247 protein-coding genes, 4 tRNA genes and 36 pseudogenes (2 of these 287 running past the window's edge) are annotated in these 230,686 nt (G+C 32.4%); 134 read left to right on the forward strand and 153 right to left on the reverse strand.

The genetic code is table 11. From position 1 onward, the window contains the following. The 3 genes from AAHN00_RS08200 to AAHN00_RS08210 form a co-directional block, all read left to right on the forward strand. Positions 1-199: the 3' end of a hypothetical protein gene (locus AAHN00_RS08200; RefSeq protein ID WP_342270973.1), read on the forward strand. Its footprint begins 611 nt before the window's first position; only the last 199 of its 810 coding nucleotides appear in the window; the start codon falls outside the window, past its left edge; it ends in the stop codon at positions 197-199. Positions 200-356: 157 nt separating this feature from the next. After that, positions 357-3,980 (forward strand): acyl-[ACP]--phospholipid O-acyltransferase, encoded by a 3,624-nt coding sequence (locus AAHN00_RS08205; protein ID WP_410521376.1) that lies wholly within the window; start codon positions 357-359, stop codon positions 3,978-3,980. Positions 3,981-4,074: 94 nt separating this feature from the next. Next, positions 4,075-4,878 carry a DsbA family protein gene (locus AAHN00_RS08210; RefSeq protein WP_341748067.1) on the forward strand — a complete coding sequence of 268 codons (804 nt, stop codon included), beginning with the start codon at positions 4,075-4,077 and terminating at the stop codon, positions 4,876-4,878. Positions 4,879-5,135: 257 nt separating this feature from the next. On the opposite strand, the gene AAHN00_RS08215 is transcribed toward AAHN00_RS08210, so the two are convergent. The 5 genes from AAHN00_RS08215 to AAHN00_RS08235 all read right to left on the reverse strand — a co-directional run bounded on the left by AAHN00_RS08215 (position 5,136) and on the right by AAHN00_RS08235 (position 9,064). Continuing rightward, positions 5,136-6,053, reverse strand: coding sequence for a transposase (locus tag AAHN00_RS08215; protein ID WP_342270974.1), 918 nt, complete (start codon positions 6,051-6,053; stop codon positions 5,136-5,138). Then, the gene (locus tag AAHN00_RS08220) at positions 6,020-6,457 is read right to left on the reverse strand and encodes a transposase (RefSeq protein WP_342270975.1); all 438 of its coding nucleotides are present in this window, start codon (positions 6,455-6,457) and stop codon (positions 6,020-6,022) included. The genes AAHN00_RS08215 and AAHN00_RS08220 overlap by 34 nt, the downstream gene beginning before the upstream one ends. Positions 6,458-6,779: 322 nt before the next feature. After that, entirely contained in the window at positions 6,780-7,505 is a 726-nt protein-coding gene (locus tag AAHN00_RS08225) for a TIGR02281 family clan AA aspartic protease (RefSeq protein WP_342270976.1), read from the reverse strand. Then, complete coding sequence (locus AAHN00_RS08230) at positions 7,502-8,224, reverse strand: amino acid ABC transporter ATP-binding protein (RefSeq protein WP_341751450.1); 723 nt, start codon at positions 8,222-8,224, stop codon at positions 7,502-7,504. Before AAHN00_RS08230 ends, AAHN00_RS08225 begins: the two co-directional genes overlap by 4 nt. Positions 8,225-8,317: 93 nt before the next feature. Continuing rightward, the gene (locus AAHN00_RS08235; RefSeq protein WP_342270977.1) at positions 8,318-9,064 is read right to left on the reverse strand and encodes an MBL fold metallo-hydrolase; all 747 of its coding nucleotides are present in this window, start codon (positions 9,062-9,064) and stop codon (positions 8,318-8,320) included. A gap of 31 nt (positions 9,065-9,095) precedes the next feature. Between AAHN00_RS08235 and AAHN00_RS08240 the strand changes: the two genes are divergently transcribed. The 5 genes and pseudogenes from AAHN00_RS08240 to AAHN00_RS08260 form a co-directional block, all read left to right on the forward strand. Next, entirely contained in the window at positions 9,096-9,773 is a 678-nt protein-coding gene (locus tag AAHN00_RS08240) for a phosphatase PAP2 family protein (protein WP_342270978.1), read from the forward strand. Between the two features lie 96 nt (positions 9,774-9,869). After that, positions 9,870-10,043, forward strand: a complete 174-nt coding sequence (locus AAHN00_RS08245; RefSeq protein ID WP_342272621.1) for a zinc-finger domain-containing protein — start codon at positions 9,870-9,872, stop codon at positions 10,041-10,043. Beyond that, positions 10,018-12,036: a DNA mismatch repair endonuclease MutL gene (gene mutL / locus AAHN00_RS08250; RefSeq protein ID WP_342270979.1), complete on the forward strand. Its 2,019-nt coding sequence runs from the start codon at positions 10,018-10,020 to the stop codon at positions 12,034-12,036. Before AAHN00_RS08245 ends, mutL begins: the two co-directional genes overlap by 26 nt. A gap of 43 nt (positions 12,037-12,079) precedes the next feature. Next, on the forward strand, positions 12,080-13,324 hold the full coding sequence (gene hemA / locus AAHN00_RS08255) for a 5-aminolevulinate synthase (protein WP_342270980.1): 1,245 nt from the start codon (positions 12,080-12,082) through the stop codon (positions 13,322-13,324). 179 nt (positions 13,325-13,503) lie between these two features. Beyond that, positions 13,504-13,776, forward strand: a pseudogene (locus tag AAHN00_RS08260) (IS6 family transposase); the annotation flags it as partial. Here AAHN00_RS08260 and AAHN00_RS08265 read toward each other — a convergent pair. Further along, entirely contained in the window at positions 13,772-14,662 is an 891-nt protein-coding gene (locus tag AAHN00_RS08265; RefSeq protein WP_342270981.1) for an IS982 family transposase, read from the reverse strand. The pseudogene AAHN00_RS08260 and the gene AAHN00_RS08265 sit on opposite strands and share 5 nt — an antisense overlap. A 193-nt stretch (positions 14,663-14,855) precedes the next feature. Between AAHN00_RS08265 and AAHN00_RS08270 the strand changes: the two are divergent. Further along, positions 14,856-14,963, forward strand: a pseudogene (locus AAHN00_RS08270) (DDE-type integrase/transposase/recombinase); the annotation flags it as partial. A gap of 59 nt (positions 14,964-15,022) precedes the next feature. Here the strand turns inward: AAHN00_RS08270 and AAHN00_RS08275 are convergent. Both AAHN00_RS08275 and AAHN00_RS08280 read right to left on the reverse strand, forming a co-directional pair. Beyond that, positions 15,023-15,730 (reverse strand): IS6 family transposase, encoded by a 708-nt coding sequence (locus AAHN00_RS08275; protein ID WP_342270982.1) that lies wholly within the window; start codon positions 15,728-15,730, stop codon positions 15,023-15,025. A gap of 99 nt (positions 15,731-15,829) precedes the next feature. Beyond that, positions 15,830-15,991: a hypothetical protein gene (locus AAHN00_RS08280; protein ID WP_342270983.1), complete on the reverse strand. Its 162-nt coding sequence runs from the start codon at positions 15,989-15,991 to the stop codon at positions 15,830-15,832. A 522-nt stretch (positions 15,992-16,513) separates the two neighbouring features. Between AAHN00_RS08280 and AAHN00_RS08285 the strand changes: the two genes are divergently transcribed. Then, a complete protein-coding gene (locus AAHN00_RS08285; RefSeq protein WP_342270982.1) occupies positions 16,514-17,221 on the forward strand; it encodes an IS6 family transposase in 708 nt (235 codons plus the stop codon). Between the two features lie 36 nt (positions 17,222-17,257). Beyond that, positions 17,258-17,746 (forward strand): hypothetical protein, encoded by a 489-nt coding sequence (locus tag AAHN00_RS08290; RefSeq protein ID WP_342270984.1) that lies wholly within the window; start codon positions 17,258-17,260, stop codon positions 17,744-17,746. A gap of 1 nt (position 17,747) precedes the next feature. On the opposite strand, the gene AAHN00_RS08295 is transcribed toward AAHN00_RS08290, so the two are convergent. From AAHN00_RS08295 to AAHN00_RS08305, 3 genes are all read right to left on the reverse strand, one after another. Next, the gene (locus tag AAHN00_RS08295) at positions 17,748-19,379 is read right to left on the reverse strand and encodes a hypothetical protein (protein WP_342270985.1); all 1,632 of its coding nucleotides are present in this window, start codon (positions 19,377-19,379) and stop codon (positions 17,748-17,750) included. A gap of 140 nt (positions 19,380-19,519) precedes the next feature. Continuing rightward, the gene (locus AAHN00_RS08300; protein ID WP_342270986.1) at positions 19,520-20,941 is read right to left on the reverse strand and encodes a DASS family sodium-coupled anion symporter; all 1,422 of its coding nucleotides are present in this window, start codon (positions 20,939-20,941) and stop codon (positions 19,520-19,522) included. 7 nt (positions 20,942-20,948) lie between these two features. Further along, a complete protein-coding gene (locus tag AAHN00_RS08305; RefSeq protein WP_342270987.1) occupies positions 20,949-21,224 on the reverse strand; it encodes a BolA family protein in 276 nt (91 codons plus the stop codon). A gap of 81 nt (positions 21,225-21,305) precedes the next feature. Between AAHN00_RS08305 and AAHN00_RS08310 the strand changes: the two genes are divergently transcribed. The 3 genes from AAHN00_RS08310 (at position 21,306) to AAHN00_RS08320 (ending at position 24,816) form a co-directional block, all read left to right on the forward strand. Further along, complete coding sequence (locus AAHN00_RS08310; RefSeq protein ID WP_342270988.1) at positions 21,306-22,517, forward strand: EAL domain-containing protein; 1,212 nt, start codon at positions 21,306-21,308, stop codon at positions 22,515-22,517. Between the two features lie 529 nt (positions 22,518-23,046). Then, the gene (gene lipB / locus AAHN00_RS08315; protein WP_341752268.1) at positions 23,047-23,670 is read left to right on the forward strand and encodes a lipoyl(octanoyl) transferase LipB; all 624 of its coding nucleotides are present in this window, start codon (positions 23,047-23,049) and stop codon (positions 23,668-23,670) included. A gap of 171 nt (positions 23,671-23,841) precedes the next feature. Next, entirely contained in the window at positions 23,842-24,816 is a 975-nt protein-coding gene (locus AAHN00_RS08320; protein ID WP_342270989.1) for a DUF2748 family protein, read from the forward strand. Here the strand turns inward: AAHN00_RS08320 and AAHN00_RS08325 are convergent. Next, positions 24,782-25,552 carry a transposase gene (locus AAHN00_RS08325; protein ID WP_342270990.1) on the reverse strand — a complete coding sequence of 257 codons (771 nt, stop codon included), beginning with the start codon at positions 25,550-25,552 and terminating at the stop codon, positions 24,782-24,784. The genes AAHN00_RS08320 and AAHN00_RS08325 overlap by 35 nt on opposite strands. Before the next feature lie 104 nt (positions 25,553-25,656). Between AAHN00_RS08325 and AAHN00_RS08330 the strand changes: the two genes are divergently transcribed. Next, positions 25,657-26,841: an IS3 family transposase gene (locus tag AAHN00_RS08330; protein WP_342270912.1), complete on the forward strand. Its 1,185-nt coding sequence runs from the start codon at positions 25,657-25,659 to the stop codon at positions 26,839-26,841. 50 nt (positions 26,842-26,891) lie between these two features. Here AAHN00_RS08330 and AAHN00_RS08335 read toward each other — a convergent pair whose 3' ends face one another. From AAHN00_RS08335 to AAHN00_RS08345, 3 genes are read right to left on the reverse strand one after another with little or no spacing between them, the layout of a single operon-like run. Further along, positions 26,892-27,692: an IS3 family transposase gene (locus AAHN00_RS08335; protein WP_342270991.1), complete on the reverse strand. Its 801-nt coding sequence runs from the start codon at positions 27,690-27,692 to the stop codon at positions 26,892-26,894. A gap of 34 nt (positions 27,693-27,726) precedes the next feature. Then, positions 27,727-28,224, reverse strand: a complete 498-nt coding sequence (locus AAHN00_RS08340) for a hypothetical protein (protein WP_342270992.1) — start codon at positions 28,222-28,224, stop codon at positions 27,727-27,729. A 42-nt stretch (positions 28,225-28,266) separates the two neighbouring features. Continuing rightward, positions 28,267-28,983, reverse strand: coding sequence for a transposase (locus AAHN00_RS08345; protein ID WP_342270993.1), 717 nt, complete (start codon positions 28,981-28,983; stop codon positions 28,267-28,269). A gap of 110 nt (positions 28,984-29,093) precedes the next feature. Between AAHN00_RS08345 and AAHN00_RS15110 the strand changes: the two are divergent. The 3 genes and pseudogenes from AAHN00_RS15110 to AAHN00_RS08355 form a co-directional block, all read left to right on the forward strand. Further along, positions 29,094-29,190: pseudogene (locus AAHN00_RS15110) on the forward strand (hypothetical protein); the annotation flags it as partial. A gap of 133 nt (positions 29,191-29,323) precedes the next feature. Further along, complete coding sequence (locus AAHN00_RS08350; protein ID WP_342270994.1) at positions 29,324-30,226, forward strand: transposase; 903 nt, start codon at positions 29,324-29,326, stop codon at positions 30,224-30,226. A 34-nt stretch (positions 30,227-30,260) separates the two neighbouring features. After that, positions 30,261-31,445 (forward strand): IS3 family transposase, encoded by a 1,185-nt coding sequence (locus AAHN00_RS08355; protein ID WP_342270912.1) that lies wholly within the window; start codon positions 30,261-30,263, stop codon positions 31,443-31,445. Between the two features lie 50 nt (positions 31,446-31,495). On the opposite strand, the gene AAHN00_RS08360 is transcribed toward AAHN00_RS08355, so the two are convergent. Then, entirely contained in the window at positions 31,496-31,705 is a 210-nt protein-coding gene (locus tag AAHN00_RS08360; RefSeq protein WP_342270995.1) for a hypothetical protein, read from the reverse strand. Between the two features lie 6 nt (positions 31,706-31,711). Between AAHN00_RS08360 and AAHN00_RS08365 the strand changes: the two are divergent. Beyond that, positions 31,712-32,173: pseudogene (locus AAHN00_RS08365) on the forward strand (DUF2748 family protein); the annotation flags it as partial. 136 nt (positions 32,174-32,309) lie between these two features. Here AAHN00_RS08365 and AAHN00_RS08370 read toward each other — a convergent pair. The 6 genes from AAHN00_RS08370 to AAHN00_RS08395 all read right to left on the reverse strand — a co-directional run bounded on the left by AAHN00_RS08370 (position 32,310) and on the right by AAHN00_RS08395 (position 36,324). Beyond that, positions 32,310-32,900, reverse strand: a complete 591-nt coding sequence (locus AAHN00_RS08370) for a ribonuclease HII (RefSeq protein ID WP_342272622.1) — start codon at positions 32,898-32,900, stop codon at positions 32,310-32,312. Between the two features lie 154 nt (positions 32,901-33,054). Next, positions 33,055-33,924: a hypothetical protein gene (locus AAHN00_RS08375; RefSeq protein WP_342270996.1), complete on the reverse strand. Its 870-nt coding sequence runs from the start codon at positions 33,922-33,924 to the stop codon at positions 33,055-33,057. Positions 33,925-33,927: 3 nt separating this feature from the next. Continuing rightward, positions 33,928-34,509, reverse strand: a complete 582-nt coding sequence (locus AAHN00_RS08380) for a hypothetical protein (protein WP_342270997.1) — start codon at positions 34,507-34,509, stop codon at positions 33,928-33,930. A gap of 24 nt (positions 34,510-34,533) precedes the next feature. Then, entirely contained in the window at positions 34,534-35,424 is an 891-nt protein-coding gene (locus AAHN00_RS08385) for an IS982 family transposase (protein ID WP_342270998.1), read from the reverse strand. An 83-nt stretch (positions 35,425-35,507) separates the two neighbouring features. Next, positions 35,508-35,921: a ComEC/Rec2 family competence protein gene (locus AAHN00_RS08390; RefSeq protein ID WP_342270999.1), complete on the reverse strand. Its 414-nt coding sequence runs from the start codon at positions 35,919-35,921 to the stop codon at positions 35,508-35,510. A gap of 19 nt (positions 35,922-35,940) precedes the next feature. After that, the gene (locus AAHN00_RS08395) at positions 35,941-36,324 is read right to left on the reverse strand and encodes a transposase (protein WP_342272623.1); all 384 of its coding nucleotides are present in this window, start codon (positions 36,322-36,324) and stop codon (positions 35,941-35,943) included. Positions 36,325-36,411: 87 nt separating this feature from the next. On the opposite strand from AAHN00_RS08395, the gene AAHN00_RS08400 reads away from it, so the two are divergent. After that, a complete protein-coding gene (locus AAHN00_RS08400) occupies positions 36,412-37,674 on the forward strand; it encodes an IS256 family transposase (protein WP_342270914.1) in 1,263 nt (420 codons plus the stop codon). Here AAHN00_RS08400 and AAHN00_RS08405 read toward each other — a convergent pair. The 7 genes from AAHN00_RS08405 to AAHN00_RS08435 all read right to left on the reverse strand — a co-directional run bounded on the left by AAHN00_RS08405 (position 37,643) and on the right by AAHN00_RS08435 (position 44,321). Next, the gene (locus AAHN00_RS08405; protein ID WP_342271000.1) at positions 37,643-38,575 is read right to left on the reverse strand and encodes an IS256 family transposase; all 933 of its coding nucleotides are present in this window, start codon (positions 38,573-38,575) and stop codon (positions 37,643-37,645) included. The two genes, AAHN00_RS08400 and AAHN00_RS08405, sit on opposite strands and share 32 nt — an antisense overlap. Positions 38,576-38,753: 178 nt before the next feature. Next, a complete protein-coding gene (gene tnpA / locus AAHN00_RS08410) occupies positions 38,754-39,194 on the reverse strand; it encodes an IS200/IS605 family transposase (protein ID WP_342271001.1) in 441 nt (146 codons plus the stop codon). Positions 39,195-39,262: 68 nt separating this feature from the next. Beyond that, on the reverse strand, positions 39,263-39,730 hold the full coding sequence (locus AAHN00_RS08415) for a ComEC/Rec2 family competence protein (protein WP_342272624.1): 468 nt from the start codon (positions 39,728-39,730) through the stop codon (positions 39,263-39,265). Further along, positions 39,672-40,097 (reverse strand): DUF4131 domain-containing protein, encoded by a 426-nt coding sequence (locus tag AAHN00_RS08420; RefSeq protein WP_342271002.1) that lies wholly within the window; start codon positions 40,095-40,097, stop codon positions 39,672-39,674. The genes AAHN00_RS08415 and AAHN00_RS08420 overlap by 59 nt, the downstream gene beginning before the upstream one ends. A gap of 233 nt (positions 40,098-40,330) precedes the next feature. After that, positions 40,331-42,088, reverse strand: coding sequence for an LTA synthase family protein (locus AAHN00_RS08425; RefSeq protein WP_342271003.1), 1,758 nt, complete (start codon positions 42,086-42,088; stop codon positions 40,331-40,333). Positions 42,089-42,352: 264 nt separating this feature from the next. After that, the gene (locus tag AAHN00_RS08430) at positions 42,353-43,657 is read right to left on the reverse strand and encodes a HAMP domain-containing sensor histidine kinase (RefSeq protein WP_342271004.1); all 1,305 of its coding nucleotides are present in this window, start codon (positions 43,655-43,657) and stop codon (positions 42,353-42,355) included. Further along, positions 43,641-44,321, reverse strand: coding sequence for a response regulator transcription factor (locus tag AAHN00_RS08435; protein WP_342271005.1), 681 nt, complete (start codon positions 44,319-44,321; stop codon positions 43,641-43,643). The genes AAHN00_RS08430 and AAHN00_RS08435 overlap by 17 nt, the downstream gene beginning before the upstream one ends. A gap of 53 nt (positions 44,322-44,374) precedes the next feature. On the opposite strand from AAHN00_RS08435, the gene AAHN00_RS08440 reads away from it, so the two are divergent. The 5 genes from AAHN00_RS08440 to AAHN00_RS08460 all read left to right on the forward strand — a co-directional run bounded on the left by AAHN00_RS08440 (position 44,375) and on the right by AAHN00_RS08460 (position 47,871). Then, a complete protein-coding gene (locus AAHN00_RS08440; protein ID WP_342271006.1) occupies positions 44,375-45,277 on the forward strand; it encodes a branched-chain amino acid transaminase in 903 nt (300 codons plus the stop codon). Between the two features lie 25 nt (positions 45,278-45,302). Next, positions 45,303-46,184: a 4-hydroxy-tetrahydrodipicolinate synthase gene (dapA, locus tag AAHN00_RS08445; RefSeq protein ID WP_342271007.1), complete on the forward strand. Its 882-nt coding sequence runs from the start codon at positions 45,303-45,305 to the stop codon at positions 46,182-46,184. Further along, positions 46,171-46,629: an SsrA-binding protein SmpB gene (gene smpB, locus AAHN00_RS08450; protein ID WP_342271008.1), complete on the forward strand. Its 459-nt coding sequence runs from the start codon at positions 46,171-46,173 to the stop codon at positions 46,627-46,629. The genes dapA and smpB overlap by 14 nt, the downstream gene beginning before the upstream one ends. A gap of 96 nt (positions 46,630-46,725) precedes the next feature. After that, positions 46,726-47,640, forward strand: coding sequence for a signal peptide peptidase SppA (gene sppA, locus AAHN00_RS08455; protein WP_342271009.1), 915 nt, complete (start codon positions 46,726-46,728; stop codon positions 47,638-47,640). A gap of 3 nt (positions 47,641-47,643) precedes the next feature. Further along, the gene (locus AAHN00_RS08460) at positions 47,644-47,871 is read left to right on the forward strand and encodes an HU family DNA-binding protein (protein WP_342271010.1); all 228 of its coding nucleotides are present in this window, start codon (positions 47,644-47,646) and stop codon (positions 47,869-47,871) included. Positions 47,872-47,917: 46 nt separating this feature from the next. Here the strand turns inward: AAHN00_RS08460 and AAHN00_RS08465 are convergent, their stop codons facing one another. Further along, positions 47,918-48,223, reverse strand: a complete 306-nt coding sequence (locus AAHN00_RS08465; RefSeq protein ID WP_341755193.1) for a hypothetical protein — start codon at positions 48,221-48,223, stop codon at positions 47,918-47,920. A 227-nt stretch (positions 48,224-48,450) separates the two neighbouring features. On the opposite strand from AAHN00_RS08465, the gene AAHN00_RS08470 reads away from it, so the two are divergent. The 7 genes and pseudogenes from AAHN00_RS08470 (at position 48,451) to AAHN00_RS08500 (ending at position 52,360) form a co-directional block, all read left to right on the forward strand. Beyond that, positions 48,451-48,630, forward strand: coding sequence for a hypothetical protein (locus tag AAHN00_RS08470; RefSeq protein ID WP_342271011.1), 180 nt, complete (start codon positions 48,451-48,453; stop codon positions 48,628-48,630). A gap of 34 nt (positions 48,631-48,664) precedes the next feature. After that, a complete protein-coding gene (locus tag AAHN00_RS08475) occupies positions 48,665-49,834 on the forward strand; it encodes an IS5 family transposase (protein ID WP_342271012.1) in 1,170 nt (389 codons plus the stop codon). Positions 49,835-49,958: 124 nt separating this feature from the next. After that, complete coding sequence (locus AAHN00_RS08480) at positions 49,959-50,606, forward strand: transposase (protein WP_342270936.1); 648 nt, start codon at positions 49,959-49,961, stop codon at positions 50,604-50,606. A 195-nt stretch (positions 50,607-50,801) separates the two neighbouring features. Then, positions 50,802-51,482: pseudogene (locus AAHN00_RS08485) on the forward strand (IS256 family transposase); the annotation flags it as partial. A 41-nt stretch (positions 51,483-51,523) separates the two neighbouring features. After that, a complete protein-coding gene (locus tag AAHN00_RS08490) occupies positions 51,524-51,949 on the forward strand; it encodes a hypothetical protein (RefSeq protein ID WP_342271013.1) in 426 nt (141 codons plus the stop codon). Beyond that, positions 51,937-52,191, forward strand: a complete 255-nt coding sequence (tnpB, locus tag AAHN00_RS08495) for an IS66 family insertion sequence element accessory protein TnpB (RefSeq protein WP_342271014.1) — start codon at positions 51,937-51,939, stop codon at positions 52,189-52,191. The genes AAHN00_RS08490 and tnpB (AAHN00_RS08495) overlap by 13 nt, the downstream gene beginning before the upstream one ends. Beyond that, positions 52,166-52,360 carry a hypothetical protein gene (locus AAHN00_RS08500; RefSeq protein ID WP_342271015.1) on the forward strand — a complete coding sequence of 65 codons (195 nt, stop codon included), beginning with the start codon at positions 52,166-52,168 and terminating at the stop codon, positions 52,358-52,360. Before tnpB (AAHN00_RS08495) ends, AAHN00_RS08500 begins: the two co-directional genes overlap by 26 nt. Here AAHN00_RS08500 and AAHN00_RS08505 read toward each other — a convergent pair. Next, on the reverse strand, positions 52,335-53,225 hold the full coding sequence (locus AAHN00_RS08505; protein ID WP_342270939.1) for an IS982 family transposase: 891 nt from the start codon (positions 53,223-53,225) through the stop codon (positions 52,335-52,337). The genes AAHN00_RS08500 and AAHN00_RS08505 overlap by 26 nt on opposite strands. Positions 53,226-53,241: 16 nt before the next feature. Between AAHN00_RS08505 and AAHN00_RS08510 the strand changes: the two genes are divergently transcribed. Continuing rightward, the gene (locus AAHN00_RS08510; RefSeq protein ID WP_342271016.1) at positions 53,242-53,586 is read left to right on the forward strand and encodes a hypothetical protein; all 345 of its coding nucleotides are present in this window, start codon (positions 53,242-53,244) and stop codon (positions 53,584-53,586) included. Next, the gene (gene tnpB, locus AAHN00_RS08515) at positions 53,574-53,927 is read left to right on the forward strand and encodes an IS66 family insertion sequence element accessory protein TnpB (RefSeq protein WP_341752109.1); all 354 of its coding nucleotides are present in this window, start codon (positions 53,574-53,576) and stop codon (positions 53,925-53,927) included. The genes AAHN00_RS08510 and tnpB (AAHN00_RS08515) overlap by 13 nt, the downstream gene beginning before the upstream one ends. Here the strand turns inward: tnpB (AAHN00_RS08515) and AAHN00_RS08520 are convergent. The 3 genes from AAHN00_RS08520 to AAHN00_RS08530 form a co-directional block, all read right to left on the reverse strand. Further along, on the reverse strand, positions 53,924-54,802 hold the full coding sequence (locus AAHN00_RS08520; RefSeq protein ID WP_342272625.1) for an IS66 family transposase: 879 nt from the start codon (positions 54,800-54,802) through the stop codon (positions 53,924-53,926). The genes tnpB (AAHN00_RS08515) and AAHN00_RS08520 overlap by 4 nt on opposite strands. Positions 54,803-54,837: 35 nt before the next feature. Next, positions 54,838-56,022: an IS3 family transposase gene (locus AAHN00_RS08525; RefSeq protein ID WP_342270912.1), complete on the reverse strand. Its 1,185-nt coding sequence runs from the start codon at positions 56,020-56,022 to the stop codon at positions 54,838-54,840. A gap of 83 nt (positions 56,023-56,105) precedes the next feature. Continuing rightward, positions 56,106-56,354: a transposase gene (locus AAHN00_RS08530; protein ID WP_342271017.1), complete on the reverse strand. Its 249-nt coding sequence runs from the start codon at positions 56,352-56,354 to the stop codon at positions 56,106-56,108. Positions 56,355-56,572: 218 nt separating this feature from the next. On the opposite strand from AAHN00_RS08530, the gene AAHN00_RS08535 reads away from it, so the two are divergent. Beyond that, the gene (locus tag AAHN00_RS08535) at positions 56,573-57,037 is read left to right on the forward strand and encodes a hypothetical protein (RefSeq protein WP_342271018.1); all 465 of its coding nucleotides are present in this window, start codon (positions 56,573-56,575) and stop codon (positions 57,035-57,037) included. A gap of 505 nt (positions 57,038-57,542) precedes the next feature. On the opposite strand, the pseudogene AAHN00_RS08545 reads toward AAHN00_RS08535, so the two are convergent. From AAHN00_RS08545 to AAHN00_RS08560, 4 genes and pseudogenes are all read right to left on the reverse strand, one after another. Further along, a pseudogene (locus AAHN00_RS08545) lies at positions 57,543-58,193 on the reverse strand (DNA adenine methylase); the annotation flags it as partial. A 617-nt stretch (positions 58,194-58,810) separates the two neighbouring features. Continuing rightward, positions 58,811-59,371 (reverse strand): IS630 family transposase, encoded by a 561-nt coding sequence (locus tag AAHN00_RS08550; RefSeq protein WP_342270961.1) that lies wholly within the window; start codon positions 59,369-59,371, stop codon positions 58,811-58,813. Further along, positions 59,365-59,520 (reverse strand): winged helix-turn-helix domain-containing protein, encoded by a 156-nt coding sequence (locus AAHN00_RS08555; RefSeq protein WP_342271019.1) that lies wholly within the window; start codon positions 59,518-59,520, stop codon positions 59,365-59,367. The genes AAHN00_RS08550 and AAHN00_RS08555 overlap by 7 nt, the downstream gene beginning before the upstream one ends. Before the next feature lie 20 nt (positions 59,521-59,540). Next, positions 59,541-59,813 carry a helix-turn-helix domain-containing protein gene (locus AAHN00_RS08560; protein ID WP_342271020.1) on the reverse strand — a complete coding sequence of 91 codons (273 nt, stop codon included), beginning with the start codon at positions 59,811-59,813 and terminating at the stop codon, positions 59,541-59,543. Between the two features lie 224 nt (positions 59,814-60,037). On the opposite strand from AAHN00_RS08560, the gene AAHN00_RS08565 reads away from it, so the two are divergent. From AAHN00_RS08565 to AAHN00_RS08590, 6 genes are all read left to right on the forward strand, one after another. Beyond that, positions 60,038-60,214 carry a hypothetical protein gene (locus AAHN00_RS08565; protein ID WP_342271021.1) on the forward strand — a complete coding sequence of 59 codons (177 nt, stop codon included), beginning with the start codon at positions 60,038-60,040 and terminating at the stop codon, positions 60,212-60,214. Continuing rightward, the gene (locus tag AAHN00_RS08570) at positions 60,204-60,704 is read left to right on the forward strand and encodes a Na+/H+ antiporter subunit E (protein ID WP_342272626.1); all 501 of its coding nucleotides are present in this window, start codon (positions 60,204-60,206) and stop codon (positions 60,702-60,704) included. Before AAHN00_RS08565 ends, AAHN00_RS08570 begins: the two co-directional genes overlap by 11 nt. A 172-nt stretch (positions 60,705-60,876) precedes the next feature. Then, positions 60,877-61,710 (forward strand): IS256 family transposase, encoded by an 834-nt coding sequence (locus AAHN00_RS08575; protein ID WP_342271022.1) that lies wholly within the window; start codon positions 60,877-60,879, stop codon positions 61,708-61,710. A gap of 31 nt (positions 61,711-61,741) precedes the next feature. Then, on the forward strand, positions 61,742-63,004 hold the full coding sequence (locus AAHN00_RS08580; RefSeq protein ID WP_342270914.1) for an IS256 family transposase: 1,263 nt from the start codon (positions 61,742-61,744) through the stop codon (positions 63,002-63,004). A 15-nt stretch (positions 63,005-63,019) separates the two neighbouring features. Continuing rightward, the gene (locus tag AAHN00_RS08585; protein WP_342271023.1) at positions 63,020-63,475 is read left to right on the forward strand and encodes a transposase; all 456 of its coding nucleotides are present in this window, start codon (positions 63,020-63,022) and stop codon (positions 63,473-63,475) included. 128 nt (positions 63,476-63,603) lie between these two features. Then, entirely contained in the window at positions 63,604-64,788 is a 1,185-nt protein-coding gene (locus tag AAHN00_RS08590; RefSeq protein WP_342270912.1) for an IS3 family transposase, read from the forward strand. A gap of 194 nt (positions 64,789-64,982) precedes the next feature. On the opposite strand, the gene AAHN00_RS08595 is transcribed toward AAHN00_RS08590, so the two are convergent. From AAHN00_RS08595 to lpxD, 7 genes are all read right to left on the reverse strand, one after another. Next, positions 64,983-65,486: an RNA pyrophosphohydrolase gene (locus tag AAHN00_RS08595; RefSeq protein ID WP_342271024.1), complete on the reverse strand. Its 504-nt coding sequence runs from the start codon at positions 65,484-65,486 to the stop codon at positions 64,983-64,985. Positions 65,487-65,526: 40 nt separating this feature from the next. After that, a complete protein-coding gene (locus tag AAHN00_RS08600) occupies positions 65,527-66,507 on the reverse strand; it encodes a transposase (RefSeq protein ID WP_342271025.1) in 981 nt (326 codons plus the stop codon). A gap of 293 nt (positions 66,508-66,800) precedes the next feature. Further along, positions 66,801-68,159 carry a PleD family two-component system response regulator gene (locus AAHN00_RS08610; RefSeq protein ID WP_342271026.1) on the reverse strand — a complete coding sequence of 453 codons (1,359 nt, stop codon included), beginning with the start codon at positions 68,157-68,159 and terminating at the stop codon, positions 66,801-66,803. Between the two features lie 316 nt (positions 68,160-68,475). Beyond that, positions 68,476-69,303 (reverse strand): LpxI family protein, encoded by an 828-nt coding sequence (locus AAHN00_RS08615; RefSeq protein ID WP_342271027.1) that lies wholly within the window; start codon positions 69,301-69,303, stop codon positions 68,476-68,478. A gap of 1 nt (position 69,304) precedes the next feature. Continuing rightward, positions 69,305-70,123 (reverse strand): acyl-ACP--UDP-N-acetylglucosamine O-acyltransferase, encoded by an 819-nt coding sequence (lpxA, locus tag AAHN00_RS08620; RefSeq protein WP_342271028.1) that lies wholly within the window; start codon positions 70,121-70,123, stop codon positions 69,305-69,307. A gap of 2 nt (positions 70,124-70,125) precedes the next feature. Next, entirely contained in the window at positions 70,126-70,560 is a 435-nt protein-coding gene (fabZ, locus tag AAHN00_RS08625) for a 3-hydroxyacyl-ACP dehydratase FabZ (protein ID WP_342271029.1), read from the reverse strand. Beyond that, a complete protein-coding gene (lpxD, locus tag AAHN00_RS08630; RefSeq protein WP_342271030.1) occupies positions 70,550-71,578 on the reverse strand; it encodes a UDP-3-O-(3-hydroxymyristoyl)glucosamine N-acyltransferase in 1,029 nt (342 codons plus the stop codon). The genes fabZ and lpxD overlap by 11 nt, the downstream gene beginning before the upstream one ends. A gap of 233 nt (positions 71,579-71,811) precedes the next feature. Between lpxD and AAHN00_RS08635 the strand changes: the two genes are divergently transcribed. Then, positions 71,812-73,134 (forward strand): IS5 family transposase, encoded by a 1,323-nt coding sequence (locus tag AAHN00_RS08635; protein ID WP_342271031.1) that lies wholly within the window; start codon positions 71,812-71,814, stop codon positions 73,132-73,134. Between the two features lie 251 nt (positions 73,135-73,385). Here the strand turns inward: AAHN00_RS08635 and AAHN00_RS08640 are convergent. From AAHN00_RS08640 to AAHN00_RS08665, 6 genes are all read right to left on the reverse strand, one after another. Next, positions 73,386-73,461, reverse strand: a tRNA-Phe gene (locus tag AAHN00_RS08640). A 97-nt stretch (positions 73,462-73,558) separates the two neighbouring features. Further along, positions 73,559-75,064, reverse strand: a complete 1,506-nt coding sequence (locus tag AAHN00_RS08645; protein ID WP_342271032.1) for an NTP/NDP exchange transporter — start codon at positions 75,062-75,064, stop codon at positions 73,559-73,561. Positions 75,065-75,383: 319 nt separating this feature from the next. After that, positions 75,384-75,545, reverse strand: a complete 162-nt coding sequence (locus tag AAHN00_RS08650) for a hypothetical protein (RefSeq protein ID WP_342271033.1) — start codon at positions 75,543-75,545, stop codon at positions 75,384-75,386. Between the two features lie 365 nt (positions 75,546-75,910). Next, complete coding sequence (locus tag AAHN00_RS08655) at positions 75,911-76,813, reverse strand: IS3 family transposase (protein WP_342272567.1); 903 nt, start codon at positions 76,811-76,813, stop codon at positions 75,911-75,913. Beyond that, positions 76,771-77,061, reverse strand: coding sequence for a transposase (locus AAHN00_RS08660; protein ID WP_342270937.1), 291 nt, complete (start codon positions 77,059-77,061; stop codon positions 76,771-76,773). Before AAHN00_RS08660 ends, AAHN00_RS08655 begins: the two co-directional genes overlap by 43 nt. A 148-nt stretch (positions 77,062-77,209) precedes the next feature. After that, complete coding sequence (locus AAHN00_RS08665) at positions 77,210-77,335, reverse strand: hypothetical protein (protein ID WP_342271034.1); 126 nt, start codon at positions 77,333-77,335, stop codon at positions 77,210-77,212. Between the two features lie 52 nt (positions 77,336-77,387). Between AAHN00_RS08665 and AAHN00_RS08670 the strand changes: the two genes are divergently transcribed. The 3 genes from AAHN00_RS08670 (at position 77,388) to AAHN00_RS08680 (ending at position 78,350) form a co-directional block, all read left to right on the forward strand. Continuing rightward, positions 77,388-77,567, forward strand: a complete 180-nt coding sequence (locus AAHN00_RS08670; RefSeq protein ID WP_342271035.1) for a hypothetical protein — start codon at positions 77,388-77,390, stop codon at positions 77,565-77,567. A 95-nt stretch (positions 77,568-77,662) separates the two neighbouring features. Then, positions 77,663-78,139 carry a helix-turn-helix domain-containing protein gene (locus AAHN00_RS08675; RefSeq protein WP_342271036.1) on the forward strand — a complete coding sequence of 159 codons (477 nt, stop codon included), beginning with the start codon at positions 77,663-77,665 and terminating at the stop codon, positions 78,137-78,139. Next, positions 78,105-78,350, forward strand: a complete 246-nt coding sequence (locus tag AAHN00_RS08680) for a transposase (RefSeq protein ID WP_342271037.1) — start codon at positions 78,105-78,107, stop codon at positions 78,348-78,350. The genes AAHN00_RS08675 and AAHN00_RS08680 overlap by 35 nt, the downstream gene beginning before the upstream one ends. A gap of 521 nt (positions 78,351-78,871) precedes the next feature. Here the strand turns inward: AAHN00_RS08680 and AAHN00_RS08685 are convergent. The 3 genes and pseudogenes from AAHN00_RS08685 to AAHN00_RS08695 form a co-directional block, all read right to left on the reverse strand. Beyond that, positions 78,872-79,111 (reverse strand): annotated as a pseudogene (locus AAHN00_RS08685) (DDE-type integrase/transposase/recombinase); the annotation flags it as partial. A 35-nt stretch (positions 79,112-79,146) separates the two neighbouring features. Continuing rightward, positions 79,147-80,361, reverse strand: coding sequence for an IS256 family transposase (locus AAHN00_RS08690; RefSeq protein ID WP_342271038.1), 1,215 nt, complete (start codon positions 80,359-80,361; stop codon positions 79,147-79,149). Between the two features lie 73 nt (positions 80,362-80,434). After that, positions 80,435-80,914: pseudogene (locus AAHN00_RS08695) on the reverse strand (IS6 family transposase); the annotation flags it as partial. A gap of 86 nt (positions 80,915-81,000) precedes the next feature. Between AAHN00_RS08695 and AAHN00_RS08700 the strand changes: the two are divergent. Then, positions 81,001-81,162, forward strand: coding sequence for a hypothetical protein (locus tag AAHN00_RS08700; RefSeq protein WP_342271039.1), 162 nt, complete (start codon positions 81,001-81,003; stop codon positions 81,160-81,162). A gap of 349 nt (positions 81,163-81,511) precedes the next feature. On the opposite strand, the gene AAHN00_RS08705 is transcribed toward AAHN00_RS08700, so the two are convergent. Beyond that, complete coding sequence (locus AAHN00_RS08705) at positions 81,512-82,696, reverse strand: IS3 family transposase (protein WP_342270912.1); 1,185 nt, start codon at positions 82,694-82,696, stop codon at positions 81,512-81,514. A gap of 62 nt (positions 82,697-82,758) precedes the next feature. Between AAHN00_RS08705 and AAHN00_RS08710 the strand changes: the two genes are divergently transcribed. The 3 genes from AAHN00_RS08710 (at position 82,759) to AAHN00_RS08720 (ending at position 85,261) form a co-directional block, all read left to right on the forward strand. Further along, complete coding sequence (locus AAHN00_RS08710; protein ID WP_342271040.1) at positions 82,759-83,337, forward strand: transposase; 579 nt, start codon at positions 82,759-82,761, stop codon at positions 83,335-83,337. A gap of 201 nt (positions 83,338-83,538) precedes the next feature. After that, a complete protein-coding gene (locus tag AAHN00_RS08715) occupies positions 83,539-84,459 on the forward strand; it encodes an Rpn family recombination-promoting nuclease/putative transposase (protein ID WP_342271041.1) in 921 nt (306 codons plus the stop codon). A 70-nt stretch (positions 84,460-84,529) separates the two neighbouring features. Beyond that, positions 84,530-85,261 (forward strand): IS6 family transposase, encoded by a 732-nt coding sequence (locus tag AAHN00_RS08720; RefSeq protein WP_342271042.1) that lies wholly within the window; start codon positions 84,530-84,532, stop codon positions 85,259-85,261. Here AAHN00_RS08720 and AAHN00_RS08725 read toward each other — a convergent pair. From AAHN00_RS08725 to AAHN00_RS15125, 6 genes are all read right to left on the reverse strand, one after another. Continuing rightward, positions 85,230-86,492 carry an IS256 family transposase gene (locus AAHN00_RS08725; protein WP_342270914.1) on the reverse strand — a complete coding sequence of 421 codons (1,263 nt, stop codon included), beginning with the start codon at positions 86,490-86,492 and terminating at the stop codon, positions 85,230-85,232. The two genes, AAHN00_RS08720 and AAHN00_RS08725, sit on opposite strands and share 32 nt — an antisense overlap. A 247-nt stretch (positions 86,493-86,739) precedes the next feature. Further along, a complete protein-coding gene (locus AAHN00_RS08730; RefSeq protein WP_342259404.1) occupies positions 86,740-87,705 on the reverse strand; it encodes an Rpn family recombination-promoting nuclease/putative transposase in 966 nt (321 codons plus the stop codon). 32 nt (positions 87,706-87,737) lie between these two features. Next, on the reverse strand, positions 87,738-88,076 hold the full coding sequence (locus tag AAHN00_RS08735; RefSeq protein ID WP_342271043.1) for a hypothetical protein: 339 nt from the start codon (positions 88,074-88,076) through the stop codon (positions 87,738-87,740). 36 nt (positions 88,077-88,112) lie between these two features. After that, positions 88,113-88,628, reverse strand: coding sequence for a hypothetical protein (locus AAHN00_RS15115; RefSeq protein ID WP_410521378.1), 516 nt, complete (start codon positions 88,626-88,628; stop codon positions 88,113-88,115). Between the two features lie 87 nt (positions 88,629-88,715). Continuing rightward, positions 88,716-89,732: a hypothetical protein gene (locus tag AAHN00_RS15120; RefSeq protein ID WP_410521379.1), complete on the reverse strand. Its 1,017-nt coding sequence runs from the start codon at positions 89,730-89,732 to the stop codon at positions 88,716-88,718. A gap of 34 nt (positions 89,733-89,766) precedes the next feature. Then, positions 89,767-90,555: an AAA family ATPase gene (locus AAHN00_RS15125; RefSeq protein WP_410521380.1), complete on the reverse strand. Its 789-nt coding sequence runs from the start codon at positions 90,553-90,555 to the stop codon at positions 89,767-89,769. Positions 90,556-90,701: 146 nt separating this feature from the next. Here AAHN00_RS15125 and AAHN00_RS08745 point away from each other — a divergent pair, with 146 nt between their 5' ends. Continuing rightward, on the forward strand, positions 90,702-91,592 hold the full coding sequence (locus AAHN00_RS08745; RefSeq protein ID WP_250310582.1) for an IS982 family transposase: 891 nt from the start codon (positions 90,702-90,704) through the stop codon (positions 91,590-91,592). Positions 91,593-91,594: 2 nt separating this feature from the next. Here AAHN00_RS08745 and AAHN00_RS08750 read toward each other — a convergent pair. Beyond that, positions 91,595-92,185: pseudogene (locus AAHN00_RS08750) on the reverse strand (MobA/MobL family protein); the annotation flags it as partial. 619 nt (positions 92,186-92,804) lie between these two features. On the opposite strand from AAHN00_RS08750, the gene AAHN00_RS08755 reads away from it, so the two are divergent. Both AAHN00_RS08755 and AAHN00_RS08760 read left to right on the forward strand, forming a co-directional pair. Then, positions 92,805-93,080: a conjugal transfer protein TraD gene (locus tag AAHN00_RS08755; RefSeq protein WP_342272628.1), complete on the forward strand. Its 276-nt coding sequence runs from the start codon at positions 92,805-92,807 to the stop codon at positions 93,078-93,080. 253 nt (positions 93,081-93,333) lie between these two features. Next, on the forward strand, positions 93,334-94,518 hold the full coding sequence (locus tag AAHN00_RS08760; RefSeq protein ID WP_342270912.1) for an IS3 family transposase: 1,185 nt from the start codon (positions 93,334-93,336) through the stop codon (positions 94,516-94,518). A gap of 64 nt (positions 94,519-94,582) precedes the next feature. Here AAHN00_RS08760 and AAHN00_RS08765 read toward each other — a convergent pair. Continuing rightward, positions 94,583-94,705, reverse strand: a pseudogene (locus AAHN00_RS08765) (transposase); the annotation flags it as partial. 74 nt (positions 94,706-94,779) lie between these two features. Between AAHN00_RS08765 and AAHN00_RS08770 the strand changes: the two are divergent. Together AAHN00_RS08770 and AAHN00_RS08775 are read left to right on the forward strand one after the other, a co-directional pair. Beyond that, the gene (locus tag AAHN00_RS08770) at positions 94,780-95,994 is read left to right on the forward strand and encodes an IS256 family transposase (RefSeq protein ID WP_342270921.1); all 1,215 of its coding nucleotides are present in this window, start codon (positions 94,780-94,782) and stop codon (positions 95,992-95,994) included. A gap of 93 nt (positions 95,995-96,087) precedes the next feature. Then, positions 96,088-96,894, forward strand: coding sequence for an IS256 family transposase (locus AAHN00_RS08775; protein ID WP_342271044.1), 807 nt, complete (start codon positions 96,088-96,090; stop codon positions 96,892-96,894). On the opposite strand, the gene AAHN00_RS08780 is transcribed toward AAHN00_RS08775, so the two are convergent. After that, on the reverse strand, positions 96,891-97,871 hold the full coding sequence (locus AAHN00_RS08780; protein ID WP_342271025.1) for a transposase: 981 nt from the start codon (positions 97,869-97,871) through the stop codon (positions 96,891-96,893). The genes AAHN00_RS08775 and AAHN00_RS08780 overlap by 4 nt on opposite strands. A gap of 32 nt (positions 97,872-97,903) precedes the next feature. On the opposite strand from AAHN00_RS08780, the gene AAHN00_RS08785 reads away from it, so the two are divergent. Beyond that, positions 97,904-98,410: a transposase gene (locus tag AAHN00_RS08785; RefSeq protein ID WP_410521445.1), complete on the forward strand. Its 507-nt coding sequence runs from the start codon at positions 97,904-97,906 to the stop codon at positions 98,408-98,410. 50 nt (positions 98,411-98,460) lie between these two features. On the opposite strand, the gene AAHN00_RS08790 is transcribed toward AAHN00_RS08785, so the two are convergent. The 5 genes from AAHN00_RS08790 to AAHN00_RS08810 all read right to left on the reverse strand — a co-directional run bounded on the left by AAHN00_RS08790 (position 98,461) and on the right by AAHN00_RS08810 (position 102,421). After that, a complete protein-coding gene (locus AAHN00_RS08790) occupies positions 98,461-99,147 on the reverse strand; it encodes a transposase (protein ID WP_342271045.1) in 687 nt (228 codons plus the stop codon). Between the two features lie 72 nt (positions 99,148-99,219). Beyond that, positions 99,220-99,888 (reverse strand): phage capsid protein, encoded by a 669-nt coding sequence (locus AAHN00_RS08795; RefSeq protein WP_342271046.1) that lies wholly within the window; start codon positions 99,886-99,888, stop codon positions 99,220-99,222. Between the two features lie 188 nt (positions 99,889-100,076). Beyond that, positions 100,077-100,868, reverse strand: a complete 792-nt coding sequence (locus AAHN00_RS08800) for a hypothetical protein (RefSeq protein WP_342271047.1) — start codon at positions 100,866-100,868, stop codon at positions 100,077-100,079. Positions 100,869-101,059: 191 nt separating this feature from the next. After that, positions 101,060-102,091, reverse strand: coding sequence for an Rpn family recombination-promoting nuclease/putative transposase (locus tag AAHN00_RS08805; RefSeq protein WP_342271048.1), 1,032 nt, complete (start codon positions 102,089-102,091; stop codon positions 101,060-101,062). Positions 102,092-102,127: 36 nt separating this feature from the next. Continuing rightward, a complete protein-coding gene (locus tag AAHN00_RS08810) occupies positions 102,128-102,421 on the reverse strand; it encodes a hypothetical protein (RefSeq protein WP_342271049.1) in 294 nt (97 codons plus the stop codon). Between the two features lie 162 nt (positions 102,422-102,583). On the opposite strand from AAHN00_RS08810, the gene AAHN00_RS08815 reads away from it, so the two are divergent. From AAHN00_RS08815 to AAHN00_RS08830, 4 genes are all read left to right on the forward strand, one after another. Further along, entirely contained in the window at positions 102,584-102,760 is a 177-nt protein-coding gene (locus AAHN00_RS08815; RefSeq protein ID WP_342271050.1) for a helix-turn-helix domain-containing protein, read from the forward strand. Positions 102,761-102,853: 93 nt separating this feature from the next. After that, positions 102,854-103,033: a winged helix-turn-helix domain-containing protein gene (locus AAHN00_RS08820; protein ID WP_342272629.1), complete on the forward strand. Its 180-nt coding sequence runs from the start codon at positions 102,854-102,856 to the stop codon at positions 103,031-103,033. Beyond that, positions 103,027-103,269: a transposase gene (locus AAHN00_RS08825; protein ID WP_342271051.1), complete on the forward strand. Its 243-nt coding sequence runs from the start codon at positions 103,027-103,029 to the stop codon at positions 103,267-103,269. The genes AAHN00_RS08820 and AAHN00_RS08825 overlap by 7 nt, the downstream gene beginning before the upstream one ends. 153 nt (positions 103,270-103,422) lie before the next feature. Further along, a complete protein-coding gene (locus AAHN00_RS08830; RefSeq protein ID WP_342270905.1) occupies positions 103,423-104,130 on the forward strand; it encodes an IS6 family transposase in 708 nt (235 codons plus the stop codon). Between the two features lie 59 nt (positions 104,131-104,189). On the opposite strand, the pseudogene AAHN00_RS08835 reads toward AAHN00_RS08830, so the two are convergent. The 8 genes and pseudogenes from AAHN00_RS08835 to AAHN00_RS08870 all read right to left on the reverse strand — a co-directional run. Continuing rightward, positions 104,190-104,342, reverse strand: a pseudogene (locus AAHN00_RS08835) (IS6 family transposase); the annotation flags it as partial. Positions 104,343-104,355: 13 nt separating this feature from the next. Beyond that, complete coding sequence (locus AAHN00_RS08840) at positions 104,356-105,099, reverse strand: hypothetical protein (protein WP_342271052.1); 744 nt, start codon at positions 105,097-105,099, stop codon at positions 104,356-104,358. 56 nt (positions 105,100-105,155) lie between these two features. Further along, positions 105,156-105,332, reverse strand: a complete 177-nt coding sequence (locus AAHN00_RS08845; RefSeq protein WP_342271053.1) for a hypothetical protein — start codon at positions 105,330-105,332, stop codon at positions 105,156-105,158. 26 nt (positions 105,333-105,358) lie between these two features. Beyond that, on the reverse strand, positions 105,359-105,568 hold the full coding sequence (locus AAHN00_RS08850) for a hypothetical protein (RefSeq protein ID WP_342270959.1): 210 nt from the start codon (positions 105,566-105,568) through the stop codon (positions 105,359-105,361). A 141-nt stretch (positions 105,569-105,709) separates the two neighbouring features. Continuing rightward, on the reverse strand, positions 105,710-106,630 hold the full coding sequence (locus tag AAHN00_RS08855) for an Rpn family recombination-promoting nuclease/putative transposase (protein ID WP_342271054.1): 921 nt from the start codon (positions 106,628-106,630) through the stop codon (positions 105,710-105,712). Positions 106,631-106,735: 105 nt separating this feature from the next. Beyond that, complete coding sequence (locus AAHN00_RS08860) at positions 106,736-106,906, reverse strand: hypothetical protein (RefSeq protein ID WP_342271055.1); 171 nt, start codon at positions 106,904-106,906, stop codon at positions 106,736-106,738. Positions 106,907-107,250: 344 nt separating this feature from the next. Next, positions 107,251-107,742 (reverse strand): annotated as a pseudogene (locus AAHN00_RS08865) (IS630 family transposase); the annotation flags it as partial. A gap of 62 nt (positions 107,743-107,804) precedes the next feature. Continuing rightward, positions 107,805-108,254 (reverse strand): helix-turn-helix domain-containing protein, encoded by a 450-nt coding sequence (locus AAHN00_RS08870; protein ID WP_342271056.1) that lies wholly within the window; start codon positions 108,252-108,254, stop codon positions 107,805-107,807. Between the two features lie 323 nt (positions 108,255-108,577). Here AAHN00_RS08870 and AAHN00_RS08875 point away from each other — a divergent pair, with 323 nt between their 5' ends. After that, a complete protein-coding gene (locus tag AAHN00_RS08875) occupies positions 108,578-109,285 on the forward strand; it encodes an IS6 family transposase (RefSeq protein ID WP_342270905.1) in 708 nt (235 codons plus the stop codon). A 56-nt stretch (positions 109,286-109,341) separates the two neighbouring features. Here the strand turns inward: AAHN00_RS08875 and AAHN00_RS08880 are convergent. Both AAHN00_RS08880 and AAHN00_RS08885 read right to left on the reverse strand, forming a co-directional pair. After that, positions 109,342-109,530: pseudogene (locus AAHN00_RS08880) on the reverse strand (IS6 family transposase); the annotation flags it as partial. Positions 109,531-109,774: 244 nt separating this feature from the next. After that, on the reverse strand, positions 109,775-110,755 hold the full coding sequence (locus AAHN00_RS08885) for a transposase (RefSeq protein WP_342271025.1): 981 nt from the start codon (positions 110,753-110,755) through the stop codon (positions 109,775-109,777). Positions 110,756-110,903: 148 nt separating this feature from the next. Between AAHN00_RS08885 and AAHN00_RS08890 the strand changes: the two genes are divergently transcribed. From AAHN00_RS08890 to AAHN00_RS08910, 5 genes are all read left to right on the forward strand, one after another. Next, a complete protein-coding gene (locus AAHN00_RS08890) occupies positions 110,904-111,878 on the forward strand; it encodes an IS110 family transposase (protein ID WP_342271057.1) in 975 nt (324 codons plus the stop codon). A 17-nt stretch (positions 111,879-111,895) separates the two neighbouring features. Then, positions 111,896-112,432 carry a hypothetical protein gene (locus AAHN00_RS08895; protein WP_342271058.1) on the forward strand — a complete coding sequence of 179 codons (537 nt, stop codon included), beginning with the start codon at positions 111,896-111,898 and terminating at the stop codon, positions 112,430-112,432. 794 nt (positions 112,433-113,226) lie between these two features. Continuing rightward, positions 113,227-113,694: a recombinase family protein gene (locus tag AAHN00_RS08900; RefSeq protein WP_342271059.1), complete on the forward strand. Its 468-nt coding sequence runs from the start codon at positions 113,227-113,229 to the stop codon at positions 113,692-113,694. Beyond that, entirely contained in the window at positions 113,654-113,839 is a 186-nt protein-coding gene (locus AAHN00_RS08905) for a hypothetical protein (protein WP_342271060.1), read from the forward strand. Before AAHN00_RS08900 ends, AAHN00_RS08905 begins: the two co-directional genes overlap by 41 nt. 212 nt (positions 113,840-114,051) lie before the next feature. Further along, positions 114,052-115,314: an IS256 family transposase gene (locus tag AAHN00_RS08910; protein ID WP_342270914.1), complete on the forward strand. Its 1,263-nt coding sequence runs from the start codon at positions 114,052-114,054 to the stop codon at positions 115,312-115,314. A gap of 144 nt (positions 115,315-115,458) precedes the next feature. Here the strand turns inward: AAHN00_RS08910 and AAHN00_RS08915 are convergent. The 3 genes and pseudogenes from AAHN00_RS08915 to AAHN00_RS08925 form a co-directional block, all read right to left on the reverse strand. Next, positions 115,459-115,549 (reverse strand) — tRNA-Ser (locus AAHN00_RS08915). Between the two features lie 695 nt (positions 115,550-116,244). Continuing rightward, positions 116,245-116,928, reverse strand: a pseudogene (locus AAHN00_RS08920) (IS256 family transposase); the annotation flags it as partial. A gap of 242 nt (positions 116,929-117,170) precedes the next feature. After that, positions 117,171-117,647, reverse strand: a pseudogene (locus AAHN00_RS08925) (transposase); the annotation flags it as partial. A gap of 76 nt (positions 117,648-117,723) precedes the next feature. Between AAHN00_RS08925 and AAHN00_RS08930 the strand changes: the two are divergent. After that, positions 117,724-117,984: a hypothetical protein gene (locus tag AAHN00_RS08930; protein WP_342271061.1), complete on the forward strand. Its 261-nt coding sequence runs from the start codon at positions 117,724-117,726 to the stop codon at positions 117,982-117,984. A 3-nt stretch (positions 117,985-117,987) separates the two neighbouring features. On the opposite strand, the gene AAHN00_RS08935 is transcribed toward AAHN00_RS08930, so the two are convergent. Next, entirely contained in the window at positions 117,988-119,172 is a 1,185-nt protein-coding gene (locus tag AAHN00_RS08935) for an IS3 family transposase (RefSeq protein WP_342270912.1), read from the reverse strand. Positions 119,173-119,234: 62 nt separating this feature from the next. Here AAHN00_RS08935 and AAHN00_RS08940 point away from each other — a divergent pair, with 62 nt between their 5' ends. From AAHN00_RS08940 to AAHN00_RS08950, 3 genes are all read left to right on the forward strand, one after another. Further along, positions 119,235-119,777, forward strand: a complete 543-nt coding sequence (locus AAHN00_RS08940) for a polysaccharide deacetylase family protein (protein WP_342271062.1) — start codon at positions 119,235-119,237, stop codon at positions 119,775-119,777. 103 nt (positions 119,778-119,880) lie between these two features. After that, on the forward strand, positions 119,881-120,042 hold the full coding sequence (locus tag AAHN00_RS08945) for a hypothetical protein (protein ID WP_342271033.1): 162 nt from the start codon (positions 119,881-119,883) through the stop codon (positions 120,040-120,042). A 328-nt stretch (positions 120,043-120,370) separates the two neighbouring features. Beyond that, positions 120,371-121,459 (forward strand): IS481 family transposase, encoded by a 1,089-nt coding sequence (locus AAHN00_RS08950; RefSeq protein WP_342271063.1) that lies wholly within the window; start codon positions 120,371-120,373, stop codon positions 121,457-121,459. A 24-nt stretch (positions 121,460-121,483) separates the two neighbouring features. On the opposite strand, the gene AAHN00_RS08955 is transcribed toward AAHN00_RS08950, so the two are convergent. The 4 genes from AAHN00_RS08955 to AAHN00_RS08970 form a co-directional block, all read right to left on the reverse strand. Further along, entirely contained in the window at positions 121,484-122,746 is a 1,263-nt protein-coding gene (locus tag AAHN00_RS08955) for an IS256 family transposase (protein ID WP_342270914.1), read from the reverse strand. 178 nt (positions 122,747-122,924) lie between these two features. Continuing rightward, positions 122,925-123,338: a helix-turn-helix transcriptional regulator gene (locus AAHN00_RS08960; protein ID WP_342271064.1), complete on the reverse strand. Its 414-nt coding sequence runs from the start codon at positions 123,336-123,338 to the stop codon at positions 122,925-122,927. A gap of 456 nt (positions 123,339-123,794) precedes the next feature. Further along, complete coding sequence (locus AAHN00_RS08965; RefSeq protein ID WP_342271065.1) at positions 123,795-124,034, reverse strand: hypothetical protein; 240 nt, start codon at positions 124,032-124,034, stop codon at positions 123,795-123,797. Positions 124,035-124,137: 103 nt separating this feature from the next. Further along, positions 124,138-124,680: an ankyrin repeat domain-containing protein gene (locus tag AAHN00_RS08970; protein WP_342271066.1), complete on the reverse strand. Its 543-nt coding sequence runs from the start codon at positions 124,678-124,680 to the stop codon at positions 124,138-124,140. A 557-nt stretch (positions 124,681-125,237) separates the two neighbouring features. Here AAHN00_RS08970 and AAHN00_RS08975 point away from each other — a divergent pair. After that, a complete protein-coding gene (locus tag AAHN00_RS08975; RefSeq protein WP_342270905.1) occupies positions 125,238-125,945 on the forward strand; it encodes an IS6 family transposase in 708 nt (235 codons plus the stop codon). A 36-nt stretch (positions 125,946-125,981) separates the two neighbouring features. Next, the gene (locus AAHN00_RS08980) at positions 125,982-127,421 is read left to right on the forward strand and encodes a hypothetical protein (RefSeq protein WP_342271067.1); all 1,440 of its coding nucleotides are present in this window, start codon (positions 125,982-125,984) and stop codon (positions 127,419-127,421) included. Between the two features lie 591 nt (positions 127,422-128,012). Here AAHN00_RS08980 and AAHN00_RS08985 read toward each other — a convergent pair. Next, positions 128,013-128,306 carry a conjugal transfer protein TraD gene (locus AAHN00_RS08985; RefSeq protein ID WP_342271068.1) on the reverse strand — a complete coding sequence of 98 codons (294 nt, stop codon included), beginning with the start codon at positions 128,304-128,306 and terminating at the stop codon, positions 128,013-128,015. 408 nt (positions 128,307-128,714) lie between these two features. On the opposite strand from AAHN00_RS08985, the pseudogene AAHN00_RS08990 reads away from it, so the two are divergent. From AAHN00_RS08990 to AAHN00_RS09015, 6 genes and pseudogenes are all read left to right on the forward strand, one after another. Then, a pseudogene (locus tag AAHN00_RS08990) lies at positions 128,715-130,928 on the forward strand (AAA family ATPase); the annotation flags it as partial. Positions 130,929-131,021: 93 nt separating this feature from the next. After that, entirely contained in the window at positions 131,022-131,591 is a 570-nt protein-coding gene (locus AAHN00_RS08995) for a hypothetical protein (RefSeq protein WP_342271069.1), read from the forward strand. Positions 131,592-131,633: 42 nt separating this feature from the next. Then, positions 131,634-132,614: a transposase gene (locus AAHN00_RS09000; protein WP_342271025.1), complete on the forward strand. Its 981-nt coding sequence runs from the start codon at positions 131,634-131,636 to the stop codon at positions 132,612-132,614. 13 nt (positions 132,615-132,627) lie between these two features. Further along, a pseudogene (locus AAHN00_RS09005) lies at positions 132,628-134,220 on the forward strand (toprim domain-containing protein); the annotation flags it as partial. A gap of 32 nt (positions 134,221-134,252) precedes the next feature. Further along, positions 134,253-135,269 carry an Rpn family recombination-promoting nuclease/putative transposase gene (locus AAHN00_RS09010; RefSeq protein WP_342271070.1) on the forward strand — a complete coding sequence of 339 codons (1,017 nt, stop codon included), beginning with the start codon at positions 134,253-134,255 and terminating at the stop codon, positions 135,267-135,269. A gap of 125 nt (positions 135,270-135,394) precedes the next feature. Further along, the gene (locus tag AAHN00_RS09015) at positions 135,395-136,609 is read left to right on the forward strand and encodes an IS256 family transposase (RefSeq protein ID WP_342270940.1); all 1,215 of its coding nucleotides are present in this window, start codon (positions 135,395-135,397) and stop codon (positions 136,607-136,609) included. A gap of 248 nt (positions 136,610-136,857) precedes the next feature. On the opposite strand, the gene AAHN00_RS09020 is transcribed toward AAHN00_RS09015, so the two are convergent. The 3 genes from AAHN00_RS09020 to AAHN00_RS09030 form a co-directional block, all read right to left on the reverse strand. Then, on the reverse strand, positions 136,858-138,054 hold the full coding sequence (locus AAHN00_RS09020; RefSeq protein ID WP_342270935.1) for an IS66 family transposase: 1,197 nt from the start codon (positions 138,052-138,054) through the stop codon (positions 136,858-136,860). Positions 138,055-138,211: 157 nt separating this feature from the next. After that, a complete protein-coding gene (locus tag AAHN00_RS09025) occupies positions 138,212-138,919 on the reverse strand; it encodes an IS6 family transposase (RefSeq protein ID WP_342270905.1) in 708 nt (235 codons plus the stop codon). A 910-nt stretch (positions 138,920-139,829) separates the two neighbouring features. Next, positions 139,830-140,561, reverse strand: coding sequence for a BPL-N domain-containing protein (locus tag AAHN00_RS09030; protein WP_342272630.1), 732 nt, complete (start codon positions 140,559-140,561; stop codon positions 139,830-139,832). 207 nt (positions 140,562-140,768) lie between these two features. Between AAHN00_RS09030 and AAHN00_RS09035 the strand changes: the two genes are divergently transcribed. Continuing rightward, positions 140,769-141,317, forward strand: coding sequence for a biotin transporter BioY (locus AAHN00_RS09035; protein WP_342272631.1), 549 nt, complete (start codon positions 140,769-140,771; stop codon positions 141,315-141,317). Positions 141,318-141,368: 51 nt separating this feature from the next. Here AAHN00_RS09035 and AAHN00_RS09040 read toward each other — a convergent pair whose 3' ends face one another. Together AAHN00_RS09040 and AAHN00_RS09045 are read right to left on the reverse strand one after the other, a co-directional pair. Next, positions 141,369-141,734: a helix-turn-helix domain-containing protein gene (locus AAHN00_RS09040; protein ID WP_342271071.1), complete on the reverse strand. Its 366-nt coding sequence runs from the start codon at positions 141,732-141,734 to the stop codon at positions 141,369-141,371. A 393-nt stretch (positions 141,735-142,127) separates the two neighbouring features. Beyond that, positions 142,128-142,742, reverse strand: a pseudogene (locus tag AAHN00_RS09045) (IS110 family transposase); the annotation flags it as partial. Between the two features lie 109 nt (positions 142,743-142,851). On the opposite strand from AAHN00_RS09045, the gene AAHN00_RS09050 reads away from it, so the two are divergent. Further along, a complete protein-coding gene (locus tag AAHN00_RS09050; protein WP_342272732.1) occupies positions 142,852-143,091 on the forward strand; it encodes a hypothetical protein in 240 nt (79 codons plus the stop codon). Here AAHN00_RS09050 and AAHN00_RS09055 read toward each other — a convergent pair. From AAHN00_RS09055 to AAHN00_RS09065, 3 genes and pseudogenes are all read right to left on the reverse strand, one after another. Then, positions 142,995-143,357: pseudogene (locus AAHN00_RS09055) on the reverse strand (IS110 family transposase); the annotation flags it as partial. The gene AAHN00_RS09050 and the pseudogene AAHN00_RS09055 overlap by 97 nt on opposite strands. Positions 143,358-143,582: 225 nt before the next feature. Continuing rightward, complete coding sequence (locus AAHN00_RS09060; RefSeq protein ID WP_342271073.1) at positions 143,583-143,900, reverse strand: hypothetical protein; 318 nt, start codon at positions 143,898-143,900, stop codon at positions 143,583-143,585. Positions 143,901-144,518: 618 nt separating this feature from the next. Further along, positions 144,519-145,568, reverse strand: coding sequence for a sensor histidine kinase (locus AAHN00_RS09065; protein WP_342271074.1), 1,050 nt, complete (start codon positions 145,566-145,568; stop codon positions 144,519-144,521). 226 nt (positions 145,569-145,794) lie between these two features. Here AAHN00_RS09065 and AAHN00_RS09070 point away from each other — a divergent pair, with 226 nt between their 5' ends. Continuing rightward, the gene (locus AAHN00_RS09070; protein ID WP_342271075.1) at positions 145,795-146,592 is read left to right on the forward strand and encodes a Dam family site-specific DNA-(adenine-N6)-methyltransferase; all 798 of its coding nucleotides are present in this window, start codon (positions 145,795-145,797) and stop codon (positions 146,590-146,592) included. A gap of 140 nt (positions 146,593-146,732) precedes the next feature. On the opposite strand, the gene AAHN00_RS09075 is transcribed toward AAHN00_RS09070, so the two are convergent. From AAHN00_RS09075 to AAHN00_RS09085, 3 genes and pseudogenes are all read right to left on the reverse strand, one after another. Next, the gene (locus AAHN00_RS09075; protein WP_342271076.1) at positions 146,733-146,888 is read right to left on the reverse strand and encodes a hypothetical protein; all 156 of its coding nucleotides are present in this window, start codon (positions 146,886-146,888) and stop codon (positions 146,733-146,735) included. 106 nt (positions 146,889-146,994) lie between these two features. Beyond that, positions 146,995-147,516: pseudogene (locus AAHN00_RS09080) on the reverse strand (hypothetical protein); the annotation flags it as partial. 136 nt (positions 147,517-147,652) lie between these two features. Continuing rightward, positions 147,653-147,727: transfer RNA gene (locus AAHN00_RS09085), tRNA-Thr, on the reverse strand. 445 nt (positions 147,728-148,172) lie between these two features. Here AAHN00_RS09085 and AAHN00_RS09090 point away from each other — a divergent pair. The 4 genes from AAHN00_RS09090 to AAHN00_RS09105 all read left to right on the forward strand — a co-directional run bounded on the left by AAHN00_RS09090 (position 148,173) and on the right by AAHN00_RS09105 (position 151,237). Next, positions 148,173-148,730, forward strand: coding sequence for a transposase (locus AAHN00_RS09090; RefSeq protein WP_342271077.1), 558 nt, complete (start codon positions 148,173-148,175; stop codon positions 148,728-148,730). Positions 148,731-148,780: 50 nt separating this feature from the next. Beyond that, positions 148,781-149,071, forward strand: a complete 291-nt coding sequence (locus tag AAHN00_RS09095) for a transposase (protein ID WP_342270937.1) — start codon at positions 148,781-148,783, stop codon at positions 149,069-149,071. 11 nt (positions 149,072-149,082) lie between these two features. Then, complete coding sequence (locus tag AAHN00_RS09100; protein ID WP_342272570.1) at positions 149,083-149,931, forward strand: IS3 family transposase; 849 nt, start codon at positions 149,083-149,085, stop codon at positions 149,929-149,931. Positions 149,932-150,052: 121 nt separating this feature from the next. Beyond that, complete coding sequence (locus AAHN00_RS09105; RefSeq protein ID WP_342270912.1) at positions 150,053-151,237, forward strand: IS3 family transposase; 1,185 nt, start codon at positions 150,053-150,055, stop codon at positions 151,235-151,237. 139 nt (positions 151,238-151,376) lie between these two features. On the opposite strand, the pseudogene AAHN00_RS09110 reads toward AAHN00_RS09105, so the two are convergent. After that, positions 151,377-151,784 (reverse strand): annotated as a pseudogene (locus AAHN00_RS09110) (hypothetical protein); the annotation flags it as partial. A 480-nt stretch (positions 151,785-152,264) separates the two neighbouring features. On the opposite strand from AAHN00_RS09110, the pseudogene AAHN00_RS09115 reads away from it, so the two are divergent. The 13 genes and pseudogenes from AAHN00_RS09115 to AAHN00_RS09175 all read left to right on the forward strand — a co-directional run. Continuing rightward, positions 152,265-153,430, forward strand: a pseudogene (locus AAHN00_RS09115) (tyrosine-type recombinase/integrase). A gap of 119 nt (positions 153,431-153,549) precedes the next feature. After that, the gene (locus AAHN00_RS09120) at positions 153,550-153,717 is read left to right on the forward strand and encodes a hypothetical protein (RefSeq protein ID WP_342271078.1); all 168 of its coding nucleotides are present in this window, start codon (positions 153,550-153,552) and stop codon (positions 153,715-153,717) included. 91 nt (positions 153,718-153,808) lie between these two features. After that, complete coding sequence (locus tag AAHN00_RS09125; protein WP_342271079.1) at positions 153,809-154,858, forward strand: IS110 family transposase; 1,050 nt, start codon at positions 153,809-153,811, stop codon at positions 154,856-154,858. Positions 154,859-155,304: 446 nt separating this feature from the next. Further along, positions 155,305-156,735, forward strand: a complete 1,431-nt coding sequence (locus tag AAHN00_RS09130) for a deoxyribodipyrimidine photo-lyase (protein WP_342271080.1) — start codon at positions 155,305-155,307, stop codon at positions 156,733-156,735. A 740-nt stretch (positions 156,736-157,475) separates the two neighbouring features. Beyond that, on the forward strand, positions 157,476-158,456 hold the full coding sequence (locus AAHN00_RS09135; RefSeq protein WP_342271025.1) for a transposase: 981 nt from the start codon (positions 157,476-157,478) through the stop codon (positions 158,454-158,456). 490 nt (positions 158,457-158,946) lie between these two features. Next, positions 158,947-159,255, forward strand: a complete 309-nt coding sequence (locus AAHN00_RS09140; protein ID WP_342260119.1) for a hypothetical protein — start codon at positions 158,947-158,949, stop codon at positions 159,253-159,255. Then, positions 159,255-159,812, forward strand: a complete 558-nt coding sequence (locus tag AAHN00_RS09145; protein WP_342271081.1) for a TraE/TraK family type IV conjugative transfer system protein — start codon at positions 159,255-159,257, stop codon at positions 159,810-159,812. Before AAHN00_RS09140 ends, AAHN00_RS09145 begins: the two co-directional genes overlap by 1 nt. A gap of 116 nt (positions 159,813-159,928) precedes the next feature. Continuing rightward, positions 159,929-160,291 carry a hypothetical protein gene (locus AAHN00_RS09150; RefSeq protein ID WP_342271082.1) on the forward strand — a complete coding sequence of 121 codons (363 nt, stop codon included), beginning with the start codon at positions 159,929-159,931 and terminating at the stop codon, positions 160,289-160,291. Continuing rightward, positions 160,257-160,601, forward strand: coding sequence for a hypothetical protein (locus AAHN00_RS09155; RefSeq protein WP_342260144.1), 345 nt, complete (start codon positions 160,257-160,259; stop codon positions 160,599-160,601). The genes AAHN00_RS09150 and AAHN00_RS09155 overlap by 35 nt, the downstream gene beginning before the upstream one ends. 66 nt (positions 160,602-160,667) lie before the next feature. Further along, positions 160,668-161,333 carry a hypothetical protein gene (locus AAHN00_RS09160; protein WP_342271083.1) on the forward strand — a complete coding sequence of 222 codons (666 nt, stop codon included), beginning with the start codon at positions 160,668-160,670 and terminating at the stop codon, positions 161,331-161,333. Positions 161,334-161,408: 75 nt separating this feature from the next. After that, positions 161,409-162,398 (forward strand): IS3 family transposase, encoded by a 990-nt coding sequence (locus AAHN00_RS09165; protein ID WP_342271084.1) that lies wholly within the window; start codon positions 161,409-161,411, stop codon positions 162,396-162,398. Between the two features lie 22 nt (positions 162,399-162,420). Continuing rightward, positions 162,421-163,401: a transposase gene (locus tag AAHN00_RS09170; RefSeq protein ID WP_342271025.1), complete on the forward strand. Its 981-nt coding sequence runs from the start codon at positions 162,421-162,423 to the stop codon at positions 163,399-163,401. A gap of 15 nt (positions 163,402-163,416) precedes the next feature. Continuing rightward, a pseudogene (locus AAHN00_RS09175) lies at positions 163,417-163,653 on the forward strand (integrase core domain-containing protein); the annotation flags it as partial. Between the two features lie 25 nt (positions 163,654-163,678). Here the strand turns inward: AAHN00_RS09175 and AAHN00_RS09180 are convergent. Continuing rightward, complete coding sequence (locus tag AAHN00_RS09180; RefSeq protein ID WP_342271085.1) at positions 163,679-164,065, reverse strand: hypothetical protein; 387 nt, start codon at positions 164,063-164,065, stop codon at positions 163,679-163,681. A gap of 83 nt (positions 164,066-164,148) precedes the next feature. On the opposite strand from AAHN00_RS09180, the gene AAHN00_RS09185 reads away from it, so the two are divergent. Then, positions 164,149-165,129 carry a transposase gene (locus AAHN00_RS09185; protein WP_342271025.1) on the forward strand — a complete coding sequence of 327 codons (981 nt, stop codon included), beginning with the start codon at positions 164,149-164,151 and terminating at the stop codon, positions 165,127-165,129. Between the two features lie 211 nt (positions 165,130-165,340). Here AAHN00_RS09185 and AAHN00_RS09190 read toward each other — a convergent pair whose 3' ends face one another. Further along, positions 165,341-165,574 (reverse strand): hypothetical protein, encoded by a 234-nt coding sequence (locus tag AAHN00_RS09190; RefSeq protein WP_342271086.1) that lies wholly within the window; start codon positions 165,572-165,574, stop codon positions 165,341-165,343. Between the two features lie 274 nt (positions 165,575-165,848). Between AAHN00_RS09190 and tnpB (AAHN00_RS09195) the strand changes: the two genes are divergently transcribed. After that, on the forward strand, positions 165,849-166,088 hold the full coding sequence (tnpB, locus tag AAHN00_RS09195) for an IS66 family insertion sequence element accessory protein TnpB (protein WP_342271087.1): 240 nt from the start codon (positions 165,849-165,851) through the stop codon (positions 166,086-166,088). Here the strand turns inward: tnpB (AAHN00_RS09195) and AAHN00_RS09200 are convergent. Together AAHN00_RS09200 and AAHN00_RS09205 are read right to left on the reverse strand one after the other, a co-directional pair. Beyond that, positions 166,085-167,281 carry an IS66 family transposase gene (locus AAHN00_RS09200; protein ID WP_342271088.1) on the reverse strand — a complete coding sequence of 399 codons (1,197 nt, stop codon included), beginning with the start codon at positions 167,279-167,281 and terminating at the stop codon, positions 166,085-166,087. The two genes, tnpB (AAHN00_RS09195) and AAHN00_RS09200, sit on opposite strands and share 4 nt — an antisense overlap. Positions 167,282-167,496: 215 nt before the next feature. Further along, positions 167,497-167,730 carry a hypothetical protein gene (locus AAHN00_RS09205; protein WP_250310741.1) on the reverse strand — a complete coding sequence of 78 codons (234 nt, stop codon included), beginning with the start codon at positions 167,728-167,730 and terminating at the stop codon, positions 167,497-167,499. 287 nt (positions 167,731-168,017) lie between these two features. Here AAHN00_RS09205 and AAHN00_RS09210 point away from each other — a divergent pair, with 287 nt between their 5' ends. Beyond that, positions 168,018-168,278, forward strand: coding sequence for a hypothetical protein (locus tag AAHN00_RS09210; protein ID WP_342272733.1), 261 nt, complete (start codon positions 168,018-168,020; stop codon positions 168,276-168,278). Between the two features lie 239 nt (positions 168,279-168,517). Here the strand turns inward: AAHN00_RS09210 and AAHN00_RS09215 are convergent. The 3 genes and pseudogenes from AAHN00_RS09215 to AAHN00_RS09225 all read right to left on the reverse strand — a co-directional run. Continuing rightward, positions 168,518-168,829: pseudogene (locus AAHN00_RS09215) on the reverse strand (transposase); the annotation flags it as partial. A 41-nt stretch (positions 168,830-168,870) separates the two neighbouring features. Beyond that, a complete protein-coding gene (locus AAHN00_RS09220; protein ID WP_342271089.1) occupies positions 168,871-170,133 on the reverse strand; it encodes an IS256 family transposase in 1,263 nt (420 codons plus the stop codon). 86 nt (positions 170,134-170,219) lie between these two features. After that, positions 170,220-170,441: pseudogene (locus AAHN00_RS09225) on the reverse strand (transposase); the annotation flags it as partial. 89 nt (positions 170,442-170,530) lie between these two features. Here AAHN00_RS09225 and AAHN00_RS09230 point away from each other — a divergent pair. Beyond that, positions 170,531-171,715 carry an IS3 family transposase gene (locus AAHN00_RS09230; RefSeq protein WP_342270912.1) on the forward strand — a complete coding sequence of 395 codons (1,185 nt, stop codon included), beginning with the start codon at positions 170,531-170,533 and terminating at the stop codon, positions 171,713-171,715. A 281-nt stretch (positions 171,716-171,996) separates the two neighbouring features. Continuing rightward, the gene (locus AAHN00_RS09235) at positions 171,997-172,977 is read left to right on the forward strand and encodes a transposase (RefSeq protein ID WP_342271025.1); all 981 of its coding nucleotides are present in this window, start codon (positions 171,997-171,999) and stop codon (positions 172,975-172,977) included. A gap of 235 nt (positions 172,978-173,212) precedes the next feature. On the opposite strand, the gene rsmA is transcribed toward AAHN00_RS09235, so the two are convergent. The 3 genes from rsmA to AAHN00_RS09250 are packed head-to-tail and all read right to left on the reverse strand — an operon-like array spanning position 173,213 to position 177,112. Continuing rightward, positions 173,213-174,076 carry a 16S rRNA (adenine(1518)-N(6)/adenine(1519)-N(6))-dimethyltransferase RsmA gene (gene rsmA, locus AAHN00_RS09240; RefSeq protein ID WP_342272632.1) on the reverse strand — a complete coding sequence of 288 codons (864 nt, stop codon included), beginning with the start codon at positions 174,074-174,076 and terminating at the stop codon, positions 173,213-173,215. Continuing rightward, positions 174,076-174,963, reverse strand: coding sequence for a SurA N-terminal domain-containing protein (locus AAHN00_RS09245; RefSeq protein WP_342271090.1), 888 nt, complete (start codon positions 174,961-174,963; stop codon positions 174,076-174,078). The genes rsmA and AAHN00_RS09245 overlap by 1 nt, the downstream gene beginning before the upstream one ends. Positions 174,964-174,973: 10 nt before the next feature. Then, positions 174,974-177,112 (reverse strand): LPS-assembly protein LptD, encoded by a 2,139-nt coding sequence (locus tag AAHN00_RS09250; protein ID WP_342272633.1) that lies wholly within the window; start codon positions 177,110-177,112, stop codon positions 174,974-174,976. Positions 177,113-177,666: 554 nt separating this feature from the next. On the opposite strand from AAHN00_RS09250, the gene AAHN00_RS09255 reads away from it, so the two are divergent. The 9 genes from AAHN00_RS09255 to tnpB (AAHN00_RS09295) all read left to right on the forward strand — a co-directional run bounded on the left by AAHN00_RS09255 (position 177,667) and on the right by tnpB (AAHN00_RS09295) (position 184,878). Next, entirely contained in the window at positions 177,667-178,083 is a 417-nt protein-coding gene (locus AAHN00_RS09255) for an Rrf2 family transcriptional regulator (protein WP_342271091.1), read from the forward strand. 65 nt (positions 178,084-178,148) lie between these two features. Further along, on the forward strand, positions 178,149-179,261 hold the full coding sequence (locus AAHN00_RS09260; protein ID WP_342271092.1) for a cysteine desulfurase family protein: 1,113 nt from the start codon (positions 178,149-178,151) through the stop codon (positions 179,259-179,261). Continuing rightward, entirely contained in the window at positions 179,254-180,489 is a 1,236-nt protein-coding gene (locus tag AAHN00_RS09265) for an IscS subfamily cysteine desulfurase (protein ID WP_342271093.1), read from the forward strand. Before AAHN00_RS09260 ends, AAHN00_RS09265 begins: the two co-directional genes overlap by 8 nt. Positions 180,490-180,556: 67 nt before the next feature. After that, complete coding sequence (locus AAHN00_RS09270) at positions 180,557-181,984, forward strand: hypothetical protein (protein WP_342271094.1); 1,428 nt, start codon at positions 180,557-180,559, stop codon at positions 181,982-181,984. A 15-nt stretch (positions 181,985-181,999) separates the two neighbouring features. Further along, positions 182,000-182,380, forward strand: a complete 381-nt coding sequence (gene iscU / locus AAHN00_RS09275) for a Fe-S cluster assembly scaffold IscU (protein WP_342271095.1) — start codon at positions 182,000-182,002, stop codon at positions 182,378-182,380. Between the two features lie 9 nt (positions 182,381-182,389). Continuing rightward, positions 182,390-182,722, forward strand: coding sequence for an iron-sulfur cluster assembly accessory protein (locus AAHN00_RS09280; protein WP_342271096.1), 333 nt, complete (start codon positions 182,390-182,392; stop codon positions 182,720-182,722). Between the two features lie 121 nt (positions 182,723-182,843). Next, positions 182,844-183,365 (forward strand): hypothetical protein, encoded by a 522-nt coding sequence (locus tag AAHN00_RS09285; RefSeq protein WP_342271097.1) that lies wholly within the window; start codon positions 182,844-182,846, stop codon positions 183,363-183,365. Positions 183,366-184,111: 746 nt separating this feature from the next. Further along, entirely contained in the window at positions 184,112-184,537 is a 426-nt protein-coding gene (locus AAHN00_RS09290) for a hypothetical protein (protein ID WP_342271098.1), read from the forward strand. Then, positions 184,525-184,878, forward strand: coding sequence for an IS66 family insertion sequence element accessory protein TnpB (gene tnpB, locus AAHN00_RS09295; RefSeq protein ID WP_341752109.1), 354 nt, complete (start codon positions 184,525-184,527; stop codon positions 184,876-184,878). The genes AAHN00_RS09290 and tnpB (AAHN00_RS09295) overlap by 13 nt, the downstream gene beginning before the upstream one ends. Here the strand turns inward: tnpB (AAHN00_RS09295) and AAHN00_RS09300 are convergent. The 4 genes from AAHN00_RS09300 to AAHN00_RS09315 form a co-directional block, all read right to left on the reverse strand. After that, positions 184,875-186,116 (reverse strand): IS66 family transposase, encoded by a 1,242-nt coding sequence (locus tag AAHN00_RS09300; RefSeq protein ID WP_342271099.1) that lies wholly within the window; start codon positions 186,114-186,116, stop codon positions 184,875-184,877. The two genes, tnpB (AAHN00_RS09295) and AAHN00_RS09300, sit on opposite strands and share 4 nt — an antisense overlap. Before the next feature lie 47 nt (positions 186,117-186,163). Further along, positions 186,164-187,054: an IS982 family transposase gene (locus tag AAHN00_RS09305; RefSeq protein ID WP_342270939.1), complete on the reverse strand. Its 891-nt coding sequence runs from the start codon at positions 187,052-187,054 to the stop codon at positions 186,164-186,166. Between the two features lie 473 nt (positions 187,055-187,527). Continuing rightward, positions 187,528-187,722 carry a hypothetical protein gene (locus tag AAHN00_RS09310; protein ID WP_342271100.1) on the reverse strand — a complete coding sequence of 65 codons (195 nt, stop codon included), beginning with the start codon at positions 187,720-187,722 and terminating at the stop codon, positions 187,528-187,530. 12 nt (positions 187,723-187,734) lie between these two features. Further along, entirely contained in the window at positions 187,735-188,919 is a 1,185-nt protein-coding gene (locus tag AAHN00_RS09315; RefSeq protein WP_342270912.1) for an IS3 family transposase, read from the reverse strand. A gap of 87 nt (positions 188,920-189,006) precedes the next feature. Between AAHN00_RS09315 and AAHN00_RS09320 the strand changes: the two genes are divergently transcribed. Next, a complete protein-coding gene (locus AAHN00_RS09320) occupies positions 189,007-189,459 on the forward strand; it encodes a transposase (protein WP_342271101.1) in 453 nt (150 codons plus the stop codon). On the opposite strand, the gene AAHN00_RS09325 is transcribed toward AAHN00_RS09320, so the two are convergent. Next, positions 189,428-190,072, reverse strand: a complete 645-nt coding sequence (locus AAHN00_RS09325) for an IS982 family transposase (RefSeq protein WP_342271102.1) — start codon at positions 190,070-190,072, stop codon at positions 189,428-189,430. The two genes, AAHN00_RS09320 and AAHN00_RS09325, sit on opposite strands and share 32 nt — an antisense overlap. Then, positions 190,057-190,182: a hypothetical protein gene (locus AAHN00_RS09330; protein WP_342271103.1), complete on the reverse strand. Its 126-nt coding sequence runs from the start codon at positions 190,180-190,182 to the stop codon at positions 190,057-190,059. The genes AAHN00_RS09325 and AAHN00_RS09330 overlap by 16 nt, the downstream gene beginning before the upstream one ends. A 563-nt stretch (positions 190,183-190,745) precedes the next feature. Between AAHN00_RS09330 and AAHN00_RS15130 the strand changes: the two are divergent. Beyond that, positions 190,746-191,189: pseudogene (locus tag AAHN00_RS15130) on the forward strand (MFS transporter); the annotation flags it as partial. Positions 191,190-191,266: 77 nt separating this feature from the next. Here the strand turns inward: AAHN00_RS15130 and AAHN00_RS09335 are convergent. The 5 genes from AAHN00_RS09335 to AAHN00_RS09355 form a co-directional block, all read right to left on the reverse strand. Beyond that, positions 191,267-191,431, reverse strand: coding sequence for a hypothetical protein (locus tag AAHN00_RS09335; RefSeq protein WP_342271104.1), 165 nt, complete (start codon positions 191,429-191,431; stop codon positions 191,267-191,269). Between the two features lie 875 nt (positions 191,432-192,306). After that, entirely contained in the window at positions 192,307-193,167 is an 861-nt protein-coding gene (gene lpxC, locus AAHN00_RS09340; protein WP_342271105.1) for a UDP-3-O-acyl-N-acetylglucosamine deacetylase, read from the reverse strand. A 229-nt stretch (positions 193,168-193,396) separates the two neighbouring features. Further along, positions 193,397-193,939 carry a septation protein A gene (locus AAHN00_RS09345; RefSeq protein ID WP_342271106.1) on the reverse strand — a complete coding sequence of 181 codons (543 nt, stop codon included), beginning with the start codon at positions 193,937-193,939 and terminating at the stop codon, positions 193,397-193,399. A gap of 8 nt (positions 193,940-193,947) precedes the next feature. Further along, complete coding sequence (locus AAHN00_RS09350) at positions 193,948-194,775, reverse strand: FTR1 family protein (protein ID WP_342271107.1); 828 nt, start codon at positions 194,773-194,775, stop codon at positions 193,948-193,950. A 16-nt stretch (positions 194,776-194,791) separates the two neighbouring features. Continuing rightward, complete coding sequence (locus tag AAHN00_RS09355) at positions 194,792-195,130, reverse strand: cupredoxin domain-containing protein (protein WP_342272634.1); 339 nt, start codon at positions 195,128-195,130, stop codon at positions 194,792-194,794. A gap of 404 nt (positions 195,131-195,534) precedes the next feature. On the opposite strand from AAHN00_RS09355, the gene AAHN00_RS09360 reads away from it, so the two are divergent. Beyond that, entirely contained in the window at positions 195,535-196,323 is a 789-nt protein-coding gene (locus AAHN00_RS09360) for a phosphatase PAP2 family protein (RefSeq protein ID WP_342271108.1), read from the forward strand. Between the two features lie 167 nt (positions 196,324-196,490). Here AAHN00_RS09360 and AAHN00_RS09365 read toward each other — a convergent pair whose 3' ends face one another. After that, positions 196,491-196,667: a hypothetical protein gene (locus tag AAHN00_RS09365; RefSeq protein WP_342271109.1), complete on the reverse strand. Its 177-nt coding sequence runs from the start codon at positions 196,665-196,667 to the stop codon at positions 196,491-196,493. 149 nt (positions 196,668-196,816) lie between these two features. Here AAHN00_RS09365 and AAHN00_RS09370 point away from each other — a divergent pair, with 149 nt between their 5' ends. The 3 genes and pseudogenes from AAHN00_RS09370 to AAHN00_RS09380 form a co-directional block, all read left to right on the forward strand. Next, on the forward strand, positions 196,817-197,233 hold the full coding sequence (locus AAHN00_RS09370) for a phosphatase PAP2 family protein (protein ID WP_342271110.1): 417 nt from the start codon (positions 196,817-196,819) through the stop codon (positions 197,231-197,233). A gap of 647 nt (positions 197,234-197,880) precedes the next feature. Beyond that, complete coding sequence (locus tag AAHN00_RS09375; protein ID WP_342271111.1) at positions 197,881-198,051, forward strand: hypothetical protein; 171 nt, start codon at positions 197,881-197,883, stop codon at positions 198,049-198,051. 62 nt (positions 198,052-198,113) lie between these two features. Then, positions 198,114-198,229, forward strand: a pseudogene (locus AAHN00_RS09380) (IS5/IS1182 family transposase); the annotation flags it as partial. Positions 198,230-198,259: 30 nt separating this feature from the next. Here the strand turns inward: AAHN00_RS09380 and AAHN00_RS09385 are convergent. The 6 genes and pseudogenes from AAHN00_RS09385 to AAHN00_RS09410 form a co-directional block, all read right to left on the reverse strand. Continuing rightward, positions 198,260-198,490: pseudogene (locus AAHN00_RS09385) on the reverse strand (integrase core domain-containing protein); the annotation flags it as partial. 28 nt (positions 198,491-198,518) lie between these two features. Continuing rightward, positions 198,519-199,262: pseudogene (locus tag AAHN00_RS09390) on the reverse strand (IS256 family transposase); the annotation flags it as partial. Positions 199,263-199,323: 61 nt separating this feature from the next. Next, positions 199,324-200,031, reverse strand: coding sequence for an IS6 family transposase (locus AAHN00_RS09395; RefSeq protein WP_342270905.1), 708 nt, complete (start codon positions 200,029-200,031; stop codon positions 199,324-199,326). 159 nt (positions 200,032-200,190) lie between these two features. After that, complete coding sequence (locus AAHN00_RS09400) at positions 200,191-200,352, reverse strand: hypothetical protein (protein ID WP_342271112.1); 162 nt, start codon at positions 200,350-200,352, stop codon at positions 200,191-200,193. Between the two features lie 36 nt (positions 200,353-200,388). Continuing rightward, the gene (locus tag AAHN00_RS09405; protein WP_342271113.1) at positions 200,389-200,541 is read right to left on the reverse strand and encodes a hypothetical protein; all 153 of its coding nucleotides are present in this window, start codon (positions 200,539-200,541) and stop codon (positions 200,389-200,391) included. 336 nt (positions 200,542-200,877) lie between these two features. After that, positions 200,878-200,952 (reverse strand) — tRNA-Asn (locus AAHN00_RS09410). Between the two features lie 290 nt (positions 200,953-201,242). Between AAHN00_RS09410 and AAHN00_RS09415 the strand changes: the two genes are divergently transcribed. Next, a complete protein-coding gene (locus AAHN00_RS09415; protein ID WP_342270905.1) occupies positions 201,243-201,950 on the forward strand; it encodes an IS6 family transposase in 708 nt (235 codons plus the stop codon). A 556-nt stretch (positions 201,951-202,506) separates the two neighbouring features. Here AAHN00_RS09415 and AAHN00_RS09420 read toward each other — a convergent pair. Next, on the reverse strand, positions 202,507-202,797 hold the full coding sequence (locus tag AAHN00_RS09420) for a hypothetical protein (protein WP_342271114.1): 291 nt from the start codon (positions 202,795-202,797) through the stop codon (positions 202,507-202,509). 147 nt (positions 202,798-202,944) lie between these two features. Here AAHN00_RS09420 and AAHN00_RS09425 point away from each other — a divergent pair, with 147 nt between their 5' ends. Beyond that, the gene (locus tag AAHN00_RS09425; RefSeq protein ID WP_342271115.1) at positions 202,945-203,112 is read left to right on the forward strand and encodes a hypothetical protein; all 168 of its coding nucleotides are present in this window, start codon (positions 202,945-202,947) and stop codon (positions 203,110-203,112) included. 153 nt (positions 203,113-203,265) lie between these two features. Continuing rightward, positions 203,266-203,553: pseudogene (locus tag AAHN00_RS09430) on the forward strand (IS6 family transposase); the annotation flags it as partial. Here the strand turns inward: AAHN00_RS09430 and AAHN00_RS09435 are convergent. Further along, positions 203,528-203,698, reverse strand: coding sequence for a hypothetical protein (locus AAHN00_RS09435; RefSeq protein ID WP_342271116.1), 171 nt, complete (start codon positions 203,696-203,698; stop codon positions 203,528-203,530). The pseudogene AAHN00_RS09430 and the gene AAHN00_RS09435 overlap by 26 nt on opposite strands. Positions 203,699-203,800: 102 nt before the next feature. Here AAHN00_RS09435 and AAHN00_RS09440 point away from each other — a divergent pair. Then, positions 203,801-204,226, forward strand: a pseudogene (locus tag AAHN00_RS09440) (IS6 family transposase); the annotation flags it as partial. Between the two features lie 41 nt (positions 204,227-204,267). Here AAHN00_RS09440 and AAHN00_RS09445 read toward each other — a convergent pair. The 9 genes and pseudogenes from AAHN00_RS09445 to AAHN00_RS09485 form a co-directional block, all read right to left on the reverse strand. Beyond that, on the reverse strand, positions 204,268-205,779 hold the full coding sequence (locus AAHN00_RS09445) for an NADH-quinone oxidoreductase subunit M (RefSeq protein WP_342271117.1): 1,512 nt from the start codon (positions 205,777-205,779) through the stop codon (positions 204,268-204,270). Between the two features lie 35 nt (positions 205,780-205,814). Then, positions 205,815-207,302 (reverse strand): Asp-tRNA(Asn)/Glu-tRNA(Gln) amidotransferase subunit GatA, encoded by a 1,488-nt coding sequence (gene gatA, locus AAHN00_RS09450; protein ID WP_342271118.1) that lies wholly within the window; start codon positions 207,300-207,302, stop codon positions 205,815-205,817. A gap of 3 nt (positions 207,303-207,305) precedes the next feature. Beyond that, positions 207,306-207,608: an Asp-tRNA(Asn)/Glu-tRNA(Gln) amidotransferase subunit GatC gene (gene gatC / locus AAHN00_RS09455; RefSeq protein ID WP_342271119.1), complete on the reverse strand. Its 303-nt coding sequence runs from the start codon at positions 207,606-207,608 to the stop codon at positions 207,306-207,308. Positions 207,609-207,740: 132 nt separating this feature from the next. Then, a complete protein-coding gene (frr, locus tag AAHN00_RS09460) occupies positions 207,741-208,301 on the reverse strand; it encodes a ribosome recycling factor (protein WP_342271120.1) in 561 nt (186 codons plus the stop codon). A 3-nt stretch (positions 208,302-208,304) separates the two neighbouring features. After that, a complete protein-coding gene (gene pyrH, locus AAHN00_RS09465) occupies positions 208,305-209,024 on the reverse strand; it encodes a UMP kinase (protein WP_341751544.1) in 720 nt (239 codons plus the stop codon). Between the two features lie 174 nt (positions 209,025-209,198). Then, positions 209,199-209,666, reverse strand: coding sequence for a type II toxin-antitoxin system RatA family toxin (locus tag AAHN00_RS09470; protein ID WP_342271121.1), 468 nt, complete (start codon positions 209,664-209,666; stop codon positions 209,199-209,201). A gap of 7 nt (positions 209,667-209,673) precedes the next feature. Then, positions 209,674-209,805, reverse strand: a pseudogene (locus tag AAHN00_RS09475) (DUF1674 domain-containing protein); the annotation flags it as partial. 19 nt (positions 209,806-209,824) lie between these two features. Further along, complete coding sequence (locus AAHN00_RS09480) at positions 209,825-210,220, reverse strand: isocitrate lyase/phosphoenolpyruvate mutase family protein (RefSeq protein WP_342271122.1); 396 nt, start codon at positions 210,218-210,220, stop codon at positions 209,825-209,827. Between the two features lie 119 nt (positions 210,221-210,339). Next, positions 210,340-210,879: an isocitrate lyase/phosphoenolpyruvate mutase family protein gene (locus AAHN00_RS09485; protein ID WP_342271123.1), complete on the reverse strand. Its 540-nt coding sequence runs from the start codon at positions 210,877-210,879 to the stop codon at positions 210,340-210,342. Between the two features lie 160 nt (positions 210,880-211,039). On the opposite strand from AAHN00_RS09485, the gene AAHN00_RS09490 reads away from it, so the two are divergent. After that, a complete protein-coding gene (locus AAHN00_RS09490; RefSeq protein ID WP_342271124.1) occupies positions 211,040-211,408 on the forward strand; it encodes an RNA methyltransferase PUA domain-containing protein in 369 nt (122 codons plus the stop codon). Here AAHN00_RS09490 and AAHN00_RS09495 read toward each other — a convergent pair. Together AAHN00_RS09495 and AAHN00_RS09500 are read right to left on the reverse strand one after the other, a co-directional pair. Then, the gene (locus AAHN00_RS09495) at positions 211,389-212,096 is read right to left on the reverse strand and encodes an IS6 family transposase (protein WP_342270905.1); all 708 of its coding nucleotides are present in this window, start codon (positions 212,094-212,096) and stop codon (positions 211,389-211,391) included. The genes AAHN00_RS09490 and AAHN00_RS09495 overlap by 20 nt on opposite strands. Before the next feature lie 21 nt (positions 212,097-212,117). Then, positions 212,118-212,345, reverse strand: coding sequence for a portal protein (locus AAHN00_RS09500; RefSeq protein ID WP_342271125.1), 228 nt, complete (start codon positions 212,343-212,345; stop codon positions 212,118-212,120). Positions 212,346-212,384: 39 nt separating this feature from the next. Here AAHN00_RS09500 and AAHN00_RS09505 point away from each other — a divergent pair, with 39 nt between their 5' ends. The 3 genes from AAHN00_RS09505 to AAHN00_RS09515 all read left to right on the forward strand — a co-directional run bounded on the left by AAHN00_RS09505 (position 212,385) and on the right by AAHN00_RS09515 (position 214,695). Next, positions 212,385-212,924, forward strand: coding sequence for a transposase (locus AAHN00_RS09505; RefSeq protein WP_342271126.1), 540 nt, complete (start codon positions 212,385-212,387; stop codon positions 212,922-212,924). A gap of 83 nt (positions 212,925-213,007) precedes the next feature. Next, a complete protein-coding gene (locus AAHN00_RS09510; protein WP_342270912.1) occupies positions 213,008-214,192 on the forward strand; it encodes an IS3 family transposase in 1,185 nt (394 codons plus the stop codon). Between the two features lie 35 nt (positions 214,193-214,227). Next, positions 214,228-214,695 (forward strand): transposase, encoded by a 468-nt coding sequence (locus AAHN00_RS09515; protein WP_342272635.1) that lies wholly within the window; start codon positions 214,228-214,230, stop codon positions 214,693-214,695. Positions 214,696-214,721: 26 nt separating this feature from the next. On the opposite strand, the gene AAHN00_RS09520 is transcribed toward AAHN00_RS09515, so the two are convergent. From AAHN00_RS09520 to AAHN00_RS09535, 4 genes are all read right to left on the reverse strand, one after another. Continuing rightward, positions 214,722-215,936 (reverse strand): IS256 family transposase, encoded by a 1,215-nt coding sequence (locus tag AAHN00_RS09520; RefSeq protein WP_342270921.1) that lies wholly within the window; start codon positions 215,934-215,936, stop codon positions 214,722-214,724. Between the two features lie 50 nt (positions 215,937-215,986). Further along, the gene (locus AAHN00_RS09525; RefSeq protein WP_342271127.1) at positions 215,987-216,181 is read right to left on the reverse strand and encodes a hypothetical protein; all 195 of its coding nucleotides are present in this window, start codon (positions 216,179-216,181) and stop codon (positions 215,987-215,989) included. Then, on the reverse strand, positions 216,174-217,625 hold the full coding sequence (locus AAHN00_RS09530) for a hypothetical protein (protein WP_342271128.1): 1,452 nt from the start codon (positions 217,623-217,625) through the stop codon (positions 216,174-216,176). Before AAHN00_RS09530 ends, AAHN00_RS09525 begins: the two co-directional genes overlap by 8 nt. 73 nt (positions 217,626-217,698) lie before the next feature. Continuing rightward, entirely contained in the window at positions 217,699-218,415 is a 717-nt protein-coding gene (locus tag AAHN00_RS09535) for a hypothetical protein (protein WP_342271129.1), read from the reverse strand. 35 nt (positions 218,416-218,450) lie between these two features. On the opposite strand from AAHN00_RS09535, the gene AAHN00_RS09540 reads away from it, so the two are divergent. Next, entirely contained in the window at positions 218,451-219,827 is a 1,377-nt protein-coding gene (locus tag AAHN00_RS09540; RefSeq protein WP_342271130.1) for a portal protein, read from the forward strand. Here the strand turns inward: AAHN00_RS09540 and AAHN00_RS09545 are convergent. After that, entirely contained in the window at positions 219,793-219,948 is a 156-nt protein-coding gene (locus tag AAHN00_RS09545; RefSeq protein WP_342271131.1) for a hypothetical protein, read from the reverse strand. The two genes, AAHN00_RS09540 and AAHN00_RS09545, sit on opposite strands and share 35 nt — an antisense overlap. A gap of 52 nt (positions 219,949-220,000) precedes the next feature. On the opposite strand from AAHN00_RS09545, the gene AAHN00_RS09550 reads away from it, so the two are divergent. Further along, a protein-coding gene (locus AAHN00_RS09550; RefSeq protein ID WP_410521381.1) for an IS6 family transposase occupies positions 220,001-220,668 on the forward strand; the annotation gives its coding sequence in 2 pieces (ribosomal slippage) (positions 220,001-220,310 and positions 220,310-220,668; 669 coding nt in all). A 136-nt stretch (positions 220,669-220,804) separates the two neighbouring features. Further along, entirely contained in the window at positions 220,805-220,963 is a 159-nt protein-coding gene (locus AAHN00_RS09555) for a hypothetical protein (RefSeq protein WP_342271132.1), read from the forward strand. On the opposite strand, the gene AAHN00_RS09560 is transcribed toward AAHN00_RS09555, so the two are convergent. The 5 genes and pseudogenes from AAHN00_RS09560 to AAHN00_RS09580 all read right to left on the reverse strand — a co-directional run bounded on the left by AAHN00_RS09560 (position 220,896) and on the right by AAHN00_RS09580 (position 226,437). After that, complete coding sequence (locus AAHN00_RS09560; RefSeq protein WP_342271133.1) at positions 220,896-222,194, reverse strand: IS256 family transposase; 1,299 nt, start codon at positions 222,192-222,194, stop codon at positions 220,896-220,898. The genes AAHN00_RS09555 and AAHN00_RS09560 overlap by 68 nt on opposite strands. A gap of 129 nt (positions 222,195-222,323) precedes the next feature. Beyond that, entirely contained in the window at positions 222,324-222,671 is a 348-nt protein-coding gene (locus AAHN00_RS09565; RefSeq protein ID WP_342271134.1) for a nucleoside triphosphate pyrophosphohydrolase, read from the reverse strand. 38 nt (positions 222,672-222,709) lie between these two features. Beyond that, positions 222,710-223,399 (reverse strand): PD-(D/E)XK nuclease family protein, encoded by a 690-nt coding sequence (locus AAHN00_RS09570; RefSeq protein ID WP_342272636.1) that lies wholly within the window; start codon positions 223,397-223,399, stop codon positions 222,710-222,712. Beyond that, a pseudogene (locus AAHN00_RS09575) lies at positions 223,400-225,877 on the reverse strand (UvrD-helicase domain-containing protein); the annotation flags it as partial. Positions 225,878-225,897: 20 nt separating this feature from the next. After that, the gene (locus AAHN00_RS09580; protein WP_341755268.1) at positions 225,898-226,437 is read right to left on the reverse strand and encodes a demethoxyubiquinone hydroxylase family protein; all 540 of its coding nucleotides are present in this window, start codon (positions 226,435-226,437) and stop codon (positions 225,898-225,900) included. Positions 226,438-226,680: 243 nt separating this feature from the next. Between AAHN00_RS09580 and AAHN00_RS09585 the strand changes: the two genes are divergently transcribed. The 4 genes and pseudogenes from AAHN00_RS09585 (at position 226,681) to AAHN00_RS09600 (ending at position 228,549) form a co-directional block, all read left to right on the forward strand. Continuing rightward, the gene (locus AAHN00_RS09585) at positions 226,681-226,920 is read left to right on the forward strand and encodes an IS110 family transposase (protein ID WP_342271135.1); all 240 of its coding nucleotides are present in this window, start codon (positions 226,681-226,683) and stop codon (positions 226,918-226,920) included. Positions 226,921-226,975: 55 nt separating this feature from the next. After that, positions 226,976-227,584, forward strand: a pseudogene (locus AAHN00_RS09590) (helix-turn-helix domain-containing protein); the annotation flags it as partial. Positions 227,585-227,650: 66 nt separating this feature from the next. Next, positions 227,651-228,358 (forward strand): IS6 family transposase, encoded by a 708-nt coding sequence (locus AAHN00_RS09595; RefSeq protein WP_342270905.1) that lies wholly within the window; start codon positions 227,651-227,653, stop codon positions 228,356-228,358. Positions 228,359-228,405: 47 nt separating this feature from the next. Further along, positions 228,406-228,549: a hypothetical protein gene (locus AAHN00_RS09600; RefSeq protein WP_342271136.1), complete on the forward strand. Its 144-nt coding sequence runs from the start codon at positions 228,406-228,408 to the stop codon at positions 228,547-228,549. Here AAHN00_RS09600 and AAHN00_RS09605 read toward each other — a convergent pair. Together AAHN00_RS09605 and AAHN00_RS09610 are read right to left on the reverse strand one after the other, a co-directional pair. Continuing rightward, positions 228,530-228,871, reverse strand: a pseudogene (locus tag AAHN00_RS09605) (IS6 family transposase); the annotation flags it as partial. The gene AAHN00_RS09600 and the pseudogene AAHN00_RS09605 overlap by 20 nt on opposite strands. A gap of 119 nt (positions 228,872-228,990) precedes the next feature. Continuing rightward, the gene (locus AAHN00_RS09610; RefSeq protein ID WP_342271137.1) at positions 228,991-229,470 is read right to left on the reverse strand and encodes a transposase; all 480 of its coding nucleotides are present in this window, start codon (positions 229,468-229,470) and stop codon (positions 228,991-228,993) included. A 3-nt stretch (positions 229,471-229,473) separates the two neighbouring features. Between AAHN00_RS09610 and AAHN00_RS09615 the strand changes: the two are divergent. Continuing rightward, positions 229,474-230,211 (forward strand): annotated as a pseudogene (locus tag AAHN00_RS09615) (integrase core domain-containing protein); the annotation flags it as partial. A gap of 91 nt (positions 230,212-230,302) precedes the next feature. After that, positions 230,303-230,686 carry the 5' portion of a hypothetical protein gene (locus tag AAHN00_RS09620; RefSeq protein ID WP_342271138.1) on the forward strand. Its footprint extends 144 nt past the window's final position, so the window shows 384 of its 528 coding nt (coding positions 1-384); the start codon lies at positions 230,303-230,305; its stop codon lies off the right edge, out of view.

Raw genomic sequence — 230,686 nt, forward strand, 5'->3', positions numbered from 1 at the left:
TGGCAAATATGATACAAAGTATGGAGCTGTTAGAGCGAATTTAACTTATGAACAGCTTTGTAATATACACATACCATTACTTAAAAAAAATGAAATGAAAGAATTTTTAGAAAAGATAAGTAAACTAAATAATATCACAGAAGAATTTCAGAAAATTAAAAATAATCTTAAAGAATCTATACATGAAATTTTACCTTAATTTTTATAACCTTATTAACCTAAAAGTTTCAGCATTATAAAATGCTAACACAAAAATTTGTCCTGCAATAAGCCAATTGTTATGCCTTAGAAAAAAGTTGATTATCGAGTAACAAATTACATACTATACTACAACTAAATATGCCTTTGGAGAAAGCATGCCATCAAATCAATTATATTTATTTCGAGATATGCGTTTTTTGCCTATCTTCATAGTACAATTTTGTGGTTGTATGAATGATAGTATACTAAAAAATGCTCTAATTATCTTAATTACTTATAAACTATCTAGTCAATTGGTAGAATCAACCCAATTGCTTGTACTTGCTGCTAATACTATTTTTGTATTGCCTTTTGTTATATTTGCAAGTATTGCAGGGCAAGTGGCTGATAGATATGAGCGATCAACTTTAGTTAAAATCATTAAATTATTTGAACTAGCCATAGTGCTTTTCGCTACTTATGGGTTTTTCAATAATAATTTAGTAATACTTTTTTTGTCTATATTTTTTATGGGTATACATTCAACATTTTTTGGACCAATCAAATACAGTGTTCTGCCAGATCATTTATACAAAAATGAACTATTGGGAGCTAATGGATTTGTTGAGGCAGGAACATTTATCTCTATTTTAGTTGGTACTATTATTGGAGGATACTACACTATAAGTGGCAATTTAATCATCACTATTCTGATAATAATTGCTATGGTTGGTGTTGTTGCTAGTTATTTTATGCCAAGATCGAATAATTCTAACTGTGAAATTAAAATAAATTTAAATTTATTTCGTGAAAGTATAGAAATGATTAAATATGCTAAAGCTAAAAAGCAAGTATATTTGGCAATTCTTGGTATATCTTGGTTTTGGTTTATCAGTGCAGCAATACTTGCTCAAATTCCATCTCTTGCCAAAGATACTTTTGGAGCGGATGAAAATGTTGCTAATTTGTTCCTTGCAACATTTTCAATTGGAGTAGGGGTTGGTTCTTTTTGGTGTAGTAAGATTTTTGGAAATGAAATTACCACGAAATATGTTTTTGTCTCGGCACTTGGTATCAGTATATTTGGTATTGATTTATTTTTTGCCAGTCGCATTAGTGCAGTTCATTATGAACCGGAACAGTTAAAGAGTATATTTGTCTTTTTATCTAAAAAGCATAATTGGCGAATCATTATCGATTTATTTTTTATAGCTGCCATTGCGGGGCTGTATATTGTTCCGCTTTTTGCAGTATTACAATATTTGAGTTCTTCAGCTCATCGTAGTAGAATAATTGCTATAAATAATTTTGTTAATGCTATATTTATGGCTGGGTCTACTGTAATACTTTCATTGTTATTCCATTGGGGATATTCGATACCATTTGTTATATTATTTATTAGCCTACTTAACATAGTGGTAGCTTATTATATTTATCAATTAATTCCCGAAGTAAAAATAGTACCTTTTGCTGTTAACCGAGCTATTTTAAAATTTCTTTTTGATTGCATGTACAGAGTGGAAGTAAAAGGTATTGAAAATTTTTATAAAGCTGGTAAAAGATCAGTAGTTATCGCCAATCATATTTCATATCTTGATCCTGCATTACTGGCAACTTATCTACCTGAAGAAATGACTTTTGCCATTAATACAACTATGGCTAAAGTGTGGTGGGTAAAACCATTCTTAACGATGGCAAAAACTTTACCAATTGATCCTTCTAATTCAATGGCTATAAAGAGCTTGATTAGGGAAGTACAAAAAGATAAAAAAGTTGCTATATTCCCTGAAGGAAGAATAAGTATTACTGGTTCCTTAATGAAGATATATGAAGGACCTGGCATGATTGCTGAGAAATCTGATGCGACAATTCTACCTGTAAGAATAGATGGTACACAATTTACTCATTTTTCTAAACTTAAGAATATATTAAAAACACGGATGTTTCCTAAGGTTACTATTACTATTTTGCCACCAGTAAAATTTCCTTCTAAGCCGAATATAGATAATAGGGAAAAGCGTAAATATATAGGTCAGGCTCTTTATGATATCATGGCTGATATGATGTTTGAAAGCTCTGATTATCAGAATACTATATTTCAGTCTCTAATTGAGACAGCAAAAGCTTACGGTTTTAACAAAAAAATAATACAAGATATTGATGATAAATCTGTTACCTATCGCCAATTAATATTGGGATCTTTTACTTTAGCAAATTTAATAAAACAGGATACGGAAGTAGCTGACTATGTAGGTCTTATGTTACCTAACATGGTTGAAACTATGGTTACTTTTTATGCTATGCAAGCCTGCTGCCGTCGACCAGTTATGATTGACTATATGAGTGAGGTGAGCAATATAGTGGCTTCATGTAAAACAACGTCCGTTAAAATGGTATATACTTCAAAACAGTTTGTTGAAAAAGCTGGATTACAGGAAGTGGTAGCAAAAATCTTAGCAGCCAATATAAAAATTATTTACCTTGAAGATTTAACACAAAGAATTGATTTATATTTAAAAATTAAGGCTATTATTGCCAGCTTCTTCCCACAAAGTTATTACAACAATATATGTAGCAGTTATGATGATAATGATCCATCAGTTGTAGTATTTACTTCTGGTATTTCAGCAACAGCTAAAGCTGTAGTATTATCACATAGGAACTTGCAGGCTAATAGATGCCAACTTCTAGCTAAGGTACATTTTAGTCCTGATGATTCTGCCTTTATGGCTTTACCGCTTTTTCACTGTTTTGGTTTATCTGGAACAATAATGATGACACTCAATGCTATACCAGTGTTTCTTTACCCGTCTTCTCTGCATTATAGGAGTATTCCTGAGGTAATATACGATATCGGAGCGACAATTATGTTTGGTACGGATATATTTTTGCATGGTTATGCTGTCTATGCTCATCCTTACGATTTTTATTCTATAAGATACGTATTTGCCAGTAGTGAGAAACTGAGAAAAGACACAAGGGAATTATGGCTTGATAAGTTTGGTATAAGAATTTTTGAAGGATATGGTACGTCAGAAACATCTCCAATAATATCTTGTAATACCCCAATGCATTACCGTGCTGGAAGTGTAGGGCGTTTGATGCCTAAAATAGAATATTATATTAGACCAATTCACAATAGACCTCTTGCAGAATTTGTTTCTGCTGAGGAATTTAAAGAAACCACGGAGCTTCGAACCGTAGCGTACTCAAATGTAGGCGAAGAGCAGAGTACCGGTAGTACGAATAAATTACCAGCAGAAATAGAATTATGCGAGAGGTCTATTGGAATAGAGGGGGTAGGACAACTATTCATCAAAGGACCAAATATTATGCTTGGCTATATGCACTCTAATAATCCCGGAATTATCCACCCTACATCATCAGAAGAATTGGGTTTGGGATGGTATGATACTGGAGATATAGTAAAAATTGATGAAGATGGATATCTTACCTTATTAGGTCGTATTCAGCAATTTGTTACAATAGAAGAAGTAATTACGCTGATATTAATAGAGGATTTAGCTAATATGATCGATGTTGATAGTAAACATGTTGCTATTTGCCCTGATAATGATAATAAAGACAAACAGATTTTTCTATTGACCACAAGTCAGACCATAAATAGTGAAAAATTCATAGAAATAATGCATAAAAATTCAATAGACTCAAACCAAAAGAATATACCAGTTATTATCCCTGTTAAAGAAATACCAATTCTACCAATAGGTAAAGTAAATTATCGGCAAATAACTAAAATGCTTGAAAATTATAGAAAAGTAACTAAAATGCTGAAATAAGGTACATGAGTGTCATATATGGACGGCAATATACTATATAACTTGGACTAATAAACCATTTATAACAAACTAATCTATTTAATAGAAAAATATTATGCATAATGTTGTTGGTAAAGTATTATTAATTATTGTTGTTGTTCTTCTAGCATTATTTGCTTATAAAACTATGAAGACTCCTAGTGCTTCTACTACGGTTTCGATTAACACTCTCGATCAGCAAGTGTTAGACAGAAAAGAAGAAGTGGAAAAAACTGAACAAATTATAAAAGAATATTTATTAAATAATCCCGAAATAATCATTCAGGCAATAGAAGGTCTTCAGCAGCGTAAAATGCAAGAAATGGAAATAAAAACTGGCGAATATATAAAAGATAATAAATCTGAAATAGAAGATTCTCTTACATCTCCTGTACTTGGTAACCCGAATGGAGATGTAGTCATCGCTACTTTTTATGATTATAATTGTAGTTATTGTAGAAAAGGTCATAACTTTATTAACCAGTTAATCAAATTAGATACGGGGGTTAAAGTCGTTTTAAAACCGTTCCCGATTCTTGGTGATGCATCTAATTATGCTGCAACTATTGCTTTAGCTGTTTATAAAACCACTCCGAGTAAGTTTCAAGATATTCATAATGGTTTAATGGACTTAAAATCTATTACCAAAGAATCTGTAGAAAAATTGTTACTAGTAAATGATCTAAATCCTGAAGTAATTGCGGAAGAAATCAATAAAGATGAAATAAAAAATCTCATCGACAAAAATGTTAAGTTAGCAAAGGGTTTAAAAATACAGGGAGTACCTGCTTATATTATTAATGGTAAATTAATAGCAGGAATGGTAGATCTAGACCAATTGCAGACGATAGTTGCTGATATACGAAGTCAAAATAAGTAGTTTTGCTGTTATCCGAGCTACGGTGCATGGAGACTTTGCCTAAAAATACCAATGTAAGTAGTCTCCCCGTCAAAAGTGCTAAAAATTAAGAAAAATTCAAAATTTAATACCTTAGCCAAAAATTCTTGTATAAAATTTGAGAGTTTAATTTTTTTGATTTAAATTTTTGGTACAAAAAGATGATTTTTAGAGAATTTTTGCATGATGATTTATTAACGATTTTGTAATTATTTGATTATTTTTTTACTGACTAATTTCTATGTAGAAAAATTTGTTTTGAGTAAATGATTCGCAATACACCGTAAGTTCAATCCTACAGCGGAAATTAACGGATTAATGACATCTCCTATTACCCCTTTCAGGTAGTTTCTGCCAACTCTACCATAACTTTTAAGATGCCCTATTATCGGTTCTATGGCACTCCGTCTCTTGAGCATTGCCTTATCATCTGACGATAGTTTCTTCTTGCAATATGGGCTATACACTTTGCCCTTCTCCTTAAAATTATTCCCCTTGTAACCTGAGTCAACAAAGGTTCTTGCTACTTCAACTCCTGTTAATTCTTTTACAATCTCTACAGTCTCCGATAATGTATGCCCATCATATGGATTGCCATGAAAAGATTTTGTCCCTAATACAAAGTTACCCCGACCACTTACTGCTATCGAAACCTTATTACCAAACTCGTATGGCTTGTTTAATTTCCCTTTACCAATGCACTCTACCTCCGGTGCATGAAAACTATATAATATTTTATTCTCTTCTTTATATTGTTCTTTTTCTGCTTTACTCAATATAGATTGTACTTGTATCTTTTTTATCTTATTCAGTATTTCTTGTTGTCTTGCCGATAAACTTAACTTTGCTTTAGCTATTTCTCGCTGACATATCCTAACTAAACGACCCAGTAATACTTTTAAATGCCTCATTATTTTCTTACGCTTCTTGGCTTTACTATTATCCTTATATTTCCATAATTTTAATATATCTCTTTTATATTGCTTGGCATATATTTCATTTAACTTGATGCCTAAGGCATGACATAGCTTTACTAGCTCTATTCTTGCCTTATCCATCAAGTACACATCATGGGGATACTTAATATTCTTAATTTGTACAGTAGTATCAACTATTATCGATGCTAAGTCTTTTTTTTTACTACACCTGCTTTGCATCCGATTCTTATCAGCTCCTTTAATATCTCATTGTAGCCATCTTCTCCTAATATAGTACGAAACCGACGGATACTAGCTTCTGATATTTCAGCATCTTTCTGCAAATATTCCCAACCACAAAAATACTGCCAATATACGTTCTCTCTTAACTCTTCCTCAGTCGCTGCATCTGACAGGTTATACATCGCTTGCAGCATAGTCACCCCAAGTAACAGGCGGTGACATCTGCGATTCCTACCAAATTTCTTAATATCAACATTTGCTGACAACCATTCCTCTAAACTAGACCAATTTATTAATGATCTTAATTTATATAATTTATTATTGTGGTTTAATTCTTCGGTCAGTTTGTAACCAAAAAGTTGTCCTTGTCTTTGCAACTTTGTTATATTTTCTATCGGCATTAATCAGATAATCCTTAAGTTTTTTGCCAATATTATAGCTTTTTCTTATGGATTCTCTATATATTTTTATCTGCTAAGCATATTATATATTATCCTTCTAGACTTTTGACGGGGAGACTAAGTAATGGTACTACAAGACCAAAAACGATATCGACAACGCAATTCTTCAAAGTAGCACCACTACGCATTATGTAAAAACAAACTATTAGAAGCAGTTTGTTAGGAGCTAACACTTGATAAGTGCTATCAAGTTCATAATGGAAGAAGCAAAAATGCTCGAAAATCAATATGTTAGATAGTTGTTTCCTAGAAGAGGATACACCTAATAACTCAAAATCAACATATCTCGATCTATTCTGAAACCTTTAAAACGCTCTAATAACGACATGCCTAGTAACGATACGTCAAGACCGCCAGTACCTATGTGAGCTTCAACATTTCTAAAAAAAGCTCCTCTACCAATCTCAACACTATTTAATCTCACGGGAGCAGCCCTACTCGTACCATTAGCTGTAGAGTAAGTTCTAGTGTAATTTAGTTTTGATAAGTCAAATCCCAGCATTTTAGCATCGTTAGTAGTAAGGGCAACATCACTTGCTCCGGTATCAATCATAAACTTAATCTTTACCCCATTTACTAGTGCATTAATATAAAAATGCCCATCGCTACTACGACTAATCACTAACTCCCCTTGTTTATTGACCCAATTATATGATGGTATTAGTACGGTATATGATGGTATTAGTACGGATATGACTCTTTGAGCGACGTAATTTAACTCAAACTTGAAAGCATAACTAGTAATTATAATTAAGAAAATTCCGCCCCAAGTTAATAATTGAATAGAGAGTATCCTTATACCTTTTTGACTAAAGGAATTATAAACTATACTGATAATCACCAAAATCATTATAAAACAAGTTATACTTTTTTGGTTATCCCAAGAAAAAGCAGCAAATTGTGCAGCTACTAGTTTACGTGCACAGAAAGTAATGACAATACTAATGCATAGAATAATTATTAACTTTATAAGACTTTTATTACTCACATTAAATCACCTATATTCTCTAAAAATAATCTTGCTCTATGAGATTTGGGTTTTTCAAAAAACTCTACTGCCGGCTGATCAGCTAAAACTTGTCCGTGATTCATAAAAATGATCCTATCCGCTATCGCTTTGGCAAATTTAATATGGTGAGTAACAACAATCATCGTCATTTGACTTTTTAATAAAGAGATAATTTCAATAATATCTTTAATATTTTCAGGATCTAAAGCTGAAGTAGGCTCGTCAAATAACATTATTTCTGGATTCATCATCAAGGCTCGGCAAATCGCCACTCTTTGTTTCTGTCCCCCAGATAAATTGACAGGAAAGGCGGTAATTCTTTGTCTTAAACCAAATTGTTCTAATAATTTCTCTGCCTTAGCAATGGCAGCCATTTGCTTCATTCCTAAAATATTAACAGGAGCATATATTAAATTATCTTGGACATTTAAGTGCGGAAAAAGATTAAACGCTTGAAAAACCATGCCAATTTTAAGACAAAGTTTCCTTTTATTTTTTTGCGTCAATTTTTTGTCATCGATTAACACATGCCCACTGGTGGGAACTTCTAAAGCATTGATAATTCGCAATAAAGTAGATTTACCACTACCAGAAGATCCTATAATCGCTATAGTTTCTTTTTTCTTGAACTCAAGACTAATATCTTTAACAGCATAGGTTTTGCCATAATTTCTTGAAACCTTATCGAGTATTATCATATACTCCTAATAATTTGAAAAGTTGATAGACCTACGTGAATTCGGGATGAGAATTAACTAATTTTTATCCCGAATTGGGGTAACTCAGGTTTGTTAAACTATAAATTTGTAACCATCATATAGAGGTTTTATATTACTTGGCAATATTTTTGATATCTCATGGTAATCAATAAAATGATTCATATTCGTTAATAATATTTGTTGAGGTTTATATTCATCGTTCCACTGTAAAATTTTATCTAATCCTGCATGGCAATCATTAGATTCATACGCCATACAGTCTAATATCCAAACATTGATATTTTTCAAGAATGGTTTAGATTCTGCCGGAAAAGCTAGCACATCACTAGAATATACAAAATCATCCATTCTAATACCTAAACTATCTATAGGACCATGATGTTGTCTGAAGAATTGTACATCTATGGTATTAATTTTAAATTTTGCAAAAAAATCTACCGGTCTTGCAATCAGTTTATCTGGAGCAAATAAATGTTGGTGACGATTCTCAATTTTCAATGCTGTGCTACTGTCAGAAAAAATTTCTAGTGGTATTTTTTGGAAAAATGGAAATACACGTAACTCATCAATACCGTTAACATGATCTGCATGATAATGGGTTAATATAGCACCATCCAATTTTTTAATCTTTTCTCGCATTAATTGATTCTTGATATCAAAACCAAAATCAACAAGAATTTGACTATTACCATCATCGATGTATATTGATGATCTAGTTCTTTTATTGTAACTTGAAGTAGAACTGCATATATTGCAATCACAATTAATTATCGGCATACCAAGTGATGAGCCACATCCTAGCACTGTTATTTGTAGCATATACTTAAACCAAACAAAATTGAAATTGAAAATGTTTGAACTTTTATATAATTTCCATGGTCTTAATCAAGAGATATTCTTGTGGATCAATAGAATTACTAACCATTTTAGCATAATAGCTTATATTCTACAAATTATCTCTTATTGTTTTAATATTACCAACTTTGCTATCGTTTATTTTATATATTGTGGATATTTCTATATCCAGTTAAAAAAGATTCAAGATTTTAATCAGCGTCAGATCAAATTTTGGTCTATATATAATAAAATGGTAATGATTGGTATAATTTATGCTATATTCGGTTGTACTTATGCTCTATTTAAGTTTTCGGTTAATATACCTAGACCATTTTGCTCATTACCTCTTAATAGTTTTGTAACAATTGCTAATGTTGAAGTTGAAGTTGAAAGATGTTTATCCAGTTTTCCAAGCAGTCACTCCGGATTAGCATTAATGGTATCTTACTGTATTTGGTCATATATAACAATGTGGCAAAAAATTATAGCCTTTTTGATTGTTTTATTAGTGGCAGTCTCACGTATTACTCTTGCTATGCATTACCCAGCTGATATTATTTATAGTTTCCTTATCACCATAATGATTATAGTGGTTAGTAAAATGATTTTTAAAATTTTTACCAACAATTTAATAAAATGGTTTGGTGAAAGGATTCTTTCTCTATTATATCATTATTTTCTAGACCACTAATATAATTAGTGATTTTTATTTTGAATAAATTTCACTTATGTTTTATAGTAGTAAGATACTAAAAAACTCTTATATAGCTTCAAATTTATGCAAAATATGGAAATTATTGAGACTATCTCTACATCCGTATCATGTTTTGGCAAAGAACCACTTTTTGATCATCCAAGAATTTATTTGGAGATTGATTCAACCAAAGGCTCTATTGTGTGTCCTTATTGTAGTAAAACATTTGTGTTAGTAAGTAATGAAGATAAAACTCCTGTCAGATAGTACTATAAACCGCATCGCTGCTGGGGAAGTAATTGAACGACCAGCCTCGGTGGTAAAAGAACTAGTTGAGAATGCTATTGATGCAGCTAGCACTAAGATAGATATAAGCTTACAGCAAGCAGGGAAAAATCTTATTATTATTTCTGATGACGGAATAGGCATGTCTGAAGAAGATCTAAAAATTGCTGTAGAACGTCATACTACTTCTAAACTTGATGAGTCAGATTTACAAAATATTCACACTTTTGGCTTTCGCGGAGAGGCATTACCTTCAATAGGTTCTGTAAGTAAGATGTTGATTACTTCAAAGGCACGTGGGGCTGATAGGGCTTATCATATACAACTTAGCGGTGGGCATAATAGAGAGATTAAACCTACCATTCATAACGAGGGTACTAAGATTGAAATACGTGATTTATTCTTTGCCACCCCTGCAAGACTAAAGTTCTTAAGATCTGATAAAACTGAATTGGCAGCTTCGGTTGATGTAATCAAGAAAATTGCATTAGCTCATCCTAAAATCAGTATTAATTTATCTCATGATGGCAAAAATATCATAAAAGTAAAAGGTCAAGATGGAAATTTTGATGATCTGTTAAAGCAAAGAATAATTGATATATTGGGTTATGATTTTATTGAAAATTCTGTCCATATTAATCTACAAAGACCGGAAATATCAGTATATGGCTTTACCAGCATTCCTACCTTTAATAGAGCTTCTGCTGAGGATCAGTTTTTATTTGTTAATAATAGACCCGTTAAGGATAAATTACTACAAATCGCCCTAAGACTAGCTTATCAGGATTATTTAGCTCGGGATAGACATCCAGTTTCAGTTTTGTTTCTACAGATAGATCCCCACATGGTTGACGTTAATGTACATCCTGCCAAAACAGAAGTAAGGTTTCATGATCCAAATACTATACGGGGATTACTGATAAGCTCTATCAAAGATGCCCTTGCCACTAGAAGTCATATGGTGTCAACGAATGTTGCCACAACTGCCTTAGGTCTTTTTCGAAATACTACTACTAGTAATTTTGTTAAAACAAATAAGACATTTCAAAAGAACCATACCTCTTCTAACAAAGTATATCCAAATGGTTTAAGTATATCTGATAATATCAGTACTTATAAGGCTCAAAATTTAACCATTCCTAGGCACAATGATAGTTCTAATGTTCAGCAACAATTAATAAAGACAGACCCACATGCTAAAGTAGAAGTGCTAGAGGATGATATCCTAGACCTAGATTGTAATAATAAACCTCTTGCAAAATTCACTTCTACTAGGGAATCTGCAGGAGGATTGAAACCTCATCCTTCAAGCAGTATGGCAAATTCCGTTATGGATTCGAGTCTAGCACCATTGCCTAAATTACCAGCAGAAGTAGAGTTATGCAAAAAACCTAATGTGCTACTCGGAGCAGCGAGAGCCCAACTGCACGGCACTTATATAATATCACAAACAGCAGATAGTATTATTATCGTAGATCAACATGCAGCACATGAGCGTTTGGGATATGAGAAAATTAAGCAAATGATAAGTAACAATGGCTTAATTAAGCAACGATTACTCATGCCTGAGATAGTAGAATTACCGGATGTCAAAAGAGCTGATTTATTGTATAATAGAAAGGATGATCTTTCTAAATTAGGTTTAAGCCTAGAAAAATTTGGCGAGCGATCTATCATTGTATCAGAGAGTCCAAGCTTACTTGGAAATACCGATATAAACCGACTTATCCAAGACTTGGCAGATAATTTATCTGATCTTGGTGAAAATATTTCCTTGATTCAATTGATTGAACATGTTACAGAAACCTATGCATGTCATTATGCTATCAGAGCAGGTCGTAAATTATCTTCTGAAGAAATTGAATTATTAAGACAAATGGAAAAAACCCCATTTTCTGGTCAGTGTAATCATGGTAGACCAACTTACATCGAACTCAAACTCAAAGATATTGAGCGATTATTTGGACGTAGGTAACCTGAGGTTAGGTAGGTTTTAAACTGTATAAAAAAATAATATAATGTCTAACTATAATAATATATTTGATAATCACATAACTAGAATTAAACAAGAAGGCAGATATCGTGAATTTGTTCCTGTTCAAAGGCAGGCAGATAACTTTCCGTCTGCTTGGCATGGTGATAAAGAAATTGTAATGTGGTGTATTAATGATTATCTTGGTATGAGTAAGCATCCAGATGTTACCAAAGCTGCTCTAGAGGCTACAACCAAATATGGAATTGGTTCTGGTGGCACAAGAAATATAGGCGGCAATAATAGCTGCATAATAGAATTAGAGCAAGAACTAGCAACCCTCCATAATAAAGAATCAGCTTTAGTATTTACGTCCGGTTATGTTGCCAATGATACTAGCCTTGCAACACTGGCAAAAATAATGCCTAATATAGTTTTTTTCTCAGATGAATTAAATCACGCTTCTATTATTTCCGGTATCTGTAACTCAAAAGCTGAAAAACATATTTATCGACATATTGATATTCAACATCTTGAAGAATTACTCAAAGGAGTGGATATTAATAGACCAAAGATTATTGTTTTTGAGTCAGCTTATTCTATGGATGGATTATTTTCTCCCATAGAAAAAATAGTGAACTTAGCTAAAAAATATAATGCTTTAACCTTTATTGATGAAGTACATACAGTGGGTCTATACGGCAAGTATGGTGCTGGCATTGCCGATCTTCAAGGCTGTGCTGATAAAATTGATATGATCCAAGGAACGCTTGGTAAGGCTTATGGCACTATTGGTGGTTATGTTGCAGCCAATCGTCAAATTATCGATTCTATAAGGCTTACTGCACCAGGTTTTATATTCACCACCTCTCTACCCCCAGTTATTGCTTCAGCAGCAACTGCCAGTGTTCGTCATTTAAAAAATTATAATATAGAGAGGAAAACTTACCAAAAGGTAATAGCCAAGGTAAAAGAATCTTTTGATAAAGCTAAAGTGAATTATTTTAAAAATGATAGCCATATTATACCAATAATTATTGGCAATCCAATTAAAGCCAAACAAGCCTCTAATATGTTGCTAGATAACTATAATATTTATGTTCAGCATATTAACTTCCCAACAGTACCACGTGGCACAGAACGTTTAAGAATCATCCCAACACCTAACCATACCGACCAAATGATTCATGACCTCACTACAGCCCTTGTTGAAATTTTTAGTACTCTCGATATATCACCATCAATCAATTCTTACTCTATAATAAAATTACCTTTACACCCTGCAGCGTAGTATAACTGCAATCAGTAGTTAATGTACATAGTAGCATTAACTACCAAAGATGCCATTCCTACTTGCCACTATGTCATCAACCATGATTTTAATAGCAGGTGTAGCAATAATAATGGTTCTGTCGCATATGTTGGACAATAGAAAAAAGATTGATATAATGATCTAAAAAAGATGTTAAGATGTTTCGTATTACTGCAAGATTATTATCATATTTCAAAGGATTTTGTTCTTCACCAGAAATAATAATGTTATTTGTCTATATGAAATGCCGATTTTCTTTAAGTTATCGAGATTTGGAAGAAATGATGAGTATAAGGGGAGCAAAAATTGATCACTCTACATTACAAAGATGGGTTATAAAATTTGTACCATTGATAGATCAGGTGGTTAGAAAAAGAAAGAAGCCAGTTGGTAGTAGTTGGAGAATGGATGAGACTTATATTAACCTCAGTTTGATGTAAGAGGAAGGTTGAGATTGTTTAATTTTCCAAAAGCTACAGAAATTTTATTAGGCTTAAAAACATAGGCAAGCAGTCCAGCTAATACGTTAGTTTGAAAATTCATAACAGATCTGTGCCTTGTATGGTCTATATGACAAAGGTTTTTTAGTTGATCGTTAATGGTTTCAATAATATACCTTTTATTTAAAAACCGCTTTTTAATAGGATCTATTATTTTTTCTTTCATATTACTTTTAATTTTTGTTATTAGTTCTAAACCTTGATTAGCAAGGGATTGAGTGAGTTTTTTACTGATATACCCACGATCACCAAAAAGCCAGCCTTGTAATTTATCTACTAAATTTTCCACCACTGCTCTATCATCAACATTTCCTGGAGTTAAAGAAAAACTCATAATCTCTCCGCAACTGTTAATGACAATATGTAGCTTACAACCAAAGAACCACCCAGTGGAAGTCTTACCTCTTTTTGCTATGTCTTTGAATACTTTATGTCTATTAATTCTTAAATTATGGCAAGCAGGAAGTTTAGTAGAGTCGATATAATATTGACCAGTTTGTTTTCCTGATAGGCTTTTTAGCAGTAACACCATGGGCATGAAGCTCATTGGCATTAACTGAATAAAACGACTATAGCTCACAAGTTTTGGAAATTCCTTTCTATAACTTTGACATAGGCAGCATAAATAAAAATCTTTAAAGGTACGGTAGTGACTCAAGTGAAACATTACTATAATAGTAATAATCTCTGAGAGTCCTATACTGCAAACTACTTTACGCTTACGGTTAGGATTTGGTAATATATATTTATTTTGCTCCGTATCAAAATGCTTGCAAAAATCATCAATTAAGCAGAAAATCTCCGTAAGAGGGATCATAATATATTCTCCAATTTTGTTGTTATTATTCGAGAACTTTATAATCCCTCCCTTCTTACTTTTCAAATATTCTTTCTCCTAACACACTAGTTTAAAAGAAGGTTTTATTTTTACCATAGCTCACCACCAACAGTTTGTTTATGTTATTACATAATGCTTAGCATTTTGTTTGGTGCTTACGTCAAACTCAGGTTATATTAAATTAAACGGTAAATGGGTTTATTTATATAGAGCACTAGATAGTCTTGGTAATACTGTAGACTTTCTGCTACGTAAGCATAGAGACAAGCCTGCAGCACTGGTTTTGTCGCATCTATAAATCATACTACATCAAGATTGTTAAAACTAAGGTTTTGGACATTATGATGCCATTAACATAGCAAAATTCTCAAAAGTAGAAAGATTATCATTAGCTCCAATTATTTGTCTTTTTTGCATCATACGAATATTTTCTATACCGGTAATAGTCATTTCTGCAGAATGAAAACTCTTAAAACCAAGCATTGGCTTTGTACGTTTTTTGATAAACCTATGATCTTGTTCTACAAGATTATTCAGGTATTTGGTCTGAATAACCTTAATTTTATAATCTTTAGGAACTTCTGTATTCAAATCATTAAGAGCAGCCGTATTACTAGCGCTTTTATCAATTACTACTTTCTCAGGAAAATTATTCTCTCTAAAGGCTTTACGAAAAAATGCAAGTGCTGCAGGCTTGTCTCTATGCTTACGTAGCAGAAAGTCTACAGTATTACCAAGACTATCTAGTGCTCTATATAAATAAACCCATTTACCGTTTAATTTAATATAAGTCTCATCCATTCTCCAACTACTACCAACTGGCTTCTTTCTTTTTCTAACCACCTGATCTATCAATGGTACAAATTTTATAACCCATCTTTGTAATGTAGAGTGATCAATTTTTGCTCCCCTTATACTCATCATTTCTTCCAAATCTCGATAACTTAAAGAAAATCGGCATTTCATATAGACAAATAACATTATTATTTCTGGTGAAGAACAAAATCCTTTGAAATATGATAATAATCTTGCAGTAATACGAAACATCTTAACATCTTTTTTAGATCATTATATCAATCTTTTTTCTATTGTCCAACATATGCGACAGAACCATTGGACCTTCCACAGTTGGAGTTGGATCTTTTTTTAATTTATTGTCCCACTTTGGTAGAAAAACCCCGCACTTGCAGTGCGTCGTTTCAACATAAATTTTAAATATCTTATCAAGAAAAGATAAGAATGAATCATACAGATATTTTTTAACAAAATCTTACACTTCACAGATATATTCTTTTTGTGTTGTGACACTTTCTAAATGAGCCATACACAAATAGTTTCTAACTTTTAAGTTAGTACATACATGAGGCATTCATGCCGTAATATTAAGCTCTGCACTTGCAGTGCAGAGTGGTTAACTAAGTCTAGCTTCTATTTCTTGATCTTTTCGTTTACCTAATTCAGCAGATTTATTATCTAAATTAACTTCAGACTGCATTTCTTCCATCAACTTATCTAGTCCGTCCGCCAAAAATATTTAAAGCCCCCCATAATCTATGATTGAATAAAATTTTTACAAAAAAAATTCTAATATTTGCACTAAAATTAAAAATTGTTTTCAATTTTATTGAAAAATTTCTGTTTTAGTAAAATTTTTACATGAGCTTATTGTTAACGATTTTTTTTAATCGTTTAGCAAGTTTTTTAATGATAATTTTTTTATGTAGAGTTAGGCATGATGTGTAAATGATTGGCAATACATCGTAAAGGTTCTGTCGCATATGTTGGACAATAGAAAAAAGATTGATATAATGATCTAAAAAAGATGTTAAGATGTTTCGTATTACTGCAAGATTATTATCATATTTCAAAGGATTTTGTTCTTCACCAGAAATAATAATGTTATTTGTCTATATGAAATGCCGATTTTCTTTAAGTTATCGAGATTTGGAAGAAATGATGAGTATAAGGGGAGCAAAAATTGATCACTCTACATTACAAAGATGGGTTATAAAATTTGTACCATTGATAGATCAGGTGGTTAGAAAAAGAAAGAAGCCAGTTGGTAGTAGTTGGAGAATGGATGAGACTTATATTAAATTAAACGGTAAATGGGTTTATTTATATAGAGCACTAGATAGTCTTGGTAATACTGTAGACTTTCTGCTACGTAAGCATAGAGACAAGCCTGCAGCACTTGCATTTTTTCGTAAAGCCTTTAGAGAGAATAATTTTCCTGAGAAAGTAGTAATTGATAAAAGCGCTAGTAATACGGCTGCTCTTAATGATTTGAATACAGAAGTTCCTAAAGATTATAAAATTAAGGTTATTCAGACCAAATACCTGAATAATCTTGTAGAACAAGATCATAGGTTTATCAAAAAACGTACAAAGCCAATGCTTGGTTTTAAGAGTTTTCATTCTGCAGAAATGACTATTACCGGTATAGAAAATATTCGTATGATGCAAAAAAGACAAATAATTGGAGCTAATGATAATCTTTCTACTTTTGAGAATTTTGCTATGTTAATGGCATCATAATGTCCAAAACCTTAGTTTTAACAATCTTGATGTAGTATGATTTATAGATGCGACAAAACCGCTAATTCTCGTAAGGTACAGGAGCAGAACCCATCTAAACCGCAAATTAACAATAATAATAAACAACCCGATGTTCCAAAGGAAAACGCTATTTTGGATGATATAAAGCCGGAAAAAAGCTGGTTTGCAAAGATTATAGATAAGGTTATTGATATTGTTAAAGAACTCTTGAACAATTCACAAAATCAAGATATTCCATCTCCTAAACAACAAAATATAGAGGAGTTTAGGCAGAGAAGAGAAGAAATATTAGCACCAGTAATACAGGCACAAAAGAAAGCAAAATTGTTAAAAGAAGAACAAAAAACAAGCAGAGAAGTATCTAGGGCAAAAAGACTAAGACATAATTTAGCAGAGCATGATACTCATAAACCTTTGCGTTCTAGTACTTCATCTATTACTTCACCTCCTAGTACTCCTCCAGTAAAACCACCAGTAAATAAGAACAATAGGGGTGTTAGATGAGTCACATAGAATGTTGATTATGGTTATCTATAGAATTACTTCTCTGCAGTTTTTTCCGATGAAGAAAGCGCTCTTCTTCTTGTAATAAATTTGGTTCAGATTTACTTTTCCGTAACTGTGCCATAACCTCAGGTGTTACGATCTCTTTAGCAGATTTTTTAGCAGCCTCCATAGCTTTCGTTAATGGGCTATAATCCCTTATTACCTTAGGTTGTTCATAAAAAGGATTATGTGTCCTACCTATATCTTTTAAAAGGCTTAGTGTACCTTTTGCAGCTGCTGTCAGTATATTATTACTTTTATTCTTTTCTTTAGTTTCAGGTTCAGTTGCTTTTTCATTAGGTTTTTCTTCAAACTTATTGACTGCTGTATGAAGTGTAGCTCGTTTTTGCTCATCGGTTAACTTATTATAATTTTTGTCAAACATCAGTTCAGTTAAAACTTGTTGATATATATCAAATTTATTTTGTTTTTGCTCATCGGTTAACTTAAAATAATCCTTATCTTGCATTAATTCAGCCAAAGCTGCAGTTTGGATATGTTGTTTTTGGGTGATCTCACGTAACTTTGCTAAATCGCCATAATCATAATAGGGGACATCACCCTTACTGAGTTCATTATTAATATTGATTTTCAATGTGTTAGTAAAGTTAGCTGAGTCCTTTGCCTTTACACCTGACTCAACTATAGAAATAGCTGAAAGTGCACCACTTTTTAGTGCTGTAAGAATCTTAACAGGATTCCCACTAATGGCAGCAGTTATGTTAGACGCTAAATTAGCGGCATTTTGAAGATTATCAACTAAGAACTTGCTTGTACTAAATGCTATTTCTATTTTAGGATCTACATAGTGGTAATGTTTATCTTTGTCATTTGGAACATGATTATTTGGGACATGTAATTTATTTTCTAATGCCTTGGCTAATTTGGGATCGAGTAGTAGTAAGTATTGTTGCTTGTCTATGTCCCCTCTATTTTGCATCAATAGGTCATTTTCTTGGGCAAGTTTACGGAGTCTTCTTGTTTTGATAACATCAACTATTATTTCGCTAGTTACTCCAGCTAATGCTATTGCAGCCGCGGCCAAGGCTGCTGGAGGGGAAACCCCAGCTAGTGTTACTATTGCAAGTGCAATTGTAACAGTACGACCTATAGCACTAGCAAATAGCACCTTCGCCAATTTTGTATCTAACAGCCACTCTATACCTTTAAAAAGCCTCGTACTCTTTGTCCAATCCCAAGCAGCTTTAATTTTATTTAAAAATCTCTTAAATTTTGATTCTGTCTTTGGTTCTGTATTTTCCTGTTCTAAAGATTTTGCAAATTCATCTGAAATTTTAACTTCATTTGTTTTAACCGATTTTAATCTTTCACTTTTCTCTTGCTCAATTATATGTAAATCATCTTTACTTTTTACAGATTTTTGAGAGAGAGTACGTTTTAATTTATTTTCACGTTCAAGCTCCATATCATCAAAGCTTTTGGAAAGCTCTGCTTTTCTTTGCTTGGGTTGCACTGTTTGATTGTCTAAGGTATTAGCTATTTCTATCTCTTTAGGCACAATTGTAGTACTACCTATCTCAGAACTTTCAAGGTTTTCAAACGGCGTAGATTCTTTTTTGTCATCTGTCATAATATATAACCTATTGGTATAGACTCCTATCATATTTAATCTTAAAAGAGAGTCTAACAGCAAATTATACAAGGTTAAAGACTAATTTTATAATAAATAAAATTAGTCAGCAATGATTGCTATATATTCTAGTAGCAATTCTACCACAAACCTAGTGTTTTCCACCACATACCGCCTATAAAAATCCATATAATGCCATATACTAGACTCAAAATTAAACCAAGATACCACCATGTTCTGATCTTCATATATCCTGTCTCAAAATATATTGGAGCACTACTAAGTCCATAATGAGTAAGCCCCGAAGATAATATTGATAAAAAACTGAGTATCAATGCAGATAGTAAACCAGGCATTTTAGCATGCATAAATAACGCTAGAAAAGTAGGAAAAAGTATAGCAATATGGGTTGTAGTACTGGCAAAAAAGTAATGTATATAAAAATATATTATAGAAAGTATAATTATACCAATCATTGGAGAGAAAAAACTTAATAAATTGTCTCTAAGTTTATCACTAACCCATGATATTAAACCAAAATCAGACAAAAAACTTGAAATCATAACTAAAGTGCCATACCAAATAAAGGTATGCCATGCCCCTTTATCTGCAAGAGTATCTTCAAACTTAATTATTTTGCATAATAATAAAATACATACTCCCAACAGTGCAACTGTAGTAGCTGATAATCCCCATTTGCTGCCAAGCATCCATAAAAAAATTAGAATTACAAAAGTTATTAGCATAATAATCTCTTGCAATGATATATCACCTATTTCTTGCAATTTTGCCCTAGCTATTTGTATAGCAGATGGATCGTATTTAATTGAGGGTGGATGTAAATAATAAATAATAAGAGGCATTACAGCAAGAGAAATCACGCCTGGCACTATAGCTGCTATTGCCCAGTCACTCCATGTAATTATAATCCCAGCATCAGCTGCGAACTTAACAGCTAAAGGGTTAGCGGCCATAGAGGTAATAAACATAGCACTAGTTATCACATTTGATTGAAAGACTACTTTCATAAGAAATCCGCCGTTTAAAACGGGCGTTTTGTAATTTGTTTTATCAGAGTAAGCGGTGCAGAGTGACTGAGCGATAGGAAAAATTATCCCTCCTCCCCTAGCACATACACTAGGAATAAAAGGTGCAAGTATAAAATCAACAATTACCAAAGCATATGAAAGACCAAGGGTACTTTGTCCGACAAGTAGAATGATGTGATAAGCTATCCGCTCCCCACAGCCTGTTTTTATAAAACCCTGAGCAATAAAAAAAGCACACAGCACTAGCCATATAATGCTATGACTAAACCCGGATAGACTTTGTTCTAAGGAAAGGGTTTGCGTCAGAATACAACAGAGTATGCTAAATAAGGCTATAGCACCCATAGGTAAAGGATTAAGAATTATAGCTGCAATAGTGGTAATAAATATAATAGAAAGATGCCACACCTTAACATCAAGTCCTTCAGGGGCCGGTATATACCATATTACACAAGCTAAAATAACAAGCATTATAATAGGTAAATTTTTGTTCCAATTACACATATTAAGCATAATAAATTTATTTCAAGATCGAGTAAGGTGAGTGGGGGGGGTTCGTATCAATTGATAATGCGTGTAGTCCGCTCGCTAGTTCATCTGCTAAAAGATTGTGAATTATTTTATGCTGTTCTAGCAAACTTTTTCCTATAAAAACTGCTGTAAAAATTTTGATCTTAAGATGACTTTCAGTAATGCCACCATTATGGCTGGCATGTTTGTAACTTTCGTCAACTATTTCGCAATAATGTGGTTTTAACACATCTAGTTTTCTTTTTATTCTATTTATTTTGGTCATAGTTATATATATATAAAACTTTTACTTGTATCAAGTCTACTGGGATTTTAGTATTTAGCAAATATTATTATTTAGTTGGTTATGGCAAAATTAGATACAAAAATTAGAAATTTGCAATCTGAGCTTGATAAAGCCCGGCATGGGTATTGTATCTCTTTTAAGTTATTAAATTACGACGAATTGAATGCTATGATGGGAGGAGATATTTATATAATTGACAAATTTAATAAAATTATTTCTGAAGTTTGTAATAAATTAATTACTGCTCCTTCTATATCAGTTTATAAACAAATTGAGCATGATAGAATATTGTTGCTTTTACCCACACTAGACCAAAATCTAGTTAAGGAAGTTGTCCTAAAAATATATTTATTATCTCAACTTTATGTCGATGATCTATTACCTGCAGTTTATATGAATTGCAGTAGTGCTAGCATAGAGTTTCCCAAATTTACCAATAAAGCTGAAGAAGTATATAATCTATTAAATTGGCTAGGTTCTTATCAAGGTGACCAAAGTTATTATCGTGAGTATGATAAATATTATAATATAGAGTGTGTTAAAGAGTCTAATAAGCAGCTGAATCTCTTAAGAAAAGCTTTATTAAACAAAACAATGGTTTTTGCTTATCAGCCAGTTATTGACCGTAAAACAATGAAAATTCATTACTATGAATGTTTACTAAGGATTCCTGACACAAATAACAATCTATTTTCTGTAGGAGCAATAATTCTAGAAGCTGAAAAGAAAGGTTTAATTTTTATAATAGATCAAATAGTGCTAGAAATGGCAATCAAAGAACTAGATGCTAACCCTAGCTTAGTGCTTGCAGTTAACATTTCAAATATTGGTATATTAGATGCTTCTCTCCTGGAGATAGCAGAAAAACTATTACAAACATATGATGTTTCAGGAAGGTTAATTATTGAGATTACTGAGACTACCCTTAATCAGCATTACCAACAAATAAAATCCTTTATGCACAGACTAAGAAAATACGGTTGTAAATTTGCTTTGGATGATTTTGGAGCTGGGTTTACTTCATTTAAACAATTACAAAATCTACCGATAGATATTATTAAAATTGATGGTAGTTACGTACGTAACATCACTAGCGATATACAAAATCAAGATTTCATTAAACGATTAATTAAAATTTCTGAGAATTTAGGCGTTCAAACTGTAGCAGAATTTGTTGAAAATGGGGAGATAGCCAATTTTTTAATCAACTTAAAAATTGATAATATGCAAGGCGATTTCTTCTCACCGGCATCGGTTAACAGAATAAAATAATCATCAGAACGATGCCCCCACAACTGTTGAAAGTAGAAAAAGGAGCGGTTTTAAAGCTCATCATGGCAATTTAAAAGTTGCAGCAAAATAACCAAGGTCATTGCGAGGAGGAGGCGATGGAATCGCCTCCTCCTCGCAATGATGGTTAAGGAAAAACTTGATTATTGAGTTCTACACCTGATTGTTAAAATATAATACTCCATTCAATATGTGATTTTAATTATTAAAATCACATATTGAATAATGAAAAAAGTTAAAATGCACCCGCAGAATTACTTCAAGAGTGCATTTTTCCTTATGACAAAGCCAGTTCTATAGAAGAATTATTAATTCTTCTAACAAACTGTTCTAATAGTTTGTTTATGTTTTTACATAATGCGTAGTATTTTGTTTGGTGCTTATATCGAACTTAGGTTATTATAATATACTCTTCTGCTTTGAAGAATTGGTTTTTGCAAATAATTGCGGGGATTTCGCGTACTTATGTACTTCATGTACTGCTTGCGTTCGCTCACCCTTGGTTAATATTATGGTTCAATTTGTTACCTTATCAGGCTTTTCAGAATATGAAGACACAGTAAAGTTGATGGAAGATAAGGTTACAAGTTTAATCAATAAATCTTCACAAGAGATTGTTTATTTAGTTGAATATAAGGATATTTATACCGCAGGTACTAGTTTTAAGGCAAATGAATTATTAAATCCTAGAGATATACCGGTAATTTATACTGGTAGGGGGGGGAAGTTTACCTACCACGGTAGCGGACAAAGAGTAATATACCCCATTCTTGATTTAGCCTCAGAACGAAGGCAAAAGGATTTAAAACTATATATTAAACTATTAGAAGAATGGATTATAAATAGCCTTTTATATTTTGGGATTAAAGCTTTTACTATAAGTGGTATAGTGGGAATATGGGTAAAAGAAAACGGTGTACCCGCAAAGATTGCATCAATAGGTATTAGAGTTAAAAAATGGGTTACATATCATGGTGTTGCTGTAAATATTTCAACAAATCTTGATATGTTCTCCGGAATTATTGCTTGTGGTTTGAGAGATATGCCTATGACCTCGTTTAAGAAACTTGGTATTGATATAACGTTAGATCAGTTTGATGAAGTTATTAAGGATAAAGTCTTTGAGGTCTTTTAAAATATTCAGTATATACTCAGGTAGAACTTCAAGAATTGGCGTTGTCGTGTCTAAAGATCGAAGCTGCTCACGTACTAATGTACGCCTAGCAGCTCGACTTTGCTACTGCCTAGCTCTTCTTGAAGTTATACTATCGTCTACCAACTTTTCATTTACGAGCAGTATACCCCTATGAGTTCAATTTATCATATACTTGATAAGATTCCTGCTATTTATCCTGAGGACATGCAAATAGAATATGAACAATTAGCTCAGCAATTAATCAAATCAGGAAAACTTAGAATAGATACCGATAATAGTTGTAATTTTGCAAGATTTTCTGATCCAAAGTTCAATATTAGTTTGATGGTAAGTAAAGAGGAAATAACTGAGCCAAATTTAATTGAACAAACTAATCAGTTATTAAGATATCTATACAAATCTTCTATATCAGATAAAAAATTGGCATCGATTTATACAGATCTGAAAAAACAAATTCAAAAATTACAACCAGTTGACCAATCTGTTACTGAAAAATTAACAAGGCTTTTTGTTCAATCAGCCCATCCTATAGTTATTAGATGTTTATTGCATGATAAGGTCCAAGTATTTATTACTTATTCCCATAATATTGGTGATATGATGGATATAGTTGATTGGCAACGTTCTGATTCTAATAGCGGTATGCAAAGTACTGACGGTAAGAATGTAGCAGTCTTTGTTTCCTGTGGTGGAAATCCATTTGCTGAAAATGATAAAAATTACCCAACTTATGGTGATGGATGGGCAGCAGTTGCTAGGTTGCAAATTATAGCTGGGCAGGAACTTGGGCATTTTGCTGATATTAAAAGAGATGCAAGTGGTCGTCAAATAAGTCGTCATTCAGCAAATTTTTCTGGAACAAAAGCAACCCCCCATGTAAGACAGGCTAGAATAGATGATATTATTAATTGTGATAAATTATTAGCCACGCTTCTCTCTATAGGGATGAGGCAAATGATTATTTATGAAGAAAAGATAAAATTTTATAATAAAAACAAGGTACGGGGTATAAGGGCTTATTGGGCAAGATTACTTGGAACAATCCATAAACAGAAATTTTTATTTTCTGTTAATAGCAGGAGTTTCGCAGTTAGCAAAATTGCGAATCAGCTAAAAGGCATCTAATGTTGTTCTGAATTGATGTTTTTATAACTTCCCAAGTTTGTTGATATAAAGTAATTTTTTCATTTATCCTCCTTTTGTTCATATCGAGCCAAGCAAATACGGCAAGGCAAATATGATTTCTCTGAGCTCGACCCGTGCGTGCCTGACAGCGTTCAATACCACAAGTTTGTTTTAATTCTCGATGATAAACTTCTATAGACCACCGTGCCTTAACAATTTTCTCTATTTGTTCACGTGTTGGATTTTCTAAGTTAGTTGTTATGTAATCAATGCGACCATTTTTTGCCACAAACTTAAATACCGTAACCCAACCGTATCCACGTAGGTGAATTTTTAGTCCCTCATCAGGAATCTCTAAACTTTCTAAGCTAACATTATGATTAACTTTTCTATTTTTTCTTAGGTTACTAACCCATGTCCAACCTAAATTACGTATATGTTTCAAATTCTCCAAACCGCTATACCACGCATCCATTACTACTGCATCAGGATTGATCCCTCTTTCCTTAGCTAAAGTAAGCATATCACAAAAATGCTCATTCTTTGTTTTTCCATCAGTTTCTTTATCATATATTCTATAATCTACAGGGGTAGATTGATCAGTTTTAGCATTGTAATGCAGTAAGTTGACCATCCCTATACCAGGTATAACATCATGTACAGCTCCAGAATATTGATAATGTACAAGCTCAATTTTCTTACTGTATTGCTTTGACAATAACGTGTCATCTCCCACTAATAAACAAGAAGCTTATAATGGACTGAAAAAATTAGACAAAGAAGCAGGTATTTTTGTTTCTCAATAAGTATAGAATAATAAATAAAATTAAAGAGAAACAAATGGGTAAAAAACAAATTAAAAATTTTAGTGCAGAAGCAAAAACTAAAATAGTATTAGAGATGTTAAAAGAAGAATCAACAATAGGTCAGTTATCGGTCAAATATGAAGTAACGGCTAAAACTATGCAAAACTGGAAACGACAATTTTTAGATAATGCGTCATTGGCATTTGAGCCAGCAAAAGCTGTTAGTGAGTACAAAGGGCAGATTAGTGAACTTAAGAATCAAAACGATGAACTTGCAAAAGCATTAGGTAAGGCTACAGTCGAGAGGGACTGGGCGGTGGGAAAGCTAAACAGCTTGGACTTATCAAATAAGAAAAGTCTTGTCGACCCCAAGCTGAGTACGTTAGCAAAGACAAGGCAATGTGAACTATTAAAGATAAGCAGATCTGGAGTATATTATAAAGCTAAAGTAATGAGCTTATATAATCTTGATATTTTAAATAGAATAGATGAAATATATACGGATAACCCTGAGTATGGTTATCGTTATATATACAAACAATTATTGGAAGACGGCTTTAATGTGGGCAGAGATAGGGTGCTTAAATATATGGGAATAATGGGTATAGAAGCTATTCATCCTCATAAAAAGCAATCTACTTCTGTGAAGGATGGTCAACATAAAATTTATAGCTATTTGCTTGAGCCGTACTGGCACAAATCAGGAACGAATAGAACTATTCATGTACCTTATGTTAATCAAGTGTGGAGTGGTGACATTACTTATATTAGAACTAACGGAGGATTTATGTATCTTGTGGCGATTATAGATTGGCATAGTAAGGCAATACTAAGTTATAAAGTATCTAATTCTATGGATGCATCACTTGTAACCGATGTATTAAAAGATGCACTGAATAAATACCCTGCACCACAAATATTCAATAGTGATCAGGGTAGTCAATATACTGGACATGAGCATACGGGAATTCTAAAAGAGAATAATATACAAATCTCAATGAACGGTAAGGGTAGAAGCATTGATAATATTGTGATTGAAAGATTTTTTAGAACTTTAAAATATAATTGTATATTTATAAATGATTTTAAAAATATCGCAGAACTTAAAGATGGTATTGATAAATACATGGATAAATATAACAATCAAAGATTCCATTCAAGTATTGGTTATAAAAAACCGATGAACGTGTATCTTGATTACTTACAAAATGCAGCTTAAAAATTATGTAAAATGGGAAACAAAATTAGTGAAAAATTTGTCTTGAAAAATCAGTCCAGTTTCTTACTATGCCAATCTATAATCGCCACAAGATACATAAATCCTCCGTTAGTTCTAATATAAGTAATGTCACCACTCCACACTTGATTAACATAAGGTACATGAATAGTTCTATTCGTTCCTGATTTGTGCCAGTACGGCTCAAGCAAATAGCTATAAATTTTATGTTGACCATCCTTCACAGAAGTAGATTGCTTTTTATGAGGATGAATAGCTTCTATACCCATTATTCCCATATATTTAAGCACCCTATCTCTGCCCACATTAAAGCCGTCTTCCAATAATTGTTTGTATATATAACGATAACCATACTCAGGGTTATCCGTATATATTTCATCTATTCTATTTAAAATATCAAGATTATATAAGCTCATTACTTTAGCTTTATAATATACTCCAGATCTGCTTATCTTTAATAGTTCACATTGCCTTGTCTTTGCTAACGTACTCAGCTTGGGGTCGACAAGACTTTTCTTATTTGATAAGTCCAAGCTGTTTAGCTTTCCCACCGCCCAGTCCCTCTCGACTGTAGCCTTACCTAATGCTTTTGCAAGTTCATCGTTTTGATTCTTAAGTTCACTAATCTGCCCTTTGTACTCACTAACAGCTTTTGCTGGCTCAAATGCCAATGACGCATTATCTAAAAATTGTCGTTTCCAGTTTTGCATAGTTTTAGCCGTTACTTCATATTTGACCGATAACTGACCTATTGTTGATTCTTCTTTTAACATCTCTAATACTATTTTAGTTTTTGCTTCTGCACTAAAATTTTTAATTTGTTTTTTACCCATTTGTTTCTCTTTAATTTTATTTATTATTCTATACTTATTGAGAAACAAAAATACCTGCTTCTTTGTCTAATTTTTTCAGTCCATTATATTCCTTAGCTAAAGTAAGCATATCACAAAAATGCTCATTCTTTGTTTTTCCATCAGTTTCTTTATCATATATTCTATAATCTACAGGGGTAGATTGATCAGTTTTAGCATTGTAATGCAGTAAGTTGACCATCCCTATACCAGGTATAACATCATGTACAGCTCCAGAATATTGATAATGTACAAGCTCAATTTTCTTACTGTATTGCTTTGACAATAACGTGTCATCTCCCACTAATAAACAAGAAGCTTCCCTATCAATATATTTTGACACTTCTCTGTAGATCCCGCTAGGGCGGAAATCCTTACTATTTAACCATCGACTTGCACTATCATGAGATAGGTTTATTGGACTTACTTCAGATAATGCTTTACCACTATATCTTACGCTACTTGCTTGTAAAAATGATTTATATAAGTCTTTGCTACATTTTGATCTTGCCATGCTTAACTAAAACTCTTTCTTGCTAGATTAACATATTTTTTGCTAAGTGCGAAACTCCTGTAAGTTAGTTGTTATGTAATCAATGCGACCATTTTTTGCCACAAACTTAAATACCGTAACCCAACCGTATCCACGTAGGTGAATTTTTAGTCCCTCATCAGGAATCTCTAAACTTTCTAAGCTAACATTATGATTAACTTTTCTATTTTTTCTTAGGTTACTAACCCATGTCCAACTTAAATTACGTATATGTTTCAAATTCTCCAAACCGCTATACCACGCATCCATTACTACTGCATCAGGATTGATCCCTCTTTCCTTAGCTAAAGTAAGCATATCACAAAAATGCTCATTCTTTGTTTTTCCATCAGTTTCTTTATCATATATTCTATAATCTACAGGGGTAGATTGATCAGTTTTAGCATTGTAATGCAGTAAGTTGACCATCCCTATACCAGGTATAACATCATGTACAGCTCCAGAATATTGATAATGTACAAGCTCAATTTTCTTACTGTATTGCTTTGACAATAACGTGTCATCTCCCACTAATAAACAAGAAGCTTCCCTATCAATATATTTTGACACTTCTCTGTAGATCCCGCTAGGGCGGAAATCCTTACTATTTAACCATCGACTTGCACTATCATGAGATAGGTTTATTGGACTTACTTCAGATAATGCTTTACCACTATATCTTACGCTACTTGCTTGTAAAAATGATTTATATAAGTCTTTGCTACATTTTGATCTTGCCATGCTTAACTAAAACTCTTTCTTGCTAGATTAACATATTTTTTGCTAAGTGCGAAACTCCTGACTTAGAAAATCCAACACGTGAACAAATAGAGAAAATTGTTAAGGCACGGTGGTCTATAGAAGTTTATCATCGAGAATTAAAACAAACTTGTGGTATTGAACGCTGTCAGGCACGCACGGGTCGAGCTCAGAGAAATCATATTTGCCTTGCCGTATTTGCTTGGCTCGATATGAACAAAAGGAGGATAAATGAAAAAATTACTTTATATCAACAAACTTAGGAAGTTATAAAAACATCAATTCAGAACAACATTAGATGCCTTTTAGCTGATTCGCAATTTTGCTAACTGCGAAACTCCTGTTAAACTCAAATAATAAGCTATATAAATTAAGAGAATTAATAAATTGGTCTGGTCTAGAAGAATGGTTATCAAAAAATGTTTCTATTAAGAGATTTGGTAGAAATAGAAAATGTCATAGAGTGATGCTTGGTGTAACGATGCTACAAGCAATGTATAATTTTTCAGATTCATTAGCAGAGGAAGAACTAAAAGAAAACATGTATTGGCAATATTTCTGTGGGTGGGAATATATAGAAACAGATATAGCGATGTCGGAAACTAGCATAAGAAGATTTCGTAATTTATTAGGTGAATCTGGATATAACGAGATATTAGCAGAGTTGATAAGAGTTGGAATAAGAACTAACACAATTAAAAAAAAAGATTTGGAATTGATAATTGCTGATACAACGGTACAAATTAAGAATATCAAGCACCCACATGATGTTTATTTAATGGATAAAGCTAGGCTTAGTATTGTGAAGCTTTGCCAAAGTTTGGGTATAAGTTTAAACGAAACCTACGCTAGAACCTATAAGCGAGATATAATAAAGCTCTGGAAGTATAAAGAGCATAGCAAAGCCAAGAAGCGTTGGAAAATAATGAAGCATTTAAAAACGTTACTTGGTCGTTTGGTTAGAATATGTGAGCGTGAGATAAAAAATCAGAAATTAAACTTATCTATCAGAGATCAAGAAGTATTGAAAAAAGTAAAACAAATACATAGCCAATCTGTTTTAAAAAGAGAAGAGAAAAAGCAATACAAAGAACAGAATAAAATATTGTATAGTTTTCATGCCCCTGAGGTAGAGTGTATAGGGAAGGGAAAACGAAACAAGCCATATGAGTATAATGGACTGAAAAAATTAGACAAAGAAGCAGGTATTTTTGTTTCTCAATAAGTATAGAATAATAAATAAAATTAAAGAGAAACAAATGGGTAAAAAACAAATTAAAAATTTTAGTGCAGAAGCAAAAACTAAAATAGTATTAGAGATGTTAAAAGAAGAATCAACAATAGGTCAGTTATCGGTCAAATATGAAGTAACGGCTAAAACTATGCAAAACTGGAAACGACAATTTTTAGATAATGCGTCATTGGCATTTGAGCCAGCAAAAGCTGTTAGTGAGTACAAAGGGCAGATTAGTGAACTTAAGAATCAAAACGATGAACTTGCAAAAGCATTAGGTAAGGCTACAGTCGAGAGGGACTGGGCGGTGGGAAAGCTAAACAGCTTGGACTTATCAAATAAGAAAAGTCTTGTCGACCCCAAGCTGAGTACGTTAGCAAAGACAAGGCAATGTGAACTATTAAAGATAAGCAGATCTGGAGTATATTATAAAGCTAAAGTAATGAGCTTATATAATCTTGATATTTTAAATAGAATAGATGAAATATATACGGATAACCCTGAGTATGGTTATCGTTATATATACAAACAATTATTGGAAGACGGCTTTAATGTGGGCAGAGATAGGGTGCTTAAATATATGGGAATAATGGGTATAGAAGCTATTCATCCTCATAAAAAGCAATCTACTTCTGTGAAGGATGGTCAACATAAAATTTATAGCTATTTGCTTGAGCCGTACTGGCACAAATCAGGAACGAATAGAACTATTCATGTACCTTATGTTAATCAAGTGTGGAGTGGTGACATTACTTATATTAGAACTAACGGAGGATTTATGTATCTTGTGGCGATTATAGATTGGCATAGTAAGGCAATACTAAGTTATAAAGTATCTAATTCTATGGATGCATCACTTGTAACCGATGTATTAAAAGATGCACTGAATAAATACCCTGCACCACAAATATTCAATAGTGATCAGGGTAGTCAATATACTGGACATGAGCATACGGGAATTCTAAAAGAGAATAATATACAAATCTCAATGAACGGTAAGGGTAGAAGCATTGATAATATTGTGATTGAAAGATTTTTTAGAACTTTAAAATATAATTGTATATTTATAAATGATTTTAAAAATATCGCAGAACTTAAAGATGGTATTGATAAATACATGGATAAATATAACAATCAAAGATTCCATTCAAGTATTGGTTATAAAAAACCGATGAACGTGTATCTTGATTACTTACAAAATGCAGCTTAAAAATTATGTAAAATGGGAAACAAAATTAGTGAAAAATTTGTCTTGAAAAATCAGTCCAGTTTCGCTTCCCTATCAATATATTTTGACACTTCTCTGTAGATCCCGCTAGGGCGGAAATCCTTACTATTTAACCATCGACTTGCACTATCATGAGATAGGTTTATTGGACTTACTTCAGATAATGCTTTACCACTATATCTTACGCTACTTGCTTGTAAAAATGATTTATATAAGTCTTTGCTACATTTTGATCTTGCCATCCTTAACTAAAACTCTTTCTTGCTAGATTAACATATTTTTTGCTAAGTGCGAAACTCCTGAATAGAAGAAAATTATTTTTTATTAGGAGATTCATAAAAGAGCAATATATGGGGCTGATGATTAGAGCTATGATTGAAGATATGAAGTTTAATTTAGCACCAGTCGCAGATGTTTATAAAAATAGTAACCCTGAGGTTGAAGAAACAATTGCCTGTATAGAAGCTCTAGCAAGAGTACCCCAACAAGTGATGAAATGGGGATATTTAACGACTATGGCAACAATGCAAGGATTATATAAAGTATATTATTCCGAAGTTATACCTTCCTTAATTTCTAACTATGTATTAATGACTAAGCAAAGCTATAAACGTGATATGTCAAAGCCAAGATCTCTAACTAATTTTTTTCGTAAAATAAACATATTTAGTAAAGAAAAATTAGTATTTAAACAAATCAGAGAAGTATAATTAGCTTTAAAAAGGTTTAAAATGCATTCGCAAAACCGCTTTAAGAATGCATTTTTCTTTTCCATGATATTTTCAAAAAACAATTCGTAGGAGCAGAAGAGTATAATCAAGTTTTTTTAAATAACCCTGTTATAGCCTATAATGTAGAACTTCTTATCTTAAAACTTTTTCTATGATAAGGCGAAAGATCGTGAAGGCTTATAGCATTTAAATGTTCTTTAGTACCATAACCGGAGTTTTTGTGCCACATATATTCCGGAAATTCTTTGGCATATTCAAGCATTAAGCGATCTCTAGTAACTTTCGCAATAATAGATGCTGCTCCAATAGAAATTGATAAATTATCGCCATTTATTATACTAATAAATCTTGGATCGCGAAATTTCATATTACCATCTATTAATACTGTATTCGGTTTAACAGCAAGATTTGCTACTGATATAGTACAAGCTTTTTTAGTTGCTTCAAGGATATTAATTATATCTATCTCATCGTGATGCACTATACCAACAGACCAAACATAATTTTGGGTTATTTGTTTATATAACAACTCCCTCATTGTTTTAGTAAGTTTTTTAGAATCTTTGATACCATGTATGATTTTTGTTTGATCAATGATAATAGATGCAGCTACTACAGGACCAACTAGCGACCCTCTGCCAGCTTCATCTACTCCAGCGACTAATCCTGAATATGTTTGTTCTAATTTAAGCATCATGCCTCCCATAAAATGACAGTCTATGTATTTCCACCTTATATATAGTTCCTTATCACCGCTATCATCTATTGTTACTGTAGTAACAGACATTATGAACTCAAAATAAAACAGACTACTTAAACTGCTTAAATTGACACCCATGAGTTACGACTACGGCGGGGATCTACCGTCCCTTATCTTTATTAGAATGCTTTGTGTTAGAAGGGGTAGTATTGGGTTTAATAGTACTACTACCATTTCCCATAGATATATCGTTTTTATTGAAAGTTTCTCTCAGACGGTGATATATTTGAGATCCAGCTGTACTCTCAAGTTTGCTTAATATCTTTTCTAATGCAGTCTTACTAGTTTGCAATCCATCACTTCTATTTGCTTTATCAATAGCTTGGATTGTCCCGACACCATTTTCAATAAAAGCCTCTTTCTGTTCCTCAGGTGATTTAACAAATGATTTAATATAATGCCTTAGTTTTGCACCTAAATCTGTAATGGTTCTAACATGTACTGGATCAGCCGGTGAAAATTCCAATGCCGAATACATTTTTTCTGTACCAGCTCCTATAGTTGCAATTGTTTCAATTTGTTCAGTTTTCTGTAAGGATTTATGTGGAAACTCTTCTATCAATGTATCCATTTGTTTAGCTTGTTTGCCAAATTTATCTAAATTAGGTTGTCCTTTAACATATTCGGCAGAATATCCTTTAGCAAGTTTACCATGAGCATCAAGGGTGGTGCTAATATTGCCTTTAAATTCACCAAATTTCTGGTCAGTAGTTTCAACAGCTTGTGAAAGTACATTTGTTGAGTCATCATCCAACGACACCTGTATTTTTACTTCTTTCTCTATTCCCATGCTTTCCATAGCTTCAGCAAGTTCAGGAGTATATTTCGAATCAAAGCTAAAGTTGAGTAGACTTTTAAACCTATCTATATCCTGTACGAAGCCTTCCTTTGGTTCACCAACAATATTAGCTATATCTGATTTAAACTTCTCTAATTTGGGCATAAAAATATCTTTAATTAATGTTGGCAATCACTAAAAACTCTTGCAGTTACCCTGCCATCTTTTTTTATTATTTGTTTTAATTGTACATTCGTGCTGATTACAAAATATCATTATTACTTCAAACTCTCTTAGAAGCTCTCTAGTAATAGTACTTTTGTTACCTTTACATTGGTTTTTACTTGATATGTTAATATATATATCGACATTTTCACATATTTTATTTGGAGCAATTGGTTTATAGTTTACCAAAATTGTGTATCCATCGGAAGTAAAAATATTTTTTTCTATAGGAAATATTTTAGCATCCTTTTGACCAAACCAGTTAGCCCAATATATACGTTTAAATTCTAGCATCTCATTGACATAAATGTCAAGTTCACCATTGTTATTTTTTATACCAACAGCATTTAAATTTATATCAAATATAAAATTAGGTTTAGGAGAATTTAGCATTAAGATTACAGATATAATCATTATAATTAGACCTAAAAAATGCCACTTTGTTCTCCATAAACAAGTCCAAAAAAATCCAAATAAGAAAGTAATTAAACTAATTTTGGTTATATAACCAAAATACCATACTGATAATGGTAAGCTATTAGTAAATTTCACTGCTGCAATAATTATATTAATACGTCAATTCGGGATAAGGATATTGTGAACATGTAGATTAAAATCAAATTTTGTTGAAGGTTTATTTTTCTTTAATGAGTAAGCAACAAGAGTAGATAATATATGGACAAAGGCATTTATTGGTGATCTATGTCTAGTATGTTCAAGGTTCATTTTATTTTTTAGATAATCAAAAACTGTTTCAATTAAGTTACGCTTTCGAAGTAAGATTTTTTCTTTCAAATCCATTAATTTATTTTCCATATTCTTCTTAATTCCATGAATCATTTTTAAGCCTCTTTCATATAAATTTAAGAACAAATTTTGCTTAATATAACCTTTATCAGCTGCTATAATTCCAGTTAATCTTTTTGTTAACTCCGGTACTGGAACCCTATCATCTACATTGCCTTTGGTCACTTTTAATGCCATAAACTCCCCTTTATTATTGATTATTACATGTAATTTAAAACCATAAAAATACCCGATAGAGGATTTACTATGTTTGGCTAATCCTTTAAAAACTTTATTGCTATAACGCCTTTTATTGTGACAAGCTTTAATCGTTGTAGAGTCAATAAAATAAATACCTGTTTCCTCACCAAACAACAAATGAATCAACATATTTAGCGGTATGAATAATCGTGCCATTAATTCAACAAATCTATTATAACTCAAGGCTTTGGGAAAATCATCCTTATGCATGCACTCTATATAACTTTTATAGAAAAATTTAAAATTCTTAGCATAGGATGTATGAAACATAATTATTATTGTTAACATTTCACTTAGACTCATGCTACAACAGCGATTTCTTTGCTTATTTGATGGTAATAACTTTCTCTGTTCATACTCCAAATAAATTTTACAAAAATCATCTATAAAACTATATAATTCTGTGATATCTTTTCTCATGCCTGTAGTTTGTTTTTTTGTTTAAAAATATAAATACTGCAGGCACTCCTTTTTGACAATCCTTTTATCTATTACTATTTCATCTATATCTTATCCCGAACTGACGTATTAATGAAAAAACCTACTAATTTTAAACAATATTGATCTATACCAAATATCATTAAGAATAATGAGATAATAGATAACGGCATCAGAAAGAAAGACATTATCGGCACAGCAATAAGGTTCATGGGAATAGAATAAGTAGGAAATGTATAAAATTGGTTTATTACCACAGGAGCAGTTACTATACTTGCAAGGAAGCTTGAATAAATATTAGAGGCAATATAAAATTTTATGGAAGAAAAGATGCCCTTGCTTTTACCTAAAATCCATTGATTCCTGATATAAAATTCGTAACCAGCGGTTAGCGATAATACTGCCACAAAAGATAATTGGAAGCTTGGATGAAATATATATTTGGGATTTACCGATAATATTATGAAAGCCGGAGTCAATCATTTAATTTGTGTAAGTTCATTTTTTATTTTCCAATAAATCATATTTAAAATCTCCACAAAGTATTTCAAATTGATTTAAAGCTAAAGACCAATCTTTAATAGGCATGGTCCATTTTTTGGCTGCATTTTGTAGGGATAAAAATATTATTTTTTGAATTGACTTATCATCTGGAAACACCCCCTTATTTTTGATAATTTTTCTAATTTGACGATTTACAGATTCTATAGTGTTAGTAGTATAAATTACCTTTCTGATCTCTTCAGGAAAGGCAAAAAACGGTATTATCCCAGACCAATTACGTTGCCAAATATCAGAAATTACCGGATATTTTTTATCCCATTTTACACCAAATTGCTGAAGTTTTAAACGTGCCATTTCGTCATTATTAGCTGTATAAATGAGTCTGTCCTATAGTTTGTGTAAGTTGCAAAGAAAGCAGTAAGAGATTACTGTAAAAAAAGTAACTTAAGCAAGCAAGGAGGAATTATGGCTAAAAAATTAGATACAGATAAAGATACATTAGACATCAGTAATCAGCTAGTAGAAGAATTATTATCAAAAGCAGATCCATCGGAGTTATTTGGTCGAGATGGTTTATTTCAACAGCTAAAGAAGCAAATAGTTGAGAAAATATTAGCAAGTGAGTTGGATCATGAATTAGGATATTCAAAACATAGCAAGATGCCAAAAGTAGATAATAATCGTCGTAATGGTAGCTATGAGAAGACAGTAATTGATGGGGATGGTCGTAAGCTGACAGTAGAAGTACCAAGAGATCGGGAAGGAGAGTATAATCCTCAATTAATACCAAAAGGGCTGAGGAGATTTAATGGATTTGATGAGAAAGTGATATCCCTTTATGGTCGCGGTATGACAGTCAGCGAGATCCGAGGGCATTTAGAAGAAATATATCAAACTGATGTATCTGGTGACTTGATATCCACCATAACAGATGGGGTGATAGAAGAAGTAACTAGGTGGCAAAATCGTTGTTTAGATAGGGTGTATCCAATATTATACTTGGACTGTATCTATGTAAAATCTAGAGACAATCACATAGTAATAAATAAAGCAGTATATTTAGCACTTGCTGTAAATATAGAAGGGAAAAAGGAGTTACTTGGCATTTGGATAGGCAAAAATGAAGGTGCTAAATTTTGGATGCAAGTAGTTACTGAGCTAAAGAATCGAGGAATTGAACAAATTTATGTTGCTTGTGTGGATGGTTTAAAGGGCTTTCCAGAAGCTATAAGCAGTGTATTCCCGAGTACTATAGTACAATTATGTATTGTACATATGGTTCGCAATTCAGTAAAGTATGTGTCATATAAAGATTTAAAAGAGGTCACATCAGATCTAAAACAAATTTATACAGCTAATAATGACGAAATGGCACGTTTAAAACTTCAGCAATTTGGTGTAAAATGGGATAAAAAATATCCGGTAATTTCTGATATTTGGCAACGTAATTGGTCTGGGATAATACCGTTTTTTGCCTTTCCTGAAGAGATCAGAAAGGTAATTTATACTACTAACACTATAGAATCTGTAAATCGTCAAATTAGAAAAATTATCAAAAATAAGGGGGTGTTTCCAGATGATAAGTCAATTCAAAAAATAATATTTTTATCCCTACAAAATGCAGCCAAAAAATGGACCATGCCTATTAAAGATTGGTCTTTAGCTTTAAATCAATTTGAAATACTTTGTGGAGATTTTAAATATGATTTATTGGAAAATAAAAAATGAACTTACACAAATTAAATGATTGACTCTTTAGATCTGATGTGACCTCTTTTAAATCTTTATATGACACATACTTTACTGAATTGCGAACCATATGTACAATACATAATTGTACTATAGTACTCGGGAATACACTGGTTATAGCTTCTGGAAAGCCCTTTAAACCATCCACACAAGCAACATAAATTTGTTCAATTCCTCGATTCTTTAACTCAGTAACTACTTGCATCCAAAATTTAGCACCTTCATTTTTGCCTATCCAAATGCCAAGTAACTCCTTTTTCCCTTCTATATTTACAGCAAGTGCTAAATATACTGCTTTATTTATTACTATGTGATTGTCTCTAGATTTTACATAGATACAGTCCAAGTATAATATTGGATACACCCTATCTAAACAACGATTTTGCCACCTAGTTACTTCTTCTATCACCCCATCTGTTATGGTGGATATCAAGTCACCAGATACATCAGTTTGATATATTTCTTCTAAATGCCCTCGGATCTCGCTGACTGTCATACCGCGACCATAAAGGGATATCACTTTCTCATCAAATCCATTAAATCTCCTCAGCCCTTTTGGTATTAATTGAGGATTATACTCTCCTTCCCGATCTCTTGGTACTTCTACTGTCAGCTTACGACCATCCCCATCAATTACTGTCTTCTCATAGCTACCATTACGACGATTATTATCTACTTTTGGCATCTTGCTATGTTTTGAATATCCTAATTCATGATCCAACTCACTTGCTAATATTTTCTCAACTATTTGCTTCTTTAGCTGTTGAAATAAACCATCTCGACCAAATAACTCCGATGGATCTGCTTTTGATAATAATTCTTCTACTAGCTGATTACTGATGTCTAATGTATCTTTATCTGTATCTAATTTTTTAGCCATAATTCCTCCTTGCTTGCTTAAGTTACTTTTTTTACAGTAATCTCTTACTGCTTTCTTTGCAACTTACACAAACTATAGGACAGACTCGAAAGCCGCAATCGCGAGCGATCTCAGGGGGTATGGCTTCCGTCCTATCATAACTGCATAACTGAACAACCCTCAGCTCTAAGCTGAGGGGTTATAAAGTAGAGTCAATTTGAAATTGACCTACTTCAATTGGTTCTCCTTCTTGTTCTTCTATATATTTCTGAATTATTTCATCTGTTATGTTACCTGAACTAACTGCCATATATCCTCTAGCCCATAAGTGACGTCCCCAAAACTGCTTTTTTAAATGGGGAAATTCTTCAAACATGATTCTTGCACTACCACCTTTTAAATACTGTACCAACTTACTTAACGCTATTTGCGGTTTATAGGATACAAACATATGAATATGATCTGCTACCACTTTTCCTGATATTAGGTAAACCTTATGATCCATCGATATTTGCTTTAACACATCCCTTACTCTCTCAGCTACTTTGCCAGTTAATATTCTTTTACGATATTTTGGTATCCACACTAAATGCACTTTTAAATCGTGTTTACTATGGCTATTAGTCCTATAACTCCTCATCTTATTTCACTAATTCGTCGTTAATACGACTTCATTATATCTTCCCTTCGCCTAAAGGCGAGGGTTTTTTATAATCCCCGTTGGGGGACAATAAAAATTGCCGTCATAATGAAGGCTCTGGTAGCTGCGATTTGTGTGCCACTTAGTTGCAAATAACCATAACTTCCTATTAAAGAACAAATTGCTGCTATTGACTTTATGTTGTAATTGTAAGCAATATAATTTGATAGATTTAATAAGAATCTTGCTGATATGAAAAACAGCATAGCTACCAATGACAAATGTAAACCGGATACGCAAAGTATGTGAGATATACCGCTTTGTCTCATTTCTTTCATTAATTTTCTATCAATGGCTTTGGTTTCTCCTAGTAATATTGCTGCGGCGAAATTACCTTTAATAGGACCGAGTATTTGGATTAGGCGGTTGTAAATATTTTTTTTAATTTTATAGATAAAACTATTAGTGTAGAGATCACTATGTGCTATAAGGGGACAGTGCATAGCCAGTGGCGTTGATATCTGCCAAATATGCATAAAAGCCAAAGTCATAGCCACCTGGTAGGATACTACTTTGAGGCTTATAAAGCTGAGCCACTAGGCTAATATTATCGTTAATATTAATTTCTTGAGCATATTTTGCCGGCATGCTTATTCTGACTTTTTGCAAAACCTGCTTAAGTTTTTGAATTTTTACCTGATATAATATAACTTGCATACCATGAGTGGTCGGTTTCATCGATTCTATGATGCCGCTTATTCTCGAAATTATTGGCTTTTTAATACCAACAACATGTAAATTTGATATACGATATTTGCCAACTAGCATACCACAGGAAAAAGCGATAATTATCCCCGCAATAAATCGCCCAAATATGTTATTTCTTAAGATTATTAGTGACAAAGAAATTGTGAAAATAGCTAGAATAGATATAAAGGAAGGTTCGCTACTTAAAGTAAAATAAGTACCAATACCGCAAATGAAACTAACAAAATACCAAAGGCTGAGATTGTGATATTCTTGTTCTAAAATGCTTTTGGCAAGTCTAAAAATTAATTTATAATCTCTTAGGTTTATTGCATCTAATAGTAGATTTTTACTTAAAATAAGCTACTATTAGATATAATTCAAGAAATCTATTCCCTCATTTCACCCTGAATATATAAATCATGAGCTACCTGATAAAAACTACTAGCTTCTTCCACTAAACTAGGAATATTCTCAATCTCTATTTTATCTTCAGCAATTAATTTATAAGTTTTTGCTTGTTCCTGTGGTCGTAAGATAACTAAGTGATTATCCTTCATGAACCCAAGCAATTGATAAGTGCTGATAAAAGCTCTGTTTGCTGGTATGTTTAATATATCTTGACCAAAAAACTTACTATTATACGAAAAATTTAATAATCCCAAAATAGTAGGAGCAATATCAATTTGACTGGCTAAATTATCAACTATCTGTGGTTTTAATATATTGGGAGCATATATTAATAGAGGTATGTGATATTTATTAACCGGCAAATCAGTTTTACCAGCACTTGATGCACAATGATCAGCCGTAATAACAAAGATAGTATTATCAAACCAAGGGTGAGTTTTAGCTAATTCAAGAAACTTACCAATAGCATAGTCGGTGTATTTAACAGCTGCACTACGTCCACCACCAGATGGCAAATCAATCCTACCTTCGGGGAAAGTATAAGGACGATGGTTAGAGGTAGTCATAATTAATGAGAAAAAGGCTTTGCCTTGCTTATAATTTTGATCAGCTAACTCTAGTGATTTTATTAGTATATCCTCATCAGCTACCCCCCAAATATTGGAGAAACTTATTTCGTTGGATTTTAGATTACCTTGATCAACTATATTATAGCCATTACCATGAAAATAATTTTGTAAATTATCAAAGTAACTATAGCCACCGAATAGGAAGTTAACAGCATAGCCTTGATTCTTAAAAATAGTAGCTATATTAAATAATGACTGATTATCAGGACGACGGATAATAGAAGAGCCAGGAGTTGGCGGTACTGATAAAGTAATAGCTTCTAAACCTCGTACTGTTCTAGTTCCTACTGCATATAGATTGGTAAAAAATATGCTTTGCTCAGCTAATTTATCCAAATTTGGCGTAATATTTTGTTGATTACCAAATTTTCCCATGAATTCGCCACTCAGACTTTCTACGGTAATAAAAATAATATTATATTTATTACTGTTAAAAGAACTTGCCCTGATATTACGTTCTATAGTAGTAGCATTTGAGTATATTTGTTGTTCTTTCGATAAATTGCTACGAACGATATTTAAAGCCTGGTTTTTATCAATTACTGGATAAAATTTATTATAATCTAAGCTATTATTAAAATAGGCAGAGAAAAACTCATATGGACCGTTTTTAGCAAGTTCGATAGCATATTTATTATAATTAAAAGCAAGTTTATTGGGGTTATAAAAATTAAAAGCAAGTAAGCTAAACAAAAATATTGTGCAGATAACATATTTCTTATTATTTTTTATAGTACTTGCTTGATTAATTATGTATTTTCTCAAGAAAAAAACAATTAATAGTGTAATAATTATAATGCCTAGTAATATTTCTATATAGGGCAAAGATTCCTTTACAGTACCAATGATTTCATGGGTATAAATTAGATAATCTACAGCAATAAAATTAAATCTAACACCGAACTCATCCCAAAAGATAATCTCGGCAATGGCAATAAATATTAGTAAAGCAATAGTACAAAAATAAGCGATAAAAGAGCAGCTTACATACAAAAATTTATACCGAGCCAATAACTTGTAGAAGGCAATGATAACAAGCGAAATTACTGGTAAAAAATAACAAAGAGATATTAGATCATTAAATGTACCAATAACAAAAATTGACACTAGATCAGATATGGTTATTTGTTGTTGCCATAAAGCGTACGAACTTAATAGAATACGAGTAATAAACTGAAATATTAGGTAAATTCTAACAATAGGAAAATGAAACAGTGTTTTTATCATATATATCTAAATTAACGTCATATACTCAGGTAGAACTTCAAGAATTGCCGTTCCCTAGCTATTAGTCTTCCTATTACCATAAATGTCAAGAAAAACTTATGGGTAATAGGAAGATACCCTAGGCTATTAAACCGATGCCTTACATCAACATTTGAGATTAGGCAGTGAAATTTCAACCAATAAGCCGCCTAAAGTTTTGCTATCCTGCAAAGATATTGTACCGCCATGATCAATAATTATTTCTTTAGTAATAGCAAGACCAAGTCCAACATTCCCTGAATTATTAAGCGAACGTGACTTATCTGAACGATAAAATGCTTTAAATACTAATAATTTCTCTTCATCCTTTATGCCAATACCGTTATCTTCAATTTTTATTATTACATTAGTAGAGGTAGAACAGATAGTAATTTTTATCTTTGTAGAATATTTTATCGCGTTATTTATTACGTTAGATATTGCACGTTCAAAGTTGGTAGGCTTAATTTGTCCATATACTGGCTGTTCTGTGGCGATTAACTCAATATTGGTCATAGACCATTTATTTATGATATTTGATATCCAAGAAGATAATTCGATTATTTGATCTTCTTCGCCATTTTCTCCTCTAGCAAAGTCAAGATATGATTTTATCATTTGTTGCATAATAACTATATCTTCCTTAAGCCCTTCCGTTTCCTCGGATTTGTTCATTAACTCTAATTGTAGCTTCATTCTTGTTAAAGGAGTACATAAATCATGCGAAATCATAGCAAGCATTCTAGTTCTTTTGCTAATTTGTTTTTCAATTCGTTCTTTCATTTTAAGAAAAGCAATACCAGCCTTTTTAATTTCTTTTGCACCAGAAGGTTTAAATGTTTGTAATCTTGTAATTCCTTGTCTGAATTGATCAGCAGCATCTGCAAGAGTTAAAATGGACTTAATTTGATTTTTAGAGAAGATCAAAGAAACAGAAAGTAATAAAATAGTTAAGAAAATTAACCATAAGACAAAAATATAGGCAGTTGGATTCATCAATAATTTTGCGGGGAAAGTGATTTTTAGTAAACCATCAGTCAATTGGAATAATACTTCAATTCTTCCTGCATCATTAATCTGTACTATATTTTTCTTATTAATTTTTACGTTAATAATATTTTTAAAAATCTCTAATTCTTCACTAATTCTAGGTTGTTTGCGTGGCAAGTTTAATTTTTGATGAAACTGATACGACAAATTTAAATAATTTGTCTCTGTTGTGTTTTTTTCTAATAGATTATTGTCGTCTTGTTCAAGAAGGGAAATAATTTCATTAGTAATAATATTGCTAGTATAATAAGAAACATTATACCAGTGACGATCATAGAACAAAAACACTGCTAGAATTTGTCCTATTAATGTTGGAACAATAATAATGAGAACAAATCTAGCCAGTAAAGTTTGTGGTATAAGTTTATGTATAAATAGCATAACCGCTATTCCGTATGGTTTTTAGATATTTTGGTTCTTTAGGGTCATCTTCAATCTTACTCCTTATTCTGACAATTTGTACGTCGATAGAGCGAGGGCTAAGCCCTCCCATTATTTTTGACAACTCATCACGTTTCATTTCTTGTCCATTGTGTTTTAATAGTACTTCTAGCAATTTTTGTTCTGTAGAACTCAATTGTACAGGTTGATTATTTTTTATAAATTCCTTTGATTCTAAATTATAATAATTATTGCCAAATCGCTTGATTTCATCTTGTTTTTTATAATTATTATAGCTATTTAATAGGTTATTAATCCTGAGTAATAATTCTTTCGGTTCGAAAGGTTTGGTCAGATAATCAGATGCACCAGATTCTAATCCCTTGATACGATCAATTGGTTGTGATAGTGCAGTTAGCATAACAATTGGTATAAGGTTTTTACTTGATCTTATAGTATGGGCAAAATCAAGCCCTGTAACATTTGGCAACATAACGTCTAGAATAATTAAGTCATAAATAGAGGATTTTAATAGTTCAGCAGCTTCTTGGACAGAAGCTGCTGTTGATACTAAAAAGTTGTTTTTATACAAAAACTGTTTTAAAAGTTTTTGTATTCGAGTATCATCATCGACTACAAGAATGTGGGGTTTTGAGCTTTGCATAAATAAATTTTCGGTGATAAGAATTACTATAGTTTAATAGTGGAACATTGACAATGACAATAATACAAGAAAATACATTAACTGAAAAGCCGTTTAAAAATCTTAATCAACTATCAGGTTATATCTGGATTAATGGTAGATTTATTGATTGGCAGGAGGCTAAGATACACGCTCTTACTCATAGTTTACATTATTCTGGTGGAGTTTTTGAAGGAGAAAAAGCCTATAATGGCAAAATCTTTAAATTAGAAGAACATACCCAACGTTTGATAGAGTCGGCAAAAGGTTTAAGTATAGAGGTACCGTATAGTTTTGAAGATATTATAACAGCTCACCAGTTACTTATAACAAAGAATAATATTAAAAATGCGTATGTTCGTCCTTTAATTTGGTATGGTAGTGAATCTCTTAATCTAACTAATGTAAATTTATCGGTTAATTTATTAATTGCTGCTGTTTCATCAACTCCTAGACCTTCTGATGATTTAAGTTTGCATATTGCACGTTGGCGGAAATGCCATCCAAACTCGTTGCCGCCGCAGTGTAAATCGTCAGGGCATTACAATATGATGATAGTATGCCAAAAAGAAGCTAAGTCTTTGGGTTATAGTGATGCAGTTCTATTAGATTGGCGAGGATTTATTGCTGAATGTACTACTACAAATATCTTTTTTGTAAAAGGAGAGCAGTTATTTACACCGATAGCTGATAGTTTTTTAAATGGCATAACGCGTCAAACAGTTATAAAACTTGCTAAAGAGTTAAATCTTGAGGTTAAGGAAGAGTACATAACTCTAGATAGGTTAGGGGAGTTTAATGAATGTTTTATGACTGGTACAGCTGCAGAAGTTAAGGGGATTAAATCGATTAACCGTGGTGATCAAAATATTATCTTTGAAGATAGTAAAATTACTAATTTGTTAAAAAAAGAATATAATAGCTTAGTGCGTAAATAAATAGTGATATAATGGAACTGATGCGATGAACAATAATATATTTAAAGGGCTTATTACAGCCATTATAACCCCGTTTAAGGATAATAAATTAGATTTTGTTTCTTTGGAGAAAATACTTAACTATCAAATTGATAATAAAGTTGATGGAGTAGTGATTGCTGGTTCTACTGGTGAAGGCCCTAGCTTAAGTTTACAGGAATATCAATCTTTGTTAGAAATAGCTGTAGAAATTACTAAAAACCGTACCCAAATAATAGCAGGTTGTGCAGCTATGACTACCAGCACTGCTGTAGATATGATACAAATATGCACAAAAATTTCAGTTGATGGGTTTATGTGTAGTATTCCTTCTTACGTAAAGCCAACTCAAGAGGGAATCTATTTGCATTTTGAAACTATCCATAATGCAAGTAATTTGCCCATAATGCTGTATTCAGTATCTAGTAGAACTGTGGTTGACTTTTCAGATGACACGATAGTTAGGCTCAGTAAACTACCACGTATTGTAGCTTTTAAAGATGCAGGTAATGATTTAGAACGTCCTTTGAGAATTAAGGCTGCTGTAAGCAAAGATTTTAATTTATTGTGTGGTAATGATGAATTAGCGTTATCTTATAATGTTCATTCGGGAGTAGGGTGCGTTTCTGTTGCATCTAATGTTACGCCTAGCTTGTGCAAGAAGTTACAGGATAATTGTCGTGATGGTAATTACCAAGAAGCTCTGCAAATTCAACAGCAATTATTGCCTATATATAAGGCATTATTTGCAGAATCCAATCCAATACCGGTAAAATATGCTGTGGCAAGATTAGGGTTATGTTCTAATGAGTTACGGCTTCCTTTAACTTCAGCTGGCAAAGTCACTGAGGAGAAAATAAATAAAGCTATGGACTATGTCGGAATATAAAAAAGTAATAGCTCAAAATAAGAAGGCATATTTCAATTACTTTATTGAAGAAAAAATTGAAGCTGGCATAATATTAACTGGGAGTGAAGTTAAATCGCTACGTCAAGGAAAAGCTAGTATAGAAGATAGTCATGCCGAAAATTCGGCAAACGAAGTGTTTTTGTATAATTGTCATATTGCGGAATATGACAAAGCTAACAGATTTAATCATTCGACTAGAAGAACCCGTAAGTTGCTTCTTAATTCTAGTGAAATAAAGAAAATAATTGGTAAAATTCGCCTAAAAGGCTACACTCTTGTTGCTCTTTCTTTATATTTCAATAAAAAAAATAAAGTAAAAGTTGAGTTAGGCATAGCAAAAGGTAAGAAATTACATGATAAAAGACAGTCTATTAAAGAACAAGATTGGAAGAGGGATCAGGGACGGATTATGCGTGCGAAGTAGGATAAAAATAATTTTTATGCGACACTCTACAGCACCTTAACTTCTTAGAGCCTAAAGCACCCATTATACTTCCATATAAACAAATAGGTAAAGTTAATGACAATAACTCCTGACTACATAATTGAAAGAAAACAAAATAAATTAAAATTAAGGCTGTGGAAGTTAGCAACAATTTTAATGTTTATAGTTTTAATTGTTGTGATGATTAAGAAATTTAATTTGCCAAGTTCTGAATATGTAACTACTAATAGTAACTATATAGCTGCAGTTTCAATAGAAGATATAATTTTTGAGGATACAAAACGTGATAAAAGATTGGAGAAAATCATTGATGATGATAAGATTAATGCTCTAATTGTTAATGTTAATTCTCCTGGTGGAACTGTGGTTGGATCAGAGAAAATTTACAATATACTCAGAAAAATATCAGCAAAAAAACCGGTAGTGATTGTTATGGGTACATTGGCAGCGAGTGGAGGATATTTGATATCATTAGGAGGGGATTACATAATTAGTCATAATGGAACGATTACTGGTTCAATTGGTGTGATTTTCCAAACTCTAGAAGTAACAGATTTAGCAAAGACAGTAGGTATTACCTTCAATAATTTTAAATCTGGGGAATTAAAAGCTGCTCCTAATCCTACTGAGAAAGTTACAGAAGCTGTTCGTCAAGCTATAATGTCTAATGTACAAGATACTTATGATTATTTTATTGAACTCGTTGCTTTAAGAAGGGGATTAGCAATTGAAGAAGTTAAAAAAATAGCTGATGGTCGGATATATTCTGGTCGCCAAGCTTTGAAACTAAAACTTGTTGATGCTGTGGGTTCTGAGGATGATGCGATTAAATGGTTACAGGAAGTCAAAAAAATTGATAAAGATTTGAAGGTAAAAGAATTTAAAATAAAACCGAAATCAAAATTTCTTGAAATTATTATGGAGGATTTTGATAGTGTTTTACCAAGTTTTTTTAAAAATAAATTTCAAGGAATAAAAGCAATTTTTTAATTTATGGCAAGCAAGTCTGATTTAGTGGATAAAATATCTAAGGAACTTAATTATCTTTCTAAGGAAGATATAAAAGATTCTATAGATTTGGTATTTGATTATTTACAGTCTAGCCTCGCTGAGCAAAATCGTATTGAAATTAGAGGCTTCGGTAGCTTCTCAATTAGGGAGCGGAAATTTCCCAATAGTGAGCGGTCATATAAAACTATCTATTATCGTGGACATCGCTAGGCTTTTGGAAAAGGGAGGGAATAATTCTTATCCCGAATTCGCGTTCTCATGTTATACTATTAGCCAAAGCCAACTTCCTAGCCTCTGCTGATTTACCAGTATAAACTATATTTTGGTAATTAAGTTTGATAGCGGTAAATAAAGCTGCGTGATCGTTTCCTACATTAACAATAATTTTTACGATTTGGGGAAATTCTTCAATTAGTTTTTTAAAAATATAATCCCACACTAGCATACCGTAATATCTCGTGCTACCACTTTTGTTAGTTAAAATAACCGGCTCATGGAATTTGGATAAGAACTCTCGTGCATCGCTTAAGTTTTCTATTGTGTAAGTTATTGGATTTGGCATATTTTTTGACTTTTTACTTACTCAAATTAGGCTCTTATATCTTAAAAACATGTTATAAATAGTCTGTCCGGCAAAACTCTATAAGTCTTATAGATAATAGGGTTTAATGGCAGAAAATAGTTAACCACTCTGCACTGCAAGTGCAGAGCTTAATATTACGGCATGAATGCCTAATGTATGTACTAACTTAAAAGTTAGAAACTATTTGTATATGGCTCATTTAGAAAGTGTCACAACACAAAAAGAATATATCTGTGAAGTGTAAGATTTTGTTAAAAAATATCTGTATGATTCATTCTTATCTTTTCTTGATAAGATATTTAAAATTTATGTTGAAACGACGCACTGCAAGTGCGGGGTTTTTCTCCCAAAGTGGGACAATAAAGAAATCCATAAGAAAATGTTAAAATATGCTAATAAACCTTATGGATTTCAGTCAATATGCCAATAGAAAATATTATCAAATCACAAAAACAAGGAAAACTTTTTGGTTATAAATTAAAAGAAGAATTAAACTCAAATAATAAGCTATATAAATTAAGAGAATTAATAAATTGGTCTGGTCTAGAAGAATGGTTATCAAAAAATGTTTCTATTAAGAGATTTGGTAGAAATAGAAAATGTCATAGAGTGATGCTTGGTGTAACGATGCTACAAGCAATGTATAATTTTTCAGATTCATTAGCAGAGGAAGAACTAAAAGAAAACATGTATTGGCAATATTTCTGTGGGTGGGAATATATAGAAACAGATATAGCGATGTCGGAAACTAGCATAAGAAGATTTCGTAATTTATTAGGTGAATCTGGATATAACGAGATATTAGCAGAGTTGATAAGAGTTGGAATAAGAACTAACACAATTAAAAAAAAAGATTTGGAATTGATAATTGCTGATACAACGGTACAAATTAAGAATATCAAGCACCCACATGATGTTTATTTAATGGATAAAGCTAGGCTTAGTATTGTGAAGCTTTGCCAAAGTTTGGGTATAAGTTTAAACGAAACCTACGCTAGAACCTATAAGCGAGATATAATAAAGCTCTGGAAGTATAAAGAGCATAGCAAAGCCAAGAAGCGTTGGAAAATAATGAAGCATTTAAAAACGTTACTTGGTCGTTTGGTTAGAATATGTGAGCGTGAGATAAAAAATCAGAAATTAAACTTATCTATCAGAGATCAAGAAGTATTGAAAAAAGTAAAACAAATACATAGCCAATCTGTTTTAAAAAGAGAAGAGAAAAAGCAATACAAAGAACAGAATAAAATATTGTATAGTTTTCATGCCCCTGAGGTAGAGTGTATAGGGAAGGGAAAACGAAACAAGCCATATGAGTTTGGCAATAAAGTTGCGGTAGTAGTCAGTGGTCGTAGAAATTTTGTACTGTCAGCAAAATCGTTTCATAATAATCCTTATGATGGTCATATATTGCAGCAGAGTTTTGAAGCGGTAGAAAATGTAACTGGAATAAAGATAAAAAAATCGTTTGTTGATCTTGGTTATACTGGCAGCAATGTTAAAGAGAAGAGTAAGGTATATACCCCAAAAACTCGGAAAAAGTTATTGAAAGAAGGTATACCTGCAGCAAAACTGCATAACTTTATCTAATGTTTTTGCTAGTATGAATTTTTTATACATTTGGGTTGAGTCTGTCCTATAGTTTGTGTAAGTTGCAAAGAAAGCAGTAAGAGATTACTGTAAAAAAAGTAACTTAAGCAAGCAAGGAGGAATTATGGCTAAAAAATTAGATACAGATAAAGATACATTAGACATCAGTAATCAGCTAGTAGAAGAATTATTATCAAAAGCAGATCCATCGGAGTTATTTGGTCGAGATGGTTTATTTCAACAGCTAAAGAAGCAAATAGTTGAGAAAATATTAGCAAGTGAGTTGGATCATGAATTAGGATATTCAAAACATAGCAAGATGCCAAAAGTAGATAATAATCGTCGTAATGGTAGCTATGAGAAGACAGTAATTGATGGGGATGGTCGTAAGCTGACAGTAGAAGTACCAAGAGATCGGGAAGGAGAGTATAATCCTCAATTAATACCAAAAGGGCTGAGGAGATTTAATGGATTTGATGAGAAAGTGATATCCCTTTATGGTCGCGGTATGACAGTCAGCGAGATCCGAGGGCATTTAGAAGAAATATATCAAACTGATGTATCTGGTGACTTGATATCCACCATAACAGATGGGGTGATAGAAGAAGTAACTAGGTGGCAAAATCGTTGTTTAGATAGGGTGTATCCAATATTATACTTGGACTGTATCTATGTAAAATCTAGAGACAATCACATAGTAGTTAACCACTCTGCACTGCAAGTGCAGAGCTTAATATTACGGCATGAATGCCTAATGTATGTACTAACTTAAAAGTTAGAAACTATTTGTATATGGCTCATTTAGAAAGTGTCACAACACAAAAAGAATATATCTGTGAAGTGTAAGATTTTGTTAAAAAATATCTGTATGATTCATTCTTATCTTTTCTTGATAAGATATTTAAAATTTATGTTGAAACGACGCACTGCAAGTGCGGGGTTTTTCTCCCAAAGTGGGACAATAAATAAAGCAGTATATTTAGCACTTGCTGTAAATATAGAAGGGAAAAAGGAGTTACTTGGCATTTGGATAGGCAAAAATGAAGGTGCTAAATTTTGGATGCAAGTAGTTACTGAGTTAAAGAATCGAGGAATTGAACAAATTTATGTTGCTTGTGTGGATGGTTTAAAGGGCTTTCCAGAAGCTATAAGCAGTGTATTCCCGAGTACTATAGTACAATTATGTATTGTACATATGGTTCGCAATTCAGTAAAGTATGTGTCATATAAAGATTTAAAAGAGGTCACATCAGATCTAAAACAAATTTATACAGCTAATAATGACGAAATGGCACGTTTAAAACTTCAGCAATTTGGTGTAAAATGGGATAAAAAATATCCGGTAATTTCTGATATTTGGCAACGTAATTGGTCTGGGATAATACCGTTTTTTGCCTTTCCTGAAGAGATCAGAAAGGTAATTTATACTACTAACACTATAGAATCTGTAAATCGTCAAATTAGAAAAATTATCAAAAATAAGGGGGTGTTTCCAGATGATAAGTCAATTCAAAAAATAATATTTTTATCCCTACAAAATGCAGCCAAAAAATGGACCATGCCTATTAAAGATTGGTCTTTAGCTTTAAATCAATTTGAAATACTTTGTGGAGATTTTAAATATGATTTATTGGAAAATAAAAAATGAACTTACACAAATTAAATGATTGACTCTTTGGGTTTCATACTATGCAAATACCATCAATTACTATTGAGCAAGTAGCTCAGCAATTTAAAGCCTGGCGTCAAACTAAAACTAATAAGTTTGATCCTATACCAAACCATCTAAAGGAATTAGTTTACCAATTACTCCATCATTATTCTTACCAAGAGATAGCTAAACATCTTAATATTAATAAAGCAACAATCAGTTCAATTAAAAAAGCCCATGAGCCTACCCTCAAAACTTCTCCTGTCTCAACTTCAAATCAAGCTCTACAACAAAATATTAATTTTCTCCCATTTCAACTATTAAATTCTATAGATACCGATCCTGTAGCTGCCCCCAAACAAAATCACTATACTTGTCACATTATTAAACCAAATGGTACCAAACTTATTATCCAAACACTAGAACCAAAAACCATAATTCAGACATTTTTATGCTGCAACTAACCCCGGCGTCAGTTATTTTTGTTGCCACTATTGCCATCGATTTTCGCAAGGGTATCGATGGCTTAATCGCTGTTTGTAGACAAAAACTTTCTTCTGACCCTCTTAATGGTTCCTTGTTTTTATTCTATAATAAAAACGTATACCTGCAGCAAAACTGCATAACTTTATCTAATGTTTTTGCTAGTATGAATTTTTTATACATTTGGGTTTCATACTATGCAAATACCATCAATTACTATTGAGCAAGTAGCTCAGCAATTTAAAGCCTGGCGTCAAACTAAAACTAATAAGTTTGATCCTATACCAAACCATCTAAAGGAATTAGTTTACCAATTACTCCATCATTATTCTTACCAAGAGATAGCTAAACATCTTAATATTAACCTCAGTTTGATGCAAGATGAAGGTTGAGATTGTTTAATTTTCCAAAAGCTACAGAAATTTTATTAGGTTTGAAAACATAGGCAAGTAGCCCAGCTAATACATTAGTTTGAAAATTCATAACAGATCTATGCCTTGTATGGTCTATATGAAAAAGGTTTTTCAATTGATCATTAATGGTTTCAATAATGTGCCTTTTATTTAAAAATTGCTTTTTAATAGGATCTATTATTCTTTCTTTCATATTACTTTTAATTTTTGTTATTAGTTCTAAACCTTGATTAGCAAGGGATTGAGTGAGTTTTTTACTGATATACCCACGATCACCAAAAAGCCAGCCTTGTAATTTATCTACTAAATTTTCCACCACTGCTCTATCATCGACATTTCCAGGAGTTAAAGAAAAACTCATAATCTCTCCGCAACTGTTAATGACAATATGTAGCTTACAGCCAAAGAACCACCCAGTGGAAGTCTTACCTCTTTTTGCTATGTCTTTGAATACTTTATGTCTATTAATTCTTAAATTATGGCAAGCAGGAAGTTTAGTAGAGTCGATATAATATTGACCAGTTTGTTTTCCTGTTAGGCTTTTTAGCAGTAACACCATGGGCATGAAGCTCATTGGCATTAACTGAACAAAACGACTATAGCTCACAAGTTTTGGAAATTCCTTTCTATAACTTTGGCATAGGCAGCATAAATAAAAATCTTTAAAGGTACGGTAGTGACTCAAGTGAAACATTACTATAATAGTAATAATCTCTGAGAGTCCTATACTGCAGCCCACTTTACGCTTACGGTTAGGATTTGGTAATATATATTTATTTCGCTCCGTATCAAAATGCTTGCAAAAATCATCAATTAAGCAGAAAATCTCCGTAAGAGGGATCATAATATATTCTCCAATTTTGTCATTATTATTAGAGAACTTTATAATCCCTCCCTTCTTAATTTTCAAATGTTCTTTCTTACGTCAAACTCAGGTTAATATTAATAAAGCAACAATCAGTTCAATTAAAAAAGCCCATGAGCCTACCCTCAAAACTTCTCCTGTCTCAACTTCAAATCAAGCTCTACAACAAAATATTAATTTTCTCCCATTTCAACTATTAAATTCTATAGATACCGATCCTGTAGCTGCCCCCAAACAAAATCACTATATTTGTCACATTATTAAACCAAATGGTACCAAACTTATTATCCAAACACTAGAACCAAAAACCATAATTCAGACATTTTTATGCTGCAACTAACCCCGGCGTCAGTTATTTTTGTTGCCACTATTGCCATCGATTTTCGCAAGGGTATCGATGGCTTAATCGCTGTTTGTAGACAAAAACTTTCTTCTGACCCTCTTAATGGTTCCTTGTTTTTATTCTATAATAAAAACAGAACTGCCATTAAAATTTTGTCCTTTGACGGTCAAGGCTTTTGGCTATGCTCTAAACGCCTATCCAAAGGTAAATTTACCGCAAAACTTTTCCCATCTGATAATTCATCTTATCAAATTTGTTATAGAACCTTACACATTCTTATTCATAATGGTGATCCTAGTTCTGCCAAATTCTCTAATGATTGGCTTCCTGTCGTTTAAGCTGCTGTCTCGATTAATTCCGTATTATTCATATATCTTGCATAGGCAAAAGGCGTATAATTCGCAGGACGCTTCTTTGCTTTGCTACTCTGCTCTTGTAGCCAATTTAAATATTTAAAGGCATTGATCTCGTTCTCACTACAAGTCTTTACTATACTATACAAACCACTATGTATCTCAGCACTATTGATTGTTTTAAAGAATAATGAATTCTTCCTTTGTAAAATAATGGTACGCAGTGATCTCTCAGCCCAATTATTATCAAGATTGCTAACTGGGATTTTTAAAAATTGGGTCAAACCTTCTTTATTATTTATCCAATATTTCATAGCTTGTCCAAGCCTACTATTAGGCTCAACTTTCTTGTCGTTAAATAATTCGTCTATTTTGTTATATATGTTTTCTATATATTTACTGCTATGTTCCTGATGATACCCAAGTTTTTCTTCAGGACTCATCTCTTTACATTGATGTTCATTGTGGTAAATCCCTCGTGTTTGTTTGAGAAAATATCCGCATTCTTCAGGGTAATATAGTTCATTCTCTGTAAATTTTCTCTGACCATGTGACAAACAATTGATCATCACTATTATTGCCAGTAATTCTTGATCTGCTTCTGATAATACCGGGTTATTATTGTTACTTGCGTCAGTCATTAATTGGATAGAATCTGTTCTATTCTTACGATTCTTTAGTACGTTACCTATATTTTCTCCACCATGCCTATTACCGGTAAAATATAAAACTATCACCTCATTATTTGCAGTCTTAGCACATATTGTAGTAGTATAACAGCTGCGTCCTTTCTTATTTTGAGTACGTAATTTCTTATTGGCTATAGTAATTTGAAACTGGACTGATTTTTCAAGACAAATTTTTCACTAATTTTGTTTCCCATTTTACATAATTTTTAAGCTGCATTTTGTAAGTAATCAAGATACACGTTCATCGGTTTTTTATAACCAATACTTGAATGGAATCTTTGATTGTTATATTTATCCATGTATTTATCAATACCATCTTTAAGTTCTGCGATATTTTTAAAATCATTTATAAATATACAATTATATTTTAAAGTTCTAAAAAATCTTTCAATCACAATATTATCAATGCTTCTACCCTTACCGTTCATTGAGATTTGTATATTATTCTCTTTTAGAATTCCCGTATGCTCATGTCCAGTATATTGACTACCCTGATCACTATTGAATATTTGTGGTGCAGGGTATTTATTCAGTGCATCTTTTAATACATCGGTTACAAGTGATGCATCCATAGAATTAGATACTTTATAACTTAGTATTGCCTTACTATGCCAATCTATAATCGCCACAAGATACATAAATCCTCCGTTAGTTCTAATATAAGTAATGTCACCACTCCACACTTGATTAACATAAGGTACATGAATAGTTCTATTCGTTCCTGATTTGTGCCAGTACGGCTCAAGCAAATAGCTATAAATTTTATGTTGACCATCCTTCACAGAAGTAGATTGCTTTTTATGAGGATGAATAGCTTCTATACCCATTATTCCCATATATTTAAGCACCCTATCTCTGCCCACATTAAAGCCGTCTTCCAATAATTGTTTGTATATATAACGATAACCATACTCAGGGTTATCCGTATATATTTCATCTATTCTATTTAAAATATCAAGATTATATAAGCTCATTACTTTAGCTTTATAATATACTCCAGATCTGCTTATCTTTAATAGTTCACATTGCCTTGTCTTTGCTAACGTACTCAGCTTGGGGTCGACAAGACTTTTCTTATTTGATAAGTCCAAGCTGTTTAGCTTTCCCACCGCCCAGTCCCTCTCGACTGTAGCCTTACCTAATGCTTTTGCAAGTTCATCGTTTTGATTCTTAAGTTCACTAATCTGCCCTTTGTACTCACTAACAGCTTTTGCTGGCTCAAATGCCAATGACGCATTATCTAAAAATTGTCGTTTCCAGTTTTGCATAGTTTTAGCCGTTACTTCATATTTGACCGATAACTGACCTATTGTTGATTCTTCTTTTAACATCTCTAATACTATTTTAGTTTTTGCTTCTGCACTAAAATTTTTAATTTGTTTTTTACCCATTTGTTTCTCTTTAATTTTATTTATTATTCTATACTTATTGAGAAACAAAAATACCTGCTTCTTTGTCTAATTTTTTCAGTCCATTATACTGTCTTCTCATAGCTACCATTACGACGATTATTATCTACTTTTGGCATCTTGCTATGTTTTGAATATCCTAATTCATGATCCAACTCACTTGCTAATATTTTCTCAACTATTTGCTTCTTTAGCTGTTGAAATAAACCATCTCGACCAAATAACTCCGATGGATCTGCTTTTGATAATAATTCTTCTACTAGCTGATTACTGATGTCTAATGTATCTTTATCTGTATCTAATTTTTTAGCCATAATTCCTCCTTGCTTGCTTAAGTTACTTTTTTTACAGTAATCTCTTACTGCTTTCTTTGCAACTTACACAAACTATAGGACAGACTCTAAGAGGGATCATAATATATTCTCCAATTTTGTCATTATTATTAGAGAACTTTATAATCCCTCCCTTCTTAATTTTCAAATGTTCTTTCTTACGTCAAACTCAGGTTATGATAGGTACAGTCGTATATTGTATGACTTGTTTTCTTATAATACTGCATTTCTACATATTATATGTTAAAACGATGCACTGCAAGTGCAGGGTTTTTCTCCCAAAGTGGGACAATAAAATAACAACGTTACAAATTATACCATACAAGCAATCTATATCAGCAACACAAGAAAATAATATTAAAGATGAAAATAATGCTTATTTGCTTGAACTAGCTAAGCAATTAAATCCTGATTCATTATGGTATAAAGCTAGAAAATTTTTAATTGAACGATACAATAAATATATTGATATCGCTACCTTTAGTACATTAATAGTGGTACAAGAAGATAACATCAATAAAAAAGTAATTCTCAAGTCTACTTCAGCTTTTTATGATTATTACATTAGAAATCGTCACATGCAAGACCTAAAAACTGCTTTTCAAGCTCAAAACTGTAGTTTTGAATTAATTGGCTGGAATGATAATTACAAGATTACTACTTAAAAATTAGTAATTTGTAACAATTACTTCATCAGAAGTTTTTCTTGTTTGGGGCATAGAATAGGTAACCTTGATAATATTAATATTAAAATCTTTGTACAAGCTTCTAATAAAAGGAGTATCACTATTAGAAATTATAAACTTAACATCTTTATAGTCACCTTTTTGGTTAAAACCCCCAGCTTCAGCTGGGAAAGACTTCAGTCCTTGTTCTAATATTTCAATTCACTATAACTTGAATATATGATATTTTAATATACATAAGAGCAAGCTCTTCATGTATATTAAAATATCATATATGACAGATTATAACAAGACTAGCCACACTGTATTTTACCATCGCTTTCATGTTGTTTGGATCACTAAATATCGCTACAAAAGTATTGCAGGGTAACTTATAAGAATTAGGATCAGAGAGATAGCACAGGCATTAGTAATATCTCTTTAGAGTAATAGCGACTTCCAGTCTAGATATCAACCCACCAGCTTCAGCTGGTTGTTATTGAGTATCTAGTTCCTTAGCAAAATCTCTTAGTCTCATTTGTTCTTGTTCATCAAATGGCAATCTAGTATAAAATTTCTCACCAGATTTGTGATAAGGTGGATCGAAATAGACAAAGTCATTTTTCTGAGGCTCAATAAAAGAAAAATCTATAGCACAAATAGATGTACTAGATAATAAACTACTACATTGTTGCAATCTACTAGTAATATCAGATTTATGGTAGTTTCTACCAGAGAAGCTTTGAACTGGATCACCATTGATATTGATACGATATATTCCTTTAAAGGAATATCTATTAAGATAGATAAATCTTGCAGTAATTTCATTAGGATTGTTACTATTATTATCACTTCTGACTTGATAATAATATTCTTTGCAATGGTTTGCTTGATGTAAATCAAGTAACTTACTTATTTCTTTTGGATTCTTTTTAACCGCATTATAAGACGTTACTAAGTCAAGATTAATATCAGATAGATAGCATTTATTAAACATATATTTTACTTGAAAGAACAAAGCCCCACCTCCAAGGAAGGGCTCATAATAATTATTTACTCCTGAAGGAATATAGTTAATTAATTTATCAACAATTTTTCTTTTACCACCCACCCATTGTAAGAATGGTTGGGGTTTACTTAAGTTTTGTACTGACATAATTTATTATTTATCTTTAATTTTTCTACTAAAGATTATATCAGAAAATAGGCTTAAATGCCAGCAAAACAGCATAGTCAAAGGGATTTTAGTGTTTATTATAGCATCATTTAGTGTTATTTTTATCTATGTATAATTGATAAAAAATAGGGCTAACAAATATTATATTTTAAGTCTGTCTCATTTATGCAGCTTTTTGTCATATTATAAAAAAATCTGGCAAAAAGGCTCTTAAATCCTCTGTACTTCCAAGAATTGTGGTGATATCTCTCTTGGTTAAGAGCTGTATAGTGCAACTCTAGTTCAGAGGTTAAGTTAAAAACTACAACATCTTATCACCTTAACCTCTGAGCTGTCTTTTTTTTAACTTCAACAGCAAGGAAATGTTATGATAAGTAATCACACAAATCAACAAAAAGATAACAATAAAGTTAAAAATATGGTGCAGCAAGCTTGGACATTGCAATTATCTCCCATATCTGTCACATTAATGCCATCTGACCAAGAATACAGTTTTATATATAAGGATCAAGAATTAGCACTAGAATTACAAAAAGCAAAGCATTCACTAAAAGAATCTAATCTATTTAAGATAGATTTAATACCAATTGCAATAATTAACACGGTGTATTTATCCAGTCTCTATACATAATTGATTTTACTAAATCTACATTATGAGCAAGTTGATTCCAAGCGTAACAAGCCATAGTGACGATATCTTCATATACACCATAACATTGGTTAGACAAGTAATGATTCTTGATCCATTCCCAAACTTGTTCCATTGCATTAAGTTCCGGTGCATAGGGCGGAAGCGGTATCAAAGTGATATTGCTTGGCACAGTTAGTTTTTTGGCTGTGTGCCAACCTGCATTATCCGTTAGTAAAGCTATATGTCGGTTGCCTTGAATACTGCGAGAAAGGTCTTCTAAGAATTTATTCATTGCCTGTGTGTTTGCATATGGTAAAATTAATGCAAAAGCTTCTCCTGTATCATGGCAAGCAGCTCCATAAATATATGTTGAAATGAATTGCTGTTGCCGAACTTTACGGGGTCTAGTGCCACGCTTAGCCCATATACGAGTTAAGCTACCTTGTTGCCCAACTCGAGTTTCATCTTGAGACCATATATCAACTTTACATCTATCGATATTTTTTGGTAATAATTCTGTTAACATATCTGGAAAGTTTTTTTATATGTATTTTGAGTCTCTTGATTTGACTTTGGATGCATTGAACGAGAAGTAATCCAGCTAAAACCAAGGCGGTGCATAGTATTGTAGACTGTTTTTAAAGCACATTTAGCACCATATTCCTCAAGTAACATGATATGTAACTCCTTTCCAGTTATATACCACCAGTTTTACTTTCACTGAGCGTATTGATTTTATCAAAAAGAGCAGACTCTTGTATAGTGTTAATCTTCCTAGGGGCACCGCTTCTTTGTGATTCAAATAATCCTTCAAAACCATGATTCCTAAATCTTCTGAGCCATGATTGCACAGTTTTCCAGTGTGACTTCACTATTTCAGATATGGCTTTAAAAGATTTGCCTAATTGAAGGTGATACATCGCCAATAAACGTATACGATTTCGACCATGCGGCTCATGTTTCATCATTTTTATAAAATCATGACCTTCAAAACCTTGCGGTAATATTAACCTAGCTATTTGATTACCTTTTATCAGTTAAAAAACCATTTTATAACACTGCGTTAATTATTGCAATTGGTATTACAGATAAAACTAAGATTTTTAGCCAATATTTAAATGAAAATATTTCTTCTACTTCACCCTCTATTCTAATGAAATTACAATTTCTAGGACAATTATTGGATGGTAAAGTGGTTGATCTAGAAAAGGCTTCGTATTTTTGGTTAGCCAGTAATATAAATAAGGAAGCATTTGTAATTGCGATAAATAGCATTTTTGGTATTATAAGTGCATTATTTTTTGTGGTAATGATCTTTCTACCGTTTACATCAACTGTTAAAGGTGGAGGAAAGTATGATGCACACTAAAATCTTTACTTTAATTACTTTGTTATTGGTGTTGTTTGGTCTAACAGGAATACCTACTGATGTTTTTGCATTGTTGGTTTTCTTGATTATCCCCAGTATATCTTATCTTGTGGCAATAAAACTCAATTTGATCCCTGATAGGATTTATTTAAATTATCGTTCTATATTATATTTTATTTGGTTAATTAAAGAAATAGTTGTATCTAGCTTAGGAGTAATGAAGATTATATGGCGTAGATATCTTAAACTACAGCCAGTCTTTGAGTGGATTAATTCAGAACAAAAAAACGATACAAGTCTTGTAATATATGGTAATTCTATTACTCTTACACCAGGAACTGTAACACTTAACATATCAAATGGTATGTTATTAGTTCATGCTCTAGAACAATCATCAATCGACAATCTAAAATTTGGTAATTTTACTATGAGTAAAAGAGTTCAGCACATTTCAAAGAACGACTATAGTCAATTCAGGAGAATTGGATAGCAGGGAACGATGGAGCAAAGCCTTATAGATATACTCAGGTAGAACTGCAAGAATTGGCGTTGTCGTGTCTAAAGATCGAAGCTGCTCACGTACTAATGGGCTCTGTACAAATAAGTGTGTAAATTTTTCAAAGGTTATATAAAAATATAATATAACAAAAGGAGAAATTATAATGCACCAAAAACAAAATGAAGCAATGAATCAAGCGATAGATTTATTAATAAATAATGATACAGATATATCAACATTACTTAAAGAGGATGGTTTATTAAAACAATTAACCAAACGGCTTGTAGAGAAGGCATTGCAGTCAGAGATGAATAATCATTTAGGATATGATAAATATTGTCATACTGATAGTGATAATGTTCGTAATGGTAGGAATGTAAAGAATCTAGTAACAAATAATGGAGTTGTAGAGATTGAGGTTCCAAGGGATAGAAGTAGTACATTTGAACCTGCATTAATTCCGAAGCGTCAAAGACGTATTGAAGGATTTGATGATAAAATAATATCATTATACGCTAAAGGAATGAGCTTATCTGATATTAAGATTCAAATGCAAGAATTGTATGGAGCTGACGTTAGCGAAAGTTTGATAAGTCAAATTACTGATGATGTAATTGAGGATGTCAAGATATGGCAAAGCCGACCATTGGATCGAGTATATGCTATAGTATTTTTTGACTGTTTAGTAGTAAAAGTACGTCAAGATAAACGAATTATCAATAAGTCTGTATATGTAGCATTAGGTATTGATTTATCTGGAAGGAAGGATATTTTAGGATTGTGGATCAGTGAAAATGAAGGAGCGAAATTTTGGCTTGGTAATTTTACTGAGATGAAGAACAGAGGTATGCAAGACATGCTTATTGCTTGCAGTGATAATTTAACCGGTATGTCTGAGGCAATAGAAGCAGTTTTTCCGAAAACCGAACATCAATTATGTAGAGTCTGTCCTATAGTTTGTGTAAGTTGCAAAGAAAGCAGTAAGAGATTACTGTAAAAAAAGTAACTTAAGCAAGCAAGGAGGAATTATGGCTAAAAAATTAGATACAGATAAAGATACATTAGACATCAGTAATCAGCTAGTAGAAGAATTATTATCAAAAGCAGATCCATCGGAGTTATTTGGTCGAGATGGTTTATTTCAACAGCTAAAGAAGCAAATAGTTGAGAAAATATTAGCAAGTGAGTTGGATCATGAATTAGGATATTCAAAACATAGCAAGATGCCAAAAGTAGATAATAATCGTCGTAATGGTAGCTATGAGAAGACAGTAATTGATGGGGATGGTCGTAAGCTGACAGTAGAAGTACCAAGAGATCGGGAAGGAGAGTATAATCCTCAATTAATACCAAAAGGGCTGAGGAGATTTAATGGATTTGATGAGAAAGTGATATCCCTTTATGGTCGCGGTATGACAGTCAGCGAGATCCGAGGGCATTTAGAAGAAATATATCAAACTGATGTATCTGGTGACTTGATATCCACCATAACAGATGGGGTGATAGAAGAAGTAACTAGGTGGCAAAATCGTTGTTTAGATAGGGTGTATCCAATATTATACTTGGACTGTATCTATGTAAAATCTAGAGACAATCACATAGTAATAAATAAAGCAGTATATTTAGCACTTGCTGTAAATATAGAAGGGAAAAAGGAGTTACTTGGCATTTGGATAGGCAAAAATGAAGGTGCTAAATTTTGGATGCAAGTAGTTACTGAGTTAAAGAATCGAGGAATTGAACAAATTTATGTTGCTTGTGTGGATGGTTTAAAGGGCTTTCCAGAAGCTATAAGCAGTGTATTCCCGAGTACTATAGTACAATTATGTATTGTACATATGGTTCGCAATTCAGTAAAGTATGTGTCATATAAAGATTTAAAAGAGGTCACATCAGATCTAAAACAAATTTATACAGCTAATAATGACGAAATGGCACGTTTAAAACTTCAGCAATTTGGTGTAAAATGGGATAAAAAATATCCGGTAATTTCTGATATTTGGCAACGTAATTGGTCTGGGATAATACCGTTTTTTGCCTTTCCTGAAGAGATCAGAAAGGTAATTTATACTACTAACACTATAGAATCTGTAAATCGTCAAATTAGAAAAATTATCAAAAATAAGGGGGTGTTTCCAGATGATAAGTCAATTCAAAAAATAATATTTTTATCCCTACAAAATGCAGCCAAAAAATGGACCATGCCTATTAAAGATTGGTCTTTAGCTTTAAATCAATTTGAAATACTTTGTGGAGATTTTAAATATGATTTATTGGAAAATAAAAAATGAACTTACACAAATTAAATGATTGACTCATTATGTATTGTACATCAGATTAGAAATAGTTTAAAATATGTATCATATAAAGACCGAAAAGAATTAGCGGCTGATTTAAAGCCTATATATACTGCTAGCACAGAGGAAGAAGCACATCTTGCTTTAGAATCTTTTGAAGCTAAATGGAGTAAACAGTATCCACAAATTGCTAAATCTTGGTATGTTCATTGGGAAAATTTAATGGTTTTTCTAGGATACCCTGAGGCGATAAGGAAAGTAATATACACAACTAATAGTCTAGAATCTGTCAATAGCCAATTACGTAAGGTTACTAAGAATAAACGGGTTTTTCCAAATGATAATGCTGTTTTTAAGACCTTGTATTTGGCAATTGATTATATGACCAAGAAATGGGTTATGCCGATTCCAAACTGGAACGCAGCTATGGCTCACTTTTTGATAAAATTTGAAGGTAGAATTTAAGCCCTATGAAAAATTTACACACTTAATTAGAAAGGCTCTATATAATGGACTGAAAAAATTAGACAAAGAAGCAGGTATTTTTGTTTCTCAATAAGTATAGAATAATAAATAAAATTAAAGAGAAACAAATGGGTAAAAAACAAATTAAAAATTTTAGTGCAGAAGCAAAAACTAAAATAGTATTAGAGATGTTAAAAGAAGAATCAACAATAGGTCAGTTATCGGTCAAATATGAAGTAACGGCTAAAACTATGCAAAACTGGAAACGACAATTTTTAGATAATGCGTCATTGGCATTTGAGCCAGCAAAAGCTGTTAGTGAGTACAAAGGGCAGATTAGTGAACTTAAGAATCAAAACGATGAACTTGCAAAAGCATTAGGTAAGGCTACAGTCGAGAGGGACTGGGCGGTGGGAAAGCTAAACAGCTTGGACTTATCAAATAAGAAAAGTCTTGTCGACCCCAAGCTGAGTACGTTAGCAAAGACAAGGCAATGTGAACTATTAAAGATAAGCAGATCTGGAGTATATTATAAAGCTAAAGTAATGAGCTTATATAATCTTGATATTTTAAATAGAATAGATGAAATATATACGGATAACCCTGAGTATGGTTATCGTTATATATACAAACAATTATTGGAAGACGGCTTTAATGTGGGCAGAGATAGGGTGCTTAAATATATGGGAATAATGGGTATAGAAGCTATTCATCCTCATAAAAAGCAATCTACTTCTGTGAAGGATGGTCAACATAAAATTTATAGCTATTTGCTTGAGCCGTACTGGCACAAATCAGGAACGAATAGAACTATTCATGTACCTTATGTTAATCAAGTGTGGAGTGGTGACATTACTTATATTAGAACTAACGGAGGATTTATGTATCTTGTGGCGATTATAGATTGGCATAGTAAGGCAATACTAAGTTATAAAGTATCTAATTCTATGGATGCATCACTTGTAACCGATGTATTAAAAGATGCACTGAATAAATACCCTGCACCACAAATATTCAATAGTGATCAGGGTAGTCAATATACTGGACATGAGCATACGGGAATTCTAAAAGAGAATAATATACAAATCTCAATGAACGGTAAGGGTAGAAGCATTGATAATATTGTGATTGAAAGATTTTTTAGAACTTTAAAATATAATTGTATATTTATAAATGATTTTAAAAATATCGCAGAACTTAAAGATGGTATTGATAAATACATGGATAAATATAACAATCAAAGATTCCATTCAAGTATTGGTTATAAAAAACCGATGAACGTGTATCTTGATTACTTACAAAATGCAGCTTAAAAATTATGTAAAATGGGAAACAAAATTAGTGAAAAATTTGTCTTGAAAAATCAGTCCAGTTTCCTACTAATGTACGCTCCGCTGCTCGACTTTGACACTCCTAGCTCTTCTTGAAGTTGACCTTCGTCTACCAACTCTTCATTTACGAGCAGTATAATAGGCGAGCGATCGAAGACGACGTTACCAAATTCTCATCAATTGACCCTATCATGAACGATAGGGGCGAATTCCTTAACTACAGCTTTATAAAGCTTGCGTTTAAAGGGAATTATAATTGACAATAACTCATCAAACTTAGCCCAACGCCATTCCTCAAACTCTGGGTTATGAGTATTAATATTAATATCTTCGTTAGTACCGGTAAACCTAATTAGAAACCATTTTTGTTTTTGACCTCGGAAATTACCACCCCATAATTTAGGTATTAAAATTTTAGGTACATCATAGCTATACCAATATTTGCTTTCTGCAATAATATAACCTTTATTACAACCTATCTCTTCAAACATTTCTCTAAGAGCAGCAACACTAGGCGTTTCTCCTAGATATATACCGCCTTGAGGCATTTGCCAAGCCGCTATTTTGGTATCTATTCTTTTACCAACAAATATTCTATTAGCACTATCTATTATCATCATGCCTACACTTGGCCTATATGGCAATTCACGATAACATTTATAAATAGTTTCATTTTTCATGATTTTAGGTTTTTATATGAAAGGTACAGGAGTTTCGCAGTTAGCAAAATTGCGAATCAGCTAAAAGGCATCTAATGTTGTTCTGAATTGATGTTTTTATAACTTCCCAAGTTTGTTGATATAAAGTAATTTTTTCATTTATCCTCCTTTTGTTCATATCGAGCCAAGCAAATACGGCAAGGCAAATATGATTTCTCTGAGCTCGACCCGTGCGTGCCTGACAGCGTTCAATACCACAAGTTTGTTTTAATTCTCGATGATAAACTTCTATAGACCACCGTGCCTTAACAATTTTCTCTATTTGTTCACGTGTTGGATTTTCTAAGTTAGTTGTTATGTAATCAATGCGACCATTTTTTGCCACAAACTTAAATACCGTAACCCAACCGTATCCACGTAGGTGAATTTTTAGTCCCTCATCAGGAATCTCTAAACTTTCTAAGCTAACATTATGATTAACTTTTCTATTTTTTCTTAGGTTACTAACCCATGTCCAACCTAAATTACGTATATGTTTCAAATTCTCCAAACCGCTATACCACGCATCCATTACTACTGCATCAGGATTGATCCCTCTTTCCTTAGCTAAAGTAAGCATATCACAAAAATGCTCATTCTTTGTTTTTCCATCAGTTTCTTTATCATATATTCTATAATCTACAGGGGTAGATTGATCAGTTTTAGCATTGTAATGCAGTAAGTTGACCATCCCTATACCAGGTATAACATCATGTACAGCTCCAGAATATTGATAATGTACAAGCTCAATTTTCTTACTGTATTGCTTTGACAATAACGTGTCATCTCCCACTAATAAACAAGAAGCTTCCCTATCAATATATTTTGACACTTCTCTGTAGATCCCGCTAGGGCGGAAATCCTTACTATTTAACCATCGACTTGCACTATCATGAGATAGGTTTATTGGACTTACTTCAGATAATGCTTTACCACTATATCTTACGCTACTTGCTTGTAAAAATGATTTATATAAGTCTTTGCTACATTTTGATCTTGCCATGCTTAACTAAAACTCTTTCTTGCTAGATTAACATATTTTTTGCTAAGTGCGAAACTCCTGAGGTAGACTTCTTTAAGAACTACCCTCTCATAAGCTAATTTTACAATAGACCCTTTTCGAAACTCTACTTCTGCTGGTGATTTGCACGTCGATGCGGTACTCGAATCCGTAACGGAATTAGAGTACGCTGTGGTTCGAGGTGAAGCGTCTCCTTCACACCCTTGTTGCGCATAAGCGAGTTTCGAAAGAGGTCTAATAAGTCTAGTATACCTGATTAGTCTTCATTTGTGTATCTAAATTATTCTTATCACTTTATTTCTTCCGTCCTCCTTTGCTTGATACAGAGCTTTATCGGTACGTTCTATAAAATCACTAATAGATTCCCCAATTTTGTATTCAGTTACTCCTATGGAGATAGTTTTCTTAATAGGGTCTTTTTGCGTTTTAACTTTAAAATCGATAGACTCCACTCTTATTCTTGCCCGCTGTGCTATATACATAGCTTCGTCAATCGTTATGTCATTTAAAAGGATAGCAAATTCCTCTCCGCCATATCTAGCAACCAAGTCTGTAACCCTAAAAATACTCTTCAGAACATTAGCAATGGTTTTTAGCACTATGTCTCCTGCTTGATGACCATAAGTGTCATTAACTTGCTTAAAATGATCAATATCACACATAAGTAAACATAAAGGTCTTTTACTATCAGTAGATTTTTTTACCATTTGCTTTATGTGTGTATCAAAATAATGACGATTAAATATGCCTGTCAAACCATCTTTGATCGACAAATTTACGCTTAACTCTAAATCATTGCGTAAAGTATCTTGGTAATGTTTTCTTTTCAATTGAGTTCTGATTCTAGCTAATAGCTCGTTTTTGTCTACTGGGTATGTAAAATAATCATTAATACCCAGCTCTAAACCTTTGATAACTATCGATGTATTTTCTTCTTCAGCTTGTAATATGAGTACCGTATCATGGAATTTAGCATCAGACCGTAGCATCACGCTTATTCTTAAAGGATCTCCTTGCTCTAATTGGCAGCTGATAATTACTAAATCCGGGGTATATTCGCTATCTTTCTCCAATTCATTAATATCAGATATTATTTTGATATTGGGGGTAAGGCTTAGAAGCATTTTATTTATGTTTCTTGCCTGCACAATATCATCGTTAACTAAAAGTATTTTACTATCTGAAAAATTATCTTTTACCTCTATAACGTCACCACCTAATTCAGCATTAGTAGTGTTTCTAAGCTTGAGTTCATCAATAACCGCCTTCATTCTAGCAAGAGATCGTACCCTTGCAAAAAGAGCAGTGTCATCAATAGGTTTTGTTAAGAATTCATCAGCTCCAGCTTCAAGACCTTTTATGCGATCCTCAGTATCAGAAAGAGCCGTAACCATAATCACTGGTATATGAATAGTGTAAGGATTAGACTTAATTCGTTTACAGATTTCAAATCCATCTATATTAGGCATCATGGCGTCAAGTAATACAATATCAATTCTATTAAGGGCAAGAACATCCAATGCATCTTTGCCGTTATTGGCAGTAAAGACTGTGTAATATTCTCCTAAAAGTTTAGCTTCCAGTAATTTAACATTTGATTCTATATCATCAACTACTAGTACATTGGCTGTCATAAAGTAATATATTTTTCTACAGACTCTTCAAATCCTTACACATAAGTGAATTATGTAATAGGTCTCATGTTTCTTGGAAGAAATTTTTTTTATTTTAGCATGAATTTTTCATAGCACTAAGTAATATTACTCAAATAATTTGAAGAAGATGTTTCAAAGATCAATAAAATTTGGTATAATAGCCTAGAAATTATCATTTATACGCGAAAGAATTTTATTCTGAATTTTTTGTACTGTTTTGTCAAGAAAATCAGTTACTACAATTTTATAGTAGGGGTTGTAAGATAAAATTTATTACCCTAATTTTTTAGATACACTAAATAAGTTTAATAAAAAGTCCGCATTCATTAGCGAGTTCAATAGTTCTTTCTATTTCTAGAATAATCACTTTATCTTTTTGTATGGCTAACCCTTTATAACCATAATTAGCTAAGTTACTTATTGTCTTTGCTCCTATTGTAGGTATATCAATTCTAGTATCTTGATCTTTCTTCATCATTTTAATAAGTACACCACCTGTAGAATTTTTACGTAAATATGAACATCTTTCTATTAAATTATCTGTACCCTCAGCCGCTTCAATACCTATAATATACCCATTATCAACAATTACTGACTGTCCTACATCAAGATATCCGATACTATCTAATAGCTTTATCCCCAGTTCGATATCTGTATTATCTATTCTAGATGGAACAGCTATGGTCATAACATCATTATTTGTTCTTAATATTTCATAACTAGAAACTACTTTAAACCCTTTTTCTTCTAGGAAATCTGTTACTATACCAAGAAGTTTATCATCTCCTAAAAATTTTTGTTTCAATATGCGTGCAAGTAACCTTGATCCCATTAAATCTACTTTAATTGATCGCAAATTAGGACGATTTACACTACCAGCAAGAATTATATTTTTTACATCATACTTACGAAAATATTCAATTATTGGCTTAACCATACCAATTTTAAAAAATTGGTGGGTAAAATCCTGATACAATACCGGATTTGCTTCTCCCTCCAAAGCTGCGATATAACATTGCCCGCCTTGCTTAATGAAACTATTGGCGAGTGAAATTGGCAATAAGCCATTTCCTGCTATAATTCCAACTATACTCTTTTGCTTTAAAGGGTATATTTGCAACATTTTACTTACTTACCTTATCATGTTCAACTTGTCTTGGCTGGCAAAATGCTCTACTAATATCCTGTTTTATAAAAGTGATAATTTGTTCTACAATAGGATTACCTTTATATTGCTTTAAAACTATCTCAATTCTATCAGTAAAAATACCTTCGCCAATAAAAATCTCATCTACGGCTTTTATAGTATCAAGCGTTTCCTGATTATCAAAGCCACGTCTTTTCATCCCAACTAAGTTTATTCCTTCAAGAAATGCCCTTTCATTTGTAGCTAGCCCAAATGGAATCACATCTTTGCTCACTGCAGACATACCACCCACCATCGAATGTTGTCCTATACGTACGAATTGCAGAACAGCAGAAAGTCCTCCTATAATGGCATAATCATCAACTTTAACGTGACCAGCTAGGCTAACATAGTTAGCAAGAATTACATTATTACCCACAATACAATCATGTGCTATATGCACTCCAACCATCAATAAACAATTATTACCTACAGAGGTAACCATACCACCACCTTTACTACCGGCTTGAATAGTGACATATTCTCTAATAGTATTATTATTACCTATGATAACCTCTGACTCTTCTGCCTCATACTTAAGTATTTGAGGGGGCTGACCAATAGAAGCAAATGGATATATAACTGTATTAGCACCAATTTTTGTTTTTCCCTCTATAACTACGTGTGATTTTAACTCAATATTATCTGCCAAAACCACATCCGACCCAACAGTACAAAAAGGACCGATTCTGACATTTGCACCAATCGAAGCCTTTGGATCTACTATGGCAGTTACGTGTATAGCTGATAAGGTCATTGTTAATTCCTATTTTTAACCATTGCAGTAAATTTGCTCTCTGCAACTATCTGATCATTAACTTTGCTGTTACTTGAAAATTTCCAAACAGAGCCTCTATTTTGTTCTATTTTAGCATAAATATGTAATGTATCACCTGGCTCAACAACTTTACGAAATTTTGCCTCTTCAATAGTCATAAAGAAAACATCTTTATCTTTGAAATCCATTGATTTGGCTACTAAAATAGCAGATAATTGAGCCATAGCCTCAATAATTAGCACACCAGGCATTACTGGTTTTGTGGGAAAATGACCAGTAAATTGCGGCTCGTTAAAAGTGACATTCTTGATACCAACAATAGACTTATGAAGCTTAAATTCTAGTACCTTATCTATTAATAAAAATGGATAACGATGAGGTAGCATTTCCATTATTTCTATAATATTAATTTTCATCTATATCCCGTTTTTTTGTGAGCTGTTTCATAATTACTGATTGTTTATGCCAATCTCTAATAGGTACGGCAGGGAATCCACCAACTGTTACTCCTGATTCAACATCTTTTATAACACCGGCTTTTGCTGCTACTTGCACTTTATCGCCTAATACTATATGTCCGGATATGCCTGACTGCCCCCCTAAAGCACAATATGCTCCTATTGTAGTGCTACCTGATATACCGACTTGGGCGACAATAATCGACCCCCTTCCTATTATAGCATTATGTCCTATCTGCACTAAGTTATCTATTCTACATAAATCTCCTATCACCGTATCATTCATTGATCCTCTATCAATAGTAGTATTACTACCTATTTCAACATTATTACCTATTTTTACCATACCAGTGTGGAAAATCTTTTTATGAATCCCTTTATCTGTTGCAAAACCAAAGCCATCTTGTCCAATCCTTGCTCCCGGTAATATTACCACATCATCACCTATTATACTGTAACTTATTGAAACATTTGAGTATATTAACGCTCTGTTACCTATTACTACTCCATAGTCTATAAAAGTCCCAGATTCTATAACACAATTATCACCTATTACAGCATGAGCTTCAATAACAACATTATGTCCTATATAACAATTACTTCCTATAGTGGCAGAATCCGAAATATAGGCAGATGGCATAATTTTGTTAGGATAAGTTTTTGCTTTACTATAAAATAGATCCACTAATTTTGCATAAAAGAAATATGAATTCTTTACTCTTAATAATATTGTTCCATTATTAGATTCTTGTAAAAAATTCTCTGGAACTATGCAGCATGAAGCTTTAGTGTTTTGGAATTGAGTAATATATTTGATATTACTTAAAAAACTTATATCACCAACATCGGCCTCTTCTAATGACTTAACATTATGGATTAACAAATCATTTGAGTATACTATCTCAGCACCTATTAATTTTACAATTTCTGATAATTTATAAGGAGCAGATTTTTTATAAAAACGTGAGTTTATCATGGTTATTTAATTTTACAAAATAATGGCAACAGTATAAACGCCAGTTAGAAAATACTCAAGTTTTCTTACAATAATTTGTATTTCAGAATATTGTTCATTATTGTATAATAGTTAGTCTGTCCGGCAAAACTCTATAAGTCTTATAGATAATAGGGTTTAATGGCAGAAAATAATAAAGAAATCCATAAGAAAATGTTAAAATATGCTAATAAACCTTATGGATTTCAGTCAATATGCCAATAGAAAATATTATCAAATCACAAAAACAAGGAAAACTTTTTGGTTATAAATTAAAAGAAGAATTAAACTCAAATAATAAGCTATATAAATTAAGAGAATTAATAAATTGGTCTGGTCTAGAAGAATGGTTATCAAAAAATGTTTCTATTAAGAGATTTGGTAGAAATAGAAAATGTCATAGAGTGATGCTTGGTGTAACGATGCTACAAGCAATGTATAATTTTTCAGATTCATTAGCAGAGGAAGAACTAAAAGAAAACATGTATTGGCAATATTTCTGTGGGTGGGAATATATAGAAACAGATATAGCGATGTCGGAAACTAGCATAAGAAGATTTCGTAATTTATTAGGTGAATCTGGATATAACGAGATATTAGCAGAGTTGATAAGAGTTGGAATAAGAACTAACACAATTAAAAAAAAAGATTTGGAATTGATAATTGCTGATACAACGGTACAAATTAAGAATATCAAGCACCCACATGATGTTTATTTAATGGATAAAGCTAGGCTTAGTATTGTGAAGCTTTGCCAAAGTTTGGGTATAAGTTTAAACGAAACCTACGCTAGAACCTATAAGCGAGATATAATAAAGCTCTGGAAGTATAAAGAGCATAGCAAAGCCAAGAAGCGTTGGAAAATAATGAAGCATTTAAAAACGTTACTTGGTCGTTTGGTTAGAATATGTGAGCGTGAGATAAAAAATCAGAAATTAAACTTATCTATCAGAGATCAAGAAGTATTGAAAAAAGTAAAACAAATACATAGCCAATCTGTTTTAAAAAGAGAAGAGAAAAAGCAATACAAAGAACAGAATAAAATATTGTATAGTTTTCATGCCCCTGAGGTAGAGTGTATAGGGAAGGGAAAACGAAACAAGCCATATGAGTTTGGCAATAAAGTTGCGGTAGTAGTCAGTGGTCGTAGAAATTTTGTACTGTCAGCAAAATCGTTTCATAATAATCCTTATGATGGTCATACATTGCAGCAGAGTTTTGAAGCGGTAGAAAATGTAACTGGAATAAAGATAAAAAAATCGTTTGTTGATCTTGGTTATACTGGCAGCAATGTTAAAGAGAAGAGTAAGGTATATACCCCAAAAACTCGGAAAAAGTTATTGAAAGAAGACAAGTGTATGATCAGGAGACGCAGTGCTATAGAACCAATAATAGGGCATTTGAAACAATATGGCAGGATGGGCAGAAACTTCTTGAAGGGTGTGATAGGAGATGTGATCAATCCAATAATCTCTGCTATAGGTTTGAATTTACGATGTATTGCCAATCATTTACACATCATGCCTAACTCTACATAAAAAAATTATCATTAAAAAACTTGCTAAACGATTAAAAAAAATCGTTAACAATAAGCTCATGTAAAAATTTTACTAAAACAGAAATTTTTCAATAAAATTGAAAACAATTTTTAATTTTAGTGCAAATATTAGAATTTTTTTTGTAAAAATTTTATTCAATCATAGATTATGGGGGGGCTTTAAATATTTTTGGCGGACGGACTAGTTATTATACAATCTAGAAGTATAGTATAAGAGATTTATCATAGAGATGGTGGCTAGAGCCGGGATCGAACCGGCGACACAAGGATTTTCAGTCCTTTGCTCTACCAACTGAGCTATCTAGCCGCATGAACAGACCTATTGTACCCCAATTTGGGATAAGAATTGACAAATTCTTATCCCAAATTTGCGTTGTAGTCCCATAAATCTAATTTCGTTACAACTAACTTTCGGATTTGATATCAGATATCTGAACTTGATATTCCTTATTAAGTCCTTTAATTGCATATAGCCACAATATTACGATAACAAAAAATATACTAGCAAAATAAGGGGTGGCCTCAACAAAGGTAAAAGTAGGAAGCAAAATAAAGAATGTTGACTGGATGATACCTCCTCCAGATTTACCGAATCTACCACCTATAACTTCTACTGCCGCTTGACCTTTTGTTCTAAGATCCTTATCAAGAGGGATATATGCCATATTCTTGGTAGCATCAAATAGTGAGTATTTTGTTGCCTTACTTAAAATATTTTGAATCATCCCAATCATCACTGCTACTGCCAAAGGTCCAGAAGCGAATAGACCAGTAACATACATCGCAATAGTGCTATCAAAGAAAATAAAAGCAAAAAAAGCAACCCCTGTAATTAACATCATCAAAGGAGTAATCATAGCGGCGGTAAACCAAGAAACCCTTCTTAAAATGTTAGAACCAATAATCATAAACAATATAGCTGTCACACCTTGCCAAGCTTGGAACTGCCCCATATACATAGTATATTCTTCTTTAGTTGGATATAGTTGCTGAATTTTTGACTTCCATACACCTTCTACAAGATTTACTGACACACTATAAGATATAATTAGTAAGGCAATAAGCCCTAAATATTTTGAGCTAAAAATCATTTTAAAGCTTTCTATAAGAGATAGCTTAACCTTGCTTTTCTTATTACTAGCTTTACTTGTTGGGTCATATAAAGTGGGATCGGTTAAAACATGTCGATTCATCCATCTATACAATAACATAATAACTACAGCACTACTCATCATAATAATAAATAGTGGCGTAAATTTCAGTTCTTCTGAAACTATTTGAGTTTCTTTGCTTAAAAAATAGCCAAGTATTAATGCAGTAACTGGTAAAGATAAATTCGCTAACATACCAAACATAGAATAAAAGCGTTTTGCCTCTTCAGTCTTAGTAATTTGGTTAGCAAACTGCCAAAATAACAAGCTAAGCATTATACTTCCCCAAAGTTCAGATATAGCATAAAATATGGCAAGACTCCATTTACCAACTATCCTAATAAACCACTTGAAATTTGGATACGCATTACTTAATGTATCAATTGTTTCAGGATTAGGATGCACCAACTCTGAATATGGGTATAACACAAAAGTAAACAATACAAAATATGCTAGAAAAACACCGGTTACAGTGTAAAAAACATTTTCTTGTTTTAAAAGATCGCAAAGCCTCACATAAGCAACCATAAATAGTATTGCCATTGGTAAAACTACATAGGTTTTTACAAAACTTATTGACTCAGGACCAATAGCTGTTACTACAAACCCGTCTTTTATTGATCTAAGAGTAGAATAGTTGAGCAAAATGCAAAACATCATAGCCGCCATAGGCAAGAATTTCTTATTTTCATGCCCTTCAATTGGCCAAACTACTCTTCTTATTTCTGAGAAATAACTATTATCTTTCACTTTATCCATACTGTTTTATTATCATTATAAGTCAGTGGACTTATACAGATATATACAAGAAAAGTCAAACGAAATGATTATTTTTTGCTAGATAGATATAATTATAGGTTCTTATATCTTAAAAACATATTATAAGTAGTTATAAGAGGGTGACTTGATAAGAGCTAGACTGAAATAGTCGTGCATAGAATAAGTACCCTCTTATCGTTAAGTTTGCTTTGAACAAATTGTGGAAGATGTTGCAATGCAGTGGTCTTGTACAATAAGATGAAGGAAATTATACTATAGAATAAAATAATAGGTCTAGATGTAATACCAATTCCCAAAATTAATTTATTGTCCCACTTTGGGAGAAAAACCCCGCACTTGCAGTGCGTCGTTTCAACATAAATTTTAAATATCTTATCAAGAAAAGATAAGAATGAATCATACAGATATTTTTTAACAAAATCTTACACTTCACAGATATATTCTTTTTGTGTTGTGACACTTTCTAAATGAGCCATACACAAATAGTTTCTAACTTTTAAGTTAGTACATACATGAGGCATTCATGCCGTAATATTAAGCTCTGCACTTGCAGTGCAGAGTGGTTAACTCTGAGGAATTTGAAGGAGACACGGAGCACACAACCGCAGCATACAAAATATACTCTATTAACTCCTTATCATTATTATGTACAACCAAAATAAAGTCGAGTAATCCACTCCAGTTACCTGTAGTTGATACGGAGTAGAGACCATTCAAAAGCATGGGCAAAGCTAAATTTTGCTAAAAAATATGCCTAGCTTTTTATAGTAACTGATAAATTCCTTTTATATGTCTGATCTGTCAACAGTTTTCCGGACAGTTTGTTTAGGCACATTTTTGCATTTTCTCGTATTGTACAGGTGATAGATAGTCATTAGTTGAATGCATCCTTATACGATTATAAAATACTTCTATATATTCAAATATGGCATATTTTGCTTCCTCCCTAGTTTTAAATTTATATTGATAAATTAGTTCTGTTTTTATAGTGTGAAAAAAGCTTTCAGCAACAGCATTATCCCAACAATTTCCTTTACCGCTCATACTCTGTATAATACCATGTTGTTTTGTAAGTTTTGAATGGCTATCAGAACAATATTGACTACCTCTATCAGTATGCCAAATAAGTCCTTTAGGTGGTTTACGTTGCCATATTGCCATTAGCAGAGCATTATTAACTAAATCAGCTTTCATGTTACTATTCATTGACCACCCTATAATTTTCCTAGAAAATAGATCAATAACGGTTGCTAAGTACAGCCAACCTTCTTCAGTTGGAACATATGTGATGTCCCCAACCCAATAACAATTAGCAGCATAGACCTTGAACTTTCTATCCAATAAATTAGGAGCAACTTGCTTATTATGACTAGAATCAGTAGTTGCTTTAAATTTATGTTTGCTTTTACATACTAAACCAGCTTCATTCATTAGCCTTGCAATCCGCTTCCGACTAACAATTATACCGTGTCTAGATAGTTCCTTTTTAATGGGTCTAGATCCATAATTCCTTCTACCTTCTTGAAAAATTGTTTTAATCTTACAGGTTAAAGCATTATCTTCTTTGTCCCTATTGCATTCAGGGGTAGTTAACCATTCATAATAGCCACTACGTGATACTTTCATAAATTTGCACATAATCGCAGTTGAAAAATCACCTTTATGCTTCTTTATCCATGCGTACTTTATTGGGACTCTTTCGCAAAGTACGCGGCAGCCTTTTTTAATAGATCACGCTCCTGCGTTACCCTAGCTAAATCTTTCTTTAATCTTTTTAATTCATCATAGAGATGTTCATCTGTTCGCATTATTGATTCTTTAGGTTTGGAATATTTATCTACCCAAGTATATAGAGTATTTCTAGTAATACCTAACTCTTTAGCTGTTTGTGACACAGGTCGCTTGGACTCAATTGCTAATTTAACTGCTGACTCTTTAAATTCAGCCGGATAAACCTTTGGTTTGCTATTAGTCATTTTTGTACTTCCTTTCTGTTAATATTGTCTCCTATTAACTGTCCGGAAAACTATAACCACATCAGTCTGACAATACTAAGATTTACCAATTTAAAGTACATTTTAAAGATATAAGTCCAATGATTTGGCGTAGATTTCTAATTCAAATTTAGCTTTGTCCATGCTTTTGAATAGTCTCCAATTGCCAATTTGACTGCTGATTCTTTAAATTTGGTCGAGTTAACCACTCTGCACTGCAAGTGCAGAGCTTAATATTACGGCATGAATGCCTCATGTATGTACTAACTTAAAAGTTAGAAACTATTTGTGTATGGCTCATTTAGAAAGTGTCACAACACAAAAAGAATATATCTGTGAAGTGTAAGATTTTGTTAAAAAATATCTTATCTTTTCTTGATAAGATATTTAAAATTTATGTTGAAACGACGCACTGCAAGTGCGGGGTTTTTCTCCCAAAGTGGGACAATAAACCTTTGGTTTGCTATTATACCAATTGCAATAATTAACGCAGTGTTATAAAATGGGTTTTTAACTGATAAAAGGTAATCAAATAGCTAGGTTAATATTACCGCAAGGTTTTGAAGGTCATGATTTTATAAAAATGATGAAATATGAGCCGCATGGTCGAAATCGTATACGTTTATTGGCGATGTATCACCTTCAATTAGGCAAATCTTTTAAAGCCATATCTGCAATAGTGAAGTCACACTGGAAAACTGTGCAATCATGGCTCAGAAGATTTAGGAATCATGGTTTTGAAGGATTATTTGAATCACAAAGAAGCGGTGCCCCTAGGAAGATTAACACTATACAAGAGTCTGCTCTTTTTGATAAAATCAATACGCTCAGTGAAAGTAAAACTGGTGGGTATATAACTGGAAAGGAGTTACATATCATGTTACTTGAGGAATATGGTGCTAAATGTGCGTTAAAAACAGTCTACAATACTATGCACCGCCTTGGTTTTAGCTGGATTACTTCTCGTTCAATGCATCCAAAGTCAAATCAAGAGACTCAAAATACATATAAAAAACTTTCCAGATATGTTAACAGAATTATTACCAAAAAATATCGATAGATGTAAAGTTGATATATGGTCTCAGGATGAAACTCGAGTTGGGCAACAAGGTAGCTTAACTCGTATATGGGCTAAGCGTGGCACTAGACCCCGTAAAGTTCGGCAACAGCAATTCATTTCAACATATATTTATGGAGCTGCTTGCCATGATACAGGAGAAGCTTTTGCATTAATTTTACCATATGCAAACACACAGGCAATGACTCAATAACAACCAGCTGAAGCTGGTGGGTTGATATCTAGACTGGAAGTCGCTATTACTCTAAAGAGATATTACTAATGCCTGTGCTATCTCTCTGATCCTAATTCTTATAAGTTACCCTGCAATACTTTTGTAGCGATATTTAGTGATCCAAACAACATGAAAGCGATGGTAAAATACAGTGTGGCTAGTCTTGTTATAATCTGTCATATATGATATTTTAATATACATGAAGAGCTTGCTCTTATGTATATTAAAATATCATATATTCAAGTTATAGTGAATTGAAATATTAGAACAAGGACTGAAGTCTTTCCCAGCTGAAGCTGGGGGTTTTAACCAAAAAGGTGACTATAAATTCTTAGAAGACCTTTCTCGCAGTATTCAAGGCAACCGACATATAGCTTTACTAACGGATAATGCAGGTTGGCACACAGCCAAAAAACTAACTGTGCCAAGCAATATCACTTGGTTTTGTCGCATCTATAAATCATACTACATCAAGATTGTTAAAACTAAGGTTTTGGACATTATGATGCCATTAACATAGCAAAATTCTCAAAAGTAGAAAGATTATCATTAGCTCCAATTATTTGTCTTTTTTGCATCATACGAATATTTTCTATACCGGTAATAGTCATTTCTGCAGAATGAAAACTCTTAAAACCAAGCATTGGCTTTGTACGTTTTTTGATAAACCTATGATCTTGTTCTACAAGATTATTCAGGTATTTGGTCTGAATAACCTTAATTTTATAATCTTTAGGGAGCCTTTCTAATTAAGTGTGTAAATTTTTCATAGGGCTTAAATTCTACCTTCAAATTTTATCAAAAAGTGAGCCATAGCTGCGTTCCAGTTTGGAATCGGCATAACCCATTTCTTGGTCATATAATCAATTGCCAAATACAAGGTCTTAAAAACGGCATTATCATTTGGAAAAACCCGTTTATTCTTAGTAACCTTACGTAATTGGCTATTGACAGATTCTACACTATTAGTTGTGTATATTACTTTCCTTATCGCCTCAGGGTATCCTAGAAAAACCATTAAATTTTCCCAATGAACATACCAAGATTTAGCAATTTGTGGATACTGTTTACTCCATTTAGCTTCAAAAGATTCTAAAGCAAGATGTGCTTCTTCCTCTGTGCTAGCAGTATATATAGGCTTTAAATCAGCCGCTAATTCTTTTCGGTCTTTATATGATACATATTTTAAACTATTTCTAATCTGATGTACAATACATAATTGATGTTCGGTTTTCGGAAAAACTGCTTCTATTGCCTCAGACATACCGGTTAAATTATCACTGCAAGCAATAAGCATGTCTTGCATACCTCTGTTCTTCATCTCAGTAAAATTACCAAGCCAAAATTTCGCTCCTTCATTTTCACTGATCCACAATCCTAAAATATCCTTCCTTCCAGATAAATCAATACCTAATGCTACATATACAGACTTATTGATAATTCGTTTATCTTGACGTACTTTTACTACTAAACAGTCAAAAAATACTATAGCATATACTCGATCCAATGGTCGGCTTTGCCATATCTTGAGATCCTCAATTACATCATCAGTAATTTGACTTATCAAACTTTCGCTAACGTCAGCTCCATACAATTCTTGCATTTGAATCTTAATATCAGATAAGCTCATTCCTTTAGCGTATAATGATATTATTTTATCATCAAATCCTTCAATACGTCTTTGACGCTTCGGAATTAATGCAGGTTCAAATGTACTACTTCTATCCCTTGGAACCTCAATCTCTACAACTCCATTATTTGTTACTAGATTCTTTACATTCCTACCATTACGAACATTATCACTATCAGTATGACAATATTTATCATATCCTAAATGATTATTCATCTCTGACTGCAATGCCTTCTCTACAAGCCGTTTGGTTAATTGTTTTAATAAACCATCCTCTTTAAGTAATGTTGATATATCTGTATCATTATTTATTAATAAATCTATCGCTTGATTCATTGCTTCATTTTGTTTTTGGTGCATTATAATTTCTCCTTTTGTTATATTATATTTTTATATAACCTTTGAAAAATTTACACACTTATTTGTACAGAGCCTCTTTAGGAACTTCTGTATTCAAATCATTAAGAGCAGCCGTATTACTACCGCTTTTATCAATTACTACTTTCTCAGGAAAATTATTCTCTCTAAAGGCTTTACGAAAAAATGCAAGTGCTGCAGGCTTGTCTCTATGCTTACGTAGCAGAAAGTCTACAGTATTACCAAGACTATCTAGTGCTCTATATAAATAAACCCATTTACCGTTTAATTTAATATAAGTCTCATCCATTCTCCAACTACTACCAACTGGCTTCTTTCTTTTTCTAACCACCTGATCTATCAATGGTACAAATTTTATAACCCATCTTTGTAATGTAGAGTGATCAATTTTTGCTCCCCTTATACTCATCATTTCTTCCAAATCTCGATAACTTAAAGAAAATCGGCATTTCATATAGACAAATAACATTATTATTTCTGGTGAAGAACAAAATCCTTTGAAATATGATAATAATCTTGCAGTAATACGAAACATCTTAACATCTTTTTTAGATCATTATATCAATCTTTTTTCTATTGTCCAACATATGCGACAGAACCGCTAAAAATAAGCATGTTAATTTGTTTAAATTTACTGTTTCTACCAACAGAGTTGATTATATTGTTACCAATAACAAAACTCAAAAATCTTCTAAAGCTGCACAAGATGAGTTTGCCTTTCGGTGGGTAATTGAGAGCATGCATAGAGAAATTAAGCAACTTACTGGTATAGAACGTTGCTAATGCAGAAAACAGCGTATCCAACGTAATCACATTAGTTGTACATTTCTAGTTTGGGCTTTTCTAAAAAGAACTGCAAATAAAATAGGTAAAACGGTTTACCAAATAAAGTTAGGACTTTTATACCAATTGCAATAATTAACGCAGTGTTATAAAATGGTTTTTTAACTGATAAAAGGTAATCAAATAGCTAGGTTAATATTACCGCAAGGTTTTGAAGGTCATGATTTTATAAAAATGATGAAACATGAGCCGCATGGTCGAAATCGTATACGTTTATTGGCGATGTGAAACTGGACTGATTTTTCAAGACAAATTTTTCACTAATTTTGTTTCCCATTTTACATAATTTTTAAGCTGCATTTTGTAAGTAATCAAGATACACGTTCATCGGTTTTTTATAACCAATACTTGAATGGAATCTTTGATTGTTATATTTATCCATGTATTTATCAATACCATCTTTAAGTTCTGCGATATTTTTAAAATCATTTATAAATATACAATTATATTTTAAAGTTCTAAAAAATCTTTCAATCACAATATTATCAATGCTTCTACCCTTACCGTTCATTGAGATTTGTATATTATTCTCTTTTAGAATTCCCGTATGCTCATGTCCAGTATATTGACTACCCTGATCACTATTGAATATTTGTGGTGCAGGGTATTTATTCAGTGCATCTTTTAATACATCGGTTACAAGTGATGCATCCATAGAATTAGATACTTTATAACTTAGTATTGCCTTACTATGCCAATCTATAATCGCCACAAGATACATAAATCCTCCGTTAGTTCTAATATAAGTAATGTCACCACTCCACACTTGATTAACATAAGGTACATGAATAGTTCTATTCGTTCCTGATTTGTGCCAGTACGGCTCAAGCAAATAGCTATAAATTTTATGTTGACCATCCTTCACAGAAGTAGATTGCTTTTTATGAGGATGAATAGCTTCTATACCCATTATTCCCATATATTTAAGCACCCTATCTCTGCCCACATTAAAGCCGTCTTCCAATAATTGTTTGTATATATAACGATAACCATACTCAGGGTTATCCGTATATATTTCATCTATTCTATTTAAAATATCAAGATTATATAAGCTCATTACTTTAGCTTTATAATATACTCCAGATCTGCTTATCTTTAATAGTTCACATTGCCTTGTCTTTGCTAACGTACTCAGCTTGGGGTCGACAAGACTTTTCTTATTTGATAAGTCCAAGCTGTTTAGCTTTCCCACCGCCCAGTCCCTCTCGACTGTAGCCTTACCTAATGCTTTTGCAAGTTCATCGTTTTGATTCTTAAGTTCACTAATCTGCCCTTTGTACTCACTAACAGCTTTTGCTGGCTCAAATGCCAATGACGCATTATCTAAAAATTGTCGTTTCCAGTTTTGCATAGTTTTAGCCGTTACTTCATATTTGACCGATAACTGACCTATTGTTGATTCTTCTTTTAACATCTCTAATACTATTTTAGTTTTTGCTTCTGCACTAAAATTTTTAATTTGTTTTTTACCCATTTGTTTCTCTTTAATTTTATTTATTATTCTATACTTATTGAGAAACAAAAATACCTGCTTCTTTGTCTAATTTTTTCAGTCCATTATATACTTTAGCTAAGGAAAGAGGGATCAATCCTGATGCAGTAGTAATGGATGCGTGGTATAGCGGTTTGGAGAATTTGAAACATATACGTAATTTAGGTTGGACATGGGTTAGTAACCTAAGAAAAAATAGAAAAGTTAATCATAATGTTAGCTTAGAAAGTTTAGAGATTCCTGATGAGGGACTAAAAATTCACCTACGTGGATACGGTTGGGTTACGGTATTTAAGTTTGTGGCAAAAAATGGTCGTATTGATTACATAACAACTAACTTAGAAAATCCAACACGTGAACAAATAGAGAAAATTGTTAAGGCACGGTGGTCTATAGAAGTTTATCATCGAGAATTAAAACAAACTTGTGGTATTGAACGCTGTCAGGCACGCACGGGTCGAGCTCAGAGAAATCATATTTGCCTTGCTGTATTTGCTTGGCTCGATATGAACAAAAGGAGGATAAATGAAAAAATTACTTTATATCAACAAACTTGGGAAGTTATAAAAACATCAATTCAGAACAACATTAGATGCCTTTTAGCTGATTCGCAATTTTGCTAACTGCGAAACTCCTGTGATTTATAGATGCGACAGAACCTTTTAAATTGCTCTGTCATATTACCTCTATAAGTCATATTTGGAATTGCTGCTATGAAGATTGGATATGCTTGTGTTAAGTTTAATATACTAGTAGTTTGGCTAGCTTTATGTTATAATAACTAACGTGTAGGAACTGTAACAACTCTCAGATAATTACTACTTATGACCATTAGTAAATTTCTAGACCCTAAAAATGATATTGCCTTTCGTCGTATATTTGGTTCGGAGAAGAATAAAGATATTCTTATTCATTTCATTAATGATGTGCTAGAGCTTAAAGGTAGTGATAGAATCAAAGAAGTAACATTTTTACCTACTATTCAAGAACCAGAGATTGCTTCAAAGAAGCAAAGCATAGTAGATGTATTATGCAAAGATGAAAATGGAGTGCAGCTAATTATTGAGATGCAGGTATCTCCACAAGAAGGCTTTGAGAAGAGAGCACAGTATTATGCTGCTAAAGCCTATTCACGGCAGTTGAATAAAGGCAAGAATGAGGGAGCTAGATATATAGATTTAAAGGCGGTAATATTTATTGCTATCAGTGATAATATTATTTTTAAAGATAAGGTGTTCTATAAGTCTGATCATATTATTTTGGATAAAGATAGCTATGCCCATGATTTAAAGGATTTTTCATTTACTTTTATAGAGCTACCAAAGTTTAAAATCACTGATATAAATTTACTAACTAACATAATCGAGAAGTGGTGTTATTTCTTTAAATATGCAGATGAAACTAGTGAAGAAGATTTACGTAAGATCATAGGTTCTGATCAAGTGATAGAAAGGGCTTATGAAGAATTAAATCAATTTAATTGGACGGAAGAAGAATTGCTGACTTATGAGCAAGAGACTAAACGTATTATGGATAATAAGGCATCCGAGGATTACCTGATAAAAACTGCTAAAGCTGAAGGTATCCAAATAGGTGAAGCTAGAGGTATCCAAATAGGTAAAGCTGAAGGTAAATCTGAACGAAATATTGAAGTAGCTAAAAACCTTAAGAAAGCAGGAGTGTCTACTGAAATAATCTCTCAGTCTACTGGTTTAACCAAAGAAGAAATCAAGAAACTTGAATAGAGACTGGTTCTGTCGCATATGTTGGACAATAGAAAAAAGATTGATATAATGATCTAAAAAAGATGTTAAGATGTTTCGTATTACTGCAAGATTATTATCATATTTCAAAGGATTTTGTTCTTCACCAGAAATAATAATGTTATTTGTCTATATGAAATGCCGATTTTCTTTAAGTTATCGAGATTTGGAAGAAATGATGAGTATAAGGGGAGCAAAAATTGATCACTCTACATTACAAAGATGGGTTATAAAATTTGTACCATTGATAGATCAGGTGGTTAGAAAAAGAAAGAAGCCAGTTGGTAGTAGTTGGAGAATGGATGAGACTTATATTAAATTAAACGGTAAATGGGTTTATTTATATAGAGCACTAGATAGTCTTGGTAATACTGTAGACTTTCTGCTACGTAAGCATAGAGACAAGCCTGCAGCACTTGCATTTTTTCGTAAAGCCTTTAGAGAGAATAATTTTCCTGAGAAAGTAGTAATTGATAAAAGCGGTAGTAATACGGCTGCTCTTAATGATTTGAATACAGAAGTTCCTAAAGATTATAAAATTAAGGTTATTCAGACCAAATACCTGAATAATCTTGTAGAACAAGATCATAGGTTTATCAAAAAACGTACAAAGCCAATGCTTGGTTTTAAGAGTTTTCATTCTGCAGAAATGACTATTACCGGTATAGAAAATATTCGTATGATGCAAAAAAGACAAATAATTGGAGCTCATGATAATCTTTCTACGAGTCAATCATTTAATTTGTGTAAGTTCATTTTTTATTTTCCAATAAATCATATTTAAAATCTCCACAAAGTATTTCAAATTGATTTAAAGCTAAAGACCAATCTTTAATAGGCATGGTCCATTTTTTGGCTGCATTTTGTAGGGATAAAAATATTATTTTTTGAATTGACTTATCATCTGGAAACACCCCCTTATTTTTGATAATTTTTCTAATTTGACGATTTACAGATTCTATAGTGTTAGTAGTATAAATTACCTTTCTGATCTCTTCAGGAAAGGCAAAAAACGGTATTATCCCAGACCAATTACGTTGCCAAATATCAGAAATTACCGGATATTTTTTATCCCATTTTACACCAAATTGCTGAAGTTTTAAACGTGCCATTTCGTCATTATTAGCTGTATAAATTTGTTTTAGATCTGATGTGACCTCTTTTAAATCTTTATATGACACATACTTTACTGAATTGCGAACCATATGTACAATACATAATTGTACTATAGTACTCGGGAATACACTGCTTATAGCTTCTGGAAAGCCCTTTAAACCATCCACACAAGCAACATAAATTTGTTCAATTCCTCGATTCTTTAACTCAGTAACTACTTGCATCCAAAATTTAGCACCTTCATTTTTGCCTATCCAAATGCCAAGTAACTCCTTTTTCCCTTCTATATTTACAGCAAGTGCTAAATATACTGCTTTATTTATTACTATGTGATTGTCTCTAGATTTTACATAGATACAGTCCAAGTATAATATTGGATACACCCTATCTAAACAACGATTTTGCCACCTAGTTACTTCTTCTATCACCCCATCTGTTATGGTGGATATCAAGTCACCAGATACATCAGTTTGATATATTTCTTCTAAATGCCCTCGGATCTCGCTGACTGTCATACCGCGACCATAAAGGGATATCACTTTCTCATCAAATCCATTAAATCTCCTCAGCCCTTTTGGTATTAATTGAGGATTATACTCTCCTTCCCGATCTCTTGGTACTTCTACTGTCAGCTTACGACCATCCCCATCAATTACTGTCTTCTCATAGCTACCATTACGACGATTATTATCTACTTTTGGCATCTTGCTATGTTTTGAATATCCTAATTCATGATCCAACTCACTTGCTAATATTTTCTCAACTATTTGCTTCTTTAGCTGTTGAAATAAACCATCTCGACCAAATAACTCCGATGGATCTGCTTTTGATAATAATTCTTCTACTAGCTGATTACTGATGTCTAATGTATCTTTATCTGTATCTAATTTTTTAGCCATAATTCCTCCTTGCTTGCTTAAGTTACTTTTTTTACAGTAATCTCTTACTGCTTTCTTTGCAACTTACACAAACTATAGGACAGACTCCTTTCTACTTTTGAGAATTTTGCTATGTTAATGGCATCATAATGTCCAAAACCTTAGTTTTAACAATCTTGATGTAGTATGATTTATAGATGCGACAAAACCGAATTTAAGCCCTATGAAAAATTTACACACTTAATTAGAAAGACTCGCTAATTTGGGTTTATTTTTTCTGAGTAAGAGATTGAAGAAAAGATTTGCTAAGACCAGTTACAGCAGAAATAAAAGCAACATCAGAGCCTTGAGCTAACATTTTCTTTGCTATTTCAAATCTCTCTTCAGCTTTACCTTCAGCTTTACCAACCTGGATGCCTTTAGCTTCACCGATCTGGATGCCTTGAACTATCCCTTTTTCTATACCCTCATCAATATATTTCTCAGCAATAGTTCTCATAATATTCTCCTCTTCTGTTGCAGTTAAATGACTCGATATTAGCCTCTCTAGCTCTTGTTGCTTACCTTCTTCTATCTTAGCCTCACTATACCATAAAAACGATCTTATGTAAATATAGCCTGTTGACTTATCTATACTAATATAGGATTTAAAATTTGTTAAAAGTTCATCCCACACCTTCAATATATCTCGCTGCTGTACATATTTGAGCATATATTCTAACATTCCAAAATGTTGCTTCTGCTTTATCTCATCATCAGACATTGCTTGCAAATCTATTAGCTTATAATCCTCACACATTAGTTGCTTTGCAAGCTTAGGATCGCTAAATAACTCAAACAAGTTCTTTGGCACATTAAACTTTCTAGTACCATGATAAAATACCATTGGTATTATCAACGGTATTTTATTTCTACCTTTTTTATGCCTTTCAGCTAATAGTAACATATATTTCCATAATTTGAGTGCCATCCAATATTTTGGTCTTATCTCCGCCTCAATCAACACATACACAAAGGCTTGCTCATTATCTTTAGTCTTAACAGAATAGACTAAATCACTAAGAGCTCTTTTTAGGTCATCCTCAACAAATGATTCTTTCTCTATTGTTATTTTGCTTAAATCAACTATTTCCTTAACCTCTTCTGGTAAATAATGTTCCAAAAATTCTTGGGCTGCTATTTGATTGACCATTATCTTTTTAAATAATGCATCATGTTTTAATTGAGTTGACATATTCTTAATTAGTTAATTATTATTAATATAATCTATATAGTACCTTTAACTACTATTCCCTGGTTTTTCTGCGTCTCTGCTGCATTTTGTAATTCATTTCTTATTTCCTTACCTATTACTGATTGTGGATTAATATATTGCATCACTTGTTTATCTTTGCCTATGGCAACTAAGTAATCTTCTGGTACGGGGTAGCTTTTACCTCTAAAATCATTTATTGTCCCACTTTGGGAGAAAAACCCCGCACTTGCAGTGCGTCGTTTCAACATAAATTTTAAATATCTTATCAAGAAAAGATAAGAATGAATCATACAGATATTTTTTAACAAAATCTTACACTTCACAGATATATTCTTTTTGTGTTGTGACACTTTCTAAATGAGCCATACACAAATAGTTTCTAACTTTTAAGTTAGTACATACATGAGGCATTCATGCCGTAATATTAAGCTCTGCACTTGCAGTGCAGAGTGGTTAACTACTATATCGCAGAATCTAACACTACCTAAATTATAATTAGGAGCAAACTTATTTTTCATTATTTGCAAATCTTTTGTTATTTTCTGCTCAATAGCTTTAGAACAACTATTCTTGCTATAGAGAATAAAAGACTCTATGCCTTTTTCCTTATATATTTGCAAGGCTGTATTTATGTTCTCCTTAGTAGTAAATCTTTCCAATGATTTTATTTGCCATTGAAACTTCTGTAATATATCGTGATTTGCTGATTTCCCAAGTTCTAGTTCTATAGATTTGACTTGTGATTTATTGTCCCACTTTGGGAGAAAAACCCCGCACTTGCAGTGCGTCGTTTCAACATAAATTTTAAATATCTTATCAAGAAAAGATAGGATATTTTTTAACAAAATCTTACACTTCACAGATATATTTTTTTGTGTTGTGACACTTTCTAAATGAGCCATACACAAATAGTTTCTAACTTTTAAGTTAGTACATACATGAGGCATTCATGCCGTAATATTAAGCTCTGCACTTGCAGTGCAGAGTGGTTAACTGCTATTAGTTAACATTTTACCAGAGTTGTTTAACCCTTCTTGCAGTTGATTATTTTGAGCAAGATTTATGCTAGTCTGCTGCAAAACTTCTACTACTTTAACAAGTGATTCTGCTTTTACTGTCTGTTGATAATATTGCTTATTATTATGCAATCTATCCTCTATGTCATTGGCTACATATTTAAACCAATCACCTACTTTATTGATGATAGTAGGATTTTTATCTTCATTCATTTTATTTAAATCTTCTAAAGTTTTAAAATGCATACTTGCTAGCCTATTATCTATCCTAGCAAGTTGTGATATTAAACTTGCCATATTTCTTATAGCCTGCCTATTACAGTACAGCTTGACTTGTTCTACATGCCTGGTCATCTCAACATAAGAGTTCCGAACATTACCAGCTAGATTATGTAAGACATATACATCTTTAATTGATGCTCCTTGAGCTTTATAGACTGTAGAAGCATAGCCGTGTTTAAAACTTATCCCTTCTGGATTAAATGCTATTTCTCTACCTTGATCTGTTTTAGCAACAAACTTATTGTTACTTACTGAAACTAGAGTAGCAAATTCACCATTTTCTATTTGTAACTCTTTGTCAGTAGCCTTAAATAAAATACGATCTCCTACCATATAATCTTCATATTGCTTATCTGATTTTAAGCCTAGAATAGAGCGACGATATTCTTTACCCGTTAGTAATCCACTTGCTTTTAATAATTCTCTTATTCCTTGATTAATACTATCTACTTCTTGGTTGCCTACAGTAATTATTAAACGTTCTTGTAGAGTAAATCTGCTACTATTCCAATCATCAATTAATCTTGCCATTGATTCTTCCAAAGTATGATCAATCTTTAACCCATTATGCCTCTCTAACAACACTATCCCAGCTGCAATATCTGATTTAGCAAAACATAAAGCCATTTCTCTTGCCCATTGCTGGCTTTGTCTTCTAATATCACTAAGTACATATGAACCAAATGTACTGGCAAATATTTCAAACATTCCACCTCGCTCGCTCGATTGAGGTTAGTTGCTTCTAATCTCCTGCTAATATTAAATTACAATTAGAGCTTCTTGCTATCTTAAATAATTCTAAATAATCACTATTACTCACCATTCCTGCTTCATCTACTACTAGTAAACTATTATTTGGCAGAGTAATTTTACCATTATACAATTTGAATAAAAATCCCTTTACCGTGTAACATTGTTGATAACCCTTACTTTTTAGCTCTGATACAGCTTTATGAGTAGGGCTAAGCCCTATAATATTTTGTCCATGGTGAGTAACAAGTTTATAGGCAGTAGCAAGTATTTGTGATTTACCAGTACCAGCTCTACCACGCAGCATTCTTATCCCATTATATTGCAGTAAAATATGTTGTAGTGCTTCTCTCTGAGACTCGCTAATGTTAGAAAGTTTTGCTATATCTTCTTTTAAACTTGCTATATTACCGACTATATTATAATTGATATTATCATGAATTTTATTAGCTACTCTAAGTAAACGCGTTTCTTCTTCTCGAACATCGCAAGTAGTATAATATTTAGTATCTTTGCCATCTTCATTATATAGTTTTACTAACCTGTCTGAATTTAATACGCCTTGAATTAATTTTTGCTTTTCCTCTTTTCCTTGAATTTCTTTAACCGCTCTTACTACATCTTGTTTACTAAAAATAGCTTGATGTCTTATAATACAATTTAATACCCCATCACTATCTTTAATAATTTTTAGATGAGCTAGCTTGCGTAGCTCATTTTGCTCCGCTATTTCATTAATGATACCTCTCATTCTCACAGGACTAAGATGTTGTTGTGGCATCATGCTTATTGAATCCACTCTATTTTCTAAACCTAATTTACGTCAGTTCGGGATAAGATATAGATGAAATAGTAATAGATAAAAGGATTGTCAAAAAGGAGTGCCTGCAGTATTTATATTTTTAAACAAAAAAACAAACTACAGGCATGAAAAAAGATATCACAGAATTATATAGTTTTATAGATGATTTTTGTAAAATTTATTTGGAGTATGAACAGAGAAAGTTATTACCATCAAATAAGCAAAGAAATCGCTGTTGTAGCATGAGTCTAAGTGAAATGTTAACAATAATAATTATGTTTCATACATCCTATGCTAAGAATTTTAAATTTTTCTATAAAAGTTATATAGAGTGCATGCATAAGGATGATTTTCCCAAAGCCTTGAGTTATAATAGATTTGTTGAATTAATGGCACGATTATTCATACCGCTAAATATGTTGATTCATTTGTTGTTTGGTGAGGAAACAGGTATTTATTTTATTGACTCTACAACGATTAAAGCTTGTCACAATAAAAGGCGTTATAGCAATAAAGTTTTTAAAGGATTAGCCAAACATAGTAAATCCTCTATGGGGTATTTTTATGGTTTTAAATTACATGTAATAATCAATAATAAAGGGGAGTTTATGGCATTAAAAGTGACCAAAGGCAATGTAGATGATAGGGTTCCAGTACCGGAGTTAACAAAAAGATTAACTGGAATTATAGCAGCTGATAAAGGTTATATTAAGCAAAATTTGTTCTTAAATTTATATGAAAGAGGCTTAAAAATGATTCATGGAATTAAGAAGAATATGGAAAATAAATTAATGGATTTGAAAGAAAAAATCTTACTTCGAAAACGTAACTTAATTGAAACAGTTTTTGATTATCTAAAAAATAAAATGAACCTTGAACATACTAGACATAGATCACCAATAAATGCCTTTGTCCATATATTATCTACTCTTGTTGCTTACTCATTAAAGAAAAATAAACCTTCAACAAAATTTGATTTTAATCTACATGTTCACAATATCCTTATCCCGAATTGACGTAATTTAGCAAAATATCTGTTCATTACTTCTTTGGCTCTCTGATGAATCATCTGTGGTTCTGGAATAATAAATGCTTTACCGTTAACTTTTTTAAATTCAGGATTTAAATCTACTGCTTTTGCTCCTAAACTTTTACCATCTTCTGTAAATCTCCTAGTAGTAACAAGCAGATGAGCATGCCAATTTCGTTCTCCATTATGGGGCTTATGTATATCTACTTGCACTCCTAAACCATTTTTTACCCATGCCATCTCTTCTATTATTTCATGGGTAATGGCTATTCTATCTTGTAAATCTAGCTCCTTATCGTCAGGCAAGGCTATAACAACCTCTTTTAATAACTGGCTATTCTTTCTTCTTTCTGTACGCTCTACCTCATTCATTAATATTTCAGGGTCTTTAAATCTTCTATCTACATAACTAGGTAGTAAAACTGTATGATAGACGTTATCTCCTTTTCTAGCAAAATTATAAGTAACATTAGTCTGATGATCTTTAATAATCATCCTCGCATTATAAGCGGCTTTACAACAGCTATTTCCTCCTGAGGTTCTATTTACTATCTCGATCCTTGCAAATTGTATCGCCATAATTCTTTACTGTTCATTATCTCAATCTTGCATTACATTACCATGTAAATTTTAAATCATCGACTAGAATCTAGATCAAATGAACCAGCAAAAAAAACAATAAACCTTTGGTTTATATATTGCGTATTAACCTAATATAAAGTTAGGTTAATAACCTCTTCTCTGTAGCTTTTCAGCTACTACTTAAAATAACCCGAGTTGCCAATTAATTATACTGGTAAAAGCTATATTTAAAGCTGATTCCATGTGAGGCTCGATACTAAAACATTTTCAATACAAACATATTTCTAAAAAATATAGTTTTTATTGAGTGTTTTAATGTTGCAAATTAACCTCAAAAGCTCATAAAACCTAGCTCTGCTCTTATAAATTAATTGGCAACTCGGGTTAAAATAATGGCAATATCTGTTTATATTAATTTGCTGGTTCGGTAGGAGTGGGGATTCTTGCATTGTCCTATCCATTCATTATTGCTTGTAGTCTTCTGTTGTATCAATTATCTGATTTAGAAAAAAATATGAAAATTTTTATCAGAACTCTATAATTCATTGGACTTCTTGAATTTATTGTGCATTCATGACATGTAAGCCTTAATTTAATGTCTAAAATATTTTACCATATGGAGAATGTCATAAAACAAAGATTAAAATTACAACAAAAGAAAGCTAAAATTATTACTGAAGAAGCTAAACTTAAAATTATAGAAAGAAAAATGCGTACTCATCGCTTAATTGAACTGGGGGGATTGATTGCTAAAGCAAAGCTCGATGACTTACCTACCAATAGTCTATTTGGGGCATTAATTGCTTTAAAAAATGAATTAACAGAGTCCCCACATATCAAATACCAATGGACTAAAATTGGCAGGGATATTTTCGATAATCTTGATTCTTAGCATGATGTGTACCAGCGTAATATATAAATTTTCAAATATTTTAATTAAAGATTAGATAAATTATGCAGTACATGATACTATCCATCTAGATAATCTAATATAATTAAAAAATGAAGGAATATGCAAGGTATGATGAAGGAACATTTTCTTCATTAACAACAGAACTATAATGGACTGAAAAAATTAGACAAAGAAGCAGGTATTTTTGTTTCTCAATAAGTATAGAATAATAAATAAAATTAAAGAGAAACAAATGGGTAAAAAACAAATTAAAAATTTTAGTGCAGAAGCAAAAACTAAAATAGTATTAGAGATGTTAAAAGAAGAATCAACAATAGGTCAGTTATCGGTCAAATATGAAGTAACGGCTAAAACTATGCAAAACTGGAAACGACAATTTTTAGATAATGCGTCATTGGCATTTGAGCCAGCAAAAGCTGTTAGTGAGTACAAAGGGCAGATTAGTGAACTTAAGAATCAAAACGATGAACTTGCAAAAGCATTAGGTAAGGCTACAGTCGAGAGGGACTGGGCGGTGGGAAAGCTAAACAGCTTGGACTTATCAAATAAGAAAAGTCTTGTCGACCCCAAGCTGAGTACGTTAGCAAAGACAAGGCAATGTGAACTATTAAAGATAAGCAGATCTGGAGTATATTATAAAGCTAAAGTAATGAGCTTATATAATCTTGATATTTTAAATAGAATAGATGAAATATATACGGATAACCCTGAGTATGGTTATCGTTATATATACAAACAATTATTGGAAGACGGCTTTAATGTGGGCAGAGATAGGGTGCTTAAATATATGGGAATAATGGGTATAGAAGCTATTCATCCTCATAAAAAGCAATCTACTTCTGTGAAGGATGGTCAACATAAAATTTATAGCTATTTGCTTGAGCCGTACTGGCACAAATCAGGAACGAATAGAACTATTCATGTACCTTATGTTAATCAAGTGTGGAGTGGTGACATTACTTATATTAGAACTAACGGAGGATTTATGTATCTTGTGGCGATTATAGATTGGCATAGTAAGGCAATACTAAGTTATAAAGTATCTAATTCTATGGATGCATCACTTGTAACCGATGTATTAAAAGATGCACTGAATAAATACCCTGCACCACAAATATTCAATAGTGATCAGGGTAGTCAATATACTGGACATGAGCATACGGGAATTCTAAAAGAGAATAATATACAAATCTCAATGAACGGTAAGGGTAGAAGCATTGATAATATTGTGATTGAAAGATTTTTTAGAACTTTAAAATATAATTGTATATTTATAAATGATTTTAAAAATATCGCAGAACTTAAAGATGGTATTGATAAATACATGGATAAATATAACAATCAAAGATTCCATTCAAGTATTGGTTATAAAAAACCGATGAACGTGTATCTTGATTACTTACAAAATGCAGCTTAAAAATTATGTAAAATGGGAAACAAAATTAGTGAAAAATTTGTCTTGAAAAATCAGTCCAGTTTCTAGTACTCGGGAATACACTGCTTATAGCTTCTGGAAAGCCCTTTAAACCATCCACACAAGCAACATAAATTTGTTCAATTCCTCGATTCTTTAACTCAGTAACTACTTGCATCCAAAATTTAGCGGCTCTGTACAAATAAGTGTGTAAATTTTTCAAAGGTTATATAAAAATATAATATAACAAAAGGAGAAATTATAATGCACCAAAAACAAAATGAAGCAATGAATCAAGCGATAGATTTATTAATAAATAATGATACAGATATATCAACATTACTTAAAGAGGATGGTTTATTAAAACAATTAACCAAACGGCTTGTAGAGAAGGCATTGCAGTCAGAGATGAATAATCATTTAGGATATGATAAATATTGTCATACTGATAGTGATAATGTTCGTAATGGTAGGAATGTAAAGAATCTAGTAACAAATAATGGAGTTGTAGAGATTGAGGTTCCAAGGGATAGAAGTAGTACATTTGAACCTGCATTAATTCCGAAGCGTCAAAGACGTATTGAAGGATTTGATGATAAAATAATATCATTATACGCTAAAGGAATGAGCTTATCTGATATTAAGATTCAAATGCAAGAATTGTATGGAGCTGACGTTAGCGAAAGTTTGATAAGTCAAATTACTGATGATGTAATTGAGGATGTCAAGATATGGCAAAGCCGACCATTGGATCGAGTATATGCTATAGTATTTTTTGACTGTTTAGTAGTAAAAGTACGTCAAGATAAACGAATTATCAATAAGTCTGTATATGTAGCATTAGGTATTGATTTATCTGGAAGGAAGGATATTTTAGGATTGTGGATCAGTGAAAATGAAGGAGCGAAATTTTGGCTTGGTAATTTTACTGAGATGAAGAACAGAGGTATGCAAGACATGCTTATTGCTTGCAGTGATAATTTAACCGGTATGTCTGAGGCAATAGAAGCAGTTTTTCCGAAAACCGAACATCAATTATGTATTGTACATCAGATTAGAAATAGTTTAAAATATGTATCATATAAAGACCGAAAAGAATTAGCGGCTGATTTAAAGCCTATATATACTGCTAGCACAGAGGAAGAAGCACATCTTGCTTTAGAATCTTTTGAAGCTAAATGGAGTAAACAGTATCCACAAATTGCTAAATCTTGGTATGTTCATTGGGAAAATTTAATGGTTTTTCTAGGATACCCTGAGGCGATAAGGAAAGTAATATACACAACTAATAGTGTAGAATCTGTCAATAGTCAATTACGTAAGGTTACTAAGAATAAACGGGTTTTTCCAAATGATAATGCCGTTTTTAAGACCTTGTATTTGGCAATTGATTATATGACCAAGAAATGGGTTATGCCGATTCCAAACTGGAACGCAGCTATGGCTCACTTTTTGATAAAATTTGAAGGTAGAATTTAAGCCCTAGAGTCTGTCCTATAGTTTGTGTAAGTTGCAAAGAAAGCAGTAAGAGATTACTGTAAAAAAAGTAACTTAAGCAAGCAAGGAGGAATTATGGCTAAAAAATTAGATACAGATAAAGATACATTAGACATCAGTAATCAGCTAGTAGAAGAATTATTATCAAAAGCAGATCCATCGGAGTTATTTGGTCGAGATGGTTTATTTCAACAGCTAAAGAAGCAAATAGTTGAGAAAATATTAGCAAGTGAGTTGGATCATGAATTAGGATATTCAAAACATAGCAAGATGCCAAAAGTAGATAATAATCGTCGTAATGGTAGCTATGAGAAGACAGTAATTGATGGGGATGGTCGTAAGCTGACAGTAGAAGTACCAAGAGATCGGGAAGGAGAGTATAATCCTCAATTAATACCAAAAGGGCTGAGGAGATTTAATGGATTTGATGAGAAAGTGATATCCCTTTATGGTCGCGGTATGACAGTCAGCGAGATCCGAGGGCATTTAGAAGAAATATATCAAACTGATGTATCTGGTGACTTGATATCCACCATAACAGATGGGGTGATAGAAGAAGTAACTAGGTGGCAAAATCGTTGTTTAGATAGGGTGTATCCAATATTATACTTGGACTGTATCTATGTAAAATCTAGAGACAATCACATAGTAATAAATAAAGCAGTATATTTAGCACTTGCTGTAAATATAGAAGGGAAAAAGGAGTTACTTGGCATTTGGATAGGCAAAAATGAAGGTGCTAAATTTTGGATGCAAGTAGTTACTGAGTTAAAGAATCGAGGAATTGAACAAATTTATGTTGCTTGTGTGGATGGTTTAAAGGGCTTTCCAGAAGCTATAAGCAGTGTATTCCCGAGTACTATACAGGAGTTTCGCAGTTAGCAAAATTGCGAATCAGCTAAAAGGCATCTAATGTTGTTCTGAATTGATGTTTTTATAACTTCCCAAGTTTGTTGATATAAAGTAATTTTTTCATTTATCCTCCTTTTGTTCATATCGAGCCAAGCAAATACAGCAAGGCAAATATGATTTCTCTGAGCTCGACCCGTGCGTGCCTGACAGCGTTCAATACCACAAGTTTGTTTTAATTCTCGATGATAAACTTCTATAGACCACCGTGCCTTAACAATTTTCTCTATTTGTTCACGTGTTGGATTTTCTAAGTTAGTTGTTATGTAATCAATGCGACCATTTTTTGCCACAAACTTAAATACCGTAACCCAACCGTATCCACGTAGGTGAATTTTTAGTCCCTCATCAGGAATCTCTAAACTTTCTAAGCTAACATTATGATTAACTTTTCTATTTTTTCTTAGGTTACTAACCCATGTCCAACCTAAATTACGTATATGTTTCAAATTCTCCAAACCGCTATACCACGCATCCATTACTACTGCATCAGGATTGATCCCTCTTTCCTTAGCTAAAGTAAGCATATCACAAAAATGCTCATTCTTTGTTTTTCCATCAGTTTCTTTATCATATATTCTATAATCTACAGGGGTAGATTGATCAGTTTTAGCATTGTAATGCAGTAAGTTGACCATCCCTATACCAGGTATAACATCATGTACAGCTCCAGAATATTGATAATGTACAAGCTCAATTTTCTTACTGTATTGCTTTGACAATAACGTGTCATCTCCCACTAATAAACAAGAAGCTTCCCTATCAATATATTTTGACACTTCTCTGTAGATCCCGCTAGGGCGGAAATCCTTACTATTTAACCATCGACTTGCACTATCATGAGATAGGTTTATTGGACTTACTTCAGATAATGCTTTACCACTATATCTTACGCTACTTGCTTGTAAAAATGATTTATATAAGTCTTTGCTACATTTTGATCTTGCCATGCTTAACTAAAACTCTTTCTTGCTAGATTAACATATTTTTTGCTAAGTGCGAAACTCCTGCTATAGTACAATTATGTATTGTACATATGGTTCGCAATTCAGTAAAGTATGTGTCATATAAAGATTTAAAAGAGGTCACATCAGATCTAAAACAAATTTATACAGCTAATAATGACGAAATGGCACGTTTAAAACTTCAGCAATTTGGTGTAAAATGGGATAAAAAATATCCGGTAATTTCTGATATTTGGCAACGTAATTGGTCTGGGATAATACCGTTTTTTGCCTTTCCTGAAGAGATCAGAAAGGTAATTTATACTACTAACACTATAGAATCTGTAAATCGTCAAATTAGAAAAATTATCAAAAATAAGGGGGTGTTTCCAGATGATAAGTCAATTCAAAAAATAATATTTTTATCCCTACAAAATGCAGCCAAAAAATGGACCATGCCTATTAAAGATTGGTCTTTAGCTTTAAATCAATTTGAAATACTTTGTGGAGATTTTAAATATGATTTATTGGAAAATAAAAAATGAACTTACACAAATTAAATGATTGACTCAAGCCCTATGAAAAATTTACACACTTAATTAGAAAGGCTCAATTTAGCACCTTCATTTTTGCCTATCCAAATGCCAAGTAACTCCTTTTTCCCTTCTATATTTACAGCAAGTGCTAAATATACTGCTTTATTTATTACTATGTGATTGTCTCTAGATTTTACATAGATACAGTCCAAGTATAATATTGGATACACCCTATCTAAACAACGATTTTGCCACCTAGTTACTTCTTCTATCACCCCATCTGTTATGGTGGATATCAAGTCACCAGATACATCAGTTTGATATATTTCTTCTAAATGCCCTCGGATCTCGCTGACTGTCATACCGCGACCATAAAGGGATATCACTTTCTCATCAAATCCATTAAATCTCCTCAGCCCTTTTGGTATTAATTGAGGATTATACTCTCCTTCCCGATCTCTTGGTACTTCTACTGTCAGCTTACGACCATCCCCATCAATTACTGTCTTCTCATAGCTACCATTACGACGATTATTATCTACTTTTGGCATCTTGCTATGTTTTGAATATCCTAATTCATGATCCAACTCACTTGCTAATATTTTCTCAACTATTTGCTTCTTTAGCTGTTGAAATAAACCATCTCGACCAAATAACTCCGATGGATCTGCTTTTGATAATAATTCTTCTACTAGCTGATTACTGATGTCTAATGTATCTTTATCTGTATCTAATTTTTTAGCCATAATTCCTCCTTGCTTGCTTAAGTTACTTTTTTTACAGTAATCTCTTACTGCTTTCTTTGCAACTTACACAAACTATAGGACAGACTCTTTATCATACATACCAAAAGAACGTTTTTTTAAGATATGATGGGCTTTTATTAATTTTTCAACAGTTAATCCCGCTCTTTTCTGTAGTATGATGTCTTTGTTCTCGACAGCCGATATTTGAGCATTTAAGGTTAAATCAGCATCAGTAACCTTAAAGCCCACTGGTACTACATTACTTGCTACATCAAAGTTAATGACGTTACTGCCAGTACGACCTGCTCGAACCGACCCGGCAAAAGCTTTGATAATTACTCGGTCTTGTTGTCTGCCCATTGCCCAACCAGCCATCTTAGGAAAATGCGAGGTTGGATCAGTTAACAGGTTTAGCTTATCGTTCCTATCCATTGTGGCATTCCAGTGATAGCTCGATGCCGTCAGAAACCGTCTTGAAATAGTCGGTATTTTAAACTCTATTTGTTCTAATCGCTTAGCATTGCCGGCTTCCGCATAATGACCATGCAGATGATCATCAGGATCAATTGGCTGCCGGTTTCTACTCTCAACCTCATGGTTAGTCATTGACTCAAAGCTAATTACCTCAGTATCTTGCGTACCGTTAGTAACACATTTCCGTAACTTTGACCCTTCCTGCTGGATCACTAAGCTAATATTTTTAGCAAATTGTTCCTTAAGGCTGTCAGTTATTTGTTGCATTTTCTTTCTCCTATCAATAAATTTTTTTTAAAATCTAATTTGAGAAATGATTTGTTATTTAAAAAAATCTAATATTTAAAGCACTATATTGCAGTGGCTCTTTTAGGATAGGTTATTGCGAGTGGCAGCCTTTAAAACGAGTTGTCACTATTTTAGTTGTTGTTTCTTCACTTTATTTTTGTTACTCATTATTGTTTTTTATCATAAGCTATCTTGTACAATTCCTCCATACGTTTAACAGCTTGATCATGTCCCGTATGCTCTTTGTTATTTAATTTTAACATGAATTCCCCATCAGATTCAAGTCTATTAATCTCTTGCAATGCCTTATCTTGACTGCTAATTATCGGTGGTTCATTACCGGTAACCAATGAATCAGATTTTAAGGTTTCACCAACCCGAACTAATAAATCTACTAAAGCTGGCGAGTAACTTGATTCTTCAATTAAGTTAGCTAGTTCCTTAGTACCGAATTTAGACAAGGCTGCTTGCATTACTATCATCTTGCTATCGAACTCATTACCATAATTATTTTTTAGCCAATCAATATTTGAGTGACTAGCTTGTTCAATGGCTTTTTGCTGCTGCTTCTGCAAATCCTGCGAAAAAGCATACAAATTCTCCAGTAACTTCTCGCCCTGCTTTTTAGATAAACCGCTTTGGTAAAACATCTCCTCATAGCGAGCTAGATATTCTTCATCTTCCTTACTTCTTTTATCAGTATATCTCTTATCCTCAGGCAAGCCTAAGCGACAATAAAATTTACGCCATTCCTCTTCTGAAGCTTCGGACTTTGGCACAACAACCCATTGATTCAAGCTTTTTTCTGCTTCTAAATAGCTCTGTGCCAAAGAAGAGACATCTTTAAACTTGCTCAGTGATTCAGCTTTGCGTATCTCCTCCGGCAAACTAGCTAACCATGAATCATTGCTATTGCTGCTGCCAGTTTCATGGTTAATAATATTTACTTCTTCACTCATATTTTACTCATTGATAATTTCATACGTAATTTTCTTAGAAATTTGACAAAAAACTTTATATAATATTCATTAACAATATAATTAATATTATGGTTATGACTACTAGAGTCCTTAGCTATGTAGCGGATGACCAACGTAATCCTCTATTTTGGCAATACAACAAGTCCATATTCTTTACCATTTAATTTTCATTAGCTATCAGTAGTTGTCTCTTTAGCCAAATCATCACTTAGCTTTTTTATTTCTTCTATAGATAGTTTTGTTAATTTACTTATAGTCTCTATAGGATACCCTTCTTTCAACATCTCTATTGCTATTGCTATAGCTTTCTTTTTTTCACCTCTAGCTTCACCTCTAGCTTCACCTCTAGCTTCACCTCTAGCTTCACCTCTAGCTTCACCTCTAGCTTCACCTCTAGCTTCACCTCTAGCTTCACCTCTAGCTTCACCTCTAGCTTCACCTCTAGCTTCAGCATCTTCAATTTTTTGCAGCTCTACCGCTAAATTATCAAGACGAGTTTTAGTTATTTGCTCATAGGTGTTAAGTTCTGCCTCTGACCAGCTAGCTTGGTCTACAGCCTCAAACGCTCTTCTAATAATTACATCCTTACCTATTAACTCCTCTATTTCTTTAAATGTACTATGTTCTGCATGCTTGAAAAAGTACATCCATTTCTCTTCAATCGTTTTTAGCTCATTAATAGTTTTCTTAAATTTTGCCAACTCTAAAAAAACAAAATGAAAATCTTTTAAATCATTGGCATAGGTCTCTGTCTCTAAAATACGATGTTCTGATTTCCAATGTTTTCTATCGCTAAACATCACAAAATCCGCTATCGCTAAAAATATTACTTCCTTTAATTTTGCATATACTGCCAGCTTTTTATGATTCTCATCTTCTTTGAGTACTTGCTTAGAATATGCTTTAGCAGCATAATATTGAGCTCTTTTCTCAAATCCTGGATGCTTACTTACCTGCATCTCTACGATTATTTGATTACCGTGTTGATCTTTACATAACACATCAACAATAGATTGCCTATATGCAGCAATATCAGGGTCTTGGATAGTTGGTAAAAATGTTACATCAATTATTTGCTCATCTCCTTCAAACTTCAGAACATCATTTAAGAAATGAACAAGTATGTCTTTGTTTTTTTCAGTACCAAAGATTTGGCGAAAACAAAAATCATTTTTAGGATCAAGAAATTTTGACAAACCCATATAATATATCCTCTTAATTGTTACTAAATGTTGCCTTTATTTATCTGATTCATTAGTATTTTTAGCACCATCGATATTATTAACTCCCTCATCCCTTGACGCTTGTGAACATATATACAACAACAAAGCTCGTTGCCCTTCTAGGAAGGCGGTGTAGTCACTTTCTTGCCGAATGAAGTTGCTACGATATACACCACTGACTTGGGCTAAATCTTCTAAGACTATCTTACCATCTTCTCCATTAAAAAGCTTGCAATAAATTGATTTTAATTGCTCTTTTGTGAGTGATGAAGATTGAGAAATTGCTGAACAATTAATTGATAGTTTCATTTTGTTGCCCTTGTATTTGTTGATGCATCTGTTGTTGTAAATGCATTATACCAATTGCAATAATTAACGCAGTGTTATAAAATGGTTTTTTAACTGATAAAAGGTAATCAAATAGCTAGGTTAATATTACCGCAAGGTTTTGAAGGTCATGATTTTATAAAAATGATGAAACATGAGCCGCATGGTCGAAATCGTATACGTTTATTGGCGATGTATCACCTTCAATTAGGCAAATCTTTTAAAGCCATATCTGAAATAGTGAAGTCACACTGGAAAACTGTGCAATCATGGCTCAGAAGATTTAGGAATCATGGTTTTGAAGGATTATTTGAATCATAAAGAAGCGGTGCCCCTAGGAAGATTAACACTATACAAGAGTCTGCTCTTGTTGATAAAATCAATACGCTCAGTGAAAGTAAAACTGGTGGGTATATAACTGGAAAGGAGTTACATATCATGTTACTTGAGGAATATGGTGCTAAATGTGCTTTAAAAACAGTCTACAATACTATGCACCGCCTTGGTTTTAGCTGGATTACTTCTCGTTCAATGCATCCAAAGTCAAATCAAGAGACTCAAAATACATATAAAAAAACTTTCCAGATATGTTAACAGAATTATTACCAAAAAATATCGATAGATGTAAAGTTGATATATGGTCTCAGGATGAAACTCGAGTTGGGCAACAAGGTAGCTTAACTCGTATATGGGCTAAGCGTGGCACTAGACCCCGTAAAGTTCGGCAACAGCAATTCATTTCAACATATATTTATGGAGCTGCTTGCCATGATACAGGAGAAGCTTTTGCATTAATTTTACCATATGCAAACACACAGGCAATGAGTTAACCACTCTGCACTGCAAGTGCAGAGCTTAATATTACGGCATGAATGCCTCATGTATGTACTAACTTAAAAGTTAGAAACTATTTGTGTAGGTTCTGTCGCATATGTTGGACAATAGAAAAAAGATTGATATAATGATCTAAAAAAGATGTTAAGATGTTTCGTATTACTGCAAGATTATTATCATATTTCAAAGGATTTTGTTCTTCACCAGAAATAATAATGTTATTTGTCTATATGAAATGCCGATTTTCTTTAAGTTATCGAGATTTGGAAGAAATGATGAGTATAAGGGGAGCAAAAATTGATCACTCTACATTACAAAGATGGGTTATAAAATTTGTACCATTGATAGATCAGGTGGTTAGAAAAAGAAAGAAGCCAGTTGGTAGTAGTTGGAGAATGGATGAGACTTATATTAAATTAAACGGTAAATGGGTTTATTTATATAGAGCACTAGATAGTCTTGGTAATACTGTAGACTTTCTGCTACGTAAGCATAGAGACAAGCCTGCAGCACTTGCATTTTTTCGTAAAGCCTTTAGAGAGAATAATTTTCCTGAGAAAGTAGTAATTGATAAAAGCGGTAGTAATACGGCTGCTCTTAATGATTTGAATACAGAAGTTCCTAAAGATTATAAAATTAAGGTTATTCAGACCAAATACCTGAATAATCTTGTAGAACAAGATCATAGGTTTATCAAAAAACGTACAAAGCCAATGCTTGGTTTTAAGAGTTTTCATTCTGCAGAAATGACTATTACCGGTATAGAAAATATTCGTATGATGCAAAAAAGACAAATAATTGGAGCTAATGATAATCTTTCTACTTTTGAGAATTTTGCTATGTTAATGGCATCATAATGTCCAAAACCTTAGTTTTAACAATCTTGATGTAGTATGATTTATAGATGCGACAAAACCTCAATTTTTGCTCCCCTTATACTCATGATTTCTTCCAAATCTCGATAACTTAAAGAAAATCGGCATTTCATATAGACAAATAACATTATTATTTCTGGTGAAGAACAAAATCCTTTGAAATATGATAATAATCTTGCAGTAATACGAAACATCTTAACATCTTTTTTAGATCATTATATCAATCTTTTTTCTATTGTCCAACATATGCGACAGAACCTCATAAGTTTTAAATACCTCTTTTTCTTGTTCTTTACTCATTTGTGATAGAAGAAAACATCTAATATCAGTATTAGGTGTTTTTTTTATTGCTGGAACTATTTGTCTTGATTTCTCTTCATTACTCAGTTTATCCCAGATATATTTTATTGCTATTTGATTTGTGCGATTATCTATTAACACTTTAAATAGACATTCATTTGTACTATAACTAGTACTATATTTTTTATTATAAAAATAAACTGCCTTAACTAATTCAGTAAAATCTCCTGTTATATGAGCAGTCCAAAAATATACCATTGCTTGTTTCTCAATACACTTTAGGGTTAATGTAGTATTGATAACCTTTGGAGCAATAATTGCTATATTAGCTTCAAAACAATATGCACAAGCAATATTATATTTATAACTATCAGATAATTTTTCCTCTTTAGCTAATAAAGTTTTTGCTGTCTCTTGATAATCTATTATCCCTCTTGCTGTCCAAACTAAATCATCTATATAATTTATTGCTATGGATTTTGGATATTGATGACCATAATAACCAGTATTAAAAATATATTGATCTTGATACATAATCCAACCAAATATTTCCTTCCCTGTAGGATATATAATATTTGATAAAATTTTTCTTATACGATCAGGTACAGATAATTGTAATACCTTATCTAATACTTTATCTTCAATCTTCAAAAATAATTCATAAATGTCTGTATAAAAGTCATCCTCATATTCGTTGAATAATTTTACTATTTGATATCTACTTGATTCCATAATGTAATTATTATATTGCTTATTGACACATGTTGTAACGACGGCATTAAGTAATACTTAATAACATCTTCTTCTAAGTTAATGTCTATATCATTTTTTTGTTTTTTTGAGGTGTTAGCTATATTTGCAATATCAAATTTTCTTTTAGTCATTTTATTTTGATCCTTAGTAGTAATATTTAAACAGCAATTCCAAATATGAGATGTATAGATACATAGGGAAATTCTAGCAAAGATACTGATTGAAAATACATAGATGCCAAACCAGATAACATAATATCTGCTATACTATTACTACTATTTACACCCCTTCTATCTTCTATACCAGCAAATTTATCTGCAATCATACTTCTGATTGTACTAAAACTTAAATGTTTCTTTGAATGCATAACTTGATACCAATATTTCTAATACTGATATTATTTTAGTGATTTATATGAAAAACTCTACTGTTTTAATATTTTCTCTACGAAAAGTTTATTTTGGATACCAGATACTTCAAGACTTCCAGCTCATATTTGGAATTGCTGCTATTCAAGCTTTTTGATTTCTTCTTTGGTTAAACCAGTAGACTGAGAGATTATTTCAGTAGACACTCCTGCTTTCTTAAGGTTTTTAGCTACTTCAATATTTCGTTCAGCTTTACCTTCAGCTTTACCTTCAGCTTTACCTTCAGCTTTACCTTCAGCTTTACCTTCAGCTTTAGCAGTTTCTATTAGGTAATCTTCTGCTGCTTTATTATCCATGATACGTTTAGTTTCTTGCTCATAAGTTAACAATTCTTCTTCCGTCCAGTTAAACTGGTTCAATTCTTCATAAGCTCTCTCTATTACTTGATCTAATCCTATGATCTTACGTAAGTCCGATTCACTTGTTTCATCTGCATGCTTAAAGAAATAACACCACTTCTCTATTATGTTGGTCAGTAAATTTATATCTGTGATTTTAAACTTCGGTAGCTCTATAAAAGTAAAAGAAAAATCCTTTAAATCATGGGCATAGCTATCTTTATCCAAAATAATATGATCAGACTTATAGAATACTTTGTCTTTAAATATAATATTATCGCTAATAGCAATAAATATTACCGATTTTAAATCTATATATCTAGCTCCTTCTTCCTTGCCTTTATTTAACTGCCTTGAGTAGGCTTTAGCTGCATAATACTGAGCTCGCTTCTCAAAACCTTCTTGTGGAGATACTTGCATCTCGATAATAAGCTGCACTCCATTTTCATCTTTACATAACACATCAACTACACTCTGCTTTTTAGCAGCAATCTCCGGTATTTGGATAGTGGGCAAAAATATTACTTCCTTAATTCTATCACTGCTTTTAAGCTCCAATACATCATTAATAAAATGAATCAGAATGTCTTTATTCTTCTCCGAACCAAATATACGGCGAAAGGCAACATCATTTTTAGGATCTAGAAATTTAGTAATAGCCATAAATAGTAATTTTTGATAGTTGTTAATGTTTTGTGGCATTACTCATTATACCATAAAACTCATAAACTACTAGCAAAACTTACGCTATGTTTTATGACAAATGTCTTAATACTGGGGTTTTATTGTCCCACTTTGGGAGAAAAACCCCGCACTTGCAGTGCGTCGTTTCAACATAAATTTTAAATATCTTATCAAGAAAAGATAAGAATGAATCATACAGATATTTTTTAACAAAATCTTACACTTCACAGATATATTCTTTTTGTGTTGTGACACTTTCTAAATGAGCCATATACAAATAGTTTCTAACTTTTAAGTTAGTACATACATTAGGCATTCATGCCGTAATATTAAGCTCTGCACTTGCAGTGCAGAGTGGTTAACTAAAATCCTCCATTATAAAAAAATGCCTTCTAGCCAAGGTTTTTAGTCGCATTTGAAATAACATAGCGTAAGTTTTGCTAGAATATTAAACTTAATATCGCTGCTTCTACAGTTTTGTTAGAACAATAATTTTAATTTTAGTGAACCTTGATGGCTAGAGTATTTTTTTTGTAAGTGACAATTATATTCTACAAATACTTTAATATTACCTTTTTCTGTTATACCAATTGCAATAATTAACACGGTGTATTTATCCAGTCTCTATACATAATTGATTTTACTAAATCTACATTATGAGCAAGTTGATTCCAAGCGTAACAAGCCATAGTGACGATATCTTCATATACACCATAACATTGGTTAGACAAGTAATGATTCTTGATCCATTCCCAAACTTGTTCCATTGCATTAAGTTCCGGTGCATAGGGCGGAAGCGGTATCAAAGTGATATTGCTTGGCACAGTTAGTTTTTTGGCTGTGTGCCAACCTGCATTATCCGTTAGTAAAGCTATATGTCGGTTGCCTTGAATACTGCGAGAAAGGTCTTCTAAGAATTTATTCATTGCCTGTGTGTTTGCATATGGTAAAATTAATGCAAAAGCTTCTCCTGTATCATGGCAAGCAGCTCCATAAATATATGTTGAAATGAATTGCTGTTGCCGAACTTTACGGGGTCTAGTGCCACGCTTAGCCCATATACGAGTTAAGCTACCTTGTTGCCCAACTCGAGTTTCATCCTGAGATCATATATCAACTTTACATCTATCGATATTTTTTGGTAATAATTCTGTTAACATATCTGGAAAGTTTTTTTATATGTATTTTGAGTCTCTTGATTTGACTTTGGATGCATTGAACGAGAAGTAATCCAGCTAAAACCAAGGCGGTGCATAGTATTGTAGACTGTTTTTAACGCACATTTAGCACCATATTCCTCAAGTAACATGATATGTAGTTCCTTTCCAGTTATATACCCACCAGTTTTACTTTCACTGAGCGTATTGATTTTATCAAAAAGAGCAGACTCTTGTATAGTGTTAATCTTCCTAGGGGCACCGCTTCTTTGTGATTCAAATAATCCTTCAAAACCATGATTCCTAAATCTTCTGAGCCATGATTGCACAGTTTTCCAGTGTGACTTCACTATTTCAGATATGGCTTTAAAAGATTTGCCTAATTGAAGGTGATACATCGCCAATAAACGTATACGATTTCGACCATGCGGCTCATGTTTCATCATTTTTATAAAATCATGACCTTCAAAACCTTGCGGTAATATTAACCTAGCTATTTGATTACCTTTTATCAGTTAAAAAACATTTTATAACACTGCGTTAATTATTGCAATTGGTATTAGTACACTAGCTCCGATATTATAACCCATTTTAGGTTGTTTTGGTAATATAATATTCTGTTCATAGTTTTTATCTTGCCAAACTACCAGCGATTCCAAATATGGCATAGAAGGATGGTAAGTACTAGGATATGGAATAAGTTTGGTTCTGTCGCATATGTTGGACAATAGAAAAAAGATTGATATAATGATCTAAAAAAGATGTTAAGATGTTTCGTATTACTGCAAGATTATTATCATATTTCAAAGGATTTTGTTCTTCACCAGAAATAATAATGTTATTTGTCTATATGAAATGCCGATTTTCTTTAAGTTATCGAGATTTGGAAGAAATGATGAGTATAAGGGGAGCAAAAATTGATCACTCTACATTACAAAGATGGGTTATAAAATTTGTACCATTGATAGATCAGGTGGTTAGAAAAAGAAAGAAGCCAGTTGGTAGTAGTTGGAGAATGGATGAGACTTATATTAAATTAAACGGTAAATGGGTTTATTTATATAGAGCACTAGATAGTCTTGGTAATACTGTAGACTTTCTGCTACGTAAGCATAGAGACAAGCCTGCAGCACTTGCATTTTTTCGTAAAGCCTTTAGAGAGAATAATTTTCCTGAGAAAGTAGTAATTGATAAAAGCGGTAGTAATACGGCTGCTCTTAATGATTTGAATACAGAAGTTCCTAAAGATTATAAAATTAAGGTTATTCAGACCAAATACCTGAATAATCTTGTAGAACAAGATCATAGGTTTATCAAAAAACGTACAAAGCCAATGCTTGGTTTTAAGAGTTTTCATTCTGCAGAAATGACTATTACCGGTATAGAAAATATTCGTATGATGCAAAAAAGACAAATAATTGGAGCTAATGATAATCTTTCTACTTTTGAGAATTTTGCTATGTTAATGGCATCATAATGTCCAAAACCTTAGTTTTAACAATCTTGATGTAGTATGATTTATAGATGCGACAAAACCAATTTTATAACCCATCTTTGTAATGTAGAGTGATCAATTTTTGCTCCCCTTATACTCATCATTTCTTCCAAATCTCGATAACTTAAAGAAAATCGGCATTTCATATAGACAAATAACATTATTATTTCTGGTGAAGAACAAAATCCTTTGAAATATGATAATAATCTTGCAGTAATACGAAACATCTTAACATCTTTTTTAGATCATTATATCAATCTTTTTTCTATTGTCCAACATATGCGACATGTATCTTGTAACTGCAGGTCAAATTTAGTACTTGCAAAAACGTCTTCAGAGGAGTTAGCTTACTTCTGAAGGCAGAAAGAGGTGACTCTGTAGATGCGACTAGATACTAAGTCTGCGGTTCTGATAAGAGCCCTCTTTCATATCTCCTAAAGCTGAACAGTATCTTAAGCAGGAGTTTCGCAGTTAGCAAAATTGCGAATCAGCTAAAAGGCATCTAATGTTGTTCTGAATTGATGTTTTTATAACTTCCCAAGTTTGTTGATATAAAGTAATTTTTTCATTTATCCTCCTTTTGTTCATATCGAGCCAAGCAAATACAGCAAGGCAAATATGATTTCTCTGAGCTCGACCCGTGCGTGCCTGACAGCGTTCAATACCACAAGTTTGTTTTAATTCTCGATGATAAACTTCTATAGACCACCGTGCCTTAACAATTTTCTCTATTTGTTCACGTGTTGGATTTTCTAAGTTAGTTGTTATGTAATCAATGCGACCATTTTTTGCCACAAACTTAAATACCGTAACCCAACCGTATCCACGTAGGTGAATTTTTAGTCCCTCATCAGGAATCTCTAAACTTTCTAAGCTAACATTATGATTAACTTTTCTATTTTTTCTTAGGTTACTAACCCATGTCCAACCTAAATTACGTATATGTTTCAAATTCTCCAAACCGCTATACCACGCATCCATTACTACTGCATCAGGATTGATCCCTCTTTCCTTAGCTAAAGTAAGCATATCACAAAAATGCTCATTCTTTGTTTTTCCATCAGTTTCTTTATCATATATTCTATAATCTACAGGGGTAGATTGATCAGTTTTAGCATTGTAATGCAGTAAGTTGACCATCCCTATACCAGGTATAACATCATGTACAGCTCCAGAATATTGATAATGTACAAGCTCAATTTTCTTACTGTATTGCTTTGACAATAACGTGTCATCTCCCACTAATAAACAAGAAGCTTCCCTATCAATATATTTTGACACTTCTCTGTAGATCCCGCTAGGGCGGAAATCCTTACTATTTAACCATCGACTTGCACTATCATGAGATAGGTTTATTGGACTTACTTCAGATAATGCTTTACCACTATATCTTACGCTACTTGCTTGTAAAAATGATTTATATAAGTCTTTGCTACATTTTGATCTTGCCATGCTTAACTAAAACTCTTTCTTGCTAGATTAACATATTTTTTGCTAAGTGCGAAACTCCTGTTAAGAAAAGCTTATGCTTATTCTGTATAAACATGGTTAGCTAAAGCCTTCTAGTACTTCAAATCAACGGTTTATCAAGGAGGAGTAAATGTCCAAACCAATCCTAGGAGTTGACGTCTCAAAGTTAGATTTATCAATAGCACTACTCGTTGATAAAAAATATTATCAAACAAAAATAGATAATAATCAACAAGGTTTTAAGATGTTTGTTAGGTGGCTTGAAAAACATGATGTTACTAAGGTAGCTGCATGTATGGAAGCTACTGGTAGTTATGGTAAATCATTTGCTGATTTTTTATATAATAATGGTCATGAGGTAAGTGTAGTAAACCCTTCATGCATCAATGCCTTTGCAAAAAGCAAGTTATCACGCCATAAGACTGATAAAGTAGACAGTATGATCATTGCAGAATTCGCAATTAAGAATGATCTGACACCGTATATTCCTACAGATAAAGCATTGCAATATCTACAGGATCTATATCGTTGTATGCAAAATCTCAAGAAGCAACACGCACAAACTCAAAACTACCTTGAACACAAACAGCACTTACCAAAATCAATATGCACTAGTTATGCTAAACTTGCTAAGCATATTAAGAAAGAGATTGAAAATATTGAACTTGAGATAGACAAGATATTGACTAATAACACATCTCTAAAACAGAAGGCAGATAACATGCAAACTATTCCAGGCATAGGTAAGGCTACAGCTGTAGCTATTCTTGCAGAAGCTCCTGACTTAGAATCTTTCAGTAATGCTAGACAATTAGCTGCTTATGCAGGACTTACTCCAAAACATAAAACTTCTGGCACATCTGTCAGAGGAAAAACTTCTATCTCAAAAATTGGTTCTTCTAACTTGCGTAAAGCCTTATACTTTCCTGCTATAGTTGCTAAAAAGCATAACCCACTATTCAAGGAATTTACTCAAAAATTATCTAGTAAGGGTAAACCTGCTAAAGTTATCATTGTTGCTATCATGAGAAAGCTATTACACATAATCTTTGGAGTTGTAAAAAATAAAACCTCATTTAATCCAAATTTAGTGCTTGACTCCTAAGACACTATCAGAACCGTTTGATTAATATAGATATTGAATATAACAACATTGGGGTTCAAGGGCTAATCATACTAGATGAATTTCTAGAAAATGATAAAACCATAAAGCAAATAAGTCTTAGAGGTAATGATATTGGTGATGAGGGAGTGGATATACTGGCAGGAGTTCTAACAAATAATGAAATTGTAAAGCAAGTGGATATTGGTAGCAATAATATTACTGATAAAGGAGCAATCATATTAGCAAGACTCCTAAAAAATAATAACACTATAAAGAAAATATCTCTTAATAATAATGATATTGGTGATGTTGGGATTGTCCAACTTGTTAAAGCTTTGGAAACTAATAGAACCATCAGCCAAATAGACCTTAGCTATAACAATATTACTGACAATGGGGCAATAACACTGGTGGGACTTCTAGAGTTTAATAATAAAATTACAAGCAAAATAATAATAGATTTCACAGATTTTGACAATGAAAATATTAGTTACCAAGTAGAAGAGCTGTTAATTGAGACTCTAGAAAGCCACAACAAAAAACTGGGGGTATAATTTTAAAAATATTCATCTGTATCATATCTGATACAGAATATCAATAAGGGGATTGATGTAAATAGTGGCATTCGGTTAAGTTTTTAACTTATCTATTTTAAAGCAAACTCATATAAATAAAAAGCCCATATTTAGACTTAGAGCTAATAATTCAAGAACCAGGTAGATTCCCCCACCATAATGATACTAAAAAGCCGTGTAATAGCCTTAAAATAATAAATATGGATATCTATGATAAACCACTTGATAAAGTTACTCTTGCTACGAGTTAAAACAATTATTTTTACAATAACCAAAAATTATTAATGCTAAAAAAATGTGACACTTGGCTCTAATACTGAAGGAGATGGGGTAATTTAATAATAATTCAACTTGACTTGTCCAGTATTTGATCTATCTCTGAATGCATAATACTTATTAATTTAAACTCTAATTTATAGTCACCTTTTTGGTTAAAACCCCCAGCTTCAGCTGGGAAAGACTTTAGTCCTTGTTCTAATATTTCAATTCACTATAACTTGAACATATGATATTTTAACAAGACTAGCCACACTGTATTTTACCATCGCTTTAATGTTGTTTGAATCACTAAATATCGCTATAAAATACTGCAGGGTAACCTAAGAGTTAGGATCAGAGAGATAATGCACAGGCGTTAGTAATATCTCTTTAGAGTAATAGCGACTTCCAGTCTAGATATCAACCCACCAGCTTCAGCTGGTTGTTATTGAGTATTACTATTATCAAAGGAAAAAATATGACAGACTTAGCACAAAAAGCCATAATTTTAGTTCGTGTTTCAACAAGGGAGCAAAAACAATTGCTACGTCAATAAAACAGTAGTGCATCGAATGATCCAACAACCTTTCTATTATGGTGAAATGAGAGTAAAAGGAGAGATGTGGTCACATGGTTACCAAGCAATTATAACAAAAGAGACTTTTATGGCATGTAAAGATGTACGTTTAGGGTGGAAGAAGAAGCCTTTTAAATATGGTGGTAAGGATTTTCTTTTTAGAGGATTAATCACCTGTGCAGTAACTGGTAAAGTTGTAACAGCTGAAATTCACAGCAAAACATATTCAGATGGCAAAGTGGACGAATGGACTTATTTAGGTACATGGGATCCAAAGAATCCAAACAAAAAGATTTATGTAAGAGAAGATGAGGTTTTAAAGCAAATAGAAGAGGTTTTTAAAAGAATAGGTAAGAGACCCGGAAATGCTAAAAGAGACCTTTGCCTATTTAAAAAATACAAATGAGCTAAAAAAAGATGAACATGGGCAAGCGACGGCTGCTTTAAAGCAAGAACATACAGAAAATGAAAATAAACTAAATTCATTAATTGATTTAAGATTAAGCAGCGAACTAAGCAAAGAAACAACAATTAAAAGATCGTCAATATGAAATTGCTCGTTTACTTAAAGTTTATGAGGAAGCAGACGATAAATTTACTGATACGGCTACAATGCTAATAACTCTAGCTTCGCAAGACCATGAAACCTTCAAAGGTTCTGAAAGCCCTCAAAAACGAGTCTGTCCTATAGTTTGTGTAAGTTGCAAAGAAAGCAGTAAGAGATTACTGTAAAAAAAGTAACTTAAGCAAGCAAGGAGGAATTATGGCTAAAAAATTAGATACAGATAAAGATACATTAGACATCAGTAATCAGCTAGTAGAAGAATTATTATCAAAAGCAGATCCATCGGAGTTATTTGGTCGAGATGGTTTATTTCAACAGCTAAAGAAGCAAATAGTTGAGAAAATATTAGCAAGTGAGTTGGATCATGAATTAGGATATTCAAAACATAGCAAGATGCCAAAAGTAGATAATAATCGTCGTAATGGTAGCTATGAGAAGACAGTAATTGATGGGGATGGTCGTAAGCTGACAGTAGAAGTACCAAGAGATCGGGAAGGAGAGTATAATCCTCAATTAATACCAAAAGGGCTGAGGAGATTTAATGGATTTGATGAGAAAGTGATATCCCTTTATGGTCGCGGTATGACAGTCAGCGAGATCCGAGGGCATTTAGAAGAAATATATCAAACTGATGTATCTGGTGACTTGATATCCACCATAACAGATGGGGTGATAGAAGAAGTAACTAGGTGGCAAAATCGTTGTTTAGATAGGGTGTATCCAATATTATACTTGGACTGTATCTATGTAAAATCTAGAGACAATCACATAGTAATAAATAAAGCAGTATATTTAGCACTTGCTGTAAATATAGAAGGGAAAAAGGAGTTACTTGGCATTTGGATAGGCAAAAATGAAGGTGCTAAATTTTGGATGCAAGTAGTTACTGAGTTAAAGAATCGAGGAATTGAACAAATTTATGTTGCTTGTGTGGATGGTTTAAAGGGCTTTCCAGAAGCTATAAGCAGTGTATTCCCGAGTACTATAGTACAATTATGTATTGTACATATGGTTCGCAATTCAGTAAAGTATGTGTCATATAAAGATTTAAAAGAGGTCACATCAGATCTAAAACAAATTTATACAGCTAATAATGACGAAATGGCACGTTTAAAACTTCAGCAATTTGGTGTAAAATGGGATAAAAAATATCCGGTAATTTCTGATATTTGGCAACGTAATTGGTCTGGGATAATACCGTTTTTTGCCTTTCCTGAAGAGATCAGAAAGGTAATTTATACTACTAACACTATAGAATCTGTAAATCGTCAAATTAGAAAAATTATCAAAAATAAGGGGGTGTTTCCAGATGATAAGTCAATTCAAAAAATAATATTTTTATCCCTACAAAATGCAGCCAAAAAATGGACCATGCCTATTAAAGATTGGTCTTTAGCTTTAAATCAATTTGAAATACTTTGTGGAGATTTTAAATATGATTTATTGGAAAATAAAAAATGAACTTACACAAATTAAATGATTGACTCTCAAAAACGCAAAATGATAAATTTCGTATTTCAGAACCTCAAACTAAGGGGCAAAAAACTTGAGACCTCTCTACGTTTCCCGTTCGATATTTTTGAAAAAACGACAACTTGTACCGAATGGCGGAGAGAGAGGGATTCGAACCCTCGATACGGTTAACCCGTATAACGGTTTAGCAAACCGTCGCCTTTAGCCTCTCGGCCACCTCTCCAAATCATAACATGATTATATTATGAGTCACTTATAGCATTGAATCGTTTATATTTCTATAATTATTTTATATAAGTTCAATAGGGTAATTTAAAAGTCACAATCAATAGTTGATGCACATAGTATAATGGTTTCCATATTTTGGACACAAAAATAGAAGAAAAGAGATAGAATTCTTTAGCAAACAAGGAGAGCTAGAGATGAAAAAACAAGTAAGGCAATATAGTGCTGAGGAGAAATCAAAAATTGTCATAGAGAGAATCAAGGGCGAGCTAACAATAGCCCAAATAACTAGTAAGTATGGTGTTCATGCAACGTAGATAAGTAATTGGAAAAAACAGGGGCTTGAATTATTAGTACAAGGCTTTAAGAGTAAAACACAGAGTGCTGATCCAAATCAGCAGGAGTTAATCAAGAATCTATATGAACAAATTGGACAGTTAAGTGTTGAGCGTGACTGGCTCAACAAAAAATCTGCATTGTTTGGACTTAAAGGTTAAGTGTAATATGATAGAGCCTAATCATAATAAATGTATACCTGCAGCAAAACTGGAGTCAATCATTTAATTTGTGTAAGTTCATTTTTTATTTTCCAATAAATCATATTTAAAGAGTCAATCATTTAATTTGTGTAAGTTCATTTTTTATTTTCCAATAAATCATATTTAAAGAGTCAATCATTTAATTTGTGTAAGTTCATTTTTTATTTTCCAATAAATCATATTTAAAATCTCCACAAAGTATTTCAAATTGATTTAAAGCTAAAGACCAATCTTTAATAGGCATGGTCCATTTTTTGGCTGCATTTTGTAGGGATAAAAATATTATTTTTTGAATTGACTTATCATCTGGAAACACCCCCTTATTTTTGATAATTTTTCTAATTTGACGATTTACAGATTCTATAGTGTTAGTAGTATAAATTACCTTTCTGATCTCTTCAGGAAAGGCAAAAAACGGTATTATCCCAGACCAATTACGTTGCCAAATATCAGAAATTACCGGATATTTTTTATCCCATTTTACACCAAATTGCTGAAGTTTTAAACGTGCCATTTCGTCATTATTAGCTGTATAAATTTGTTTTAGATCTGATGTGACCTCTTTTAAATCTTTATATGACACATACTTTACTGAATTGCGAACCATATGTACAATACATAATTGTACTATAGTACTCGGGAATACACTGCTTATAGCTTCTGGAAAGCCCTTTAAACCATCCACACAAGCAACATAAATTTGTTCAATTCCTCGATTCTTTAACTCAGTAACTACTTGCATCCAAAATTTAGCACCTTCATTTTTGCCTATCCAAATGCCAAGTAACTCCTTTTTCCCTTCTATATTTACAGCAAGTGCTAAATATACTGCTTTATTGTCCCACTTTGGGAGAAAAACCCCGCACTTGCAGTGCGTCGTTTCAACATAAATTTTAAATATCTTATCAAGAAAAGATAAGATATTTTTTTAACAAAATCTTACACTTCACAGATATATTCTTTTTGTGTTGTGACACTTTTTAAATGAACCATACACAAATAGTTTCTAACTTTTAAGTTAGTACATACATGAGGCATTCATGCCGTAATATTAAGCTCTGCACTTGCAGTGCAGAGTGGTTAACTTATTACTATGTGATTGTCTCTAGATTTTACATAGATACAGTCCAAGTATAATATTGGATACACCCTATCTAAACAACGATTTTGCCACCTAGTTACTTCTTCTATCACCCCATCTGTTATGGTGGATATCAAGTCACCAGATACATCAGTTTGATATATTTCTTCTAAATGCCCTCGGATCTCGCTGACTGTCATACCGCGACCATAAAGGGATATCACTTTCTCATCAAATCCATTAAATCTCCTCAGCCCTTTTGGTATTAATTGAGGATTATACTCTCCTTCCCGATCTCTTGGTACTTCTACTGTCAGCTTACGACCATCCCCATCAATTACTGTCTTCTCATAGCTACCATTACGACGATTATTATCTACTTTTGGCATCTTGCTATGTTTTGAATATCCTAATTCATGATCCAACTCACTTGCTAATATTTTCTCAACTATTTGCTTCTTTAGCTGTTGAAATAAACCATCTCGACCAAATCAGGAGTTTCGCACTTAGCAAAAAATATGTTAATCTAGCAAGAAAGAGTTTTAGTTAAGCATGGCAAGATCAAAATGTAGCAAAGACTTATATAAATCATTTTTACAAGCAAGTAGCGTAAGATATAGTGGTAAAGCATTATCTGAAGTAAGTCCAATAAACCTATCTCATGATAGTGCAAGTCGATGGTTAAATAGTAAGGATTTCCGCCCTAGCGGGATCTACAGAGAAGTGTCAAAATATATTGATAGGGAAGCTTCTGAAACTGGACTGATTTTTCAAGACAAATTTTTCACTAATTTTGTTTCCCATTTTACATAATTTTTAAGCTGCATTTTGTAAGTAATCAAGATACACGTTCATCGGTTTTTTATAACCAATACTTGAATGGAATCTTTGATTGTTATATTTATCCATGTATTTATCAATACCATCTTTAAGTTCTGCGATATTTTTAAAATCATTTATAAATATACAATTATATTTTAAAGTTCTAAAAAATCTTTCAATCACAATATTATCAATGCTTCTACCCTTACCGTTCATTGAGATTTGTATATTATTCTCTTTTAGAATTCCCGTATGCTCATGTCCAGTATATTGACTACCCTGATCACTATTGAATATTTGTGGTGCAGGGTATTTATTCAGTGCATCTTTTAATACATCGGTTACAAGTGATGCATCCATAGAATTAGATACTTTATAACTTAGTATTGCCTTACTATGCCAATCTATAATCGCCACAAGATACATAAATCCTCCGTTAGTTCTAATATAAGTAATGTCACCACTCCACACTTGATTAACATAAGGTACATGAATAGTTCTATTCGTTCCTGATTTGTGCCAGTACGGCTCAAGCAAATAGCTATAAATTTTATGTTGACCATCCTTCACAGAAGTAGATTGCTTTTTATGAGGATGAATAGCTTCTATACCCATTATTCCCATATATTTAAGCACCCTATCTCTGCCCACATTAAAGCCGTCTTCCAATAATTGTTTGTATATATAACGATAACCATACTCAGGGTTATCCGTATATATTTCATCTATTCTATTTAAAATATCAAGATTATATAAGCTCATTACTTTAGCTTTATAATATACTCCAGATCTGCTTATCTTTAATAGTTCACATTGCCTTGTCTTTGCTAACGTACTCAGCTTGGGGTCGACAAGACTTTTCTTATTTGATAAGTCCAAGCTGTTTAGCTTTCCCACCGCCCAGTCCCTCTCGACTGTAGCCTTACCTAATGCTTTTGCAAGTTCATCGTTTTGATTCTTAAGTTCACTAATCTGCCCTTTGTACTCACTAACAGCTTTTGCTGGCTCAAATGCCAATGACGCATTATCTAAAAATTGTCGTTTCCAGTTTTGCATAGTTTTAGCCGTTACTTCATATTTGACCGATAACTGACCTATTGTTGATTCTTCTTTTAACATCTCTAATACTATTTTAGTTTTTGCTTCTGCACTAAAATTTTTAATTTGTTTTTTACCCATTTGTTTCTCTTTAATTTTATTTATTATTCTATACTTATTGAGAAACAAAAATACCTGCTTCTTTGTCTAATTTTTTCAGTCCATTATATTATATAACATCAGATGATGGTCCTCTTGGAGGAACAGAAAATGTTATTAATGTCATGACCCAAAAAAAGACTCCCATTACCATGTTCATGGTAGGATTACATTATGATAATTCGAGTCCTAGTCTAAAGAAAGCTGTTGATCTAGCTAACCACAGTTATTCTCATGCTAATAACCACTATAGGAATTTTTATCATCAGCTTTCGTATGTAATTAAGGATCTTAAAAAAAATAATACTGTTTTTGGTTTCACTGGTTCACATGTCAATACTAGACTACCAGGTAGAGATGTATTCCGTCTTCCTAACCTAAGTAAAGATGATCCATATATTTCAAAAGAAGAAGATAAAGTAGAAAGAATAGATGATGATGGAATATATAAAAATGGCTTCTATCTATATGGCTGGGATTTAGAATGGGCTCATAATCAGCATGGCAAGCCAATTCAATCCTTAGATGAATTAGTGCAAGAGATAGAAGATAAATTTAACAGAAATGATACTGCCTTACCTAGTTAACCACTCTGCACTGCAAGTGCAGAGCTTAATATTACGGCATGAATGCCTAATGTATGTACTAACTTAAAAGTTAGAAACTATTTGTATATGGCTCATTTAGAAAGTGTCACAACACAAAAAGAATATATCTGTGAAGTGTAAGATTTTGTTAAAAAATATCTGTATGATTCATTCTTATCTTTTCTTGATAAGATATTTAAAATTTATGTTGAAACGACGCACTGCAAGTGCGGGGTTTTTCTCCCAAAGTGGGACAATAAATTAATTTTACTTATGCATGATGAGATGTTTCAAGACCAATTTAATGGCAAAGAAAATTTAAGTCAGTTAGTTGATCTTTTGCATAAAAAAAATTATAAGTTTGATTTTATTAAAAATTATCATGTAGAGTGATTTTTATCTATAAATGCTTTAAAGAATTGGATTTGAAAATAAATGGTGAGCATGCGAATCCATGATATTTCCAAAAAACAATTTGTAGGAGCAGAAGAGTATACACTAATGCTATATCGAACTTAGGTTAAGTAAGTTGAAGTAGTTGAGATTTAATCTTACATTTAGTAAAATAAACAAATTATTAAATGGAGATTAAAATGAATTTAAATCAGAAAATAATAAGACCAAAAATAGGATTACTTGAACTAGCAAAAAGCTTAGGAAATGTATCTAGTGCATGTAAGACAATGGGGTATAGCAGAGATAGTTATTATAGATTCAAGGAATTATATGAGAATGGTGGCGATGAAGCCTTGTATGAAATAAGCCGTAAGAAACCCATATTGGCTAATAGAGTTGATCCTATTGTAGAGAAAGCGGTATTAGACATGGCAATAGAGTACCCCGCTTATGGTCAACTTCGTGTATCGAACGAATTAAAAAAAGATGGGATTTTAGTATCTCCCGGCGGCATTAGATCTATCTGGCTTAGGAACGATCTCAATAATCTTAAGAAACGGCTAGTAGCTTTAGAAACTAAAATGGCTCAGGATGGCATTATACTTAAGGAAGCTCAATTACGTGTCTTGGAGAATCGTAAGAATCTTAAAGAGGCACATGGGGAAATAGAGACAGAACATCCAGGCTATCTTGGTTGTCAAGATGTTTACTATGTTGGCAACTTTAAAGGAATAGGTAAGGTTTATGGTCAAACTTTTATCGATAGCTATTCCAGGGTGACGGATGCCAAATTATACACAGACAAAACAGCTATAACCTCTGCTGATATGTTAAATGATAGAGTTCTACCTTGGTACGAAGAACAAGGTATTCCTATACTACGTATATTAACTGATCGTGGTACTGAATATAAAGGAAATATAGAACATCATGCCTTTGAATTGTTTTTAAGTATTGAAGGAATAGAACACACCGTTACAAAAGCATATTCCCCTCAAACTAACGGGATATGTGAGAGGTTTCATAAAACCATGAAAAATGAGTTTTATGATACTGCAATGCGTAAAAAGATTTACAATTCACTTTTTGAATTGCAAAAAGATCTTGATACCTGGTTACATTATTATAATAACGAACGCCCTCATTCCGGCAAGTATTGCTATGGTAAAACTCCAATGCAAACCTTTAAAGATAGTAAAAAATTAGCGTTTGAAAAAAATAATGATATCTTGTATCTTGAACACTTATCTGACAGTCAAAATTTATCTGACAATCTAATAAGTTGAGTCAATCATTTAATTTGTGTAAGTTCATTTTTTATTTTCCAATAAATCATATTTAAAATCTCCACAAAGTATTTCAAATTGATTTAAAGCTAAAGACCAATCTTTAATAGGCATGGTCCATTTTTTGGCTGCATTTTGTAGGGATAAAAATATTATTTTTTGAATTGACTTATCATCTGGAAACACCCCCTTATTTTTGATAATTTTTCTAATTTGACGATTTACAGATTCTATAGTGTTAGTAGTATAAATTACCTTTCTGATCTCTTCAGGAAAGGCAAAAAACGGTATTATCCCAGACCAATTACGTTGCCAAATATCAGAAATTACCGGATATTTTTTATCCCATTTTACACCAAATTGCTGAAGTTTTAAACGTGCCATTTCGTCATTATTAGCTGTATAAATTTGTTTTAGATCTGATGTGACCTCTTTTAAATCTTTATATGACACATACTTTACTGAATTGCGAACCATATGTACAATACATAATTGTACTATAGTACTCGGGAATACACTGCTTATAGCTTCTGGAAAGCCCTTTAAACCATCCACACAAGCAACATAAATTTGTTCAATTCCTCGATTCTTTAACTCAGTAACTACTTGCATCCAAAATTTAGCACCTTCATTTTTGCCTATCCAAATGCCAAGTAACTCCTTTTTCCCTTCTATATTTACAGCAAGTGCTAAATATACTGCTTTATTTATTACTATGTGATTGTCTCTAGATTTTACATAGATACAGTCCAAGTATAATATTGGATACACCCTATCTAAACAACGATTTTGCCACCTAGTTACTTCTTCTATCACCCCATCTGTTATGGTGGATATCAAGTCACCAGATACATCAGTTTGATATATTTCTTCTAAATGCCCTCGGATCTCGCTGACTGTCATACCGCGACCATAAAGGGATATCACTTTCTCATCAAATCCATTAAATCTCCTCAGCCCTTTTGGTATTAATTGAGGATTATACTCTCCTTCCCGATCTCTTGGTACTTCTACTGTCAGCTTACGACCATCCCCATCAATTACTGTCTTCTCATAGCTACCATTACGACGATTATTATCTACTTTTGGCATCTTGCTATGTTTTGAATATCCTAATTCATGATCCAACTCACTTGCTAATATTTTCTCAACTATTTGCTTCTTTAGCTGTTGAAATAAACCATCTCGACCAAATAACTCCGATGGATCTGCTTTTGATAATAATTCTTCTACTAGCTGATTACTGATGTCTAATGTATCTTTATCTGTATCTAATTTTTTAGCCATAATTCCTCCTTGCTTGCTTAAGTTACTTTTTTTACAGTAATCTCTTACTGCTTTCTTTGCAACTTACACAAACTATAGGACAGACTCAATAAGTTAATTTATGGGGTCTGTAAGATCAAATCTTGACTTCTACAGTTCATCTGACAATCATCTTGTAACCGTGTTTATAATCACACAATTAAGGTTTATGATATTTATCAATTATCCAATCTATAAATGTATTATCAACAAACTGCTTCTTCAAAGCATACTCATATACTTCTTTTATTAGAGTTGTAAGGTTTCTCAATGAGAAACTTAAGTTTCTTTCAATTAATATATTAATTGTTGCACTAGTAGCTTTGCTAAAAATTTTTATCTGATCAACAGTTAGTATCTCGAGGTTTATTTCATTATCAATAACAAGAGCTTCCAAGTTAATGTCTAAGGCTTTTGCAATTAATTGTAAATTATTAGCACTAGGATTTTTTGAACTACCATACAAAATGCTATAGACAGTATTTCTACTTAGTCCAGTTTTCCTCTCTATATCTATAGCATTTATGTTTTTTTGAGCCATTAACGAATTAAGTCTAGCCTGTAAATTTGCCATAAGTAATACTTTGTATATAAAATTAATATTTTTAAAATATAAGGTATAATAATCAAAAAGTAAATACGAATTACATTATTTTTTCCGTGTTAATTCTAATTGTTCCTGCTGCTCTAGCTGTTGTTTTTGTCTATATATAAATTAATAGTAGGCTCAGTATGCCATTAGGGGTGACATCCATAATTGTTGAAAGTTTACAAATACCTATACCACAACGTCATTGCGAGCGTAAACGAAGCAATCTAGGAAACAATCTATAGATAAATGATGTTACTGGATTGCTTCGTCGACCTTACGGTCTTCTCGCTAATAGAGGTATAAAGAAGCTGTATTTACTAACTTTCAACAGTTGTGGGGTGACATCTGAGACACCCTAGGCTATTAAACCAATGCCTTACATCGAATTGAGGTTAATATATGTTCCATCCATTTTCCAGTTGCTACCCACTTACTTCATTAATAATCAAAAGATAGTCCCTCATCTACCCCTGACAATGGAACAGACACTGCACCAATACCACGGTCAAGTACATTTTGGTATATAGTAGTACATTTATTGTCCCACTTTGGGAGAAAAACCCCGCACTTGCAGTGCGTCGTTTCAACATAAATTTTAAATATCTTATCAAGAAAAGATAGGATATTTTTTAACAAAATCTTACACTTCACAAATATATTCTTTTTGTGTTGTGACACTTTCTAAATGAGCCATACACAAATAGTTTCTAACTTTTAAGTTAGTACATACATGAGGCATTCATGCCGTAATATTAAGCTCTGCACTTGCAGTGCAGAGTGGTTAACTATTAAATGAATAATCCGTAGTGTCATGACTTGTTGCTTTATATAAGGATTCTACAATATCACTTATCTTTTTTAAATGAGCATCAGATGATAAACCCTTTGATTTGTTCAATAATTCCCGAAAATCACTCATATCTCCCTTTATCTTCTTAGCTAGCTGTGCCTTAACCAAATCTAGTTTTTTAATTTCAGCACCATATCTTTCTAATAGACCAACATTTGAATAATTATCATTTATAGAAGCAATGTTTAATGGTGTATTAGTATCCTTATTAGCTATATTTGGATCTGCATTCATGTCTAATAACATTTCAATGATCTTAGTACTATTAGGATTGTTCTTTTCTGCTGCATAATGTAGTGCAGTATTACCGTCTTTATCTTGCTTATTTACATTACCTTTTGTAACTAAATGATTTACTAACTTCACGTTACCTTTTTTTACAGCTGTAAATAAAGGATTTTTATCGAATAAAGTAATTAAATCACCATAGCGTACTTGAGCAACAACTTGCTTACACACTGTTCCAAACGTCATATTTATTCCTCCAATTAGTTTTTATATCACAAATATCCGTTTTAAACGGATATTTGTGATCATACTACAGTAAAATCCCATTACATGCAAGCAATATTTAAAAAATTTTTAAGTTGAATGAATAGAATCAAAGGTTTATATACTCGAATGTGACTCCGAATTGGCTTTAATATAAGGGAAAATGCATTCTTAAAGCGGCTAACACGAATGCATTTTAAACCTTTCTAAAGCTAAAATCATGTTTTTAGCAAAATATTAATTTAACAATCAGATACAGAGCCGTCTCAAATCTGATTGTTTCGATAATTTCACCGAATTTGGGGATAAGAATTTATCAATTCTTATCCCGAATTCGCGTAAAATGAGGTTAACTTAACGTGACAATCTAGTGTAAATAGTGTATGGTAGCATTTGAAAGTTAACCACTCTGCACTGCAAGTGCAGAGCTTAATATTACGGCATGAATGCCTCATGTATGTACTAACTTAAAAGGGTTCTGTCGCATATGTTGGACAATAGAAAAAAGATTGATATAATGATCTAAAAAAGATGTTAAGATGTTTCGTATTACTGCAAGATTATTATCATATTTCAAAGGATTTTGTTCTTCACCAGAAATAATAATGTTATTTGTCTATATGAAATGCCGATTTTCTTTAAGTTATCGAGATTTGGAAGAAATGATGAGTATAAGGGGAGCAAAAATTGATCACTCTACATTACAAAGATGGGTTATAAAATTTGTACCATTGATAGATCAGGTGGTTAGAAAAAGAAAGAAGCCAGTTGGTAGTAGTTGGAGAATGGATGAGACTTATATTAAATTAAACGGTAAATGGGTTTATTTATATAGAGCACTAGATAGTCTTGGTAATACTGTAGACTTTCTGCTACGTAAGCATAGAGACAAGCCTGCAGCACTTGCATTTTTTCGTAAAGCCTTTAGAGAGAATAATTTTCCTGAGAAAGTAGTAATTGATAAAAGCGGTAGTAATACTGCTGCTCTTAATGATTTGAATACAGAAGTTCCTAAAGATTATAAAATTAAGGTTATTCAGACCAAATACCTGAATAATCTTGTAGAACAAGATCATAGGTTTATCAAAAAACGTACAAAGCCAATGCTTGGTTTTAAGAGTTTTCATTCTGCAGAAATGACTATTACCGGTATAGAAAATATTCGTATGATGCAAAAAAGACAAATAATTGGAGCTAATGATAATCTTTCTACTTTTGAGAATTTTGCTATGTTAATGGCATCATAATGTCCAAAACCTTAGTTTTAACAATCTTGATGTAGTATGATTTATAGATGCGACAAAACCTCTTTAATTCCAATGGAAGAATTATTGGGATACATTAATTACTTTATTGAGGAAAAAAATATTAAAACTATCATTATTGCTAATACAGAGAAAATTAGTGACAAACAACAGGAAAATGAGAAGCAAAATACACAGTTAACTCAGTGGAACAAAATAAAAGAAAAAATAATAGCTACTTCTTTTACCTTAACAGAGGATGTTGATACCGTAGTAGATATAATATTTAATAAAGTACAAGATACAACACTAAAAGATAAGTTACTAAAGGAGTATAAGCATATTGTCATAGAGGTTTTTAATAAAGCTGGTTATAAGAATTTTAGAACTTTAAAACACAGTATAAATTCCTTTAACTGGTTCTATACAAACGCATTATCACAATGTGATGATATTGACCATGATAAGTTCAGGGTTATTTTGCAAACATTCTTAATCTTGTCATTAGAATATTATCACAGTAGTAATGTATTGGAAAAATTATGGATGCAGATTAGTCAAGTTTCAGAAAAACAAAAAGATAAAAAAATTGAGCAAGAGTTTTTTGACAAATATCAAAATTGCCTATACAACCTGCTGTGTGTATCGTATTTGGGTAATGAATGGAAAGAAATTATTTTCGATAATAAAATTGATAAGCAGAAAATTAAACAACAATTTAAAGTTTATAATCCTCCTCCTTGGCATCAACTTATGGGCTATTTTAAGTTAGAAAATAATAAAATTATAACACTGATTAATACGGTAAAAAATGATCTTAAAGAGATACTTGTTGGTAAGGAAGGTGAAGTCAAACATATAATTAGCTTACTTATGTATTTTCAGGAAAAAAAGGTGATCAATATTAATATCGACGAATATATTGGTTATGCAGGGAAAAATCTTAAAAAGATTTATGAAGAACTAAGTTGGGATAAACTGGAGATAGACAATGATGTCAATGGGCATGAGCATACGCTTGGATCAAGTTTTTATAGTAAAGATAATGATAATTTTAAAAACTTCATTAACCAATGCAAAGAAATTAGAAAGAATGTTCTGCAATCCAAATATCAAGAGCAAGCTAAAGAGTTATTAGAGCTACTACAAAATAATCCAGACGAATTTTGCAGAAAAATTAAAAAAGATGGTATATATTATAATAACCCTGTATTAGAATATATAGAGGCAAAAGAGTTTATGGAAAAATTTCTTCAGTGGAAAAATGCTGACAAAAAGAAGATAGTGGACGCATTAATAAACAGATATCGGTATTACAATAATTCAATTAATACCTTTATTTCAAGCGAAGGAAAGTCTTGGTTGTCAAAGATTATTCAGCAATTAAAAGAAATACAAAAACAAGAAGATATACCCTTAACAAAACTTCTTATAGAGAATTATATAAGATGGCTAGATATGTGCCTTACAAACTTATAAATGCAGAGCCAGAGAAGTGTTGACCTAGCACATGGCTTTGTTCTGGAGTGGTAGTTTTCTGTAATTATAAATATAAAAACTTCTAAGTATATTATCCTTGAATAGTAAAGATTACATGCTTTTTAAGAACAAATACCTAAATATTACTATTAAAAATTGTTATTTTCTACCCTTCTGAACAAAGCTAGTTTACTCAATAATCAAGGTTTTTCTGAGTAGTAGGAAATAATTAGCAAATTATACATTTTAAGAGTGATGCCAAAAAAATAAGCATCATTTACTTAACTTTAAGATGATAAAAAGTCTTATAATTAATACAATAGTAACAGAATATGGTTTATTGTCCCACTTTGGGAGAAAAACCCCGCACTTGCAGTGCGTCGTTTCAACATAAATTTTAAATATCTTATCAAGAAAAGATAAGATATTTTTTTAACAAAATCTTACACTTCACAGATATATTCTTTTTGTGTTGTGACACTTTCTAAATGAGTCATACACAAATAGTTTCTAACTTTTAAGTTAGTACATACATGAGGCATTCATGCCGTAATATTAAGCTCTGCACTTGCAGTGCAGAGTGGTTAACTTTTAAGATAAGAGAGGTTTATCTTTTAATTCTTGATCAAAAATATCCCTGCCAATTTTAGTCCATTGGTCTTTGATACGTGGGGACTCTGTTAATTCATTTTTCAAAGAAACTAATGCTCCAAATAAACTATTGGTAGGTAAGTCATCGAGCTTTGCTTTAGCAATCAATCCGCCCAGCTCAATTAAGCGACGAGTACGCATTTTTCTTTCTATAATTTTAAGTTTAGCTTCTTCAGTAATAATTTTAGCTTTCTTTTGTTGTAATTTTAATCTTTGTTTTATGACATTTTCCATATAAGTATAATATTCTAAATTATTGCTTACATGTCATGAATGCACAATAAATTTAAGAAGTCCAATGAATTATAGAGTTCCAATAAAAATTTCATATTTTTTTGAACCAGATAATTGATACAACAGAAGACTAAAAGCAATAATAAATGGATAGGACAATTCAAGAATTTCCACTCCTACCGAACCAACAAATTAATATAAACAGATATTGCCATTATTTTCAGTAGTAACTGAAAAGCTACGTAGAAGAGGCTAGTAACCTAACTTCAGATTAGGTTACTACGCAATATATAAACTAAAGTTTATTGCTTTTTTTTTTGCTGGTTCATTTGATCTAGATTCTACTCGATGATTTAAAATTAGCATGGTAATGTAATGCAAGATTGAGATAATGAACAGTAAAGAATTATGGCGATACAATTTACCAGGATCGAGATAGTAAGTAGAAGTTCAGGAGGAAATAGCTGTTGTAAAGCTGCTTATAATGCGAGGGCGATGATAAAAGATCAGCAGACTAATGTTACTTATAATTTTGCCAGAAAAGGAGATAACGTCTATCATACAGTTTTACTACCTAGCTATGTAGATGGAAGATTTAAAGACCCTGAAATATTGATGAATGAGGTAGAGCAGGCAGAGAAAAGAAAAAATAGCCAGTTATTAAAAGATGTTGTTATAGCCTTGCCTGACGATAAGGAGCTAGAATTACAAGATAGAATAGCCATTACCCATGAAATAATAGAAGAGATGGCATGGATAAAAAATGGTTTAGGAGTGCAAGTAGATATACATAAGCCCCATAATGGAGAACGAAATTGGCATGCTCATCTGCTTGTTACTACTAGGAGATTTACAGAAGACGGCAAGAGTTTAGGAGCTAAGGCAGTAGATTTAAATCCTGAATTTAAAAAAGTTAAAGGGAAAGCATTTATTATTCCAGAATCACAGATGATTCATCAGAGAGCCAAAGAAGTAATGAACAGATATTTTGCTAAATTAGGTTTAAAAACTAGAGTGGATTCAATAAGCATGATGCCACAACAACATCTTGGTCCTGTGAGAATGAGAAACATCATTAATGAAATAGCAGAGCAAAATAAGTTACGCAAGCTAGCTCATCTAAAAATTATTAAAGATAGTGATGGGGTATTAAATCGTATTATAAGCCATCAAGCTATTTTTAGTAAACAAGATGTAGTAAGAGCGGTTAAAGAAATTCAAGGACAAGAGGAAAAGCAAAAATTAATTCAAGACGTATTAAATTCAGAAAGGTTAGTAAAACTATATAATGAAGATGGCAAAGATACTAAATATTACACTACTTATGATGTTCGAGAAGAAGAACTACGATTACTAAGAATAGCTAATAAAATTCATGATAATATCAATTATAACATAGTCGGTAATATAACAAGTTTAAAAGAAGACATAGCAAAACTTTCTAACATTAGCGAGTCTCAGAGAGAAGCGTTACAACACATTTTACTGCAATATAATGGGATAAGAATGCTGCGTGGTAGAGCTGGTACTGGTAAATCACAAATACTCGCTACTGCCTATAAACTTGTTACTCACCATGGACAAAATATTATAGGGCTTAGCCCTACTCATAAAGCTGTATCAGAGCTAAAAAGTAAGGGATATCAAGAATGTTATACGGTAAAGGGATTTTTATTTAAATTGTATAATGGTAAAATTACTCTGCCAAATAATAGTTTGCTAGTAGTAGATGAAGCAGGAATGGTGAGTAATAGTGATTATTTAGAATTATTTAAGATAGCAAGAAGCTCTAATTGTAATTTAATATTAGCAGGAGATGAGAAGCAACTAACCTCAATCGAGCGAGGTGGCATGTTTGAAATATTTGCCAGTACATTTGGTTCATATGTACTTAGTGATATTAGAAGACAAAGCCAGCAATGGGCAAGAGAAATGGCTTTATATTTTGCTAAATCAGATATTGCAGCTGGGATAGTGTTGTTAGAGAGGCATAATGGGTTAAAGATTGATCATACTTTGGAAGAATCAATGGCAAGATTGATTAATGATTGGAATAGTAGCAGATTTACTCTACAAGAACGTTTAATAATTACTGTAGGCAACCAAGAAGTAGATAGTATTAATCAAGGAATAAGAGAATTATTAAAAACAAGTGGATTACTAACGGGTAAAGAATATCGTCGCTTTATTCTAGGCTCAAAATCAGATAAGCAATATGAAGATTATATGGTAGGAGATCGTATTTTATTTAAGGCTACTGACAAAGAGTTACAAATAGAAAATGGTGAATTTGCTACTCTAGTTTCAGTAAGTAACAATAAGTTTGTTGCTAAAACAGATCAAGGTAGAGAAATAGCATTTAATCCAGAAGGGATAAGTTTTAAACACGGCTATGCTTCTACAGTCTATAAAGCTCAAGGAGCATCAATTAAAGATGTATATGTCTTACATAATCTAGCTGGTAATGTTCGGAACTCTTATGTTGAGATGACCAGGCATGTAGAACAAGTCAAGCTGTACTGTAATAGGGAGGCTACAAGAAATATGGCAAGTTTAATATCACAACTTGCTAGGATAGATAATAGGCTAGCAAGTATGCATTTTACAACTTTAGAAGATTTAAGTTAACCACTCTGCACTGCAAGTGCAGAGCTTAATATTACGGCATGAATGCCTCATGTATGTACTAACTTAAAAGTTAGAAACTATTTGTGTATGGCTCATTTAGAAAGTGTCACAACACAAAAAAATATATCTGTGAAGTGTAAGATTTTGTTAAAAAATATCCTATCTTTTCTTGATAAGATATTTAAAATTTATGTTGAAACGACGCACTGCAAGTGCGGGGTTTTTCTCCCAAAGTGGGACAATAAAATGAATGAAAATAAAAATCCTACTATCATCAATAAAGTAGGTGATTGGTTTAAATATGTAGCCAATGACATAGAGGATAAATTGCATAATAATAAGCAATATTATCAACCAAAAGTAACAGCAGAATCACTTATTAAAGTAGTAGAAGTTTTGCAGCAGACTAGCGTAAATCTTGCTCAAAATAATCAACTGCAAGAAGGGTTAAACAACTTTGGTAAAATGTTAACTAATAGCAATAAACAAGAACCAAAAATAAATACTAAGTTACAAGAAGATATTATGACAAATTATGCTTCTACTCAGGATAATATAAAAAATAAAAATATGACAAATAACATTAATTATGATTTTATTAACAAGCAAGAGAGTCTAAAGCTGAAGCAATTACTATCTCAGGAGTTTCGCACTTAGCAAAAAATATGTTAATCTAGCAAGAAAGAGTTTTAGTTAAGCATGGCAAGATCAAAATGTAGCAAAGACTTATATAAATCATTTTTACAAGCAAGTAGCGTAAGATATAGTGGTAAAGCATTATCTGAAGTAAGTCCAATAAACCTATCTCATGATAGTGCAAGTCGATGGTTAAATAGTAAGGATTTCCGCCCTAGCGGGATCTACAGAGAAGTGTCAAAATATATTGATAGGGAAGCTTCTTGTTTATTAGTGGGAGATGACACGTTATTGTCAAAGCAATACAGTAAGAAAATTGAGCTTGTACATTATCAATATTCTGGAGCTGTACATGATGTTATACCTGGTATAGGGATGGTCAACTTACTGCATTACAATGCTAAAACTGATCAATCTACCCCTGTAGATTATAGAATATATGATAAAGAAACTGATGGAAAAACAAAGAATGAGCATTTTTGTGATATGCTTACTTTAGCTAAGGAAAGAGGGATCAATCCTGATGCAGTAGTAATGGATGCGTGGTATAGCGGTTTGGAGAATTTGAAACATATACGTAATTTAGGTTGGACATGGGTTAGTAACCTAAGAAAAAATAGAAAAGTTAATCATAATGTTAGCTTAGAAAGTTTAGAGATTCCTGATGAGGGACTAAAAATTCACCTACGTGGATACGGTTGGGTTACGGTATTTAAGTTTGTGGCAAAAAATGGTCGCATTGATTACATAACAACTAACTTAGAAAATCCAACACGTGAACAAATAGAGAAAATTGTTAAGGCACGGTGGTCTATAGAAGTTTATCATCGAGAATTAAAACAAACTTGTGGTATTGAACGCTGTCAGGCACGCACGGGTCGAGCTCAGAGAAATCATATTTGCCTTGCCGTATTTGCTTGGCTCGATATGAACAAAAGGAGGATAAATGAAAAAATTACTTTATATCAACAAACTTGGGAAGTTATAAAAACATCAATTCAGAACAACATTAGATGCCTTTTAGCTGATTCGCAATTTTGCTAACTGCGAAACTCCTGTATCTTTCAAAGCTGAAGACATAGCATATAGTCTTCTTGGTAGACCAAATGAGCTTTTATCCAATAATTATATATTACGCTGGGAAAAAGATGGTAAAATAGCAATGAAGATTAAAGGAGGTAAGGCTGGAATATGGTATGATTTTAGTAAAGGTGAAGGTGGAGACTTATTTACCTTAGTACAGAGAGAAAGAAAATGTAACTTTATTCAAGCTCAGAAATATTTACAAGAAATGGTTGGTATGCCAACTGTCTATAAACAAGACCTATTAGTAGATTTGGTAGTAGATAAGTCTTACAGGCAAGCTAAAATCCAGAATCAACAAGAACAAAACAGAGAGATAGCTAAGATAAAACAAGCGGAAGGATTATATGAAAAATCAAGTTCTGTACTATATTCTACCAATAATAATGTAGCTAGACAATATTTAGGTAAGCACCGTGGAATTGAGGTAGTATTAGAAAAATTCCAATTAAGCCAAGACCTTAAAACTAACATGATGTGGGATAATGAAAGCAAACAATATTATCCAGCCTTAATTGCCTTCGCACGAGATCAAGAAGGTAAAATCACTGGTGGACAATCAATCTATTTAAACCAAGAAACAGGTGCTAAAGCTGATATTGCCGTTAATAAACGTTCATTTGGTAAAATTAGTAGTTCTTTTGTAGAAATTCAACAAGATAATCAACAGGGGAATAAGTCAAGGAATAATATAACAATTATAGCAGAAGGAGTAGAAACAGCTTTAAGCTTGCAGGAAGCAGGTATTAAAGGTAAGATCATCTGTAGTTTAGGTGTAAGTAATATTAAGAATTATCAGCCTACAAAAGGAGAGAAGATAATCATTGCAGCAGATAATGATGGACAAAGTGCCGTATCAGTTAATAGTGTTATTAAAGCTAAAGAACAATTAACAGCTAAGGGTGCAGTAGTATCAGTAATAATGCCGCAAGATATGGGGGATTTTAATGATATGCTCAAAGCTCCAGGAGCAGAATCTATTAAAAAGTTTATAGAACCTGAAATAGCAAAATTAATATTAAATGAAACACTAAACGAAAAAACAACTAAATTTACTGAGTTATTAAAACCAGTTAATAATGCTGACAATAATAAATCACAAATCAAATCTATAGAACTAGAACTTGGAAAATCAGCAAATCACGATATATTACAGAAGTTTCAATGGCAAATAAAATCATTGGAAAGATTTACTACTAAGGAGAACATAAATACAGCCTTGCAAATATATAAGGAAAAAGGCATAGAGTCTTTTATTCTCTATAGCAAGAATAGTTGTTCTAAAGCTATTGAGCAGAAAATAACAAAAGATTTGCAAATAATGAAAAATAAGTTTGCTCCTAATTATAATTTAGGTAATGTTAGATTCTGTGATATAGTAATAAATGATTTTAGAGGTAAAAGCTACGCCGTACCAGAAGATTACTTAGTTGCCATAGGCAAAGATAAACAAGTGATGCAATATATTAATCCACAATCAGTAATAGGTAAGGAAATAAAAAATGAATTACAAAATGCAGCAGAGACGCAGAAAAACCAGGGAATAGTAGTTAAAGGTACTATATAGATTATATTAATAATAATTAACTAATTAAGAATATGTCAACTCAATTAAAACATGATGCATTATTTAAAAAGATAATGGTCAATCAAATAGCAGCCCAAGAATTTTTGGAACATTATTTACCAGAAGAGGTTAAGGAAATAGTTGATTTAAGCAAAATAACAATAGAGAAAGAATCATTTGTTGAGGATGACCTAAAAAGAGCTCTTAGTGATTTAGTCTATTCTGTTAAGACTAAAGATAATGAGCAAGCCTTTGTGTATGTGTTGATTGAGGCGGAGATAAGACCAAAATATTGGATGGCACTCAAATTATGGAAATATATGTTACTATTAGCTGAAAGGCATAAAAAAGGTAAAAATAAAATACCGTTGATAATACCAATGGTATTTTATCATGGTACTAGAAAGTTTAATGTGCCAAAGAACTTGTTTGAGTTATTTAGCGATCCTAAGCTTGCAAAGCAACTAATGTGTGAGGATTATAAGCTAATAGATTTGCAAGCAATGTCTGATGATGAGATAAAGCAGAAGCAACATTTTGGCATGTTAGAATATATGCTCAAATATGTACAGCAGCGAGATATATTGAAGGTGTGGGATGAACTTTTAACAAATTTTAAATCCTATATTAGTATAGATAAGTCAACAGGCTATATTTACATAAGATCGTTTTTATGGTATAGTGAGGCTAAGATAGAAGAAGGTAAGCAACAAGAGCTAGAGAGGCTAATATCGAGTCATTTAACTGCAACAGAAGAGGAGAATATTATGAGAACTATTGCTGAGAAATATATTGATGAGGGTATAGAAAAAGGGATAGTTCAAGGCATCCAGATCGGTGAAGCTAAAGGCATCCAGGTTGGTAAAGCTGAAGGTAAAGCTGAAGGTAAAGCTGAAGGTAAAGCTGAAGGTAAAGCTGAAGGTAAAGCTGAAGAAAATATCAGAGTAAAAACAGAAATAGCAAAGAAAATGTTAGCTCAAGGCTCTGATGTTGCTTTTATTTCTGCTGTAACTGGTCTTAGCAAATCTTTTATTCAATCTTTTGCTTAGGAAAAATAAACCCAAATTAGCTGTTTAGAGAGGGGTTATAGTGTAATTTCCGGCTCTGTACAAATAAGTGTGTAAATTTTTCAAAGGTTATATAAAAATATAATATAACAAAAGGAGAAATTATAATGCACCAAAAACAAAATGAAGCAATGAATCAAGCGATAGATTTATTAATAAATAATGATACAGATATATCAACATTACTTAAAGAGGATGGTTTATTAAAACAATTAACCAAACGGCTTGTAGAGAAGGCATTGCAGTCAGAGATGAATAATCATTTAGGATATGATAAATATTGTCATACTGATAGTGATAATGTTCGTAATGGTAGGAATGTAAAGAATCTAGTAACAAATAATGGAGTTGTAGAGATTGAGGTTCCAAGGGATAGAAGTAGTACATTTGAACCTGCATTAATTCCGAAGCGTCAAAGACGTATTGAAGGATTTGATGATAAAATAATATCATTATACGCTAAAGGAATGAGCTTATCTGATATTAAGATTCAAATGCAAGAATTGTATGGAGCTGACGTTAGCGAAAGTTTGATAAGTCAAATTACTGATGATGTAATTGAGGATGTCAAGATATGGCAAAGCCGACCATTGGATCGAGTATATGCTATAGTATTTTTTGACTGTTTAGTAGTAAAAGTACGTCAAGATAAACGAATTATCAATAAGTCTGTATATGTAGCATTAGGTATTGATTTATCTGGAAGGAAGGATATTTTAGGATTGTGGATCAGTGAAAATGAAGGAGCGAAATTTTGGCTTGGTAATTTTACTGAGATGAAGAACAGAGGTATGCAAGACATGCTTATTGCTTGCAGTGATAATTTAACCGGTATGTCTGAGGCAATAGAAGCAGTTTTTCCGAAAACCGAACATCAATTATGTATTGTACATCAGATTAGAAATAGTTTAAAATATGTATCATATAAAGACCGAAAAGAATTAGCGTCTGATTTAAAGCCTATATATACTGCTAGCACGGAGGAAGAAGCACATCTTGCTTTAGAATCTTTTGAAGCTAAATGGAGTAAACAGTATCCACAAATTGCTAAATCTTGGTATGTTCATTGGGAAAATTTAATGGTTTTTCTAGGATACCCTGAGGCGATAAGGAAAGTAATATACACAACTAATAGTGTAGAATCTGTCAATAGCCAATTACGTAAGGTTACTAAGAATAAACGGGTTTTTCCAAATGATAATGCTGTTTTTAAGACCTTATATTTGGCAATTGATTATATGACCAAGAAATGGGTTATGCCGATTCCAAACTGGAACGCAGCTATGGCTCACTTTTTGATAAAATTTGAAGGTAGAATTTAAGCCCTATGAAAAATTTACACACTTAATTAGAAAGGCTCTAATTTCCCCTTTTTATGTACTTTTCTACATAAAGCTATTTACCCCCTCTAAAAACGCTTTAAAATGGCTTTTGACATTTCAGTGAGTTTGCAAATTCATTGTTAGTTTAGTAATAGGAATATTACCTTTTGTTATAGAACCTTACACATTCTTATTCATAATGGTGATCCTAGTTCTGCCAAATTCTCTAATGATTGGCTTCCTGTCGTTTAAGCTGCTGTCTCGATTAATTCCGTATTATTCATATATCTTGCATAGGCAAAAGGCGTATAATTCGCAGGACGCTTCTTTGCTTTGCTACTCTGCTCTTGTAGCCAATTTAAATATTTAAAGGCATTGATCTCGTTCTCACTACAAGTCTTTACTATACTATACAAACCACTATGTATCTCAGCACTATTGATTGTTTTAAAGAATAATGAATTCTTCCTTTGTAAAATAATGGTACGCAGTGATCTCTCAGCCCAATTATTATCAAGATTGCTAACTGGGATTTTTAAAAATTGGGTCAAACCTTCTTTATTATTTATCCAATATTTCATAGCTTGTCCAAGCCTACTATTAGGCTCAACTTTCTTGTCGTTAAATAATTCGTCTATTTTGTTATATATGTTTTCTATATATTTACTGCTATGTTCCTGATGATACCCAAGTTTTTCTTCAGGACTCATCTCTTTACATTGATGTTCATTGTGGTAAATCCCTCGTGTTTGTTTGAGAAAATATCCGCATTCTTCAGGGTAATATAGTTCATTCTCTGTAAATTTTCTCTGACCATGTGACAAACAATTGATCATCACTATTATTGCCAGTAATTCTTGATCTGCTTCTGATAATACCGGGTTATTATTGTTACTTGCGTCAGTCATTAATTGGATAGAATCTGTTCTATTCTTACGATTCTTTAGTACGTTACCTATATTTTCTCCACCATGCCTATTACCGGTAAAATATAAAACTATCACCTCATTATTTGCAGTCTTAGCACATATTGTAGTAGTATAACAGCTGCGTCCTTTCTTATTTTGAGTACGTAATTTCTTATTGGCTATAGTAATTTCTAAAATCCTAGCTCTAGTATCATCAAGGTTCAGTGAACTACATTCGGCAGCCATTTCCAATAATACCCCGTAAATTTCAGCTCCACCACCTTCTTGCCAAACATCTAAATATTGTTGCCAGAGCGAGCTATATGCCACAGGAACACCACTTAAACTTTGCAGCCTAGATAAACGGTAGAAAGGAGTACCATAGGTCTTTTGTAACACTATTGCACTTCTGCTACTATTTGTCCATTTGTTGATATTTTTATTGTTCATAACTATATAATCACAAGCATTACAACGTAGCGTTTTCTTTACATATCTGTTGACTGTAATTGGAGCATTACCTGTAAATTGTAGCAATTTTCTAGCTTCACTATTATATAGTTTGCCATTACAACAGTGAGGACAGCTATCACCACTACAAAAATTCTCAGGAGTTAAATAGCTGGTATTCGCAGGTTTTGTCGCATCTATAAATCATACTACATCAAGATTGTTAAAACTAAGGTTTTGGACATTATGATGCCATTAACATAGCAAAATTCTCAAAAGTAGAAAGATTATCATTAGCTCCAATTATTTGTCTTTTTTGCATCATACGAATATTTTCTATACCGGTAATAGTCATTTCTGCAGAATGAAAACTCTTAAAACCAAGCATTGGCTTTGTACGTTTTTTGATAAACCTATGATCTTGTTCTACAAGATTATTCAGGTATTTGGTCTGAATAACCTTAATTTTATAATCTTTAGGAACTTCTGTATTCAAATCATTAAGAGCAGCAGTATTACTACCGCTTTTATCAATTACTACTTTCTCAGGAAAATTATTCTCTCTAAAGGCTTTACGAAAAAATGCAAGTGCTGCAGGCTTGTCTCTATGCTTACGTAGCAGAAAGTCTACAGTATTACCAAGACTATCTAGTGCTCTATATAAATAAACCCATTTACCGTTTAATTTAATATAAGTCTCATCCATTCTCCAACTACTACCAACTGGCTTCTTTCTTTTTCTAACCACCTGATCTATCAATGGTACAAATTTTATAACCCATCTTTGTAATGTAGAGTGATCAATTTTTGCTCCCCTTATACTCATCATTTCTTCCAAATCTCGATAACTTAAAGAAAATCGGCATTTCATATAGACAAATAACATTATTATTTCTGGTGAAGAACAAAATCCTTTGAAATATGATAATAATCTTGCAGTAATACGAAACATCTTAACATCTTTTTTAGATCATTATATCAATCTTTTTTCTATTGTCCAACATATGCGACAGAACCATATTATCATTCTTTTGCATATTCTGGATTATTGGACTTTGGACAAAATAATTTAGCCTATATTTAGCAACTTATAATTTATCTTTTATGTAAAATAATTTACCTAAAATTGTAAGAATGTTAACTATAGATTAATAATAATCTTAGAAAGATAACTCAGAATACTAGTTTTTTATCAAACTTTCTATTTTGTGAAAAAACAGGGATTTTTGTCCAAAGTCCAATGGATTAGAATCTATACAATTTCTACTTACCTATAATATCATCTCGTCAACTATTTGTACCAATTCTTTAGCTATAGCTTAATCCATTAAGATATTGACACTGAATTTTTGGAATGCCTTATTATATGAAATATTAAAGATTACCCTCACTGTAAATTGAACTTTGGACAAAAATCCCTGTTTTTTCACAAAATAGAAAGTTTTATACAAAACTAGTATTATAAGTTAATTTTTTAAGATTATTATTAATCTATAGTTAATATTTTTACAATTTTAGGTAATTATTTTATATAATAGATAAATTATAAGTTGCTAAATATAGGCTAAATTATTTTGTCCAAAGTCCAATGTAAAGAGCTTAGTGAAATACGCTGTACAAACTTTACTCTCGATATAATCATTGCCTGAACTGAGTACTGCAAACACCAATGGCATTCGGTTAAGAAAATCCAGTTTGGAGGTCATGAGTTATTGTGCTTAGTTCCTAAAAATGGGTGCTATTATTGCTTGCCTTATTAAAAAATATGATCCAATATGTAGGGACTCGCTTCTCTATAACCTAAAATTAATAAGGTTAGTTCTTAATTTAAGAGGGGTAACAGCTTAACCGAATTCCATTGTCTACGTCAGAGAACACCTAAATAAATAATTTAATAGTTTAATTCTTACGATATTATGAGCTGTTAAAGTTTTACAAATATTATTAAGAGATTTATTTTTTATAAGCATAGGATCATATTCAAGATGAACTCCGCTTAAAATAGCTGTTCCATTGCCGTACATACACTTTATTATTGCAGCTTTATTATCTTCATAGCTGGCTATTATTTCGGTATCTTTGGTATTTTCTGCATCAACAAAATACCCTCCGCCATTATAAAAAACATAACAATCTTTTATATTAAGCCCAATAATAGGGTTTATTCTTAGGTAAGCAGCTCTTGCTCCTTTATTTAAATTATAATAATAGAGAGCAAGTAGTGGTCCTTTAACCGTGCCTTTAAAAATCTCTAACTCTCGCTTGCCTATAACTTCAATATTTGTTCCTTTAGCAAATTCCAAATAATTACCGCTATAATAACTACCGGCACATATCCCAAGAAAATTACCACCGTTTTTAATATAATTCTTTATATTAGCGTTTCCTTTGCCTTGTAATTTTTGTACGTAATACAAGTCTCTTCCACCAGGTAAAACCAGTAAATAAGTATCTTTAAACCAATTTTCTTCTAGAATTTCCTTGGCCGAAATATATTCTACTTTATATTGGGGGGTATAAAGTTTTAGGGTATATTCGCAATGTTTGATACTTTCTTTTGAAACCCCTAAATCGTTATAAATTTTTATTTTCATCATTTATATTATTGACAAGGATATTATATAATTCTATTTAGTTAATTACCAAAACTTACGCTATGTTATATCTCAAGTATGACTAAAAACTTGGCTGAAAGCCATTTTCTCATAGTAAGGAATTTTAATAATATCTCAATACAAAGCCACTTGTTGTAAAACATAGCTTAAGTTTTGTTACATAAATTAAATTATGAGGTAATTTTTATGCAACTTAATTTGATTTCACCGTCTTTAGTTAAAGGGCAAGCAATAGAAATAGTTTTAGGAGTAGCATTACTTGCGATTTGTTCACAAATAATAATACCTATGAAGCCTGTATTTATTTCGCTGCAAACCGTAGCAGTTCTGTTTATCGGACTTACTTATAACAAAAATACTGCATTTTTGGCAGTATTATCTTATATAACTCTTGGAATAGTAGGGGTACCGATATTCGGACAATTTTCTAGTGGCTTAAGAATATTACAGGGTACTACCGGTGGTTATTTAGTCGGTTTTGTAATTGCTGTATATGCTATGGTAAGCTTAAAAGACAAAATATTTACTTCTAATAAATGGTTAAATCAAATATCCTTATGTTTGATCGGTAATATAATTATTATGAGCTTAGGGTGGATGTGGTTATCAAAATTCTTAGGAGCAAGCGGTGCATTTTACGGCGGTGTATTACCTTTTATTATACCGGGTATGATTAAGTCGTTATTATTAGTTGGGCTAATGAACGTAGTAAAACCAAAAATCAAATATACTTGATAAATCTCAAAAATTGATTATATGTAATGCAAATTGTATTTTTTAGCTTGTTTACGATAATGCCTTTTCTTTTGCAAATATGGTATATTGTTTGCTAAAAATTTTATGGATTGTAGCTAAAGATAAGGAAATATCATGCAATATTTTTATTTCACTTTGAACCCACCTAACTCCTAATTTACGTTCATTTCTTAGTGATAAAATAAGCTTTTCTTGTTGAGCTGTTATCTTGCTTTGACAGTTATGAGGCTTACGGCTCAGCTCTTTTAATCCATCAACACCGCTTTTTTCATAACGTTGTAACCATTTTCGTAAAGTAGGTCGAGAAATACCACATCTACAACATACAAGCCCAGTATCCTTCACCTCTTTATATAGTTTTATCCAACTTAAACGTGTTTTTTCTAATCTATCCATTTAGCTATGTATGGACCTACCCAACAATGCAAGAAAAAAATAATATATAACAGCAAAAAAATCGAATGCAGTCATGTATCCGGCTTATAGACAATAAATCAAGCAATTTATCCTATAGCCCTGATGGAATTCGCTGGCTTACAAACTTATACTTATTATTTTATCGACTTATAAATAGCCCTTAGCTAAATCAGTTTTTTTGTAAGCTAAGGTTCGTCTTATTTACCATCAATATTATCATTCTTCGCATATTCCGGATTGGAATTTGTTAAACTTCTATTACCTATAATGTCATTTCATCAATTATTTGGAGTAGTTTTTTAACTACAAACTTTACTCTCGGTATAATCATCACCTGAACTAAGTAATGCAAATACCACCCTTGCTAGCTTATTAGGCTACCGCGACAACTGTTTTATTATGACCGTTTCTCTCAGATAAATTAAACATCCACTCAGTAAACTTGCTATAATCTTTTTTAGATTTTTGTTCTTCCGTGGTAAATCTTATCTTGCTATTCAGAATGGATCTTGCCCCTTGAATTAACAAAGTACGTAAATAGATATCACCTCTTTTACTAATACCAAGCAACTTATTTTTGCCACCACTAGAGTGTTGCCTTGGCACTAATCCCAACCATGCTGATAATTGCCTACCATTTTCAAAACAACTAGCATTACCTATTGAGGCTATTAAGGCTGTGGCAGTTATTAAACCTATACCTGGTATCATCATTAGTTGTTGGTGATTACTATACTGGCTAGCTATGATTTTTAATCGTTGTTCTAGCTCTTTTATTTTTTTATCATTTTCTACAAATTCTTCTTTTAACTCACTAAATGTTTGGTAGCTTAGCTGACTTAAATCCCCTTCGTCTAAAATCTCAGTTAATTTTGTTATAATCTTATTGATTCCTTGCGGAATAGTAAAACCAAATTCATATAATAGCCCTCTAATCTCATTAGCAAGTGCAGTACGATTTTTTACCAATCTCTGTCTTACCCTATGAGTTAACCACTCTGCACTGCAAGTGCAGAGCTTAATATTACGGCATGAATGCCTCATGTATGTACTAACTTAAAAGTTAGAAACTATTTGTGTATGGCTCATTTAGAAAGTGTCACAACACAAAAAGAATATATCTGTGAAGTGTAAGATTTTGTTAAAAAATATCTTATCTTATCTTTTCTTGATAAGATATTTAAAATTTATGTTGAAACGACGCACTGCAAGTGCGGGGTTTTTCTCCCAAAGTGGGACAATAAATAAAATATCTTGTTGCTCTACAGTTTTAATGGGTACAAACCTCATACTAGGTCTTGCTACTGCCTCACATATTCCTTCTGCATCAGCTTGATCATTTTTATTGGTTTTGACATAAGGCTTAACAAACTGTGGTGCCATTAGTTTTACATTATGACCTAATTTTATTAATTCTCTTGCCCAATAGCTAGCTCCACCGCAAGCTTCCATGCCTACTAGACATTTTGGTACGTTAGCCATAAAAGTTAAAACCTGTTCTCTCATTAATTTCTTCTTTAATATTGTCTTGCCATTTTTATCTACACCGTGAATTTGAAAAATTCTTTTTGCAATATCTATACCAATTGTGGTAACTTCCATATGGACCTCCTTATTGTTGTTTAGGATTCATTTCCTATCCTAGAAGATTAGCATACGCTTCTCATTCTGTATATAGGGTAGGTCCATACCATTATTTTAGCACATCCTAGAATTGAAACAATCTCTATAACCTAAAAATTAATAAGGTTAGTTCTTAATTTAAGAGGGGTAACAGCTTAACCGAATGCCATTGCTGCAAACACCCCACCCCTGCTAGTTTATTAGCTACTGCAACAGTTGTTTTATTATGCCCATTTCGTTAAGATAAATTAAACATTCACTCGGTAAACTTGCTATAATCTTTTTAAAAGATTCTTCTACAGATTCTACATAAATAATTTTTGATTTTTTATCAGGGGAATTATACTTAAATTTAAATTCTTTATCATTCAAATCGTATTGGAGCATATCATCTAGCTGAAAGACCCGTTTCTTATCAAAATCATGTCCATCTGCAAGACCTTTTTCTGCTTCTACAATAAAATCTGGTTCAAAAAAGTTAAGATAATCATTAATGATTTGGTTTGAATCCTTGCATTTCACTTAATCAATTTCTTAGTAATACTTTGACACCTGATTAAAACAGGGAATGATAGGGTTATACATTCCACCCCACAAACAAGTATTGATATGAAATATTTCAAGGATGCATTTTTTGTCATTTGCCTTTACTAAAAAAGCAAACCTTATAGGACGTAACCGAATTTTGATTCCTATAGTACTCATTTATAAAATCTACTTTCATTAATTAAAAAATTTGCTGTACCTACACATTTAAAATGGTTGTTATTTGCTGATTGACAAAATAATTACAACAAAACCTATTAGAATTATACCATTCAAACAGCAAACAAATAGCTTAGTACTGGGATATTATTAAAATTCTCTACTATGAAAAAATGGCTTTTAGCAAGATTTTGAGTCATATTTGAGATAACATAGCATAAGTTTTGCTTAAATTTTGATTATATTATTAGATTAAACAATTATACATAAATTATTAATTAAGGACAAATAATATTCTAATTAATCAGCAAATCCCGTAGTGTTTTGTACATATCCCTGATCCTGTGCGTCAATTGCATGATCCAACTTTACGAAAAATTTTTCTACACTCAAGCTTTTATACAACTTCCAACACACTCCGGGATTTGCTGCTAATTAATTAGCTAACAATTTCACCGGCACTTGACAGGTGATAGTTGTACTCTTGCCCTCTTTACTGGTTATTGTAATCTCACCATCCATCTCATCGATAAGTTGTTTAACAAATGTTAGTCCTAAACCTAATCCTTTGTTATATTTAGCAGTTGTATTTGCATCATCTAATTCTTTATGCATATCTTGCTGTGTTCCTTCAGCAATACCAATACCTGTATCATGCACAATAAATTGTAATATCTTATTCCTTGTATTTTTTGTTTCAGTTAAAAGTGGAAATAACCCAACTGTTACAATAACATTACCTTCTTTAGTAAATTTAATAGCATTACCCACTAATTGATCTAAGACTGCTTGCAATCTAGAATGATCACCAATGATATGCTCTGCTATATCATATTGAAAATTACAAGAAAGATTTAACCCTTTACTTATAGATGCTGGTTTAGCTTTAGTAATTGTTTTATTGACTAATTCCTTTATGTTAAATTTTTCTAGAGTTATAGCAGTTAATGCAGCATTTTTTCTTAAAAACTCAAGAACATGATGAGAATAATCAAGTAATCTTTCAGCACAATTTACTATAGTTTTTAGGTAATGCTTTCTCTCTGTATCTTGCTCTACTTCATACAGAACGGTTATTAAAGCAAAAATTCCACTGCAAGGTATTTCTATACTATGACCAATATTACGAATTAAATCTAATCTTATTAATTCATCTATTTTTAGTTTATTTTGTGTTTCTTGCAATTCTAGTTGTATTTCTCTATATCTAATAATATCAGCATAATTTCCTTGTGGAACTATCATTTGACCAGCTTGATCTGATGGTATTAATGTGACAGTTGTGGGAGCTAGCTGTAAAATCCAGTTTTTTTCTATAGAATTTTCTATTTTATTGTTATCTTGTTGTTGATTTTCATTATTAATTGTCATATCATACCTCTTACCGTTTTCGGTTGTGAAAATAGGTGTCACAGAGGTTAAAGGATTAAAATTTTGTCTTTTTAATTTAACCTCTGTGTTTGACACTACACCACGTAGCATCATTCACACAGATATCACCACGATTCCTAGAAGTACAGAGGATTTTTCAAGCTTTTTGACAGATTTTTGCACAATATAATAAACAGCTGCATAAATGAGACAGCTAGGATTTAATGAATATAGTATTTTTATATTAAATATAGAAAAAAGCCTTAAAATTAGCAATTTTTCTAGCATTTAACCTTATTTTTTACTATAATCTATAGTAGAATATTTAGTAAATAACTTCATGTCAGTAACTATAGAAAAAACACCACCATTCATCCAATGGGTTGGTGGTAAAAGAAAAATTGTTGATCAATTAATTAAATATATTCCTTCAGGAGTAAATAATTATTATGAACCCTTCCTTGGAGGTGGTGCTTTGTTCTTTCAAGTAAAATATATGTTTAATAAATGCTATCTATCTGATATTAATCTTGACTTAGTAATGTCTTATAATGCGGTTAAAAAGAATCCAGAAGAAATAAGTAAGTTACTTGATTTACATCAAGCAAATCATTGCAAAGAATATTATTATCAAGTCAGAAGTGATAATAATAGTAACAATCCTAATGAAATTACTGCAAGATTTATCTATCTTAATAGATATTCCTTTAAAGGAATATATCGTATCAATATCAATGGTGATCCAGTTCAAAGTTTCTCTGGTAGAAACTACCATAAATCTGATATTGCTAGTAGATTGCAACAATGTAGTAGTTTATTATCTAGTACATCCATTTGCACTATAGATTTTTCTTTTATTGAACCGCAGAAAAATGATTTTGTCTATTTCGATCCACCTTATCACAAATCTGGTGAGAAATTTTATACTAGATTGCCATTTGATGAACAAGAACAAATGAGACTAAGAGATTTTGCTAAGGAACTAGATAATAAAGCTGTTAAGTTTATGATTTCTAACAGTGATACTTCTTTTATTAGAAGTTTGTACAAAGATTTTAATATTAATATTATCAAGGTTACCTATTCTATGCCCCAAACAAGAAAAACTTCTGATGAAGTAATTGTTACAAATTACTAATTTTTAAGTAGTAATCTTGTAATTATCATTCCAGCCAATTAATTCAAAACTACAGTTTTGAGCTTGAAAAGCAGTTTTTAGGTCTTGCATGTGACGATTTCTAATGTAATAATCATAAAAAGCTGAAGTAGACTTGAGAATTACTTTTTTATTGTCCCACTTTGGGAGAAAAACCCCGCACTTGCAGTGCGTCGTTTCAACATAAATTTTAAATATCTTATCAAGAAAAGATAAGATAAGATATTTTTTAACAAAATCTTACACTTCACAGATATATTCTTTTTGTGTTGTGACACTTTCTAAATGAGCCATACACAAATAGTTTCTAACTTTTAAGTTAGTACATACATGAGGCATTCATGCCGTAATATTAAGCTCTGCACTTGCAGTGCAGAGTGGTTAACTATTATCTATATATATAGAGTGGTCCAAACTTTTTTGGGGTTGAGGCAAAAATTTTTTGGGGTTAGCCCCAAAAGTTTTTTGGGTTGAGTGTAAAATTTTTTCATTTTCAGTAGAAAGTGATTGAGAATGAGGTTGGAAATTTCTTGCCAGTTTAATACAAGGAGTATTACGACACTTAATGCCATATTTGACTATGGTTGCTTTACGAAGAACAATAAAGCCAGCTTTCTGCAACTCTAACAAACATTGTCTAACCCTTTCTTGGCAAACCCCTAGAGATTGTTCAAAGAAGTTATAAGTTTCCTGGAGTTCATCTAAGCTATTATTATGATAGATTTGCAAGCGAAATACGATCAATGATAGAAGCTGCCTGGCAGTTTTACTTAAAACTTTACCAGTGTTGGAAGAAAGATCACGCCATTCAGGTGGGACAAAATTACCAACGAAGTTGTAAAATATTACGGGATTACTACTGCTTTTAGTAGCAGATTTAGATAAGTTACAGCATATATGCAGCATATAGATTCCTTCTAAACATCATTATAGAAGGACTTTCAGGACAATTATACTGCTATTTTTACAGCATATATACAGCATAAAAATTTTTCATAAAAAAGCAGATTATTGCAATATAATGAAAAAGCTTTGAGATATATGGTGCCGCTAGAAGGAATTGAACCTTCGACCTCATCATTACCAATGATGTGCTCTACCTCTGAGCTATAGCGGCTTAGTTTTAAGAGAAGTCTCAGACTATATGAGTATGATCTTTTTGACATATATTGCTTTATTGGTCAAGCAATAATTTTAAAATAATTACTTAGTCAGTTAGCATTTGAGTGTATAGTGTATAATTAGATTCTTTTTCATCTAGTAGAAAAAACCCTATTACCATGCGTTTTCAATAATAATTGGTATACTGTAAGGTTTAATAATTATTAGGTCAAATCTAACGGTTTTGTCGCATCTATAAATCATACTACATCAAGATTGTTAAAACTAAGGTTTTGGACATTATGATGCCATTAACATAGCAAAATTCTCAAAAGTAGAAAGATTATCATTAGCTCCAATTATTTGTCTTTTTTGAGTCTGTCCTATAGTTTGTGTAAGTTGCAAAGAAAGCAGTAAGAGATTACTGTAAAAAAAGTAACTTAAGCAAGCAAGGAGGAATTATGGCTAAAAAATTAGATACAGATAAAGATACATTAGACATCAGTAATCAGCTAGTAGAAGAATTATTATCAAAAGCAGATCCATCGGAGTTATTTGGTCGAGATGGTTTATTTCAACAGCTAAAGAAGCAAATAGTTGAGAAAATATTAGCAAGTGAGTTGGATCATGAATTAGGATATTCAAAACATAGCAAGATGCCAAAAGTAGATAATAATCGTCGTAATGGTAGCTATGAGAAGACAGTAATTGATGGGGATGGTCGTAAGCTGACAGTAGAAGTACCAAGAGATCGGGAAGGAGAGTATAATCCTCAATTAATACCAAAAGGGCTGAGGAGATTTAATGGATTTGATGAGAAAGTGATATCCCTTTATGGTCGCGGTATGACAGTCAGCGAGATCCGAGGGCATTTAGAAGAAATATATCAAACTGATGTATCTGGTGACTTGATATCCACCATAACAGATGGGGTGATAGAAGAAGTAACTAGGTGGCAAAATCGTTGTTTAGATAGGGTGTATCCAATATTATACTTGGACTGTATGATGTGGTTATAGTTTTCCGGACAGTTAATAGGAGACAATATTAACAGAAAGGAAGTACAAAAATGACTAATAGCAAACCAAAGGTTTATCCGGCTGAATTTAAAGAGTCAGCAGTTAAATTAGCAATTGAGTCCAAGCGACCTGTGTCACAAACAGCTAAAGAGTTAGGTATTACTAGAAATACTCTATATACTTGGGTAGATAAATATTCCAAACCTAAAGAATCAATAATGCGAACAGATGAACATCTCTATGATGAATTAAAAAGATTAAAGAAAGATTTAGCTAGGGTAACGCAGGAGCGTGATCTATTAAAAAAGGCTGCCGCGTACTTTGCGAAAGAGTCCCAATAAAGTACGCATGGATAAAGAAGCATAAAGGTGATTTTTCAACTGCGATTATGTGCAAATTTATGAAAGTATCACGTAGTGGCTATTATGAATGGTTAACTACCCCTGAATGCAATAGGGACAAAGAAGATAATGCTTTAACCTGTAAGATTAAAACAATTTTTCAAGAAGGTAGAAGGAATTATGGATCTAGACCCATTAAAAAGGAACTATCTAGACACGGTATAATTGTTAGTCGGAAGCGGATTGCAAGGCTAATGAATGAAGCTGGTTTAGTATGTAAAAGCAAACATAAATTTAAAGCAACTACTGATTCTAGTCATAATAAGCAAGTTGCTCCTAATTTATTGGATAGAAAGTTCAAGGTCTATGCTGCTAATTGTTATTGGGTTGGGGACATCACATATGTTCCAACTGAAGAAGGTTGGCTGTACTTAGCAACCGTTATTGATCTATTTTCTAGGAAAATTATAGGGTGGTCAATGAATAGTAACATGAAAGCTGATTTAGTTAATAATGCTCTGCTAATGGCAATATGGCAACGTAAACCACCTAAAGGACTTATTTGGCATACTGATAGAGGTAGTCAATATTGTTCTGATAGCCATTCAAAACTTACAAAACAACATGGTATTATACAGAGTATGAGCGGTAAAGGAAATTGTTGGGATAATGCTGTTGCTGAAAGCTTTTTTCACACTATAAAAACAGAACTAATTTATCAATATAAATTTAAAACTAGGGAGGAAGCAAAATATGCCATATTTGAATATATAGAAGTATTTTATAATCGTATAAGGATGCATTCAACTAATGACTATCTATCACCTGTACAATACGAGAAAATGCAAAAATGTGCCTAAACAAACTGTCCGGAAAACTGTTGACAGATCAGTTATAATGGACTGAAAAAATTAGACAAAGAAGCAGGTATTTTTGTTTCTCAATAAGTATAGAATAATAAATAAAATTAAAGAGAAACAAATGGGTAAAAAACAAATTAAAAATTTTAGTGCAGAAGCAAAAACTAAAATAGTATTAGAGATGTTAAAAGAAGAATCAACAATAGGTCAGTTATCGGTCAAATATGAAGTAACGGCTAAAACTATGCAAAACTGGAAACGACAATTTTTAGATAATGCGTCATTGGCATTTGAGCCAGCAAAAGCTGTTAGTGAGTACAAAGGGCAGATTAGTGAACTTAAGAATCAAAACGATGAACTTGCAAAAGCATTAGGTAAGGCTACAGTCGAGAGGGACTGGGCGGTGGGAAAGCTAAACAGCTTGGACTTATCAAATAAGAAAAGTCTTGTCGACCCCAAGCTGAGTACGTTAGCAAAGACAAGGCAATGTGAACTATTAAAGATAAGCAGATCTGGAGTATATTATAAAGCTAAAGTAATGAGCTTATATAATCTTGATATTTTAAATAGAATAGATGAAATATATACGGATAACCCTGAGTATGGTTATCGTTATATATACAAACAATTATTGGAAGACGGCTTTAATGTGGGCAGAGATAGGGTGCTTAAATATATGGGAATAATGGGTATAGAAGCTATTCATCCTCATAAAAAGCAATCTACTTCTGTGAAGGATGGTCAACATAAAATTTATAGCTATTTGCTTGAGCCGTACTGGCACAAATCAGGAACGAATAGAACTATTCATGTACCTTATGTTAATCAAGTGTGGAGTGGTGACATTACTTATATTAGAACTAACGGAGGATTTATGTATCTTGTGGCGATTATAGATTGGCATAGTAAGGCAATACTAAGTTATAAAGTATCTAATTCTATGGATGCATCACTTGTAACCGATGTATTAAAAGATGCACTGAATAAATACCCTGCACCACAAATATTCAATAGTGATCAGGGTAGTCAATATACTGGACATGAGCATACGGGAATTCTAAAAGAGAATAATATACAAATCTCAATGAACGGTAAGGGTAGAAGCATTGATAATATTGTGATTGAAAGATTTTTTAGAACTTTAAAATATAATTGTATATTTATAAATGATTTTAAAAATATCGCAGAACTTAAAGATGGTATTGATAAATACATGGATAAATATAACAATCAAAGATTCCATTCAAGTATTGGTTATAAAAAACCGATGAACGTGTATCTTGATTACTTACAAAATGCAGCTTAAAAATTATGTAAAATGGGAAACAAAATTAGTGAAAAATTTGTCTTGAAAAATCAGTCCAGTTTCCTTTTAAGTTAGTACATACATGAGGCATTCATGCCGTAATATTAAGCTCTGCACTTGCAGTGCAGAGTGGTTAACTAGAAGCAGGCTGGAAATTTTTAGCAAGTTTAATACAAGGAGTATTACGACACTTAATGCCATATTTGATTACTGTTGCGTTATAAACTTTAATAAAGCCACTTTTTTGCAACTCAAGTAGGCATTGTCTTACACGTTCTTGATAAACACTTAAGTTTTCTTGAAAGAAATGATAGGTTTCCTTAAGTTCATCAATGCTATTATTATGATAGATTTGTAAGCGAAAAACTATTAGAGATAGAAGCTGCCTTGCAGTTTTACTTAATATTTTTCCGTTATGAGATGAGAGATTATTCCATTCAGGTGGGATAAAATTACCAACAAAATTATAGAAAATGATTGAATTTTGATCATCAAAATTATGCGTTGCACAATCATTAGTAAAATGCGATGAGCATATAGTGAGCATACGGAGTATGTAGGTAAAATTGGTATATTATGAAAAGCTTGGAGATATGGTGGTGGGCGATAGAGGATTCGAACCTCTGACCTTTACGATGTCAATGTAACGGTTCATTTTGCCCTGCTTTTTTGCTTTTTTCTTATACACTAATTTATAGCCCATAACCCTAATGTTCATAGTACTTTTCTTGGGTGCCAAAATTATATTTTAACTGTAGTAGAGTTACAATAATTTGTCAATCTTAAAAAAATATTAGAAATTTTAAAATAGGATATGGATATAATGAGCATATAGTGAGTCAAATTTTATGATCAATTTTTACCTTGCCATTTACTTAGACCATTTGAATTTATGAATCAATAATTACAATTATTAGTTGTTTGTATTGTAAAAGTAATAATAAGTTCATTGTAATTATATTTGATATAGAATTTGCTATTACAATTAAAACATACTACAGTTTTAAATATATATTTCAGTTAAGCTATAATAGGTAATATTATGCCAGTTAGATCATTACTGTTTACTAAAGAGATACTTCAAGCAATAAAAGCTCCAGAAGCAAAGCGAGATATATATAAAGATACCAAAGAAAAAGGATTATTGCTAATCATCTCATACGGTGGTAGTAAAATATTTTATTTAGGAGTGGTACTTAGTAAAAAGTATCATAGAATCAAAATAGGAGTATTTCCTTATCTATCTATTATTGATGCAAGACTCAAAGCATCTGAGTTAAAAGGGAAAATTGCCCAAGGATATAATCCTATAGAAGAAAAAGCTAGATTATCTAAAGAGCCTAACTTTAAAGAGTTTTATGCTAGATACCTTGATGAATACAGTAAAATTAATAATAAAAGATGGAAAGATTATGCTGCTTCTGTAGATAGATATGCAAAACATTTATATAATAGAAAAATATCAACCATTCAAAAAGCAGATATTCAAGAATTATTTAATAAATTGACGAAAACTGGTAAATATGGAGCTAACAGGTTTCTTGAAATATTAAGACCTGTATTTAATAAAGCAATAGAATGGGAATTGATTAAGGTAAATCCAGCTATTGGGATAACAAAGCATCAGGAACAATCTAGAGACCGTTATTTAACTAGAGAAGAAATACCACAGTTTTTTGCAGCAATAGCAAAAGAGAAAAATGAAGTAATGAAAGATTTTTTCTTAATAGCTTTATATACATCAGTTCGTAAAGATAATTTGCTTACTATGAAATGGGAACAAGTAAGTTTTACTGACAAACAATTATATCTTCCAGAAACTAAAAATGGCAATCCTCATTCTTTACCTTTATTAGATCAAGCATTAGAAATATTAAAAGCACGAAAAGAGCAATCTACTAGCAGTTGGGTATTTCCAAGTGAGACCAGCAGTAGTGGTCATTTACAAGAACCAAAGAAAGCGTGGAGTAGGATTTGTCAAAAAGCTGGTATAGAAAATTTAAGGATTCATGATTTAAGAAGAACAGTTCCAAGTTGGATGGCAATGACCGGAGCAAATCAGTATGTAATTGGGCAACTACTTAATCATATGGATCCAAGATCAACTGCAGTTTAGCTAGACTTGCCAATGATACTGCTCGCAAATACATGCAAAGGGCGATTGATGCGATGATCCCGAAAGTACAACAATGATGGGAGTTTCGGATTTTATGTTTGAGAGTTAACCACTCTGCACTGCAAGTGCAGAGCTTAATATTACGGCATGAATGCCTCATGTATGTACTAACTTAAAAGTTAGAAACTATTTGTGTATGGCTCATTTAGAAAGTGTCACAACACAAAAAAATATATCTGTGAAGTGTAAGATTTTGTTAAAAAATATCCTATCTTTTCTTGATAAGATATTTAAAATTTATGTTGAAACGACGCACTGCAAGTGCGGGGTTTTTCTCCCAAAGTGGGACAATAAAGTAAAATAATGGTATGGACCTACCCTATATACAGAATGAGAAGCGTATGCTAATCTTCTAGGATAGGAAATGAATCCTAAACAACAATAAGGAGGTCCATATGGAAGTTACCACAATTGGTATAGATATTGCAAAAAGAATTTTTCAAATTCACGGTGTAGATAAAAATGGCAAGACAATATTAAAGAAGAAATTAATGAGAGAACAGGTTTTAACTTTTATGGCTAACGTACCAAAATGTCTAGTAGGCATGGAAGCTTGCGGTGGAGCTAGCTATTGGGCAAGAGAATTAATAAAATTAGGTCATAATGTAAAACTAATGGCACCACAGTTTGTTAAGCCTTATGTCAAAACCAATAAAAATGATCAAGCTGATGCAGAAGGAATATGTGAGGCAGTAGCAAGACCTAGTATGAGGTTTGTACCCATTAAAACTGTAGAGCAACAAGATATTTTATTTATTCATAGGGTAAGACAGAGATTGGTAAAAAATCGTACTGCACTTGCTAATGAGATTAGAGGGCTATTATATGAATTTGGTTTTACTATTCCGCAAGGAATCAATAAGATTATAACAAAATTAACTGAGATTTTAGACGAAGGGGATTTAAGTCAGCTAAGCTACCAAACATTTAGTGAGTTAAAAGAAGAATTTGTAGAAAATGATAAAAAAATAAAAGAGCTAGAACAACGATTAAAAATCATAGCTAGCCAGTATAGTAATCACCAACAACTAATGATGATACCAGGTATAGGTTTAATAACTGCCACAGCCTTAATAGCCTCAATAGGTAATGCTAGTTGTTTTGAAAATGGTAGGCAATTATCAGCATGGTTGGGATTAGTGCCAAGGCAACACTCTAGTGGTGGCAAAAATAAGTTGCTTGGTATTAGTAAAAGAGGTGATATCTATTTACGTACTTTGTTAATTCAAGGGGCAAGATCCATTCTGAATAGCAAGATAAGATTTACCACGGAAGAACAAAAATCTAAAAAAGATTATAGCAAGTTTACTGAGTGGATGTTTAATTTATCTGAGAGAAACGGTCATAATAAAACAGTTGTCGCGGTAGCTAATAAGCTAGCAAGGGTGGTATTTGCATTACTTAGTTCAGGTGATGATTATACCGAGAGTAAAGTTTGTAGTTAAAAAACTACTCCAAATAATTGATGAAATGACATTATAGGTAATAGAAGTTTAACAAATCCCAATCCGGAATATGCGAAGAATGATAATATTGATGGTAAATAAGACGAACCTTAGCTTACAAAAAAACTGATTTAGCTAAGGGCTATTTATAAGTCGATAAAATAATAAGTATAAGTTTGTAAGCCAGCGAATTCCATCAGGGCTATAGGATAAATTGCTTGATTTATTGTCTATAAGCCGGATACATGACTGCATTCGATTTTTTTGCTGTTATATATTATTTTTTTCTTGCATTGTTGGGTAGGTCCATACATAGCTAAAAAATCTTGAAATATCCGTAATATAGTTATTTCACTAATTATAGGTGTTAAAGTATTCGTGCTAAAAATGCTGCTAAAGAAAAGCTAAAAGAATTAATTAAACAAGAATTAAATTAACTTGCATTTATGGATAAAGTTTCGATAGTTTGGTTGCGGCGTAATTTACGGCTGCATGATAATAAATCATTCGCAGCCGCAATTCGTAATTCCGGAAAAATCCTACCCATTTTTATTTTTGATACTACAATCTTAGACAGGTTTAAAAATCCTCATGATAGAAGGCTTTCCTTTTTAGTAAATGCTCTTTGTCTAATTAATGATGAATTAAAAAAGCTAAAAGGAAAGCTTTTAGTATTTTACGGTGATCCTGTAGAAATTATACCAAAAATCGCAAGTAGTTTAAAAATTGAAGATATCTACGCTGACGAAGATTATGAACCAAGCAATATAAAACGTGATAAGAAAATAGAGAAGTTATTAAGTGATAACTGCACGCTCCATTTATATTGTGATCACTTATTAATAAGACCTGATAAAGTTTTAACTAAAGAAAGTAAGCCTTATAAAGTATATACTCCTTATATGCATGTTTTTCGCAAGTTTATAGCAGATAATGGAAGCTTAGCACATAATAAATTATTAACGCAGTATAGTTATAACTTAGGGGATAAATTATATACGCTGCAAGATATAGAACTAACAATTATCGATCTAAATAAAGGTGAAAGCGAAGTTTTAAAACAGATCGGTTATGTTTATAAAGAAGATGAGCTTTGGCAGCCTAACAATGCTCAAAATATATTAAATAAATTTATTACAAATAGAATAAATAATTATAAAACTAATCGAGATTTTTTATATCTTAACGGCACAAGTACTATCTCGCCTTATCTGAGATTTGGGCTTATATCTATAAGAGAATGTTACCGTCAAGCCTTTAATGCTATTTCAAATCCTGGCAGTATAACATGGATTAATGAATTAATTTGGCGAGAGTTTTATGCAACTATTTTATATTATTTTCCAGGTACAGTTAATGAAGAGTTCCTTGAAAAATATAGGAATAAAATAGCTTGGAATAATAACAAAGAATATTTGGATAAATTTATTAATGCCGAAACCGGTTACCCTATAATAGATGCTGCAGTTAAGCAATTGCTTTGCGACGGCTGGATGCATAATAGGGCAAGAATGATTGTTGCTAGTTTCTTTAGCAAGAATTTGCTTTTAGATTGGCGAAAAGGTGAAGAGTTTTTTGCTCAATATCTGATGGATTACGAATTATCTTCAAATGTCGGTGGATGGCAGTGGGTAAGCTCATGCGGTACTGATGCACAGCCTTATTTCCGTATATTTAACCCTTATACTCAAGGAAAAAGTTTTGACCCGGACGCTGAATATATCAAGAAATATCTACCTACCTTAAAGAATGCCCCACCGCACACCATCCACAATATAAATTTCCATACAATGTATGATAACTACCCAAAAGCAATAGTTGATTATGGGTTATCAAGAGCAAAAGCTATTGAAGTATTCAAAGCAATAAAAGTTTAATAGTATATTAAGCTTCTTTCAACACTAAGATTTAAGATCAAAATATGAGCTAAAAACAGTACATGACAAAGAAATTAACATAATGCTGTGAACTTACCCTATTACAGAATGAGAAGCGTATGCTACTAGGATTTGGACTTTGGACAAAATAATTTAGCCTATATTTAGCAACTTATAATTTATCTAAAATTGCAAAAATATTAACTATAGATTAATAATAATCTTAGAAAGATAACTCAGAATACTAGTTTTTTATCAAACTTTCTATTTTGTGAAAAAACAGGGATTTTTGTCCAAAGTCCAATAGGATAGGAAAAGCCATTAATGAAATTATAACTATCACTGAAAAAAAGAATTAATAAACTAGATATAGTAAATGTACTATTTAAATTTTTAAAGCAACCTATATTACAAAAAGGATAAAATATTAACAAAAAAGATTACTAATCAATAATAATCAATAATAATATAATCTTAATTAAAATTAATTTTATTAGTGAAAGGTAGTGTAAATGTTATATTACCATTTTGCCCTATGAGGAAATTATAATAGTGTGTTGCCACATCTACTGCATCACAACTACAATTCGATTGAATTGCCAGTTTCAAACACTCCATTTTTAATTCTATATCACTTGTAAACATAATATTACTAATCATTATTAGATATTATTAACATTCAGGAGTTTCGCACTTAGCAAAAAATATGTTAATCTAGCAAGAAAGAGTTTTAGTTAAGCATGGCAAGATCAAAATGTAGCAAAGACTTATATAAATCATTTTTACAAGCAAGTAGCGTAAGATATAGTGGTAAAGCATTATCTGAAGTAAGTCCAATAAACCTATCTCATGATAGTGCAAGTCGATGGTTAAATAGTAAGGATTTCCGCCCTAGCGGGATCTACAGAGAAGTGTCAAAATATATTGATAGGGAAGCTTCTTGTTTATTAGTGGGAGATGACACGTTATTGTCAAAGCAATACAGTAAGAAAATTGAGCTTGTACATTATCAATATTCTGGAGCTGTACATGATGTTATACCTGGTATAGGGATGGTCAACTTACTGCATTACAATGCTAAAACTGATCAATCTACCCCTGTAGATTATAGAATATATGATAAAGAAACTGATGGAAAAACAAAGAATGAGCATTTTTGTGATATGCTTACTTTAGCTAAGGAAAGAGGGATCAATCCTGATGCAGTAGTAATGGATGCGTGGTATAGCGGTTTGGAGAATTTGAAACATATACGTAATTTAGGTTGGACATGGGTTAGTAACCTAAGAAAAAATAGAAAAGTTAATCATAATGTTAGCTTAGAAAGTTTAGAGATTCCTGATGAGGGACTAAAAATTCACCTACGTGGATACGGTTGGGTTACGGTATTTAAGTTTGTGGCAAAAAATGGTCGCATTGATTACATAACAACTAACTTAGAAAATCCAACACGTGAACAAATAGAGAAAATTGTTAAGGCACGGTGGTCTATAGAAGTTTATCATCGAGAATTAAAACAAACTTGTGGTATTGAACGCTGTCAGGCACGCACGGGTCGAGCTCAGAGAAATCATATTTGCCTTGCTGTATTTGCTTGGCTCGATATGAACAAAAGGAGGATAAATGAAAAAATTACTTTATATCAACAAACTTGGGAAGTTATAAAAACATCAATTCAGAACAACATTAGATGCCTTTTAGCTGATTCGCAATTTTGCTAACTGCGAAACTCCTGACATTAACAAATCTAACTAGATTAATCAATAATTAATAGCTCAACAAACAGAGTTTGGACTTTGGACAAAATAATTTAACCTATATTTAGCAATTTATAGTTTATAAAGTATATAAAACAATTGATTTCAAGTTATAAAAATATTAACTATAGATTGATAAACTTTCTAAAAAAGTTAACTCAAAACACTAGTTTTTTATAAAACTTTCTATTTTGTCAAAAAATAGGGATTTTTGTCCAAAGTCCAAACAGAGTGTGTCTCCCGATTATCGCAGTTTTATATTAGCTGTAGAATTTCTTATATTAGTCTAAATAATTCATTGGCAAAATAACAATAACACTATTAATGTCTCAGTTATTAGAGAACTTTACTAAAGTAGTTTGTTCTTTATCTTGTAGCCTAATTCATTAGGTTAGTTACAACTATAAAGAGAATTACCAAAATATAAAGCTTGTTAGTATTGTAAATAATCTTTATGCAAAATTTGAATCAAAATCAAAGATTATATTGGTCATTATCAAAGCCATTAAAATACATGGGCTTAAGTTTAGATGAGTGGGCAGTAATGTTATTAGGTGTAGTACCTGGTATAGTATTACTTAATAGTGGTAATGCTAAACTAGGATTAGTAGGTATGATAGTTGGTATTGCTTTATGTTATGCATTTAAGAAATTTAAAAAAGTTTCAGAATATTTTTTGCTAAAAAGCTTTCTAGTAGCCAAGAAGTGGTTACCTGCTCCTGCCTGTTACCCTCTATTACTTGGTAAAATAGTAGGGAAATAATGGAGCAGTTATTCAAACAATCATCAATTCAGCAACTAGTTAAATATAACAAACATTTATTATTAGTAACTGTGTTATTGGCAATTACTAGTTTACTTGCAACAATTAAGCTAATAAGCAAAGAAGAGAAGTGGGTGTTAATCCCGGCAATAGAGCCAGATCGTCGAATGATAGTATCATCACAAAATTATCATGAAACTTACTTGCAGGAATGGGCAATATTTGTGATGAAAGGCTTATTTACGACTTCACCAGAAGAGGTAGAAAGACAGATAGCTGATATGAAGGTAGTCTCTAGTAGTACAGAGCAGTTAGATAAATTTTTTCAAGAATATTTACAATTTGTTAAAGGCTCTAATGTGTCTTCTGTTTTTTTTCCAAAAAAAGTGAAAATAACTGATGATGGAGTATTAATTCAAGGGACATTTCGTTATTGGTTTGGTGAGAACAAGCATATTGCAACTGATAAGAGTTATCTTTTAACTTACAAGCGAGGTACTAATTACTTGTTATTGCTTACTGGTATTAAGGAAGAAACTAATCAAAGAGAAATATGACTGTCAACAAGCAAAATACTATAGTAGTTAAGTCAAGGATTAAGCAATATCTGGTATTTTCTGTAATGCTATTATTGTCAAATTTTTGGTTTAATAATGCTTATGCTGTAGGTTACATGTTACATAATGATTCTTTGTTAGAGTTACAGATAGCTAAAGACGCTCCAACTAGAATTAATATTGAAGGAGAGAAAATCAATAATATTTTCATTCATCCTCAAGAAGCAGCAGAAATAGTAGTTGATGATTGTGGTTGTCTGTTTATTTTACCTCAACAAGGTAAGGATAAGGTTTATTTAACTCTAATTGGAGAAAATGGTACAATACAGGATTTATTATTACGTTTTACTAATAAAAATCCAGCTCCTATAAGATTGATTAAATTTAATTTAGAGCAAGATATAGTTAAAACAATGTCAATTAATGAAAAACAAGAGAATAACAATGATTATAAAGGAAAATATAAAAGTAACAAATAATAAGCAATCTGTTAATAAGCAGCATATTGGTTTAATTAGCTCAATGTTTATAGCATTATCAATTATCTTTTGTGTAAATATTTTATTAGCTGAAATATCATTTGCTAATACTTTAGAAGGTGAACTAGATAGAATTGGCGGGCTTTCTACCGGTAAACTTAAGACAATAGGAATATCTGGTGCAACTATCTTATCATCTATTTGGGCAGTAGTAAGAGGGAATCTTAGACTTGCTGGGGCTATTGTCGCTATTGGTATTATTCTTGGTTTTTACTTAGACTGGGTCTCTAGTGGTATGAAGATTAATTAACTATAATATTTAAGTAAAATAAGTTGGTATGAAGCAAGTTAGTAAAATCTTGAAATAGAATTAGCTATGAGTAAAGATAATGAACAGTTAAATGATAAGCCAGGAAAGTCAGAAGATACAATAGCTGATAGTAAGTTACCATCTGAGTTTAATAAAAGATTATCAGAATTTATAGATATCATAAGGAAAAAACCTGTAATTTCCTTGTCTTGTATAGGAATAATAATCATCTTAATATTTTATTGTTTTTCTGAAAGTAAAGTAGAGAATCTAGCAAGCCTTGAAGAAGAGCGTAAATCACGGAGTGAGATATCTGGAATAGAGAAGGCAATAGATCCAAGAGCTAGATGGACGGAAGAAGTATTAAACGAAGTAAAAGATATGAAGAATCGTTTAGAAAGTTTAATAGAAAATAAATATTTGGAAACTACAAGTAAAATTGATGATGTTCAGCAAAAATTGGAATTACTAGAAAGTAAGCCTAATGAGGAGGGTATATTGTATGATGGTAATAGTTTTAATAATCATCAGCAAGTACAAGATTTAACAAAAGAGCAACATAAACAAATAATAACAGATTTACCAGCAAAAAGGCAGTTTGGATATGTTAAAAGAGCTGGATATCAAGTAAAAAAAGATGTTAAGGATTATATCACCACTGGCAGTTTTGCCAGGAGTTTGCTACTAACTGGTGTAGTAGTAGGTACTGGTACTAATAATATAATGGACTGAAAAAATTAGACAAAGAAGCAGGTATTTTTGTTTCTCAATAAGTATAGAATAATAAATAAAATTAAAGAGAAACAAATGGGTAAAAAACAAATTAAAAATTTTAGTGCAGAAGCAAAAACTAAAATAGTATTAGAGATGTTAAAAGAAGAATCAACAATAGGTCAGTTATCGGTCAAATATGAAGTAACGGCTAAAACTATGCAAAACTGGAAACGACAATTTTTAGATAATGCGTCATTGGCATTTGAGCCAGCAAAAGCTGTTAGTGAGTACAAAGGGCAGATTAGTGAACTTAAGAATCAAAACGATGAACTTGCAAAAGCATTAGGTAAGGCTACAGTCGAGAGGGACTGGGCGGTGGGAAAGCTAAACAGCTTGGACTTATCAAATAAGAAAAGTCTTGTCGACCCCAAGCTGAGTACGTTAGCAAAGACAAGGCAATGTGAACTATTAAAGATAAGCAGATCTGGAGTATATTATAAAGCTAAAGTAATGAGCTTATATAATCTTGATATTTTAAATAGAATAGATGAAATATATACGGATAACCCTGAGTATGGTTATCGTTATATATACAAACAATTATTGGAAGACGGCTTTAATGTGGGCAGAGATAGGGTGCTTAAATATATGGGAATAATGGGTATAGAAGCTATTCATCCTCATAAAAAGCAATCTACTTCTGTGAAGGATGGTCAACATAAAATTTATAGCTATTTGCTTGAGCCGTACTGGCACAAATCAGGAACGAATAGAACTATTCATGTACCTTATGTTAATCAAGTGTGGAGTGGTGACATTACTTATATTAGAACTAACGGAGGATTTATGTATCTTGTGGCGATTATAGATTGGCATAGTAAGGCAATACTAAGTTATAAAGTATCTAATTCTATGGATGCATCACTTGTAACCGATGTATTAAAAGATGCACTGAATAAATACCCTGCACCACAAATATTCAATAGTGATCAGGGTAGTCAATATACTGGACATGAGCATACGGGAATTCTAAAAGAGAATAATACAGGAGTTTCGCACTTAGCAAAAAATATGTTAATCTAGCAAGAAAGAGTTTTAGTTAAGCATGGCAAGATCAAAATGTAGCAAAGACTTATATAAATCATTTTTACAAGCAAGTAGCGTAAGATATAGTGGTAAAGCATTATCTGAAGTAAGTCCAATAAACCTATCTCATGATAGTGCAAGTCGATGGTTAAATAGTAAGGATTTCCGCCCTAGCGGGATCTACAGAGAAGTGTCAAAATATATTGATAGGGAAGCTTCTTGTTTATTAGTGGGAGATGACACGTTATTGTCAAAGCAATACAGTAAGAAAATTGAGCTTGTACATTATCAATATTCTGGAGCTGTACATGATGTTATACCTGGTATAGGGATGGTCAACTTACTGCATTACAATGCTAAAACTGATCAATCTACCCCTGTAGATTATAGAATATATGATAAAGAAACTGATGGAAAAACAAAGAATGAGCATTTTTGTGATATGCTTACTTTAGCTAAGGAAAGAGGGATCAATCCTGATGCAGTAGTAATGGATGCGTGGTATAGCGGTTTGGAGAATTTGAAACATATACGTAATTTAGGTTGGACATGGGTTAGTAACCTAAGAAAAAATAGAAAAGTTAATCATAATGTTAGCTTAGAAAGTTTAGAGATTCCTGATGAGGGACTAAAAATTCACCTACGTGGATACGGTTGGGTTACGGTATTTAAGTTTGTGGCAAAAAATGGTCGCATTGATTACATAACAACTAACTTAGAAAATCCAACACGTGAACAAATAGAGAAAATTGTTAAGGCACGGTGGTCTATAGAAGTTTATCATCGAGAATTAAAACAAACTTGTGGTATTGAACGCTGTCAGGCACGCACGGGTCGAGCTCAGAGAAATCATATTTGCCTTGCTGTATTTGCTTGGCTCGATATGAACAAAAGGAGGATAAATGAAAAAATTACTTTATATCAACAAACTTGGGAAGTTATAAAAACATCAATTCAGAACAACATTAGATGCCTTTTAGCTGATTCGCAATTTTGCTAACTGCGAAACTCCTGTAATATACAAATCTCAATGAACGGTAAGGGTAGAAGCATTGATAATATTGTGATTGAAAGATTTTTTAGAACTTTAAAATATAATTGTATATTTATAAATGATTTTAAAAATATCGCAGAACTTAAAGATGGTATTGATAAATACATGGATAAATATAACAATCAAAGATTCCATTCAAGTATTGGTTATAAAAAACCGATGAACGTGTATCTTGATTACTTACAAAATGCAGCTTAAAAATTATGTAAAATGGGAAACAAAATTAGTGAAAAATTTGTCTTGAAAAATCAGTCCAGTTTCTTTCTAAAATCCTAGCTCTAGTATCATCAAGGTTCAGTGAACTACATTCGGCAGCCATTTCCAATAATACCCCGTAAATTTCAGCTCCACCACCTTCTTGCCAAACATCTAAATATTGTTGCCAGAGCGAGCTATATGCCACAGGAACACCACTTAAACTTTGCAGCCTAGATAAACGGTAGAAAGGAGTACCATAGGTCTTTTGTAACACTATTGCACTTCTGCTACTATTTGTCCATTTGTTGATATTTTTATTGTTCATAACTATATAATCACAAGCATTACAACGTAGCGTTTTCTTTACATATCTGTTGACTGTAATTGGAGCATTACCTGTAAATTGTAGCAATTTTCTAGCTTCACTATTATATACAGGAGTTTCGCACTTAGCAAAAAATATGTTAATCTAGCAAGAAAGAGTTTTAGTTAAGCATGGCAAGATCAAAATGTAGCAAAGACTTATATAAATCATTTTTACAAGCAAGTAGCGTAAGATATAGTGGTAAAGCATTATCTGAAGTAAGTCCAATAAACCTATCTCATGATAGTGCAAGTCGATGGTTAAATAGTAAGGATTTCCGCCCTAGCGGGATCTACAGAGAAGTGTCAAAATATATTGATAGGGAAGCTTCTTGTTTATTAGTGGGAGATGACACGTTATTGTCAAAGCAATACAGTAAGAAAATTGAGCTTGTACATTATCAATATTCTGGAGCTGTACATGATGTTATACCTGGTATAGGGATGGTCAACTTACTGCATTACAATGCTAAAACTGATCAATCTACCCCTGTAGATTATAGAATATATGATAAAGAAACTGATGGAAAAACAAAGAATGAGCATTTTTGTGATATGCTTACTTTAGCTAAGGAAAGAGGGATCAATCCTGATGCAGTAGTAATGGATGCGTGGTATAGCGGTTTGGAGAATTTGAAACATATACGTAATTTAGGTTGGACATGGGTTAGTAACCTAAGAAAAAATAGAAAAGTTAATCATAATGTTAGCTTAGAAAGTTTAGAGATTCCTGATGAGGGACTAAAAATTCACCTACGTGGATACGGTTGGGTTACGGTATTTAAGTTTGTGGCAAAAAATGGTCGCATTGATTACATAACAACTAACTTAGAAAATCCAACACGTGAACAAATAGAGAAAATTGTTAAGGCACGGTGGTCTATAGAAGTTTATCATCGAGAATTAAAACAAACTTGTGGTATTGAACGCTGTCAGGCACGCACGGGTCGAGCTCAGAGAAATCATATTTGCCTTGCCGTATTTGCTTGGCTCGATATGAACAAAAGGAGGATAAATGAAAAAATTACTTTATATCAACAAACTTGGGAAGTTATAAAAACATCAATTCAGAACAACATTAGATGCCTTTTAGCTGATTCGCAATTTTGCTAACTGCGAAACTCCTGATATAGTTTGCCATTACAACAGTGAGGACAGCTATCACCACTACAAAAATTCTCAGGAGTTAAATAGCTGGTATTCGCATCCTTATAATCATCAAACCCATATTTACCTTGCCAATTACTACGATCTATCTTTTTGGGCTTATCGCACTCTTCTTCATTACCACCATTCCCCTTATCAGATTCACTTGGCGGTTCTTTTAATGAATCTGAACTATCTTTTTTTTGTTATCTGCCTTAAAACCAATCAGCATTTCCTTAAGCTTATTTATACTGATATTTGATGATGCTAGCTTGTCTATTAGCTCATTACAAAATTTCACAAGTTCTACTATCGTTTGCTGTTCATCTCCCGTTAATGAACTGTCCTTGACATGTTGTATTAGTTCTTCTCGTTCTTCAGCACTTAAGGTCGCTACTTTTGGTTTTTTCATTTGATTAATTATCATTATTATTAATATTTCAAATGTTATAATATAATTGGTACTTTTTCAACTAGTTTTTATTACAAAACTTACGCTATGTTATCTCAAGTATGACTAAAAACCTTGGCTGAAAGCCATTTTTTCATAGTAAAGAATTTTAATAATATCTCAGTACAAAGCCACTTATCATAAAACATAGCGTAAGTTTTGATTAATCGGTGATATTTGCATAGTAGAAACCCAAATTTATACAATAAATTCATACTAGCAAAAAAATTAGATAGTGTTACGCAGTTTTGCTGCAAGTATACATAAAAACAGAACTGCCATTAAAATTTTGTCCTTTGACGGTCAAGGCTTTTGGCTATGCTCTAAACGCCTATCCAAAGGTAAATTTACCGCAAAACTTTTCCCATCTGATAATTCATCTTATCAAATTTGTTATAGAACCTTACACATTCTTATTCATAATGGTGATCCTAGTTCTGCCAAATTCTCTAATGATTGGCTTCCTGTCGTTTAAGCTGCTGTCTCGATTAATTCCGTATTATTCATATATCTTGCATAGGCAAAAGGCGTATAATTCGCAGGACGCTTCTTTGCTTTGCTACTCTGCTCTTGTAGCCAATTTAAATATTTAAAGGCATTGATCTCGTTCTCACTACAAGTCTTTACTATACTATACAGACCACTATGTATCTCAGCACTATTGATTGTTTTAAAGAATAATGAATTCTTCCTTTGTAAAATAATGGTACGCAGTGATCTCTCAGCCCAATTATTATCAAGATTGCTAACTGGGATTTTTAAAAATTGGGTCAAACCTTCTTTATTATTTATCCAATATTTCATAGCTTGTCCAAGCCTACTATTAGGCTCAACTTTCTTGTCGTTAAATAATTCGTCTATTTTGTTATATATGTTTTCTATATATTTACTGCTATGTTCCTGATGATACCCAAGTTTTTCTTCAGGACTCATCTCTTTACATTGATGTTCATTGTGGTAAATCCTTCGTGTTTGTTTGAGAAAATATCCGCATTCTTCAGGGTAATATAGTTCATTCTCTGTAAATTTTCTCTGACCATGTGACAAACAATTGATCATCACTATTATTGCCAGTAATTCTTGATCTGCTTCTGATAATACCGGGTTATTATTGTTACTTGCGTCAGTCATTAATTGGATAGAATCTGTTCTATTCTTACGATTCTTTAGTACGTTACCTATATTTTCTCCACCATGCCTATTACCGGTAAAATATAAAACTATCACCTCATTATTTGCAGTCTTAGCACATATTGTAGTAGTATAACAGCTGCGTCCTTTCTTATTTTGAGTACGTAATTTCTTATTGGCTATAGTAATTTCTAAAATCCTAGCTCTAGTATCATCAAGGTTCAGTGAACTACATTCGGCAGCCATTTCCAATAATACCCCGTAAATTTCAGCTCCACCACCTTCTTGCCAAACATCTAAATATTGTTGCCAGAGCGAGCTATATGCCACAGGAACACCACTTAAACTTTGCAGCCTAGATAAACGGTAGAAAGGAGTACCATAGGTCTTTTGTAACACTATTGCACTTCTGCTACTATTTGTCCATTTGTTGATATTTTTATTGTTCATAACTATATAATCACAAGCATTACAACGTAGCGTTTTCTTTACATATCTGTTGACTGTAATTGGAGCATTACCTGTAAATTGTAGCAATTTTCTAGCTTCACTATTATATAGTTTGCCATTACAACAGTGAGGACAGCTATCACCACTACAAAAATTCTCAGGAGTTAAATAGCTGGTATTCGCATCCTTATAATCATCAAACCCATATTTACCTTGCCAATTACTACGATCTATCTTTTTGGGCTTATCGCACTCTTCTTCATTACCACCATTCCCGTTATCAGATTCACTTGGCGGTTCTTTTAATGAATCTGAACTATCTTTTTTTTGTTATCTGCCTTAAAACCAATCAGCATTTCCTTAAGCTTATTTATACTGATATTTGATGATGCTAGCTTGTCTATTAGCTCATTACAAAATTTCACAAGTTCTACTATCGTTTGCTGTTCATCTCCCGTTAATGAACTTTCCTTGACATGTTGTATTAGTTCTTCTCGTTCTTCAGCACTTAAGGTCGCTACTTTTGGTTTTTTCATTTGATTAATTATCATTATTATTAATATTTCAAATGTTATAATATAACTGGTACTTTTTCAACTAGTTTTTATTACAAAACTTACGCTATGTTATCTCAAGTATGACTAAAAACCTTGGCTGAAAGCCATTTTTTCATAGTAAAGAATTTTAATAATATCTCAGTACAAAGCCACTTATCATAAAACATAGCGTAAGTTTTGATTAATCGGTGATATTTGCATAGTAGAAACCCAAATTTATACAATAAATTCATACTAGCAAAAAAATTAGATAGTGTTACGCAGTTTTGCTGCAAGTATACGTTAAAGAGAAGAGTAAGGTATATACCCCAAAAACTCGGAAAAAGTTATTGAAAGAAGACAAGTGTATGATCAGGAGACGCAGTGCTATAGAACCAATAATAGGGCATTTGAAACAATATGGCAGGATGGGCAGAAACTTCTTGAAGGGTGTGATAGGAGATGTGATCAATCCAATAATCTCTGCTATAGGTTTGAATTTACGATGTATTGCCAATCATTTACACATCATGCCTAACTCTACATAAAAAAATTATCATTAAAAAACTTGCTAAACGATTAAAAAAATCGTTAACAATAAGCTCATGTAAAAATTTTACTAAAACAGAAATTTTTCAATAAAATTGAAAACAATTTTTAATTTTAGTGCAAATATTAGAATTTTTTTTGTAAAAATTTTATTCAATCATAGATTATGGGGGGCTTTAAATATTTTTGGCGGACGGACTGAGCCTTTCTAATTAAGTGTGTAAATTTTTCATAGGGCTTAAATTCTACCTTCAAATTTTATCAAAAAGTGAGCCATAGCTGCGTTCCAGTTTGGAATCGGCATAACCCATTTCTTGGTCATATAATCAATTGCCAAATATAAGGTCTTAAAAACGGCATTATCATTTGGAAAAACCCGTTTATTCTTAGTAACCTTACGTAATTGGCTATTGACAGATTCTACACTATTAGTTGTGTATATTACTTTCCTTATCGCCTCAGGGTATCCTAGAAAAACCATTAAATTTTCCCAATGAACATACCAAGATTTAGCAATTTGTGGATACTGTTTACTCCATTTAGCTTCAAAAGATTCTAAAGCAAGGAGTCAATCATTTAATTTGTGTAAGTTCATTTTTTATTTTCCAATAAATCATATTTAAAATCTCCACAAAGTATTTCAAATTGATTTAAAGCTAAAGACCAATCTTTAATAGGCATGGTCCATTTTTTGGCTGCATTTTGTAGGGATAAAAATATTATTTTTTGAATTGACTTATCATCTGGAAACACCCCCTTATTTTTGATAATTTTTCTAATTTGACGATTTACAGATGCTATAGTGTTAGTAGTATAAATTACCTTTCTGATCTCTTCAGGAAAGGCAAAAAACGGTATTATCCCAGACCAATTACGTTGCCAAATATCAGAAATTACCGGATATTTTTTATCCCATTTTACACCAAATTGCTGAAGTTTTAAACGTGCCATTTCGTCATTATTAGCTGTATAAATTTGTTTTAGATCTGATGTGACCTCTTTTAAATCTTTATATGACACATACTTTACTGAATTGCGAACCATATGTACAATACATAATTGTACTATAGTACTCGGGAATACACTGCTTATAGCTTCTGGAAAGCCCTTTAAACCATCCACACAAGCAACATAAATTTGTTCAATTCCTCGATTCTTTAACTCAGTAACTACTTGCATCCAAAATTTAGCACCTTCATTTTTGCCTATCCAAATGCCAAGTAACTCCTTTTTCCCTTCTATATTTACAGCAAGTGCTAAATATACTGCTTTATTTATTACTATGTGATTGTCTCTAGATTTTACATAGATACAGTCCAAGTATAATATTGGATACACCCTATCTAAACAACGATTTTGCCACCTAGTTACTTCTTCTATCACCCCATCTGTTATGGTGGATATCAAGTCACCAGATACATCAGTTTGATATATTTCTTCTAAATGCCCTCGGATCTCGCTGACTGTCATACCGCGACCATAAAGGGATATCACTTTCTCATCAAATCCATTAAATCTCCTCAGCCCTTTTGGTATTAATTGAGGATTATACTCTCCTTCCCGATCTCTTGGTACTTCTACTGTCAGCTTACGACCATCCCCATCAATTACTGTCTTCTCATAGCTACCATTACGACGATTATTATCTACTTTTGGCATCTTGCTATGTTTTGAATATCCTAATTCATGATCCAACTCACTTGCTAATATTTTCTCAACTATTTGCTTCTTTAGCTGTTGAAATAAACCATCTCGACCAAATAACTCCGATGGATCTGCTTTTGATAATAATTCTTCTACTAGCTGATTACTGATGTCTAATGTATCTTTATCTGTATCTAATTTTTTAGCCATAATTCCTCCTTGCTTGCTTAAGTTACTTTTTTTACAGTAATCTCTTACTGCTTTCTTTGCAACTTACACAAACTATAGGACAGACTCAAAGCAAGATGTGCTTCTTCCTCTGTGCTAGCAGTATATATAGGCTTTAAATCAGCCGCTAATTCTTTTCGGTCTTTATATGATACATATTTTAAACTATTTCTAATCTGATGTACAATACATAATTGATGTTCGGTTTTCGGAAAAACTGCTTCTATTGCCTCAGACATACCGGTTAAATTATCACTGCAAGCAATAAGCATGTCTTGCATACCTCTGTTCTATAATGGACTGAAAAAATTAGACAAAGAAGCAGGTATTTTTGTTTCTCAATAAGTATAGAATAATAAATAAAATTAAAGAGAAACAAATGGGTAAAAAACAAATTAAAAATTTTAGTGCAGAAGCAAAAACTAAAATAGTATTAGAGATGTTAAAAGAAGAATCAACAATAGGTCAGTTATCGGTCAAATATGAAGTAACGGCTAAAACTATGCAAAACTGGAAACGACAATTTTTAGATAATGCGTCATTGGCATTTGAGCCAGCAAAAGCTGTTAGTGAGTACAAAGGGCAGATTAGTGAACTTAAGAATCAAAACGATGAACTTGCAAAAGCATTAGGTAAGGCTACAGTCGAGAGGGACTGGGCGGTGGGAAAGCTAAACAGCTTGGACTTATCAAATAAGAAAAGTCTTGTCGACCCCAAGCTGAGTACGTTAGCAAAGACAAGGCAATGTGAACTATTAAAGATAAGCAGATCTGGAGTATATTATAAAGCTAAAGTAATGAGCTTATATAATCTTGATATTTTAAATAGAATAGATGAAATATATACGGATAACCCTGAGTATGGTTATCGTTATATATACAAACAATTATTGGAAGACGGCTTTAATGTGGGCAGAGATAGGGTGCTTAAATATATGGGAATAATGGGTATAGAAGCTATTCATCCTCATAAAAAGCAATCTACTTCTGTGAAGGATGGTCAACATAAAATTTATAGCTATTTGCTTGAGCCGTACTGGCACAAATCAGGAACGAATAGAACTATTCATGTACCTTATGTTAATCAAGTGTGGAGTGGTGACATTACTTATATTAGAACTAACGGAGGATTTATGTATCTTGTGGCGATTATAGATTGGCATAGTAAGGCAATACTAAGTTATAAAGTATCTAATTCTATGGATGCATCACTTGTAACCGATGTATTAAAAGATGCACTGAATAAATACCCTGCACCACAAATATTCAATAGTGATCAGGGTAGTCAATATACTGGACATGAGCATACGGGAATTCTAAAAGAGAATAATATACAAATCTCAATGAACGGTAAGGGTAGAAGCATTGATAATATTGTGATTGAAAGATTTTTTAGAACTTTAAAATATAATTGTATATTTATAAATGATTTTAAAAATATCGCAGAACTTAAAGATGGTATTGATAAATACATGGATAAATATAACAATCAAAGATTCCATTCAAGTATTGGTTATAAAAAACCGATGAACGTGTATCTTGATTACTTACAAAATGCAGCTTAAAAATTATGTAAAATGGGAAACAAAATTAGTGAAAAATTTGTCTTGAAAAATCAGTCCAGTTTCTAAATTGTTTTATTTGTATCTGCACATAATGCATAAGGTAGATTTACTATAGCTACGAAACAATAGATTAGGAAGATTTTGGTTATTCTCATAAAAATATACCTGAGATTATATAGTTAAGTAGGTTGCTTTTACCGTAAATAGAATTGTATCATTACCAGGAGTTTCGCACTTAGCAAAAAATATGTTAATCTAGCAAGAAAGAGTTTTAGTTAAGCATGGCAAGATCAAAATGTAGCAAAGACTTATATAAATCATTTTTACAAGCAAGTAGCGTAAGATATAGTGGTAAAGCATTATCTGAAGTAAGTCCAATAAACCTATCTCATGATAGTGCAAGTCGATGGTTAAATAGTAAGGATTTCCGCCCTAGCGGGATCTACAGAGAAGTGTCAAAATATATTGATAGGGAAGCTTCTTGTTTATTAGTGGGAGATGACACGTTATTGTCAAAGCAATACAGTAAGAAAATTGAGCTTGTACATTATCAATATTCTGGAGCTGTACATGATGTTATACCTGGTATAGGGATGGTCAACTTACTGCATTACAATGCTAAAACTGATCAATCTACCCCTGTAGATTATAGAATATATGATAAAGAAACTGATGGAAAAACAAAGAATGAGCATTTTTGTGATATGCTTACTTTAGCTAAGGAAAGAGGGATCAATCCTGATGCAGTAGTAATGGATGCGTGGTATAGCGGTTTGGAGAATTTGAAACATATACGTAATTTAGGTTGGACATGGGTTAGTAACCTAAGAAAAAATAGAAAAGTTAATCATAATGTTAGCTTAGAAAGTTTAGAGATTCCTGATGAGGGACTAAAAATTCACCTACGTGGATACGGTTGGGTTACGGTATTTAAGTTTGTGGCAAAAAATGGTCGCATTGATTACATAACAACTAACTTAGAAAATCCAACACGTGAACAAATAGAGAAAATTGTTAAGGCACGGTGGTCTATAGAAGTTTATCATCGAGAATTAAAACAAACTTGTGGTATTGAACGCTGTCAGGCACGCACGGGTCGAGCTCAGAGAAATCATATTTGCCTTGCCGTATTTGCTTGGCTCGATATGAACAAAAGGAGGATAAATGAAAAAATTACTTTATATCAACAAACTTGGGAAGTTATAAAAACATCAATTCAGAACAACATTAGATGCCTTTTAGCTGATTCGCAATTTTGCTAACTGCGAAACTCCTGATTACATTACCAAGTATACCAAAGTAAAAAATTGACAATTAACAATAAATATTTACTGGTAGTGATATTAATAGCGATGTAGTGATTCATTTGAGTATACTCAGGTAGAACTTCAAGAATTGGCATTCCCGCGACCAAAGATATCCGCTGCTCCGTTACTCATGTACACCTAGCAGCTCGACTTTGCTACTGCCTAGCTCTTCTTGAAGTTATACTATCGTCTACCCAACTCTTGAAATCATAGTAGTATATAATTTTGCTAAAGACAAATAATCTTGCGATGATAAATTTTCAGATCGAGAAGAATTATCAATCTTTAATTGAGACAACAAATCTTCTATGTGCGGGGTTAGTTTCTTCAAAGATGATTTAATCATTTTACGACGTTCACTAAAGGCTAGTTTGGTAATTAGTTCAACTTTCCCAATTAGTTCAAGTGTTAATGGATTATTAAAAGGCACAAGTCTAACTATTGCAGAGTGGACTTTTGGTGCAGGGTAGAAAGCTTGCGGATTAACATCAAAGCATTTTTCAACTGAACAAAGTAACTGACATATTATTGATAATCTGCCATAAGATTTTGTCCCAACTTTACCACATATTCGCTCTACAACCTCTCTTTGCAGCATTAAAGTCATACTACTTATTAAGTATGATTTTTTTAACCATTTTATGACTAACTCTGTACCTATTCGGTAAGGTAAATTTGAAATAATAGTTATTTTATCATGTGTTTTGTCATGACTTAAGGTTGATAGATCAAATTTAGAAGCATCTGAATGAATAATATGTAGATTAGGGTATAACTCTCTTATTTCCGTCAGTAACGGTATGCATCTAGCGTCAGTTTCAACCACAGTTAAAGATTTAGGGTTGTAAGAAAGGATAGCTCTAGTGAGTCCGGCTGTACCAGGACCAACTTCTAATATAGAGTCATTTTCTCGGAGACCGCTTACACGAACTATTTTATCACATAGACTACTATCAAAAATGAAATTCTGACCATATTTCTTAATAGGAACAATACCATGTTGGCTAGCATGCTTGGCGATTGAAGGTAGTGTACTCGGATTATTCGAGTATATCACAAAGGTAGCATTATTTTGATATAGGCTTTCTTACGCATATCCTCAAAGTATTTTTGGGCTTTTTGTGACATTTTTTTATTGGTCAGAAGATTTACTACATAATTATTTTCATCTAGAGTAATATTAACTATCTTTTTATTACACATTAAGATTAACTTAAACCCATCTTGCATCTCGAAAACACTACTTTTCTCTCCTGTATTTAAATCCTTGAGAATTGTTTGTAGCGTAGAATCTAGAGTACTTAAATTTTGATTGACTATCTCTAACGTAGAAAAATCTTTATATAAAGATTCTTTGATATCGTGACAATTTGTAAGGCGTTTTTGTAACCCATACATCTTTTTCAAAGTTTTATCCTGTTTATCTTTTGAAGTAAAGATTTGAGCCGATACTTCTGCATCTTTTGAATTAGTCGCTAATATTATAGCATCAACTTCTTTTGCACTAATAGCAACTGATCTAGAAATACTAGATAAAATATTCATTTTGATAATTTCAGCACCAATCTGAGATTTAAAACTATTAATATCTACAGATTTACTCTTCAAAAGTTGCATTAATTGTCCTTTTGCCATTTTATTACGTTGCTCAATAGTCTCTATAGACTCATTTAACTCACTATCAGAACTTTTTTTACCGTTTACAGACTGATAAAGCAATAAATCATCAATCACGCTGTTAATTGCCATCTTGTCAAGTTGCTTATCTGTTTGAGAATCAGGATTGTTAATATTGTTAAGTGCCATGATCATGTGTTTTCTAGCTAAAAATTCATGTAATGTAATTGGCTCATTATTAACTAATGCAACTATATTGGATAATTCTGCTTTCGCTATAGCTAGGTTAAAAACGATAGCAACTAAACAAAATAACTTCTTCATAATTTTAGACTCACATATTTAATATTTTTAAACCTATAGAAATAGTAGGTACAGCAGAATTCTTTTTTATTCCCCTACTACCATCTTCCGTGTAGTTGTCTGAAAGTTTTCCGGCTATTCTAACACAATCATTTAAGTATGTCACTTGGATACTCTTAGAAAGAACATTTAGTTTGCTTTTTGGCCAATTTACTCTCATATCATAGACAACTGACCAATTTTCTGTTAATTGATAAGTGAGATTATAGTAGAATTGCTTTATTTTCTCATCAGTTAATTTATCTGTAAAATAATATTTCTGTAAATTTGAAATCTGAACCAATCCAGCAGTTAACTGAATTTTCTTAGAGTTAAGACTTCCACCTAATTCATCTCTAATTGGATCAAAATTTCTACTTTTTCTAAATCTATAGAATAGCTCTATCTTATCAGAAAAACTACTAGCAATTCTACCAACATTTTCGATACTATTAATAGAGTTAGTATTAATAGTAGTGTTATAGGTTTGTCCTAGAAATAAACTTGTATAATTCTCCTCCGATAGTATAGAAGAATTAACCCCATAACTTAATCTATTGCCAAATTCATGATAATCTATACCACTATAACGATTCGAATTGAATATATTATTTTCTGATAGTTCATATTTTGATGGATCAATAAAGGAAAATTTCTTATTATAATTATGTCTACGTCCAATAGTCACGGATATAATTGGTTCTACAAACAGGCTAGTTTTATCAAAAATTGTTCCAGCTAATGGATAACTCCAAATATTTTGGATTTCAGGTATATTTCTAGTTAGAACATGATTAGTCCTAGAATCATTTAGATATAGGTGATTAATAAAATATACATCTGATCTATTCCGTAAGGTAACATTAAATAAATGACCTGCCTCAGTTAAAAAATTATTATCCACTGCCAGTTGTAATGTAACTCGACCTAGTTCCTTTCCGCTTCTTTCTTTATAAATTAATGCATTATTCTCTACAACTAAGTTACTAGTTTCTTCGTCATTTAGAGGTATAACATTCTTAGTTCTAACCTTGGGGAAAATTAATGGATTCGTACTACTAGAATCATTTATTCCCAATCCCTCAAAATATATTCCTTCCGTCAATAAGTAATTATAATTATTGACATGCTCTAAATATAACTTAGACATCAAATACGAAGTATAATTGTTATAGTAATTTTTTAAATAAGCTTTATCAGAAGTACGTTGTAACCTAAATCCATATCTATAATCGTTTTTGATAAAATTACCATTGCTTAATAGATAATATGAGTTCACCTTACGGTTTTTTATCGTTACATCACCATCCTTTATGGAATATGGCACTTTACCATAATTAGCGTCTAAAGATATATAATCAGTTTTATTCGGTTTGTAACGAGCTTCTAGTTCAAGAATTTTATATATAATATTATGCTTTTGCCAAAAAATCCTAGGGGTTAGAGTAAAGTCTAGATTAGGTTTAGTTCTATAATATAGCGGTATTCCCAAAGCATTATCCCGCACTCTAGGTATCAATATTCCCGATTCTGCCGAAGCCTTAGGTGTTGGATGAGAAAAATATGGTATATACAAGATTGGTACACCATATACCTCAAAAAATAGGTGATTATAAACCATTTTATTCTTATTAAGATATATCTCAGTATTTTTTGCAGAAACTTGCCAAATAGGTTTTTGGTTACATAGTATTTTGCATGGAGTAAAGGTACTATTATGCAGACGAAAAACATCTTCATTTACTCTTTCTGCTAGTTTTGATACTAATAGTGTATTATCACCAAAATATAAAATAAAATCTGAGATTATCCCTGCCTTTAGTTTGTCTTTTAATATGACAAGATCTCCTAGAATAACTCTATTTTGCTGATCTTTAATTCTAATATCACCTTCAGCCCAAAGTTTATCTTGCCCTATATCATAAATCAAAGAATTAGCTGTTAGGAAGTAATTATCCAATATAACTTGAACATCACCTTTAGCATAAATAAACTGTTCTTTTTGGTTATATTCAATATAATCCGCTGCTATAAAGCTAAATTGTTTGTTCATCTCTTGCTTATCAGCTATTGCAAAACCAAAAACCGATAACAAAGTAATAATAATCAATATATTGCAGAAAACTCGCATTAAAGATAACTTTTGAAGTGAGGGGGTATGTAAAATGCAGTCATTTAGTATCATAGTACTATATAACCAAGTGTGCAAGTTTAAGTATATAATAGTCCTCGATGTTCTAAGAGTGATGTTATCCCAGCGTAGGTAGCGGGATCTAAAAATGTTGATAGTCTTCCCAGCTGGTTTTTTAGACCTCTACTTTCGCAGGGGTGACAGCGAAGACTGGGATAACACCGAGGCTGCTTAAGTTAACAAAACTTGAACGCTTAATTATATACTAAATTTGATATATTTATACGATAATTCGACGTTAAATAGTAGTAATTTTTAAAATTAGGCTGCAAGCTTGTAAAGTAAGAGATATAACCTTCAATTTACTTTCTATATCATCTAGCCTTTCAGGTTATTTTTTGAATCTCCACTATAGCTCAGATGATATCAGTAGTAGTTAAACTTAAGTTTTATATTAATTATTGACTGCGATTTTTAAACCGCCATGATAAAATAATACTTGACTAAATTAGTAGGGTATTATATAGTAATGTTATTATAGTGGAGTTGTTTGTATGCAATTAACTACAAAGGGGCGATATGCTGTAATGGCTATTTTAGAAATCGCATCGCAAATGTTGGATATACCTGTTACCTTGGCTGAAATTTCGGTGAAACAAAATATACCGGTCAACTACTTGGAGCAAATTTTTGCAAAGCTTAAGAAAGCTAATATAGTTAGATCAGCGAAAGGTCCAAAAGGTGGTTACATCATTAATGAAAAATTAAATAATATCAAGATTACTGATATTATTGATGCGGTAGATGAGAATATTGAAATGACAAGATGTTTAAGAAAATCTCAGAATAGTTGCGTACCTAATAAAGTAAAATGTAACGCTCATCATTTATGGTTAGGTTTAAGTAAGCATATAAGGAACTATTTTGACACCATCTCTGTAGCTGACATGCTAGCTGATACACTAGATTAGCTCTAAAAGTTTTTGAAAATTATTTTAACTTATGTATTAGTGGACGAATAAATTATGTTATATATATGTTATATTTAGACCATAATTCCACTACTAACGTTCATCCTAAGGTTAAGGAACTTATGAAGGATTTGCTCGAAGAAGCATATAATCCGTCTTCTATTCATACCAAAGGGCGTTATGCTCGGAGTTTAGTGGAAATAGCTAGGCAGCAGGTCGCGAAATCTGTTGGCATTGATATAAATTCTAGGGAATATCAGGTAATTTTTACTTCCTCTGGCACAGAGAGTAATAATTTACTGATGAGTAATTATTATGATGGAGAAATTTTTGTTTCTGGCATAGAGCATTTATCGATTTTTGATCACACTAAATATCGAGATAATATTAAAATTATCCGTGTTGATAGTGATGGCATTGTTGATATTGACCATTTAGAGCAATTATTATTGGCAAGTCTAGCTAGTAAGAAACTAGTTTCTGTGATGTTGGCTAATAATGAAAGCGGTGTTGTACAAAATATACAACAGCTAGTTAAAACTGCCAAAAAATATAGTGCGGTATTTCATAGTGATTGCGTACAAGCAGTCGGTAAAATACCGGTCAATATTAAAGAATTAGCAGTTGATTTTGCTACTATATCGGCTCATAAATTAGGGGGAATGCAGGGAAGTAGTGCTTTAATTGTCAAGGCAGGACATACGCTTAAAGCGATGATGATTGGTGGAGGGCAAGAGAGAAATATTAGATCAGGTACAGAAAATGTGCTAGCAATCGCTTCGTTTGGGCTTGCATCATCAATAGCTGCTAATGAGGTGGAAGATAGATATAATAAAATGAAGAAATTACAAACATATTTGGAGCAAAATTTACTCAACTATAAAAATGTAAAAATAGTGTCAAAAAATGTTGAAAGACTACCTAATACTACCTTGATGATTGTGTCCAAAACTGATGCACAAACCAAGTTGATAGCTTTTGATTTACGGGGCATAGCGGTTAGTTCCGGTTCTGCCTGTTCATCAGGGAAAGTTGGTAAATCACATGTATTATCTTCTATGGGATTTAGTGAGGATGATGCTAGGTCTTCGATTAGGGTGAGTTTTGATTATCAACAAACTATTGAAGATGTTGTGACATTTGTTAAAGCGTTTGAAGAAGTGTACTCAAATGGATAAATTAGAAGAATTAAGACAAAAAGTAAAATTAAGTGGTAAATCACTACCGATTTATATGGATTATCAATCGACAACTCCTATGGATTCGAGGGTCTTGGAATGTATGTTGCCATATTTTACCACTAAGTTTGGTAATCCGCACTCTAGGAGTCATTCTTTTGGCTGGGAAGCCGAAGAGGCTGTGGAAAAGTCAAGAGAACAAATAGCAAAGCTTATTGGTGCAGATCCTAAAGAAATTATTTTTACTTCTGGAGCTACGGAGTCTAATAATTTAGCAATAAAAGGTATTGCTAAATTCTATGGTAGTAAAAAAAATCACATAGTGACAGTGATAAGTGAACATAAATGCGTTTTAGATGCTTGTCGGCATTTAGAAAATGAAGGTTTTAAGGTAACATATTTGCCAATTCAGCCAAGTGGTTTGATTGATTTACAACAATTAAGAGATGCAATAACTGACCAAACTATGTTGGTATCAGTGATGGCGGTAAATAATGAAATAGGTGTCATCCAACCAATTAAAGAAATTGGTAAAATTTGTCGGGAATTAGGGGTATTTTTTCATTCAGATATTGCCCAAGGATATGGTAAAATTCCTATAGATGTTAATGATTGTAACATTGATCTGGCAAGTATTTCCGGGCATAAAATTTATGGTCCCAAAGGTATTGGAGCTTTATATGTAAGGAAAAAACCTAGGGTACGGTTGGTGCCAATTTTAAATGGCGGTGGACAGGAAAGAGGCATGCGTTCTGGAACTCTACCAACTCCTTTAATTGTTGGACTAGGTAGCGCTAGCGAATTGGCTGTATCTGAAATGGCAAAAGATGCTAAACATGTAGAAGGGCTTTTTGATAGATTTTATAATAATATTACTAAACAAATTGCTGATGTCTATTTAAATGGTGATATGAATATGAGATATAAGGGAAATCTAAATTTAAGTTTTGCTTATGTGGAAGGTGAGTCGATGATATTGGCTATTAAAGATTTAGCCGTTTCATCTGGTTCGGCTTGTACCTCATCTTCGCTAGAACCGTCATACGTGTTAAGAGCTATGGGAGTTGATGAAGAAATGGCACATACATCGATTAGGTTTGGTATTGGTAGATTTACCACTAAAGAAGAAATCGATTATGCTGCAGTGTTAATAGCGTCAAAAATTAATAAATTAAGAGAACTAAGCCCTCTTTGGGAGATGGTTCAAGAAGGAATTAATTTAAAGTAAATCAAGTGGGCAATGCATTAATGGATATATTGTATTAATAATAATTAACTAAAAATATGGAAGAATAATGAAAGAATTGGAAGGATATTTAGAGAAGGAAAAGGGTATTGTTGATCTAACTGGATATAAGTGTGAAAATTGGAAGATAGAAGATTTAATACAGCTTATACAGGACAACCAAAGTGTTACAATACTGAAATTAGCGGATACTGATATTTCATGTGAAGATTTACAGCTGTTGATTCAGAGTGGTGCATTAAATGATATTACGGAGTTGGATTTAAGTAATAATCAACTTGCGTATGATGATATGAGTGTTATACCATTCAATAAGCAATTTTTAAGTAAAGTGACTATTATTAGATTATGTAATAATTGCATGGAAAATGATGATGTGGAGGTCATAGTAAAATCTAATTTGGTGCAGCAGCTTACCAATCTTGACTTAAGTGGTAACGAGATTGAAGATGCAGGGGCAGAATATATAGCAAATGCTGATTTTGAGAATTTAATAGAGCTTAATTTAGCAAGTAATTCGATAGGTGATGAAGGGAGTACAGCTATATTAACCTATAGTGGCTTATCAAATCTTAAGGTACTTAATCTATCTTTCAACGCTATTACTGATCAAACGATGGAGGATATAAAAAAATATTATAATAACGATGATGGATTAAATGAGTTACAGGAGCTTTATATTGGTGCTAACTCTATTACTGCAAAAGGAGTGAGAGATTTAGTAAATACTGACGACTGCTTTGCAAATCTTCATACATTATCATTTGATAATGCTGATTGTGAAGATGAGTTTATTGGTGATGAAGGGGTTAAAGCCATAGTGAACTCAGAAGGATTTCCTAATCTTACTAATTTGTCATTCGCTGCACAAGAGATAACTGATACAGGGGATGAATATATTGCAGAATCTGAGAATTTAAAAAATCTTAAAGTTCTAGATATACAAGGTAATAATATTTATGATGACGGAATAAGAGATATAATAACATCTAAGAATTTACCAGAACTTAAGAAGTTGTGTTTTGCTGGTAATACTGTATATCCGCTTATGGTTATGAAGGTCAAAAAATGGGGTGTTGATAATGATATAGAGACTTCATTTGATGACAATCTAGATAAGTTGTTAGAAGCTATATATAATAAAACATTATCGTTAATAGATATTATATTTACATTATGTGAGGTTAAGGTTGAGATTAAAGATGAATGTACAGAGGGAAAGAAGATTGTTAAACCAGGAATAAAATATGCTCAACATATTTTAAACGATTCTGAGCAATATCCTTTGGACATTAATGATAAAGATAGTCAGGGGCGTTCATTTGATGACCTTGATACTCAATGTTCATATCTTCATATGTACTTAATTAACAGATTTCCTGATCATGCATTCCCTTGTGGTGATCATACAGATATTGACAGGCAACTATCTACTGAGCTACTAGGAAGTACCATAAGTGATTATGCAGAACATTAATAAAGAGGCAATAAAATGGCATATAGTCTAAAAGTACTAGATCACTATGAGAATCCTCGTAATGTAGGGTCATTAGATAAAAATGATGCATATGTTGGAACAGGTCTCGTGGGAGCTCCTGCCTGTGGTGATGTAATGAAGCTACAAATTAAAGTTAGTGAGGATGGAATTATTACAGATGCCAAATTTAAAACATTTGGTTGTGGTTCTGCTATTGCTTCAAGCTCCTTAGTAACTGAATGGGTTAAGGGTAAATCCCTTGATGAGGCTGGTAGTATAAAAAATACTGAAATAGCTAAGGAATTATCTTTGCCACCAGTAAAACTCCATTGTTCTTTATTGGCAGAAGATGCCATAAAAGCGGCAATAGCTGATTATAGAACTAAAAAACCATAAGTAGCTATTATGAAAAATGTTATGTCATTGACTGATGCAGCAGCCCAGCAAATAAAGAGACTGATAGACAAACGTAATAAACCATCTTTTGGTATTAGGGTTGGGGTAAAATCTGGTGGTTGTTCTGGTCTATCTTATTACGTAGAATATGCGGATAACAAGAATAAGTTTGATGAGGTGATAGAAGATAAAGGTGTACGAATATTAATTGACCCAAAAGCTCTGATGTATATCCTAGCAAGTGAAATGGATTATGTAGAAGATAAGTTTAAATCCGGGTTTACTTTTAATAACCCAAACGAAAAAGGTAGTTGTGGATGTGGAAAATCGTTTAATATATAAGAAAATATTTCTGTTTTTATAAAAAATGCCGTAAAACCCCATATGTCTTTAGCGTGTAGAATGTAAGACGTTACTCACCTTGAGTTTCAATATATCTCGAATTCGCGTAATTTAATTCTAAGTGGCAGCAAAACGGCTCATTCTTAACACTGGTTCTTATATGAAACATAAACACTCTACAAAAGCGTCTACAAGTGTTAGCTTATTAGCTAGTAGTTCAGTACATGACTCTAGTATTAAACAACAACAATTTGATGATAAATTACAAGCAATTTTAAATAGCTCTTTAGGTACGAGTAAAATAGGAAATTTTATAGTCAATCATATTTTATGTTCCTTTGATGCAACTAATATAACTAATGGAGAAAAAATAAAATATATAAAGATTCTAGAGGAATTTGTATCAAAGTTTGTTCAAGAAATGAATAAGAATTCAATGGAACAATTAAAATTTTGGATACAATTATATAATCTTGTATTAATTCGTGAGCATTTAAAGAAGGGCGAGGAAAGTGTTATCAAAATATTAAAAAAATTGCTCGCTTTTTTCATGATAAAAAGTCTGATAATCACCAAGAAACTTATCAAAGTTGGAACATTTCTGACGAAGTATCATATACAACAAAGAATAAAGATGTTGTAGTACGTCTTAGTAAGAAACATAATAATTATGCTAGCATTGACCCTGAACTGTTAGGATCATTAGAGATATCCGAGCAGCAACAATTTACCACTGCTTTAAAGAAAGGTATAGTAAAAAATCCTAACCTTAATGGGGTTAAAATGATTAGGCTCATGTTTTCTAGAACTTAAAATAAATGCAGATGCTCGGTTATACGCCAGCAAAATTTATGAAAATGATAATGGGGCTGTTTTAGTGTTTTTGATAAAAAAACTGATCATGATGGCATAAAAAGGGCATTGCGTGCTGAGAATATTGAGTGTATAAAAGTTTTTGGGGGTGTAGATCATAGTACACAGATAGAAGATTATCCTTTAAAGTGTGATGTTTTTCCGAAAGATTATTCCATGTATGAGGAAGTGAGCTGCATGGGAGATATTTAAATGCTTCACTAATTAAATCGATTTGTTGTATGAATTATTTGCTAAATATAAATTCGAGGATTGGTATTACATACTATTGAGCTTAAATTGCTTCCCATAATACTTAACAAAATGTTATTAAATCATGAACGAAAAAAACAAAAATGTTTATTAAAAGGAAGAACATTTTAAAAGCAAGTGCAATATCTATGATATTTGTGATTAGCTTTGTTATATTAACAAATATATTGGTACGTCGTTGTATCGTATACCTGCAGCAAAACTGCATAACTTTATCTAATGTTTTTGCTAGTATGAATTTTTTATACATTTGGGTTTCATACTATGCAAATACCATCAATTACTATTGAGCAAGTAGCTCAGCAATTTAAAGCCTGGCGTCAAACTAAAACTAATAAGTTTGATCCTATACCAAACCATCTAAAGGAATTAGTTTACCAATTACTCCATCATTATTCTTACCAAGAGATAGCTAAACATCTTAATATTAATAAAGCAACAATCAGTTCAATTAAAAAAGCCCATGAGCCTACCCTCAAAACTTCTCCTGTCTCAACTTCAAATCAAGCTCTACAACAAAATATTAATTTTCTCCCATTTCAACTATTAAATTCTATAGATACCGATCCTGTAGCTGCCCCCAAACAAAATCACTATATTTGTCACATTATTAAACCAAATGGTACCAAACTTATTATCCAAACACTAGAACCAAAAACCATAATTCAGACATTTTTATGCTGCAACTAACCCCGGCGTCAGTTATTTTTGTTGCCACTATTGCCATCGATTTTCGCAAGGGTATCGATGGCTTAATCGCTGTTTGTAGACAAAAACTTTCTTCTGACCCTCTTAATGGTTCCTTGTTTTTATTCTATAATAAAAACAGAACTGCCATTAAAATTTTGTCCTTTGACGGTCAAGGCTTTTGGCTATGCTCTAAACGCCTATCCAAAGGTAAATTTACCGCAAAACTTTTCCCATCTGATAATTCATCTTATCAAATTTGTTATAGAACCTTACACATTCTTATTCATAATGGTGATCCTAGTTCTGCCAAATTCTCTAATGATTGGCTTCCTGTCGTTTAAGCTGCTGTCTCGATTAATTCCGTATTATTCATATATCTTGCATAGGCAAAAGGCGTATAATTCGCAGGACGCTTCTTTGCTTTGCTACTCTGCTCTTGTAGCCAATTTAAATATTTAAAGGCATTGATCTCGTTCTCACTACAAGTCTTTACTATACTATACAAACCACTATGTATCTCAGCACTATTGATTGTTTTAAAGAATAATGAATTCTTCCTTTGTAAAATAATGGTACGCAGTGATCTCTCAGCCCAATTATTATCAAGATTGCTAACTGGGATTTTTAAAAATTGGGTCAAACCTTCTTTATTATTTATCCAATATTTCATAGCTTGTCCAAGCCTACTATTAGGCTCAACTTTCTTGTCGTTAAATAATTCGTCTATTTTGTTATATATGTTTTCTATATATTTACTGCTATGTTCCTGATGATACCCAAGTTTTTCTTCAGGACTCATCTCTTTACATTGATGTTCATTGTGGTAAATCCCTCGTGTTTGTTTGAGAAAATATCCGCATTCTTCAGGGTAATATAGTTCATTCTCTGTAAATTTTCTCTGACCATGTGACAAACAATTGATCATCACTATTATTGCCAGTAATTCTTGATCTGCTTCTGATAATACCGGGTTATTATTGTTACTTGCGTCAGTCATTAATTGGATAGAATCTGTTCTATTCTTACGATTCTTTAGTACGTTACCTATATTTTCTCCACCATGCCTATTACCGGTAAAATATAAAACTATCACCTCATTATTTGCAGTCTTAGCACATATTGTAGTAGTATAACAGCTGCGTCCTTTCTTATTTTGAGTACGTAATTTCTTATTGGCTATAGTAATTTCTAAAATCCTAGCTCTAGTATCATCAAGGTTCAGTGAACTACATTCGGCAGCCATTTCCAATAATACCCCGTAAATTTCAGCTCCACCACCTTCTTGCCAAACATCTAAATATTGTTGCCAGAGCGAGCTATATGCCACAGGAACACCACTTAAACTTTGCAGCCTAGATAAACGGTAGAAAGGAGTACCATAGGTCTTTTGTAACACTATTGCACTTCTGCTACTATTTGTCCATTTGTTGATATTTTTATTGTCCCACTTTGGGAGAAAAACCCCGCACTTGCAGTGCGTCGTTTCAACATAAATTTTAAATATCTTATCAAGAAAAGATAAGATATTTTTTAACAAAATCTTACACTTCACAGATATATTCTTTTTGTGTTGTGACACTTTCTAAATGAGCCATACACAAATAGTTTCTAACTTTTAAGTTAACCTCAGTTTGATGCAAGATGAAGGTTGAGATTGTTTAATTTTCCAAAAGCTACAGAAATTTTATTAGGTTTGAAAACATAGGCAAGTAGCCCAGCTAATACATTAGTTTGAAAATTCATAACAGATCTATGCCTTGTATGGTCTATATGAAAAAGGTTTTTCAATTGATCATTAATGGTTTCAATAATGTGCCTTTTATTTAAAAACTGCTTTTTAATAGGATCTATTATTCTTTCTTTCATATTACTTTTAATTTTTGTTATTAGTTCTAAACCTTGATTAGCAAGGGATTGAGTGAGTTTTTTACTGATATACCCACGATCACCAAAAAGCCAGCCTTGTAATTTATCTACTAAATTTTCCACCACTGCTCTATCATCGACATTTCCAGGAGTTAAAGAAAAACTCATAATCTCTCCGCAACTGTTAATGACAATATGTAGCTTACAGCCAAAGAACCACCCAGTGGAAGTCTTACCTCTTTTTGCTATGTCTTTGAATACTTTATGTCTATTAATTCTTAAATTATGGCAAGCAGGAAGTTTAGTAGAGTCGATATAATATTGACCAGTTTGTTTTCCTGTTAGGCTTTTTAGCAGTAACACCATGGGCATGAAGCTCATTGGCATTAACTGAACAAAACGACTATAGCTCACAAGTTTTGGAAATTCCTTTCTATAACTTTGGCATAGGCAGCATAAATAAAAATCTTTAAAGGTACGGTAGTGACTCAAGTGAAACATTACTATAATAGTAATAATCTCTGAGAGTCCTATACTGCAGCCCACTTTACGCTTACGGTTAGGATTTGGTAATATATATTTATTTCGCTCCGTATCAAAATGCTTGCAAAAATCATCAATTAAGCAGAAAATCTCCGTAAGAGGGATCATAATATATTCTCCAATTTTGTCATTATTATTAGAGAACTTTATAATCCCTCCCTTCTTAATTTTCAAATGTTCTTTCTTACGTCAAACTCAGGTTAAGTTAGTATATACATGAGGCATTCATGCCGTAATATTAAGCTCTGCACTTGCAGTGCAGAGTGGTTAACTGTTCATAACTATATAATCACAAGCATTACAACGTAGCGTTTTCTTTACATATCTGTTGACTGTAATTGGAGCATTACCTGTAAATTGTAGCAATTTTCTAGCTTCACTATTATATAGTTTGCCATTACAACAGTGAGGACAGCTATCACCACTACAAAAATTCTCAGGAGTTAAATAGCTGGTATTCGCATCCTTATAATCATCAAACCCATATTTACCTTGCCAATTACTACGATCTATCTTTTTGGGCTTATCGCACTCTTCTTCATTACCACCATTCCCCTTATCAGATTCACTTGGCGGTTCTTTTAATGAATCTGAACTATCTTTTTTTTGTTATCTGCCTTAAAACCAATCAGCATTTCCTTAAGCTTATTTATACTGATATTTGATGATGCTAGCTTGTCTATTAGCTCATTACAAAATTTCACAAGTTCTACTATCGTTTGCTGGAAACTGGACTGATTTTTCAAGACAAATTTTTCACTAATTTTGTTTCCCATTTTACATAATTTTTAAGCTGCATTTTGTAAGTAATCAAGATACACGTTCATCGGTTTTTTATAACCAATACTTGAATGGAATCTTTGATTGTTATATTTATCCATGTATTTATCAATACCATCTTTAAGTTCTGCGATATTTTTAAAATCATTTATAAATATACAATTATATTTTAAAGTTCTAAAAAATCTTTCAATCACAATATTATCAATGCTTCTACCCTTACCGTTCATTGAGATTTGTATATTATTCTCTTTTAGAATTCCCGTATGCTCATGTCCAGTATATTGACTACCCTGATCACTATTGAATATTTGTGGTGCAGGGTATTTATTCAGTGCATCTTTTAATACATCGGTTACAAGTGATGCATCCATAGAATTAGATACTTTATAACTTAGTATTGCCTTACTATGCCAATCTATAATCGCCACAAGATACATAAATCCTCCGTTAGTTCTAATATAAGTAATGTCACCACTCCACACTTGATTAACATAAGGTACATGAATAGTTCTATTCGTTCCTGATTTGTGCCAGTACGGCTCAAGCAAATAGCTATAAATTTTATGTTGACCATCCTTCACAGAAGTAGATTGCTTTTTATGAGGATGAATAGCTTCTATACCCATTATTCCCATATATTTAAGCACCCTATCTCTGCCCACATTAAAGCCGTCTTCCAATAATTGTTTGTATATATAACGATAACCATACTCAGGGTTATCCGTATATATTTCATCTATTCTATTTAAAATATCAAGATTATATAAGCTCATTACTTTAGCTTTATAATATACTCCAGATCTGCTTATCTTTAATAGTTCACATTGCCTTGTCTTTGCTAACGTACTCAGCTTGGGGTCGACAAGACTTTTCTTATTTGATAAGTCCAAGCTGTTTAGCTTTCCCACCGCCCAGTCCCTCTCGACTGTAGCCTTACCTAATGCTTTTGCAAGTTCATCGTTTTGATTCTTAAGTTCACTAATCTGCCCTTTGTACTCACTAACAGCTTTTGCTGGCTCAAATGCCAATGACGCATTATCTAAAAATTGTCGTTTCCAGTTTTGCATAGTTTTAGCCGTTACTTCATATTTGACCGATAACTGACCTATTGTTGATTCTTCTTTTAACATCTCTAATACTATTTTAGTTTTTGCTTCTGCACTAAAATTTTTAATTTGTTTTTTACCCATTTGTTTCTCTTTAATTTTATTTATTATTCTATACTTATTGAGAAACAAAAATACCTGCTTCTTTGTCTAATTTTTTCAGTCCATTATATGGTTCGCAATTCAGTAAAGTATGTGTCATATAAAGATTTAAAAGAGGTCACATCAGATCTAAAACAAATTTATACAGCTAATAATGACGAAATGGCACGTTTAAAACTTCAGCAATTTGGTGTAAAATGGGATAAAAAATATCCGGTAATTTCTGATATTTGGCAACGTAATTGGTCTGGGATAATACCGTTTTTTGCCTTTCCTGAAGAGATCAGAAAGGTAATTTATACTACTAACACTATAGAATCTGTAAATCGTCAAATTAGAAAAATTATCAAAAATAAGGGGGTGTTTCCAGATGATAAGTCAATTCAAAAAATAATATTTTTATCCCTACAAAATGCAGCCAAAAAATGGACCATGCCTATTAAAGATTGGTCTTTAGCTTTAAATCAATTTGAAATACTTTGTGGAGATTTTAAATATGATTTATTGGAAAATAAAAAATGAACTTACACAAATTAAATGATTGACTCAAAAACTGCTTTTTAATAGGATCTATTATTCTTTCTTTCATATTACTTTTAATTTTTGTTATTAGTTCTAAACCTTGATTAGCAAGGGATTGAGTGAGTTTTTTACTGATATACCCACGATCACCAAAAAGCCAGCCTTGTAATTTATCTACTAAATTTTCCACCACTGCTCTATCATCGACATTTCCAGGAGTTAAAGAAAAACTCATAATCTCTCCGCAACTGTTAATGACAATATGTAGCTTACAGCCAAAGAACCACCCAGTGGAAGTCTTACCTCTTTTTGCTATGTCTTTGAATACTTTATGTCTATTAATTCTTAAATTATGGCAAGCAGGAAGTTTAGTAGAGTCGATATAATATTGACCAGTTTGTTTTCCTGTTAGGCTTTTTAGCAGTAACACCATGGGCATGAAGCTCATTGGCATTAACTGAACAAAACGACTATAGCTCACAAGTTTTGGAAATTCCTTTCTATAACTTTGGCATAGGCAGCATAAATAAAAATCTTTAAAGGTACGGTAGTGACTCAAGTGAAACATTACTATAATAGTAATAATCTCTGAGAGTCCTATACTGCAGCCCACTTTACGCTTACGGTTAGGATTTGGTAATATATATTTATTGTCCCACTTTGGGAGAAAAACCCCGCACTTGCAGTGCGTCGTTTCAACATAAATTTTAAATATCTTATCAAGAAAAGATAAGATATTTTTTTAACAAAATCTTACACTTCACAGATATATTCTTTTTGTGTTGTGACACTTTTTAAATGAACCATACACAAATAGTTTCTAACTTTTAAGTTAGTACATACATGAGGCATTCATGCCGTAATATTAAGCTCTGCACTTGCAGTGCAGAGTGGTTAACTTCGCTCCGTATCAAAATGCTTGCAAAAATCATCAATTAAGCAGAAAATCTCCGTAAGAGGGATCATAATATATTCTCCAATTTTGTCATTATTATTAGAGAACTTTATAATCCCTCCCTTCTTAATTTTCAAATGTTCTTTCTTACGTCAAACTCAGGTTTTAATAGGTACATTTTTAGAGTATTTTGATCTGATGCTGTATATTCATTTAGCAATTCTGTTAAATGATCTATTTTTTCCTAAGACTGACCCCCACGCTGCTTCACTCCTCGCTGCTTTAACTTTTTGTTTGACCTATATATTCAGACCTGTTGGTGCTTTGATTTTTGGTTATATCGGAGATATATGTTGGTTATAAAGCAACAATCATTATAACAACGTTTATCATGTCTATTTCATGTATTACTATAGCTAATTTACCTGTTTATGACCAAATAGGTATTGTCTCTACTTGGATAATTATCATATGTCGAATTCTGCAAGGTATATCATCCTTAGGAGAAATAGTAGGTACAGAACTTTTTCTGACTGAAATGACCAAGCCACCCATTCAATATCCGGTTGTCGCACTAGTTTCAGTTTGTACGATCATCGGAGGAATGGCAGCACTTGGTATACCATCTTTTAGTACGTCATTTGGAATCAGTTGGCGTATGGCTTTTTGGGCAGGTGCATTAATTGCTGCTGTTGGAGTAATGGCTAGGACAATGCTGAAAGAAACACCAAAATTGCTAAGGCAAAGATCAGTAGTGGATAATTCTATTGAGCCTACAAAATTTAATATGACAACAATGTTAGCTTACTTCTTAATACAGTGTGGATGGCCTATATGCTTCTATTTTGCCTATATCCATTGTAGTGGCATTTTAAAAAACTCTTTTGGTTATTCGTCGGAGGCAGTAATTCATCATAATTTTATTGTCCCACTTTGGGAGAAAAACCCCGCACTTGCAGTGCGTCGTTTCAACATAAATTTTAAATATCTTATCAAGAAAAGATAAGAATGAATCATACAGATATTTTTTAACAAAATCTTACACTTCACAGATATATTCTTTTTGTGTTGTGACACTTTCTAAATGAGCCATACACAAATAGTTTCTAACTTTTAAGTTAGTACATACATTAGGCATTCATGCCGTAATATTAAGCTCTGCACTTGCAGTGCAGAGTGGTTAACTCTTTCGATGTTATCTTTGGTTGGCTATTCAATCTTTGCTTATTCAAGTTATAAAATATACCCATTAAGAATTCTTAAGATAAGACTAGTAATATTTTGTATTTTTGTTATTAGTTGTCCTTATTTACTAGACCATTATAAAACCCCCTTTGTCATATTGCTAATTCAATTCATTACTGTGGTATTTGGTTTCTACTCCATGCCAGCTGATACAATTTTTTTCCGACATATTCCTATTTTTAGACGATGTACTCACGTTAGTTTGTCTTTCGCTTTGTCTCGTACTTTAATGCACATTATTGCTTCTTTTGGTCTTGTTTACCTAATAGAATATTTTGGTAATTATTAGTTATTATGATTCCAATAACCCTAGGGTTTGCTTTTGCCATCTATCACTTTGAAAAGTTAGAGAAGCAAGCTGGTTTTATTAATCCATAGACCTTACGCATGATTTTTCTAAGATATCGGGTATCTTGTAACGTGTTAAGCGTTTCTACTATTTTTCTCATATAAACCTCTTATTATCTGAATACTAGTTTCGAGAGGTAATTTTGTGGTCACAATCCCTCTACCATAGCTAGTTAAGAAAAAGAGACCTATTATAGCACTAAATTATGACCTTATCCCAATTGACATAATACCGATACTAGAGTTAACGATAGCTGCACATAAGGCGTATAAATATCCCCTCTTTAAATTATTCGAGTATACTGCAAAAACTTGAAGAGTTGGTAAACCAATTTTCAAGTTTTTGGGTAAAAAATAACCTAATTTTCTCTAGCACTAACCCATTGATAGGAGCTGCGATCACTAAACACTTGTCGTAAGAATTGGTTATTCAGAGCATGACTAGTTTTATAACCCGTGATGTCAGATATTAGATGACCTCCTGTAGTATATAAATCTCCGAACAGATCGAGAAGTTTGTGCCGTACAAATTCATCTTTATATCTAAGTCCATCGTGGTTTATTATAATATCTTGATCTATACCTATAGCGTTATCGAGAGATGCACCACGTGCTAAGCCCTTGCTTTTTAAATATTCAAGTTCATGGATAAATCCAAAAGTTCTAGCATCAGCAATGTTATTCTTGAAAGACTCATTCTCTGAGAAGACTAAATTTTGCTTGCCAATAGCTTTGCTAGCAAAATCTATTGTCATATCAACTGTCATGCTATGAGCAGGGTTAGCTACTAACTCGCAATCTCTGTGAATTGCCCTAATTTCTTTTAAGATTTTTAGGTATTTCTTTGGAGCATTTTGTAATTGTCTACCAGCACATTCTATCATAAAGACGAATGGTTTACTGCTACCATCCATTATCGGGATTTCAGGACCATCGATTTCAATTATTAAATTATCGATTCCACATCCCCAAAGAGCTGCCATTAAATGTTCTATAGTTGAAACATAAATATTATGTTCATTTTTTATGGTAGTAGATAAAGAAGTTTCTGAAACATTTAAACAACTAGCTTGAATAAAATTTATCTCTTGCCTTACATCAGTTCTGACAAAAACAATACCGGTATTTTCTACAGCTGGTCTTAAAGTCATCTGAGTAATGTTACCGGAATGAACGCCTACACCATAACAACTTACTGGGTTTAGTATTGATACTTGCATTGGTTAATTTTGCTAACATTTTAGAAATTCAACTTATTTTAATGCCTTAAACAATTACATGCAAGTTACATTATGTTACAAAATATTTCATCAATCTATATACTGCTCGTAAATGAAGAGTTGATAGACGATAGAATTAAAATCATGGTAGTAGTGTGACTAGTTGTACGTGAGCATGCGAATCCATGATATTTCCAAAAAACAATTCGTAGGAACAGAAGAGTATACCTTACTCTGTTGAGTCTGGAAGTCTGTTCTTCAGTATAAAAGGTAGTTGTAGTAAAAAGAAAATGATCGTTATAGGTATTGCTCCAAATATTTTAAATATAACCCATGTAGATTCTGCAAAATTACGCCATATTATTTCATTTAACACTGCCATAAACAGTAAAAAACCAGCAGATCTATAGCTTAAAATATTCCAGTTCTTATCTTCAAGTTGGACAAAATGATTAAACATATATTTCAAAAAGGTCTTATTTCTTATGGCACTGATAAAAAATGTACTACTAAAAATTACATATAGAATAGTTGGTTTGATTTTGATATACATAGAGTTACCACTAATCAAAACTATACTAGCTGAGACTAACAACACTCCAGAAGATACTAAGGAGGATTTGGAAACTTTGCCTTCTATAAGATAACACAGACTAATACAAATAATTGAAGTAATAAGTATATATAACGTCGCACTTTGTATACTACCGCCATAAAAATAGCCAATAAAAAAAGCTATAAGCGGAGCAACTTCTGATAAAAAATTAATCATAAATAGTTTTATTTCTCTGTTACTACTTTTGTGTGTCTGATTTTTATTTGTATTAAGATATTAATTAAACCTAGAGTGCAAACATAAAAAACAACTTGTAATCCGTTAGGTCTAGCAATATATCCAGTAATCATTTTTAGGAATTTACCATAGATACTTCTGTCAGAAATGAGCCAAGAGCTATCCCAAAGGTGGTCGGATAAAATAGTAATAATCCCTGAAGAACTCAATATACCAGCAGCTTCTGCTGCAAAACCACTAGCAACAAGCATTAATAAAATGGAAGATATACGAAATATATATTGTTGGTTTACTATTTTTATTAAACCTAAATAGATAATGACACCCAAAGTTAGACCACTGACTATACCAATAATTAATCCTAATAGATAGCTATTACTGTCAATAATTTCGACTGAAGAAATACTATAAACTAATATAATAATTTCCATTCCTTCTCGAAGAATAGTTGCCGCAACAATCAGTACTAGCATTATATAACTACTATCACCGCTACTAATTTTTACAGACAAATCATTAAGATTTTGTTTTATCTTAATACCATAACCTTGCATCCATACTATAGTCCAACCAATTAATGCAACTGTTAACAAAATAACTCCAGAGTTAAATATCTCATCACCTAGACCACTAAATGCTACGGTTATACTACGAGTAAAGAAAGCGAATAACGCAGCAGAAACTGTACCAAGCATGACTCCAGCAATTATATAAATTCTAGATTTTTCTAATTGTTTTGTCACAGCAAGTATTACACCAAGCAACAAAGCTATTTCTAAGCATTCCCTGAATACCACTAATGCTATTTTAAACATCTAAACCTAAATAAATTTAATTAACAATGAGAGACCCTTGTGCTGTCTCTTGATGAAAGTCTCCAAAAAAATCATATTTACCTGGGGCTAAAGGGGCAAGGATGATATTTATAGAGTCATTTGGCATAATAATCTTTTCTCGGTGCAGATCATGACTCTCAAACTCTTCTACTGTACTATCTTGGTTGTGTATAGTAAAACGAATCTTCTTACCACTTTCTACTCTAATAATATTTGGCTCAAATCTATGATTCTTTATAACCGTTACAATTTCTACTATATTAGTATCTACATCATTCTTAGATGTGCTTTTATGATTAATTGCAAAAATTATTATACCTATCAATAGAATAATACCTCCAAAAAATTGAAGGATAGTTTTTTTCCCATAGTTTTAACTTGAAAGCTTTATTAAAGTTACAAAATACACCAATACAATCATAGCTACAAGCACATATAACAGAGTGTAGTTTTTTTGTTTTTTATGGTTCTTTATTTTTTTGGATAAATTCATAAGCACCTTCCCTATATTATACAATATATTAGATTTCCACTAAGTCATCAAGAATCAAATATTTTTTATAACAATTACTTTGTTTCTCCTCTAACCAATTAATGATTAAACTGAACAAGATTCTAGAATTAGCTATTGATAAAATGATAAAATCTTGTATACATAGTATCTGTACAATGGGTGAAGATTAATTGACAACCAAGTAAATAATAGTGTCTATAAGTTCAAATTTTCTACAATTTTTTATGTTAGACAATGTTGCTAAGATTTTTTTAAGTTTTAGTCATGATATAGTTATTATCCCATTACTGATACTAGGCTATATTTGGTTAGAGCAAAAAGTGTTTTTTAATGCAATATGTTTAATATTAATAAGTATGTTATTTAATTTTGCTCTAAAAATTACATTTCAAGTACCACTATCCACTCATATTGGTAAACAAGGCTTTGCTTTCCCAAGTGGTCATATGCAGTCTTCAGTTGTTTTGTATGGTTGGCTGATGACAAAAACACAAAGCCGTATATGTAAAATTCTTATAACTGGCTTGCTATTTGGAATAGGAGTGAGTTTAGTCTATTTTGGCTATCATAATTATTTTGATATTCTAGGAGCCATATTTTTTGGTTCTTTATTAATAGCCTTTTATACATTTCTTGCAAGCACAAAAAAGCAAATATTGCCAGCAATTTTATTGACTTTTACTACATTTTTGATGTTGTACATTGCATCTATACATAAGGTAGAAGAACATCTATATATGGCATATTACGCTCTTATTGGAGTAATATTTTCTGAAAACATTTTTACAAAAAAAATAACAATTATAAATCTACGAAGCAAAATATCAGCAACAATACTATGTTTTTTCATGCTCTTTATAGTCAAAATGCTTTTTACAATTGGTTATATCTCCTCTTTACCATTAGCTATCAGGCAAATACAATGGGCTATAATCGGATTTTGTATCCCAGCATCAGTTTTTATTGCAAACTATATTAATCATTATAAGCGTTCTTTCCATGATAGATTCTAGTTGGATTGTAGAAATAAGAACAGATTTTCTAACAACCATATTTAAGTTATTTCCATTTTTTGCTAGTGATTACTTTTATATTACCATTACTGCTTTAGGATATTGGTTAAATCCATCGGCATTATTATTTAGATCATTAGGATTTTTAATACCTTTTTGTACTTTACTTAATTGCTTGTTAAAGAATTTATTGTCCCACTTTGGGAGAAAAACCCCGCACTTGCAGTGCGTCGTTTCAACATAAATTTTAAATATCTTATCAAGAAAAGATAAGAATGAATCATACAGATATTTTTTAACAAAATCTTACACTTCACAGATATATTCTTTTTGTGTTGTGACACTTTCTAAATGAGCCATACACAAATAGTTTCTAACTTTTAAGTTAGTACATACATGAGGCATTCATGCCGTAATATTAAGCTCTGCACTTGCAGTGCAGAGTGGTTAACTTAAAATATCGCGTCCTGACATATCTTTACATTTAATATCTGTGTATAATCCTTTTGGCTTTCCTAGTAGTGATGTTCAAGTGGCAACTACTTTTTGGCTAGCAATCTTTTTAAGTCTTAAAAATAGTCCTTTCAAGTATTTATGCTTACTGCCAATAATTGGTATTGGTCTTTCAAGAGTATATCTTGGTGTTCATAGTATATATGATGTAATTGGTGGTTTGATATTTGTATTTTGTGTTTTACATATATGGAAAACATATTTAGAAAGAGCATTGCTTGTAGAAGTGTTTCAACATAGTTGCAAAAAATTTTGGTTTTTACTTGCTATAATAATTTCACTATACACCATAGTGTCTCAATCTTTACCATGGCCACCTATGATACCGACGGCAATAGGAGCTCTCATTGGCTTTGGGTTATCCTTACGATGGATAAAAATCAGGCAGTTGGTCTAACAGCACAAAATTAGTATTCCAACTGCTCTAATATCCCTAGCCATTTTAATTGGCATAGCAAAATTCATACCTACTGTAAAAATAAACATTTTTATAGTCACCTTTTTGGTTAAAACCCCCAGCTTCAGCTGGGAAAGACTTCAGTCCTTGTTCTAATATTTCAATTCACTATAACTTGAATATATGATATTTTAATATACATGAAGAGCTTGCTCTTATGTATATTAAAATATCATATATGACAGATTATAACAAGACTAGCCACACTGTATTTTACCATCGCTTTCATGTTGTTTGGATCACTAAATATCGCTACAAAAGTATTGCAGGGTAACTTATAAGAATTAGGATCAGAGAGATAGCACAGGCATTAGTAATATCTCTTTAGAGTAATAGCGACTTCCAGTCTAGATATCAACCCACCAGCTTCAGCTGGTTGTTATTGAGTTTCTATTGTAGTATTATATTAAAATATAGTTTTCTTGTTTTTGGAATTTTTGTATTAATTCCTAGTACTATCTCTAAGATCACTAGGTCTAGTTAACCACTCTGCACTGCAAGTGCAGAGCTTAATATTACGGCATGAATGCCTCATGTATGTACTAACTTAAAAGTTAGAAACTATTTGTGTATGGCTCATTTAGAAAGTGTCACAACACAAAAAGAATATATCTGTGAAGTGTAAGATTTTGTTAAAAAATATCTGTATGATTCATTCTTATCTTTTCTTGATAAGATATTTAAAATTTATGTTGAAACGACGCACTGCAAGTGCGGGGTTTTTCTCCCAAAGTGGGACAATAAAATTGATATATTAGACTTCTTTCGAAACTAGACAATGATGTAGAATGGTGTTATAAATATCTGATTTGAAGTAATAATGAAATTCGAACATATTAAAGAGTTAGAGGATGAAAAATTTCGTCATTAACAGGAGTAAGGAAGGGAACATTCTCAAAGATGGTGGATATTTTAAGGCAAGCTGATGGTGTAGAAGTCAAGATTTGATCTTACAGACCCCATAAATTAACTTATTAGATTGTCAGATAAATTTTGACTGTCAGATAAGTGTTCAAGATACAAGATATCATTATTTTTTTCAAACGCTAATTTTTTACTATCTTTAAAGGTTTGCATTGGAGTTTTACCATAGCAATACTTGCCGGAATGAGGGCGTTCGTTATTATAATAATGTAACCAGGTATCAAGATCTTTTTGCAATTCAAAAAGTGAATTGTAAATCTTTTTACGCATTGCAGGAGTCAATCATTTAATTTGTGTAAGTTCATTTTTTATTTTCCAATAAATCATATTTAAAATCTCCACAAAGTATTTCAAATTGATTTAAAGCTAAAGACCAATCTTTAATAGGCATGGTCCATTTTTTGGCTGCATTTTGTAGGGATAAAAATATTATTTTTTGAATTGACTTATCATCTGGAAACACCCCCTTATTTTTGATAATTTTTCTAATTTGACGATTTACAGATTCTATAGTGTTAGTAGTATAAATTACCTTTCTGATCTCTTCAGGAAAGGCAAAAAACGGTATTATCCCAGACCAATTACGTTGCCAAATATCAGAAATTACCGGATATTTTTTATCCCATTTTACACCAAATTGCTGAAGTTTTAAACGTGCCATTTCGTCATTATTAGCTGTATAAATTTGTTTTAGATCTGATGTGACCTCTTTTAAATCTTTATATGACACATACTTTACTGAATTGCGAACCATATGTACAATACATAATTGTACTATAGTACTCGGGAATACACTGCTTATAGCTTCTGGAAAGCCCTTTAAACCATCCACACAAGCAACATAAATTTGTTCAATTCCTCGATTCTTTAACTCAGTAACTACTTGCATCCAAAATTTAGCACCTTCATTTTTGCCTATCCAAATGCCAAGTAACTCCTTTTTCCCTTCTATATTTACAGCAAGTGCTAAATATACTGCTTTATTTATTACTATGTGATTGTCTCTAGATTTTACATAGATACAGTCCAAGTATAATATTGGATACGGTTTTGTCGCATCTATAAATCATACTACATCAAGATTGTTAAAACTAAGGTTTTGGACATTATGATGCCATTAACATAGCAAAATTCTCAAAAGTAGAAAGATTATCATTAGCTCCAATTATTTGTCTTTTTTGCATCATACGAATATTTTCTATACCGGTAATAGTCATTTCTGCAGAATGAAAACTCTTAAAACCAAGCATTGGCTTTGTACGTTTTTTGATAAACCTATGATCTTGTTCTACAAGATTATTCAGGTATTTGGTCTGAATAACCTTAATTTTATAATCTTTAGGAACTTCTGTATTCAAATCATTAAGAGCAGCAGTATTACTACCGCTTTTATCAATTACTACTTTCTCAGGAAAATTATTCTCTCTAAAGGCTTTACGAAAAAATGCAAGTGCTGCAGGCTTGTCTCTATGCTTACGTAGCAGAAAGTCTACAGTATTACCAAGACTATCTAGTGCTCTATATAAATAAACCCATTTACCGTTTAATTTAATATAAGTCTCATCCATTCTCCAACTACTACCAACTGGCTTCTTTCTTTTTCTAACCACCTGATCTATCAATGGTACAAATTTTATAACCCATCTTTGTAATGTAGAGTGATCAATTTTTGCTCCCCTTATACTCATCATTTCTTCCAAATCTCGATAACTTAAAGAAAATCGGCATTTCATATAGACAAATAACATTATTATTTCTGGTGAAGAACAAAATCCTTTGAAATATGATAATAATCTTGCAGTAATACGAAACATCTTAACATCTTTTTTAGATCATTATATCAATCTTTTTTCTATTGTCCAACATATGCGACAGAACCGACTTTATGTGGTTACAAACTCTTCCAACCCACAATATAAAAATTACGTGGGTTAATCATAGTTTTAGTCATATTTTCTACCCTGATAAAGATTTTACAGACAATTTTTTATTGTCCCACTTTGGGAGAAAAACCCCGCACTTGCAGTGCGTCGTTTCAACATAAATTTTAAATATCTTATCAAGAAAAGATAAGATAAGATATTTTTTAACAAAATCTTACACTTCACAGATATATTCTTTTTGTGTTGTGACACTTTCTAAATGAGCCATACACAAATAGTTTCTAACTTTTAAGTTAGTACATACATGAGGCATTCATGCCGTAATATTAAGCTCTGCACTTGCAGTGCAGAGTGGTTAACTACTACCAAATACTGATATAGAAAATGAAATATTACAAACCGAACACTTACTAATTGAAAGGGGCGAATTACCATCTCCATTTTTTAGATTTCCTGGGTTAGTAGCCAGTCAAGAAATATTAGATATATTAACTTCTTACGGGCTAATACAATTAGGTGCAAGTGCGTGGATACATAAGCTTCCTGAACATGAGACAGTTAAAGATGGTGATATAGTATTAATCCATGGAAATGGTAATGAAGATAAAGTAGCCCTAGATAAATTGATTAAATTAGTTCAATCAGATCAGTTTTTATGGAAAAATTTACAAAAAGAACTAAGTTTGAGTAATACACTGCTATGATTTCAAGAGATAAAGTAGCTTACTAGAATACTCCCGTTTGATATAATTTGAAAAAACTACTACTAGTCTTGAATGGCTCCCCGGGCCGGACTCGAACCAGCGACCGAACGGTTAACAGCCGTTTGCTCTACCACTGAGCTACCGAGGAACATTTGCCTTTATATAGACTAGGTTTCTTATAACAAATCTTTTGACTATGGTCCAGTATTTTCTTATTTTATCTATAAAAAATAAATAGAACTTTTACAGAATTCGTTTATGCTGAGGAATTTAAAGGCGACTTGAAACCTCAACCCGCAGCGTACTCAAATGTATGTGATGAGCAGATACCGGCAGTATGTACAAATTACCAGCAGAAGTGGTATTATGCAAGGGTTCTGTCGCATATGTTGGACAATAGAAAAAAGATTGATATAATGATCTAAAAAAGATGTTAAGATGTTTCGTATTACTGCAAGATTATTATCATATTTCAAAGGATTTTGTTCTTCACCAGAAATAATAATGTTATTTGTCTATATGAAATGCCGATTTTCTTTAAGTTATCGAGATTTGGAAGAAATGATGAGTATAAGGGGAGCAAAAATTGATCACTCTACATTACAAAGATGGGTTATAAAATTTGTACCATTGATAGATCAGGTGGTTAGAAAAAGAAAGAAGCCAGTTGGTAGTAGTTGGAGAATGGATGAGACTTATATTAAATTAAACGGTAAATGGGTTTATTTATATAGAGCACTAGATAGTCTTGGTAATACTGTAGACTTTCTGCTACGTAAGCATAGAGACAAGCCTGCAGCACTTGCATTTTTTCGTAAAGCCTTTAGAGAGAATAATTTTCCTGAGAAAGTAGTAATTGATAAAAGCGGTAGTAATACGGCTGCTCTTAATGATTTGAATACAGAAGTTCCTAAAGATTATAAAATTAAGGTTATTCAGACCAAATACCTGAATAATCTTGTAGAACAAGATCATAGGTTTATCAAAAAACGTACAAAGCCAATGCTTGGTTTTAAGAGTTTTCATTCTGCAGAAATGACTATTACCGGTATAGAAAATATTCGTATGATGCAAAAAAGACAAATAATTGGAGCTAATGATAATCTTTCTACTTTTGAGAATTTTGCTATGTTAATGGCATCATAATGTCCAAAACCTTAGTTTTAACAATCTTGATGTAGTATGATTTATAGATGCGACAAAACCCAAAATAGTCCTCATTACTCCTTTTAAATGACCGCATTACAATAAATGACTGATTATTAAATATGCATGGTATATGAGATGTTTTTTTGTAATTAAAGATTAACTTATTTGTTTGTTGCATAAACCTCTTTTTCTTATTACATATTGGAAATTAGGTACAAACTTATAACACTAAAACCTCACTGTTTCATGACTTAGTATAATCCCATGATAGACCATTAGTACCCTACATTTTTTATATAACCACTATTAAAATGGCTACTGATCTCTATTAGCGAGGAGTCGCGAAAAAGCGGCAACGTGGCAATCTAGGATACGTGAAGCGTTACTCTAAAAAAACAGCTTAGCTGTTTACCTAGATCGCCACGGCATCTAAAGAGCCTTGCTATGACGATTATAGAAAAATGTAGGGTACTATGAGGCACCCCTACACCACATGGAATGTTGAACTAGGATGTAATACTCCTATACTTAGCAAAGCATTTGAACTTAGGGTTTACTTGGTTTTTGTTGGAGTATTTTGATCAGTCTGTTGATCTAACTGTTGATTTGACTGTTCTTGTTTCAAAAGCTTACTTTTTTCCTCTATTGAATTAAGAAAGAAATAAGTAAACGTTAAAAACCCAACCAAAAATGGGATAACGACAAATATAATTGCCTTTAATTTTCTAGCCGATTCTGCACGATCTAAGCGGTTTTCTCTTTCTTCTTCTGTTTCTTCAATCTTTTCTGTTTCAACATTTAATTCGTTAGTAATAATTTCTGAATTTAAATTGTCTTTTAACATTTGTATAACCTATTAATTCTATAGTTAAGAAAGATTTTAGTTAACCACTCTGCACTGCAAGTGCAGAGCTTAATATTACGGCATGAATGCCTCATGTATGTACTAACTTAAAAGTTAGAAACTATTTGTGTATGGCTCATTTAGAAAGTGTCACAACACAAAAAGAATATATCTGTGAAGTGTAAGATTTTGTTAAAAAATATCTTATCTTATCTTTTCTTGATAAGATATTTAAAATTTATGTTGAAACGACGCACTGCAAGTGCGGGGTTTTTCTCCCAAAGTGGGACAATAAACCCTAGCATAGTTGTTTGAGTCTTACAAGTAATAATATAAAATTAATTTATAAATATCTAAAAAAATCGTTAAATCATTAAAATAATAATAATTAAGTTAATTTAAGGGTTCTGTCGCATATGTTGGACAATAGAAAAAAGATTGATATAATGATCTAAAAAAGATGTTAAGATGTTTCGTATTACTGCAAGATTATTATCATATTTCAAAGGATTTTGTTCTTCACCAGAAATAATAATGTTATTTGTCTATATGAAATGCCGATTTTCTTTAAGTTATCGAGATTTGGAAGAAATGATGAGTATAAGGGGAGCAAAAATTGATCACTCTACATTACAAAGATGGGTTATAAAATTTGTACCATTGATAGATCAGGTGGTTAGAAAAAGAAAGAAGCCAGTTGGTAGTAGTTGGAGAATGGATGAGACTTATATTAAATTAAACGGTAAATGGGTTTATTGTCCCACTTTGGGAGAAAAACCCCGCACTTGCAGTGCGTCGTTTCAACATAAATTTTAAATATCTTATCAAGAAAAGATAAGATAAGATATTTTTTTAACAAAATCTTACACTTCACAGATATATTCTTTTTGTGTTGTGACACTTTTTAAATGAACCATACACAAATAGTTTCTAACTTTTAAGTTAGTACATACATGAGGCATTCATGCCGTAATATTAAGCTCTGCACTTGCAGTGCAGAGTGGTTAACTTATATAGAGCACTAGATAGTCTTGGTAATACTGTAGACTTTCTGCTACGTAAGCATAGAGACAAGCCTGCAGCACTTGCATTTTTTCGTAAAGCCTTTAGAGAGAATAATTTTCCTGAGAAAGTAGTAATTGATAAAAGCGGTAGTAATACGGCTGCTCTTAATGATTTGAATACAGAAGTTCCTAAAGATTATAAAATTAAGGTTATTCAGACCAAATACCTGAATAATCTTGTAGAACAAGATCATAGGTTTATCAAAAAACGTACAAAGCCAATGCTTGGTTTTAAGAGTTTTCATTCTGCAGAAATGACTATTACCGGTATAGAAAATATTCGTATGATGCAAAAAAGACAAATAATTGGAGCTAATGATAATCTTTCTACTTTTGAGAATTTTGCTATGTTAATGGCATCATAATGTCCAAAACCTTAGTTTTAACAATCTTGATGTAGTATGATTTATAGATGCGACAAAACCATTTGTGATAAGATTTTATGAGTTGATAAATCCAGTATGTTCATAATTGTATTTGGTAACAAACCTAAATAAATTATTGCTACACAAAGCGGCATAATTGCAAGTATCTCATAAAGATATAGATCTTTAAAACTTATAACCTGATTATTAGTAATTTGTCCTAGCATTACTTCCTTATAAAGTTTTAGCATATAAACAGCTCCAAGAATAATGCCAACACTACTTATAATAGCTGCTACTACATTAGCTTGATAAATACCTACCAAACTTAAAAATTCTCCTATAAAACCGCTAGTGCCTGGTAAACCTATAGAGCCAAGCATGGCAATCATGAAAAAGGTGGCAAGTATTGGCATTTTATTTGCCACTCCACCATATTTGTCTATCTCCTTAGTATGCAATCTATCGTACAAAGTACCAATTATCAAAAACAAAGCAGATGCCACAGTACCATGACTAATCATTTGATATACGGCTCCCTTAATCCCAGTTTCTGTTAAGCTAAAAATCCCTCCAGTCACATAGCCCATATGAGCTATCGATGAATAAGCTATCATCTTTTTCATGTCTCTTTGAGCCAGTGCTACTAGTGAACCATATATTACAGCAAAAATACTCAGCACTAATACATAAAATGCAAATTCTTTTGATATATTTGGAAACATTGGTAATGATACACGTAAAAACCCATATGCTCCAAGTTTTAACAATATACCAGCCAAAATGACAGATCCAGCAGTTGGTGCTTGTACGTGTGCATCAGGAAGCCACGTATGGAACGGCAGCATAGGAACTTTCACTGCGAAGGCTATAAAGATTGCCCACCATAAAACCCTCTGCACCGGTAATGTTAATGAAGGGACTAATTCATTTAGATCAAGCATATTAAAACTATGAACTTGGCTATAAATATATATGAGTGACAATAAGAAAAATACCGATCCCAAAAAAGTATAGAGGAAGAATTTTACGGCAGCATAAACCTTATTTTCGCCTCCCCAAATTCCTATAATTATATACATAGGGATCAATATTAGTTCAAAAAATAAGTAAAATAATAGTAAATTCATTGAGCAGAAAGCCCCAATGCAAAAAGACTCAATTAATAAAAAACAAAATAAGAATTCTTTGATATATTTTTTGACGGTAAATAAGCTAGCTATAATACAGATAAGGGTTAAAAAGCTTGTCAGAACAACAAAGAATATTGAAATTCCGTCAACTCCAATGTGGAATTCAAGACCTATAGATTGAATCCAACTATAGCATTCTACAAATTGATAAAGTTTTGATGTATTATCAAATTGAACTAATAAATAAATAGTAGATATTAGGGTTAGGATAGAGCTTAAAACTGCGACATACATCGCATAAACTTGTTTATTTTGGGCTTGCTTATTTACTGACCTACTTTGGTTGATAAATAGCAGAATATATAATGCACTTACTAAAGGCAAAAAAATACTTATTGATAAGATCGGTAACCCGGACATTTTAAGCTCTAATAATCAAATTAACTCCGATAACTTTAGCGTTTATTAGAATATACAAAACTAATATCTCTTGAACCACGCTCAATTGCTGCTGCTACCTTTAGAGTATTATATTCATCAAGGGCTTTTCCTATTACTTGCATGCCAAAAGGCAAACCTCTAGAAGATAATGCAGCAGGTACAGAGCAACAAGGAAGACCGGCAAGACTAGCTGGAATAGTAAATAAATCGTTTAAATACATTGTCACAGGATTATCTTGTTTCTCACCTAAGTTAAAAGCTTCGGATGGTGTAGATGGCAAAATTATTGCTTCAACTTGTGCAAAAGCTTTCTTAAAATCATCTGAAATCAAGCGTCTTATTTTTTGGGCTTTTAAGTAATAAGCATCCATAAGAGTAGATGAAAGCAAATAAGTACCAATCATAATACGTCTTTTAACTTCAGCACCAAAACCAGCAGTTCTTGTTTTTTCATACATTTCCTCAATGGGTATTCCCTCATTTCCTACCCTGATTCCATATCTTATACCATCATATCTAGATAAATTAGATGAGGTTTCAGCAGGTGCTATAACGTAATATGCAGCTAGAGCATATTTAGAATAGGGTAATGAAATATCAATAATTTCTGCCCCATCGTTTTTTAGAATATCAATAGTATGCTGCCACATCTTAATAATATCCGGTTGTATACCATCTTGTTTCATAATATCAAATGGTACACCTATTTTCATGTTTTTTGAACTACTATTACATGCCGATCTTAGCTCTAGTATTTCAGAGTTTATAGAAGTAGAATCCTTTTCATCAAAACCAATCATGGCTTGTAGCATTAAAGCAGTATCTTCAACAGTTCTTGTAAGTACTCCAGCTTGGTCAAGCGAACTGGCAAAAGCAATCATACCATATCTAGAACAACGACCATATGTTGGTTTGAATCCGACAATCCCAGTATAACTGGCAGGTTGGCGAACAGAACCTCCTGTATCACTTCCAAGAGCTGCCATAGCTAAAAAGCTACTGACAGCAGCTGACGAGCCTCCAGAAGATCCACCAGGGACTACCGGAGTTGTAGGTGCATCTATCGCTTTCCAAGGACTAATAACGTTACCAAAATAGCTAGTAATATTAGCCGATCCCATGGCAAATTCATCCATATTAGCCTTACCAAGCATTATTGTACCGTGATCTTGAACATTTTTACTTACAGTAGATTCATATGTTGGTACAAAGTTGCTGAGTATTTTTGAGGCAGCAGTAGTTAGTACTCCTTTTGTACAAAAAAGATCTTTTACAGCAATAGGAATTCCTTCTAAGGATCTTGCTATTCCATTATGATAATTTTGATCAGCAATTTTAGATTGCTCTAAAGCAATATCTGTAGTTTCAGTAATATAAGCATTTAACTCTTTATGTTTGTCCATTTCTTTAATATGTGCTTTAGTCAGCTCAACACACGAAAATTCTTTATTCTTTAAGGCTTTAAGGGCTTGTGTGATGGTTAATTTTATAATTTCCGACATATTTTACTCTACTACTTTTGGGACAACAAAACATTTTACTTCTTTGGCAAGTTCTGCCTTATCATTAGGCACATTAGCAAATAATTCATCAGAAATGTCACCATACAATACTTGGTCTTTTCGCATTCTTTGGTGCATATCACAAACAGAAGTAAGTGGTTCAACGTTACTACAGTCTACATCGTTTAAAATGTTGATCATATCCATCATCTCAGTTAATTGATGGGCAAAACTGCTTATCTCTTTTTGGGTAAAATTAAACCTAGCAAGTTTTGCTATTTTTTGTACTTCTTCATTTGTAATCATTATATACCTTAAATATTATAGTCATTATAGCATGAAATATGTTTGCACTAATAGTTTATGGCTATTTTATGAAAAAATATACCTAAGTCATTTAGGTGTCATCTCTTTGAGGAATGACACCTATTTTTAGACTTAAATAGTCAGTATTTCTTGTTCTTTTTGTTTAACATGCAAGTCCACTTTATTACTATACTCATCAGTTAATTTTTGGATTTCTTCTGATAGGTTATGTTGTTCATCTTCAGTTATGATACTGTTTTTTTCTAACTTTTTTAAATCTTCATTACCATCCCTTCTTATATTACGCAAGGCAATTTTAGTATTTGCTCCATATTTGTGAGCAAATTTAACAAGTTCTTTGCGGCGTTCTTCAGTAAGTAACGGTATTGTGATTCTTATTAGCTGTCCATCTGATGATGGGTTTAGACCCAAATTTGTATCTATAATAGCTTTTTCTACAAATTTTACTATAGATTTATCCCACACTTGTACAGTAATAGTTCGTGCATCTGGAGTTGAGAGACTTGCTACTTGCGACAATGGTACTTTATCGCCATATGCTTCAACCAATACAGGGTCAAGTAAGTTAACTGAAGCTCGACTAGTTCTGAGTCCCTTGAGTTCATGATCTAATACTCTTATCGAACTATCCATTTTTGATTGTAATTCTTTACGTATAGTTGCTTTATCCATACTTTATTCACCTTCTTGAATTTTTGTATATTCACCTTTTCCTTGCAGTACTTTTGCAAAATTACCTTTCTCTTTAATAGAAAATACCTTAATTGGCAAGTTGTTTTCTCTAGCCACAGCAATAGCAGCAATATCCATAACTTGTAAATTATCTTTTAAAAGATTAGTATAACTTATAGTAGAATATTTCACTGCATTAAGGTTCTTTGTCGGATCTGCATTATATACACCATTAACCTTAGTACCTTTTAGTAATAAATCACAGCTCATTTCAATTGCTCTTAAAACAGCTGCACTATCAGTAGTGCAAAATGGATTACCAGTACCGCCGGCAAAAATTACTACTCTACCTTTTTCTATATGTTTTTTTGCTTTACGACGTATATAAGGCTCACAAACGCTCATCATAGGGATTGCAGAAAGGACTCTAGTATGAACACCCAAACTTTCCATAATATTTTGTAGAGTAAGTGCGTTGATTACCGTGCCAAGCATGCCAATATAATCACCAGCAGCTCTTTCCATGCCAAATAAGACATCAGTGCCACGATAAATATTGCCACCGCCAACGACCACACATACTTCTATTCCAAGATCAATTGCTTCCTTTATATCTTCAGCAATTCCTAAGATTATAGAGTACTCATGACCAAATTGTTTGTTGCCCATTAAGGCTTCGCCAGAAACTTTTAATAGGACTCGTTTATATTGCAAAGAGGACATAAATTAAACTCTTGGTTTTATAAATTTTCTATGTAAACCCTAAATACACTCTCGATGTACCCCAATTCGGGATAAGAATTAGTTAATTCTTATCCCGAATTCGCATGATGTCATTCCCACGAAGGCAGAAATCTATAGTATCTAATAGCCTTTTAGACCATTTTGATCCCTATTTCAAGAGTAGTTTGCCAAGTTTATTTTAGTTAACATAGTATCTGCCCTTTTTTCAAATGCATCAACCATTTTTTCAGTAGCATCAGTAAAAAATATATTAACTAACTTGTCAACTATTGCAAATTTCATCTTAAAATCAATAAAGAACTCTATTTTACTACCAGTATCTTCTTGAGAAAATTGCCATAAATTTTTTAAATATTTAAATGGTCCGGAGATTGCCTCTACTTCAATGGAATATTTTTGCTTATTCAAATCATTTGAGTATATAATTTTTGATTGATAATTGTCTGAAAAACCTTTTAACTGAATTACTAATTCAGCTATAATTTGATTCTCACTCTCTGAGATGATTCTAGCCGCCCTACACCATGGTAAGAATTCGGGATATGACTTTACGTCAAGAACTAAGTGAAATAATTCTTGTACATTATATGGTAGGATTTTGGCTTGATGAAAACTTGGCATAAATTCTTTAAAAATCAGTTACTCTACCTTTATGCTGCCAATCTCCGTGGGTAGTGGGTTCTTGACCTTTAAAACCACCTATTTCCTTTGGCTTTTCTTTTTCATCTTTTATGGTAGTATCTTTTTTGTTATCCATAATATATACTAGTCCTCTCCTATTATGTCTTTTTATTTGTATCTATATATGTTAACACTTCAGTTGCAGATTTATCCAATTCTTGCATCACTGCAATATATGGGAAAGGACCGTAACTAATTCTAGATACACCTAAATCAACAAGGTTTTTTACTGTCGTTATATCTTGCACCATTATATTGACAGGAATAGGTGAAAATTCACATAATTGTTTTATAAAATTATAATTTGCTAAGCCTGGTGCAGAAAACCCATCAGCTCCAACTTCTGCATAAGCTTTGCTTCGTTCTATAGCTTCTTTTAAGTCTTGTTCATTATGCTCAGATGTATCTTTTTGAAGAAAGATATCCGTTCTAGCATTAGTTAACCACTCTGCACTGCAAGTGCAGAGCTTAATATTACGGCATGAATGCCTCATGTATGTACTAACTTAAAAGTTAGAAACTATTTGTGTATGGCTCATTTAGAAAGTGTCACAACACAAAAAGAATATATCTGTGAAGTGTAAGATTTTGTTAAAAAATATCTTATCTTATCTTATCTTTTCTTGATAAGATATTTAAAATTTATGTTGAAACGACGCACTGCAACTGCGGGGTTTTTCTCCCAAAGTGGGACAATAAACATATTAGGCAATAACTCCTTTATAGCTTCTTTAATTGCTTTAATTCGTTTACATTGTTCTTCTATAGAGTATCTGGCCTTTTCTTTCCCAATAATTTGATCTTCAAAATTTATACCAATTGCCCCTGTTTTAATTACGTGTTCAACATTCTCTATTAAATCACTTAACTTCGATGCAAATCCTGATTCAAAATCAAAACTCACAGGTACTTTGACTTTTTCAATAATATTCTTTAAATTTTGCAAGGCTAATTTAAGTGGGAATTTCTCACCATCTTCATAACCATAAGATTTTGCTACTGCCCAGCTACTTGTAGCTAATGCTTTCGCCCCGGACTTCTCTACAATCTGTGCTGAACCAACATCCCAAATATTATACAATACTAAAGGATTACCCTTTTTATGAAGTGTTTTAAACAAGTTATCTTCTATTTCTGTGAATTTTCTTTTCATACTACATATATCTCCTTTTGTTTGAGTTAGTTTTTTTTCATTATTGTTTTTTCCTTAATAATATATTGTTACTCAAAACATAATTTTAATTATTAAAATAATATTTTGAAGTACATGAAAAAGTCAAAATGCCTAGGTGTTAACCATTAGAGTTAAAATTATGAAAATTTCTCGTCTTCACAGAATATATACCAATATCAAACTAATTGAAAATTATTCGTTAAATCTTGCAGAAGATCATAGTCACTACCTTAAAACAGTATTAAGACTAAAGGTTGACGATCATTTTAGAATTTTTAACGGCACAGATGGTGAGTTTATAGCACAAATTACTGGTATTACAAAAAACAATTTACATGTTGGACTTACTAATATTTTAAGAAAAGCAACAGTTGAACCTGAACTTACTTTAGGAATATCTATTATTAAAAGTGATAGAATGTTGGATGGGTTTTGTCGCATCTATAAATCATACTACATCAAGATTGTTAAAACTAAGGTTTTGGACATTATGATGCCATTAACATAGCAAAATTCTCAAAAGTAGAAAGATTATCATTAGCTCCAATTATTTGTCTTTTTTGCATCATACGAATATTTTCTATACCGGTAATAGTCATTTCTGCAGAATGAAAACTCTTAAAACCAAGCATTGGCTTTGTACGTTTTTTGATAAACCTATGATCTTGTTCTACAAGATTATTCAGGTATTTGGTCTGAATAACCTTAATTTTATAATCTTTAGGAACTTCTGTATTCAAATCATTAAGAGCAGCCGTATTACTACCGCTTTTATCAATTACTACTTTCTCAGGAAAATTATTCTCTCTAAAGGCTTTACGAAAAAATGCAAGTGCTGCAGGCTTGTCTCTATGCTTACGTAGCAGAAAGTCTACAGTATTACCAAGACTATCTAGTGCTCTATATAAATAAACCCATTTACCGTTTAATTTAATATAAGTCTCATCCATTCTCCAACTACTACCAACTGGCTTCTTTCTTTTTCTAACCACCTGATCTATCAATGGTACAAATTTTATAACCCATCTTTGTAATGTAGAGTGATCAATTTTTGCTCCCCTTATACTCATCATTTCTTCCAAATCTCGATAACTTAAAGAAAATCGGCATTTCATATAGACAAATAACATTATTATTTCTGGTGAAGAACAAAATCCTTTGAAATATGATAATAATCTTGCAGTAATACGAAACATCTTAACATCTTTTTTAGATCATTATATCAATCTTTTTTCTATTGTCCAACATATGCGACAGAACCACATGTTCAGCTCAGCTGATGTTAACTTATTTTTGTACTGCTTTTCATCCTCAACTACTATGCTAAGGTTAAACCAGTTCATTGCTGGATTAACTAGCAAGCTTTGTAAACCTGAGGCTAATTGTTCCCTTGACCAAATGGAAGTAGAATCAAATATTACCTTCAGGAGTTTCGCACTTAGCAAAAAATATGTTAATCTAGCAAGAAAGAGTTTTAGTTAAGCATGGCAAGATCAAAATGTAGCAAAGACTTATATAAATCATTTTTACAAGCAAGTAGCGTAAGATATAGTGGTAAAGCATTATCTGAAGTAAGTCCAATAAACCTATCTCATGATAGTGCAAGTCGATGGTTAAATAGTAAGGATTTCCGCCCTAGCGGGATCTACAGAGAAGTGTCAAAATATATTGATAGGGAAGCTTCTTGTTTATTAGTGGGAGATGACACGTTATTGTCAAAGCAATACAGTAAGAAAATTGAGCTTGTACATTATCAATATTCTGGAGCTGTACATGATGTTATACCTGGTATAGGGATGGTCAACTTACTGCATTACAATGCTAAAACTGATCAATCTACCCCTGTAGATTATAGAATATATGATAAAGAAACTGATGGAAAAACAAAGAATGAGCATTTTTGTGATATGCTTACTTTAGCTAAGGAAAGAGGGATCAATCCTGATGCAGTAGTAATGGATGCGTGGTATAGCGGTTTGGAGAATTTGAAACATATACGTAATTTAGGTTGGACATGGGTATAATGGACTGAAAAAATTAGACAAAGAAGCAGGTATTTTTGTTTCTCAATAAGTATAGAATAATAAATAAAATTAAAGAGAAACAAATGGGTAAAAAACAAATTAAAAATTTTAGTGCAGAAGCAAAAACTAAAATAGTATTAGAGATGTTAAAAGAAGAATCAACAATAGGTCAGTTATCGGTCAAATATGAAGTAACGGCTAAAACTATGCAAAACTGGAAACGACAATTTTTAGATAATGCGTCATTGGCATTTGAGCCAGCAAAAGCTGTTAGTGAGTACAAAGGGCAGATTAGTGAACTTAAGAATCAAAACGATGAACTTGCAAAAGCATTAGGTAAGGCTACAGTCGAGAGGGACTGGGCGGTGGGAAAGCTAAACAGCTTGGACTTATCAAATAAGAAAAGTCTTGTCGACCCCAAGCTGAGTACGTTAGCAAAGACAAGGCAATGTGAACTATTAAAGATAAGCAGATCTGGAGTATATTATAAAGCTAAAGTAATGAGCTTATATAATCTTGATATTTTAAATAGAATAGATGAAATATATACGGATAACCCTGAGTATGGTTATCGTTATATATACAAACAATTATTGGAAGACGGCTTTAATGTGGGCAGAGATAGGGTGCTTAAATATATGGGAATAATGGGTATAGAAGCTATTCATCCTCATAAAAAGCAATCTACTTCTGTGAAGGATGGTCAACATAAAATTTATAGCTATTTGCTTGAGCCGTACTGGCACAAATCAGGAACGAATAGAACTATTCATGTACCTTATGTTAATCAAGTGTGGAGTGGTGACATTACTTATATTAGAACTAACGGAGGATTTATGTATCTTGTGGCGATTATAGATTGGCATAGTAAGGCAATACTAAGTTATAAAGTATCTAATTCTATGGATGCATCACTTGTAACCGATGTATTAAAAGATGCACTGAATAAATACCCTGCACCACAAATATTCAATAGTGATCAGGGTAGTCAATATACTGGACATGAGCATACGGGAATTCTAAAAGAGAATAATATACAAATCTCAATGAACGGTAAGGGTAGAAGCATTGATAATATTGTGATTGAAAGATTTTTTAGAACTTTAAAATATAATTGTATATTTATAAATGATTTTAAAAATATCGCAGAACTTAAAGATGGTATTGATAAATACATGGATAAATATAACAATCAAAGATTCCATTCAAGTATTGGTTATAAAAAACCGATGAACGTGTATCTTGATTACTTACAAAATGCAGCTTAAAAATTATGTAAAATGGGAAACAAAATTAGTGAAAAATTTGTCTTGAAAAATCAGTCCAGTTTCGGGTTAGTAACCTAAGAAAAAATAGAAAAGTTAATCATAATGTTAGCTTAGAAAGTTTAGAGATTCCTGATGAGGGACTAAAAATTCACCTACGTGGATACGGTTGGGTTACGGTATTTAAGTTTGTGGCAAAAAATGGTCGCATTGATTACATAACAACTAACTTAGAAAATCCAACACGTGAACAAATAGAGAAAATTGTTAAGGCACGGTGGTCTATAGAAGTTTATCATCGAGAATTAAAACAAACTTGTGGTATTGAACGCTGTCAGGCACGCACGGGTCGAGCTCAGAGAAATCATATTTGCCTTGCCGTATTTGCTTGGCTCGATATGAACAAAAGGAGGATAAATGAAAAAATTACTTTATATCAACAAACTTGGGAAGTTATAAAAACATCAATTCAGAACAACATTAGATGCCTTTTAGAGCCTTTCTAATTAAGTGTGTAAATTTTTCATAGGGCTTAAATTCTACCTTCAAATTTTATCAAAAAGTGAGCCATAGCTGCGTTCCAGTTTGGAATCGGCATAACCCATTTCTTGGTCATATAATCAATTGCCAAATACAAGGTCTTAAAAACGGCATTATCATTTGGAAAAACCCGTTTATTCTTAGTAACCTTACGTAATTGGCTATTGACAGATTCTACACTATTAGTTGTGTATATTACTTTCCTTATCGCCTCAGGGTATCCTAGAAAAACCATTAAATTTTCCCAATGAACATACCAAGATTTAGCAATTTGTGGATACTGTTTACTCCATTTAGCTTCAAAAGATTCTAAAGCAAGATGTGCTTCTTCCTCTGTGCTAGCAGTATATATAGGCTTTAAATCAGCCGCTAATTCTTTTCGGTCTTTATATGATACATATTTTAAACTATTTCTAATCTGATGTACAATACATAATTGATGTTCGGTTTTCGGAAAAACTGCTTCTATTGCCTCAGACATACCGGTTAAATTATCACTGCAAGCAATAAGCATGTCTTGCATACCTCTGTTCTTCATCTCAGTAAAATTACCAAGCCAAAATTTCGCTCCTTCATTTTCACTGATCCACAATCCTAAAATATCCTTCCTTCCAGATAAATCAATACCTAATGCTACATATACAGACTTATTGATAATTCGTTTATCTTGACGTACTTTTACTACTAAACAGTCAAAAAATACTATAGCATATACTCGATCCAATGGTCGGCTTTGCCATATCTTGACATCCTCAATTACATCATCAGTAATTTGACTTATCAAACTTTCGCTAACGTCAGCTCCATACAATTCTTGCATTTGAATCTTAATATCAGATAAGCTCATTCCTTTAGCGTATAATGATATTATTTTATCATCAAATCCTTCAATACGTCTTTGACGCTTCGGAATTAATGCAGGTTCAAATGTACTACTTCTATCCCTTGGAACCTCAATCTCTACAACTCCATTATTTGTTACTAGATTCTTTACATTCCTACCATTACGAACATTATCACTATCAGTATGACAATATTTATCATATCCTAAATGATTATTCATCTCTGACTGCAATGCCTTCTCTACAAGCCGTTTGGTTAATTGTTTTAATAAACCATCCTCTTTAAGTAATGTTGATATATCTGTATCATTATTTATTAATAAATCTATCGCTTGATTCATTGCTTCATTTTGTTTTTGGTGCATTATAATTTCTCCTTTTGTTATATTATATTTTTATATAACCTTTGAAAAATTTACACACTTATTTGTACAGAGCCGCCTTTTAGCTGATTCGCAATTTTGCTAACTGCGAAACTCCTGACCTTATTACTCTCAGTTTGTGGACAGACATATTTCTTTAGCTCATCCCATATCTGATTCCATTTTTCCCGCTTGCTTTTCAGATTATCAAAATATTCAATCTTTTTATTTAAATCATTATCATGCATAGTTCATAACTCTTGAGTTTAAACTTGTATTAGCTGTTAAATATGGTGTTGCCAATTTTCTTGATACTTTCTTAAGTTTCTTGAGAAAGTCACTATTATATAGCACCTCATGGTTATATTTTTTGCCACTAGCTGCAGTCATACTAGGCAAGCCTAAAGTTAATCCTTCAATATCTCTAAGGGATGTGATCTTGCCAAGAGATTCATGTAACGGAGGTAAATCTTTTAATCGTGGTACTGATCGCATATTAAAATGTTCCAGCGATTGTTTTAGACCACCAAGCTCAGCTATTGCCATTTTTCCTAATCCCGATGAACCGTATCTTGCTATTCGCGACAAATCAGCACCTATACTTGGATCATTGTTGTTAAGATTAATTCTTTCAAAACCAGCAAGTTTACGACCAATATCGGCTCTATTCATATAATGACCTATACCAACAAGCGGAGATAACATTTTGATTCCTGAACCTATCCCAGCAAGTACTGAACCCTTAGCACCAATTGCTCCTAATCCTGACCCAAGTCCAAAGGTTAAAGCCGTTAGCCCCAATCCTTGTACTAATCCAGTAGTTCTTGCAGATTTTTGATACTTCCCAGCCCGCCATTCTAAATCTCTGCCATAGCTATCCAACTGGCTCTGAGCTGCTGCCCCATAACTCTTTAACTGATTTTGCAATCCTTCAGCATGCAATTGCTGTCTTGCATAGTCAGCAGAGATTTTCTCTTGTCTATTTTGCTCTTCCTTGTATTGTTCAATAATTTTGGTTAATTGTTGTCTAGCATTATCAAAGTTACTACTATCCTGCAACAATCGATTTTGCTGTGATTGGTGGTTAGCAAGCTGATGTTCAAGATTAGCTTTTTCCCTTGTTAGTTGTTGATGCTCTTTGGTGATACTATCCATCGAATGGCGTATTTTGCTTTCCACTTCGCCACGTTGCTTTTTTAGACTCTCTACGTCTTGCTGATATTTAGAAATGTGGCTACCGGCTTCCTCTTCGGTTAAACCTTTCAAGCTTTCTTTTCGCTGGGCTACTTGATCATACAAGTTTTGGAAGCTGCTTGGTAATTGCTCTACCTCACTTATTTTTGCATCAAGAGCAGGAGCTTTCTGTTTAAATGCTTCAAAAGCTTGTTGCAGTTGATTGGCTGATGCGGACAAACTAGATCTTTGTGACTCCAAGTTTTTTAAACCACTCTCATATTGTCTACTATGATAATCTAGTTGGTTCTGCATTTCATAGCTTCTCATGCTAGCTTGGTATTGTTGCTCTTCTAAAGAACGCAAACCCTGCTGAGCATCTTGCAATTGCTGCGATAAATTATTGATAGTAGTTTGTGCTTCACTAGCGTAATTATTGTAACGATCTCGTGATTCATTGTACAAACGATTCTGTCGTCTTTTATCTTTACCGGTAAGATAATTCCAAATTCCACCCATAATCCTATCGTAAATTATTTATAGATATTACTACCTGATAATAGTAAAAATATAACTGAACAAAATGTTAATCTCATTTCTTAACCCCTATCTCCAAAGCATTATAATCATTCACTACCCTACGGTGTTGCAATATATTATATTGTGACTGCTGTTGTTCATTACAAGTTTTAACGTCCATCGCGAGATAACAAAAACTCTCTACTATGTCAGTAGCTCTAGAGGAATTAGAATGCACCCCTCTTTTGCTGGCATCAAACTCATAAAGTCCGTTAATACCACGTTGACATTTTTGGACGTCGATGCGGCATTTACCTAGTAGCATTCTTGCCTTACTTATCATCTCCTCTCGTAAATATTTCCTACCAATGGTAAAAGGTGAAAATCCTACTTGCTGGGCAATCTCGTTGGCTTGTTGTAGCCTAATATCCAAAGTCGGCATTTGTCTTCGACTCATATCATGCGGTAAGACATTGCGTCCATATTGATAAGGTCTAGTTCTTAAATGATTCAAGTAAAACTCTAAATCCTTGCCCCTGTTCATGTAAAAGTCGATAATATCAATAGAGTCCTTTTTTTCTTGGACAAACCAAATCACTGTATAGTCAACAATGCCAATATCCCAGTAAGTATGAACCTGATAGGCTGAGTCATGTGGTACATAACCAATACGTCCTTCTTCTTCAGCTAGCCGTAATTGTTCAACAAAAGTACCTCCTTGATCAGCCCTCTTATAACGATAGGCTTCAAAGTCACAATAGAGTTCTCGGCGAATCTCTTCATTAGTCATATCAACTGAATCAATTAGCCTCAGGTTTACAAAGCTTGTTAGTAAATCCGGCAATGAACTGGTTTAACCTGAGCATAGTAGTTGAGGATGAAAAGCAGTACCAAAATAAGTTAACATCAGCTGAGCTGAACATGTTAGCCCAAATGATAGAAAAAGCCATAATGGATATATTCAACAATCCAGCTTCTAATTTCTACAATCAGATTCATCAGTTTTTTCTAAATCTGGCTGCCTTTGGTACAGCGATATTCTATGTTGAAGAAGACCTGTTATTGCCCCAAACTCTATTTTTCCGTAATATTAATTTACAAGAATGTTACTTTGAAGAAGATAAATTTGGTTTTGTTAATACCATGTACCGACTATTTAGCATGCCAATTAAAGCTGCATCAGCTAAATGGTCAAACTTTGCCGATTTCAAGGAAAGACTAGCCAAAAATCCTGATGAAACAGTAGAAATATTGCATATAGTTAGCCCACAAAATGAGAATCAGATAGGCAAAGGTGGGAAAGGGTTAATAACAACACTTGCCTATAGCTCAGAATATATCTACTTATCTGAACAAAAAATTATCAGTCAATCAGGATATTCGTATTTTCCGTTTTTTGTTACGCGGTGGATAAAAGAAGAAGGTCAAGTATACGGCTACGCTCCAGCTCATCATGTACTACCCGATATAAAACTACTAAATAGTTTAAGACAAATTACCCTGAAAGTAGCCCAAAAACAATTAGACCCACCATTATTAGTTCCCAAGGATGGCTACTACTTACCACTCTATACTACTCCAGGTAGCGTTAACTTCTACCGTAACGGTATGGCAGATAAGATAGTACCATTAACTGGCATGGAGAGTATCATTCCAACTGAAATTGAGCAAAATCAATGCCGCGATGCGATATTTAAGGCATTTTATGTTGACATATTCAGAATGCAGAAAGAAAACAAAGAAATGACTGCCACTGAGGTACAAATTAGAACGGAGGAACAATATCGGTTAATGTCACCAATGGTGGGTAGAATCGAGACGGAATTTCTAAATCCGTTAATCACTGCAATATATCAGACGCTGATAAAATATAACAGAGTACCGATCCTTGAAGGAGCAACTAGCCCACCTGATATTGAGATTGAATATGTCTCACCATTATCCAAGGCTCAAAAATCATCAACGATATCTGGGGTTGAGCAAGTAGTGAGCTTTTTCCAAAGGAGTGGCATCAGTAACTTCTACCCTGAAATTTATGACAATATAAATTGGGATGAGTGTTTTAAACTATTTTGCGAGCTTAGAGGAACACCAAGCTCAATTCTCAAGAGTGAACAGGAAGTATTGCAGATTAGACAACAACGCAAAATAATACCAATTGCAATAATTAACACGGTGTATTTATCCAGTCTCTATACATAATTGATTTTACTAAATCTACATTATGAGCAAGTTGATTCCAAGCGTAACAAGCCATAGTGACGATATCTTCATATACACCATAACATTGGTTAGACAAGTAATGATTCTGGTTCTGTCGCATATGTTGGACAATAGAAAAAAGATTGATATAATGATCTAAAAAAGATGTTAAGATGTTTCGTATTACTGCAAGATTATTATCATATTTCAAAGGATTTTGTTCTTCACCAGAAATAATAATGTTATTTGTCTATATGAAATGCCGATTTTCTTTAAGTTATCGAGATTTGGAAGAAATGATGAGTATAAGGGGAGCAAAAATTGATCACTCTACATTACAAAGATGGGTTATAAAATTTGTACCATTGATAGATCAGGTGGTTAGAAAAAGAAAGAAGCCAGTTGGTAGTAGTTGGAGAATGGATGAGACTTATATTAAATTAAACGGTAAATGGGTTTATTTATATAGAGCACTAGATAGTCTGGTAATACTGTAGACTTTCTGCTACGTAAGCATAGAGACAAGCCTGCAGCACTTGCATTTTTTCGTAAAGCCTTTAGAGAGAATAATTTTCCTGAGAAAGTAGTAATTGATAAAAGCGGTAGTAATACGGCTGCTCTTAATGATTTGAATACAGAAGTTCCTAAAGATTATAAAATTAAGGTTATTCAGACCAAATACCTGAATAATCTTGTAGAACAAGATCATAGGTTTATCAAAAAACGTACAAAGCCAATGCTTGGTTTTAAGAGTTTTCATTCTGCAGAAATGACTATTACCGGTATAGAAAATATTCGTATGATGCAAAAAAGACAAATAATTGGAGAGTCAATCATTTAATTTGTGTAAGTTCATTTTTTATTTTCCAGTTAACCACTCTGCACTGCAAGTGCAGAGCTTAATATTACGGCATGAATGCCTCATGTATGTACTAACTTAAAAGTTAGAAACTATTTGTGTATGGCTCATTTAGAAAGTGTCACAACACAAAAAGAATATATCTGTGAAGTGTAAGATTTTGTTAAAAAATATCTTATCTTATCTTTTCTTGATAAGATATTTAAAATTTATGTTGAAACGACGCACTGCAAGTGCGGGGTTTTTCTCCCAAAGTGGGACAATAAATCATATTTAAAATCTCCACAAAGTATTTCAAATTGATTTAAAGCTAAAGACCAATCTTTAATAGGCATGGTCCATTTTTTGGCTGCATTTTGTAGGGATAAAAATATTATTTTTTGAATTGACTTATCATCTGGAAACACCCCCTTATTTTTGATAATTTTTCTAATTTGACGATTTACAGATTCTATAGTGTTAGTAGTATAAATTACCTTTCTGATCTCTTCAGGAAAGGCAAAAAACGGTATTATCCCAGACCAATTACGTTGCCAAATATCAGAAATTACCGGATATTTTTTATCCCATTTTACACCAAATTGCTGAAGTTTTAAACGTGCCATTTCGTCATTATTAGCTGTATAAATTTGTTTTAGATCTGATGTGACCTCTTTTAAATCTTTATATGACACATACTTTACTGAATTGCGAACCATATGTACAATACATAATTGTACTATAGTACTCGGGAATACACTGCTTATAGCTTCTGGAAAGCCCTTTAAACCATCCACACAAGCAACATAAATTTGTTCAATTCCTCGATTCTTTAACTCAGTAACTACTTGCATCCAAAATTTAGCACCTTCATTTTTGCCTATCCAAATGCCAAGTAACTCCTTTTTCCCTTCTATATTTACAGCAAGTGCTAAATATACTGCTTTATTTATTACTATGTGATTGTCTCTAGATTTTACATAGATACAGTCCAAGTATAATATTGGATACACCCTATCTAAACAACGATTTTGCCACCTAGTTACTTCTTCTATCACCCCATCTGTTATGGTGGATATCAAGTCACCAGATACATCAGTTTGATATATTTCTTCTAAATGCCCTCGGATCTCGCTGACTGTCATACCGCGACCATAAAGGGATATCACTTTCTCATCAAATCCATTAAATCTCCTCAGCCCTTTTGGTATTAATTGAGGATTATACTCTCCTTCCCGATCTCTTGGTACTTCTACTGTCAGCTTACGACCATCCCCATCAATTACTGTCTTCTCATAGCTACCATTACGACGATTATTATCTACTTTTGGCATCTTGCTATGTTTTGAATATCCTAATTCATGATCCAACTCACTTGCTAATATTTTCTCAACTATTTGCTTCTTTAGCTGTTGAAATAAACCATCTCGACCAAATAACTCCGATGGATCTGCTTTTGATAATAATTCTTCTACTAGCTGATTACTGATGTCTAATGTATCTTTATCTGTATCTAATTTTTTAGCCATAATTCCTCCTTGCTTGCTTAAGTTACTTTTTTTACAGTAATCTCTTACTGCTTTCTTTGCAACTTACACAAACTATAGGACAGACTCTAATTGGAGCTAATGATAATCTTTCTACTTTTGAGAATTTTGCTATGTTAATGGCATCATAATGTCCAAAACCTTAGTTTTAACAATCTTGATGTAGTATGATTTATAGATGCGACAAAACCCTATTTTATTGTCAAAAGCACCATTGGTATCTTTTTTGTGCTTTTTAATGTTTAGTATATCCTTTAATTTATAAGAGTTGCTATTACATATTGCCTCAAGTACTTCTATGATATCAGCAATTTCTTCGATAGATTCACTTTCTAGAAATTCTTCTACCTCTTCAGAAAGTTTCTGTCTTAATAATTGTTTATACTCAGCCAATTCTGCAATACGAAAGACTGGTATTCGACCAAATTTTAAGATAATTTGCGGAACTAAATCTCTCACTAATTTTGTCATATTACCTGTGTATTATTGGTTAAAGGTTAACCAATCGTCATAAAATTGGCATTTTCTAGCCATAGAATTTTGCAAATAATTTCATTGTTAGGATATAGTTTTGCTACTATATGTCGGTAAAAATTCAACTGATCAATATAAGATTCCTTAACTAATTGACAGGTTTTAGGTGGACTAGCATCGGATTTATAATCAATAATGGTTATTTTCCCTGTATCAATGGCAAGTAAATCAATTCTTCCTATCTTAACCTCATCATTTAGAGTTGTCCCTATCGTCACTTCAGTTTTTAGCTCTTGGGAAATAAGTGCCATAAATTCTATATTATTCAGTAATTTATCAATATTGCTATGAATCTTTTCTTGCAGAGTTGTTGGTAACTTGTGAATAAACGGATGTTTATTCATCATAGAAAAATCATTGATCTTTGTGGCATCTTCTAGAATTTTATGAAATATCTTACCATATTCCAAATGATCATTAACTATAAGAGGAGAATTGACTGAATAATTTTGCTTTGTATTTCTGGTGATTTTATTAATTAAAAAAAGGTTTGGTATCCAATCTTCAATGTCATCCTGCTTTGATGCGGGATCTCGAATATCCAAAGCACCTTTTTGCTCTATTTCTTTAGATTCCTGTCCATTTCCACTTCCTTCAATAACTGATTCATAAACTATAATACCATTTTTCTGTACCTTCCCGTGCATATTCATTGTTCTAGCAACCAACTCATACCAACAATTTTGTGGTAGCTTACTACTTGACTGATAACCACATATCACTAAATGGTCTTCGGCTCTAGTCATTGCAACATAAAGTAGTCTAATATATTCTTGTAAGTCTTTTTGTTGCTCCTTTTCTTTGAGAACTTTAAAGAATTCTGGGCTATTGGCTGATTGAGTGGTAGAGAACACTTGATTTTCGTCCCAAATGAATTTATTACTATTAGTTGGTACTGAACTAGTATCGCACAGAATAACAATAGGTGCTTGCAGACCTTTAGAAGCATGCACGGTCATAATTTTTATCTTACTTGACGATTCTAAATTTCTTTTAATCTCAATTTTGTTATTTTCAAACCAATAAACAAAGCTTTGCAAAGAGCTATCTATATTATTAGCATAATTGCTACTCAAATATATCAATTCATTTATTACGTCATTACTATCAAATCCATTAGCCTCAACTAAAACTTTTCTAACATCCAAACAATCGACAATAAGTGAAAAAAAATTTTCACAATTGGCAACCTTATATAGCTGCAAGAAATGACATAGTTTCTTATATATACTTGCATAGTCTAGGACAGTTTGTAGGTAACCCCAAATAGAATTCTTGCCCCGAGAAACTGAAATAGTTTGTAGTGCCTGTTCACTCATACCAATTATTGGTGATTTTAATAGACTAGCCAAATTCAAATCATCTTGAGGTAGTAGTACAAATTTCGCTATGCTCATTAAGTCTAATACTGACAAATTTTTATTTAAAGTGATCCGATCAACATCTTCTACTGGCAAACCATGTTGCTTAAGACAGTTAATAATCTCAAAAATCAACTCATCTCTCTTGCGTACCAAAATCATAAAATCTGATTCTTTGACTTCGGAATTAGTAGCAGGCAGGATTCTTCGACTTGCTATTTGGCTTTTTATAAAACTAGCAATTTGTTGTGCAAGTAATTGCTGAGCAGATTTGGATTTATTATGCTCTTCCAGTAAAGGCCAAAACAACTTACTCTCTTTTTCATCCTTAACTAATGGCCAAAGTTCAACTCTACCTTTATGAGTTTGACGAAATGGCAAAATTTTAGGATTATCAGATGTAAATAATTGTGGAGTAGTATGTTTAATTTGTTGAAAAATTAGATAGACAATATCAATAATTTCTTTAGTAGATCTATAAGACCACTGGAGAGTAATATTTCTAAAATTCTTATTTGCATCAGATAGGTTTTTATACAAATTTTCATTAACATAACTAAAAGAGCTAATATCTGCTCCTTGGAAGCTAAAAATCGACTGTTTCTCATCGCCTACGACAAAAATAGTACTTTTTTGCTTAGTGCTAGAAGTAAAGTCTGCTATAATTGCAGTGATAATGTCCCATTGTTCCGGGCTAGTATCTTGTGCTTCGTCAACAAGCAAGTGGTCAATCCCGCCATTAAGTTTATAAGCTATCCAATTCTTTGCAGCATTATCCGTTAATAATAACTGCGTAAGATAAATTAAATCATCATAATCAAGCAAACTATGCTGGGTTTTGTAGGAATCATATTTATCAAGAAAAATCTTTGCCAAGTTACGTAATGAATTTGAGTAATTCTCCATATCCTGCATTTTAGCTTGTTGATCTATCTGAAAAATTTTCTCTTGAATATATTCAAGTTCATTCAATAACTTTGGGTACTTCATTGCCATAGATTTAGGCAATATGTTCTTACGCTTAAGGTTTTCTTTAGTAAGAAAAAATTGTTGAATTTCTTGATCTAAGTCAATAGCTATTGAGTATTTTGCCAATAATTGCCTAGCTTGGTCATAAATATTTGATAATTGTGCAAAAATAGTTTGAGCATCGTACTCTACAAAATCCATTTGTTTGGCAAATAATTTCTTAAACTTAATTTTTTGCTGGATTATTTCAGAGAAAATATCATTGATAGTTGTTTCATGGAAACTTGTCAGAAAAAAACTAATCAGCTCATTATAAGTCGGATCTAAATAGATTTGGTTTCTTATTTTGCTAACAACCCCTTGTGCTGTAATCTCGTCAAGAACCTGAAATTTTGGATTAATGCCAACTTCAAAAGGAAATAATTTAAGCATCTTCTGACAGAAAGCATGGATAGTGTAAATATTAATACCATCTTCAGAGTTTAGTAGTCTGTTATATAAAGTTTTGGTATATTGCACCTCACTTTCTAAAGGCTCTCTAGTAAGTAATAAACCTAACTCTTCAGTTAATTTAGCGGTTTCGTTTGCAGCAAATTGAGCAAGTTTATTTTTAATCCTACTCTGCATTTCAAGGGTGGCTGCATTAGTAAAAGTTAAGCATAGTATCTTTTCAAATGGAACTCCCTTAATTAGTAACCGTAGCACCCTATCTGTTAGAATTTTGGTTTTGCCTGTACCAGCTGAAGCAGAAACCCAAACAGAATATTCTGGGTCAGATGCTTGTTGTTGTAATTCATTCATTTTATTTCTATTTGAGTAACTTAAACTTTTTTACTCACATTAATAGCCATATTACACATTAATTTAATAACTTTATTAATTAAGAAAGCAAATACTACCTTACTGCTACCTTGTACTAGAGCTATATCTTTATGTTCAATTTCCTCAGCCTGAAATTGTTTTATGCTATTTACTAATTCTTTCTCTAAATTATACAATTCGAGATAATCTATTTGTTTCTGATAATGTTGTTCAATCACTTCTTCTACACTTTGCGTTAGTAGCATGGCAGTTTTTGTTCCTATCAATATCGATCCACTACCAAGTACATAGCCAATAATATGCCAAAATGGTATCAAAATAGTTGGTCTAACATTATGTTGTAATAACAAGTTAGTAAAGTAGCTCAAATGTACTTCTTCTTGCTGCATCATATGTTTTATTGTAGAGGAATCTTCGTGGTTTTTGCAATAATTTAATTGCCCTTGATAAATTCGTTTAGCCCCATATTCTCCAGCATGATTTACTCTAATCATTTCTTTTATGATATTGTCTGAATTGGTGAAATCGGGTCTTGCCATATGCTGCCTTAGTATCTAAATAACGGATAATTTATTGCATTACGCGAATTCTGGTATTTTATAATAGACCTTATATCTTAAGAATGTGTTATAAGTAATTAAAGAGGGTGACTTGAATAGACCTTGACTAAAATAGTCGCTAAGAGAATAAGTACCCTCTTTTTGGTAGTTTACCTTGAACAAATTGCAGAAGGTGGTCTTAAAAAGAGCAGCCTTGCACCATAAGAAGAAGGAGATTATATCATGAATAAAATAATAGGTCTAGACGTAAGTAAAAACTGGCTTGATATATGTGTATATAATACAAGAGATAAACCTAAATATCATCGTTTTGCCAATGATGCAACTGGTCATGAAGAGATGATTAAATTAGCAAAAGAGCAAGAGATTAAGCTAATAATATGTGAACCTACTGGAGGATACGAAGCTGAGATTTGTCAAAAGCTGGATAATAATAACCAACAAATACATAAGGTAAAGTAGTTGAGATTTAATCTTACATTTAGTAAAATAAACAAATTATTAAATAGAGATTAAAATGAATTTAAATCAGAAAATAATAAGACCAAAAATAGGATTACTTGAACTAGCAAAAAGCTTAGGAAATGTATCTAGTGCATGTAAGACAATGGGGTATAGCAGAGATAGTTATTATAGATTCAAGGAATTATATGAGAATGGTGGCGATGAAGCCTTGTATGAAATAAGCCGTAAGAAACCCATATTGGCTAATAGAGTTGATCCTATTGTAGAGAAAGCGGTATTAGACATGGCAATAGAGTACCCCGCTTATGGTCAACTTCGTGTATCGAACGAATTAAAAAAAGATGGGATTTTAGTATCTCCCGGCGGCATTAGATCTATCTGGCTTAGGAACGATCTCAATAATCTTAAGAAACGGCTAGTAGCTTTAGAAACTAAAATGGCTCAGGATGGCATTATACTTAAGGAAGCTCAATTACGTGTCTTGGAGAATCGTAAGAATCTTAAAGAGGCACATGGGGAAATAGAGACAGAACATCCAGGCTATCTTGGTTGTCAAGATGTTTACTATGTTGGCAACTTTAAAGGAATAGGTAAGGTTTATGGTCAAACTTTTATCGATAGCTATTCCAGGGTGACGGATGCCAAATTATACACAGACAAAAGGTTCTGTCGCATATGTTGGACAATAGAAAAAAGATTGATATAATGATCTAAAAAAGATGTTAAGATGTTTCGTATTACTGCAAGATTATTATCATATTTCAAAGGATTTTGTTCTTCACCAGAAATAATAATGTTATTTGTCTATATGAAATGCCGATTTTCTTTAAGTTATCGAGATTTGGAAGAAATGATGAGTATAAGGGGAGCAAAAATTGATCACTCTACATTACAAAGATGGGTTATAAAATTTGTACCATTGATAGATCAGGTGGTTAGAAAAAGAAAGAAGCCAGTTGGTAGTAGTTGGAGAATGGATGAGACTTATATTAAATTAAACGGTAAATGGGTTTATTTATATAGAGCACTAGATAGTCTTGGTAATACTGTAGACTTTCTGCTACGTAAGCATAGAGACAAGCCTGCAGCACTTGCATTTTTTCGTAAAGCCTTTAGAGAGAATAATTTTCCTGAGAAAGTAGTAATTGATAAAAGCGGTAGTAATACTGCTGCTCTTAATGATTTGAATACAGAAGTTCCTAAAGATTATAAAATTAAGGTTATTCAGACCAAATACCTGAATAATCTTGTAGAACAAGATCATAGGTTTATCAAAAAACGTACAAAGCCAATGCTTGGTTTTAAGAGTTTTCATTCTGCAGAAATGACTATTACCGGTATAGAAAATATTCGTATGATGCAAAAAAGACAAATAATTGGAGCTAATGATAATCTTTCTACTTTTGAGAATTTTGCTATGTTAATGGCATCATAATGTCCAAAACCTTAGTTTTAACAATCTTGATGTAGTATGATTTATAGATGCGACAAAACCAGATTTTGTTAAAAAATATCTGTATGATTCATTCTTATCTTTTCTTGATAAGATATTTAAAATTTATGTTGAAACGACGCACTGCAAGTGCGGGGTTTTTCTCCCAAAGTGGGACAATAAAAAGTCTATAGTAGCTCCTAACGAATCAACTGCTCTATAAAGGTATATCCATTCACCATTTACTTTAATGTATGTTTCATCCATCCACCAGCTATTGCCAACAGGTTTCTTGTATTTTCTAACTTGCATGTCTATTAATTTTACAAACTTGATTACCCACCTTTGTAGAGTAGCATGATCTATTTTCGCACCCCTGATAATTGCCATTTCTTCTATATCTCGGTAACTTAAAGAAAACCTACATTTCATCTAAACAAATAACATGATTATTTCCGGTGAAGAACAGAATCCTTTAAAATATTTTAACAACTTTGACGCAATATGAAATGGCATAGCTGTATCTTTTGTTTAACTATACCTACTTTTTCTACCATTTACAACAGATGCGACAGAACCAAAAAAAATAACCTAGAATGATCAAGGTCAAAGGGCTTACCCCTTTGACTACAAAACTAGGATTTAAGCAGATTGTTGATCTCCTGAATAGATAAACCGGTAATACGAGAAATTTCAGCGATAGAGTAATTATTAGAGAACATATTTTTTGCTACTTCATATTTTTCCTCTTTTCTACCAATCTTCATACCTCTAGTTTCACCTCTAGCTTCACCTATTTGGATGCCTCTAAACTCACCTTCTTCAATATATTTCTGGGCGATAGTTCTCATAATATTACCTGTCTCTTCTTCTGATAAATATTCGGCTAGTATTTGCTCTAATTCTGATTGCTGCTCTTCTGCCAACTTAGCATCAGTATACCATAAAAACGATTCTAAGTAAATATAACCATTATCTCTATCAATTAAAACTTCTAGTTTAAACCTTCTTAAAAACTCCTCCCACAAACTAAGCATATCACGTTGATGTATATGCTTCATTACATAACTCATCATCCCTAAATGCTTCTGATGCACTATCTCATCATCCGACATGGTAAAAGGCTTAAAGCATTAGAAGCAAAGATGGCTCAGGATGGTATTGTTCTTACTGAGGCTCAGTTACAAGTGCTAGAGAAGCGTCGTAATGAAAAAGAAGCACATGGAGAAATTGAAACGCAGCATCCAGGTTATCTAGGATGTCAGGATACGTACTATGTAGGTAATTTCAAAGGTATAGGTAAGGTTTATTCTCAGGTATTTATTGATAGCTATACTAGGGTAGCGGATGCTAAACTATATACTGATAAAACAGCTATTACTGCTGCTGATATGCTTAATGACCGCGTGTTACCATGGTACGAGACCCAAGGGATACCAATACTTCGTATTCTTACAGATCGTGGGTCAGAATATAAGGGAAATATAGAGCATCATGCTTTTGAGTTATTTCTTAGCATAGAGGGTATAGAACATACTACAACTAAGGCATATTCTCCTCAAACAAACGGTATGTGTGAACGTTTTAATAAAACCATGAAACAAGAATTCTTTGATACAGCTATGCGTAAAAAGATTTATACCGAATTTGACGATTTACAATTATATCTTGATATTTGGTTAGAGCATTTCAATAATGAGCGACCACATTCAGGAAAATATTGTTATGGAAAAACTCCTATGCAAACTTTTCAAGATAGTAAGAAATTAGCTGTTGAAAAGAATAATGAAATCTTGTATCTTGAATACTCCTCTGACAGTCAAAATTTAACTGACAATCAGGTGCAAAATTTATAGTGCATGTAAGATCAAATCTTGACTTCTACAAAGTAATAAGTATCAAATTGATATTGCAACAGTTTGTGAGAATTATCAATCAGATAAAGAGGTGACAGCAAAGCCTGAATATGTACAATTTAAACAACTATTTGATGATAGTATAAAAGATACAGTTTGGGATTTGTATTTACATTTGGTGTTAGGGAAAAAAGAAGCCGCCTTACCATTAGCAGAATGTTTGAGGAAAGGTTATGGTACTAATAAAGATGATTTTCTTGCTGACTTAACATTAGCGATAGGAGTGGAGTTAAGAGATCAGGAATCAGTTAAACTAATGGCAACAACGTCAGTATCACATCACATACGAGATATAGCAAGAAAATGTTTACCAGAAATTGCTGAGCATAAATTAGGAGTGGAAGGTCGAGAGATATTATGGGATGAAATAATGTCAAGGGGCAAGGCATTTGCTTACTTTATTGAGAAAGTGACG

Origin of the sequence: Candidatus Tisiphia endosymbiont of Parasteatoda lunata (assembly GCF_964030955.1) — a bacterium.
In the GTDB taxonomy this organism is placed as follows: Bacteria; Pseudomonadota; Alphaproteobacteria; order Rickettsiales; family Rickettsiaceae; genus Tisiphia.

What these genes read in the sequence shown, in the direction of transcription:
- AAHN00_RS08205 (WP_410521376.1), top strand. Translation starts at nt 357, where the DNA reads ATGCCATCAAATCAATTATATTTATTTCGAGATATGCGTTTTTTGCCT.
- AAHN00_RS08210 (WP_341748067.1), top strand. Translation starts at nt 4,075, where the DNA reads ATGCATAATGTTGTTGGTAAAGTATTATTAATTATTGTTGTTGTTCTT.
- AAHN00_RS08215 (WP_342270974.1), bottom strand. Translation starts at nt 6,053, where the DNA reads ATGCAAAGCAGGTGTAGTAAAAAAAAAGACTTAGCATCGATAATAGTT.
- AAHN00_RS08220 (WP_342270975.1), bottom strand. Translation starts at nt 6,457, where the DNA reads ATGCCGATAGAAAATATAACAAAGTTGCAAAGACAAGGACAACTTTTT.
- AAHN00_RS08230 (WP_341751450.1), bottom strand. Translation starts at nt 8,224, where the DNA reads ATGATAATACTCGATAAGGTTTCAAGAAATTATGGCAAAACCTATGCT.
- AAHN00_RS08235 (WP_342270977.1), bottom strand. Translation starts at nt 9,064, where the DNA reads ATGCTACAAATAACAGTGCTAGGATGTGGCTCATCACTTGGTATGCCG.
- AAHN00_RS08240 (WP_342270978.1), top strand. Translation starts at nt 9,096, where the DNA reads ATGTTTGAACTTTTATATAATTTCCATGGTCTTAATCAAGAGATATTC.
- AAHN00_RS08245 (WP_342272621.1), top strand. Translation starts at nt 9,870, where the DNA reads ATGGAAATTATTGAGACTATCTCTACATCCGTATCATGTTTTGGCAAA.
- mutL (WP_342270979.1), top strand. Translation starts at nt 10,018, where the DNA reads ATGAAGATAAAACTCCTGTCAGATAGTACTATAAACCGCATCGCTGCT.
- hemA (WP_342270980.1), top strand. Translation starts at nt 12,080, where the DNA reads ATGTCTAACTATAATAATATATTTGATAATCACATAACTAGAATTAAA.
- AAHN00_RS08265 (WP_342270981.1), bottom strand. Translation starts at nt 14,662, where the DNA reads ATGATCCCTCTTACGGAGATTTTCTGCTTAATTGATGATTTTTGCAAG.
- AAHN00_RS08275 (WP_342270982.1), bottom strand. Translation starts at nt 15,730, where the DNA reads ATGTTTCGTATTACTGCAAGATTATTATCATATTTCAAAGGATTTTGT.
- AAHN00_RS08285 (WP_342270982.1), top strand. Translation starts at nt 16,514, where the DNA reads ATGTTTCGTATTACTGCAAGATTATTATCATATTTCAAAGGATTTTGT.
- AAHN00_RS08290 (WP_342270984.1), top strand. Translation starts at nt 17,258, where the DNA reads ATGATTTATAGATGCGACAAAACCGCTAATTCTCGTAAGGTACAGGAG.
- AAHN00_RS08295 (WP_342270985.1), bottom strand. Translation starts at nt 19,379, where the DNA reads ATGACAGATGACAAAAAAGAATCTACGCCGTTTGAAAACCTTGAAAGT.
- AAHN00_RS08300 (WP_342270986.1), bottom strand. Translation starts at nt 20,941, where the DNA reads ATGCTTAATATGTGTAATTGGAACAAAAATTTACCTATTATAATGCTT.
- AAHN00_RS08305 (WP_342270987.1), bottom strand. Translation starts at nt 21,224, where the DNA reads ATGACCAAAATAAATAGAATAAAAAGAAAACTAGATGTGTTAAAACCA.
- AAHN00_RS08310 (WP_342270988.1), top strand. Translation starts at nt 21,306, where the DNA reads ATGGCAAAATTAGATACAAAAATTAGAAATTTGCAATCTGAGCTTGAT.
- lipB (WP_341752268.1), top strand. Translation starts at nt 23,047, where the DNA reads ATGGTTCAATTTGTTACCTTATCAGGCTTTTCAGAATATGAAGACACA.
- AAHN00_RS08320 (WP_342270989.1), top strand. Translation starts at nt 23,842, where the DNA reads ATGAGTTCAATTTATCATATACTTGATAAGATTCCTGCTATTTATCCT.
- AAHN00_RS08330 (WP_342270912.1), top strand. Translation starts at nt 25,657, where the DNA reads ATGGGTAAAAAACAAATTAAAAATTTTAGTGCAGAAGCAAAAACTAAA.
- AAHN00_RS08335 (WP_342270991.1), bottom strand. Translation starts at nt 27,692, where the DNA reads ATGGGTAAAAAACAAATTAAAAATTTTAGTGCAGAAGCAAAAACTAAA.
- AAHN00_RS08340 (WP_342270992.1), bottom strand. Translation starts at nt 28,224, where the DNA reads ATGGCAAGATCAAAATGTAGCAAAGACTTATATAAATCATTTTTACAA.
- AAHN00_RS08345 (WP_342270993.1), bottom strand. Translation starts at nt 28,983, where the DNA reads ATGGCAAGATCAAAATGTAGCAAAGACTTATATAAATCATTTTTACAA.
- AAHN00_RS08355 (WP_342270912.1), top strand. Translation starts at nt 30,261, where the DNA reads ATGGGTAAAAAACAAATTAAAAATTTTAGTGCAGAAGCAAAAACTAAA.
- AAHN00_RS08360 (WP_342270995.1), bottom strand. Translation starts at nt 31,705, where the DNA reads ATGGCAAGATCAAAATGTAGCAAAGACTTATATAAATCATTTTTACAA.
- AAHN00_RS08370 (WP_342272622.1), bottom strand. Translation starts at nt 32,900, where the DNA reads ATGGGAGGCATGATGCTTAAATTAGAACAAACATATTCAGGATTAGTC.
- AAHN00_RS08385 (WP_342270998.1), bottom strand. Translation starts at nt 35,424, where the DNA reads ATGAGAAAAGATATCACAGAATTATATAGTTTTATAGATGATTTTTGT.
- AAHN00_RS08400 (WP_342270914.1), top strand. Translation starts at nt 36,412, where the DNA reads ATGGCTAAAAAATTAGATACAGATAAAGATACATTAGACATCAGTAAT.
- AAHN00_RS08405 (WP_342271000.1), bottom strand. Translation starts at nt 38,575, where the DNA reads ATGGCTAAAAAATTAGATACAGATAAAGATACATTAGACATCAGTAAT.
- tnpA (WP_342271001.1), bottom strand. Translation starts at nt 39,194, where the DNA reads ATGAGGAGTTATAGGACTAATAGCCATAGTAAACACGATTTAAAAGTG.
- AAHN00_RS08415 (WP_342272624.1), bottom strand. Translation starts at nt 39,730, where the DNA reads ATGCATATTTGGCAGATATCAACGCCACTGGCTATGCACTGTCCCCTT.
- AAHN00_RS08430 (WP_342271004.1), bottom strand. Translation starts at nt 43,657, where the DNA reads ATGCTATTTATACATAAACTTATACCACAAACTTTACTGGCTAGATTT.
- AAHN00_RS08435 (WP_342271005.1), bottom strand. Translation starts at nt 44,321, where the DNA reads ATGCAAAGCTCAAAACCCCACATTCTTGTAGTCGATGATGATACTCGA.
- AAHN00_RS08440 (WP_342271006.1), top strand. Translation starts at nt 44,375, where the DNA reads ATGACAATAATACAAGAAAATACATTAACTGAAAAGCCGTTTAAAAAT.
- dapA (WP_342271007.1), top strand. Translation starts at nt 45,303, where the DNA reads ATGAACAATAATATATTTAAAGGGCTTATTACAGCCATTATAACCCCG.
- smpB (WP_342271008.1), top strand. Translation starts at nt 46,171, where the DNA reads ATGTCGGAATATAAAAAAGTAATAGCTCAAAATAAGAAGGCATATTTC.
- sppA (WP_342271009.1), top strand. Translation starts at nt 46,726, where the DNA reads ATGACAATAACTCCTGACTACATAATTGAAAGAAAACAAAATAAATTA.
- AAHN00_RS08460 (WP_342271010.1), top strand. Translation starts at nt 47,644, where the DNA reads ATGGCAAGCAAGTCTGATTTAGTGGATAAAATATCTAAGGAACTTAAT.
- AAHN00_RS08465 (WP_341755193.1), bottom strand. Translation starts at nt 48,223, where the DNA reads ATGCCAAATCCAATAACTTACACAATAGAAAACTTAAGCGATGCACGA.
- AAHN00_RS08475 (WP_342271012.1), top strand. Translation starts at nt 48,665, where the DNA reads ATGCCAATAGAAAATATTATCAAATCACAAAAACAAGGAAAACTTTTT.
- AAHN00_RS08480 (WP_342270936.1), top strand. Translation starts at nt 49,959, where the DNA reads ATGGCTAAAAAATTAGATACAGATAAAGATACATTAGACATCAGTAAT.
- AAHN00_RS08490 (WP_342271013.1), top strand. Translation starts at nt 51,524, where the DNA reads ATGCAAATACCATCAATTACTATTGAGCAAGTAGCTCAGCAATTTAAA.
- tnpB (WP_342271014.1), top strand. Translation starts at nt 51,937, where the DNA reads ATGCTGCAACTAACCCCGGCGTCAGTTATTTTTGTTGCCACTATTGCC.
- AAHN00_RS08500 (WP_342271015.1), top strand. Translation starts at nt 52,166, where the DNA reads ATGCAAATACCATCAATTACTATTGAGCAAGTAGCTCAGCAATTTAAA.
- AAHN00_RS08505 (WP_342270939.1), bottom strand. Translation starts at nt 53,225, where the DNA reads ATGATCCCTCTTACGGAGATTTTCTGCTTAATTGATGATTTTTGCAAG.
- tnpB (WP_341752109.1), top strand. Translation starts at nt 53,574, where the DNA reads ATGCTGCAACTAACCCCGGCGTCAGTTATTTTTGTTGCCACTATTGCC.
- AAHN00_RS08525 (WP_342270912.1), bottom strand. Translation starts at nt 56,022, where the DNA reads ATGGGTAAAAAACAAATTAAAAATTTTAGTGCAGAAGCAAAAACTAAA.
- AAHN00_RS08530 (WP_342271017.1), bottom strand. Translation starts at nt 56,354, where the DNA reads ATGGCTAAAAAATTAGATACAGATAAAGATACATTAGACATCAGTAAT.
- AAHN00_RS08535 (WP_342271018.1), top strand. Translation starts at nt 56,573, where the DNA reads ATGACTTGTTTTCTTATAATACTGCATTTCTACATATTATATGTTAAA.
- AAHN00_RS08550 (WP_342270961.1), bottom strand. Translation starts at nt 59,371, where the DNA reads ATGTTAACAGAATTATTACCAAAAAATATCGATAGATGTAAAGTTGAT.
- AAHN00_RS08555 (WP_342271019.1), bottom strand. Translation starts at nt 59,520, where the DNA reads ATGTTACTTGAGGAATATGGTGCTAAATGTGCTTTAAAAACAGTCTAC.
- AAHN00_RS08560 (WP_342271020.1), bottom strand. Translation starts at nt 59,813, where the DNA reads ATGATGAAACATGAGCCGCATGGTCGAAATCGTATACGTTTATTGGCG.
- AAHN00_RS08570 (WP_342272626.1), top strand. Translation starts at nt 60,204, where the DNA reads ATGCACACTAAAATCTTTACTTTAATTACTTTGTTATTGGTGTTGTTT.
- AAHN00_RS08575 (WP_342271022.1), top strand. Translation starts at nt 60,877, where the DNA reads ATGCACCAAAAACAAAATGAAGCAATGAATCAAGCGATAGATTTATTA.
- AAHN00_RS08580 (WP_342270914.1), top strand. Translation starts at nt 61,742, where the DNA reads ATGGCTAAAAAATTAGATACAGATAAAGATACATTAGACATCAGTAAT.
- AAHN00_RS08585 (WP_342271023.1), top strand. Translation starts at nt 63,020, where the DNA reads ATGATTGACTCATTATGTATTGTACATCAGATTAGAAATAGTTTAAAA.
- AAHN00_RS08590 (WP_342270912.1), top strand. Translation starts at nt 63,604, where the DNA reads ATGGGTAAAAAACAAATTAAAAATTTTAGTGCAGAAGCAAAAACTAAA.
- AAHN00_RS08595 (WP_342271024.1), bottom strand. Translation starts at nt 65,486, where the DNA reads ATGAAAAATGAAACTATTTATAAATGTTATCGTGAATTGCCATATAGG.
- AAHN00_RS08600 (WP_342271025.1), bottom strand. Translation starts at nt 66,507, where the DNA reads ATGGCAAGATCAAAATGTAGCAAAGACTTATATAAATCATTTTTACAA.
- AAHN00_RS08610 (WP_342271026.1), bottom strand. Translation starts at nt 68,159, where the DNA reads ATGACAGCCAATGTACTAGTAGTTGATGATATAGAATCAAATGTTAAA.
- AAHN00_RS08615 (WP_342271027.1), bottom strand. Translation starts at nt 69,303, where the DNA reads ATGTTGCAAATATACCCTTTAAAGCAAAAGAGTATAGTTGGAATTATA.
- lpxA (WP_342271028.1), bottom strand. Translation starts at nt 70,123, where the DNA reads ATGACCTTATCAGCTATACACGTAACTGCCATAGTAGATCCAAAGGCT.
- fabZ (WP_342271029.1), bottom strand. Translation starts at nt 70,560, where the DNA reads ATGAAAATTAATATTATAGAAATAATGGAAATGCTACCTCATCGTTAT.
- lpxD (WP_342271030.1), bottom strand. Translation starts at nt 71,578, where the DNA reads ATGATAAACTCACGTTTTTATAAAAAATCTGCTCCTTATAAATTATCA.
- AAHN00_RS08635 (WP_342271031.1), top strand. Translation starts at nt 71,812, where the DNA reads ATGCCAATAGAAAATATTATCAAATCACAAAAACAAGGAAAACTTTTT.
- AAHN00_RS08645 (WP_342271032.1), bottom strand. Translation starts at nt 75,064, where the DNA reads ATGGATAAAGTGAAAGATAATAGTTATTTCTCAGAAATAAGAAGAGTA.
- AAHN00_RS08660 (WP_342270937.1), bottom strand. Translation starts at nt 77,061, where the DNA reads ATGACTAATAGCAAACCAAAGGTTTATCCGGCTGAATTTAAAGAGTCA.
- AAHN00_RS08665 (WP_342271034.1), bottom strand. Translation starts at nt 77,335, where the DNA reads ATGAGGCATTCATGCCGTAATATTAAGCTCTGCACTTGCAGTGCAGAG.
- AAHN00_RS08675 (WP_342271036.1), top strand. Translation starts at nt 77,663, where the DNA reads ATGATGAAATATGAGCCGCATGGTCGAAATCGTATACGTTTATTGGCG.
- AAHN00_RS08680 (WP_342271037.1), top strand. Translation starts at nt 78,105, where the DNA reads ATGTTAACAGAATTATTACCAAAAAATATCGATAGATGTAAAGTTGAT.
- AAHN00_RS08690 (WP_342271038.1), bottom strand. Translation starts at nt 80,361, where the DNA reads ATGCACCAAAAACAAAATGAAGCAATGAATCAAGCGATAGATTTATTA.
- AAHN00_RS08705 (WP_342270912.1), bottom strand. Translation starts at nt 82,696, where the DNA reads ATGGGTAAAAAACAAATTAAAAATTTTAGTGCAGAAGCAAAAACTAAA.
- AAHN00_RS08715 (WP_342271041.1), top strand. Translation starts at nt 83,539, where the DNA reads ATGACCATTAGTAAATTTCTAGACCCTAAAAATGATATTGCCTTTCGT.
- AAHN00_RS08720 (WP_342271042.1), top strand. Translation starts at nt 84,530, where the DNA reads ATGTTTCGTATTACTGCAAGATTATTATCATATTTCAAAGGATTTTGT.
- AAHN00_RS08725 (WP_342270914.1), bottom strand. Translation starts at nt 86,492, where the DNA reads ATGGCTAAAAAATTAGATACAGATAAAGATACATTAGACATCAGTAAT.
- AAHN00_RS08730 (WP_342259404.1), bottom strand. Translation starts at nt 87,705, where the DNA reads ATGTCAACTCAATTAAAACATGATGCATTATTTAAAAAGATAATGGTC.
- AAHN00_RS15115 (WP_410521378.1), bottom strand. Translation starts at nt 88,628, where the DNA reads ATGGCTCATTTAGAAAGTGTCACAACACAAAAAAATATATCTGTGAAG.
- AAHN00_RS15120 (WP_410521379.1), bottom strand. Translation starts at nt 89,732, where the DNA reads ATGTTTGAAATATTTGCCAGTACATTTGGTTCATATGTACTTAGTGAT.
- AAHN00_RS15125 (WP_410521380.1), bottom strand. Translation starts at nt 90,555, where the DNA reads ATGCCACAACAACATCTTAGTCCTGTGAGAATGAGAGGTATCATTAAT.
- AAHN00_RS08745 (WP_250310582.1), top strand. Translation starts at nt 90,702, where the DNA reads ATGAAAAAAGATATCACAGAATTATATAGTTTTATAGATGATTTTTGT.
- AAHN00_RS08755 (WP_342272628.1), top strand. Translation starts at nt 92,805, where the DNA reads ATGGAGAATGTCATAAAACAAAGATTAAAATTACAACAAAAGAAAGCT.
- AAHN00_RS08760 (WP_342270912.1), top strand. Translation starts at nt 93,334, where the DNA reads ATGGGTAAAAAACAAATTAAAAATTTTAGTGCAGAAGCAAAAACTAAA.
- AAHN00_RS08770 (WP_342270921.1), top strand. Translation starts at nt 94,780, where the DNA reads ATGCACCAAAAACAAAATGAAGCAATGAATCAAGCGATAGATTTATTA.
- AAHN00_RS08775 (WP_342271044.1), top strand. Translation starts at nt 96,088, where the DNA reads ATGGCTAAAAAATTAGATACAGATAAAGATACATTAGACATCAGTAAT.
- AAHN00_RS08780 (WP_342271025.1), bottom strand. Translation starts at nt 97,871, where the DNA reads ATGGCAAGATCAAAATGTAGCAAAGACTTATATAAATCATTTTTACAA.
- AAHN00_RS08790 (WP_342271045.1), bottom strand. Translation starts at nt 99,147, where the DNA reads ATGGCTAAAAAATTAGATACAGATAAAGATACATTAGACATCAGTAAT.
- AAHN00_RS08795 (WP_342271046.1), bottom strand. Translation starts at nt 99,888, where the DNA reads ATGCAACAAATAACTGACAGCCTTAAGGAACAATTTGCTAAAAATATT.
- AAHN00_RS08800 (WP_342271047.1), bottom strand. Translation starts at nt 100,868, where the DNA reads ATGAGTGAAGAAGTAAATATTATTAACCATGAAACTGGCAGCAGCAAT.
- AAHN00_RS08805 (WP_342271048.1), bottom strand. Translation starts at nt 102,091, where the DNA reads ATGGGTTTGTCAAAATTTCTTGATCCTAAAAATGATTTTTGTTTTCGC.
- AAHN00_RS08810 (WP_342271049.1), bottom strand. Translation starts at nt 102,421, where the DNA reads ATGAAACTATCAATTAATTGTTCAGCAATTTCTCAATCTTCATCACTC.
- AAHN00_RS08815 (WP_342271050.1), top strand. Translation starts at nt 102,584, where the DNA reads ATGATGAAACATGAGCCGCATGGTCGAAATCGTATACGTTTATTGGCG.
- AAHN00_RS08825 (WP_342271051.1), top strand. Translation starts at nt 103,027, where the DNA reads ATGTTAACAGAATTATTACCAAAAAATATCGATAGATGTAAAGTTGAT.
- AAHN00_RS08830 (WP_342270905.1), top strand. Translation starts at nt 103,423, where the DNA reads ATGTTTCGTATTACTGCAAGATTATTATCATATTTCAAAGGATTTTGT.
- AAHN00_RS08845 (WP_342271053.1), bottom strand. Translation starts at nt 105,332, where the DNA reads ATGACTAAAAGAAAATTTGATATTGCAAATATAGCTAACACCTCAAAA.
- AAHN00_RS08850 (WP_342270959.1), bottom strand. Translation starts at nt 105,568, where the DNA reads ATGCATTCAAAGAAACATTTAAGTTTTAGTACAATCAGAAGTATGATT.
- AAHN00_RS08855 (WP_342271054.1), bottom strand. Translation starts at nt 106,630, where the DNA reads ATGGCTATTACTAAATTTCTAGATCCTAAAAATGATGTTGCCTTTCGC.
- AAHN00_RS08870 (WP_342271056.1), bottom strand. Translation starts at nt 108,254, where the DNA reads ATGATGAAACATGAGCCGCATGGTCGAAATCGTATACGTTTATTGGCG.
- AAHN00_RS08875 (WP_342270905.1), top strand. Translation starts at nt 108,578, where the DNA reads ATGTTTCGTATTACTGCAAGATTATTATCATATTTCAAAGGATTTTGT.
- AAHN00_RS08885 (WP_342271025.1), bottom strand. Translation starts at nt 110,755, where the DNA reads ATGGCAAGATCAAAATGTAGCAAAGACTTATATAAATCATTTTTACAA.
- AAHN00_RS08890 (WP_342271057.1), top strand. Translation starts at nt 110,904, where the DNA reads ATGTCCAAACCAATCCTAGGAGTTGACGTCTCAAAGTTAGATTTATCA.
- AAHN00_RS08905 (WP_342271060.1), top strand. Translation starts at nt 113,654, where the DNA reads ATGCTAAAAGAGACCTTTGCCTATTTAAAAAATACAAATGAGCTAAAA.
- AAHN00_RS08910 (WP_342270914.1), top strand. Translation starts at nt 114,052, where the DNA reads ATGGCTAAAAAATTAGATACAGATAAAGATACATTAGACATCAGTAAT.
- AAHN00_RS08930 (WP_342271061.1), top strand. Translation starts at nt 117,724, where the DNA reads ATGGCAAGATCAAAATGTAGCAAAGACTTATATAAATCATTTTTACAA.
- AAHN00_RS08935 (WP_342270912.1), bottom strand. Translation starts at nt 119,172, where the DNA reads ATGGGTAAAAAACAAATTAAAAATTTTAGTGCAGAAGCAAAAACTAAA.
- AAHN00_RS08950 (WP_342271063.1), top strand. Translation starts at nt 120,371, where the DNA reads ATGAATTTAAATCAGAAAATAATAAGACCAAAAATAGGATTACTTGAA.
- AAHN00_RS08955 (WP_342270914.1), bottom strand. Translation starts at nt 122,746, where the DNA reads ATGGCTAAAAAATTAGATACAGATAAAGATACATTAGACATCAGTAAT.
- AAHN00_RS08960 (WP_342271064.1), bottom strand. Translation starts at nt 123,338, where the DNA reads ATGGCAAATTTACAGGCTAGACTTAATTCGTTAATGGCTCAAAAAAAC.
- AAHN00_RS08970 (WP_342271066.1), bottom strand. Translation starts at nt 124,680, where the DNA reads ATGACGTTTGGAACAGTGTGTAAGCAAGTTGTTGCTCAAGTACGCTAT.
- AAHN00_RS08975 (WP_342270905.1), top strand. Translation starts at nt 125,238, where the DNA reads ATGTTTCGTATTACTGCAAGATTATTATCATATTTCAAAGGATTTTGT.
- AAHN00_RS08980 (WP_342271067.1), top strand. Translation starts at nt 125,982, where the DNA reads ATGATTTATAGATGCGACAAAACCTCTTTAATTCCAATGGAAGAATTA.
- AAHN00_RS08985 (WP_342271068.1), bottom strand. Translation starts at nt 128,306, where the DNA reads ATGGAAAATGTCATAAAACAAAGATTAAAATTACAACAAAAGAAAGCT.
- AAHN00_RS08995 (WP_342271069.1), top strand. Translation starts at nt 131,022, where the DNA reads ATGGCTCATTTAGAAAGTGTCACAACACAAAAAAATATATCTGTGAAG.
- AAHN00_RS09000 (WP_342271025.1), top strand. Translation starts at nt 131,634, where the DNA reads ATGGCAAGATCAAAATGTAGCAAAGACTTATATAAATCATTTTTACAA.
- AAHN00_RS09010 (WP_342271070.1), top strand. Translation starts at nt 134,253, where the DNA reads ATGTCAACTCAATTAAAACATGATGCATTATTTAAAAAGATAATGGTC.
- AAHN00_RS09015 (WP_342270940.1), top strand. Translation starts at nt 135,395, where the DNA reads ATGCACCAAAAACAAAATGAAGCAATGAATCAAGCGATAGATTTATTA.
- AAHN00_RS09025 (WP_342270905.1), bottom strand. Translation starts at nt 138,919, where the DNA reads ATGTTTCGTATTACTGCAAGATTATTATCATATTTCAAAGGATTTTGT.
- AAHN00_RS09030 (WP_342272630.1), bottom strand. Translation starts at nt 140,561, where the DNA reads ATGAAAATAAAAATTTATAACGATTTAGGGGTTTCAAAAGAAAGTATC.
- AAHN00_RS09035 (WP_342272631.1), top strand. Translation starts at nt 140,769, where the DNA reads ATGCAACTTAATTTGATTTCACCGTCTTTAGTTAAAGGGCAAGCAATA.
- AAHN00_RS09040 (WP_342271071.1), bottom strand. Translation starts at nt 141,734, where the DNA reads ATGGATAGATTAGAAAAAACACGTTTAAGTTGGATAAAACTATATAAA.
- AAHN00_RS09065 (WP_342271074.1), bottom strand. Translation starts at nt 145,568, where the DNA reads ATGATGCTACGTGGTGTAGTGTCAAACACAGAGGTTAAATTAAAAAGA.
- AAHN00_RS09070 (WP_342271075.1), top strand. Translation starts at nt 145,795, where the DNA reads ATGTCAGTAACTATAGAAAAAACACCACCATTCATCCAATGGGTTGGT.
- AAHN00_RS09090 (WP_342271077.1), top strand. Translation starts at nt 148,173, where the DNA reads ATGGCTAAAAAATTAGATACAGATAAAGATACATTAGACATCAGTAAT.
- AAHN00_RS09095 (WP_342270937.1), top strand. Translation starts at nt 148,781, where the DNA reads ATGACTAATAGCAAACCAAAGGTTTATCCGGCTGAATTTAAAGAGTCA.
- AAHN00_RS09105 (WP_342270912.1), top strand. Translation starts at nt 150,053, where the DNA reads ATGGGTAAAAAACAAATTAAAAATTTTAGTGCAGAAGCAAAAACTAAA.
- AAHN00_RS09120 (WP_342271078.1), top strand. Translation starts at nt 153,550, where the DNA reads ATGGCTCATTTAGAAAGTGTCACAACACAAAAAAATATATCTGTGAAG.
- AAHN00_RS09125 (WP_342271079.1), top strand. Translation starts at nt 153,809, where the DNA reads ATGGAAGTTACCACAATTGGTATAGATATTGCAAAAAGAATTTTTCAA.
- AAHN00_RS09130 (WP_342271080.1), top strand. Translation starts at nt 155,305, where the DNA reads ATGGATAAAGTTTCGATAGTTTGGTTGCGGCGTAATTTACGGCTGCAT.
- AAHN00_RS09135 (WP_342271025.1), top strand. Translation starts at nt 157,476, where the DNA reads ATGGCAAGATCAAAATGTAGCAAAGACTTATATAAATCATTTTTACAA.
- AAHN00_RS09140 (WP_342260119.1), top strand. Translation starts at nt 158,947, where the DNA reads ATGCAAAATTTGAATCAAAATCAAAGATTATATTGGTCATTATCAAAG.
- AAHN00_RS09145 (WP_342271081.1), top strand. Translation starts at nt 159,255, where the DNA reads ATGGAGCAGTTATTCAAACAATCATCAATTCAGCAACTAGTTAAATAT.
- AAHN00_RS09150 (WP_342271082.1), top strand. Translation starts at nt 159,929, where the DNA reads ATGTTACATAATGATTCTTTGTTAGAGTTACAGATAGCTAAAGACGCT.
- AAHN00_RS09155 (WP_342260144.1), top strand. Translation starts at nt 160,257, where the DNA reads ATGATTATAAAGGAAAATATAAAAGTAACAAATAATAAGCAATCTGTT.
- AAHN00_RS09160 (WP_342271083.1), top strand. Translation starts at nt 160,668, where the DNA reads ATGAGTAAAGATAATGAACAGTTAAATGATAAGCCAGGAAAGTCAGAA.
- AAHN00_RS09165 (WP_342271084.1), top strand. Translation starts at nt 161,409, where the DNA reads ATGGGTAAAAAACAAATTAAAAATTTTAGTGCAGAAGCAAAAACTAAA.
- AAHN00_RS09170 (WP_342271025.1), top strand. Translation starts at nt 162,421, where the DNA reads ATGGCAAGATCAAAATGTAGCAAAGACTTATATAAATCATTTTTACAA.
- AAHN00_RS09185 (WP_342271025.1), top strand. Translation starts at nt 164,149, where the DNA reads ATGGCAAGATCAAAATGTAGCAAAGACTTATATAAATCATTTTTACAA.
- AAHN00_RS09190 (WP_342271086.1), bottom strand. Translation starts at nt 165,574, where the DNA reads ATGAAAAAACCAAAAGTAGCGACCTTAAGTGCTGAAGAACGAGAAGAA.
- AAHN00_RS09205 (WP_250310741.1), bottom strand. Translation starts at nt 167,730, where the DNA reads ATGAAAAAACCAAAAGTAGCGACCTTAAGTGCTGAAGAACGAGAAGAA.
- AAHN00_RS09220 (WP_342271089.1), bottom strand. Translation starts at nt 170,133, where the DNA reads ATGGCTAAAAAATTAGATACAGATAAAGATACATTAGACATCAGTAAT.
- AAHN00_RS09230 (WP_342270912.1), top strand. Translation starts at nt 170,531, where the DNA reads ATGGGTAAAAAACAAATTAAAAATTTTAGTGCAGAAGCAAAAACTAAA.
- AAHN00_RS09235 (WP_342271025.1), top strand. Translation starts at nt 171,997, where the DNA reads ATGGCAAGATCAAAATGTAGCAAAGACTTATATAAATCATTTTTACAA.
- AAHN00_RS09245 (WP_342271090.1), bottom strand. Translation starts at nt 174,963, where the DNA reads ATGAAGAAGTTATTTTGTTTAGTTGCTATCGTTTTTAACCTAGCTATA.
- AAHN00_RS09250 (WP_342272633.1), bottom strand. Translation starts at nt 177,112, where the DNA reads ATGCGAGTTTTCTGCAATATATTGATTATTATTACTTTGTTATCGGTT.
- AAHN00_RS09255 (WP_342271091.1), top strand. Translation starts at nt 177,667, where the DNA reads ATGCAATTAACTACAAAGGGGCGATATGCTGTAATGGCTATTTTAGAA.
- AAHN00_RS09260 (WP_342271092.1), top strand. Translation starts at nt 178,149, where the DNA reads ATGTTATATTTAGACCATAATTCCACTACTAACGTTCATCCTAAGGTT.
- AAHN00_RS09265 (WP_342271093.1), top strand. Translation starts at nt 179,254, where the DNA reads ATGGATAAATTAGAAGAATTAAGACAAAAAGTAAAATTAAGTGGTAAA.
- AAHN00_RS09270 (WP_342271094.1), top strand. Translation starts at nt 180,557, where the DNA reads ATGAAAGAATTGGAAGGATATTTAGAGAAGGAAAAGGGTATTGTTGAT.
- iscU (WP_342271095.1), top strand. Translation starts at nt 182,000, where the DNA reads ATGGCATATAGTCTAAAAGTACTAGATCACTATGAGAATCCTCGTAAT.
- AAHN00_RS09280 (WP_342271096.1), top strand. Translation starts at nt 182,390, where the DNA reads ATGAAAAATGTTATGTCATTGACTGATGCAGCAGCCCAGCAAATAAAG.
- AAHN00_RS09290 (WP_342271098.1), top strand. Translation starts at nt 184,112, where the DNA reads ATGCAAATACCATCAATTACTATTGAGCAAGTAGCTCAGCAATTTAAA.
- tnpB (WP_341752109.1), top strand. Translation starts at nt 184,525, where the DNA reads ATGCTGCAACTAACCCCGGCGTCAGTTATTTTTGTTGCCACTATTGCC.
- AAHN00_RS09305 (WP_342270939.1), bottom strand. Translation starts at nt 187,054, where the DNA reads ATGATCCCTCTTACGGAGATTTTCTGCTTAATTGATGATTTTTGCAAG.
- AAHN00_RS09310 (WP_342271100.1), bottom strand. Translation starts at nt 187,722, where the DNA reads ATGGGAAACAAAATTAGTGAAAAATTTGTCTTGAAAAATCAGTCCAGT.
- AAHN00_RS09315 (WP_342270912.1), bottom strand. Translation starts at nt 188,919, where the DNA reads ATGGGTAAAAAACAAATTAAAAATTTTAGTGCAGAAGCAAAAACTAAA.
- AAHN00_RS09320 (WP_342271101.1), top strand. Translation starts at nt 189,007, where the DNA reads ATGGTTCGCAATTCAGTAAAGTATGTGTCATATAAAGATTTAAAAGAG.
- lpxC (WP_342271105.1), bottom strand. Translation starts at nt 193,167, where the DNA reads ATGCAAGTATCAATACTAAACCCAGTAAGTTGTTATGGTGTAGGCGTT.
- AAHN00_RS09345 (WP_342271106.1), bottom strand. Translation starts at nt 193,939, where the DNA reads ATGATTAATTTTTTATCAGAAGTTGCTCCGCTTATAGCTTTTTTTATT.
- AAHN00_RS09350 (WP_342271107.1), bottom strand. Translation starts at nt 194,775, where the DNA reads ATGTTTAAAATAGCATTAGTGGTATTCAGGGAATGCTTAGAAATAGCT.
- AAHN00_RS09360 (WP_342271108.1), top strand. Translation starts at nt 195,535, where the DNA reads ATGTTAGACAATGTTGCTAAGATTTTTTTAAGTTTTAGTCATGATATA.
- AAHN00_RS09395 (WP_342270905.1), bottom strand. Translation starts at nt 200,031, where the DNA reads ATGTTTCGTATTACTGCAAGATTATTATCATATTTCAAAGGATTTTGT.
- AAHN00_RS09405 (WP_342271113.1), bottom strand. Translation starts at nt 200,541, where the DNA reads ATGGAGATGGTAATTCGCCCCTTTCAATTAGTAAGTGTTCGGTTTGTA.
- AAHN00_RS09415 (WP_342270905.1), top strand. Translation starts at nt 201,243, where the DNA reads ATGTTTCGTATTACTGCAAGATTATTATCATATTTCAAAGGATTTTGT.
- AAHN00_RS09420 (WP_342271114.1), bottom strand. Translation starts at nt 202,797, where the DNA reads ATGTTAAAAGACAATTTAAATTCAGAAATTATTACTAACGAATTAAAT.
- AAHN00_RS09445 (WP_342271117.1), bottom strand. Translation starts at nt 205,779, where the DNA reads ATGTCCGGGTTACCGATCTTATCAATAAGTATTTTTTTGCCTTTAGTA.
- gatA (WP_342271118.1), bottom strand. Translation starts at nt 207,302, where the DNA reads ATGTCGGAAATTATAAAATTAACCATCACACAAGCCCTTAAAGCCTTA.
- gatC (WP_342271119.1), bottom strand. Translation starts at nt 207,608, where the DNA reads ATGATTACAAATGAAGAAGTACAAAAAATAGCAAAACTTGCTAGGTTT.
- frr (WP_342271120.1), bottom strand. Translation starts at nt 208,301, where the DNA reads ATGGATAAAGCAACTATACGTAAAGAATTACAATCAAAAATGGATAGT.
- pyrH (WP_341751544.1), bottom strand. Translation starts at nt 209,024, where the DNA reads ATGTCCTCTTTGCAATATAAACGAGTCCTATTAAAAGTTTCTGGCGAA.
- AAHN00_RS09470 (WP_342271121.1), bottom strand. Translation starts at nt 209,666, where the DNA reads ATGCCAAGTTTTCATCAAGCCAAAATCCTACCATATAATGTACAAGAA.
- AAHN00_RS09480 (WP_342271122.1), bottom strand. Translation starts at nt 210,220, where the DNA reads ATGAGGCATTCATGCCGTAATATTAAGCTCTGCACTTGCAGTGCAGAG.
- AAHN00_RS09485 (WP_342271123.1), bottom strand. Translation starts at nt 210,879, where the DNA reads ATGAAAAGAAAATTCACAGAAATAGAAGATAACTTGTTTAAAACACTT.
- AAHN00_RS09490 (WP_342271124.1), top strand. Translation starts at nt 211,040, where the DNA reads ATGAAAATTTCTCGTCTTCACAGAATATATACCAATATCAAACTAATT.
- AAHN00_RS09495 (WP_342270905.1), bottom strand. Translation starts at nt 212,096, where the DNA reads ATGTTTCGTATTACTGCAAGATTATTATCATATTTCAAAGGATTTTGT.
- AAHN00_RS09505 (WP_342271126.1), top strand. Translation starts at nt 212,385, where the DNA reads ATGGCAAGATCAAAATGTAGCAAAGACTTATATAAATCATTTTTACAA.
- AAHN00_RS09510 (WP_342270912.1), top strand. Translation starts at nt 213,008, where the DNA reads ATGGGTAAAAAACAAATTAAAAATTTTAGTGCAGAAGCAAAAACTAAA.
- AAHN00_RS09520 (WP_342270921.1), bottom strand. Translation starts at nt 215,936, where the DNA reads ATGCACCAAAAACAAAATGAAGCAATGAATCAAGCGATAGATTTATTA.
- AAHN00_RS09525 (WP_342271127.1), bottom strand. Translation starts at nt 216,181, where the DNA reads ATGCATGATAATGATTTAAATAAAAAGATTGAATATTTTGATAATCTG.
- AAHN00_RS09530 (WP_342271128.1), bottom strand. Translation starts at nt 217,625, where the DNA reads ATGGGTGGAATTTGGAATTATCTTACCGGTAAAGATAAAAGACGACAG.
- AAHN00_RS09535 (WP_342271129.1), bottom strand. Translation starts at nt 218,415, where the DNA reads ATGACTAATGAAGAGATTCGCCGAGAACTCTATTGTGACTTTGAAGCC.
- AAHN00_RS09545 (WP_342271131.1), bottom strand. Translation starts at nt 219,948, where the DNA reads ATGCGACAGAACCAGAATCATTACTTGTCTAACCAATGTTATGGTGTA.
- AAHN00_RS09560 (WP_342271133.1), bottom strand. Translation starts at nt 222,194, where the DNA reads ATGGCTAAAAAATTAGATACAGATAAAGATACATTAGACATCAGTAAT.
- AAHN00_RS09570 (WP_342272636.1), bottom strand. Translation starts at nt 223,399, where the DNA reads ATGAATATGCACGGGAAGGTACAGAAAAATGGTATTATAGTTTATGAA.
- AAHN00_RS09580 (WP_341755268.1), bottom strand. Translation starts at nt 226,437, where the DNA reads ATGGCAAGACCCGATTTCACCAATTCAGACAATATCATAAAAGAAATG.
- AAHN00_RS09585 (WP_342271135.1), top strand. Translation starts at nt 226,681, where the DNA reads ATGAATAAAATAATAGGTCTAGACGTAAGTAAAAACTGGCTTGATATA.
- AAHN00_RS09595 (WP_342270905.1), top strand. Translation starts at nt 227,651, where the DNA reads ATGTTTCGTATTACTGCAAGATTATTATCATATTTCAAAGGATTTTGT.
- AAHN00_RS09600 (WP_342271136.1), top strand. Translation starts at nt 228,406, where the DNA reads ATGCGACAAAACCAGATTTTGTTAAAAAATATCTGTATGATTCATTCT.
- AAHN00_RS09610 (WP_342271137.1), bottom strand. Translation starts at nt 229,470, where the DNA reads ATGTCGGATGATGAGATAGTGCATCAGAAGCATTTAGGGATGATGAGT.